207 protein-coding genes, 1 tRNA gene, 3 other RNA genes and 2 pseudogenes (1 of these 213 only partly in view) are annotated in these 224,499 nt (G+C 67.6%); 106 read left to right on the forward strand and 107 right to left on the reverse strand.

Annotation, left to right across the window (positions count from 1 at the left end):
* Nucleotides 1-141 precede the first annotated feature (141 nt).
* Nucleotides 142-756 (reverse strand): annotated as a pseudogene (locus ABLE91_RS22180) (PAS domain-containing protein); the annotation flags it as partial.
* 404 nt (nt 757-1,160) lie between these two features.
* Between ABLE91_RS22180 and ABLE91_RS22185 the strand changes: the two are divergent.
* Nucleotides 1,161-2,267: a hypothetical protein gene (locus tag ABLE91_RS22185; protein WP_348934371.1), complete on the forward strand. Its 1,107-nt coding sequence runs from the start codon at nt 1,161-1,163 to the stop codon at nt 2,265-2,267.
* A gap of 6 nt (nt 2,268-2,273) precedes the next feature.
* Here the strand turns inward: ABLE91_RS22185 and ABLE91_RS22190 are convergent, their stop codons facing one another.
* The 7 genes from ABLE91_RS22190 to ABLE91_RS22220 all read right to left on the reverse strand — a co-directional run bounded on the left by ABLE91_RS22190 (nt 2,274) and on the right by ABLE91_RS22220 (nt 8,275).
* Nucleotides 2,274-2,990, reverse strand: a complete 717-nt coding sequence (locus ABLE91_RS22190; RefSeq protein ID WP_348934373.1) for a thioesterase domain-containing protein — start codon at nt 2,988-2,990, stop codon at nt 2,274-2,276.
* A 133-nt stretch (nt 2,991-3,123) separates the two neighbouring features.
* Nucleotides 3,124-3,891, reverse strand: coding sequence for a hypothetical protein (locus ABLE91_RS22195; protein WP_348934375.1), 768 nt, complete (start codon nt 3,889-3,891; stop codon nt 3,124-3,126).
* Nucleotides 3,892-4,000: 109 nt separating this feature from the next.
* Nucleotides 4,001-4,612: a hypothetical protein gene (locus ABLE91_RS22200; RefSeq protein WP_348934376.1), complete on the reverse strand. Its 612-nt coding sequence runs from the start codon at nt 4,610-4,612 to the stop codon at nt 4,001-4,003.
* A 4-nt stretch (nt 4,613-4,616) separates the two neighbouring features.
* Nucleotides 4,617-5,297 carry a LutC/YkgG family protein gene (locus ABLE91_RS22205; RefSeq protein ID WP_348934377.1) on the reverse strand — a complete coding sequence of 227 codons (681 nt, stop codon included), beginning with the start codon at nt 5,295-5,297 and terminating at the stop codon, nt 4,617-4,619.
* Complete coding sequence (locus ABLE91_RS22210) at nt 5,294-6,745, reverse strand: LutB/LldF family L-lactate oxidation iron-sulfur protein (protein ID WP_348934379.1); 1,452 nt, start codon at nt 6,743-6,745, stop codon at nt 5,294-5,296. The genes ABLE91_RS22205 and ABLE91_RS22210 overlap by 4 nt, the downstream gene beginning before the upstream one ends.
* Nucleotides 6,742-7,527 carry a (Fe-S)-binding protein gene (locus ABLE91_RS22215; RefSeq protein WP_348934380.1) on the reverse strand — a complete coding sequence of 262 codons (786 nt, stop codon included), beginning with the start codon at nt 7,525-7,527 and terminating at the stop codon, nt 6,742-6,744. The genes ABLE91_RS22210 and ABLE91_RS22215 overlap by 4 nt, the downstream gene beginning before the upstream one ends.
* Nucleotides 7,528-7,762: 235 nt before the next feature.
* On the reverse strand, nt 7,763-8,275 hold the full coding sequence (locus ABLE91_RS22220; RefSeq protein WP_348934381.1) for a L,D-transpeptidase family protein: 513 nt from the start codon (nt 8,273-8,275) through the stop codon (nt 7,763-7,765).
* Between the two features lie 140 nt (nt 8,276-8,415).
* Between ABLE91_RS22220 and ABLE91_RS22225 the strand changes: the two genes are divergently transcribed.
* Nucleotides 8,416-9,102 (forward strand): response regulator transcription factor, encoded by a 687-nt coding sequence (locus ABLE91_RS22225; RefSeq protein ID WP_348934383.1) that lies wholly within the window; start codon nt 8,416-8,418, stop codon nt 9,100-9,102.
* Between the two features lie 19 nt (nt 9,103-9,121).
* Nucleotides 9,122-9,607 carry a cyclic nucleotide-binding domain-containing protein gene (locus tag ABLE91_RS22230; protein ID WP_348934385.1) on the forward strand — a complete coding sequence of 162 codons (486 nt, stop codon included), beginning with the start codon at nt 9,122-9,124 and terminating at the stop codon, nt 9,605-9,607.
* Nucleotides 9,608-9,735: 128 nt separating this feature from the next.
* Here ABLE91_RS22230 and ABLE91_RS22235 read toward each other — a convergent pair whose 3' ends face one another.
* Nucleotides 9,736-10,566 carry an exodeoxyribonuclease III gene (locus tag ABLE91_RS22235; RefSeq protein WP_348934386.1) on the reverse strand — a complete coding sequence of 277 codons (831 nt, stop codon included), beginning with the start codon at nt 10,564-10,566 and terminating at the stop codon, nt 9,736-9,738.
* 196 nt (nt 10,567-10,762) lie between these two features.
* Here ABLE91_RS22235 and ABLE91_RS22240 point away from each other — a divergent pair, with 196 nt between their 5' ends.
* A complete protein-coding gene (locus tag ABLE91_RS22240) occupies nt 10,763-12,196 on the forward strand; it encodes an NAD-dependent succinate-semialdehyde dehydrogenase (RefSeq protein ID WP_348934387.1) in 1,434 nt (477 codons plus the stop codon).
* 153 nt (nt 12,197-12,349) lie between these two features.
* Here the strand turns inward: ABLE91_RS22240 and tcuB are convergent, their stop codons facing one another.
* Nucleotides 12,350-13,495, reverse strand: coding sequence for a tricarballylate utilization 4Fe-4S protein TcuB (gene tcuB / locus ABLE91_RS22245; RefSeq protein ID WP_348934389.1), 1,146 nt, complete (start codon nt 13,493-13,495; stop codon nt 12,350-12,352).
* 86 nt (nt 13,496-13,581) lie between these two features.
* On the opposite strand from tcuB, the gene ABLE91_RS22250 reads away from it, so the two are divergent.
* On the forward strand, nt 13,582-14,280 hold the full coding sequence (locus tag ABLE91_RS22250) for a GntR family transcriptional regulator (RefSeq protein WP_348934391.1): 699 nt from the start codon (nt 13,582-13,584) through the stop codon (nt 14,278-14,280).
* Nucleotides 14,281-14,434: 154 nt separating this feature from the next.
* On the opposite strand, the gene tcuA is transcribed toward ABLE91_RS22250, so the two are convergent.
* Nucleotides 14,435-15,835: an FAD-dependent tricarballylate dehydrogenase TcuA gene (tcuA, locus tag ABLE91_RS22255; RefSeq protein WP_348934393.1), complete on the reverse strand. Its 1,401-nt coding sequence runs from the start codon at nt 15,833-15,835 to the stop codon at nt 14,435-14,437.
* A gap of 191 nt (nt 15,836-16,026) precedes the next feature.
* Here tcuA and ABLE91_RS22260 point away from each other — a divergent pair, with 191 nt between their 5' ends.
* The 5 genes from ABLE91_RS22260 (at nt 16,027) to ABLE91_RS22280 (ending at nt 20,517) form a co-directional block, all read left to right on the forward strand.
* Entirely contained in the window at nt 16,027-16,818 is a 792-nt protein-coding gene (locus ABLE91_RS22260; protein ID WP_348934394.1) for a TOBE domain-containing protein, read from the forward strand.
* Nucleotides 16,819-16,840: 22 nt separating this feature from the next.
* Entirely contained in the window at nt 16,841-17,590 is a 750-nt protein-coding gene (gene modA, locus ABLE91_RS22265; RefSeq protein ID WP_510181987.1) for a molybdate ABC transporter substrate-binding protein, read from the forward strand.
* A 6-nt stretch (nt 17,591-17,596) separates the two neighbouring features.
* Nucleotides 17,597-18,283, forward strand: coding sequence for a molybdate ABC transporter permease subunit (modB, locus tag ABLE91_RS22270; RefSeq protein ID WP_348934398.1), 687 nt, complete (start codon nt 17,597-17,599; stop codon nt 18,281-18,283).
* Nucleotides 18,280-19,377, forward strand: a complete 1,098-nt coding sequence (modC, locus tag ABLE91_RS22275; RefSeq protein WP_348934400.1) for a molybdenum ABC transporter ATP-binding protein — start codon at nt 18,280-18,282, stop codon at nt 19,375-19,377. Before modB ends, modC begins: the two co-directional genes overlap by 4 nt.
* A gap of 213 nt (nt 19,378-19,590) precedes the next feature.
* Complete coding sequence (locus tag ABLE91_RS22280; protein ID WP_348934402.1) at nt 19,591-20,517, forward strand: NAD(P)/FAD-dependent oxidoreductase; 927 nt, start codon at nt 19,591-19,593, stop codon at nt 20,515-20,517.
* Between the two features lie 6 nt (nt 20,518-20,523).
* On the opposite strand, the gene ABLE91_RS22285 is transcribed toward ABLE91_RS22280, so the two are convergent.
* The gene (locus ABLE91_RS22285; RefSeq protein ID WP_348934404.1) at nt 20,524-21,801 is read right to left on the reverse strand and encodes an amidohydrolase/deacetylase family metallohydrolase; all 1,278 of its coding nucleotides are present in this window, start codon (nt 21,799-21,801) and stop codon (nt 20,524-20,526) included.
* 209 nt (nt 21,802-22,010) lie between these two features.
* Here ABLE91_RS22285 and ABLE91_RS22290 point away from each other — a divergent pair, with 209 nt between their 5' ends.
* From ABLE91_RS22290 to ABLE91_RS22335, 10 genes are all read left to right on the forward strand, one after another.
* A complete protein-coding gene (locus tag ABLE91_RS22290) occupies nt 22,011-22,517 on the forward strand; it encodes a MarR family winged helix-turn-helix transcriptional regulator (RefSeq protein ID WP_348934406.1) in 507 nt (168 codons plus the stop codon).
* A gap of 209 nt (nt 22,518-22,726) precedes the next feature.
* The gene (locus tag ABLE91_RS22295) at nt 22,727-23,533 is read left to right on the forward strand and encodes a GntR family transcriptional regulator (protein WP_348934407.1); all 807 of its coding nucleotides are present in this window, start codon (nt 22,727-22,729) and stop codon (nt 23,531-23,533) included.
* A gap of 323 nt (nt 23,534-23,856) precedes the next feature.
* On the forward strand, nt 23,857-24,669 hold the full coding sequence (locus ABLE91_RS22300; RefSeq protein ID WP_348934408.1) for an ABC transporter ATP-binding protein: 813 nt from the start codon (nt 23,857-23,859) through the stop codon (nt 24,667-24,669).
* The gene (locus ABLE91_RS22305) at nt 24,602-25,432 is read left to right on the forward strand and encodes an ABC transporter permease (RefSeq protein ID WP_348934410.1); all 831 of its coding nucleotides are present in this window, start codon (nt 24,602-24,604) and stop codon (nt 25,430-25,432) included. Before ABLE91_RS22300 ends, ABLE91_RS22305 begins: the two co-directional genes overlap by 68 nt.
* Nucleotides 25,429-26,424, forward strand: coding sequence for an acetamidase/formamidase family protein (locus tag ABLE91_RS22310; protein WP_348934411.1), 996 nt, complete (start codon nt 25,429-25,431; stop codon nt 26,422-26,424). Before ABLE91_RS22305 ends, ABLE91_RS22310 begins: the two co-directional genes overlap by 4 nt.
* A complete protein-coding gene (locus tag ABLE91_RS22315) occupies nt 26,421-27,512 on the forward strand; it encodes an ABC transporter substrate-binding protein (RefSeq protein WP_348934413.1) in 1,092 nt (363 codons plus the stop codon). Before ABLE91_RS22310 ends, ABLE91_RS22315 begins: the two co-directional genes overlap by 4 nt.
* Nucleotides 27,513-27,516: 4 nt before the next feature.
* A complete protein-coding gene (locus ABLE91_RS22320; protein ID WP_348934415.1) occupies nt 27,517-29,874 on the forward strand; it encodes a xanthine dehydrogenase family protein molybdopterin-binding subunit in 2,358 nt (785 codons plus the stop codon).
* Complete coding sequence (locus ABLE91_RS22325) at nt 29,871-30,689, forward strand: FAD binding domain-containing protein (RefSeq protein ID WP_348934417.1); 819 nt, start codon at nt 29,871-29,873, stop codon at nt 30,687-30,689. Before ABLE91_RS22320 ends, ABLE91_RS22325 begins: the two co-directional genes overlap by 4 nt.
* A complete protein-coding gene (locus ABLE91_RS22330; protein WP_348934418.1) occupies nt 30,686-31,852 on the forward strand; it encodes a xanthine dehydrogenase family Fe-S subunit in 1,167 nt (388 codons plus the stop codon). Before ABLE91_RS22325 ends, ABLE91_RS22330 begins: the two co-directional genes overlap by 4 nt.
* Nucleotides 31,853-31,867: 15 nt before the next feature.
* A complete protein-coding gene (locus tag ABLE91_RS22335) occupies nt 31,868-32,782 on the forward strand; it encodes an ABC transporter substrate-binding protein (RefSeq protein ID WP_348934420.1) in 915 nt (304 codons plus the stop codon).
* Between the two features lie 216 nt (nt 32,783-32,998).
* Here ABLE91_RS22335 and ABLE91_RS22340 read toward each other — a convergent pair whose 3' ends face one another.
* The 6 genes from ABLE91_RS22340 to ABLE91_RS22365 form a co-directional block, all read right to left on the reverse strand.
* Entirely contained in the window at nt 32,999-33,805 is an 807-nt protein-coding gene (locus ABLE91_RS22340) for an ABC transporter permease (RefSeq protein WP_348934422.1), read from the reverse strand.
* Entirely contained in the window at nt 33,792-34,571 is a 780-nt protein-coding gene (locus ABLE91_RS22345; RefSeq protein ID WP_348934424.1) for an ABC transporter ATP-binding protein, read from the reverse strand. Before ABLE91_RS22345 ends, ABLE91_RS22340 begins: the two co-directional genes overlap by 14 nt.
* 10 nt (nt 34,572-34,581) lie before the next feature.
* Nucleotides 34,582-35,610: an ABC transporter substrate-binding protein gene (locus ABLE91_RS22350; RefSeq protein WP_348934426.1), complete on the reverse strand. Its 1,029-nt coding sequence runs from the start codon at nt 35,608-35,610 to the stop codon at nt 34,582-34,584.
* Nucleotides 35,611-35,669: 59 nt separating this feature from the next.
* On the reverse strand, nt 35,670-36,596 hold the full coding sequence (locus ABLE91_RS22355) for a flavin reductase (RefSeq protein ID WP_348934428.1): 927 nt from the start codon (nt 36,594-36,596) through the stop codon (nt 35,670-35,672).
* Complete coding sequence (locus ABLE91_RS22360) at nt 36,593-37,951, reverse strand: LLM class flavin-dependent oxidoreductase (protein WP_348934429.1); 1,359 nt, start codon at nt 37,949-37,951, stop codon at nt 36,593-36,595. The genes ABLE91_RS22355 and ABLE91_RS22360 overlap by 4 nt, the downstream gene beginning before the upstream one ends.
* 118 nt (nt 37,952-38,069) lie before the next feature.
* Nucleotides 38,070-39,104 (reverse strand): ABC transporter substrate-binding protein, encoded by a 1,035-nt coding sequence (locus tag ABLE91_RS22365; protein ID WP_348934431.1) that lies wholly within the window; start codon nt 39,102-39,104, stop codon nt 38,070-38,072.
* A 298-nt stretch (nt 39,105-39,402) separates the two neighbouring features.
* Here ABLE91_RS22365 and ABLE91_RS22370 point away from each other — a divergent pair, with 298 nt between their 5' ends.
* Nucleotides 39,403-40,152, forward strand: a complete 750-nt coding sequence (locus ABLE91_RS22370) for a GntR family transcriptional regulator (RefSeq protein ID WP_348934433.1) — start codon at nt 39,403-39,405, stop codon at nt 40,150-40,152.
* A 154-nt stretch (nt 40,153-40,306) separates the two neighbouring features.
* Here ABLE91_RS22370 and ABLE91_RS22375 read toward each other — a convergent pair whose 3' ends face one another.
* From ABLE91_RS22375 to ABLE91_RS22390, 4 genes are all read right to left on the reverse strand, one after another.
* A complete protein-coding gene (locus ABLE91_RS22375) occupies nt 40,307-41,098 on the reverse strand; it encodes an ABC transporter permease (RefSeq protein ID WP_348934435.1) in 792 nt (263 codons plus the stop codon).
* 124 nt (nt 41,099-41,222) lie between these two features.
* A complete protein-coding gene (locus ABLE91_RS22380) occupies nt 41,223-41,996 on the reverse strand; it encodes an ABC transporter permease (protein WP_348934437.1) in 774 nt (257 codons plus the stop codon).
* Nucleotides 41,993-42,784, reverse strand: coding sequence for an ABC transporter ATP-binding protein (locus ABLE91_RS22385; protein WP_348934439.1), 792 nt, complete (start codon nt 42,782-42,784; stop codon nt 41,993-41,995). Before ABLE91_RS22385 ends, ABLE91_RS22380 begins: the two co-directional genes overlap by 4 nt.
* On the reverse strand, nt 42,784-43,890 hold the full coding sequence (locus tag ABLE91_RS22390) for an ABC transporter substrate-binding protein (protein WP_348934441.1): 1,107 nt from the start codon (nt 43,888-43,890) through the stop codon (nt 42,784-42,786). Before ABLE91_RS22390 ends, ABLE91_RS22385 begins: the two co-directional genes overlap by 1 nt.
* A 722-nt stretch (nt 43,891-44,612) precedes the next feature.
* On the opposite strand from ABLE91_RS22390, the gene ABLE91_RS22395 reads away from it, so the two are divergent.
* Genes ABLE91_RS22395 through ABLE91_RS22425 form a run of 7 tightly spaced genes read left to right on the forward strand, consistent with a single transcriptional unit; the run spans nt 44,613 to nt 52,829 of the window.
* Nucleotides 44,613-46,019, forward strand: a complete 1,407-nt coding sequence (locus tag ABLE91_RS22395) for a UbiD family decarboxylase (RefSeq protein WP_348934443.1) — start codon at nt 44,613-44,615, stop codon at nt 46,017-46,019.
* Nucleotides 46,016-47,395, forward strand: a complete 1,380-nt coding sequence (locus tag ABLE91_RS22400) for a UbiD family decarboxylase (protein WP_348934445.1) — start codon at nt 46,016-46,018, stop codon at nt 47,393-47,395. Before ABLE91_RS22395 ends, ABLE91_RS22400 begins: the two co-directional genes overlap by 4 nt.
* Nucleotides 47,392-47,583: a hypothetical protein gene (locus ABLE91_RS22405; protein WP_348934446.1), complete on the forward strand. Its 192-nt coding sequence runs from the start codon at nt 47,392-47,394 to the stop codon at nt 47,581-47,583. Before ABLE91_RS22400 ends, ABLE91_RS22405 begins: the two co-directional genes overlap by 4 nt.
* Entirely contained in the window at nt 47,580-48,449 is an 870-nt protein-coding gene (locus tag ABLE91_RS22410; protein ID WP_348934448.1) for an alpha/beta hydrolase, read from the forward strand. Before ABLE91_RS22405 ends, ABLE91_RS22410 begins: the two co-directional genes overlap by 4 nt.
* Nucleotides 48,446-50,815 carry a xanthine dehydrogenase family protein molybdopterin-binding subunit gene (locus ABLE91_RS22415; protein WP_348934450.1) on the forward strand — a complete coding sequence of 790 codons (2,370 nt, stop codon included), beginning with the start codon at nt 48,446-48,448 and terminating at the stop codon, nt 50,813-50,815. The genes ABLE91_RS22410 and ABLE91_RS22415 overlap by 4 nt, the downstream gene beginning before the upstream one ends.
* Complete coding sequence (locus tag ABLE91_RS22420; protein ID WP_348934452.1) at nt 50,812-51,648, forward strand: FAD binding domain-containing protein; 837 nt, start codon at nt 50,812-50,814, stop codon at nt 51,646-51,648. Before ABLE91_RS22415 ends, ABLE91_RS22420 begins: the two co-directional genes overlap by 4 nt.
* A complete protein-coding gene (locus ABLE91_RS22425) occupies nt 51,645-52,829 on the forward strand; it encodes a xanthine dehydrogenase family Fe-S subunit (protein ID WP_348934454.1) in 1,185 nt (394 codons plus the stop codon). Before ABLE91_RS22420 ends, ABLE91_RS22425 begins: the two co-directional genes overlap by 4 nt.
* On the opposite strand, the gene ABLE91_RS22430 is transcribed toward ABLE91_RS22425, so the two are convergent.
* The 3 genes from ABLE91_RS22430 to ABLE91_RS22440 all read right to left on the reverse strand — a co-directional run bounded on the left by ABLE91_RS22430 (nt 52,830) and on the right by ABLE91_RS22440 (nt 53,577).
* A complete protein-coding gene (locus ABLE91_RS22430; RefSeq protein ID WP_348934456.1) occupies nt 52,830-53,093 on the reverse strand; it encodes a hypothetical protein in 264 nt (87 codons plus the stop codon).
* A gap of 61 nt (nt 53,094-53,154) precedes the next feature.
* The gene (locus ABLE91_RS22435; RefSeq protein ID WP_348934458.1) at nt 53,155-53,292 is read right to left on the reverse strand and encodes a hypothetical protein; all 138 of its coding nucleotides are present in this window, start codon (nt 53,290-53,292) and stop codon (nt 53,155-53,157) included.
* A 210-nt stretch (nt 53,293-53,502) separates the two neighbouring features.
* Nucleotides 53,503-53,577 (reverse strand) — tRNA-Gly (locus tag ABLE91_RS22440).
* Between the two features lie 136 nt (nt 53,578-53,713).
* Here ABLE91_RS22440 and ABLE91_RS22445 point away from each other — a divergent pair.
* The gene (locus ABLE91_RS22445) at nt 53,714-55,585 is read left to right on the forward strand and encodes an aminopeptidase P family protein (RefSeq protein ID WP_348934460.1); all 1,872 of its coding nucleotides are present in this window, start codon (nt 53,714-53,716) and stop codon (nt 55,583-55,585) included.
* 123 nt (nt 55,586-55,708) lie between these two features.
* Complete coding sequence (locus ABLE91_RS22450; protein WP_348934462.1) at nt 55,709-55,864, forward strand: DUF3309 family protein; 156 nt, start codon at nt 55,709-55,711, stop codon at nt 55,862-55,864.
* A gap of 94 nt (nt 55,865-55,958) precedes the next feature.
* Here the strand turns inward: ABLE91_RS22450 and aptA are convergent, their stop codons facing one another.
* Nucleotides 55,959-57,311 (reverse strand): omega-aminotransferase AptA, encoded by a 1,353-nt coding sequence (gene aptA / locus ABLE91_RS22455; RefSeq protein ID WP_348934464.1) that lies wholly within the window; start codon nt 57,309-57,311, stop codon nt 55,959-55,961.
* A 221-nt stretch (nt 57,312-57,532) separates the two neighbouring features.
* On the opposite strand from aptA, the gene ABLE91_RS22460 reads away from it, so the two are divergent.
* A complete protein-coding gene (locus ABLE91_RS22460) occupies nt 57,533-59,368 on the forward strand; it encodes a hypothetical protein (RefSeq protein WP_348934466.1) in 1,836 nt (611 codons plus the stop codon).
* Nucleotides 59,369-59,371: 3 nt separating this feature from the next.
* On the opposite strand, the gene ABLE91_RS22465 is transcribed toward ABLE91_RS22460, so the two are convergent.
* From ABLE91_RS22465 to ABLE91_RS22490, 6 genes are read right to left on the reverse strand one after another with little or no spacing between them, the layout of a single operon-like run.
* The gene (locus ABLE91_RS22465) at nt 59,372-59,668 is read right to left on the reverse strand and encodes a zinc ribbon domain-containing protein YjdM (RefSeq protein WP_348934468.1); all 297 of its coding nucleotides are present in this window, start codon (nt 59,666-59,668) and stop codon (nt 59,372-59,374) included.
* Between the two features lie 23 nt (nt 59,669-59,691).
* A complete protein-coding gene (gene hslU / locus ABLE91_RS22470) occupies nt 59,692-60,999 on the reverse strand; it encodes an ATP-dependent protease ATPase subunit HslU (RefSeq protein ID WP_348934470.1) in 1,308 nt (435 codons plus the stop codon).
* Entirely contained in the window at nt 60,996-61,451 is a 456-nt protein-coding gene (locus ABLE91_RS22475; RefSeq protein WP_510181985.1) for a GNAT family N-acetyltransferase, read from the reverse strand. Before ABLE91_RS22475 ends, hslU begins: the two co-directional genes overlap by 4 nt.
* A 33-nt stretch (nt 61,452-61,484) precedes the next feature.
* The gene (gene hslV, locus ABLE91_RS22480) at nt 61,485-62,027 is read right to left on the reverse strand and encodes an ATP-dependent protease subunit HslV (protein WP_348934473.1); all 543 of its coding nucleotides are present in this window, start codon (nt 62,025-62,027) and stop codon (nt 61,485-61,487) included.
* Nucleotides 62,028-62,083: 56 nt separating this feature from the next.
* Entirely contained in the window at nt 62,084-62,878 is a 795-nt protein-coding gene (locus tag ABLE91_RS22485; protein WP_348934475.1) for an alpha/beta fold hydrolase, read from the reverse strand.
* Between the two features lie 16 nt (nt 62,879-62,894).
* Nucleotides 62,895-63,482 (reverse strand): hypothetical protein, encoded by a 588-nt coding sequence (locus ABLE91_RS22490; RefSeq protein WP_348934476.1) that lies wholly within the window; start codon nt 63,480-63,482, stop codon nt 62,895-62,897.
* A gap of 130 nt (nt 63,483-63,612) precedes the next feature.
* Here ABLE91_RS22490 and hisB point away from each other — a divergent pair, with 130 nt between their 5' ends.
* The 4 genes from hisB to hisA are packed head-to-tail and all read left to right on the forward strand — an operon-like array spanning nt 63,613 to nt 66,071.
* The gene (gene hisB, locus ABLE91_RS22495; RefSeq protein WP_348934478.1) at nt 63,613-64,206 is read left to right on the forward strand and encodes an imidazoleglycerol-phosphate dehydratase HisB; all 594 of its coding nucleotides are present in this window, start codon (nt 63,613-63,615) and stop codon (nt 64,204-64,206) included.
* A gap of 25 nt (nt 64,207-64,231) precedes the next feature.
* Complete coding sequence (locus tag ABLE91_RS22500; RefSeq protein ID WP_348934479.1) at nt 64,232-64,702, forward strand: DUF2628 domain-containing protein; 471 nt, start codon at nt 64,232-64,234, stop codon at nt 64,700-64,702.
* Nucleotides 64,699-65,346 (forward strand): imidazole glycerol phosphate synthase subunit HisH, encoded by a 648-nt coding sequence (hisH, locus tag ABLE91_RS22505; protein WP_348934480.1) that lies wholly within the window; start codon nt 64,699-64,701, stop codon nt 65,344-65,346. The genes ABLE91_RS22500 and hisH overlap by 4 nt, the downstream gene beginning before the upstream one ends.
* Nucleotides 65,334-66,071 (forward strand): 1-(5-phosphoribosyl)-5-[(5-phosphoribosylamino)methylideneamino]imidazole-4-carboxamide isomerase, encoded by a 738-nt coding sequence (hisA, locus tag ABLE91_RS22510; RefSeq protein ID WP_348934481.1) that lies wholly within the window; start codon nt 65,334-65,336, stop codon nt 66,069-66,071. Before hisH ends, hisA begins: the two co-directional genes overlap by 13 nt.
* 171 nt (nt 66,072-66,242) lie before the next feature.
* On the opposite strand, the gene ABLE91_RS22515 is transcribed toward hisA, so the two are convergent.
* The gene (locus ABLE91_RS22515) at nt 66,243-67,499 is read right to left on the reverse strand and encodes an RNA polymerase sigma factor (RefSeq protein WP_348934482.1); all 1,257 of its coding nucleotides are present in this window, start codon (nt 67,497-67,499) and stop codon (nt 66,243-66,245) included.
* Nucleotides 67,492-67,887, reverse strand: a complete 396-nt coding sequence (locus ABLE91_RS22520; protein ID WP_348934484.1) for a YciI family protein — start codon at nt 67,885-67,887, stop codon at nt 67,492-67,494. Before ABLE91_RS22520 ends, ABLE91_RS22515 begins: the two co-directional genes overlap by 8 nt.
* Nucleotides 67,888-68,127: 240 nt before the next feature.
* On the opposite strand from ABLE91_RS22520, the gene hisF reads away from it, so the two are divergent.
* Genes hisF through coaA form a run of 3 tightly spaced genes read left to right on the forward strand, consistent with a single transcriptional unit; the run spans nt 68,128 to nt 70,230 of the window.
* The gene (gene hisF, locus ABLE91_RS22525) at nt 68,128-68,904 is read left to right on the forward strand and encodes an imidazole glycerol phosphate synthase subunit HisF (RefSeq protein WP_348934485.1); all 777 of its coding nucleotides are present in this window, start codon (nt 68,128-68,130) and stop codon (nt 68,902-68,904) included.
* Between the two features lie 12 nt (nt 68,905-68,916).
* Nucleotides 68,917-69,240, forward strand: coding sequence for a phosphoribosyl-ATP diphosphatase (locus tag ABLE91_RS22530; RefSeq protein WP_348934487.1), 324 nt, complete (start codon nt 68,917-68,919; stop codon nt 69,238-69,240).
* A 24-nt stretch (nt 69,241-69,264) separates the two neighbouring features.
* Nucleotides 69,265-70,230, forward strand: a complete 966-nt coding sequence (coaA, locus tag ABLE91_RS22535; RefSeq protein ID WP_348934489.1) for a type I pantothenate kinase — start codon at nt 69,265-69,267, stop codon at nt 70,228-70,230.
* A gap of 202 nt (nt 70,231-70,432) precedes the next feature.
* Here coaA and ABLE91_RS22540 read toward each other — a convergent pair whose 3' ends face one another.
* The gene (locus ABLE91_RS22540; protein ID WP_348934490.1) at nt 70,433-71,476 is read right to left on the reverse strand and encodes a GlxA family transcriptional regulator; all 1,044 of its coding nucleotides are present in this window, start codon (nt 71,474-71,476) and stop codon (nt 70,433-70,435) included.
* Between the two features lie 126 nt (nt 71,477-71,602).
* Here ABLE91_RS22540 and ABLE91_RS22545 point away from each other — a divergent pair, with 126 nt between their 5' ends.
* Nucleotides 71,603-72,649, forward strand: a complete 1,047-nt coding sequence (locus ABLE91_RS22545) for a class I SAM-dependent methyltransferase (protein WP_348934492.1) — start codon at nt 71,603-71,605, stop codon at nt 72,647-72,649.
* A gap of 199 nt (nt 72,650-72,848) precedes the next feature.
* Here the strand turns inward: ABLE91_RS22545 and pyk are convergent, their stop codons facing one another.
* Nucleotides 72,849-74,270 carry a pyruvate kinase gene (pyk, locus tag ABLE91_RS22550; protein WP_348934494.1) on the reverse strand — a complete coding sequence of 474 codons (1,422 nt, stop codon included), beginning with the start codon at nt 74,268-74,270 and terminating at the stop codon, nt 72,849-72,851.
* A 38-nt stretch (nt 74,271-74,308) separates the two neighbouring features.
* Nucleotides 74,309-74,815: a DUF1036 domain-containing protein gene (locus ABLE91_RS22555; protein ID WP_348934496.1), complete on the reverse strand. Its 507-nt coding sequence runs from the start codon at nt 74,813-74,815 to the stop codon at nt 74,309-74,311.
* Between the two features lie 224 nt (nt 74,816-75,039).
* Between ABLE91_RS22555 and ABLE91_RS22560 the strand changes: the two genes are divergently transcribed.
* Nucleotides 75,040-75,357: a DUF1244 domain-containing protein gene (locus ABLE91_RS22560; RefSeq protein WP_348934498.1), complete on the forward strand. Its 318-nt coding sequence runs from the start codon at nt 75,040-75,042 to the stop codon at nt 75,355-75,357.
* A 133-nt stretch (nt 75,358-75,490) separates the two neighbouring features.
* Nucleotides 75,491-75,754 carry a DUF2312 domain-containing protein gene (locus tag ABLE91_RS22565; protein ID WP_348934500.1) on the forward strand — a complete coding sequence of 88 codons (264 nt, stop codon included), beginning with the start codon at nt 75,491-75,493 and terminating at the stop codon, nt 75,752-75,754.
* A 227-nt stretch (nt 75,755-75,981) separates the two neighbouring features.
* On the opposite strand, the gene ABLE91_RS22570 is transcribed toward ABLE91_RS22565, so the two are convergent.
* The 5 genes from ABLE91_RS22570 to ABLE91_RS22590 all read right to left on the reverse strand — a co-directional run bounded on the left by ABLE91_RS22570 (nt 75,982) and on the right by ABLE91_RS22590 (nt 81,442).
* Nucleotides 75,982-76,374, reverse strand: coding sequence for a group II truncated hemoglobin (locus ABLE91_RS22570; protein WP_348934502.1), 393 nt, complete (start codon nt 76,372-76,374; stop codon nt 75,982-75,984).
* Nucleotides 76,371-76,982 (reverse strand): molybdenum cofactor guanylyltransferase, encoded by a 612-nt coding sequence (mobA, locus tag ABLE91_RS22575; RefSeq protein WP_348934504.1) that lies wholly within the window; start codon nt 76,980-76,982, stop codon nt 76,371-76,373. Before mobA ends, ABLE91_RS22570 begins: the two co-directional genes overlap by 4 nt.
* A 73-nt stretch (nt 76,983-77,055) precedes the next feature.
* Nucleotides 77,056-79,527, reverse strand: coding sequence for an ATP-dependent helicase HrpB (gene hrpB / locus ABLE91_RS22580; RefSeq protein ID WP_348934506.1), 2,472 nt, complete (start codon nt 79,525-79,527; stop codon nt 77,056-77,058).
* A 163-nt stretch (nt 79,528-79,690) separates the two neighbouring features.
* Nucleotides 79,691-80,833: a 3-dehydroquinate synthase gene (aroB, locus tag ABLE91_RS22585; protein WP_348934508.1), complete on the reverse strand. Its 1,143-nt coding sequence runs from the start codon at nt 80,831-80,833 to the stop codon at nt 79,691-79,693.
* A 12-nt stretch (nt 80,834-80,845) separates the two neighbouring features.
* Nucleotides 80,846-81,442, reverse strand: coding sequence for a shikimate kinase (locus ABLE91_RS22590; protein WP_348934510.1), 597 nt, complete (start codon nt 81,440-81,442; stop codon nt 80,846-80,848).
* A 139-nt stretch (nt 81,443-81,581) separates the two neighbouring features.
* Between ABLE91_RS22590 and ABLE91_RS22595 the strand changes: the two genes are divergently transcribed.
* The 6 genes from ABLE91_RS22595 to ABLE91_RS22620 all read left to right on the forward strand — a co-directional run bounded on the left by ABLE91_RS22595 (nt 81,582) and on the right by ABLE91_RS22620 (nt 85,547).
* Nucleotides 81,582-81,725, forward strand: a complete 144-nt coding sequence (locus tag ABLE91_RS22595; RefSeq protein ID WP_348934512.1) for a hypothetical protein — start codon at nt 81,582-81,584, stop codon at nt 81,723-81,725.
* Nucleotides 81,722-82,645 carry a site-specific tyrosine recombinase XerD gene (locus ABLE91_RS22600; protein WP_348934513.1) on the forward strand — a complete coding sequence of 308 codons (924 nt, stop codon included), beginning with the start codon at nt 81,722-81,724 and terminating at the stop codon, nt 82,643-82,645. The genes ABLE91_RS22595 and ABLE91_RS22600 overlap by 4 nt, the downstream gene beginning before the upstream one ends.
* A 23-nt stretch (nt 82,646-82,668) precedes the next feature.
* Nucleotides 82,669-83,032: a transfer-messenger RNA gene (gene ssrA, locus ABLE91_RS22605) on the forward strand.
* Between the two features lie 117 nt (nt 83,033-83,149).
* Entirely contained in the window at nt 83,150-83,758 is a 609-nt protein-coding gene (locus ABLE91_RS22610) for an SspB family protein (protein ID WP_348934514.1), read from the forward strand.
* Between the two features lie 20 nt (nt 83,759-83,778).
* On the forward strand, nt 83,779-85,032 hold the full coding sequence (locus ABLE91_RS22615; RefSeq protein WP_348934515.1) for a flavin monoamine oxidase family protein: 1,254 nt from the start codon (nt 83,779-83,781) through the stop codon (nt 85,030-85,032).
* Nucleotides 85,032-85,547: a dihydrofolate reductase gene (locus tag ABLE91_RS22620; protein ID WP_348934517.1), complete on the forward strand. Its 516-nt coding sequence runs from the start codon at nt 85,032-85,034 to the stop codon at nt 85,545-85,547. The genes ABLE91_RS22615 and ABLE91_RS22620 overlap by 1 nt, the downstream gene beginning before the upstream one ends.
* Nucleotides 85,548-85,565: 18 nt before the next feature.
* Here the strand turns inward: ABLE91_RS22620 and ABLE91_RS22625 are convergent, their stop codons facing one another.
* Complete coding sequence (locus ABLE91_RS22625; RefSeq protein WP_348934519.1) at nt 85,566-86,021, reverse strand: NUDIX hydrolase; 456 nt, start codon at nt 86,019-86,021, stop codon at nt 85,566-85,568.
* A gap of 74 nt (nt 86,022-86,095) precedes the next feature.
* On the opposite strand from ABLE91_RS22625, the gene ABLE91_RS22630 reads away from it, so the two are divergent.
* Nucleotides 86,096-86,728, forward strand: a complete 633-nt coding sequence (locus ABLE91_RS22630; protein WP_348934520.1) for an HD domain-containing protein — start codon at nt 86,096-86,098, stop codon at nt 86,726-86,728.
* Entirely contained in the window at nt 86,725-87,231 is a 507-nt protein-coding gene (locus tag ABLE91_RS22635) for a tyrosine phosphatase family protein (RefSeq protein WP_348934522.1), read from the forward strand. The genes ABLE91_RS22630 and ABLE91_RS22635 overlap by 4 nt, the downstream gene beginning before the upstream one ends.
* 3 nt (nt 87,232-87,234) lie before the next feature.
* Here ABLE91_RS22635 and ABLE91_RS22640 read toward each other — a convergent pair whose 3' ends face one another.
* Complete coding sequence (locus ABLE91_RS22640; RefSeq protein WP_348934524.1) at nt 87,235-87,597, reverse strand: DUF952 domain-containing protein; 363 nt, start codon at nt 87,595-87,597, stop codon at nt 87,235-87,237.
* 233 nt (nt 87,598-87,830) lie between these two features.
* Between ABLE91_RS22640 and ABLE91_RS22645 the strand changes: the two genes are divergently transcribed.
* Nucleotides 87,831-88,493: a S24 family peptidase gene (locus ABLE91_RS22645; protein WP_348934526.1), complete on the forward strand. Its 663-nt coding sequence runs from the start codon at nt 87,831-87,833 to the stop codon at nt 88,491-88,493.
* 54 nt (nt 88,494-88,547) lie between these two features.
* Here ABLE91_RS22645 and ABLE91_RS22650 read toward each other — a convergent pair whose 3' ends face one another.
* Both ABLE91_RS22650 and ABLE91_RS22655 read right to left on the reverse strand, forming a co-directional pair.
* Nucleotides 88,548-90,188, reverse strand: a complete 1,641-nt coding sequence (locus tag ABLE91_RS22650; protein WP_348934528.1) for a cisplatin damage response ATP-dependent DNA ligase — start codon at nt 90,186-90,188, stop codon at nt 88,548-88,550.
* Complete coding sequence (locus tag ABLE91_RS22655) at nt 90,185-91,234, reverse strand: ligase-associated DNA damage response exonuclease (RefSeq protein ID WP_348934530.1); 1,050 nt, start codon at nt 91,232-91,234, stop codon at nt 90,185-90,187. Before ABLE91_RS22655 ends, ABLE91_RS22650 begins: the two co-directional genes overlap by 4 nt.
* A 44-nt stretch (nt 91,235-91,278) precedes the next feature.
* Here ABLE91_RS22655 and ABLE91_RS22660 point away from each other — a divergent pair, with 44 nt between their 5' ends.
* Nucleotides 91,279-92,211 (forward strand): class I SAM-dependent DNA methyltransferase, encoded by a 933-nt coding sequence (locus tag ABLE91_RS22660; RefSeq protein ID WP_348934532.1) that lies wholly within the window; start codon nt 91,279-91,281, stop codon nt 92,209-92,211.
* A gap of 17 nt (nt 92,212-92,228) precedes the next feature.
* Here the strand turns inward: ABLE91_RS22660 and ABLE91_RS22665 are convergent, their stop codons facing one another.
* The 4 genes from ABLE91_RS22665 to ABLE91_RS22680 are packed head-to-tail and all read right to left on the reverse strand — an operon-like array spanning nt 92,229 to nt 96,132.
* A complete protein-coding gene (locus tag ABLE91_RS22665) occupies nt 92,229-93,773 on the reverse strand; it encodes an FAD-dependent monooxygenase (protein WP_348934533.1) in 1,545 nt (514 codons plus the stop codon).
* A gap of 54 nt (nt 93,774-93,827) precedes the next feature.
* Nucleotides 93,828-95,162, reverse strand: a complete 1,335-nt coding sequence (locus ABLE91_RS22670; protein ID WP_348934535.1) for an MATE family efflux transporter — start codon at nt 95,160-95,162, stop codon at nt 93,828-93,830.
* A complete protein-coding gene (locus ABLE91_RS22675) occupies nt 95,162-95,434 on the reverse strand; it encodes a DUF6460 domain-containing protein (protein WP_348934537.1) in 273 nt (90 codons plus the stop codon). The genes ABLE91_RS22670 and ABLE91_RS22675 overlap by 1 nt, the downstream gene beginning before the upstream one ends.
* A gap of 56 nt (nt 95,435-95,490) precedes the next feature.
* Nucleotides 95,491-96,132 (reverse strand): peroxiredoxin, encoded by a 642-nt coding sequence (locus ABLE91_RS22680; RefSeq protein ID WP_348934538.1) that lies wholly within the window; start codon nt 96,130-96,132, stop codon nt 95,491-95,493.
* Between the two features lie 147 nt (nt 96,133-96,279).
* On the opposite strand from ABLE91_RS22680, the gene ABLE91_RS22685 reads away from it, so the two are divergent.
* Nucleotides 96,280-96,828, forward strand: a complete 549-nt coding sequence (locus ABLE91_RS22685; RefSeq protein WP_348934540.1) for a hypothetical protein — start codon at nt 96,280-96,282, stop codon at nt 96,826-96,828.
* Nucleotides 96,829-96,977: 149 nt separating this feature from the next.
* On the opposite strand, the gene ABLE91_RS22690 is transcribed toward ABLE91_RS22685, so the two are convergent.
* The 3 genes from ABLE91_RS22690 to ABLE91_RS22700 all read right to left on the reverse strand — a co-directional run bounded on the left by ABLE91_RS22690 (nt 96,978) and on the right by ABLE91_RS22700 (nt 100,335).
* Complete coding sequence (locus tag ABLE91_RS22690; protein WP_348934542.1) at nt 96,978-98,621, reverse strand: lysine--tRNA ligase; 1,644 nt, start codon at nt 98,619-98,621, stop codon at nt 96,978-96,980.
* A 144-nt stretch (nt 98,622-98,765) separates the two neighbouring features.
* On the reverse strand, nt 98,766-99,371 hold the full coding sequence (locus tag ABLE91_RS22695) for a hypothetical protein (RefSeq protein ID WP_348934543.1): 606 nt from the start codon (nt 99,369-99,371) through the stop codon (nt 98,766-98,768).
* 97 nt (nt 99,372-99,468) lie between these two features.
* Nucleotides 99,469-100,335, reverse strand: a complete 867-nt coding sequence (locus ABLE91_RS22700; RefSeq protein ID WP_348934545.1) for a transporter substrate-binding domain-containing protein — start codon at nt 100,333-100,335, stop codon at nt 99,469-99,471.
* 45 nt (nt 100,336-100,380) lie between these two features.
* Here ABLE91_RS22700 and ABLE91_RS22705 point away from each other — a divergent pair, with 45 nt between their 5' ends.
* Nucleotides 100,381-102,315 carry a glycosyltransferase gene (locus ABLE91_RS22705; protein ID WP_348934546.1) on the forward strand — a complete coding sequence of 645 codons (1,935 nt, stop codon included), beginning with the start codon at nt 100,381-100,383 and terminating at the stop codon, nt 102,313-102,315.
* On the opposite strand, the gene ABLE91_RS22710 is transcribed toward ABLE91_RS22705, so the two are convergent.
* Together ABLE91_RS22710 and ABLE91_RS22715 are read right to left on the reverse strand one after the other, a co-directional pair.
* Entirely contained in the window at nt 102,260-102,856 is a 597-nt protein-coding gene (locus tag ABLE91_RS22710; RefSeq protein ID WP_348934547.1) for an SCO family protein, read from the reverse strand. The genes ABLE91_RS22705 and ABLE91_RS22710 overlap by 56 nt on opposite strands.
* A gap of 113 nt (nt 102,857-102,969) precedes the next feature.
* The gene (locus ABLE91_RS22715) at nt 102,970-103,164 is read right to left on the reverse strand and encodes a hypothetical protein (protein WP_348934549.1); all 195 of its coding nucleotides are present in this window, start codon (nt 103,162-103,164) and stop codon (nt 102,970-102,972) included.
* Between the two features lie 250 nt (nt 103,165-103,414).
* Between ABLE91_RS22715 and ABLE91_RS22720 the strand changes: the two genes are divergently transcribed.
* Entirely contained in the window at nt 103,415-103,714 is a 300-nt protein-coding gene (locus ABLE91_RS22720; protein WP_348934551.1) for a hypothetical protein, read from the forward strand.
* A gap of 5 nt (nt 103,715-103,719) precedes the next feature.
* Nucleotides 103,720-104,658: an AEC family transporter gene (locus ABLE91_RS22725; RefSeq protein WP_348934552.1), complete on the forward strand. Its 939-nt coding sequence runs from the start codon at nt 103,720-103,722 to the stop codon at nt 104,656-104,658.
* A 1-nt stretch (nt 104,659) separates the two neighbouring features.
* Here the strand turns inward: ABLE91_RS22725 and gluQRS are convergent, their stop codons facing one another.
* Nucleotides 104,660-105,544: a tRNA glutamyl-Q(34) synthetase GluQRS gene (gene gluQRS / locus ABLE91_RS22730; RefSeq protein ID WP_348934554.1), complete on the reverse strand. Its 885-nt coding sequence runs from the start codon at nt 105,542-105,544 to the stop codon at nt 104,660-104,662.
* A gap of 117 nt (nt 105,545-105,661) precedes the next feature.
* On the opposite strand from gluQRS, the gene ABLE91_RS22735 reads away from it, so the two are divergent.
* The 3 genes from ABLE91_RS22735 to ABLE91_RS22745 all read left to right on the forward strand — a co-directional run bounded on the left by ABLE91_RS22735 (nt 105,662) and on the right by ABLE91_RS22745 (nt 107,695).
* Nucleotides 105,662-106,321: a DNA-3-methyladenine glycosylase family protein gene (locus ABLE91_RS22735; protein WP_348934556.1), complete on the forward strand. Its 660-nt coding sequence runs from the start codon at nt 105,662-105,664 to the stop codon at nt 106,319-106,321.
* Nucleotides 106,322-106,346: 25 nt separating this feature from the next.
* Nucleotides 106,347-107,006, forward strand: a complete 660-nt coding sequence (locus ABLE91_RS22740; protein ID WP_348934557.1) for an alpha/beta hydrolase — start codon at nt 106,347-106,349, stop codon at nt 107,004-107,006.
* A 131-nt stretch (nt 107,007-107,137) separates the two neighbouring features.
* The gene (locus ABLE91_RS22745) at nt 107,138-107,695 is read left to right on the forward strand and encodes an HNH endonuclease (protein ID WP_348934559.1); all 558 of its coding nucleotides are present in this window, start codon (nt 107,138-107,140) and stop codon (nt 107,693-107,695) included.
* Nucleotides 107,696-107,697: 2 nt separating this feature from the next.
* On the opposite strand, the gene ABLE91_RS22750 is transcribed toward ABLE91_RS22745, so the two are convergent.
* Entirely contained in the window at nt 107,698-108,195 is a 498-nt protein-coding gene (locus ABLE91_RS22750) for a disulfide bond formation protein B (protein WP_348934561.1), read from the reverse strand.
* 211 nt (nt 108,196-108,406) lie between these two features.
* Between ABLE91_RS22750 and irrA the strand changes: the two genes are divergently transcribed.
* Nucleotides 108,407-108,952 (forward strand): iron response transcriptional regulator IrrA, encoded by a 546-nt coding sequence (irrA, locus tag ABLE91_RS22755; protein WP_348934562.1) that lies wholly within the window; start codon nt 108,407-108,409, stop codon nt 108,950-108,952.
* Between the two features lie 100 nt (nt 108,953-109,052).
* Here the strand turns inward: irrA and ABLE91_RS22760 are convergent, their stop codons facing one another.
* Both ABLE91_RS22760 and ABLE91_RS22765 read right to left on the reverse strand, forming a co-directional pair.
* A complete protein-coding gene (locus tag ABLE91_RS22760; RefSeq protein ID WP_348934563.1) occupies nt 109,053-109,295 on the reverse strand; it encodes a hypothetical protein in 243 nt (80 codons plus the stop codon).
* 122 nt (nt 109,296-109,417) lie between these two features.
* The gene (locus tag ABLE91_RS22765; RefSeq protein WP_348934565.1) at nt 109,418-109,933 is read right to left on the reverse strand and encodes an SH3 domain-containing protein; all 516 of its coding nucleotides are present in this window, start codon (nt 109,931-109,933) and stop codon (nt 109,418-109,420) included.
* A gap of 151 nt (nt 109,934-110,084) precedes the next feature.
* On the opposite strand from ABLE91_RS22765, the gene ABLE91_RS22770 reads away from it, so the two are divergent.
* The 6 genes from ABLE91_RS22770 (at nt 110,085) to ABLE91_RS22795 (ending at nt 118,516) form a co-directional block, all read left to right on the forward strand.
* A complete protein-coding gene (locus ABLE91_RS22770) occupies nt 110,085-111,089 on the forward strand; it encodes a 2-hydroxyacid dehydrogenase (RefSeq protein WP_348934566.1) in 1,005 nt (334 codons plus the stop codon).
* A 312-nt stretch (nt 111,090-111,401) separates the two neighbouring features.
* Nucleotides 111,402-112,661, forward strand: a complete 1,260-nt coding sequence (locus tag ABLE91_RS22775; protein ID WP_348934567.1) for an aspartate kinase — start codon at nt 111,402-111,404, stop codon at nt 112,659-112,661.
* A 100-nt stretch (nt 112,662-112,761) separates the two neighbouring features.
* The gene (ptsP, locus tag ABLE91_RS22780) at nt 112,762-115,029 is read left to right on the forward strand and encodes a phosphoenolpyruvate--protein phosphotransferase (protein WP_348934568.1); all 2,268 of its coding nucleotides are present in this window, start codon (nt 112,762-112,764) and stop codon (nt 115,027-115,029) included.
* Nucleotides 115,026-116,123 carry a peptide chain release factor 1 gene (prfA, locus tag ABLE91_RS22785; protein ID WP_348934569.1) on the forward strand — a complete coding sequence of 366 codons (1,098 nt, stop codon included), beginning with the start codon at nt 115,026-115,028 and terminating at the stop codon, nt 116,121-116,123. The genes ptsP and prfA overlap by 4 nt, the downstream gene beginning before the upstream one ends.
* Nucleotides 116,124-116,134: 11 nt before the next feature.
* Nucleotides 116,135-116,986, forward strand: coding sequence for a peptide chain release factor N(5)-glutamine methyltransferase (prmC, locus tag ABLE91_RS22790; protein ID WP_348934570.1), 852 nt, complete (start codon nt 116,135-116,137; stop codon nt 116,984-116,986).
* 486 nt (nt 116,987-117,472) lie between these two features.
* Complete coding sequence (locus ABLE91_RS22795) at nt 117,473-118,516, forward strand: DUF4167 domain-containing protein (protein ID WP_348934572.1); 1,044 nt, start codon at nt 117,473-117,475, stop codon at nt 118,514-118,516.
* A gap of 315 nt (nt 118,517-118,831) precedes the next feature.
* Here ABLE91_RS22795 and ABLE91_RS22800 read toward each other — a convergent pair whose 3' ends face one another.
* The 6 genes from ABLE91_RS22800 to ABLE91_RS22825 all read right to left on the reverse strand — a co-directional run bounded on the left by ABLE91_RS22800 (nt 118,832) and on the right by ABLE91_RS22825 (nt 124,648).
* On the reverse strand, nt 118,832-119,749 hold the full coding sequence (locus ABLE91_RS22800; RefSeq protein ID WP_348934573.1) for a LysR family transcriptional regulator: 918 nt from the start codon (nt 119,747-119,749) through the stop codon (nt 118,832-118,834).
* A gap of 112 nt (nt 119,750-119,861) precedes the next feature.
* The gene (locus ABLE91_RS22805) at nt 119,862-121,025 is read right to left on the reverse strand and encodes an MFS transporter (RefSeq protein WP_348934575.1); all 1,164 of its coding nucleotides are present in this window, start codon (nt 121,023-121,025) and stop codon (nt 119,862-119,864) included.
* A 19-nt stretch (nt 121,026-121,044) separates the two neighbouring features.
* Entirely contained in the window at nt 121,045-121,806 is a 762-nt protein-coding gene (locus ABLE91_RS22810; protein WP_348934577.1) for a sulfite exporter TauE/SafE family protein, read from the reverse strand.
* A 314-nt stretch (nt 121,807-122,120) separates the two neighbouring features.
* Nucleotides 122,121-122,564 carry a cupin domain-containing protein gene (locus ABLE91_RS22815; protein WP_348934578.1) on the reverse strand — a complete coding sequence of 148 codons (444 nt, stop codon included), beginning with the start codon at nt 122,562-122,564 and terminating at the stop codon, nt 122,121-122,123.
* 20 nt (nt 122,565-122,584) lie between these two features.
* A complete protein-coding gene (locus tag ABLE91_RS22820; protein WP_348934580.1) occupies nt 122,585-123,829 on the reverse strand; it encodes an FAD binding domain-containing protein in 1,245 nt (414 codons plus the stop codon).
* Between the two features lie 114 nt (nt 123,830-123,943).
* Nucleotides 123,944-124,648 carry a TetR/AcrR family transcriptional regulator gene (locus ABLE91_RS22825; protein WP_348934582.1) on the reverse strand — a complete coding sequence of 235 codons (705 nt, stop codon included), beginning with the start codon at nt 124,646-124,648 and terminating at the stop codon, nt 123,944-123,946.
* 126 nt (nt 124,649-124,774) lie between these two features.
* On the opposite strand from ABLE91_RS22825, the gene ku (ABLE91_RS22830) reads away from it, so the two are divergent.
* The gene (gene ku / locus ABLE91_RS22830) at nt 124,775-125,638 is read left to right on the forward strand and encodes a non-homologous end joining protein Ku (protein ID WP_348934584.1); all 864 of its coding nucleotides are present in this window, start codon (nt 124,775-124,777) and stop codon (nt 125,636-125,638) included.
* A gap of 3 nt (nt 125,639-125,641) precedes the next feature.
* The gene (gene ligD / locus ABLE91_RS22835) at nt 125,642-128,194 is read left to right on the forward strand and encodes a DNA ligase D (RefSeq protein WP_348934585.1); all 2,553 of its coding nucleotides are present in this window, start codon (nt 125,642-125,644) and stop codon (nt 128,192-128,194) included.
* A 183-nt stretch (nt 128,195-128,377) separates the two neighbouring features.
* On the opposite strand, the pseudogene ku (ABLE91_RS22840) reads toward ligD, so the two are convergent.
* A pseudogene (ku, locus tag ABLE91_RS22840) lies at nt 128,378-129,251 on the reverse strand (non-homologous end joining protein Ku).
* A 179-nt stretch (nt 129,252-129,430) separates the two neighbouring features.
* Here ku (ABLE91_RS22840) and mbfA point away from each other — a divergent pair.
* Nucleotides 129,431-130,408 carry an iron exporter MbfA gene (gene mbfA / locus ABLE91_RS22850; protein WP_348934588.1) on the forward strand — a complete coding sequence of 326 codons (978 nt, stop codon included), beginning with the start codon at nt 129,431-129,433 and terminating at the stop codon, nt 130,406-130,408.
* 72 nt (nt 130,409-130,480) lie between these two features.
* Entirely contained in the window at nt 130,481-133,516 is a 3,036-nt protein-coding gene (locus ABLE91_RS22855) for a DUF4114 domain-containing protein (RefSeq protein WP_348934589.1), read from the forward strand.
* Nucleotides 133,517-133,595: 79 nt separating this feature from the next.
* Here the strand turns inward: ABLE91_RS22855 and ABLE91_RS22860 are convergent, their stop codons facing one another.
* Nucleotides 133,596-139,535, reverse strand: coding sequence for a Calx-beta domain-containing protein (locus ABLE91_RS22860; RefSeq protein WP_348934591.1), 5,940 nt, complete (start codon nt 139,533-139,535; stop codon nt 133,596-133,598).
* 254 nt (nt 139,536-139,789) lie between these two features.
* Between ABLE91_RS22860 and ABLE91_RS22865 the strand changes: the two genes are divergently transcribed.
* Together ABLE91_RS22865 and ABLE91_RS22870 are read left to right on the forward strand one after the other, a co-directional pair.
* Nucleotides 139,790-140,893, forward strand: coding sequence for a sensor histidine kinase (locus tag ABLE91_RS22865; protein WP_348934781.1), 1,104 nt, complete (start codon nt 139,790-139,792; stop codon nt 140,891-140,893).
* Nucleotides 140,878-141,594 (forward strand): LytR/AlgR family response regulator transcription factor, encoded by a 717-nt coding sequence (locus ABLE91_RS22870; protein WP_348934593.1) that lies wholly within the window; start codon nt 140,878-140,880, stop codon nt 141,592-141,594. The genes ABLE91_RS22865 and ABLE91_RS22870 overlap by 16 nt, the downstream gene beginning before the upstream one ends.
* A 32-nt stretch (nt 141,595-141,626) precedes the next feature.
* On the opposite strand, the gene ABLE91_RS22875 is transcribed toward ABLE91_RS22870, so the two are convergent.
* The 3 genes from ABLE91_RS22875 to ABLE91_RS22885 all read right to left on the reverse strand — a co-directional run bounded on the left by ABLE91_RS22875 (nt 141,627) and on the right by ABLE91_RS22885 (nt 146,978).
* Nucleotides 141,627-144,836 (reverse strand): multicopper oxidase family protein, encoded by a 3,210-nt coding sequence (locus ABLE91_RS22875; protein WP_348934595.1) that lies wholly within the window; start codon nt 144,834-144,836, stop codon nt 141,627-141,629.
* Between the two features lie 162 nt (nt 144,837-144,998).
* Nucleotides 144,999-146,042 carry an Ldh family oxidoreductase gene (locus tag ABLE91_RS22880; RefSeq protein ID WP_348934597.1) on the reverse strand — a complete coding sequence of 348 codons (1,044 nt, stop codon included), beginning with the start codon at nt 146,040-146,042 and terminating at the stop codon, nt 144,999-145,001.
* A gap of 51 nt (nt 146,043-146,093) precedes the next feature.
* Entirely contained in the window at nt 146,094-146,978 is an 885-nt protein-coding gene (locus ABLE91_RS22885) for a VOC family protein (RefSeq protein WP_348934600.1), read from the reverse strand.
* 197 nt (nt 146,979-147,175) lie between these two features.
* On the opposite strand from ABLE91_RS22885, the gene ABLE91_RS22890 reads away from it, so the two are divergent.
* Together ABLE91_RS22890 and ABLE91_RS22895 are read left to right on the forward strand one after the other, a co-directional pair.
* Nucleotides 147,176-148,123 carry a tripartite tricarboxylate transporter substrate binding protein gene (locus ABLE91_RS22890; protein ID WP_348934603.1) on the forward strand — a complete coding sequence of 316 codons (948 nt, stop codon included), beginning with the start codon at nt 147,176-147,178 and terminating at the stop codon, nt 148,121-148,123.
* A gap of 77 nt (nt 148,124-148,200) precedes the next feature.
* Nucleotides 148,201-148,731, forward strand: a complete 531-nt coding sequence (locus ABLE91_RS22895) for a MarR family winged helix-turn-helix transcriptional regulator (RefSeq protein WP_348934606.1) — start codon at nt 148,201-148,203, stop codon at nt 148,729-148,731.
* Between the two features lie 106 nt (nt 148,732-148,837).
* Here the strand turns inward: ABLE91_RS22895 and ABLE91_RS22900 are convergent, their stop codons facing one another.
* From ABLE91_RS22900 to ABLE91_RS22925, 6 genes are all read right to left on the reverse strand, one after another.
* On the reverse strand, nt 148,838-149,737 hold the full coding sequence (locus ABLE91_RS22900) for an alpha/beta hydrolase (protein ID WP_348934608.1): 900 nt from the start codon (nt 149,735-149,737) through the stop codon (nt 148,838-148,840).
* 145 nt (nt 149,738-149,882) lie between these two features.
* Nucleotides 149,883-150,866: an outer-membrane lipoprotein carrier protein LolA gene (locus ABLE91_RS22905; protein ID WP_348934611.1), complete on the reverse strand. Its 984-nt coding sequence runs from the start codon at nt 150,864-150,866 to the stop codon at nt 149,883-149,885.
* A gap of 95 nt (nt 150,867-150,961) precedes the next feature.
* Nucleotides 150,962-153,517, reverse strand: coding sequence for a DNA translocase FtsK (locus ABLE91_RS22910; RefSeq protein WP_510181986.1), 2,556 nt, complete (start codon nt 153,515-153,517; stop codon nt 150,962-150,964).
* Nucleotides 153,518-153,527: 10 nt separating this feature from the next.
* Nucleotides 153,528-154,730 (reverse strand): aminotransferase class I/II-fold pyridoxal phosphate-dependent enzyme, encoded by a 1,203-nt coding sequence (locus ABLE91_RS22915; protein ID WP_348934614.1) that lies wholly within the window; start codon nt 154,728-154,730, stop codon nt 153,528-153,530.
* A gap of 246 nt (nt 154,731-154,976) precedes the next feature.
* Nucleotides 154,977-155,936: a bifunctional riboflavin kinase/FAD synthetase gene (locus ABLE91_RS22920; RefSeq protein WP_348934616.1), complete on the reverse strand. Its 960-nt coding sequence runs from the start codon at nt 155,934-155,936 to the stop codon at nt 154,977-154,979.
* 96 nt (nt 155,937-156,032) lie between these two features.
* A complete protein-coding gene (locus ABLE91_RS22925) occupies nt 156,033-156,923 on the reverse strand; it encodes a TIGR01459 family HAD-type hydrolase (RefSeq protein WP_348934619.1) in 891 nt (296 codons plus the stop codon).
* Between the two features lie 135 nt (nt 156,924-157,058).
* Between ABLE91_RS22925 and ABLE91_RS22930 the strand changes: the two genes are divergently transcribed.
* Complete coding sequence (locus ABLE91_RS22930) at nt 157,059-157,475, forward strand: Ohr family peroxiredoxin (RefSeq protein WP_348934620.1); 417 nt, start codon at nt 157,059-157,061, stop codon at nt 157,473-157,475.
* A gap of 106 nt (nt 157,476-157,581) precedes the next feature.
* Nucleotides 157,582-158,310: a hypothetical protein gene (locus ABLE91_RS22935; RefSeq protein ID WP_348934623.1), complete on the forward strand. Its 729-nt coding sequence runs from the start codon at nt 157,582-157,584 to the stop codon at nt 158,308-158,310.
* 6 nt (nt 158,311-158,316) lie between these two features.
* On the opposite strand, the gene murD is transcribed toward ABLE91_RS22935, so the two are convergent.
* From murD to ABLE91_RS22990, 11 genes are all read right to left on the reverse strand, one after another.
* Entirely contained in the window at nt 158,317-159,705 is a 1,389-nt protein-coding gene (gene murD / locus ABLE91_RS22940; protein WP_348934625.1) for a UDP-N-acetylmuramoyl-L-alanine--D-glutamate ligase, read from the reverse strand.
* 177 nt (nt 159,706-159,882) lie between these two features.
* Nucleotides 159,883-160,215, reverse strand: coding sequence for an ArsR/SmtB family transcription factor (locus ABLE91_RS22945; RefSeq protein WP_348934628.1), 333 nt, complete (start codon nt 160,213-160,215; stop codon nt 159,883-159,885).
* Nucleotides 160,196-160,648, reverse strand: coding sequence for an SRPBCC family protein (locus ABLE91_RS22950; protein WP_348934631.1), 453 nt, complete (start codon nt 160,646-160,648; stop codon nt 160,196-160,198). Before ABLE91_RS22950 ends, ABLE91_RS22945 begins: the two co-directional genes overlap by 20 nt.
* Before the next feature lie 78 nt (nt 160,649-160,726).
* Nucleotides 160,727-161,635, reverse strand: coding sequence for a cation diffusion facilitator family transporter (locus tag ABLE91_RS22955; protein WP_348934633.1), 909 nt, complete (start codon nt 161,633-161,635; stop codon nt 160,727-160,729).
* Between the two features lie 112 nt (nt 161,636-161,747).
* A complete protein-coding gene (mraY, locus tag ABLE91_RS22960) occupies nt 161,748-162,830 on the reverse strand; it encodes a phospho-N-acetylmuramoyl-pentapeptide-transferase (RefSeq protein ID WP_348934635.1) in 1,083 nt (360 codons plus the stop codon).
* Between the two features lie 4 nt (nt 162,831-162,834).
* Nucleotides 162,835-164,268, reverse strand: a complete 1,434-nt coding sequence (locus ABLE91_RS22965) for a UDP-N-acetylmuramoylalanyl-D-glutamyl-2,6-diaminopimelate--D-alanyl-D-alanine ligase (protein WP_348934784.1) — start codon at nt 164,266-164,268, stop codon at nt 162,835-162,837.
* Nucleotides 164,268-165,713: a UDP-N-acetylmuramoyl-L-alanyl-D-glutamate--2,6-diaminopimelate ligase gene (locus ABLE91_RS22970; RefSeq protein WP_348934637.1), complete on the reverse strand. Its 1,446-nt coding sequence runs from the start codon at nt 165,711-165,713 to the stop codon at nt 164,268-164,270. Before ABLE91_RS22970 ends, ABLE91_RS22965 begins: the two co-directional genes overlap by 1 nt.
* Nucleotides 165,714-165,810: 97 nt before the next feature.
* Nucleotides 165,811-167,574 (reverse strand): peptidoglycan D,D-transpeptidase FtsI family protein, encoded by a 1,764-nt coding sequence (locus tag ABLE91_RS22975; protein ID WP_348934786.1) that lies wholly within the window; start codon nt 167,572-167,574, stop codon nt 165,811-165,813.
* 261 nt (nt 167,575-167,835) lie between these two features.
* Nucleotides 167,836-168,510, reverse strand: a complete 675-nt coding sequence (gene ftsL / locus ABLE91_RS22980; RefSeq protein ID WP_348934639.1) for a cell division protein FtsL — start codon at nt 168,508-168,510, stop codon at nt 167,836-167,838.
* A 6-nt stretch (nt 168,511-168,516) separates the two neighbouring features.
* Complete coding sequence (rsmH, locus tag ABLE91_RS22985) at nt 168,517-169,548, reverse strand: 16S rRNA (cytosine(1402)-N(4))-methyltransferase RsmH (RefSeq protein ID WP_348934640.1); 1,032 nt, start codon at nt 169,546-169,548, stop codon at nt 168,517-168,519.
* Nucleotides 169,545-170,015, reverse strand: a complete 471-nt coding sequence (locus ABLE91_RS22990) for a division/cell wall cluster transcriptional repressor MraZ (protein WP_348934643.1) — start codon at nt 170,013-170,015, stop codon at nt 169,545-169,547. The genes rsmH and ABLE91_RS22990 overlap by 4 nt, the downstream gene beginning before the upstream one ends.
* Before the next feature lie 272 nt (nt 170,016-170,287).
* Between ABLE91_RS22990 and ABLE91_RS22995 the strand changes: the two genes are divergently transcribed.
* The 6 genes from ABLE91_RS22995 (at nt 170,288) to ABLE91_RS23020 (ending at nt 174,027) form a co-directional block, all read left to right on the forward strand.
* The gene (locus ABLE91_RS22995) at nt 170,288-170,995 is read left to right on the forward strand and encodes a TerB family tellurite resistance protein (RefSeq protein WP_348934646.1); all 708 of its coding nucleotides are present in this window, start codon (nt 170,288-170,290) and stop codon (nt 170,993-170,995) included.
* 20 nt (nt 170,996-171,015) lie between these two features.
* The gene (locus ABLE91_RS23000; protein ID WP_348934788.1) at nt 171,016-171,777 is read left to right on the forward strand and encodes an N-acetylmuramoyl-L-alanine amidase; all 762 of its coding nucleotides are present in this window, start codon (nt 171,016-171,018) and stop codon (nt 171,775-171,777) included.
* The gene (locus ABLE91_RS23005; RefSeq protein ID WP_348934649.1) at nt 171,774-172,865 is read left to right on the forward strand and encodes a class I SAM-dependent methyltransferase; all 1,092 of its coding nucleotides are present in this window, start codon (nt 171,774-171,776) and stop codon (nt 172,863-172,865) included. The genes ABLE91_RS23000 and ABLE91_RS23005 overlap by 4 nt, the downstream gene beginning before the upstream one ends.
* A gap of 78 nt (nt 172,866-172,943) precedes the next feature.
* An RNA gene (rnpB, locus tag ABLE91_RS23010) (RNase P RNA component class A) lies at nt 172,944-173,316 on the forward strand.
* Nucleotides 173,317-173,380: 64 nt separating this feature from the next.
* Complete coding sequence (locus tag ABLE91_RS23015; protein WP_348934652.1) at nt 173,381-173,632, forward strand: AbrB/MazE/SpoVT family DNA-binding domain-containing protein; 252 nt, start codon at nt 173,381-173,383, stop codon at nt 173,630-173,632.
* Complete coding sequence (locus ABLE91_RS23020; RefSeq protein ID WP_348934654.1) at nt 173,629-174,027, forward strand: type II toxin-antitoxin system VapC family toxin; 399 nt, start codon at nt 173,629-173,631, stop codon at nt 174,025-174,027. Before ABLE91_RS23015 ends, ABLE91_RS23020 begins: the two co-directional genes overlap by 4 nt.
* A gap of 7 nt (nt 174,028-174,034) precedes the next feature.
* On the opposite strand, the gene ABLE91_RS23025 is transcribed toward ABLE91_RS23020, so the two are convergent.
* The 3 genes from ABLE91_RS23025 to ABLE91_RS23035 form a co-directional block, all read right to left on the reverse strand.
* A complete protein-coding gene (locus ABLE91_RS23025) occupies nt 174,035-174,526 on the reverse strand; it encodes a DUF1993 domain-containing protein (protein WP_348934655.1) in 492 nt (163 codons plus the stop codon).
* Between the two features lie 102 nt (nt 174,527-174,628).
* Entirely contained in the window at nt 174,629-176,602 is a 1,974-nt protein-coding gene (locus ABLE91_RS23030) for a c-type cytochrome (protein ID WP_348934657.1), read from the reverse strand.
* 110 nt (nt 176,603-176,712) lie between these two features.
* Entirely contained in the window at nt 176,713-177,867 is a 1,155-nt protein-coding gene (locus tag ABLE91_RS23035) for an HPP family protein (protein ID WP_348934659.1), read from the reverse strand.
* Nucleotides 177,868-178,204: 337 nt separating this feature from the next.
* Here ABLE91_RS23035 and recR point away from each other — a divergent pair, with 337 nt between their 5' ends.
* The gene (gene recR, locus ABLE91_RS23040; RefSeq protein WP_348934662.1) at nt 178,205-178,810 is read left to right on the forward strand and encodes a recombination mediator RecR; all 606 of its coding nucleotides are present in this window, start codon (nt 178,205-178,207) and stop codon (nt 178,808-178,810) included.
* Between the two features lie 108 nt (nt 178,811-178,918).
* Here the strand turns inward: recR and ABLE91_RS23045 are convergent, their stop codons facing one another.
* The 9 genes from ABLE91_RS23045 to ffs form a co-directional block, all read right to left on the reverse strand.
* Nucleotides 178,919-179,416: a ferritin gene (locus tag ABLE91_RS23045; protein WP_348934664.1), complete on the reverse strand. Its 498-nt coding sequence runs from the start codon at nt 179,414-179,416 to the stop codon at nt 178,919-178,921.
* Between the two features lie 70 nt (nt 179,417-179,486).
* On the reverse strand, nt 179,487-180,737 hold the full coding sequence (locus tag ABLE91_RS23050) for an Nramp family divalent metal transporter (protein ID WP_348934669.1): 1,251 nt from the start codon (nt 180,735-180,737) through the stop codon (nt 179,487-179,489).
* Between the two features lie 346 nt (nt 180,738-181,083).
* On the reverse strand, nt 181,084-182,250 hold the full coding sequence (gene ampC, locus ABLE91_RS23055; RefSeq protein ID WP_510181988.1) for a class C beta-lactamase: 1,167 nt from the start codon (nt 182,248-182,250) through the stop codon (nt 181,084-181,086).
* Between the two features lie 39 nt (nt 182,251-182,289).
* A complete protein-coding gene (locus ABLE91_RS23060) occupies nt 182,290-183,111 on the reverse strand; it encodes an isocitrate lyase/PEP mutase family protein (protein WP_348934673.1) in 822 nt (273 codons plus the stop codon).
* 14 nt (nt 183,112-183,125) lie between these two features.
* Nucleotides 183,126-185,303 (reverse strand): NAD-dependent DNA ligase LigA, encoded by a 2,178-nt coding sequence (ligA, locus tag ABLE91_RS23065; protein WP_348934676.1) that lies wholly within the window; start codon nt 185,301-185,303, stop codon nt 183,126-183,128.
* A 173-nt stretch (nt 185,304-185,476) separates the two neighbouring features.
* The gene (locus ABLE91_RS23070) at nt 185,477-185,797 is read right to left on the reverse strand and encodes a YbaB/EbfC family nucleoid-associated protein (protein ID WP_348934679.1); all 321 of its coding nucleotides are present in this window, start codon (nt 185,795-185,797) and stop codon (nt 185,477-185,479) included.
* 12 nt (nt 185,798-185,809) lie between these two features.
* Nucleotides 185,810-187,597, reverse strand: coding sequence for a DNA polymerase III subunit gamma/tau (locus tag ABLE91_RS23075; RefSeq protein WP_348934681.1), 1,788 nt, complete (start codon nt 187,595-187,597; stop codon nt 185,810-185,812).
* A gap of 326 nt (nt 187,598-187,923) precedes the next feature.
* Complete coding sequence (locus ABLE91_RS23080) at nt 187,924-188,145, reverse strand: hypothetical protein (RefSeq protein ID WP_348934683.1); 222 nt, start codon at nt 188,143-188,145, stop codon at nt 187,924-187,926.
* Between the two features lie 54 nt (nt 188,146-188,199).
* Nucleotides 188,200-188,298, reverse strand: an RNA gene (gene ffs, locus ABLE91_RS23085) — signal recognition particle sRNA small type.
* A gap of 158 nt (nt 188,299-188,456) precedes the next feature.
* On the opposite strand from ffs, the gene ABLE91_RS23090 reads away from it, so the two are divergent.
* From ABLE91_RS23090 to ABLE91_RS23105, 4 genes are all read left to right on the forward strand, one after another.
* A complete protein-coding gene (locus tag ABLE91_RS23090; protein ID WP_348934685.1) occupies nt 188,457-189,914 on the forward strand; it encodes a metal-dependent hydrolase family protein in 1,458 nt (485 codons plus the stop codon).
* Nucleotides 189,911-190,339 carry an HIT domain-containing protein gene (locus tag ABLE91_RS23095; protein WP_348934688.1) on the forward strand — a complete coding sequence of 143 codons (429 nt, stop codon included), beginning with the start codon at nt 189,911-189,913 and terminating at the stop codon, nt 190,337-190,339. The genes ABLE91_RS23090 and ABLE91_RS23095 overlap by 4 nt, the downstream gene beginning before the upstream one ends.
* A gap of 80 nt (nt 190,340-190,419) precedes the next feature.
* Nucleotides 190,420-191,349: an NAD(+) diphosphatase gene (gene nudC, locus ABLE91_RS23100; RefSeq protein ID WP_348934690.1), complete on the forward strand. Its 930-nt coding sequence runs from the start codon at nt 190,420-190,422 to the stop codon at nt 191,347-191,349.
* Nucleotides 191,350-191,449: 100 nt separating this feature from the next.
* On the forward strand, nt 191,450-193,261 hold the full coding sequence (locus ABLE91_RS23105; protein WP_348934693.1) for a uracil-xanthine permease family protein: 1,812 nt from the start codon (nt 191,450-191,452) through the stop codon (nt 193,259-193,261).
* Nucleotides 193,262-193,291: 30 nt separating this feature from the next.
* Here the strand turns inward: ABLE91_RS23105 and ABLE91_RS23110 are convergent, their stop codons facing one another.
* Nucleotides 193,292-193,834: a hypothetical protein gene (locus ABLE91_RS23110; protein WP_348934695.1), complete on the reverse strand. Its 543-nt coding sequence runs from the start codon at nt 193,832-193,834 to the stop codon at nt 193,292-193,294.
* 117 nt (nt 193,835-193,951) lie between these two features.
* Complete coding sequence (locus tag ABLE91_RS23115; protein ID WP_348934697.1) at nt 193,952-194,800, reverse strand: prephenate dehydratase; 849 nt, start codon at nt 194,798-194,800, stop codon at nt 193,952-193,954.
* Between the two features lie 278 nt (nt 194,801-195,078).
* Here ABLE91_RS23115 and ABLE91_RS23120 point away from each other — a divergent pair, with 278 nt between their 5' ends.
* The 9 genes from ABLE91_RS23120 to ABLE91_RS23160 all read left to right on the forward strand — a co-directional run bounded on the left by ABLE91_RS23120 (nt 195,079) and on the right by ABLE91_RS23160 (nt 205,201).
* Nucleotides 195,079-195,708, forward strand: coding sequence for a c-type cytochrome (locus ABLE91_RS23120; protein WP_348934699.1), 630 nt, complete (start codon nt 195,079-195,081; stop codon nt 195,706-195,708).
* Between the two features lie 441 nt (nt 195,709-196,149).
* The gene (locus ABLE91_RS23125) at nt 196,150-198,000 is read left to right on the forward strand and encodes an extracellular solute-binding protein (protein WP_348934701.1); all 1,851 of its coding nucleotides are present in this window, start codon (nt 196,150-196,152) and stop codon (nt 197,998-198,000) included.
* Nucleotides 197,997-199,886: an extracellular solute-binding protein gene (locus ABLE91_RS23130; RefSeq protein ID WP_348934703.1), complete on the forward strand. Its 1,890-nt coding sequence runs from the start codon at nt 197,997-197,999 to the stop codon at nt 199,884-199,886. The genes ABLE91_RS23125 and ABLE91_RS23130 overlap by 4 nt, the downstream gene beginning before the upstream one ends.
* A gap of 46 nt (nt 199,887-199,932) precedes the next feature.
* Nucleotides 199,933-201,042 (forward strand): microcin C ABC transporter permease YejB, encoded by a 1,110-nt coding sequence (locus ABLE91_RS23135; protein ID WP_348934705.1) that lies wholly within the window; start codon nt 199,933-199,935, stop codon nt 201,040-201,042.
* A gap of 3 nt (nt 201,043-201,045) precedes the next feature.
* A complete protein-coding gene (locus ABLE91_RS23140) occupies nt 201,046-202,224 on the forward strand; it encodes an ABC transporter permease (protein WP_348934707.1) in 1,179 nt (392 codons plus the stop codon).
* A gap of 31 nt (nt 202,225-202,255) precedes the next feature.
* Nucleotides 202,256-202,504 (forward strand): hypothetical protein, encoded by a 249-nt coding sequence (locus ABLE91_RS23145; protein WP_348934710.1) that lies wholly within the window; start codon nt 202,256-202,258, stop codon nt 202,502-202,504.
* Nucleotides 202,501-202,947 carry a type II toxin-antitoxin system VapC family toxin gene (locus tag ABLE91_RS23150; RefSeq protein ID WP_348934712.1) on the forward strand — a complete coding sequence of 149 codons (447 nt, stop codon included), beginning with the start codon at nt 202,501-202,503 and terminating at the stop codon, nt 202,945-202,947. Before ABLE91_RS23145 ends, ABLE91_RS23150 begins: the two co-directional genes overlap by 4 nt.
* A complete protein-coding gene (locus ABLE91_RS23155; RefSeq protein ID WP_348934714.1) occupies nt 202,944-204,584 on the forward strand; it encodes an ABC transporter ATP-binding protein in 1,641 nt (546 codons plus the stop codon). Before ABLE91_RS23150 ends, ABLE91_RS23155 begins: the two co-directional genes overlap by 4 nt.
* Nucleotides 204,581-205,201, forward strand: a complete 621-nt coding sequence (locus ABLE91_RS23160; protein ID WP_348934717.1) for an NUDIX domain-containing protein — start codon at nt 204,581-204,583, stop codon at nt 205,199-205,201. Before ABLE91_RS23155 ends, ABLE91_RS23160 begins: the two co-directional genes overlap by 4 nt.
* Here ABLE91_RS23160 and ABLE91_RS23165 read toward each other — a convergent pair.
* Complete coding sequence (locus tag ABLE91_RS23165; protein WP_348934720.1) at nt 205,198-205,989, reverse strand: creatininase family protein; 792 nt, start codon at nt 205,987-205,989, stop codon at nt 205,198-205,200. The genes ABLE91_RS23160 and ABLE91_RS23165 overlap by 4 nt on opposite strands.
* A 260-nt stretch (nt 205,990-206,249) precedes the next feature.
* Here ABLE91_RS23165 and ABLE91_RS23170 point away from each other — a divergent pair, with 260 nt between their 5' ends.
* From ABLE91_RS23170 to ABLE91_RS23185, 4 genes are all read left to right on the forward strand, one after another.
* On the forward strand, nt 206,250-206,741 hold the full coding sequence (locus ABLE91_RS23170; RefSeq protein WP_348934722.1) for a MarR family winged helix-turn-helix transcriptional regulator: 492 nt from the start codon (nt 206,250-206,252) through the stop codon (nt 206,739-206,741).
* A gap of 349 nt (nt 206,742-207,090) precedes the next feature.
* Nucleotides 207,091-207,843 (forward strand): SDR family NAD(P)-dependent oxidoreductase, encoded by a 753-nt coding sequence (locus ABLE91_RS23175; protein WP_348934725.1) that lies wholly within the window; start codon nt 207,091-207,093, stop codon nt 207,841-207,843.
* Between the two features lie 6 nt (nt 207,844-207,849).
* A complete protein-coding gene (locus ABLE91_RS23180) occupies nt 207,850-208,803 on the forward strand; it encodes a DMT family transporter (RefSeq protein ID WP_348934727.1) in 954 nt (317 codons plus the stop codon).
* Nucleotides 208,804-208,896: 93 nt separating this feature from the next.
* Complete coding sequence (locus tag ABLE91_RS23185; RefSeq protein ID WP_348934729.1) at nt 208,897-209,763, forward strand: type 1 glutamine amidotransferase; 867 nt, start codon at nt 208,897-208,899, stop codon at nt 209,761-209,763.
* A gap of 180 nt (nt 209,764-209,943) precedes the next feature.
* On the opposite strand, the gene ABLE91_RS23190 is transcribed toward ABLE91_RS23185, so the two are convergent.
* From ABLE91_RS23190 to ABLE91_RS23210, 5 genes are all read right to left on the reverse strand, one after another.
* Nucleotides 209,944-210,849, reverse strand: a complete 906-nt coding sequence (locus tag ABLE91_RS23190; protein ID WP_348934731.1) for a hydroxymethylglutaryl-CoA lyase — start codon at nt 210,847-210,849, stop codon at nt 209,944-209,946.
* Nucleotides 210,846-212,849 carry an acetyl/propionyl/methylcrotonyl-CoA carboxylase subunit alpha gene (locus ABLE91_RS23195; protein WP_348934734.1) on the reverse strand — a complete coding sequence of 668 codons (2,004 nt, stop codon included), beginning with the start codon at nt 212,847-212,849 and terminating at the stop codon, nt 210,846-210,848. Before ABLE91_RS23195 ends, ABLE91_RS23190 begins: the two co-directional genes overlap by 4 nt.
* Nucleotides 212,846-213,622, reverse strand: a complete 777-nt coding sequence (locus ABLE91_RS23200; RefSeq protein WP_348934736.1) for an enoyl-CoA hydratase/isomerase family protein — start codon at nt 213,620-213,622, stop codon at nt 212,846-212,848. The genes ABLE91_RS23195 and ABLE91_RS23200 overlap by 4 nt, the downstream gene beginning before the upstream one ends.
* Before the next feature lie 223 nt (nt 213,623-213,845).
* A complete protein-coding gene (locus ABLE91_RS23205; protein WP_348934738.1) occupies nt 213,846-215,453 on the reverse strand; it encodes a carboxyl transferase domain-containing protein in 1,608 nt (535 codons plus the stop codon).
* 152 nt (nt 215,454-215,605) lie between these two features.
* Nucleotides 215,606-216,247, reverse strand: coding sequence for a TetR/AcrR family transcriptional regulator (locus ABLE91_RS23210; RefSeq protein WP_348934741.1), 642 nt, complete (start codon nt 216,245-216,247; stop codon nt 215,606-215,608).
* A 189-nt stretch (nt 216,248-216,436) separates the two neighbouring features.
* Between ABLE91_RS23210 and ABLE91_RS23215 the strand changes: the two genes are divergently transcribed.
* From ABLE91_RS23215 to ABLE91_RS23245, 7 genes are all read left to right on the forward strand, one after another.
* The gene (locus tag ABLE91_RS23215; RefSeq protein WP_348934743.1) at nt 216,437-217,324 is read left to right on the forward strand and encodes an ABC transporter ATP-binding protein; all 888 of its coding nucleotides are present in this window, start codon (nt 216,437-216,439) and stop codon (nt 217,322-217,324) included.
* A gap of 5 nt (nt 217,325-217,329) precedes the next feature.
* A complete protein-coding gene (locus ABLE91_RS23220; RefSeq protein WP_348934746.1) occupies nt 217,330-219,276 on the forward strand; it encodes a long-chain fatty acid--CoA ligase in 1,947 nt (648 codons plus the stop codon).
* A 409-nt stretch (nt 219,277-219,685) separates the two neighbouring features.
* Nucleotides 219,686-220,579, forward strand: coding sequence for a branched-chain amino acid ABC transporter permease (locus tag ABLE91_RS23225; RefSeq protein ID WP_348934748.1), 894 nt, complete (start codon nt 219,686-219,688; stop codon nt 220,577-220,579).
* A gap of 3 nt (nt 220,580-220,582) precedes the next feature.
* On the forward strand, nt 220,583-221,653 hold the full coding sequence (locus ABLE91_RS23230; RefSeq protein WP_348934750.1) for a branched-chain amino acid ABC transporter permease: 1,071 nt from the start codon (nt 220,583-220,585) through the stop codon (nt 221,651-221,653).
* 66 nt (nt 221,654-221,719) lie between these two features.
* The gene (locus ABLE91_RS23235; RefSeq protein ID WP_348934751.1) at nt 221,720-223,000 is read left to right on the forward strand and encodes an ABC transporter substrate-binding protein; all 1,281 of its coding nucleotides are present in this window, start codon (nt 221,720-221,722) and stop codon (nt 222,998-223,000) included.
* Nucleotides 223,001-223,141: 141 nt separating this feature from the next.
* Complete coding sequence (locus ABLE91_RS23240) at nt 223,142-223,993, forward strand: ABC transporter ATP-binding protein (protein WP_348934753.1); 852 nt, start codon at nt 223,142-223,144, stop codon at nt 223,991-223,993.
* 241 nt (nt 223,994-224,234) lie between these two features.
* A protein-coding gene (locus ABLE91_RS23245) for a phenylacetate--CoA ligase family protein (protein WP_348934754.1) crosses the window boundary here: on the forward strand, nt 224,235-224,499 show its start. It continues 983 nt past the right edge of the window; 265 of the gene's 1,248 nt are visible here — the first part of the coding sequence; the start codon lies at nt 224,235-224,237; the stop codon falls past the right edge of the window.

A 224,499-nucleotide genomic window follows, 5' to 3' on the forward strand; every position in this document is an offset into this window, starting at 1 on the left:
CCCCGGTCCTTCACCAATCTTACAGCCTCAAGCTTGAACTCGCGGCTGAACCTCCGTCGTTGCATTCCAGCTCTCCAGTCCCGTTGAACACCTTATCTCGGTGTCCACGAAACCGGCAGCAGGCCACTTGTATTCGGCGGCCTGGAATTCCCCGCGGTTCAATGCCTGCCAGAACAACTGATAGTCCTGGGTGTCCTTTTCCCCGGCCATGACGAACAGACTGTGGTGCCGGCCCTTGATCTCGTCCAGGGCGTAGCCGAGCGCACTCAGGAAATTGTGGTTCGCGTGGGTGACGATGCCGTCCATGGTGAAATGGATGACGGCCTGCGACTTGGAGATGGCCGCCACCTGGCCTTCGAACTCGGCGTCACGGCGCTTCTGCTCCGTGACGTCGGCAGCGAGCTTCACCACCTTCATCACCTTGCCCCGGCCATCCATCACCGGGTTATAGCTGGCCTGCAGCCAGACCTTGGCGCCGCCCTTGCCGATGCGCTTGTATTCGGCAGACTGGGACTTGCCCGCCGCCAGGTCTTTCCAGAAAGCGTGATACTCGGCCCGCTCGTGATCATCGGGCTCCACGAGCAGCCTGTGGTGCTTGCCCTTCAGCTCGGACAGCGGATATCCGAATATTTTCGAGAAATTGTCGTTGGCGGTGATGATATTTCCCGTCGGAGTGAATTCGACGATGGCCAGAGACCTTTTCAGGGCCTCCAGAGTTTGGTTTCCGACACTCCTTCCTTGAAAACTGAACATCATTCACCTTCGGATTTTGCGCCGCAACATGAGGGAGATGCCAGCGCTAGCTTGCGCAGAGCTTGCTAAAGAGTATAGATTTTTCACATTTGAATTATTAGATGGAAATATATTATTGTAATAATTCTCCTTTCTTGCAAGCACTCCAAGCTAAGTGAATATATTATTTATAATAAACTTGACATACTTTAATATAAATGAGAAGTTATAAAGTATAAATTGCTACTGTATCCAACATTCATCCTCCCCACCAATATACCTACACGCGCAGAGGAAACGGCCCCTGCACCCCCGCCTTGAGAAAAGGGGGCAATTGATCTTAGGGAGTAGATCGTCATGACGCCGCTCTGCTCAGAGAGTATCTTCGGTGGCGTTTAGAGAAGCCGGTGCATAGTCAGGGGCCTTAGATGCTGTGGCTCGATACGCTCGCCCCTTTGAGCGATGGCGCGACACGCCGGGCCGCCGCACCCATGGCCTTTCGACCCTTCCGCATCCGCGGGATCGTGCAGGATGGCCGGCAGGTGCCGGTGGAAGAGGATGTTGCCACCACCCTCCCCTTCGGCCAGGTGCGCCGCTTCCGCAGGCCCGGCGCCGGCCGGCGCGTTCTGGTGGTGGCGCCGCTGGCGGGCAGCTTCCCCCTCCTCATGCGCGATCTCGTGGCCGGGCTGCTGCACCACGCCCCCGAAGTGGCCGTCACGGACTGGCCCGACCCGCGCCATGTGCCCCTCGCCGCCGGGCGCTTCGGCTTCGATGAAAATGTCCTTGAGACCGCGCAGATGATCCGCGCCCTCGGCCCGGGTGCGCATGTGGTAGGGGTGTGCCAGGGGGTCATCGCGGCGTTCGCGGCGAGCGCGCTGCTGGCGGAGGACGGGCTCGCCCCGCTGAGCCTCACCCTCCTCGGCGGCCCCGTCGACCCCGCGCGCAACCCCACCCGCCTCGACCGGACGCTTGCCGCCAAGCCCCTCTCTGCGCTCGGTGCGCTCATGGAGCAGGTGCCGGTGCCGTTTGCCGGCGCGTCCCGCTCCGTCTTCCCCCGGCGGCGGCAGATGCAGGCGTTCGGCTTCTATCTCTGGCGGCAGGCCCTCAATGGCGGGGAACTGCCCTTGAAGCTCGTGCTCGACGACGGCACTGAGCCATTCCTCTTTCCCCTCACCCGCCTGTGCTGGGACATGATGGACATTCCAGCGGAATTCTTCCTGGAGAATGTGGGGCACGTCTTCCAGGCCCGGTCGCTCGCCCGCGGAACGCTTGAGGTGGCCGGGCGCAGGGTGCGGCCGGAGGCGCTGGAGCGCACGGCGCTGCTGACGGGCGAGGCGGCGCAGGACGATATCGCCGCCCCTGGCCAGACCGGCGCGGCGCAGGATCTCTGCCGCGCCATGCCTGACGACCTGAGGCGGCGTCTCCTGGTGCCTCGCGCGGGGCATTTCTCGCTGTTCTATGGAAAGCGCATGCGCGAGGAGGTGCTGCCGCCCCTCGCGAACCTCATGGAAATGGCGGAGCAGCGCCTGGGGTAAGTCCCCTCAGCGCACCGCCGGCTGGGACACGGCATGCGCCGCCGTGGCGTCGCTGGTGGTGGCGGCCGCGGACGGTGCGGACGGCGCCGGGGCGGAGACCTCCGGGGCGGTCGGGGCTACCGGCTTCGGCCGGGACGGCCGGCGCATCACGGCGGCGATGGCCGAGATCACTTCCGCATGCAAGGCGGCGGACTTCTCGATGTTGAAATGGTCGATGGCGCCCATGGCGTCCAGATTGCGGTTCACCAACTGCCCGGTAAAGCGCGGCCCGATGGACAGGCGCTTACCGAAGCCGTTGTTCGACTGGTAGTAATTGATGAACTTGCCGCCGGTGTTCGCAACCTGGGTCTCGCCCACCGGATCGAAGGTGAAGACGAGGCGCGGCGGGAGACCGAGGCTCGTCATGCGCTCCGCCATGGTGATGGCGGTGTCGGCGCCGAGCGAATGGCCGATGATGACGATCGGCGCCTTGCCGTTGGCGCGCGACCAGGCCACCGCCTCGTCCGCCAGCGCCTGCCACTGGCCGTACTCATAGACCTGCGCATTGATGCCACGCTGCTGGAGCTTGGCGGCCAGAACGTCCATCCCCTGGGAGAAGACGTTGGCGAGGCCCCGCATCAAATAGACCCTGCCGTAGCTCTGCGCCTGGGCCGGAAAAAGACTGGCCGAGAGGAGAATAAGCGCCGTGACGAGCGCACAAACAAAGCGAGCACCAGCCTTCATGACCACACCGTTCGTTGCTACCGTTCTTCTGCCCAACAATCCTTTTCGCAGCAACGGCCGGAATGCAGCTAAGGTTGCGTCATCCCCTCCAAATGTCACGGTTTTCGGACGGCGTTGCCAACTTGCATCACCGCTATTCGAAAGCCCCTGTCCGCCGGATCACGCCCCAGGTGGCATATCCCTGCGGAAAGGCGGGAGCACCGGCGGATGCCTGCCGGCCCGGCGCCGGGCGTGAAGCGGGGCGGGCGGCCATGGCAGGCGGCTTTGCCGCCTTGGGCCGCGCCTCCGGGAACGGCACGGGGACGGGAGCGGGCGCACGCCGCATGAGCGCAGAGAGCGCCTCCACCACCTCGGCGTGCAGCATCCGGGACTTCTCGAGATTGAAATGATTGATGCCGGGCACGCCGGCGAGATCCAGATTCTCGATGGTGCCGGTGAAGCCGGCCCCGGCCTCCAAAGCGCGGCCATAGCCGTTGTCGGACTGGAAGTAATTGATGAAGCGACCCCCGGTCTCCTCCACCACGCTGAGGCCCACGGGGTCGAAGGTGATGACTAAAGCGGGGGACGCGCCCAGCGCCGTCATGCGCTGGGCCATATGCACGGCGGCGTCCGCGCCCAGCGAATGGCCGATGACCACCACCGGCGCGCCGCGATGGGCGCGCGACCAGGATACGGCATCCCGCGCGAGACCCTGCCACTCGCCGAACTGATGCACTTCGGCCGCGATGCCTGCCGCGGCAAGGCGCTTGGCGAGATCGTCGAGGCCGTAGGAGAAGAAGTTGGCGATCCCGCGCATCAGGTAGACCCGGCCCGCCGTTTCGGCGCGCGCCGCAGTGGCGCCGCTCAGGGCCGACGCGAGCATGCACAGGACCAGCGCAAGAACGCCGCGCGAAATCCTCATGGAGCAACATCCAACCTATTGCCGGCTCACACTTTACCACCGGGTTTCCGGCCACGCCTCGCATGTCGGCGCGGATGCATAATGAAGCGTTTCCGCTACGGCCGGCGGATCAGGTGCGCGAAGCGCTTGGATGCCAGTGCGGGACATAGCCGTTCCGCAACGCGCCGAGGATCGACGGCGGCGTGATTACCGCGACCCGCCTCTCGGGACGAGGCCCGGCCGGCCGCCATCCGGCAAAGCCGAACCTCAGGCACGCATCGCCCTTCACCGCAAAGGTCGCATCGCCCTCCGCATAGACCGCGCCATCCGGCAGATCGGCGGCGGAAAGGCGCGGCCAGCCCGCCTGCGGGCGACGCTCCTTATGCAGGCGCAGGTCCATGGCGTCCGCATCCGGCGGCGGGACACCTTCCGCCGCCCCCCAGGCGGCGGCGAAAGCTTTCGCCTCGGCCCGGCGGCATTCAAAGCAAGGGCGGTGGCCGGCGGCGAGCGCCACCACCTCGTCCATGAAGAACAGTTCGGTATAGCTGCGTCCCATCACCGCGCGGCGCCGGCCCTTGAAGGAGAGCACGCAGCAGATCCAGCGGCGGGACGCATGGGACCGCCCCGTGAGGGTGCGGGTCTGCGGATCATGGATGCGCCCGCCGCGATTGCCCATGAACAGGCCCCGCTCTGGCACCGCATGGATGCCACCGAACGGGTCGACGCGGTTCTGGAGCGGCACCGCCTCAGGCCACCTCGCCCACCAGCAGCACATGCACGCTGCGCGGGCCGTGGGCGCCTAAAAGCAAGGTCTGCTCGATATCCGCCGAGCGGGAGGGGCCAGTGATCCAGTTGACCGTGCGCGGCATGGTGCCGGGGCCGTAGACGGCGCGGATGCGCTCCCACACGGTCTCGTAATTGCCCGTCACGTCCTCCGCGCGCACCACCACCAGGTGATAGTCCGGCAGGAGATTGAGGGTGGAGGGATTGTCCGGCCCCGACAGCATCACCAGCGTGCCGGATTCCGCGACGCCGGCGAAGGCGTGGGAGAGACCCGCCAGCTGCTTCCCATTCGACGGGCCGACCCAGACGTCCAGCGTCGGCTGAAGATGCCAGGGCAGGTCGCCGAGGCGTGGGTCCTGCCCGCGCAGGATGGACATGGGCAGGTTGCGCGCACGCAGATAGGCGGCGATGGCGGCCGGCACACCAGACGTGTCGGGCAGGTGGTCCACCGTGCCGGCGGCGGCCATCACCATGTCCTTGAACAGCGCCAGCCGCTCGGCCGGCGGCAGGTCGGCACGGGCAGGGATGACGCCGCGCGGGTGCCCGGCGATGCGGTCGGCCACCTCCTGGCGGCGCGGCGCCTCCTGGCTGGTGACGCCGAGCGCGCGGCGGACGGAGGCGAAGACGGTGTCGCGGGAGCTCATGCCCGTCCTCCCGCACGGTCCGCCTCGGCGGCCTTCCTGGCTTTCCACTGCGCCTGGAAGGTGGAGCCCTCCGGCACCGGGAAGTCGCGATGCCTGGTCCAGCCACCGGCCAGCGGCAGCGACGAGATGCGGCCCTTGCCGCGCCCCACGAGCGAAAGACCCCACATGGCAAGCCGCGTCGCCGGCCGGTAGAGCCAGCCGCGCCGGGCGAAGAACGACCAGAAGGCGAGCCCATAGCGCTGCGGCGCCGGGGTGAGATGCCGCTCGAACTCCTTCTCGCGCCAGTGCCGCATCAGCTTGGGCAGGGGGATGCGCACCGGGCACACCTCCTCGCAGCGTCCGCAGAAGGTGGAGGCATTGGGCAGGTTCGCGCCCTTCTCGATGCCGATGATGGAGGGGGTGAGCACCGCGCCCATGGGGCCGGGATAGACCCAGCCATACGCATGCCCGCCCACCGCATGATAGACCGGGCAATGGTTCATGCAGGCGCCGCAGCGGATGCAGCGGAGCATCTCGCGCAATTGCCCGGCCAGCATGCCCGAGCGGCCATTGTCCAGGATCACCACGTGATACTCGCCCGGCCCGTCCACATCGGCGGCGCGGCGCGGGCCGGTGGAGAAGGTGGTGTAGACGCTCATCTCCTGCCCGGTCGCCGAGCGGGCGAGCACGCGCAGGAGCTGGCTCACATCCTCCAGCGTCGGCACCAGCTTTTCCAGGGAGGCCAGCACGATGTGCGCCTTGGGCAAAGTCTGGGTGAGGTCGCCATTGCCCTCATTGGTGACGATGATGGAGGTGCCGGTCTCCGCCACCAGGAAGTTGGCGCCGGTGATGCCCACATCCGCCTGGAGGAAGCGCTCGCGCAGCTCGCCCCGCGCCTCGGCCAGCAGCGCCGTGGGCTCGGAGATGTTGCGCTCGGCCGGCAGATGGGTGTGCACGCGCCGGAAGTCCGCCTCCACCTGATCCTTGTTGAGGTGGATGGCGGGCGCGATGATGTGGGAGGGCGCCTCGCCGCGGATCTGGATCAGATATTCGCCGAGGTCGGTCTCCACCGGCGTGATGCCATTGGCTTCCAGATGGTCGTTGAGCCCGATCTCCTCGGAGACCATGCTCTTGCCCTTGGTCACCGTCTTCGCGCCGAGGTCCTTGCAGATGCGGGTGACGATGTCCCGCGCCTCGGCGGCGTCCACGGCGAAATGCACGTGGCCGCCGGCTTCTTTCACCTTTGCCTCGTAGCGCTCCAGATAGAGGTCGAGATGGGCCAGCATGTGGTTCTTGATGTCCCGCGCCGAGTCGCGCAGGGCGTCGAATTCCGGCAGCAGGCCGGCGGCGGCGGAGCGGCGGCCGATGAAGCCGGGGCCGACCTTGGAGAGCGCCTGCTGGAGCGGCGCGTCACTGAGCGCCTTCTTCGCATTGTCCTTGAAGTCGGGCGAGGTGATGTGGACGCTCATGCTCCCGCCTTCCGCACTTCGCCGATGGCGGCCTCTCCGCCCTGCCCCGCCAGCACTTCCGCCACATGGCGCACCGCCACGGTGCGGCCCATGCGCTGGAGCTTGCCGGCCATGTTCATGAGGCAGCCGAGATCCCCCGCCAGCAAGGTATCGGCGCCTGAGGCGATGATGTTCGCCGCCTTCTTCTCCACGATGGCGTTGGAGACATCAGGGTATTTCACGCAGAAGGTGCCGCCGAAGCCACAGCAGACGTCCGGATCGGCCATCTCCTTCAGGTCCAGCCCCTCGACCGATCTAAGAAGGGTCCTCGGCTGCGCCTCCACCCCGAGCTCGCGCAGGCCCGAGCAGCTGTCGTGATAGGTGACGGTGCCGGCATAGGCGGCTTCGACCCGGGTCATGCCGCGCACGTCCACCAGGAAGGAGACGAGCTCGAACACCTTGGCGCAGAACCGTTCGACGCGGGGCATCCAGTCCGGCTCGCCCACGAACAGCTCGGGATAATGGGCCTTGATCATGCCGGCGCAGGAGCCGGAGGGCACCACCACATAATCGAGGGTCTCGAAGGCCGCGATGGTCTGCTCGGCCAAGGCCCTTGTGGTGGCGCGATCGCCGGAATTGAAGGCGGGCTGACCGCAGCAGGTCTGGCGGGGCACCTCCACCTCGCAGCCGGCCTCCTCGATCAGTTTCGCCGCCGCAAAGCCGATGCCGGGACGGATGGTGTCCACAAGGCAGGTGACGAAGAGGCCGACGGTCGGGGGCCGCTTTGCGCTGGATGGGGGCATCGGTCTCGGCGTCTCTTCCGATGGCCTGATCTCAATCGGCAGGCCTTGTTGAACAGTTGATCAATTATGCGCCCCACCTGCACCTGAAGGCCGCGGAACGGCCGAGCGCGTGGGGCCAATTCTATAACATTGGAGCGATTCGAATAAAACGCAGCAGTAAGCGGCGCCGGCCGGCTTCCCTCTCCCGCTTGCGGGGGAGGGGGCGCATTGTGCGCAACTCGAAGCCTCCAAGGCGCTAAGGTTCAATCACGACCCGCGTGCCCGGCCGCAGGCGCGCCACCAGCCGCTTCAGCTCCTTGGGCGGAAGCGCGACGCATCCCTCGGTCGGCTTCAAACCATCGCGCGCAATATGGATGAAGACGGCCGAACCTCGCCCCTTCACCCGGGGCCGCGTGTTGTGGTCCAGCACCAGGACGATGTCGTAGAGCCCATCCTCCCGGCGCATCTTCTCGTGGGAAGCGGTAAGCGGCAGATGGACGGGCTGATTATAGCGCCGGTCCTGCGGGTCGTCGCACCAGCCGTCATCGGCGCCGATGGGCCGCGCCTCCAGCTGCGAGACCGGGCGTGGTGTGCGGTCGCCCCGGTAGAGCATACGCAGGATGCGCCATGTGCCGGCCGGGGTGCGCCCGTCGCCTTCCCGCTTGTCGAAGCCAATGCCGCCGCGCCCGAGGGCCACGGGAAAGGCCCGGTTGCCGACCCGCAGCAGCCCCCGATGAGGCTGCCCCGGCAGGCCCCGAACCCGGATCACACCGATCCCCACAGGAGTTTGCGTCATCTCACCCCACGATAATACCATTTGTAAGTGAAATTCTTGAGGAAATTTGCACCATTGCAGCGGCATGCTGTACTTGCGCGATTCGCCTGCCTGCAAGGGCAACGGAGGTGTGTATGCCTAATGCGTGGAAAATCCTGGTGGTCGAGGACGACCCGGAGCTGCGCGAGGCGTTGGTCGAGCAGCTGGCGCTCCAGGACGAGTTCGAGCCGATCCCCGTGGGCACGGCCCAGGAGGCCGTCGACGCCGCGAAGAATGGCGTCGTGGATCTGGTGATCATGGATGTGGGCCTGCCTGATATGGACGGGCGCGACGGCGTGCGCCAGATGCGCGCCAACGGCTTCAAAGCGCCCGTCATCATGCTCACCGCCCACGACACCGACAATGACACCATCCTCGGGCTGGAAGCCGGGGCCAATGATTATGTGGTGAAGCCGTTCCGCTTCGCCGTGCTGCTCGCCCGCCTGCGCGCCCAGATGCGCAGCCACGAGGCGAGCGAGGACGCGGTGTTCGCCATCGGCCCCTACAGCTTCCGCCCCGGCGCCAAGATGCTGGTCACCGAGCGGGGCTCGAAGATCCGGCTCACGGAGAAGGAGACGGCCATCCTGCGCTATCTCTATCGTGCCGGGAAGACGCCGGTGGCGCGCGAGACGCTGCTGCAGGAAGTGTGGGGCTACAATTCCGGCGTGACCACCCACACGCTGGAGACCCACATCTACCGCCTGCGCCAGAAGATCGAGCCCGACCCCTCCGCCCCCACGCTGCTCGCCACCCAGGCCGGCGGCTACAAGCTCGTCCCGTAACCGGCGAAGGGAGCATTTCTTGAGCGTCGAGCAGGACGTCGCCACGCTGCAGGGCGTCCCCACCTTCGAGGTGCTGCCCGCCGAGGCGCTGCGCATCCTCGCCATCAGCGCCGAGGAGCGCCAGCTGAAGGCGGGGGAGGTGCTGTTCCGCATCGGCGAGATCTCCGATGCCGGCTATGTGCTTCTCTCCGGCCGGATGGAGCTGGTGGTGGAGCAGAGCGGGCGGCGTCGGCGCCTGTGCGAGCTGCTGGCGGGCGCGCTGGTGGGCGAAACCGCTCTCCTCATTCAGCTGCCCCGCCCCGCCACGGCGCGGGCGCTGGAGGCGTCAAGGCTGATGCGCATTCCCCGAACCACCTTCCTGCGCATGCTCGAAGGCTTCCCCGACGCTGCCGTGACACTGCGGGATCTGTTCGCGGAGCGGCTGCAGGGGACCTTGTCGGCCCTGGAGACCGTGCGGCGCGAGAAATTGGAAGCGCCGGTGAAACCCAGGGCGCGGAAGAGCTAGGCGTCCCTCAATAGCGCGGTCATGCCCGGGCTTGACCCGGGCATCCACGTCTCTCCCTTAAGCTGCACCCGGCGGAGCCCCGTGGATGGCCGGATCAAGTCCGGCCATGACGGCGGGGATCGTTCTCCTCACACCTCGAACGTCACCGCCACCGGCACATGGTCCGAGGGCCGCTCCCAGTTGCGCGCCTCCCGCAGCACGGTCATGGCTCGTGCATGGGGGGCGAGGGACGGGCTAGTCCAGACATGGTCGAGGCGCCGGCCGCGGTCGTTCACGGTCCAGTCGGGCGAGCGATAGCTCCACCAGGTGAACAGCTTCTCCTCCGGCGGCACGAAATTGCGCATCACGTCCACCCACGGCCCCGCCGCCTGGAGGCGCTGCATGCGCTCCACCTCGACAGGCGTGTGGCTGACCACGGTGAGGAGCTGCTTGTGGCTCCATACGTCGGTCTCAAGCGGCGCGATGTTGAGGTCGCCCACCAGCACCGTGTGCGCATTTGCGTCCCGCGCCTGCTCGGGAAGGCGCGGCCATTCGATCAATTCGTCGAGGAAAGCGAGCTTGTGGGCGAATTTGGGGTTCAGCTCGGGGTCGGGAATGTCGCCACCCGCCGGCACGTAGAAATTATGCACGGTGAAGGGTTTTGCGAGCCCCGCCGCCTGGCCCAGCGTCACCGCCACGTGCCGGGCATCGCCCTTGCCGCAAAATTCGTGCTTGTCGATGGCCTCGAATGGGCGCTTGGAGAAGGTGGCGACCCCATGCCAGCCCTTCTGGCCGTTCAGCGCGATATGCGGGAAGCCCAGCTCGCGCACCGCTTTCAGCGGGAATTTGTCGTCCTGGCACTTGGTTTCCTGGAGGCAGAGCACGTCCGGCTTCAGGCGCTCTATGGCCTCTTTTACGATATCGAGGCGGATGCGGATGGAATTGATGTTCCAGGTGCAGACGGTCAGGCTCTCGGGCAAGGCGACACCATGGGCGGGAGGAAGGGCAGATTTACCCCGCCCGAACCGCCCCTCACAAGGCCGTTTGCCGCATACCGAAGGTCAAGCTCTGCATGGAACGCGCGCGCGGCGGGTCCGGCCATGAGCGAATCACCCTTGCCAGCCGGGGCGCCGGCCCGCGATAAAGCGCACCATTAATCGAGCAAGGGAGGCTCCCATGTATCGTGACGTTCAGCTCCACATCGCCGGCCAATGGCGCGACGCGGAGGGTGGGCGCTCCATCCCCGTGCTCAATCCCGCCACCGAAGAACAGATCGGCACCGTCGCCCACGCCTCCCGGGGCGACCTCGACCAGGCGCTGGACGCTGCGGCGAAGGGCTTCAAGCTCTGGTCCAAGGTCTCGGCCTATGACCGCTCCAAGGTGATGCGCAAGGCGGCCGATATCCTGCGCGAGCGCGTGCCCGACATCGCCCGCCTCATGACCATGGAGCAGGGCAAGCCGCTCGCCGAGGCGAAGGTCGAGATCCTGGCCGCCGCCGACATCATCGAATGGTTCGCCGAAGAGGCCCGCCGCGCCTATGGCCGCGTGGTGCCCGCCCGCGCGCCGGGCATCTACCAGCTGGTGATCAAGGAGCCGGTCGGCCCCGTGGCCGCCTTCACGCCCTGGAACTTCCCCATCAACCAGGTGGTGCGCAAGCTCTCGGCGGCGCTCGCCGCCGGCTGCTCCATCATCGTCAAGGCGCCGGAAGAGACCCCCGCCTCCCCCGCCGAGCTGATCCGCGCCTTCGTGGATGCCGGCGTGCCGGCGGGCGTCATCGGCCTCGTCTATGGCGTGCCATCCGAGATCAGCGAATACCTGATCCCGCACCCGGTGATCCGCAAGGTGACCTTCACGGGCTCCACCCCGGTGGGCAAGATGCTCTCCGCCATGGCCGGCGCGCACATGAAGCGCATCACCATGGAGCTCGGCGGCCACTCGCCGGTGATCGTGTTCGACGATGCGGACGTGGACGCCGCCGCCAAGCAGATTGCCGCCGCCAAGTTCCGCAATGCCGGGCAGGTGTGCGTCTCCCCCACCCGCTTCATGGTGCAGGAGAAGGCCTACGACCAGTTCGTGGATCGCTTCGTGGCCCACACCAAGACCATCAAGGTGGGCAACGGCCTGGAAGACGGCATCAATATGGGCCCGCTCGCCAATGAGCGCCGCGTGCCCGCCATCGAGGCGCTGCTGGCCGACGCCCAGCAGAAGGGCGCGGAAGTGAAGACCGGCGGCAGCCGCATCGGCAATAAGGGCTATTTCTTCGAGCCCACCGTTGTCACCGGCGTCTCGCGCGAGATGCGCATGATGAACGAGGAGCCGTTCGGCCCGCTCGCCATGATCTTCCCCTTCTCCGACTTCGACGAGGCGGTGGAAGAGGCGAACCGGCTGCCCTTCGGTCTCGCCTCCTACGCCTATACGCGCTCGGCCAAGACGGCGAATGCCATCGCGGCGTCGGTGGAAGCCGGCATGATGACCATCAACCATCTCGGCCTTGCGCTGCCGGAAGTCCCCTTTGGCGGCGTGAAGGATTCGGGCTTTGGCTCGGAAGGCGGCTCGGAGGCCATCGAGGCCTATCTGAACCCGAAGTTCGTGTCCCAGGCCGGGCTCTGAGAGTTTTCGCCGGCCCCATTCCCTCCCCCCTTGCGGGGGAGGGCCAGGGAGGGGGGTGAAACCCTATCCCCCTCTTCAACACGCATTGCACCAGCGGCACCATACCCCCCTCCCCACCCCTCCCCCGCAAGGGGGGAAGGGAGAGAAAACGGTTCAAGCCGCGGCCTTCGCCCCGCCCGCCGGCGCTTCGGCCGCCGCCTGCTCCGCATGCCGCTCCATGGCGTAGCGCACGAGTGCCGCATAGCGGTAGAGCCCGTGGACGAACTTGCCGTAGGGCATGGTCAGGAAGAAGCCGAACACGAAGCCCAGATGCACCGCCAGCATGGTGCCCATGGCCGGCGTCGCCCGCAGAACCAGGAGCGCGAGCCCGGTCAGCGAGGTGAAGAAGAGCATGGCGAGGAACGCCACATCCATGCCCTTGCGGGTCTCGTCCATCATGATCGGGTCGCGCTTGGATTTCGCCAGCAGCAGCCCCGCCGGGCCGATAAGAAGCCCGATGCCGCCCAGCGTCCCCAGCACCACCGGCAGGTCCCACCAGGGATAGGGTGCGTGGCGGTTCAGCAGATAGGCGTAGAGGGTCGCCACCGAGGTTGCCGCGAAGCACAGGCCGAACCCGTAGAAGGTCATGTGGTGATAGAGCTTCCGGTTGTCGGTGGGCCGCTCGTCCTCGTTCATGCAGCCGACGCCGCCGCCATCGAGATAGCGCAGCTTCCCGGCATCCTTCATGGCCTGCCAGATGGAGAGCGTGTCCGGCACCAGCGGCCCGCCCGCCGCCATGTCGCGCCAGAAGGCCCGCAGGCCCATGAACAAGGCCAGGATGGAATAGAGGAAGACCGTGCCGAAGAGGGCCACCATCGCGTTGTGGGGCATGATCTTGTAGAAGGCGCCCTCGCCCACATGGCTGCCGAACATCACGGCCGGATCGTTCAGCGTCATGAAGCCGAACAGGAAGGCGATTACCGACAGGACGGCGATGAGGGTGACGGCGAGCCCGTTGCGCTTGAACGTGCCGGAGAATGCGCGCGGCCACGCATAATCGGCATAGCTGCCATTGCGCACGATGGCCAAGGTCTGCGGGACATTGACGTTGAACTCGTGCGGCGGGGAGAACTGGCAGTCGTAATAGCAGGCGCCGCAGGAATGGCAGAGATTGGCGAGATAATTGAGGTCGCCTTCGGAGAAGGACCGCCGCATTTCCATGGCGGGGAACACCGCGCACAGCCCCTCGCAGTAGCGGCAGGAATTGCAGACGTTCATGAGGCGCTCGGCCTCGCGCAGCGCCTCGGAATGGGCGGACATCGCTAAAGATCCCTTTCGATGCGGGGCGTGTTGCATACGCCTGCGGACAGTCGTATGCGGCTTTCAGTGAGGCGTGGAGCAGCCCCGTGAATGACGAGCGGACCACGAGGAATGTGGCGGACGAGCCGGAGCGGCTGACGCCGCCGGACACCGGCGTCTCCCGCGCCCAATGGGTCTACGAGACCCTGCGCGACGGCATCCGCCTCGGCACATGGCGGCGCGGCGAGCGGGTGCGCGAGGAGACCGTGGCGCGCGCGCTCGGTGTGAGCCGCACCCCCGTGCGCGAGGCGCTTTCCCGCCTCCAGGCGCGGGGCCTGCTGGAGGTCACCGCCAACGGCCTCGTGGTCGCCACCATCTCCCGGCCGCAGACCCTGGAGCTCTATGCCATGCGCGAGGTGCTGGAGGGCTCCGCCGCGCGCTTTGCCGCCCAGCATGCGGCGCCGAGCGAGATCGCCAGCCTGAAACATCTGAGCGCCGCCTTCACGGAGGCCGCCGGCGACCCGGCGCGGCTGGCGAACCTGAATCGGCAGTTCCACGCCGCCATTCAGGATGCGGCTCACAACCGCTATTTGGTGCGCATGCTGGAGGACCTGAGCGACGCTTTGGCGCTCCTGCCCGGCACCACGTTCGAATTGCCCGAGCGGGGCGCGCTGGCGGTGGAGGAGCACGGCGCCATCCTCGCCGCCATCGAGCGGCGCGACCCCGACGCCGCCGAGCAGGCGGCGCGGGCGCACATCCGGCGCGCGCAGGAGGCGCGGCTGGAGCTGATGCAGAGGGCGGGGTAGGCCGCCCCCCCCTGAGCCGTCATGGCCGGGCTTGACCCGGCCATCCACGCGGCTCCGCCGGGTCCGGGCCAACGGCGAGGCGTGGATGCCCGGGTCAAGCCCGGGCATGACGACTGAGAGAGGGACCGCGCCTTCTCTTAAGCCGCTCGCCCCCTCAGTTCCGCACACGACGGGCCGCTCCCTCGCCGGCGCATTTGCCGAAGACGCTGCCGATGGTCATGCCGATGCCGGCGGCATAGCCGCGCCCCAGCACGTTGCCGGCCATGATCTCGCCGGCCGCGAACATGTTGGTGGCCGGGCGCCCGTCGGCCATGATCATGCGGGCCTCCTGGTTCACCTTCACGCCCAGATAAGTGAAGGTGATGCCCGGCCGCACCGGATAGGCATAGAAGGGCGCGGTATCGATGGGGCGCGCCCAATGGGTCTTGGGCGGGGTGAGCCCCTCCGTGCGGCAATCGTCCAGCACCGTGTGGTCGAAGCTGCCGCCGGGCACGATGGAGCCGTTGAAGCCCGACACCGTCTGCGCGAATTTCGCCGGCTCCAGCCCCAGCTTCCCCGCCAGCTCCTCCAGCGTCGGCGCGCTGATGGGCGGGTAGAGGGACGGCATGAAGGACGTCAGCGATTTCTGGTCGAAGACGATATAGGCGATCTGGTCCGGCTGGTGGGCGACCAGCCGGCCCCAGATGGCGTAGCGCTTGGGCCAGAAGTCCTCGCCCTCATCATAGAAGCGCTCTGCATTCTTGTTCACGACGATGCCGAACACCACGCAGTCGAGCCGCGTGATGATGCCCCCGTCGAATTTCGGCGCGCGGGCGTCGATGGCCACCGCATGGCACTGGGTGGGGTCGCCGATCTCCTTCACGCCGTTGTCCAGCAGCAGGCGGAGCATGGTGCCGCGATTATAGGGCGTGCCGCGGATGAGGAAGTTCTCGGCGGGCGGGCCCCAATATTCCTTCAGCCACTCGATATTGGCCTCGAAGCCCCCGGCGGCGGCCACCAGCGCGCCGGCGCGCACGGTCTCGAAGCCGCCGTTCTTCTTCACCTTGGCGCCGAGGAACATGCCGTCCTCGATCTCGAGGTCCACTACCTCCGCGTCATATTCCACCTCCACGCCGAGGCTCTCCGCGGTGAGATAGAGCGCATTCAGCATGGACCGCCCGCCGCCGAGGAAGAAGGAATTGGTGCGCCCGAGGCTCAGTGTGCCGCCCAGCGAAGGCTGGAAGCGCACCCCCTGCTCGGTGATCCAGCCGAGCATGTCCTTGGACTTGGCGATCATGAAGCGCGCCAGTTCCTCGTCCGTGTGGCCCTGGGTCACGCGCTTCAGGTCGTCCCAGAACTCGTCCTCGGTATAGGGGCCGGTCAGCGTGTCGGTGGCGGTGTCGTGGGCGCAGCGCATGTTGCGGGTGTGGCGGGTATTGCCGCCCCGGTAGAAGCGCGGCGCCGCCTCAAGAACCTTCACGCTCGCCCCTGACCGGCGCGCGCTGATGGCCGCACACAAGGCGGCATTGCCGCCACCGATCACCAGCACGTCCCAGCGGCGTTCCGACGCCTCCATCACGACCTCACGTCCTCAAGGGTGCAACTGCATGCGTTTGTATGCAGAGAAAATTGGAATGCTTCTCATGCGCTCCGACGCCGCGGCCGTCAAGCATTGCCCTTGCGTCAGGCGCGGCCAAATTCCGCTTCCGCAAACGTCATGCTTGGCGCTATATAGCGCAGCTACATGACGCAGCCGGAGCCGCCTTCGTGACCATCGAAGCCCTCGTCACCCTCAGGGGCGAAAGCCTTTCGCCCGTGGGGCGCGAGCGCATCCGCCTCCTGGAGGCGGTGGCGCGCGAGGGCTCCATCACGGCGGGCGCAAAGGCCGTGGGCCTCACCTACAAAGCGGCCTGGGATGCGCTCGACGCCATGGCGAACCTGTTCGGCCAGCCGCTGCTGGAGACGCGGGCCGGCGGCAAGGCCGGCGGCGGCGCCCGGCTCACGCCCACGGGCATGCGGGTCATCTCCGCCTTCGGCCGGCTGGAGGCCGAGATGGCGCGGGTGGTGCGCGCTATCGAGCCGGAGCTGGCCGGTACCGGCATCTCCCCCATCAACCTTGTCTCGGGTTTCCTCATGAAGACGAGCGCCCGCAACGCGCTGCGCGGGACCATCACCGGCATCGCCTCCGACGCCCTGACGGCCGAAGTGGCGGTGAAAGTGTCTGATGACACCGTCATCCATGCCCTCGTGACCAACCAGAGCGTGCGGGAGTTAGGCCTCGTCGAGGGCCGCGAGGCGGTGGTGCTGGTGAAGGCGCCGTTCGTGGTCATCGCCCCCGGCGACATCCCGCCCCGCGTGTCGGTGCGCAACTGCCTGCGCGGCACCATCCAGAGGGTGGAGACCGGTACCATCAATGCCGAGGTGGTCCTCGACATCGGCGGCGGCAAGACGCTCGCCGCCACCATCACCGCCCACAGCGCGGAGGCTTTAGGCCTCGCGCCGGGAAAATCCGCCTTCGCGCTGATCGAGGCGGCCCACGTCATCATCGCCATCGACTGAAGAGGAAGCACCCATGAAGACCATGAAGCTCATGGCGGCCGCGCTCGGCCTTGCCGCAGCGCTGTTTGCCGGGACGGCGTTCGCCGCCCAGACCAATGTGGCCGTGGCCGCCAACTTCACCGAGGCGGCGAAAGAGATCGCCGCCGCGTTCAAGGCCAAGACCGGCCACGAGGCCATCCTCTCCTTCGGCGCCTCGGGCCAGTTCTACACCCAGATCACCCAGGACGCCCCGTTCCAGATCATGCTCTCGGCCGATGACGAGCGGCCGAAGAAGCTGGTGGAGGACGGCCTCGCGGTGGCTGATTCGCGCTTCACCTATGCCATCGGCAAGCTGGTGCTGTGGAGCAAGACGGACGGCTTCGTGAAGGGTGAGGAGACCCTGAAGGGCGGGAACTTCGCCAAGATCTCCATCGCCAACCCCACCGCTGCCCCCTATGGCGCCGCCCCCATCGAGGCCATGAAGGCGCTGAAGGTCTATGACGCGCTCCAGCCCAAGATCGTCCAGGGCAACAGCATCGCCCAGGCGTTCCAGTTCGTGGACACGGGCAATGCCGAGCTGGGCTTCGTCGCCCTCTCGCAGGTCATCAACGTCACGGCCGGCTCGCGCTGGACGGTGCCGCAGGATCTCTACACCCTCATCCGCCAGGATGCGGTGCTGCTCAAGAAGGGCGCGGACAACGAGGCGGCCAAGGCTTTCATGACCTTCCTGAAGGGTCCCGAGGCGCGCGCGGTCATCGAGAAGTTCGGCTACGCCTTCGGCGCCTCCAGCTGAGGCGGAATGGACCTTCTTCTTGCCGATACGTGGCAGCCGATCCGGCTCACGCTGGAATTGGCCGCCATCACCACGGTCCTTCTCATGTTCGTGGGCACGCCGGTCGCATGGTGGCTGGCGCGCTCGCGCGCATGGTGGAAGGAAGGGGTGGCGACCGTGGTGTCGCTGCCCCTCGTGCTGCCGCCCACCGTGCTCGGCTTCTATCTGCTCGTGGCCCTGGGGCCGAACGCCCTGGGCGGGCTCGTCGGCCCGCTTTTCGGCCTGCGCACCCTCGCCTTCACCTTCGAAGGGCTGGTGATCGGCTCGGTCTTCTATTCCATGCCCTTCGTGGTGCAGCCCATCCGCAACGCCTTCGAGGCCATGGGCGACCGGCCGCTGGAAGTGGCCGCAACGCTCCGCGCCTCGCCCTTGCGCGCCTTCTGGACGGTGGCGGTGCCCCTCGCCCGCCCCGGCTTCCTCACCGGCGCGGTGCTGGGATTTGCCCATACGGTGGGCGAGTTCGGCGTGGTGCTGATGATCGGCGGCAACATCCCCGGCGAGACCAAGGTGCTCTCGGTCGCCATCTATGATTTCGTCGAGACCGCCCAGTGGCGCGAGGCGCACATCCTCGCCGGCGGCATGGTGGTGTTCGCCTTCGCCGTCATCCTCACCATGACCCTCATCGAGAAGCGCGCCGCGCGGGCGGGGGCATGAACGGCGACGGCGAGATCGAGGTCGCCTTCAAGGGACGGCTCGGCGGCTTTTCGCTGGACGCCGCCTTCACCGTGCCCGCGCGTGGCGTCACGGCTTTGTTCGGCCCCTCCGGCTGCGGCAAGACCACGGTGCTGCGCTGCATGGCCGGGCTCAACCGCCTGGAGGGCACCTGCGCGGTGGACGGCGACGTCTGGCAGGATGCCGCCTCCTTCCGGCCCGTGCACAAGCGCCCGGTGGGCTACGTCTTCCAGGAAGCGAGCCTGTTCCCGCATTTGTCCGTGCGGCGCAACCTTATGTATGGCGCGCCCAAGGTGGCCCCGGCGAACGCCATCGGCTTCGATGAGGTGACCGGCCTCCTCGGCCTCGTCCACCTGCTCGAGCGCTCGCCCCGACACCTCTCCGGCGGGGAGCGCCAGCGGGTGGCGGTGGGGCGCGCGCTGCTCTCCCAGCCGCGTCTCCTCCTCATGGACGAGCCCCTCTCCGCCCTCGACCGCAGCACCAAGGACGAGATCCTGCCCTTCCTCGAACGGCTGCACGGAGCGCTGTCTTTGCCCGTCATCTATGTCAGCCACGACATGTCCGAAGTGGAGCGCCTCGCCGACCATTTGGTGCTCATGGAGAAGGGCCGGGTACGCGCCTCGGGACCGCTGGGCACGCTCCAGAGCGATCCCGCCCTTCCGCTGGCCGCCGCCCGCGAGGCCGGTGTGAGCTTCGATGCCGTCATCGAAGGCTATGACGCCGCCTATGGGCTTCTGGCGCTCGGCATAAGGGGCGGCCGCTTCCTCGTGCCCGCGCCCCCGGGCGAGATCGGCGCGAAACGGCGCCTCAGTGTGGTGGCGGGCGATGTGAGCCTCGCGCTGGACCAGCCCTCCGCCAGCACCATCCTCAACGTGCTCCGCGCCCGCATCCTCTCCGCCACGGCGTTGCGGGAGCACGAGATGACCGTGGTGCTGGGGCTGGGCGAAGACGGCGCAGGCGACCGCCTGCTCGCCCGTGTCACCCGCCGCTCCTGGGAGCAGCTTGGCCTCGCGGAAGGCCGGGCAGTCTACGCCCAGGTGAAGGGCGTGGCGCTGGCGCCGACGCTCTCCGCGTGACCGGGGCGTTCCCTCTCCCGCTTGCGGGGGAGGGTTAGGGAGGGGGAAAGGCCCCCTTTGGAAATGCCTCAGGGGCTTGTTCTGCTTGAGAGCCCCCTCCCCAGCCCTCCCCCGCAAGCGGGAGAGGGAGTTTTAGGAGACTGTCACCCCAGCTTGAACCGAACAGCAGGCCGCGGCGTTGCAGCAGGATTGCTTCGCCCCGAAAGGCCCGCCATGCCCCGTCCCCTCCCGAACGAACACGATTGCGACGTGCTGGTCATCGGCGCGGGGCCGGCAGGGCTTTCGGCGGCCCTCGTGCTGGCGCGGGCGTGCCGGCGGGTGCTGGTGTTCGATTCCGGCAAGCCCCGCAACAATGTCTCCACCCGCACCGGCGGCTTCCTCACCCGCGACGGTGCGCACCCCATGGACCTGCGCCGCCTCGGCCGCGAGCAGCTGGACGCCTATCGGGACGTGACCTTCAGGGCGGAGACCGAGGTGATGGCGGCCGAGGCCTTCGAACGTGGCTTCCGGCTGACGACCACCGCCGGCGAGACCTTTTCCGGCCGCAAGGTCCTCGTCGCCACCGGCGTGGAGGATCGGCTGCCGCCGCTCTACGACATCGAGGAATATTACGGCCAGAGCGTCTGGCACTGTCCCTATTGCGATGGCTACGAGCATCGCGGCGAGAGCATCGCCGTCTATGGCCAGGGCGCGCCGGCCCTCTCCATGGCGAAGGAGCTGACCCGCTGGACCGACCGCATCACTTTGGTGAGCGACGGCCCGTGCGGCCTCTCCCGCTCCCGCAAGGAACGGCTTTATCGGCTCAACATCGCCATCCGGGAAGAGCGCATCGCGCGGCTGGAAGGGGTGGAGGGCCAGCTTGAGCGCATCACCTTCGCCTCGGGCCCGGACCTCGACGCGAAGGCCATGTTCTTCCGCTCCGACGGCAAGGCGAACACCGCCATCGCCGCGCAGCTCGGGGTGACGAGCCCGGACGCGCCCTTCATCCGCACCGCCGGATACGGCAAGACCCACGTGCCCGGCGTCTACGTGGCGGGCGACATGTCCCGCCACGTGCAGCTTGCCATCGTCGCCGCCGGCGAAGGGGCCGCGGCCGCCTTCGCCATCAACAGCGAGCTTCTGAAGGAAGACCTCGCCTGAGGCGCGTCAGGCCGCGACCGCCTCCGGCAGCACCACCGACACCGGCTCGAAGCGCGTGCCGGCGCGCAGGCAGAAGGCCGGCTGCAGCAGGCGCTCGGCGATCACCTCGGTCTTCTCGTTGTCGAACAGCTTGAAGCGGCCGCGCAGGTCGTTGAGCACGGTCACATCCGCGTCCATGCCCGGCTTCAGCGCGCCGACCACGTCCACGCGGTCGAGCACCTTGGCGGGGTTGGAGGTGACCATGGGCACCACCTGCTCCAGCGAGAGGCCGAGCGCCATCATGGAGCTCATGGCCTGGATCAGGCTGAAGCGCGCCTGCCCGAAGAAGGGGTGGTTCTCGTCGTCGTCATGCTCTTCCGGGGTGCCGGGAGGGGCCGGGACATGGGTGTTGTAGCCGTGGATGTCGGCGCCCAGCGTGGTCGGCACGATGCCGGCGGCGATGGCCTTCTTGGCGAGGCGGTAGGAAAAGTGGCTGCCATGGCCCACATCCACCTTCAGGCCGCGGTCGAGCGCCGCCTGGATCACCGGATGCACCTCGCCCTCGCGGTTCACGAAGCCGCCGGGATGGCGGGTGAAGGGATGGGCGAGCACGTCGCCTTCCTTCAGCAGCGGGATCACCCGTTCGAGGATCGTGTCCACGTCCTCGCCATTGGTGCCGCTCTCCGGCAGGCCCCAGAGCTGGCCGAAATGCACATAGACCGGCAGGCCGGTGCGCTTGCCGATCTCGGCGGACATCTCGATGACCTTGATGCCCCAGCGGGCGAAGCCGCCGATCTCCGCATGGGCCTTGATGCCCCGGACGATGTCGAGATTGGCGAGGGCCGCCTTCGTGGTGGCCTCGATGTCCACGCAGTCCGGGCTGTAGAGGTTCGGATACATATGGCCTTCGAGGCCGCCCACGAGATAGGCCGAGAGGAAGGCATAGACGCGGGACTTGGCGGGCTCGGCGATGAATTTGCGGAAGCCCGGCAGCGTCATGCAGGAGGGGCCGCCCTGGTCCACCAGCGTCGTCACGCCGGACTCCACGCCCACCAGATCGGGATTCATGCCGAAGCGCCCGGTCACATACTGATAGACGTGGCCGTGGGTGTCGATGAGGCCCGGCAGCACCAGCTTGCCGGACACGTCGGTGACCTCGATGGCGCTGGAGGGGAGGATGTTCGCCTCCACGGCGGCAATCTTCCCGTCGCGCACGGCCACATCCATGGTGCCGTCGATGCCCGAGGCGGGGTCGATGACGCGGCCACCGCGCAGCAGAAGGTCATAAGCAGGGCGTTCGGACATTTTTGATCCCCATCTGGTTCCGGCCGGCGCCCTGGTTGCGGCCGGCCCGTAGGCTCATTCCCGAAGCACCGGCGCCCGGCGCCGCGCTGGATACGAAGCGTACTTCGCAATCTAAAGCGAAGCATACTTCGTAATCACTGGATTGCAAGCAACGCGCATGCCACATTGCGCGCCAGCCCATATCCGCTTCGCCCACACGGCCCTTCAAGATGCGCACCACTTCCGCCCGCACGCTTCCTCCGCCCGCGCCGCAAACCCAGCCGCCCTGGCCGCTCAATGAGCGCCCCGGTTTCCTCGCGCGCCGCATGCACCAGATCCATGTGGCGCTGTTCATGGAGAAATGCGGCGCCTTCGGCGTCACCCCGGTGCAGTATTCCCTGCTCTCGGCTCTGGCCGGACGCGGCACGGCGGACCAGACCACGCTCGCCGCCGACATCGCGCTCGACCGCACCACCACCACCGGCGCGCTGAAACGGCTTCAGGCGCGCGGGCTCATCGAGCGGGCGGTGTCGCAGCAGGACCAGCGCGCCCGCGCCTGCAAGCTCACCCCGGAAGGCGCCAAGCTGCTGGCGCAGATGGAGACGGCGGCCGTGGAGGCCCATGCCGCGACCATTGCGGCGCTGAGCCGCGAAGAGCAGGACGCGTTGATCCGCCTGCTGGGACGCATCGTGCGGGCCAACTCGGACGTCACGGACCTTCCCGACGCCATCGATTAAATCCCGCCCAGGAGGCAAATGCCGGGCCTTCCTGCCTGCGATATAGGCACATGGCCATGGGCGATTGGTCGACCAATGAGGCGGTCTTGCCGAAGATGGCAAGACCGGCAAATCTCATGACGAAAGTCGTGTTCGCCGGGCCCCTTCGTCCCTTGCCCATCGCCCGGCAAGATGCAATCTAGCTCCTGCTCTCCCCAAGCGCGTGGGTTATGTCCAAGCTCCTCAAATCCTACGACCGCAGCCGTATCCCGCTCTACATCCAGGTCGCCTCGGTCATGCGGCAGAGGATCCAGTCGGGGCAGTGGGCGCCAGGGCAGAGAATCTCCACGCTGGAAGAGCTGGAACGGGAGTTCCAGGTGGCCCGCGTCACCGTGCGCCAGGCCATCGGCGTGCTTCAGGACGACGGGCTGCTGCATGCCCAGCAGGGGCGCGGCACCTATGTGTCCGATCTCACGCCGAGCCGTCACTGGTTCAAGCTGGAGACCACCTGGGACGAGCTGATCGAATCCATCCGGGACAACGTGCCCCAGCACATCTCCCTGGAAGAGAACGTGGCGGCACCCGCCCTCCAGGCCAATGACGGCAAGGCAGCGGACGCCTACGTGCTGCTGCGCTCGGTGCAGTATCGCGACAACGAGCCCTATTCGCTCGTGAACCTGCATCTGGCGCGCTATATCTTCGATCTCAATCCCAAGCTGTTTATGCGCGCTCCGGCGCTCTCCACCATTGCCGGCCTCTCCCAGGTGAAGGTCGCCTACGCCCACCAGACCCTGGTGATCGGCAGCGCCGACCCGGAGACGGCGGACCGCATGATGGTGGCCATCGGCGCCCCCACGGCCGAATGCCATTGCGTGGTGATCGACGATACGGGCACGGCCATCTACGTGGCGGACATCATCTATCGCAGCGACTGCATCAAGCTGCAGATCGATCTCCTCGGCAACGCGCCCACCCCTGCCGCGCGCATGGCGCCGACGGAGAAGGCGCCGAAGCGCCCGAAGGCCAAGCAGGCCTGAGCGGCCCCGCCACCCCCATACGCTTGTCATCCCGGGACTTGATCCGGGGATTCTGAAGTGCACGGCCCCCCAAGGGGGTGCGCGCCGCGCCGTCATGCCCGGGGCATGACCGCATCTCTTTCAGACGCCCCACGCAACGCCTCACCACCGCGCTTGGCACGTTACCTGCTTTTGAAGCCGGGAGGCCCGCTTGTGCTTCCCCTAAATTCATTCTAACTTACTAACAACCATATGATGGGATGAATTGCCGAGGCGCCTGCCGAAGCACAGCGATCCCACGTGCATCCAGAGGCGGCGGCCGCCACCGGCTGTCTGAAAAAACCATGAAAGTTGCTGCCGCCGGCGCGCTTCGCGACGTCGATCCCGGCGTTCCGCTGCTGCGCATCCGCGGCGTGCGGAAGGTCTTCAACCAGCTCGAGGCCATCCGGAACATCTCGCTGGAGATCGGCGACGGCGAGTTCGTGAGCCTCCTCGGCCCCTCGGGCTGCGGGAAGAGTACGCTGCTGATGATGATCGCCGGGCTCATCCCGCCCACCTCGGGCGAGATCCTGGTGGCCGGCGAGCGGGTGACGGGCCCGCGCCCGGACGTGGGCGTGGTGTTCCAGAGCCCGGTCCTGCTGCCCTGGCGCACGGTGCTCGACAATGTGCTGTTCCCGGTCGAGCTGCTGAAGAAGCGCCGGGCAAGCTATCTCGATCGGGCCATGGAGCTTCTGAAGATGGCGAAGCTGGAAGACTTCGCCAACGCGCTGCCCCGCGAGCTGTCCGGCGGCATGCGCCAGCGCGCCGCCATCTGCCGCGCCCTCGTCCACGACCCCTCCACGCTGCTCATGGACGAGCCCTTCAGCGCGCTCGACGCCATCACGCGGGACGAGATGTCGGTGGAGCTGCTGCGCATCTGGCAGGCCAACCGCAAGACCGTGGTCTTCGTCACCCATTCCATCCGCGAGGCGGCCTTCCTGTCGGACCGCGTGCTGGTCATGGGCCGTCGCCCCGCAACCCTGGTCGAGGACGTGACCATCGACCTGCCGAGGCCCCGTCACATCGCGATGACGGAGGAGGAAAACTTCAATGGCTATGTCCGACACCTACGCCGCAGCATCGAGGCCAGCCATGAAGGCGTTCCGCAAGGCCATTGAGCGGTTCGTGTGGCCGGCCCTGGTGCCCCTCGGCCTGCTGGCCGCGTGGGAGGTGGCGGTGCGCGCGCTGCACATCCGCAGCATCATCCTGCCGCCGCCCTCCGAGATCATCGAGGTGATGGCCGCCCGCTACGACCTCATCCTCACCCATCTGTGGCCCTCGCTCTACCTCACCCTTGCTGGCTTCGCCCTCTCGGTGGCGGGGGGCGTCGCCGTGGCGATCCTCATCACCTGGTCGAGTGCGCTGCGGAAGGGGTTCTACCCCATGATCATCGTCTCCCAGGTGGTGCCGAAAATCTCCATCGCGCCGCTGTTCGTGGTGTGGTTCGGCACCGGCACCCTGTCGAGCCTGCTGCTGGCCTTCCTCATCGCCTTCTTCCCCATGACCATCAATTCCGCCATGGGCTTCCAGTCGGTGGACGAGGACATCCACCGCATGGCGCGCACCTTTATGGGCTCGCGCTGGCAGATCTTCTGGAAGATCCAGCTTCCCCATGCGCTGCCTTTCATCTTCAGCGGCATGAAGATCTCCATCACGCTCGCCATCATCGGCGTGATCGTCTCCGAGTTCGTCGCCTCCCAGGAGGGCATCGGCTACCTCATCAAGCTCGCCGGAGGGCTGCTCGACACCCCGCTCATGATGGCGGCCATCACCGCCCTGAGCCTTAGCGGCCTCCTTCTCTACTGGATCATCGCCGAGGCGGAGCGCGCCGCAATCTATTGGCAGCCGGCCTCGGACTGGGGCGCGGGAGGACAGGGATGACACGCGCCATGACGCCGCCCGTAAAGCGGCTCGATGCCACCGCCGACACCGTCCATTTCGGCTTCTACGAGGCGCGCCTTGCGCCGGTGTTCGAGATCGAGCCGGGCGAGGAGATTATCATCGGCTCCGTCTCCGCCCACCCGGACGACGACGTGCCGCCCCACTGGCTGCCCAAGGGCATCGCAGAGATCCATGAGCGCGCATTGCGCGGCTCCGGCCCCCACATCCTCACCGGCCCCGTGGCGGTGCGCGGGGCGCGGCCGGGCGACGTGCTGGTGGTGGACATCCTCGATATCCGCATCACCCAGCCCTACGGCTACAACATCGTCATGCCGCTGAAGGGCATGTTCCCCATGGAACAGCCCACCACCCGCACCACCATCATGCCCATCGACCTTGAGACGGGGCTGGCGGAAGTGGTGCCCGGCATCAAGGTGCCCACCCGCCCCTTCTTCGGCCAGATGGCCGTCGCGCCGCCGCGCGAATGGGGCGTTCTCGACAGCCGCCCGCCGAACCGCCACGGCGGCAATCTCGACAATAAGGAGCTGATCAAGGGCACCCGCCTGCTGCTCCCCATCTGGAACGAGGGCGCCCTCTTCAGTGTCGGCGACGGGCATGCGGCCCAGGGCGACGGCGAGGTGAACCAGACCGCCCTGGAGACCAGCCTGGAGGGCCGTTTCCGGCTGTCGCTGCTGAAGGGCCTTCCCCTGGAATGGCCCATCGCCGTCTCGCCCACGCACCTCCTCACCCTGGCCTTCCATGAGGACCTGGACGATGCCGCGCGCATCGCCATGCGCAGCCTCATCGCCGTCATGGAGGAGTGCGGGCTCGCCTTCCACGACGCCTACCGCCTCGCCAGCATCGCCGCCGATCTGCACGTGACCCAGTTCGTGAACGGCAATCGCGGCATCCACGCGATGCTCCCCCTCGACATCGTCAACACCTTCCCGCGGAAGCCCAGCTTCCTGCCCGCACCCGGAGAATTGTCATGACCGTGGACCGGCGTTCCTTCCTGAAACTCGCCGGCGCCATGGGCGCGGGCTCCGCGCTTTCTTTCCCCATGCCCTCCGTGCTGCGCGCGGCGCCGCTGACCCCGGTGAAGATGACCCTGCCCTGGCTGCCGCTCGGTACGTTCAGCTATGCGTTCGTCGCCAAGAAGATGGGCTTCTGGGAGCAGCGCGGGCTCGACGTCACCATCGATCGCGGCTTCGGCTCCGGCAAGGTGTGCGTGCCGGTGGACCAGGGCCAGTACGAGTTCGGCATCATCGACGTCGCCGTGATGATGAACTGCGCCGCGCGCGGGCTGGAGCTCACCGCCATCGCCGGCATCTGGCCGAAATGCCCCATCGGCATCTTCTCGCTGAAGGAATACGGCCTCACCAAGCCGAAGGATTTGGAAGGCCAGACGGTGGCCTTCGACGTGGGCTCGGGCGACTTCCAGCTCTGGCCCGCCTTCGTGAAGGCCACCGGCATCGACGACAAGAAGGTCAACAAGGTGACAATGGACGCCGCCGCCCTCATCAAGGCGCTGGTGGAGAAGCAGGTGAAGGCCGAGGGCAACTTCTTCGGCTCCATCGCGCCGAGCCTCTGGGCCAACGGGCTGGAGATCAATTCCATCCTCTACGAGGATTACGGCATCAAGGCCTTCAGCAACGTGGTGACGGCGAAAACGTCCACGGTCCAGAAGAAGCCGGAGCTGTGCAAGGCGTTCGTGGACGGGATGATGGACGGGCTGAAATACGTCTATCTCAACCCCGAGAAGTCCGTGGATCTGCACCTGGAGAGCGTGAAAGAATTTCAGGGCGGCAGCGCCATCAACAAGAAGGTCATCGAATACGGCCAGGCGGTGAGCACCGCGCTCGGCCTCGTGCCTTCGGTGAAGGCCAACGGCCTTGGATACATGGACCCGGCCCTGATCCAGGCCACGGTCGACACGGTGAAGACCTACATGGACGTGAAGAACGTGCCCGCCACCGACACGCTCTTCACCAACAAGTTCGTGGGCTCGGTGAAGGTGGACGACACCGAGTGGGCGGCGCTCGAAGCGCGCTCGGAAAAGTTCATTCCGAAGAAGGCCTGAGGACATGGCGATGGCTGGGCTGGCGGAAGCCGGCGCGTCGGGGGTCGGCGCGTCGGTCCTGCGCAAGGAGGACGAGCGCTTCCTCACCGGGCGCGGGCAGTATGTGGCGGACTTTCGCCTGCACGGCATGCAGGAGGTGGCCTTCGTTCGCAGCCCTGTCGCCCATGCCCGGCTTCTCGGCGTGAACGTGCCGGAGGCGCTGCGCGGCAGCGTCTTCACGGCGTCCGACCTTGCCGGCGTGAAGCCCATCCGCGCCGCCACGGCCCTGCCCGGATTCAAGCATTCCTCCGAGCCCATCTTCGCCTCCGAGAAGATCCGCTATGTGGGCGAGATCGTCGCCATGTGCCTCGCCCGAACCCGCGCCGAGGCGGAGGACGTGGCAGCCAGCGTGACCCTCGATTTCGAGGAACTGCCCGCCGTCACCGACATGATCGCCGCCTGCCAGCCCGGCGTGCCGCTGGTGCACGAGGCGTGGGGCGACAACGTCTTCATCACCTTCTCCGAGGATGGCGACATCGATGCCGTCGCCGGCGAGGCGGCGATCAAAGTCACGCGCGACATCCGCACCGCGCGCCACTGCATGTTCCCCATGGAAGGGCGGGGCGTCGTTGCCTATGTGGACGCGAGGCTCGATTTCCTCACTCTCGTCTCCGCCACCCAGATGCCCCATGTGGTGCAGCACGGGCTCGCCGAATGCCTCGGCATTCCGGACGGCAAGGTGCGCATCATCTCGCCCGACGTGGGCGGCGGTTTTGGATACAAGGGTCTGCTGCTGCGCGAAGAGGTGGCCCTCGCCTGGCTCACGCGGCGCATCGGGCAGCCGGTGCGCTGGCTGGAGGATTGCCGCGAGCACCTCGTCGCCAACGCCAATTGCCGCGAGCACGCTTATTCCATCACCGGCTATGCGGACAGGAGCGGCAAGCTGCTCGGCCTGGACTGCGTCGCCCATGTGGATGCCGGCGCCTATTCCGTCTATCCGACCTCATCGGCGCTCGAAGCCGCGCAGGTGGCGAACCTCCTGCCCGGCCCCTACGACCTTCCCGTCTATCGCTGCCGCTCCCATGCGGTGGCCACCAACAAGTGCCCGATCCTGCCCTATCGCGGCGTGGCGCGGACCGGCGTTTGCCTCGCCATGGAAACCATCATGGACGCCATCGCCCATGAGGCGGGGCTGGAGCCCCACGAGGTGCGCATGCGCAATCTGGTGGGGCCGGAGCGCATGCCGTTCGAGAACGTGCTGAAGAAGCATTTCGACAGCGGCGACTATCCCGAATGCCTGCGCCAAGTGGTGGAGGCCATCGACGTGGCGGCCGTCCGCGTGCGGCAGAAAGCTGGCGAGAAGGATGGCCGGCGCGTCGGGGTGGGCATCGCCATCTTCTGCGAGCAGGGCGCCCACGGCACCTCCGTGCTTGCTTCCTGGGGCCGCCCCGTGGTGCCCGGCTATGAGCAGGCTACCGTGCGCCTCACCTCGGACGGCGACCTCGAAATCCGGGTCGGCACCCATTCCCACGGCCAGGGCCACGAGACCACCTTCGCGCAGATCGCCCACGAAATCCTGGGCCTGCCATTCGAGCGCATCAAGGTGTTCCAGGGCGACACGCTGCTCGTGCCCTTCTCCACCGGCACCTGGGGCTCGCGCTCCATCGTCATGGGCGGCGGCGCGGTGGCGCAGGCATCGCGCGCGCTGGCGGAGCGCATTTCGCAGATCGGCGCGTGGCTGCTGCAATCCGATGCCGCCTCCGTCGAGGTGGCGGATGGCGCGGTGCGCGGCGGCGAGGCCAGCGTCTCGTTCGGAGAGGTGGCGCGGGCCTGGTATCTCCAGCCCCAGCAGCTCCCGCCCGGCGTGAACACGGCCGGCCTCGAAGTCACCGCCGGCTATCGCGCGGGACGCGACAGCGGCACCTTCTCCTATGCCGCCCACGCGGCCATCATCGCCGTGGACCCGGAGACCGGGCTGGTGGAGATCCTCGATTATGTGGTGGTGGAGGATGGCGGCGTCCTGGTGAACCCCATGATCGTGGACGGGCAGATCACCGGCGGCACGGCGCAGGGCATCGGCACAGGCCTGTTCGAGGCTATGCCCTTCGACGTGCAGGGCCAGCCTTTGGCCTCGACCATGCTCGATTACATCCTGCCCGGCGCCACGGACGTACCCGACATCCGCATCCTCCACATGGAGACCCCCTCGCCCTATACGGAGTTCGGCGTGAAGGGCATCGGCGAGGGCGGCGCGGTGGCTCCGCCCGCCGCCATCGTCTCCGCGGTGAACGATGCGCTGCGCCCCCTGGGCGTTGAACTGAACCAGGTGCCGCTCACGCCGGACCTGATCCTCAACGCCATCCTCTCAGTGGGCCGCCCATGAAGCCCGCGCCGTTCGATTATGTCCGCCCGCAGAGCGTGGCGGAGGCATCCGCCGCGCTGGCGGCAGAGGGTGGGGCGAAGCTCATTGCCGGCGGACAGTCGCTCGGGCCCATGCTCAATCTGCGCCTCGTCCAGCCGCGCCTGCTGGTGGACGTGGCAGGCCTCGACGCGCTCCACGCCCTCGAGGCGACGGCGGACGCGCTGCGCATTGGCGCCGGCATCACCGCTGCCAATATTGAGGACCAGCGCATCGACACAAGCGCGGTGCCGCTGCTCCAGAAGGTGGCCGCCGGCATTGCCTATCGCGCGGTGCGCAATCGCGGCACCATGGGCGGCAGCCTCGCCCACGCCGATCCCGCCGCCGACTGGGTGAACCTCCTGCCCGCGCTCGATGCGCGCTACGAGCTGGCCGATGCGAAAGGCACCCGCACCGTGCCCGCGGCCGACTTCATGACCGCCGCGTTCGAGACGGTGCTTGCGCCTGATGAGGTGCTGCAAACCATCATCGTGCCCAAGCTCTCACGGTCCGCCCGCCACGGCTATTCCAAGATCTCACGCAAGACCGGCAAGTTCGCCATGGCCATCGGCATCGTGGTGTCCGACCCCGACCGCAACGTGTTCCGTGCCCTCATCGGCGCAACCCACGGCAAGCCCATCCTCATTCCCGACGCCCGCGAAATCTTCTCCCCTGCCATGACCCTTGATGAAACGCGCGCCGGCGCTCTCCTCTCCGAGCATGGCGTCGCCGAACCCGCCGCCCGCCAGCTCCATTTGACAGCATTGCGGCGCGCCGCTGCCGAGGCTTTCCAAACGTGACCGATATCGCCCTTACCGTGAACGGGCGCGGCATCTCGGGCTCCGCCGAGCCGCGGACCCACCTCGCCGATTTCCTGCGCGACACGCTCAACCTCACCGGCACGCATCTGCGCTGCGAGCAGGGCGTGTGTGGCGCCTGCACCGTGCTCATCGACGGCGCCCCGGCCCGTTCCTGCATCAATTACGCCGTCGCCTGCCAGGGCGCCGAGGTGACCACCATCGAGGGCTTCGAGGCGGACGAGGTGATGGCCCGCCTGCGCGCCGCCTTCCACCAGGAGCACGCGCTGCAATGTGGCTTCTGCACGCCGGGCATGCTGGTGACAGCCCGCGACATCGTCCTGCGCCTGCCGGACGCGGATGCGGCCCGGGTCAAGGTGGAGCTGGCCGGCAACCTCTGTCGCTGCACTGGCTATGCCGGCATCGTCCGCGCCGTCTGCCGGGTGCTGGAGGAGCGCAAAGGCGCCGTTCCCGCGCCCCAGGGCCGCCTCGGGCCCGTGGGCGCGCGCAAGGCAGCCGGCGCGGGTATCCAGGCCGTGGCGGCTGTCGCAAAGGTCGCGCAAGCGAGCACGCCCACCACTGCCGATCTCGGCCTCGGCGGGCGGCCGCCCAATCTTGAGACTTCCCTCGCCTTCACCGTCCGCCGCCCATTGGCGGAGGTGTGGGCGGTCCTGGACGACATCCCCCGCGTCGCCCGCTGCATGCCGGGCGCGGTGCTCGCTGCCCCGCCCGTGGACGGCCATGTGGAGGGCCGCGTCTCGGTGAAGGTCGGCCCCATCGCCACCAATTTCAGCGGCGCCGCGCGCATCATCCGCAACGATCCGGAGAAGCGCGGTATCCTTTATGGCGCCGGCCGCGACGGCCTGAGCGGGTCCACCGCGCGGGCGGAAATCACCTATGGGCTGTCGCCCGCGGGTGACGATGCCATCCGCATCGAGATTTCCCTGCGCGCGCTCCTCGCCGGCCCGCTCGCCCAGTTCGGCCGCAGCCAGATCGTGCAGGATCTGCTGGCGCGCCTCGCCGGCGAATTCGCCCGCCGCCTCGAATACACGCTGGAGCACGGCGAGGCGGATTCCAGCCCGCCGGAGACTGCGTTCCGGCCCTGGGCGCTCGTCACCGCTGTCATCGCTGAGAAATTCCGTTCGCTGTTCAGGAAGGCCCGCTGAAGCGGGTGTGGTCCCATGAAGATTGCCATTCCCGATCTCGTCTCTCCCTCCTATTTCCCCGCCGAAGCCGCCGTGGAGCTGGGCTGCTTCGCCGCCCATGGCGTCGACGCGCAGATCGAGCTGATCTCGCCCGTGGAGCGGGCCTATGAGGCCATGCGCGACGGCGCGGTGGACTTCGTCGCCGGCTCGGCCCATTCGGCGCTCTCCGCATTCCCGCGCTGGCGGGGCGCCAAGCTGCTCTGCGCGCAGTCGCAGGGCATGTACTGGTTTCTGGTCATGCGCGCGGATCTGGGCGCCACGCGCGGCGACCTCGACGTGGTGAAGGGCAAGCGCATCGGCGCGGCGCCCTGGGTGGGCATGGGCCTGAAGCGGCTGCTCACCCAGGCCGGCCTCGACCTCGCACGCGATAACATCACCATTGCGCCCACCCCCGGCTCGCTGGAGCCGCGCGTCAATTTCGGCCTCGCCGCCGTGCGCGCTTTGGAAGCAGGCGTGGTGGACGGCTTCTGGGCCAACGGCATGGGCGCGGAGATCGCCGTCACCAGCGGTGTAGGCACCGTGGTGCTGGACGTGCGGCGGGGCGACGGGCCGGCGGAGGCCTTCAACTACACCATGGCCACCGTGGCGACGACGGACCAGCTCATCGCGGAAAATCCTGAAGCCGCCGAGGCCGCCGTGCGCGCCATCGTGGATGCACAGAAGATCCTCACCGCCGACGTTTCCCGCGCGCGGGAGGTGGGCGAGACGCTGTTTCCCGAGGAGGCCGGCCGCATCGAGGAGCTGATCCGGCGTGACCTTCCCTTCTACCAGGCCGACCTTACGCCGGACTTCGTCACCGGCATGAATCGCTTCGCCCGCGACATCGGCATCCTCGACGTGGACGTGCCCTATTCGGCGGTGGTGGCGAAGGGCATGAGTGATCTGTGGTGAGGCGATGTACTCCCTCGCCTGCGGGTAAGGGGGCGCAGTGCGCTTGGAGCTATCTTGTCATCCCCGGACTTGATCCTGGGATTTCCTGTCGTTCTTGCTGCGCCCGGTCCGGGAAGAGATAGCCGGATCAAGTCCGGCCATGACAGCGGAGAGAGCCCCCTCCCTAACCCTCCCCCGCAAGCGGGAGAGGGGATAAGCAGCAAGTCGGCGCAGCCCTCAGATATACCGCTCCTTCTCGCCCCCGCTCTGATACCAGGGGCAGAACACCCGCTCGGCCAGCGAGACCAGATAGAACAGGCAGATGCCCAGCACCGCCAGCAGTGCCATGGCGCCGAACACGAGGGGCGTGTTCATGGTGGAGGAGAAGGTGAGGATCAGATAGCCGAGGCCCCGGTCCGAGCCCACGAACTCGCCCACCACCGCGCCGATGAGCGCCAGCGACATGGCCACCTTCATGCCCGAGAAAAGATAGGGCATGGCGAACGGCAGGCGCACCTTCCAGAACACCTTGAGGCTCGGCGAATTGAACGAGCGAGACAGTTCCAGAAGCTCCTTCGGTACCGCCTCCATGCCCGCAGAGGTGTTGATGATGATGGGGAAGAAGGCGGTCATGGCCGCGATCAGCACCTTCGATTCCGTGCCATAGCCGATCCACACCAGCACGATGGGGGCGAGGGCTACCTTCGGCACCGACTGGAGCACCACGAGGATGGGATAGACCACCTTGCGCGCCAGCGGCGAGAGCACGATGAGGATCGACAAGGGCACGCCCACCAGCACACCGAAGCTGAAGCCCATGAGCACCTCGAACGTGGTGGTCGCGACGTGGATCGGCAGCATGTCGCGCGCGCCCCACAGCGCGCTGACGATCTTGCTCGGCGCCGGCAGCAGCCATTGCGGCACCTTGCCGATGGTGCAGGCCAGCTCCCAGGTGGTGAGGAGGCAGGCGAACACCAGCACCGCGGCGAAGTTGCCCTGCAGAAAGCGCCTCAGCCGCGCATAAGGCACCTTATTCGGCGGCAATCTGCGCCCCGCCGGAGATAAGGGAACGGATTTCTTCAGCGTAGCGGCCGTATTCATGCGTGGACACCATGTTCATCGTGCGCGGGCGCGGCAGGTCGATCTTGATGGAGGTGGCGATGCGGCCCGGCCGGGCCGTCATCACGATCACCCGGTCGGCGAGCAGGATGCCTTCCTGGATGGAATGGGTGACGAACATCACCGTCTTCTTCCGCTCGCTCCAGATGCGCAGAAGCTCGATGCCCAGCTCCTCGCGGGTCATGGCGTCGAGGGCGGCGAAGGGCTCATCCATCAGAAGCAGCTTGGGGTCATAGATCAGCGCGCGGCAGATGGCGGCGCGCTGCTGCATGCCGCCGGAAAGCTCGTACGGCATCGCCTTCTCGAAGCCCGCGAGGCCCACCAGCTTCAGCAGATCGCGCGCCTCGGCCTCGTGCGCCTTCGTGCTCTTTCCCATCATCTCGATGGGAAAGAGCACGTTCTCCAATATGTTGCGCCAGGGCATGAGGATCGGCTGCTGGAACACCATGCCGATGCGCGCGGTGGGCGCGGTGAGCGGACGGCCCTCGAAGAACACCTCCCCCGAGGACGGCTTGATCACGCTGGCGACGATCTTCATGAGCGTCGACTTCCCGCAGCCGCTCGGCCCCAGGATGGTGACGAACTCGTTCTCGCCGATGTCCGCGTTGATGTCGTCCAGCGCCAGCACCGACCGGCCCGAGCGGGTCGTGTACTCCATGGACAGGCGGCGGAACTCCACAATGGCGTTCATCGGCCCGCCCTCAGCTCTTCTTCTGCGGGGGCAGGAATTCCAGCGTGTAGATCTCCTCCACCGGCACCGAGCGGTTCAGGTTCAGCGCCTTGGTGACGATGTCGCGCACATTCTCCATGTGCTTGGCATCGATGTATCCAAGGCCGTGCTTGGCCACCTCGTCGGTCATGGCGAGCTGCTTGGTGTCCAGAAGCTCCGCCTTGCCCACGTCGGCGTCGATCTCCGGGTTGGTCTTGCGCATGATGGTGATGGCCTCCTCGGGGTGGTCGAAGGCGTACTGGCTGCCCTTGAGCGTCGCCGCCATGAAGCGCTTGATGAGGTCCGGGTTCGACTTGATGAGGTCGGTCTTCACGATGATGCCGTCGCCATAGAGATCGAGGCCGTAATCGGCGAAGCGGAAGGCGTCGATGTCCATGCCGGCTTCCTGGGCGCCCTTGCGGTAGCGGCCGAGATAGGACGACTGATCCAGCACCGCGTCCACCTGCTTGGAGAGCATGAGCGGCAGGAAGGAGGAGGGGGAGACCACCACTTCGCTGATGCCCGCGCGCTCGATCTTGTTGGCCTGGAGGAAGCCGGGATAAAGGTTTACCGAGGCGCCCGCCGCCGAGCGGCCGAGCTTCTTGCCCACGAGGTCCTTCGGCTCCTTGATGGCGCCCTTCACATAGAGGATGGCCACCGAGGACTTGCCGAAGATGAGGCCCACCAGCTTCACCGGCGAACTGTCGTTGGCCTGCGCGCCGATGACCGCCGCCGTATCGGAGAGGCCGAAATCAGATTCGCCAGAGGCGACGCGCTTGATGGTGTCGCCGGAGCCGTTGCCACGGGAGATGGAGACGTTGAGACCCTGCTCCGCGTAGAAGCCCTTATCGGCCGCCACGAAATAGGGCGCGTTCTTGCCGCTCACCAGCCAGTTGAGGGCAAGCTTCACATTGTCCGCCGCGCTCGCCGGCGCGGCGGAGAACAGAAGGGCGCCCATGGCCAGCGCGCCAGCAAGGCGCGAGAGCGGACTGGGCGGTGCGGGCATCTTCCGTGCGGTCATCGTGCTGTTCCCCTGGTTGGGCCCTTCGAGGGGCCTTTGTCTCTGGATGAGGTGTTCGTTCAGCCTTCGGCGAGCTTGGAGAGAAGCTGGCGCCCGGCATTGAGGACGCCCGGCGGAATGCCGGCGAGCAGCGTGCTTTCCATTTCCGCGAGGTTGGCGTTGAGCATGCGGCGGCGCTCGCGGCCCTTCGGCGTGAGGGTCAGCGCGCCATCCGCCGCCACCGCGACGGCCCCGCCGGAGACGAGGCCGGAGAGCGCATCCTGGGTCGCCTGCGCGCCCAGGAAGGTCTCCTCCACAAGCGCCTCGAAGCGGAGGCCGGGGTTCTTCTCGATGCCGATCAGCACCCGGTGCTGATCGCGGGTGAGGTCCTCGCGAAAGCGGCTGAAATCGGCGGACAGGCGGTGGTTGGCGCGAAACAGCGCGGCCAGGACGGCGGAGGAGCCGGCCGCCGCGCTCTCATCCGCCGCCACCTCGTCCGGATGATCGCCGGCGATGCGGTAGCGCCCCTGCGCGAACAGGAGCACGCTGCGGTCCATCAGCATTGCGCGCTCCACGCGGCCGATGAGGATGAGGTGGTCGCCCGCCGCATGTGCAGCCTCGCGGTGGCATTCGAACACGGCCGCGACGCCGTCCAGCACGGGCACGCCATGCGCCCCTTCCGACCACGCCACGTCCTTGAACTTGTCCGGCCCCGAGCGGCCGAAATGGCGGGAGAGGGCGATCTGGTCAGCGGCGAGCACGTTGATGGTGAAGCGCCCGCTCGCCTCGAAATGCGCGAAGCTCCGGGACTTGCGGTCGATGGACCACAGCACCAGCGGCGGATCGAGGGAGACCGAGGCGAAGGAGTTCACCGTCAGCCCCACGCTCTCTTCGCCCATGCGCGAGGTGACCACCGTGATGCCCGTGGCGAACTGGCCGAGGCAGCGGCGGAAGGCGTGGGGGTCCGCTGAGGGGTCCCCGTCATGCAGGATCGCGGCCCCGCTCATGCCGTTGCCCGCGCAGGTTCGGCCGCCTGCGCATAGCGGCTGGCGGGGCGCTTCAGGCCGAGATTCTCGCGCAGGGTCCGGCCGGTATATTCGGTGCGGAACAGGCCCCGGTTCTGAAGCTCGGGGATGACGTGCGCGATGAACTCGTCGAGCCCGAGCGGCAGCACCGGCGGCTGGATGAGGAAGCCGTCAACGCCGTAATTCACGAACCACTGCTCCATCTGGTCGACGATGGTCGCAGGCGTGCCCTTCAGCGTGCGCTGGCCGCGCGCGGCCCCGTAGCGCTCATACATCTGGCGCACGGTGAGCGGCTCTTTGAAGAGATAGGCGTAGCGCGGGCTGGTCTTGCGGTCCTCGGGCGAGATGATGTGGTCGGGCAGCGGCTTGTCGATATCCACGCCGGTAAGGTCCGCGCCGCCCAGCGCGTTGGAGAGCAGCTCCAGCCCCACCGCCGGATGGATCAGGGTCTGGAGGTATTCGAGCTTCTCGTCCGCCTCCTTCTGGGTGGCGCCCACCACCACATTGAGGCCGGGCATGATGAGGATGTCCTCGGGCGCGCGGCCGAACTTGGCGGCATGCCCCTTCACCTCGGTGTAGAAGGCTTGTGCCTTCTCAAGATCGTGCAGCGGCGTGAACAGAACCTCGGCGATCTGGGCCGCGAGGTCCTTGCCCGTGTCCGAGGAGGACGCCTGGAACAGCACCGGGCAGCCCTGGGGCGGGCGCGCCGTGTTGAGCGGGCCGCGCACATTGAAGTGCTTGGCGTGGTGGTTGAGGAAATGCAGTTTCTCGGGGTCGAAATAACGCGCAGTGCCGCGGTCGCGCACGAAGGCGTCGTCGTCGTAGCTGTCCAGCAGCCCCTTCACCACTTCGACGAACTCGCCGGCCCGCTCATAGCGCTCGCTATGGCCGTAATGTGCGTCGCGGCCAAAATTGTAGGCCTCCGACGCATTGCCTGACGTGACCACGTTCCAGCCCGCGCGCCCGCCGCTCATATGGTCGAGGGAGGCGTATCGGCGAGCGATATTGTAGGGCTCGTTGTAGCTGGTGGTGGCTGTGGCCACGAGGCCGATATGGGTCGTCACTGACGCCAGGCCCGCCAGCAGCGTCAGCGGATCGAAGAAGGCCATGTATTGCGGCCAGCGGGAGAGCGCCTCGAGGTTTCCGTCCCGGGTCGCCACCGCATCCGCGAGGAAGATGAGGTCGAACTTCGCCCGCTCGGCGGCCTTCGTCATCTCGGCATAATGGGAAAAATTGGTGCCGGCATCGATCTGCGCGCCGGGATGGAGCCAGGATGCGATGTGATGCCCGGTGGGGTGGAAAAACGCGCCGAGCTTGAGCTGACCTGTCCGCTTCATGACCCTTCCTCGTCTGCTTCCTCATGCGCCCGTTGCTCCCTCCCTCCCGCTTCCGCCACATGCACGTGGCGTGCCGCGGCAGAGCTGGGGCACTCGGAAAGCGCGGGCTGCTAGCCCGTTAGTTCTTCTTGGGAAGAAATTGCGTGGTGTAGATTTCTTCGAGCGGCAGGGTCTTCTTCAGGCCGATATATTCGGCGAGCACGCCCTGCACATGCTTCATCCGCTCCGCATCGAAGGTGCCGAGTCCATGCTGCTTGGCCTCCGCCGTCCAGGCGAGCTCGGTGTAGTCCTGAAGCTCCGCCTGGCCGATGTCCGGCTCGATCTCCGGATTGGTCTTGCGCAGGATGTCGATGGCCTCGGGAATATGCTCGAAGGCGTATTGGCTGCCCTTGATGGAGGCCCTGACAAAGCGCCGGATAAGGTCCGGATTGCTCTTTGCCAGATCGGTCTTCGTGAAGATCACGTCGCCATAGATGTCGAGGCCGTAATCGGCATAGCGAAAGGCATTGATGGTGATGCCGGCGGCCGCGCCCGCCTTGCGGTAGCGCTGGAGATAGGAGCTCTGGTCCAGCACCGTGTCCGCCTTGCGGGACAGCATGAGCGCGACGAAGCTCGATGGCGTCGCCACCACCTCGGTGAGGCTCGCGCGGTCGATGCCGTTGGCCTTCAGGAAGGCCGGGAACATGTTCACCGAGGCACCGGCAGCGGAACGGGCGACGGTCTTGCCCTTCAGGTCGGCCGGCTTGGAGATACCAGCCTCGGCCACGTAGAGCATGGCCACCGGCGACTTGTCCGACATCATCGCCACCATCTTCACCGGCGAATCCTCGTTCGCCTGTGCCTGGAGCACGGAGGCGGAATCCGCGAGGCCAAAGGTGGATTCGCCCGCCGCGATGCGCTTGATGGTGTCGCCCGAGCCGCTGCCGCGGGAGATGGTAACGTTCAGCCCCTCGTCCGCGTAGTAGCCCTTCTGGAGGGCTACGAAATAGCCCGCATTCTTGCCGCTCACGAGCCAGCTCAAGGCAAGCTGGACATTGTCCGCCGCCCGCGCCCCGGGCGCGCCGAGGAGAACGCCGCAGGCGAGAGCCGAGAGGAGGCACGCGCCCTTCAGCGCGGAACCGAACGTGCCCGGATGCCCGCCTGATCGTTCCATTTTCGCGGCCTCGCTGTGGTGGGGCTCCCTCGCGAAGACGCAGCCGGACCGGGCCGCAGCGGACGTAAGGGACTATCTTTAGGATGATAGGTCCTTTAAAACTCTTCGAAAATGGGAGAGCCGCCGAAGTTTGCGCATATTGTGGACTTCGGTGGCTCAAGTTGGAGGCATGCGGCCCCGTTCTTCATCAGGTATCGATGAGCGGCACTGGGAAAGCAGACCGTTCACAAAATGACCAATCCGGGGCAACAATGAGGGTCCGGCTCTCAAGGCCTTGTCCCACTGCACGGCACGGTTGATGGCAAAGCGCAGCAAGGATGAAATCGAGGATGTGGCCAAGCGCGCCCTCCTCTCGGAAGGCGCGGCGGAGACGCTGACGGACGCCGTCCGCCAGGCCTTGAAGCGCGACGTGCTCACCGCCGCCTTGCCGCCCGGCACCCGCCTTTCGGTGCGGGAATTGTGCCTGCGCTACGGGGTGGGGGCGACGCCGGTGCGCGAAGCCCTGTGGAACCTCGTGGGCGAAGGGCTCGTCACCACCGAGGCGCAGCACGGCTTCCATGTGAGCGGGGCCGACCGCAGCCGCCTTGCGAGCCTTCTTTTGCTGCGCCGGCGTGTCGAGCCGTGGCTTCTCGCCGCCTCGCTGCGCAACGGCGATGCTCAATGGCGCCGCGACGTGGAGCGGGCCTTTGCCGCCTTCCAGCCCATCGACGCCCGGGTGGGCGACCTGCGCCCGCTCAACGAGGAATGGGAGCGCCTGCACCAGGCGTTCCACCTCTCCCTCATCGAGGGCTCGGGCATGCCCGCCGTCGTGGAGCTGGCGCGGCAATGGTATGATGAGATCGACCGCTATCGCCGCCTCGATGCCGGCAGCCTGTCGGTGGAGGCGGGCGCCAAGCCCGACCATGAGGATTTGTTCGCCCTCGTCATGAACGGCGCACAGACCGAAGCGGTGGCCATGCTCACCCGCCATATCGACGACACGGCGCAGCGCCACCAGGTGTTCTTCGAGGATGCGGACATCCTGCCCACAGGGATGATTGCGTTTTAGAGCGCGGCGGCGTCATGGAAAAAGCGGCATTGACGCTCTTGCGCCTGTCATCCCCGGACTTGATCCGGGGATCCACGGCCATCCCTTAAGCGGCACCCAGCGGAGCCCCGTGGATGCCCGGGTCAAGCCCGGGCATGACGGAAAAGGGAAAGGGCTAAAACTCGCTCGACGTGATGGTCACGCCCAGCCGCCGCTGGATCAGCATCTCCACCAGTGCCACCGCGCCATAGAGCGTCAGTCCCACCGCGCAGAGCATGCCGATGGCCGCGAACACCAAAGCCGTGTCGTCGGCGGAGGAGGCGAACATGATGATGTATCCAAGCCCCTCCTGCGCGGTGACGAACTCGCCGACGATCACGCCGATGATCGCCATGGTCACCGCGATCTTCAGCCCCGCGAACAGGTGCGGCATGGCATAGGGCACCCGCACACTCATGAAGGTCTGCCAGGGGGTGGCGGTGAGCGAGGTGCACAGGCGCACGATGTTGCGGTCCGCGCTGAGCAGCCCGGTCATCGTGGCGATGACCACCGGGAAGAAGGCCATGAACACCGCGAAGGAGAGCCGCGAGGTGGGGCCGATGCCGAGCCACACGATGAACAGCGGCGCCAGCGCCACCTTGGGGATGAGTTGGAACAGGAGGATATGCGGATAGAGCGCCTGGCGCACCCGCTTCGACAGCACCAGGGCCGTGCCGAGCGTGACACCTAGCAGGGAAGCGAGGGCGAAGCCGAGCAGCGTCTCCTTGAGGGTCGGCAGCGATTGCTGGACGAGGATGGGGAAGGACAGCTCGAGGCTCTTCCACACCGCCGAGGGCGGCGCGAACAGGAGCGGCGAGACCTTGGCGAGCTTCGTGCCGTATTCCCAGATGAGGATGAAGACCACCGCCACCGCGAGCGGCAGCAGCACCCGCTGGAACAGCGCGATCCGGCGCCATATGGCGGCCATCGCACCCGCCGCTTTCGGTCCGAGCCCGTCGCCCGGCCGCATGGGGGATGTCTCCAGTCTGGCCGTCGCCGACTTCATGAAAAGGCGCCTTCGTGTCTGCGGGCGGGAGCCGTGCGGAGGCCGCTCATCCCCGCCACCATTTCCGGGCCAGCCGCTCGCCGCCAATGGCGATGCCGTAGGGGATGAGGCCGACGATGCACAGCACCACCATGGCCGCGAAGATGTGCGCGGTCTCGCTGTGGGATTGCGAATAGAGGATGTAGTGGCCGAGCCCGCGCTTGGAGGAGATGAACTCCCCCACCACGATGCCGATCACCGACATGGTCGCGGCGATCTTCAGGCCGGAGAAGAAATAGGGCAGCGCATACGGCACCTGCACCTGGAACAGGATCTGCCAGCGGCTCGCGGTCAGCGCGCGCGACAGCCGCAGCGCGTTCGCGTCCGCCCGGTTCAGCCCCGTCATGGTGGCGAGCGCCACGGGGAAGAAGCTGATGAAGATGGAATAGGAGAGGCGGGACGGGGAATCGAAGCCGAGCCAGAACACGAACAATGGCGCCAGCGCGATCTTCGGGATGATCTGGAACATCACCACATGCGGATAAAAGGCCTGGAACACCACGGCGGAGGAGGTGAGCACCAGCGCCGCCACCACGCCGAGGATGGCGGAGAGGAAGAAGGCGACGAGCGCCTCCGACCCCGTTACCCACGCATTGCGCGCGAGCGTGCCGGCAATGTCGTCGAAGGAGGAGACGATATCGCTGGGCGCCGGAAGCAGCACCGGCGAAATGGAGAACGCCTGCGTCACCACCTGCCAGACGCCGAGTACGGCGACACCCAGCAGCACCGGCAAGGCGAGGGTGAGGATGTGCTCGCGGCGGTCCTGCGGGAGCGTGCTCATGCCGCCCTCGCCTGCCGGCGCGGGCTATCTTCCCGCTTCTCGATGAGGTTGCGCAGATAGGCGCAGATCTCGTTGAACTCCGCCTTCTCGCCGATGGAGCGATCGCGCGGGCGACCGAAGGGGATGCGCAGATCCTCCACCACGGTGGCGGGCCGGCGGGTCATCACCAGCACGCGATCGGCGAGATAGACCGCCTCGCGGATGGAATGGGTCACAAACAGGCCGGTCTTGCGGTAGCGGTCCCAGATGTCCAGCAGCGCGTCGTTCATCTCGTCGCGGGTCATGGCGTCGAGGGCGGAGAAAGGCTCGTCCATGAGCAGGATGTCCGGGTCGGTCACCAGCGCGCGGCAGATGGCGACGCGCTGGCGCATGCCGCCGGAAAGCTGGTGCGGCTTCTTCTCCTCGAAGCCGGAGAGCCCCACCATGTGGATCAGCTCCCGCGCCCGCTCCTTGTGCTCCGCCATGGGGCGCTTCTGGACCTTCACCGGGAAGAGGATGTTCTCCATCACGGTCTTCCAGGGCAGCAGCGTCGAATCCTGGAACATGATGCCCACATGGGCGCGCGGTTCCGTCACCGGCTGGCCGTCCATGATGATGCGGCCGGAGGTGATGGTCTCAAGCCCCGCGCACATCATCAGCAAGGTGGACTTGCCGCAGCCAGAGGGGCCGAGGATGGCGACGAACTCGCCCTCCTCCGCGGTGAAGGAGACGTTGGAGACCGCCTCCACTTCGTCCTTGCCGGTCTGGTAGACCTTGCGGACGTTCTCAACCGCGATGTTGGTCGCCATCAGCCCGCTTTCTCCGACAGGTATTTGCGGAACGGCTCGGCATTCGCCTTGGCCTTGGTCCATTCCTCCGGGGTGAGCTTGATGCTGCCGATGAAGTCGTTGGACATCACGTCCTTCAGCTTGGGCGCCTTGTCGTCGGGCGAGGCCACATACTTCATGACCAGCTCGGTCATCTCCTCGTAATCGGCGGGCACGGAATAGCCGATGGGATACTTCTGCAGCTCCTCGTGAAGAATGGAATTGGCGAAGATGCCGAGGCCGAGGCGGGTGCGCTCGACGCCGCCCTGGGAGAGCGCGGTCTCCGGCACTTCCTTCACGAACAGCTTGATGGAGTCTTCCGGCTCAAGCAGCGTGTACTTGATGCCCTTGATGAGGCCCGCCGCCACGTCGGCGCAGAGCTTGGGCTCCTTCTCCAGCATGGCCGGCTGGGTGAGCAGGGTATTGTTGTAGAGGGTCAGGCCATAGTCGCTGTAGAGCATGGCGTGGGCTTGGTAGTTCTGCGAGATCAAGGGCGGGATGAACGACACCGCAAAGCCCGACATGCAGTCCACCTGCCCGCTGACCAGCAGGCGCTGGCGCACGTTCGGGTCCGTCTGGACGATCTCCACGGACTTGAGGTCGAAGCCGGTGATCTTCGCGAAGGCGGGCAGGAAGGGATGCTCGCCGGAGGTGACCACCGAAGCCATCTTCTTGCCGGCGAGGTCCGCCGGCTTGTGGATCGGGCTCGAATTCAGAAGGCAGATACCCATGGTGGCGTCGTAGCCGGCGCAGGCGATGGCGACGAGACCAAGGCCCTTGGCCGATTGCTGGATCGAGGAAGTGGGCACCGCGAGGCCGAACTGGAACTGGCCCGCCGCAATGGCCTGGGACGCTGCCACGGAGCCGTAGCCGCGGCTGATGGTGACATCGAGCCCCAGCTCGTCCCAATAGCCCTTCGCCTTCGCCACATAGGCATAGGCATTGCCGCCTTCCGCCAGGAAGGGCAGCGTGAAGGTGATCTTGCGCTTTTCCTGGGAGTGGGCGGACCGGATGAGCGCCGGGGCCGCCAGGATGGCCGGGGCCGCCAGCATTGAGCCCATGAACCCACGTCTCGTCAGCTTCGCCATCTGGCCCTCATGGTTCGCAAAATTCGCCTGAGGGGGATTTTGCAAGCCGTATGCCAGACGCTGCGCCAGCAAAGGCGGGGACATTGGGAGAGGATCGTCCGCCCCTCAGGCAGCGGGGGCATGCATCTGCCTTCCCGCCTCCGCTTTATCGATAACTTCTATCAATGGAGCAGCCCGCGCGGGCGCGGTGCATTCCCGGCGCCGTCGGTCCTTCCTAAATCCGTTGGAAAACAAGGGATTTACCCGCGAGATGGACGCAGTTTTCCAACGAAACCGGCCTTATCGATAACACCTATCAATCCGGGCACCCTGAGCCGCCTCAGGGCAATATCGATAGGGAAAACCTCGCTCTCGCGGCCTTGGTCCACCCTGTTGGACCCGTCAGGCTCTGCGGATCCAGCATCCGCCTTGCATGGCACATGCCTTGCTATTTCCCGGTCGAACGAGGACCGGATGCCGACACCCATGAAGAAGTTCGAAGACGCAGCCCCCGATGCCGGCCACAGGAATGCCGCCGCCCGGGGTCTGCTGTCGGGCCCATGCGAGACGCCGACCGGCCATGCGCCGCGCGGCGAGGCCCCGCCTGCCCGCGCCGGCTGCCTCATGGCCGGCGCCTGTCCGCTCTGCCCCAGGCGCCACGCCGAATCCCACGTCCCCGAAAGGCGCCGCCCCTCGGCGTGAGCCGCCCCACGCCGCCATCCGCGCCTTCAAAGAGGTCCCAAATGCTGGTCAAGAACCCCGTCAATGATCGCCAGTCGCTCCGCGGCTACCTGGAGTTCCTGGAGCAAGAATTCCCCGCCGAACTGCTGCGCATCAAGGTGCCGGTGAAGCGCGAGTTCGACATGACCACCACGGTGTTCGAGCTGGAGAAGGCCGGGCGCGACCCCACCCTCATCTTCGAGAATGTCGAAGGCTTCGACATGCCGGTGGTGACCAACATCGCCGCCAACCGCCGGGTGCTCGCCGGCCTGCTCGGCGTCGAGCCCGACGCGCTGCCCGCCGCCTTCCGCGAACGCGTCCAGAAATACATTCCCTGCGAGCGCGTGGATGACGCGCCCTGGAACGACGTGGTGATGGAAGGCGATGATGTCGACCTCACCAAGCTGCCCATCCCGCTCCAGTTCGGCGTCGATGCCGCGCCCTACATCACGGCCGGCCAGCTGGTGGCGCGCGATCCCATTTCCGGCGTGGATACAACAGGCTTCCACCGGCTGATGCTGAAGGGCAAGAACAGGCTCGGCGTCTCCCTCCATTCGCGCCGGCGCATGTACGAGTTCCACCGCCGCGCCGAGCAGATGGGCAAGTCGCTCCCCGTGGCCATCACGCTGGGCATCCACCCGCTGCATTACATGGGCTCGATGGTCTATGCCTATCCGCCCAACGTGCGGAAGTTCGAGATCATCGGCGGCCTGTTCGGCGAGCCCTATCGCGTCGCCCCGTGCGGGGTGGAGGGCCTCGAAGTGCCGGCGGGCGCCGAGATCATCATCGAGGGCGAGATCCTTGCCGGCGTGCACGAGCCGGAAGGCCCGTTCGGCGAGTTCACGGGCTATGCCTCCTACCGCTCGACGCAGAACGTCTTCGTCGCCCACCGCGTGCGCATGCGCCAGGACGCCATGTACCATTCGGTGGTCTCGGGCATGGCGAAGGACCACATCCTCACCACCTGCATCACCCGCGAGGGCGAGATCCTCAATGCGCTGAAGCGGAACCTGCCGAACGTGAAGGCGGTGCACGTGCCGCACTCCACCTGCGGCGCCTTCATGGCCATCATCTCCATGAACAAGATCGCCGAGGGCGAGCCGCAGATGGCGGTCATGGCGGCGCTCGGCACCGAACTCTACACCAAGTACGTCATCGTTGTGGACGAGGACGTGAACATCTTCGACATGAACGACGTGATGTGGGCCATCGCCACCCGCGTGCGGGCGGAGAAGGACGTCTTCATGATCCCCGGCTCGAAGGGCGCCATCCTCGACCCCTCCTCCGACCCTGAGACCTTCACCCTCACCAAGATGGGCATCGACGCCACCCGCCCCACCGGCCGGGACTTCGCCGAACGCCTCACCATCAGCGAGGAAAGCAAGGCGCGGGCGCAGGCCATCCTCAAGGCGGCGGGAGTGTCGCTGTGAACGTCGCCACCCCCGTCGAGGCGGACGCCGGATTCGAGGATTTCCGCGGCATGCTTACCCGCATGACGGCGGAGGGCCATCTGCGCCGCGTCGGCAAGCAGGTGAAGCCGCAGCATATGACGGCGCTGATCGGGCAGGCGCCCACCGCCCTCATGTTCGATCAGGTGGAGGCCTACGAGGTCCCCGTCGTGGGCGGCCTGTTCTGGACCCGCGCCCGCACCGCCTCTGCGCTGGGCTGGCCCGAGGCGGAGCTGGGCAAGCGTTTCGCCAAGGGCGTCTCGCGGCCGCTCAAGCCGATCATCATCGAGAACCCGCCGTGCCAGGAAAAGGTGATGCTGGGCGATGAGGTGGACCTCACGTCCCTCCCCATCCCCTTCATGCACCAGAAGGATGGCGGCCCCTACATCTCGGCGGGCGTCGCCTTCGCCGACGACCCGGACCTCGGCCCCAATGCGGGCTGCTACCGGCTCATGTTCCGCACCAAGCGGGAGATGACCATCGACCTCTTCACCGCCTCGGACCTGCGGCGCTACTACACCCGCTATTTCGGGCGCGGCGAGGCCATGCCCATCGCCATCGCCATCGGCGTCCATGCCTTCGAGCATATGGGCGCGGCCTATAAGGCGCCGGCGGACACGGACGAGATGGAGATTGCCGGCGGCCTGCGCGGCGCCCCTGCCCGGCTGGCGCACTGCAAGACCGTACCTTTGAAGGTGCCGGCCCATGCGGAGATCGTGCTGGAAGGCGAGCTGCTGCCCAATGGCTGGACGGCGGACGAAGGCCCGTTCGGCGAATTCGCCGGCATGCAAGGCGACCTCAAGCACAACCCCATCTTCCGGGTGAACGCCATCACCCACCGCGAGAACCCCATCTTCTATTCGCTGCAGATGCCGTGGGAGAATGACTGGCTGAACGGCCCGGCGACGGAGGCCGCCTGCATGCGCATCCTTGGCCTCATCGGCGTGCAGGCCACAGCCGTGCGCGCCACCGAGGGCGGGTGCTGCGGCTGGTCGGTGGTGGCCGCCATCAAGAAGCGGGCGGGCGAGGGCAAGAACGCCATCGCGGCACTCCTCTCTTTGCCCGTGGTGAAGCAGGTGATCGTCACCGACGACGACATCGACATCGACGATCCCGCGCAGGTGGAATGGGCGGTTACCTTCCGCTGCCAGGCGGACAAGGACGTGGTGGTCCTCTCCGGTCTGAAGGGCAAGCACGTGGACCCGAGCCAGCGCCCCTGGGACCTGAAGCCCGGAGAGCTGCCCACCACCGCCAAGTTCGGCATCGACGCCACCATCCCCGAGGGCATTCCCGGCTTCCGCTATGAGCGCATCGAGCCTGCCTTCAAGGCCGACGTGCAGCTGAGGGACTATCTGTGACCCAAGCCTCACCCCTTTCCGCGCGCATCCTCGCTTTGCTCCAGCAGCCGGTCTTCTTCTGGCAGGTCATCGAGGCTTTGTCGGATGAGACCTACCGCGCCACCCTTGTGGCCTGGGGCGAGGTGCGCGAACGTCATGATCTCGATCGGGACGAGCACGGCCGCTACTGGCTGAAGAACAAGCAATGATCGCGGAGGAACGCGTGAGCGAGCATGACGATCCGCGCCTGCACTGGGCCTTTCTCTCCCAGGCCGTGCGCGACGCCGCCTATGACAATAACGGCGCGGTGGCGAACAGCCCGGCGCTGATTGAGGAGCGCAACCGCCTCTCGGCGGCCTATCGCGCCAAGCCGGGCGCGGTGCTCGACCTCAATTACGCACCCGGCGAGCGCACCCGCTGGGATCTCTATCCCGCCGCCGACCCCAATGCGCCCTGCCTCGTCTTCATCCATGGCGGCTATTGGCAGCGCAATTCCCGCGAGGTCTTCGCCATGGTGGCGGAAGGGCTCGCCGCCCACGGCTGGTCCGTCGCCCTGCCGAGCCACACGCTGGCGCCCGACGCCTCTCTCACCCAGATCGTCGGCGAGATGCGCGCCGCCATGGACTGGCTCGCCGCCCACGGGCCGGAGCACGGCATTTCCGGGCCCATCATCGTCTCCGGCTGGTCGGCGGGCGGGCATCTCACCGCCATGCTGCTGGACCATCCGGCAGTCAAAGCGGGCCTCGCCATATCAGGTGTCTATGAGCTTGCCCCCATCCGCGACACCAAGCTCAACGAGGCGCTGAAACTCACAGAGGACGAGATCCGCACCCTCTCCCCGCTCCGCCTGCCGGTGGTCGATAAGCCCCTCGCCATTGTCTATGGCTCGGCCGAGCTGCCGGCCCTGGTGCAGGATGCCCGCCTATTCCATGCCAAGCGCGCGGCGGCGCACGCTCCGGGCCCGCTGGTGCCCATTCCCGGAGAAGATCATTTCTCCATCCTCGCCCATCTCCGCCGGCCCGACGGCGCGCTGGTGAAGCTTGCCCGCTCCCTGCTGGAAAGCGCCGCTCCATGAGCGCGGCCACCGAGACCACCGGCCAGGGCATCGGCGCGCGGGTCCTGCGCAAGGAGGACGACCGGCTCATGCGCGGGCGCGGGCAGTTCGTGGCCGATATCCGCCTGCCGGGCCTGAAGGATGTTGCTTTCGTCCGCTCACCGCTGGCCCATGCCCGCATCCGCGGCATCACCATTCCCGACCATCTGCGTGACCGGGTGTTCATCGCCTCCGACCTTGAGGGCGTGCTGCCCATCCGCGCCGTGTCCGCATTGCCCGGCTTCAAGGTCTCCGAGCAGCCCATTCTCGCCACCGGCAAGGTGCGTCAGGTGGGCGAGCTGGTCGCCATGTGCATTGGCGCCACCCGAGCCGAGGCGGAGGACATCGCCGCCGCCGTGACGCTGGACCTGGAAGAACTTCCCGCCGTCTATGACATGCTGGAGGCGAGGAAGCCCGGCGCGCCCCTCGTCCACGAGCACTGGGGCGACAACGTCTTTCTCGAGACCTTCGTGGACGTGAACTTCGAGAGCGCCCTCGACGCGCCCATCAAGGTCACCCGCGAGATCTCCACCGCGCGCCAGTGTATGGCGCCCCTGGAAGGGCGCGGCGTGGTCGCCACCTTCGATCACCGCCTCGACCAGCTCACCGTCTACACCGCCGCGCAGATGCCCCACATCAACCGCAACGGCCTCTCCGAATGCCTCGGGATGCCACAGGAGCGCATCCGCGTGGTCTCACCGGACGTGGGCGGCGGCTTCGGCCACAAGGGCATATTGCTGCCCGAAGAAGTGTGCCTCTCGTGGGCCACCCTGCGCCTCGGCTACCCCCTGCGCTGGATCGAGGACCGGCGCGAGCACCTCACCTCCGCCGCCAATTGCCGCGAGCACCATTACCGCATCACCGCCTATGCGGACCGCGACGGGCGCCTGCGCGGCATCGACTGCGAGGCGACGGTGGATTCGGGGGCTTATTCCTCCTACCCCTTCTCCGCGTGCCTGGAAGCCGCGCAGGTGGCGAGCATCTTGCCCGGCCCCTACGACTTCCCCGCCTATCGCTGCCGCACCTTTTCCGCCGCCACCAACAAGTGCCCCATCCTGCCCTATCGCGGCGTGGCGCGGACCGGCGTGTGCTTCGCCTTGGAGCTGATGCTGGACGCGGTGGCCCGCGAGGCCGGCATCGAACCCTTCCAGGTGCGCCTGAAGAACCTCATCCGCCCCGAGCAGATGCCGTTCGACAACATCACCAACAAGCATTTCGACAGCGGCGACTACCCGCAGGCCATGGACCGCGCGCTGGCCGCCATCGATGTGGCCGCCATCCGCGAGCGCCAGCGCAAGGGCGAGCCGGACGGGCGGCGCATCGGCCTCGGCCTGTCCATCTATTGCGAGCAGGCGGCCCACGGCACCTCGGTCTATGCCGGCTGGGGCATTCCCATGGTGCCCGGCCACGAGATGGCCTCGGCGCGCATGACGCCGGACGGCGGCCTGGAGTTGAAGGTGGGTGTCCATTCCCACGGCCAGAGCCTGGAGACGACCCTCGCCCAGGTGGCCAACGAGGTCCTCGGCGTGGACATCTCCCGCGTGCGGGTGGTGCTGGGCGACACCGGCTCGACGCCCTATTCCACCGGCACCTGGGGCTCGCGCTGCATGGTCATGGCCGGCGGCGCGGTGGCAACCGCCTGCCGCGAGCTGGCCGGCAAGGTGACGCGCATCGGCGCCCGGCTGCTGCAGGTGAGCCCGGAGGAGGTGGAGTTCGCCAATGGCCGCGTCTTCTCCGCCACCGGCAGCGTCGGCCTGAAGGAGATCGCCCACACCTGGTACCGCCGCCCGCAGGATCTGCCGGCGGACGTGGACGCCTCCGGGCTTGAGGCGGTCGCGGGCTACAAGCCGGTGCGCGACAGCGGCACCTTCTCCTATGCCGCCCACGCGGTGGTGCTCGCCGTGGACCCCGACCTCGGCGAGGTGGAGATCCTCGATTACGTCATCGTGGAAGACGGCGGCGTGCTGGTGAACCCCATGGTGGTGGACGGCCAGATCTATGGCGGCCTCGCCCAGGGCATCGGCACGGCGCTTTATGAGGAGATGCCGTTCGACCCTTCCGGCCAGCCCCTCGCCTCCACCTTCGCGGACTATCTCCTGCCCGGCCCCACGGAGGTGCCCGAGCCGCGCCTCGACCATATGGAGACCCCTTCGCCCTATACCCAGTTCGGCGTGAAGGGCATCGGCGAAGGCGGCGCCATCGCTCCGCCCGCGGCCATCGCCAATGCGGTGAACGATGCGCTGAAGGGGCTCGGCGTCGAACTGGTGCAGTCGCCCATCACGCCCCATCGCATCGTCGAGGCGGTGCTCCATGCCCGCGGTTCTGCCTGGAAGCGGACCGCCGCATGAAGCCCGCGCCCTACCAGTATGAGCGCCCGCGCGAGATGGACGCGGCCCTCGCCCTCCTTTCCGAGGCAGGCGGCGGCGCGAAGATCGTGGCCGGGGGCCAGTCGCTCGGCCCCATGCTCAATCTGCGCCTCGTGGAGCCGGAGCTGATCATCGACATTTCCGGCATCGCCGCGCTGAAGCGCGCCGGGATGGAGGGCGGCGACCTCGTGCTCGGCGCCTGCATCACCCACGCCGACATCGAGGACGGCCGCGTGCCCGACGTGACGCGCGGCGCCATGCGCAAGGTGGCAGGCGCCATCGCCTATCGGGCGGTGCGCAATCGCGGCACCGTCGGCGGCAGCCTCAGCCATGCGGACCCCGCGGCCGACTGGGTCTCCACCCTCATCGCCCTTGATGCGCGCATCGTCCTGCGCAGCCGCGGGGGCACGCGCACGCTGCCCGCCTCCGACTTCGTGGTGGGCGCGCTGGAAACCGCGCTCCAACCGGGCGAGATGGTGGAGGCGGTGCGCGTGCCGCCCATGCCGGAGACCGCCCGCTGGGGCTATTCCAAGGCATGCCGCAAGACCGGCGAGTTCGCCCACGCCATCGGCGCGGTGCTGGTGGACCCGGATGCAAAGACCGCCCGCGCCCTGATCGGCGCCATAGACGCGCCCCCGCTCCTCATCCCCGACGCGTCCGGCCTCTTCGGTGGGCGCGTCACCGGCGATTTCGCCCAAAGCTACGATCCGGCGGCGGCGGATGCGCTGCTGGTGAAAGCCGGCGTCGCCGATCCCGTCCACCGCCACTTCCACGTCGCCGTGCTCGGCCGCGCCGTGCGGGAAGCCGCCCAATGACCCCCCTCTCCCTCACCGTCAACGGCCACCGCATCGGCGCCTCCGTGGAGCCGCGCACCGCGCTTGCCGATTTCGTGCGCGACGGCCTCAACCTCACGGGCACCCATCTCGGCTGCGAGCACGGCGTGTGCGGCGCCTGCACCATCCTCCTCGACGGCGTGCCCGCCCGCTCCTGCATCACCTCCGCCGTCTCCTGCGACGGGGCGGAGGTGACCACCATCGAAGGGCTCGACAACGACGAGATTACCGCCGAGCTGCGCGACGCCTTCACCCGCGAGCACGCCCTTCAATGCGGCTATTGCACCCCCGGCATGCTGGTTTCCGCCCGCGATCTGGTGGTGCGGCTGGAGGAGCCCTGCGAAAAGCGCATCCGCGTGGGCATGAGCGGGAACCTGTGCCGCTGCACCGGCTATGTCGGCATCATCCGTGCGGTGCGCAGCGTCATCGCGGAGCGGCGCGCGCGGGGCATTCCCGCAGAGCCGGACGGCGGCCGCAAGACCTTCGGCCCGGCCGGCGCCCATGAGCCGGCGGAAGCGGCGGCCCGCGCCGTTGTGAGCACTCTCATGCGCGAGGCGCTCCAGCCCGCCGCCACCCAGACGGAGGACGAAGGCGACTTCATCCCCGCCGCCCGCTTCGAGCAGAGCCTGACCGTCGCCTTCCCGCCGGAGGAGGTCTTCGCCCTGCTGGGGGACGTGGAGGCAGTCGCCGCCTGCCTGCCCGGCGCTGCCTTGACCGCCCCGCCCACGCCGGACCGCGTGGAAGGCGAGATGCGGGTGAAGATCGGCCCCATCGCTGCGGCCTTCCGGGGCACCGCGCGCATCGCCCGCGATCGCTCGACCCATTCCGGCCGCATCACAGGCGGCGGCATCGACGCGCGCGGCCGCTCCTCCGCCCGCGGCGCGGTCAGCTACCGGGTGCTGCCGGGCGACGCCCCGGGCACCAGTCTCGTTGAAGTGGAGGTGGGCTACACCCTCTCCGGCGTCCTCGCCCAGTTCGGCCGGCCCGGTCTGGTGAAGGATCTGGCCAGCCGGCTCACGGCGGATTTCGCGGGGAATCTGGAGGCGAAGCTGTCGGGGGGCGATGCCGCTATGGCGCCGGCTCAGGAGCTCAGCGCCGCCAGTCTTCTTTTCGGCCTGCTTCGCGCGCGCTTGGGCGCGCTCTTCGGCCGGCGGTCCGTCTGATCAGCGCCGGAACCGGCGCGCGACGAGGTAGACGAGCCCCAGGTTGATGGCCGGCGACAGGATCGCGAGCCACGCGCCGCCTTGTGCATCCCCGCCGCGCACGGCATCGATGATCAGCAGCCACGGCAATCCCAATGGGATGAGATAGATACCCGAGAGCGGATCGGAGCCCTCGGGGGACAGCGAGCTTGCGAAATAGATCGCGGCGGCGAGGGCGTAGAGCGTCGCAAAGGTCCAGAAGAACCACCGCGACACCACGCTCAAAATGGTCCACCGACTGCGTTAGCAGCCCGATTATCTCCAGCCGGGCTTTTCCCGCTGGGGTTCACTTCTTCTTCTGGGCGACCGCGTCGAGAATTTTCTTCTGGGATGCTGCGAAAGGCGTGGGCGCCGCCTGCTCAGCCAGCTTGGGCTTCTTCGGCTTCTTCGCTTCGCGGTTGCTTCTCTGTTCACCCTTGGCCATGGCGTCTCTCCATTACGGTTCGGAACTGACCCCAGCAGGACTTCCCGTTGCGGGCTTCGGCACGGCACACCTTCGCGCGCGGCTCGTCCATCAAGTACGCGCCCGATGCGCGACATCGACAAGCCGAAAATGCGGGACGCGATCAGGGGAACGAAGGGAACGCCTCGTTCAGCGTTGGAGCAAAAGGCTCTCTTAAGGCGCTCGCGAAATTGGAGCGGGCGATGGGAATCGAACCCACGACATACAGCTTGGGAAGCTGTCGTTCTACCACTGAACTACGCCCGCAGCGGCGCGCACCATAGCGAAGCCGGGGCGGCGGCAGCAAGAGCGATCTCGACGCCGTCCAACCCAAATCCAACGCCGCCGTGCAAAATCCAACCCGGCTTCCAACTCGGCAGGGCGCCCTTTAAGCTCGGCCATCATGCCTGAGCACGCTCCCCTCCCCGGCGCCGCCGCGCCGTTTCCCGCCGCCCCGCGCTTCCGGGCCGAATTCCAGAGCTTCGAGGACAGCGCCGACGGCCGCGCCGGCCCGGCGCGCCTTACGGCGTTGCGGGAGGAACTGAGCAAGCGTGGCCTGAAGGGATATGTGATCCCCCGGGCCGATGCCCACCAGAACGAATATGTGCCCCCTGGCGAGGAGCGCCTCGCTTTCCTCACCGGCTTCACCGGCTCGGCGGGCCTGTGCGTGGTGCTGGAGGAGGAGGCCGCCCTGTTCGTGGACGGGCGCTACACCCTCCAGGCCCCAGCCCAGGTGGACACCTCCGCCTTCACCGTGGTGCCGCTGACCGAGACCCCGCCGGAAAAGTGGATCGAGGCGCATTTGCCCAAGGGCGCGGCGCTGGGCTTCGACCCCTGGCGCACCGCGCTCGATGCCCGCGAGAAAATCGCCGCCGCCGTGGCTGCCACCGGCGGAATTCTCGTGGCAGTGGAGGATGACCCCGTCGCCGCCATCTGGCCGGACCGCCCGTCGCCGCCCTCAGAGCCCATCCGCCTGCTGGACATAGAGCTGGCAGGCGAAGCCACCGCCGCCAAGCTGCTGCGGGTCCAGGAGGCGCTGAAGAAGGACAAGGCGGACCTTGCCCTGGTGTCGGACCCGCACGCGGCCGCCTGGCTGTTCAACATGCGTGGTTCGGACGTCGCCCACACGCCCATCCCCCTCACCTGGGGCCTCGTGCCGGTGGAGGGGCGGCCGGTTCTGTTCGCGGCGCCGTCCCAATTGCCCCCGGATGTGCGCACAGTGCTGGAGGATGCCGCCGACACCCTGCCGCGCGAGGCGCTGGAGGGCACGCTGGCGCAGCTCTCGCCCGGCAAGACGGTGCGGCTCGATCAGGCCACCGCTCCGGTGCATCTCGCCACAATCATCGAGCGGGCGGGCGGCAAGGTCTCCAAGGGCGCGGACCCCATCGCGCTCCTCAAAGCCGTGAAGAACGCCGCCGAGATCGCCGGCATGCGCGCCGCCCATGTGCGCGACGGCGTGGCGCTCGCCCGCTTCCTCAGCTGGTTCGAACAGGTGGCGCCCGGCGGCCTCACCGAGATCGACATGGTGGAGGCGCTGGAGACCTTTCGCCGGGAGGGCGGCCGCCTGAACGACGTCTCCTTCCCCACCATTTCCGGCTCCGGGCCCAACGGCGCCATCGTCCATTACCGCGTCACCCGCGCCAGCAACCGGGCGCTCGGCACCGGCGAGCTGTTCCTGTTGGATTCCGGTGCCCAGTATGACGAGGGCACCACCGACGTGACCCGCACACTGGCGGTGGGCACGCCCACGGCCGAGATGCGCCAGCGCTACACGCTGGTGCTGAAGGGCCACGTGGCCGTGTCGCGCGCGATCTTCCCTGAAGGCGCCAGCGGGGCGCAGATCGACCCCTTCGCGCGGCAGTTTCTGTGGGCGCACGGGCTCGATTTCGACCATGGCACCGGCCACGGGGTGGGCGCAGGCCTCTCCGTCCATGAGGGGCCGGCGCGCATTTCCAAGCTCGGCCACGTGCCGCTGAAGGCAGGCATGATCCTCTCCAACGAGCCCGGCTACTACAAGGCCGGCGAATACGGCATCCGCATCGAGAATCTGGTGCTGGTGGAGCCGCGCAGCCCCGGCGGGGACAGGCCCTCGCTCGGCTTCACGACGCTAACGCTGGCGCCCTATGAGCTGCAGCTCATCGAGGTCTCCATGCTCACGCCCGAGGAGCGCGACTGGATCGACCGCTATCATGCGGAGGTGGCAGACATCATCGGCCCGCGCCTGGAGCCGGAGGCCCGCGCGTGGCTGATGCAGGCAACTGCGCCTCTAGCTTAAGCCAGGCTTTTCTAACCTTACGTAAGGTAAGAAAGAAGTATAGAGATTTCGCTGCAAAGCAGCAGGAACCTTTGCCATGGCTCAACGTTACCTTAACCGACAGAAATCGGGAGGACTTGAGCCATGCTCTCAACCATTCTGGTCGTGCTGCTGATTCTTATTCTGGTCGGTGCCCTTCCCACCTGGGGTTACAGCCGCGGCTGGGGCTACGGGCCGGGCGGCATCGTCGGCATCCTGCTGATCATCGTGATCGTTCTGGCGCTCACGGGCCGCGTCTAAATCCAGGCAAGCGCCGGGTTCGCCCGGCGTATGCGTAACGGCCCGCCCCTGTACAAGGAGCGGGCCGTCGCTTTTCTTCAGAACGGGATCGGGATCACGCCGTCGCTTCGATGACCTTGCCGGTCTTCTCGATCAGCTCACCGATCTGGTCTTCCGAGATGATGAGCGGCGGGGTGAGGGCCAGCGTATCGCCGGTGGAGCGGATCATGATGCCCATGTCGTGGAACGCGCTTTCCAGGGCCGCATAGCCGCGCACGCCGGGCTTTCCGTCCTTGGGGGCAAGGTCGATGCCGGCGGTGAGGCCCACCGTGCGGATGTCCAGCACGCCCGGCTTGTCTTTCAGCGTCATCACCGCATCGGCCCAGAAGGGCTCCAGCTTCCTGGCGCGGGCGAACAGATCTTCCTTCGCATAGAGGTCGAGGGTGGCGAGGCCGGCCGCGCAGGCGAGCGGATGGGCCGAATAGGTATAGCCGTGGAACAGCTCGATCACGTGCTCGGGCCCGCGCATGAAGGCATCGTGGATCGCCCCGCGCACCAGCACGCCGCCCATGGGCACAGCGCCGGCGGTCACGCCCTTGGCAAAGGTGATCATATCCGGGATCACGCCGTAGCGCTCGGCGGCAAAGGCATAGCCGAGGCGGCCGTATCCGGTGATGACCTCGTCGAAGATCAGCAGGATGCCGTACTTGTCGCAGATCTCGCGCAGGCGCTTCAGATAGCCCTTCGGCGAAGGAATGACGCCCGTGGAGCCGGCCATGGGCTCCACGATCACCGCCGCGATGGTGGAGGCGTCGTGCAGCGCCACGATGCGCTCCAGCTCGTCGGCGAAATGCGCGCCGTATTCCGGCTCGCCCTTCGTGAAAGCCTGCTTGGCGCGATCATAGGTGGCAGGCAGATGGTCGACACCCACCAGAAGGGTGCCGAAGGCTTTCCGATTCGGCACGATGCCACCGACGCTGATGCCGCCGAAACCGACCCCGTGATAGCCACGCTCACGGCCGATGAGGCGCGTGCGGGCGCCCTGGCCGATCACATTCTGGTAAGCGAGGGCGATTTTCAGCGCCGTATCCACGGCTTCCGAACCGGAATTGCAGAAGAAAACATGGTCGAGATCGCCCGGCGCCAGCTCGGCGATGCGGCTTGCCAGGGTGAAGGCGCTGGGGTGGCCGTACTGGAAGGTGGGGGCGAAATCGAGCTCGGTCGCGGCCGTGCGGATGGCCTCCACGACAGGGGCGCGGTTGTGGCCCGTATTGACGCACCAGAGCCCTGCGGTACCGTCCAGGATCGCCCGGCCTTCCGGCGTGAAATAGTGCATATCCTTGGCCTTGGACACCAAACGCGGCCGCTTCTTGAAGGCGCGGTTCGCGGTGAAGGGCATCCAGAAGGCTTCCAGGTCGTTGGGGACCAGGTCCGCCGCCGTCCGGTCCAACACCTCTTCCAAAGCCATGATCGATCTCCTCATCGCCCCTGTGGAACGAGCCTGCACGGCCTCACAATCGCCGCTCTCCTCAGAAGGTATCAGCGCCTGCGTTGCGAGGGAACCGCACCGAACCGCACTTCCTCTTGCGCCGGCGGGCCATGTGGCGGAAAACAGCGCGTGACTTTAGGTCACTCCGCTCCGGCATCTGCCCGGGCATATCCATCATCCGAACCGCTCGACGAGACGCCGTGACACTCGTTTCCCTGGACCCAGACAGCCCCCCCGAGGAGGCCGCACCGAAGGCCAATGCGGCGGACGGGGATGTGCGCGCGGCTCTGGCGCGGGTGCTGGCGGCCGAGGAGTTCGTCTCCTCGCCCCGTCTGGCGGACTTCCTGCGCTTCATCGTCGAGGCGACGCTGTCCGGCCGGGCGGAAGAGATCAAGGGCTATACCATCGCGGTGGAGGCCCTGGGGCGCCCCACCTCCTTCGATCCGCAGAGCGATCCCATCGTCCGGGTGGAGGCGACGCGGCTGCGCCGGGCGCTGGAGCGCTATTACGGCAGCGCCGGCCCCGACGAGACGCTGGAGATCGTCGTCCCCAAGGGCAGCTATGTGCCCGCCTTCCGCGCCCGCGGCACCGGCGTGGAAGCTCCGGCTCCGGTCGAGCCGGCCTTGCCTGTCCTCGCGCCGCCGCCACCGCCCCGGCGCCACATCTGGCCCTGGGCGGCAGCCGCGAGCCTTGTCCTGCTGATGGGCGGCGCCCTGATCTGGCTGACCCTGGCCGGCTTCGAGGTGGGCATCGAGAACGGGCCGAACACCGTCACGGTCACTCTGGGCGGGCGCCCCACCACCGCCGCCGAGCTGGCGGACCGCGTGGGCATGCCCATCCTGGAAGTGCGGCCGTTCGAGATCGCCGGCGTGCCGACCCCCGCGCCGGAGGAGATCCACACCTTGGAGGTGCGCCTGCGCGACGCCTTCTCCCGCTTCGATTTCGTGGATGTGATGGCGGCAGGTCCCGAGGCCTCACAGCGGGAATGCCGCGGCGCGCCGCCGCGCTCCGTCTTCTCCCTCGGCGGCCTTGCTGAAGGCCATAGCGACGGCACCTTCTCGCTGCTGCTGCGCCTCTCCGACCGCTGTGGCGGCAACATCATCTGGTCGAAGGAACTTGAAGGGCTGAAGCGCGGACCGGACCGCGCCACCACAGAGCAGCGCGTGGTGCGCGAGGTCGCCTCCTCGCTGATGGAATCCTATTCCGCTCTGCCCACCCGCGCCCGCGCCCAGGTGCGCGCGGAGGCGCCCGATTCCGGCTTCGGCTGCATCGCCCAGGCCTTCGCCGTGCTGCGGCGGGACGAGAGCGCCTCCGCCTCCGCGGCCCGGTCCTGCCTCGACCGGCTGGTGATGCGGGATACCGGCTTCGGCATCGCCCATTCGGTCAAGGCCATGATGCTGCTGGAAGAGGCGCTCGCCGTCAGCGACAAGGAGCCCGAGCCGGCGGCGCGCGCCCAGATGCGGCATGAGGCGGAACTAGGCGCCGACCTCTCGCCCACCAGCGCGTTCGCCGCCAAGGTGCTGGCCAATGTGGACTTCTTCCTCGGCGAGCGGGACGCGGCCCTGGCCGCCGCCGAGCGGGCGGTGGCCCTCAACCCGCTGGATTACGACGTCGCTGCCAGCGCCGGCACCATCATGATCGGCCTCGGCAAGGTCGAGCAGGGCGAGGCGCTGCTCACCTTCGCCCGTGAGAACGGGGCGCAGCGCACCCAGCTCCAGGACATCTATCTCGGCATCGCCGCCTTCCTGCGCACCGATGAGATCGCCGCGGCCAACGCCGTGCCGCCCTTGGAGACGCACCCCACGGCCCAGACCCGCATCGCCCTTGCTCTGGTGCTGCACGTGCTGGGCCGGGCGGAGGATGAGCGCCGGGTGGTAGCCACGCTCATGCACGACACCCAGGGAGGGCCGGCCGGCGTCCAGCGCCTGGTGCACCGCATGCTGCCCTGGAACGACAACGCCATGCGCGTGCTGGGCGAGCTGGAAGCCGCCGGGCTTGCCCGGGACATGCGCGCGCCGGTGGCCTCGAAAGGCTAGGTTTCAGCGCTTGCGCACGAACTCGGCGCGCAGGACCAACCCCTTGATGCCTTCGTAGCGGCAGTCGATCTCCTGGTCATTGTCCGTGAGCCGGATCGACCGGATGACAGTGCCCTGCTTGAGGGTCTGGCCGGCGCCCTTCACCTTCAGGTCCTTGATGAGGGCGACGGAATCGCCGTCGGCGAGAAGATTTCCGGCGGCATCGCGGACCTCGATCCGCGCTGCCGCCGCCATCTCCGAGGCCGGCCGCCATTCGCCGGTCGCCTCGTCATAGACGTAGTCGTCGTTCTCGTCGGCCATGCCTGCCCCCACTTCCATGCGGCTCACAGGATGAACCGGCTCAGATCCGCATTCTTCGCAAGGTCCGCGACCCGGTCGCGCACATAGGTAGCGTCGATGGTGACCACCTCGCCGGAACGGTCCGGGGCAGAGAAGGAGAGGTCGTCCAGCACCCGCTCGATCACCGTCTGGAGCCGGCGTGCCCCGATATTCTCCACCGAGCCGTTCACCTCCACCGCCACGTCGGCGATGGCCTCCACCGCATCCATGGTGACGTCGAGGGTCACGCCCTCGGTCGCCATTAGCGCCACGGACTGCTTCACGAGACTCGCCTCGGTCTCGGTGAGGATGCGCACGAAATCCTCACGCGTCAGCGCCTCCAGCTCCACCCGGATGGGCAGGCGGCCCTGAAGCTCCGGCAGCAGATCCGAGGGCTTCGACACATGGAACGCGCCGGAGGCGATGAACAGGATGTGGTCGGTCTTCACCGGGCCGTGCTTGGTGGAAACCGTGGTGCCCTCGATCAAAGGCAGGAGGTCCCGCTGCACGCCCTCGCGGGAAACGTCGGCGCCGGAGCGGTTCTCGCGGCCGGCGATCTTGTCGATCTCGTCCAGGAAGACGATGCCGTTATTCTCCACCGCATAGATGGCTTCCAGGGTCGTGGCGTCCTGGTCGATCAGCTTGTCCGCCTCTTCGGTGACGAGCAGCGGGTGGGCGTCCTTCACCAGCACGCGGCGGGCCTTGGTGCGCCCGCCGAACGCCTTGCCCAGCATGTCGCCGAGGGAGACCGCGCCCATCTGCGCGCCGGGCATGCCGGGGATCTCGAACAAAGGCAGGCCCTGTCCGCCCGCCTGCACCTCGATCTCCACTTCCTTCTCGTCCATCTCGCCCGCGCGCAGCTTCTTGCGGAAGCTCTCGCGGGTGGTGGCGGAGGAGCCCTGCCCCACCAAGGCGTCCAGCACCCGCTCCTCGGCGGCAAGATGGGCGCGCGCCTGCACTTCTTTGCGCTTCACGTCGCGCACGAGGCCGATGCCCACCTCCACGAGGTCGCGGACGATCTGCTCCACGTCCCGGCCCACATAGCCGACCTCGGTGAATTTCGTCGCCTCCACCTTCAGGAAGGGCGCGCCCGCAAGGCGGGCGAGGCGGCGGGAAATCTCGGTCTTGCCGACGCCGGTGGGGCCGATCATGAGGATGTTCTTGGGCAGAACTTCCTCGCGCATCTGGCCTTCCAGCTGCTGGCGCCGCCAGCGGTTGCGCAGCGCGATGGCGACCGCGCGCTTGGCCTTGGACTGGCCGACAATGTGACGGTCCAGCTCGGACACGATCTCGCGGGGGGAAAAGTCGCTCATGCGTTGCGTACCATCAAGAGAGCAGGGCCATCCGGGGTGGTGACCTCCCGGTCCCGGGTGAAGCCGGCCTTTTCATAGGCGCGGATCGCCCGGGAATTGTCTGGACGAGGATCGACGACCACGCGCGGCACGCCGCGCGCGAAAAGCCCCTCGGCAAAGGCCGCCACGAAGGCGGAACCATGGCCGCGGCCCACCATGTCGGCGTCGCCGATGAACTGGTCGAGGCCACGCGTCTCGGGCGGCTGCGGCCCGAAGGAGACATGCCAGTCACTGATCCTGTAGCATTGCAGGTAGGCGAAAGGGCGCTCGTCACAGGCCACGATGAACTGCGCAAAGTCGGGATGGTCGAGATCGCCGCTGACGAACTCGAAATCCTCGCCATCGTGCCACCAGGCCGCCACGTGGGGTTCGGCGAGCCAGCTCACGACCCGCGGCAGGTCGCCGTCGATCATGGGCCTGAAGCTGTACCGGGACGGGTCCATGGATCAGCCGACCGTCTCGATCACGATGTTGCGGTTGGTGTAGACGCAGATGTCCGCTGCGATCTCCAGGGAGCGACGCACGATGGCCTCGGGATCTTCCTCCCGGTCCAGCAGCGCCCGCGCCGCGGCGAGCGCGTACATGCCTCCGGAGCCGATACCCGCGACCCCCGCATCGGGCTCCAGCACATCGCCGGTGCCGGTGAGCACGAGGGAGATGTTGGCGTCGGCAACGATCATCATGGCTTCCAGGCGCCTGAGATAGCGGTCGGTACGCCAGTCCTTTGCCAACTCAACAGCCGCACGCTGGAGTTGGCCGGGATACTGCTCCAGCTTCGCCTCGAGGCGCTCGAACAAGGTGAAGGCATCGGCGGTGGCGCCGGCGAAGCCGCCGATCACGTCGCCCTTGCCGAGCCGTCGGACCTTGCGCGCATTGGCCTTCAGCACGGTCTGGCCCAGGGTGACCTGCCCGTCGCCGGCAATGGCGACGCGGCCGCCCTTGCGCACCGAGACGATGGTGGTGCCGTAAATGGTATCGGGGGAATGCATGCGGGGCTCCATGACGGAGCCTTACTTAAGTCCTTCCCGCCGCCGCGCAACGTTTGTCATGCGAGCTTCAGGAAATCGCGCACCGCCTTGGTGAAGGCGTCGGGCACCTCAACCATGGGGCAATGGCCGGAAAGGGCGATTTCCTGGAGCCGCGCGCCAGGGATTGCCTCGGCGATCTTGCGTGCGAAAGGCGGGGCGAAGAAGCGGTCGTCCGGCGTGTACAAAACCAGAGTGCGCGCCTTGATTGCACCGAGGCGGTCCAGCGTGTCTACGTTGGCGCAGGCATCCGCCTGCCGCTCGAAGGCGGAGATTTCCTGCAAGGGGCTTGCGGCCAGCGCCTGACGGGCAATGGTCTCCAGCGGCACGCTTGCCAGCGTCACCTGGCCGAGGGTGAAGGTCGCGAGCGTCGAGACAAAGGTCACCTCGTCCGCGATCTCCCGCCGGAGCCGCTTCAGAAGGCCCAGGACCTCGATCGTGTAGCCGTCCTGCCGCGCCAGGGAGTTGGTGAGGATCAGGCTGTCCACCCGCTCCGGCGCCATCAGCGCCAGTTCCTGGGCGATCGCGCCGCCCATGGAATGGCCGAGCACATGGGCGCGTTCGATGCCGGCGGCATCCATCACCGCCAGCGCGTCCCCCGCCATGTCGGCGACCGTATAGGGGCCGTCCGCCCGGCCGCTCGCCGCCATGTCGCGGTTGTCGAAGCTCAGGGTGGTGAAATCGGAGAGGAGCGGCCGGCTCAGCCCCCAGAAGATGCGGTCCGCCGCCAGCCCGCCGATGATGAGCAGCGGTGGGCCGCGCCCCTCCACGTCATAAGCGAGCTTGATGCCGTCGTGGGAGGTGAAGAGGTCCATGGTGCCGCCGGAACCTTCAGGTGAGGGTGTTCAGCAGCCAGCCGATCCAGAAGAACTGGTCCACCAGCGCCAGAAGAAGAAAGGCCGCATGAAAGCGCGGGTTCCGCGTCCGCATGGCGACGAGGCAGCCGCTGACCATCACGACAGCTTCGACACCCTCGATCAGACCGACGAACTGTACATACTCCACGCCCTTCAGGAAGGTATCTCCAACATCCATGACATGCGAGACCGCAAGAATGCCGAAGAACCATTTCCGCTTTGCGTAAAAATAATCGTGATAACTGGGATACTGGCTGAGATGATCGGGAAATAGCAGGACACACATAAAGTAGAACTGACTTGTATAAGCCAATACGAAAAAATAGACCATAAAGGTCCAATTTTCGATGGTCGAAAGACGATACTCCCACCACCAGAACAGAATGGCGCCGAGCAAGGTGCTGGCCGCCCAGCCGAGATGGACCGGGCTGACCCGATGTTCCGTGGGATGCTGGATGAACTTGGCAAAGCCGCTCAACAGGCGCGTGATGCTGAGGCCGAGGATCATCCCCATGACCACGCGCACGTGAAAATAAAGCTGCGGATCGTGTCCGGCCGCCATGTCGCCCCGCCCTGCCCTTCCGCTGTTTAGGAAGTTCGCCGGAGGCAGGCAAGGCGATTGGTTGTCATGCTACCGCCATATGGCATTGCAGCACGCGACCTGCTAGAACGCGCGGCCTTGGAGGAGTTCCATGCGTAAGGCCGAAATCGTTCGCGAGACGAAAGAGACGCAGGTGCACCTTTCCGTCGACCTCGACGGGACGGGCAGCGCCACCGTGTCCACGGGCATCGGCTTCCTCGACCATATGCTCGACCTTCTCGCCCGCCACGCCCGCTTCGACCTGAAGGTGGAGGCCAAGGGCGACCTGCACGTGGATTTCCACCACACCGCGGAAGACGTGGGCATCGTGCTCGGCCAGGCGGTGAAGCGCGCGCTCGGCGAGATGCGCGGCGTCACCCGCTATGCGGACGTGCACCTGCCCATGGACGAGACGCTGACCCGCGTCGCCCTCGACATCTCGGGCCGCCCCTTCCTGGTGTTCCGCACGTCCTTCCCGACGCAGAAGATCGGCGAGTTCGACACCGAGCTGGTGCGCGAATTCTTCCAGGCGTTCGCCTCGAACGCCGGCGTGACGCTGCATGTGGAGACTTTGTACGGCGAGAACAGCCACCATATAGCGGAGAGCTGCTTTAAGGGCCTCGCCCGCGCCTTGCGTGCTGCGGTCGCCATCGACCCTGCGGCGGCGGGCGAGATCCCTTCCACCAAGGGCGCCCTTGGCGTCTGACTTTGGGCGTCTGAAGGAGGCCGGCATGGCCATTTGGAGCGTGCTCACCAAGGAGCTGTCCGGCGAGAGCGAGACCCGCCGCGCGGAGCGGGTGGTGTTCCTGCGCGAAAAATTCTCCTTCGCCGCTTTCCTCTTCGCCCCCCTCGTTCTGCTGCGCTTCCGGCTCTGGCTGGCGTTCGCGGGCTATGTGGGGGTGATCGTTGCGGTGACGGTGCTGGACCATTTCATCGGTACCTCCGACAGTTTCGACACCACGGTGGTGATCGGCCTTCATCTTCTGGTGGCGCTGGAACTCTCCTCCCTGCGCAATCGGAAGCTGCGCCGCATTGGCTACATGGAGGCCGGCGTCGTGGTGGCCGACACCCAGGAAGCCGCCGAGCGGCGTTTCTTTGCCAACTATGAGCCCGCGCCGACATTCGATATCCAGCGCCCGCGTCCTCCGCGTGCCGGGCTCTCGAGCGTGATCGGCTCCTTCCCGGAGGCGCGCCCGTCATGACCGTCGCCATCGTCGATTACGGCTCCGGCAATCTGCACTCGGCGGCCAAAGCACTGGAGCGCGCGGCAGCCGAACTGGGCGCCGAGCGCATCACCGTCACCAGCGACCCTGATGTGGTGCGCAGCGCCGAGCGCGTGGTGCTGCCCGGCGTCGGCGCCTTCGCGGACTGCCGCCGCGGGCTCGACGCCGTGCCCGGCATGGTGGCGGCGCTGGACGAGGTGGTGCACGGCAAGGGCCGGCCCTTCCTCGGCATCTGCGTCGGCCTCCAGCTTCTGGCCGAGAAGGGCCTCGAGCATGGCGAGAGCCCTGGCCTCGGCTGGATCAAGGGCGAGGTGGACCGCATCGAGCCGTCCGACCCCGAGCTGAAGATCCCGCACATGGGCTGGAACACGCTTGAGCTTGCGCGGCCCCATGCTTTGCTGGACGGCATCCCCACAGGAGAAAAGGGCCTGCACGCTTATTTCGTCCACTCCTACCACATGCGGCTCACCGACCCCGCCGACCTCGTGGCCACCACCGACTATGGCGGCACCGTCACGGCGGTGGTGGCGCGGGACAATGTGGCCGGCACACAGTTCCACCCCGAGAAGAGCCAGAAATTGGGCCTCGCCCTTCTCGCCAACTTTTTGAAATGGCGCCCGTGATCCTGTTTCCTGCCATCGATCTGAAGGACGGCCTCGCCGTGCGCCTGGAACAGGGCGACATGGCGCGGGCCACCGTGTTCAACCGCGACCCGGCCAGCCAGGCCGGCGAGTTCGAGAGCCTCGGCTTCCGCTATCTGCACCTCGTGGACCTGGACGGTGCCTTCGCCGGCCGGCCGGTGAACGCGGCGGCGGTGGACCGGATTCTTGAGACCGTCTCCATCCCCGTGCAGCTGGGCGGCGGCATCCGCGACATCGCCACCATCGAGGCGTGGCTGGAGAAGGGCGTCACCCGCGTCATCCTCGGCACGGCGGCGGTGCGCGACCCGCAGCTGGTGAAGGACGCCGCCCGCGCCTATCCCGGCCGCGTTGCCGTGGGCCTCGACGCCCGCGACGGCCGCGTGGCGGTAGAGGGCTGGGCGGAAACCTCCGACGTTCCCGTGGAAGATATCGGCCGGCGGTTCGAGGATGTGGGCGTGACCGCCATCATCTACACGGACATCGCCCGCGACGGCCTCATGAAGGGCCTGAACCTGGACGCCACCATCGCGCTCGCCGATGCGGTGAACATCCCCGTCATCGCCTCCGGCGGCCTCGGCTCGCTGGCGGACGTGGAAGCCCTGCTGGAGCCGCGCGCGAAGAAGCTCGCCGGCGCCATCACGGGCCGGGCGCTCTATGACGGCCGGCTCGACCCGCGCGAAGCCCTGGCGTTGGTGGCGGGGCGGTAGGATCAATCAGCGCTCTTTGATAAGCGCCGTCATGCCCGGGCTTGACCCGGGCATCCACGTCTCTCCTTTAAGCTGTATCTGGCGGAGCCCCGTGGATGGCCGGGACAAGCCCGGCCATGACGGTGGAAATGCGGTGAAGCCACTCATCTCCGAAATATCGATCGGCCCCGGCTAACCCTCTGCCAACATAGCCCGGCGACGCTGGAGGAAGCGGCGCACCGCCGGGTCCGCCTCAAGGCCGATGGCGCGGGCATAGGCCTCGTCCGCCGCCACGCGCGCACCCGTCCGGTGCAGGAGGCTCGCCCGCGCGGCCCAGAAGGGCTGGTAGTTTTCGAGCCTCGCATCGCCAGCGACCGCATCGAGCAAGGCGAGCCCCGCGTCCGGCCCCTCCATCTCGGCCACCGCCGCCGCATGGTTCACCGCCACCACCGGCGAGCCCGACACGCGCAGCAGATGGGCATAGATGGCGGCAATGGCCCGCCAGTCCGCGCTTCCGGCGATCCGCCGCACCGCATGGGCCGACTGCACCGCCGCCTCCATCTGGTAGCGGCCGCCCCCCTCCATGCGGCTGGCCCGGGCGAGCAGCGCCTCCGCCTCGTCCACCATGGCGCCGTCCCACAGGGCCGTGTCCTGCTCGGCGAGCGGCACATATTCGCCCTCCGCCGTGCGGCGGGCCGCCCGGCGCGCCTCGGCATGGAGCATGAGGGAGAGAAGCCCGAGGGCTTCCGGCTCCTGCGGGAACAGCGCGGCCACCAGCCGGCCGAGGAAGATGGCTTCCTCTGTCAGCCCCGCGCGGCGATCCTCCAGCCCGCCATGGCCCGACCAGCCCTCGGAGAACACCGCATAGACCGCCGCCAGCACCGCATCGAGGCGCCCCGCCAGCTCCGACGCGGCGGGGATATGGAAGGGAATGCCCGCCTGGCGAATCTTGGTCTTGGCCCGCAGGAGCCGCTGGCTCATGGCCGCGGGGGACACCAGGAAGGCGGAGGCGATCCGCGCCGCGTCGAAGCCCAGCACGGTCTGGAGCATCAAAGGCGCGCGGATGCCGGCCTCGATGGCGGGATGGGCGCAGGCGAACATCAAGGCCAGCCGCCGGTCGGGAATATCCATGTCGCGCATCGCGTCTTCCGCCGCCTGCAGCTCGTCCGCCATCATGAGGAGGTGCGCGGACGCCCCGGCGCGCGTGCCGGCGCGGCGGACGGCATCGATCATCCGGCGCCGCGCCACCGCTAGCAGCCACGCCTCGGGACAGTCCGGCACGCCATTGGCATGCCAGTCCGCCAGCGCTGCTGCGAAGGCCTCGGACAATGCGTCCTCGGCCGCCGCCACATCGCGCGTGCGCGCCGCCAGATACGCGACGAGCTTGCCGTAGCTCTGCCGCGCCGCCGCCTCGGCGGCGCGGGGAGCATTGGCCGCCGCTTCAGCCAACGCTCTGCGCGACCGGCTGGTAGCTCATGGGGCAGGGGTCAGCCGAGGGCCATATGGGCCGCACCTCCACCGTGCCATGGGTCGCGCCGGGGCAGCGGGCCGCCCAGGCGAGCGCGGCGTCGAGATCCGGCACGTCGATCACGAGGAACCCGCCCAATTGCTCCTTGGTGTCGGCATAAGGCCCGTCGAGCACCTGGGTCTTGCCGTCCGCCACCCGCACGGCGGTGGCGGCGCTGGAGCGCTGCAGCCGGTCGCCGCCCACCATGATGCCCGCCTTGCGCAGCGCCTCGCCATAGGCGCCATAGGCCGACATCAATTCCTCACGCTGCCCGCTCGACATGGCGTCGAACTTCGATTCATTCCCGTAGATCATCAGAACATATTTCATGGCCGCGTCCCTTCATCTGGAGCAGACATTGCCCGGCCGGCGCATCCGGCCGCCCCCAAGACGCGCGAGGCGGCGCCCATCCGACAGCACTTGCGAAGAATTCCTGCAAGTTCACGGGAGCGTCCAGCCTCCGCTACGGCACCTTACGCAAGGACAATGCTGCCGTGCAGCGCCAAAAGATGACACCAGCGCTGAATTCGGCCATACGTTCCCGCCACTCGCTAGAATTACCCCAGGTCCATGCTGAAAGTCCGCGTTATTCCCTGCCTCGACGTGAAGGACGGTCGCGTCGTCAAAGGTGTCCAATTCGTCGATCTGCGCGATGCCGGCGATCCGGTGGAAGCCGCCCGCGCCTATGACGCGGCGGGCGCCGATGAATTGACCTTCCTCGACATCACCGCCAGCCACGAGGACCGGGGCACCATCCTCGACGTGGTCCGCCGCACCGCCGAGCAATGCTTCATGCCGCTCACCGTGGGCGGCGGCGTGCGCACGGTGGACGATGTGCGCACCCTCCTGAATGCGGGCGCGGACAAGGTCTCCATCAACACCGCCGCCGTTAACCGCCGCGCCTTCGTGGGCGAGGCGGCGGAGAAGTTCGGCGAGCAGTGCATCGTGGTGGCCATCGACGCCAAGAAGGTGAGCGGGTCGGATGAAGAGGCCCGCTGGGAGATCTTCACCCATGGCGGGCGCAAGCCCACCGGCATCGACGCCATCCATTATGCCCGCGAGGTGGTGGACCTGGGCGCCGGCGAGATCCTGCTAACCTCCATGGACCGCGACGGCACCGGCCTCGGCTTCGACACGGCGCTGACCCGCGCGGTGTCGGACGCAGTGCATGTGCCTGTTATCGCCTCGGGCGGCGTCGGCACGCTGGATCACATGGTGGACGGCATCAAAGAGGGCGGCGCCTCGGCGGTGCTCGCCGCCTCCATCTTCCATTTCGGCACCTTCACGGTGCGTCAGGCCAAGGCCCGGCTCGCGGAAGCGGGCCTGCCGGTGCGGCTCGACGTGTGACGGGGGATCACCATGGCTGAAGACCGCGTCACGCTGCTGGATCTGGAACGCATCATCGCCTCTCGCGCGCAGGCGGATGCGGGTGCATCCTACACCCGCTCGCTCCTGGACAAGGGCGTCGCCAAATGCGCCCAGAAGCTCGGCGAAGAGAGCGTCGAGACAGTGATCGCCGCCCTTTCGGGCGATGATGCCGCGCTTGTCGCGGAAACGTCAGACTTGCTGTATCATCTTGCCGTGTTGCTGCATGCGCGCGGTGTCTCCCTCGACGACGTCCACGCCGAGCTCGCACGCCGCACGCGGCAGTCCGGGCTTGCGGAAAAGGCGTCACGAGGCTGAGCCAAGATGCCGGGGAAGCTCACCATGGACCAGCGCATCGACCACGGCCTCTCGCCCTATCGCAATTTCACGCGCGATGAATGGGCCGTGCTCCGCCAGGACACACCCATGCCCCTGCGGACGGAGGAGATCGTCCGCCTCCAGGGCCTCAACGACCGGCTGTCCCTGAAGGAGGTGGAGGAGATCTACCTTCCCCTCTCGCGCCTGCTCTCGCTCTATGTGGGCGCGACCCAGAAGCTGTTCCGGGCCATGAGCCACTTCCTGGACCACGCCCATCCCAATGGCGACGGGAAGATGCCCTACATCATCGGGGTGGCCGGCTCGGTGGCGGCGGGCAAGTCCACCACCGCCCGCGTGCTCCAGGCCCTGCTCGCCCGCTGGCCCAACACGCCCAAGGTGGACCTCGTGACCACCGATGGCTTCCTCCTGCCCAATGCCGTGCTGGAGCGCGAGGGGTTGATGGAGAAGAAGGGCTTTCCGGAGAGCTACGACCTCCCCCTCCTCCTGCGCTTCCTCACCGACATCAAGGCCGGGCTCCGGCCGGTGCGGGCGCCGCTCTACAGCCATTTCTTCTACGACGTGATGCCCGACCAGAGCGTCGAGGTGGACCGCCCCGACATCCTCATCGTCGAGGGCCTCAACGTGCTCCAGACCGGCCGGCCGCCGCGCGACGGGGGCGGCATCCCCTTCGTCTCCGACTTCTTCGACTTCTCGGTCTATATCGACGCGGACGAGGACGTGCTGGAGCGCTGGTATGTGGAGCGCTTCATGCGCCTGCGCGAGACCGCTTTCCGCGACCCGCTCTCCTACTTCCACCGCTATTCGGAACTGACCGATGCGGAGGCGCGGGCGACCGCGCTGTCCATCTGGAACCGCATCAATCTGCCGAACCTGAAGGAAAACGTCCTTCCCACCCGGCAGCGCGCCGACCTCATCCTGCGCAAGGCGGGGGATCATGAGATCGCCGAGGTGTCGTTACGGAAGCTGTGAGGTGCGGCCTGCCCGAACGCTACAATCGCCTTAATCGCCTTTCTATCTCCCATTAAGCAACCGTCATGCCCGGGCTTGTCCCGGGCATCCACGTCTCGCCATCGGCCTGAACCTAGCGGAGCCGCGTGGATGGCCGGGTCAAGCCCGGCCATGACGGCAAGGTAAAGGGACCAAGCGGCTCACTTGCAGACGCGGGTTGGCCCTAAGCACTCTGCCGCACGCTGCCCGCCCGCCCGATCATGCCGACGGGCGGCTGGAAATTGCGCCGATACTGCCCGGGCGTCAGGCCCGTGAGCTTGCGGAACAGCCGCCGGAACGAGGCCTCGTCCTCATAGCCCACCTCCTCGGAGATCTCAGCCACGGCGGCATGGCTGGTTTCGAGAAGCTGCTTCGCCTCCTCCACCCGCAACGTCTGCACATAGGACAAAGGCGAATAGCCCGTCGCCGCGCGGAATCTCCGGTCGAAGCTGCGCTTGGGGAGCCCCGCTTCCCCCACCAGCCCGGCGACCACGTCCCGGCTGTGATAATGCTCCGCGATCCATTGCTGGCAGCGCAGGATGATGGCGTCGCCGTGCTTCACGTTCTGGATCATGGATACATAGGGAAGCTGCCCGTCGCGATGCCACTGGTAGAGGAACAGCTTGGACATGCGGATGGCTTCCTCGGTGCCCCCGTGCTTGGCCACGAGAAGCAGAGCGAGATCCTGCCAGGATGAGGCGCCGCCCGCGCAATAGAGGGTCTGCGCCGGGCCGGTCTGCACCAGGATGCGCTCGATACGCAGCGTGACCTCGGGATAATATTCCTGGAACAGCGGGGCATAGGCGAAATGGGTGGTGGCCTCGTGCCCGTCCAGAAGCCCCGCCTCCGCCAGCACGATGCTCCCCCCGCAGGCCGCGTAGATCTGCGCGCCCTTGGCATGCATCGTCCGGATCCAATCGATGAGCGGGCGGTCCAGATCACGCGGCGACTGGCCGGGCCAGATGACCACATTGGGGACGAAGACGATGTCGGTCTCCTCCACCGCATCGATCCTCTCCTGCGGGACGATGCGCACGCCCGTGATGATCTCCATGGGCGCGGTGTCGTTGGCGACGAGCCGCGGCTCGAACAGGCCCTCGGGGGTCCCGCCCTTCACATTGTCCCACGCACGCCCCGCCGCCCAGAGGGTGTCGAACACGCCGTAGATGATGGAGGGGTCGCACTCCGGGAATACCGGAATGCTGACGCGCACGCGTTTCGAAGTCATGGCGATGACGCCCGGATGGCTCGAATGGCTCGGAAGCGGCCATTCTGCCTCTCACGGGAGACCTCACGCAAGGGTAGGACCCGGGGACTGGCGCATCTGCGCGCCCCTTCCCGCGAGGCATGAACGATGACACTCAACATGGAAAAGCTGGAGCCGCTGCTCGGCACCGTCGTGAACGAACTGGGCGCGGCCTCCAACGCAGCCCTGGTGATCCTCGGAGACAAGCTGGGGCTTTTCCGCGCCCTCTCGCACGGTGCCATGCGGCCGGCGGAACTGGCGGAGAAGACCGGCACCCATGAGCGCTATGTGCGCGAATGGCTGTCCGCCCAGGCAGCATCGGGCTTTGTGGAGTACGACACTGGCACCGGCACATTCTCCCTGTCGCCCGAGCAGGCGGCGGTGTTCGCGGACGAGGACAGCCCGGCCTTCCTCGCGGGCGCGTTCAGCTTCCTCACCGCCGTCTATCACGACGAGCCGAAGCTCACCGATGCCTTCCGGACCGGAGAGGGCCTCCATTGGGGCGAGCGCTGCAACTGCCTGTTCTGCGGCATCGAGCGCTTCTTCCGCACGGGATACCGCACGAACCTCGTCGCCGAATGGCTGCCGGCCCTCGATGGCGTGGTGGAGAAGCTGGAGCGCGGCGCGAAGGTGGCGGACGTGGGCTGCGGCCACGGCGCCTCCACTTTGCTCATGGCGGAGGCGTTCCCGAATTCCGAGTTCGTGGGCATCGACTATCACGATGCCTCCATCGCCCATGCGCAGAGCCAAGCCGCCGGGCGCGCGAACATCCGCTTCGACACCGCGCGGGCGCAGGACTTCGCCGGCGCCGGCTATGATCTCGTCACCATGTTCGACGCCCTTCACGACATGGGCGATCCGGTGGGCGCGGTCACCCATGCAAAACGTGTGCTGCGGGACGACGGGACGCTGATGCTGGTGGAGCCGGCGGCCGGGGATGATCTCGGCGAGAACCTCAATCCTGTGGGGCGGGCCTATTATGCCGGCTCGACCCATATCTGCGTGCCGACCTCCCTCAACCAGGAGGTGGGGCTCGCGCTCGGCGCGCAGGCGGGCGCGAAGCGGATCGGCGAAGTGGTGCGCAGCGGCGGCTTCACCCGCTTCCGCAAGGCCACCGCCAACCCGTTCAACATGATCCTGGAGGCGCGGCCTTAGGGGAGATCAACATTCGAGCTGGAAATGATTCCCTCTCCCGCTTGCGGGGGAGGGTTAGGGAGGGGGCAGCTCAAGCAGTGCTAAGCCGCGACGATCCGAGGGGGCGCGTCCTTTCCCCCTCCCCAGCCCTCCCCCGCAAGCGGGAGAGGGGGTGCATTGCCCCTGGGCATGATGAATGGAGAGGGCAGCTCGCCCTCCCTCACGTCCCCGGAACGAAGGCGATGCGCAGCATGTTGGTGGCGCCCGGCGTGCCGAAGGGAACGCCCGCCACCACGATGATGCGCTGGCCCGCCTTGGCGAAATTATCCAGGAAGGCGTGCCGGCAGGCGCGGTCCACCATGTCGCCCACATCATGGGCGTCCTCGGTGACGATGCAGTGCACGCCCCACACGAGCGTCAGCCGCCGCGCGGTCGCGGCGTTGGGCGTGAGCGCGATGGTGAGCGGGCGCGGGCGCTCGCGCGCTACCCGGAGCGCGGTGGCGCCCGAGGCGGTCCAGCAGACAATGGCGCCGAGATCCAGTGTCTCGGCGATGTCCCGCGCCGCCGCAGCGATGGCGTCGGAGGTGGTGGCCTCCGGCTCCGCTCGCTGGTTGTTCAGCACCTGCCTGTAGGTGGGGTCGCGCTCCACCTCCTCGGCGATGCGGTTCATGGTGGCGACCGCTTCCACGGGATACTGCCCCGCCGCGCTCTCGGCGGACAGCATGATGGCGTCCGCCCCTTCGAACACTGCGGTCGCCACGTCCGAGACCTCGGCGCGGGTGGGCACGGGGGCGGTGATCATGCTTTCCAGCATCTGGGTGGCCACCACCACGGGCGTACCGGAGCGCCGCGCCGCGCGCGTCATCTGCTTCTGCACGCCGGGCACCCGCTCCAGCGGCATCTCCACACCAAGGTCGCCGCGCGCCACCATGAGCGAATCCGACAGCTCCATGATCTCGGAAAGGCGCGTCACCGCCTGCGGCTTCTCCACCTTCACCATGACGCCGGCCCGTCCGCGGGCGATCTTGCGGGCTTCGGCCACGTCTTCCGGGCGCTGCACGAAGGAGAGGGCGATCCAGTCCGCGCCCACTTCCAGTGCCGCGTCCAGGTCCTTGCGGTCCTTGGGCGTCAAGGCGGAGGCGGGGATGGTGGTATCCGGCAGGCTCACGCCCTTGCGGTCGGAAATGCGCCCGCCCACCACCACGCGCGTCACCGCGCGCTCGGGGGAGGCCTCCTCCACCAGAAGGCGGATCTTGCCGTCGTCCAGCAGCAAAGAGTGGCCGGGCTCAAGGGCGGCTAGGATTTCCGGGTGCGGCAGGTGCACCCGCTCCGCAGTGCCCGGCGCGGGGTCCGAATCGAGCGTGAAGGCGGCACCCGGCGCCAGAACAGCGAAAGAGCCCTCGAACGCGGCGAGCCGGAGCTTGGGGCCCTGAAGGTCCACCAGGATGCCGATGGGCCTGTTGTGCTTCTCCTCGATGGCACGGATGGTGGCGACGAAGGCGCGCAGCTTGTCGTGGGGGGTATGGCTCATATTGATGCGGAACACGTCCGCACCGGCCACGAACAGGCGCTCGATGATTTCGGGGTCGGAGGATGCGGGGCCTAAGGTCGCGACGATCTTGGTGCGGCGCTGGCGTCTCATGGGCGTCCTCCGTTTGGCGCCGCCGGCCGCCCCTTCCCTTAGGGACTCTTGGGCCGCGGCGCGGGATTGGGCAGCGGCATGGGGGCGCCGCCGGGAATGGGGGGCACGGCCGAGGGCCTGGCGGCCTCGGTCTGGTTCTTCTCTGTCAGCTGGACCGTCCAGCCGCGCTGCTCCTTGGTGTCCACTTCGAGGAAACCTGTGCGGTCAAAGCCCCGCGCCAGGCAATCCTCGGTCCCCCGGATGGTAAACTCCTTGTCTCTCGTACACATGAAGGCGCGGCCCGACCATTCGCCGCCCTGATCATAATCGACAGCGTAGAGGTAATAGAAGCGCGCCACGAGATCTCCGCGCAGCAGCGTTTCGCAGCTGTTGGCGGCGACGTTCCACCAGCCCTCGGTCATCCAGATGTCGTTTTCCTTGTAGCCGACGGCGACGCCGACCCGGCTCTGGGTGCGGTTGCACAGGCGGAAATCGGCGGCAGCCAAGGCCGGCATCAGCGGTGTCAGGGCGCCGGCCAGCGCGAGCGCACAGAGGAGGGCCCGCATCCGGCGCCGAAGTGGCGCTGCGAGACGCCGGCGGATACTGGGGAACAGACAGCGGCGAGGCATGGGGTGCGTGTGTGCCCTTGCGCGGGACGAGCGTCAATGCCCGCGCTTGCGGTCACGGGCCAAGCGGGCTTTTTCGGCAGTGATCGGGGCGAGAAGGAGGCGGGCGGCCTTGCGGGACGGCGGCGCTTTGTCCACATGCTCCAGCAGAAGAGGATCAGGCCATGACCGACACCCCCGAGACACCGCTTCCCGAGACTGTGCGCGAGCGCCTGGAAGCCGCCGCGTTCCGCCGGCTCCTGGAGCATCTGCGCGCCCATCCCGAGGTCCAGAACATCGACCTCATGAATCTCGCCGGCTTTTGCCGGAACTGCCTCTCCAACTGGTATCTGGAGGCCGCCGAGAAGGAGGGCGTGCCGCTGACCAAGGATCAGAGCCGGCATGCGGTCTACGGCATGAGCTATGAGGCGTGGAAGGAACAGCACCAGCGCGAGGCGAGCGCGGGGCAGAAAGCGGCGTTCGAGGGCAAAGCGGGGCATTAGCGGCGGCACGTCGTCCGCGGGCCGGGACCAATCACATTTATCCCACCCCGTGAATAGCGGGGACACTTCCTTGACCTTTGCGCTCCCATGCGGCCTGTATCCCGCCCTTGTTTGGCTTCAGGAGTAGGCCCACGTGTCGGAAGACGTCTCGGATGCCCCCGCGGGCTTCGCCAAGGAACAGCTTAAATCCTTCATCGAGCGCGTGGAGCGCCTTGAGGAGGAGAAGAAGGCCATTGCGGACGACATCAAGGACGTGTTCGCCGAGGCTAAGGCCAACGGCTTCGACGTGAAGGCCCTGCGGACCATCCTCAAGATCCGCAAGGAGGATGCCGACGAGCGCAAGGAGCATGAGGCGATCGTGGACCTCTACATGCAGGCGCTCGGGATCTTCTCCTGACGGTTGGATCCGCTCTCTCGCTTGGAGGAAGGCTGGAGAGGGGAATGGCGTTCGTCTGCGGCGAGCCAATCTGCCAAAGACCAATGGTCATGGCCGGGCTTGTCCCGGCCATCCACGGGGCTCCGCTGGGTGCGCACGCAACGGGGAGACGTGGATGCCCGGGACAAGCCCAGGCATGACGTCAATAAACGGCGTGGCGCTTCTCCCGCACGCCAACAGGCCGCCCGTCAGTCGCGATTCTGCATGTGCGCGGCGAGGGCCTCCACCTTGGGGAGGACCAGCCCCCGTAGCGCCGCATCCGGCACTGTCTCGGCGAAAGCCTGGCGGAAGCAGGCGAGCCAGCCGTCGCGCTCCCTCGGGCCGATGGCGGCTGGGAAATGGCGGCGCCGCAGCATGGGCGCGCCATGCCGCTCCACGAACAGAGGCGGGCCGCCCAGCCAGTAGGAGAGGTATTCGAACAGCTTCTGCTCGCTGCCCTCCAGGTTCGGCGGGTGGATGGCCCGGCATTCCGCCGCCTCGGGCAGCGTGTCCATGAGCGCGTAGAAGCGCCGGGTGAGGCGGCGCACGCCGTCCTCGCCGCCGATGCGGTCATAAAGCGTGGATTCGGCGGGTTCGCTCACGCCTCGCCCGCCTTCGCCCGCGCCTGCTCCAGATCATCCGGCGTGTTCACGTTGAAGAACACCTCAGCCTCTTCCGTGTAGGCGGCGATGTCGTCGGGCGGGAGGATGCAGGCGTTGAGGGCGGCGACGAACCGCTCCATGCGCAGGTCGCCGCGCACCAGGAAGGGCGGCACGAGCGACGCGATGCGCCGGGCATAGATCGCATGCAGCGGCTGGAGGCCGTAGCCGTCGCGCGGCACTGCGGCGTCGTGATCGCCGATGCTGAAGGCAAGGTGGCGGATCAGGGCCGGCGAGATGAAGGGCATGTCGCAGCCGCAGACGAACACGGCCTCGGTGGGCGCATTCAGCAGCGCCGCGTGGAGGCCGCCCAGCGCCCCGTGGCCGGGCATGGCATCCGGGAACACGGAGAGGCCGCGGCTTTCATAGGGCGCGGGATCGTTGGCGATCACCATCACGTGCTCGCAGGTTTCCTCCAGCCGCGCGAGGATGCGATCGATGACCGCCGCGCCGCCCACCGTGACGAGCGCCTTGTTCACATGGCCCATGCGCCGCGCCTGTCCGCCGGCGAGCACGGCGCCGGTGAGGCCGGCAATGCGATGGTTGCTCATGTCTCTTCCCCGCGTCCCCCGACGCGCTTTTATCGCGGCGCCGCGGCGGGGTCCAACCGAAGCGCCATGGCCCTCACGTCCCGCGCGGCTTGGCGCGGCTGGTGGCGGGGGCGCTGGCGGGGTCCTCGGGCCAGGGGTGCTTGGGATAGCGTCCGCGCATCTCGGCCCGCACATCCCGCCAGGAGCCCCGCCAGAATTGCGGCAGGTCCTTCGTCACTTGGATCGGCCGGTGCGCCGGCGAGAGCAGCGACAGGGTGAGCGGCACCCGCCCGCCGGCAATGACGGGATGGGCGGTGAGGCCGAATAGCTCCTGCACCCGCACCGGTAGCACGGGGCCCTCTTCTCCATACTCGATGGGCAAGCGGGAGCCGGAGGGGGCGCTGAAATGGGTCGGCGCCTCCGCCTCCAGGCGGGCGGACAGTTCATAGGGCAGCAAGGCCCGGAGCGCATTGGAGAGATCGTCCGCGCCGATCTCCTGAAGCGCCGTCTTCCCCGACACGAAAGGCGCGAGCCAATCCTCCGCATGGTCCGCCAGCGCTGTCTCGGAAAGGTCCGGCCAGGGCTCGCCCTCGGCGCGGCGCAGGAAGTTCACCCGGTCGCGCCATTGGGAGAGCGCAGCCGTCCAGGGCAGGCGGGCAAGGCCGAGCGCGACGACGCCCCGTGCCAATGCCCGCGCGGTCTCCTCGCCCGCCGGCACCGCGCGCGGGCGCTCCGCCAGGACGAGGGCCGCGAGCCGGCGGGTCTCCCGCGCCCGCACCGCCGCCGCGTCCCGGTCGAAGGCCACTTCCACCCCAGAGGTGATATCGGCGGCGAACAGGCGTTCCAGTTCCTCCTCCGAAATCTCCGCCGCCAGCGTGATGCGCGCCGCCTCGGCCCGGCCGGACACCTCCGCCACCGCGAGGTATGGCGCGCGGGCGAGGGAGACCGCCGGGTCCATCACCCCGCCGCGCCCGTTGGCGAGAAGGAAGCGCGTGCCGTCACCCCGCGATTTCGCCACCCGGTCGGGATAGGCGGCCGCCAGCAGGGCGGCGGGCGAGGGGCGAGGCGCGACCGAAGATCCTTTGCCGGCTGCATCAGCCCAGCGGGCGGCAAGGCGGCGGGCATCGTCCGCCCGGCGCGAGCGGTCCCGGCGGAAGCCGTCCAGGCGGTGCAGGAGGTCGACGCCGTCCCCGCCCAGCCCCCGCTCCACCAGGATGGCGGCGATATCTGCGGCAAGCGCCCCTGCCCCCGCATCTGCGCCGATCACCACCATATGCGCGAGGCGCGGCGGCAGCGGCAGGCGCGCCATGCGTTGTCCGAGAGGCGTCACTGCCCCCTCCCGATCGAGTGCGCCCAGCAGCACCAGCAGCGCCTTCGCTTCCGCCAGGGCGGGCACGGGGGGCGGATCGAGGAAAGCGAGGCTCCTGGCATCGCGCACGCCCCAGGCGGCGAGATCCAGCACCAGGCCGGAAAGATCGGCGGCAAGGATTTCCGGGGTCGCGAAGGGCCTGAGGCTCGCGGTCTCGCCCTCGCTCCAGAGCCGATAGCACACCCCCGGCTCGGTGCGCCCGGCGCGGCCGCGCCTTTGGTCGGCGGCGGCGCGGGAGACGCGCACGGTCTCGAGCCGCGTCAGCCCAACGTCCGGCTCGAAACGCGGGACACGGGCAAAGCCTGAATCCACCACCACCCGCACGCCCTCAATGGTGAGGCTGGTCTCGGCGATGGAGGTGGCGAGCACCACCTTACGCCTGCCCGGCGGTGCGGGGTCCACGGCCCGGTCCTGCTCGGCCGCATCCAGCGCGCCGAACAGGGGCACGATATCGATTGCGGGATCGCGCACCCGCTCCCGTAGAAGGGTCTCGGTGCGCCGGATTTCCCCCGCGCCCGGCAGGAAGGCGAGCACCGAGCCGCGCTCGGCATTCAGCGCGCGCATCACCGCATCCGCCATCTGCCGGTCGATGTGGGCGCGCGGATCGCGACCGAGATGGAGCGTCTCCACGGGGAAGGCGCGGCCCTCGCTCTCGATCACCGGCGCGGGCTCGCCCTCCGCCCCCAGGAGAGCCGCCACACGGGCGCCGTCGAGGGTGGCGGACATGGCGAGGAGCCGCAGATCCTCCCTGAGGCCGCCTTGGGCATCGAGCGCGAGCGCAAGGCCGAGATCGGCATCCAGCGAGCGCTCGTGGAATTCATCGAACAGCACGGCGGCGATGCCGGACAGCTCCGGATCGTCCAGCATCATGCGGGTGAAGACGCCTTCGGTGATCACCTCTATCCGGGTGCGCCTGGAGACTTCGGCCCGCAGCCGCACGCGATAGCCCACCCGCTCGCCCACGGGCTCGCCCAGAGTCTTCGCCATACGGGTGGCGGCGGCGCGGGCGGCAAGCCGGCGCGGCTCCAGTACTAGGATCTTCCGGCCGGCGACCCAGCCCTCATCCATCAGCGCTAGCGGCACCCGCGTCGTCTTGCCCGCTCCGGGCGGCGCCACCAGCACGGCGGACGTCCGCGCCGCGAGGGTGTCACGCACGGCGGGAAGCACGGCGTCAATGGGAAGGGGCGTGTCGAACATGGGACTTGGCGCGACCGTCATGGCAAGGGCTTGTCCCGGCCATCCATGCCCGCCGGTTAGCACAGGCATCATGCGGCTGTCGAAACGGAGCGTTGCCCCGCATTGGGTCGTCCGCAGGGCTTGAGCCGAGAACCGCGATCCAGCGCGTGAAGAGATGGCCGGCTTACGCCGCCCGCGCCTGCTCCAGGAAGTCGCGCACGCTTGCAGCATCCACATCCTTGGCGATGAACGCCTTGCCGATGCCATGCACGAGGATGAAGGTCAGCGCGCCCCGGCTCACTTTCTTGTCCTGGGCGATCAGCGTCATCAGGCCGTCAGTGTCCGGCAGGTCGCCTGGCACGTCGGCGATGCGGGTGGGAAGGCCCATGGCCTCCAGGTGCCGCGCCGCGCGCACCGCGTCCTGGCCCGAGCACAGCCCCTGCCGCGCCGAATAGGCGAAGGCGAGGCACATGCCGATGGAGACCGCCTCGCCGTGCAGCAGCCGGTCGGAGAAGCCGGCACCGGCTTCCAGCGCATGGCCGAAGGTGTGGCCGAGATTGAGCAGGGCCCGGTCGCCGGTCTCCTTCTCGTCGCGCGCGACCACGGCGGCCTTCGCCATGCAGCTCGCCGCCACCGCCTCGGCGCGGGCCTCGCCGCCGGAGATCACCTCCCGGCCCTTGGATTCCAGCCAGGAGAACAGCGCCTCGTCGCCGAGAAGCCCGTATTTGGCCACTTCCGCATAGCCCGACCGCAACTCGCGTGCCGGCAAAGTATCCAGCGCGGCGGTGTCCGCCACCACCAGGACCGGCTGGTGGAAGGCGCCCACAAGGTTCTTGCCCTGGGGGGAATTGATGCCGGTCTTGCCGCCCACGGAGGAATCCACCTGCGCCAGCAAAGAGGTGGGCGCCTGCACCACGTCGATGCCCCGGCGCACCACGGAGGCGGCAAAGCCCGCCAGATCCCCGACGACGCCGCCGCCCAGCGCCAGCACCAGATCGCGCCGCTCGACGCGGGCGGCGATCAGGCCTTCCGTCACCTGTTCGAGGCCGGCATAGGATTTGGTCTTCTCGCCCGGCGCCACGATGACGTTCGAGGCGGCGATGCCCGCCTCCCGCAGCGACGTCTCCACCGTGGCGAGATGGCGCTCCGCCACGTTCCGATCGGTGACCACCGCCACGCGCGCCCCTGGCCGCAGCGCCGCGATGCGCGCGCCGATGCCGGAGAGGAGGCCCGCGCCGATGGCGATGTCATAGGGCCGCCCGGCCAAGTCCACGCGCACAATGCGCGCGCCGGCTTCGGGAGCGGGAAGAGGCGATGCCGCCGGCATGGTCAGAAATCCTCAGGTCAAGGTGGCGAGGTGGCGGGTCGCGGAGGCGATCACCTCCTCCACCACCATGTCGTGCAGCACGTCGCGCGAATCCACCGCCACGTCGGCGAGCGCATAGACATGCTCGCGCGCGGCCAAAAGGGTGGCGAGCCGCTCGGCGGCATCCCCCGCCGCAAGGAGCGGGCGGTCATTGCGCTTCTTCACCCGGCGCAGCAGGGTCGGAAGGTCGGCCCGCAGCCAGATGGAGATGCCGCCTGCTTTCACCGCCGCGCGGGTGTCCTCGTTCATGAAGGCGCCGCCGCCGGTGGCGATCACGTTGGGGGCGCCCTGGATGAGGCGGGCCATCACCCGTTTCTCGCCCAGCCGGAACTCCGCCTCGCCCCGGCTGGAGAAGATTTCCGGAATAGTCATCCCGGCCGCCTTCTCGATCTCGTCATCGGCATCGAAGAAAGGCAGGGACAGGCGCTTGGCAAGGCGGCGGCCCACGGAGGATTTGCCCGCACCCGGCATGCCCACCAGCACCAGCGCGCGCTTTCCGAGGCGCGCCCGCAGCCCCTCGGCCGCGGCGTCAAATGCCTCCGTTGCGTCCTCGCCACCCACCTGCTTCATCCTTCCGCGGGTGAAAGCCCGCAAATATGTCGCAACGCCAGTAGCATCGCCCTCGCCGGGCGGCAATCCGGTTGAAAGCGGCGCGGCGGCGTGCGACGTGTGGCAAACGTCCCGCCAGCGCTGATTCGGGCAAGATAAAGTGGCCAGCCTCATTCGCCTTCTCGTGGTCATCGCCATCCTCGCGGGCTGCGTCTATGGCGGCGCGTGGTGGCTCGCCACCAAGGTGCAGCCGGTGGCGCGCGACGTCACCTTCACCGTGCCCAACGACAAGTTCAGCAAATGAGCGCGGCAGGGCCTCTCGCTCTGTTCCTCGACATGCAGGCGGTGGAACGGGGCGCGAGCCGCAACACGCTGGACGCCTATCGCCGCGACCTTGAGGATCTGGCCGCCTTCCTCGCCGGACGGGGCGAAGCGGTGCTCACCGCCGGAACGCCCGTGCTGCGCGCCTATCTCGCGGACCTCACCGAACGCGGCTTCAAATCCACCACCGTCGCGCGGCGCCTCTCGGCCGTCCGCCAGCTCTACCGTTTCCTTTATGCCGAGGGCCACCGCGGCGATGACCCCGCCGCGGTGCTGGAAGGCCCGAAGCGCGGGCGGCCCTTGCCCAAGGTGATGACGGTGGACGACGTGAACCGGCTCATCGAGACCGCCCATGCCCGCGCCGCCGAAGCCGGAAAGCCCGGCGAGAAGCTGCGGCGGCTGCGCGTGGTGTGCATCGTCGAGATGCTCTACGCCACCGGCCTGCGCATTTCCGAGCTTGCAGCCCTGCCGGCCAGCGCCGCCCGCACCCGCGCGGACGCCATTATCGTCACCGGCAAGGGCGGCAAGGAAAGGCTGGTGCCGCTGGGCACCGCCGCCAAGGCCGCCATGGCGGCCTATCTGGACGCCCGAAGGGAAGCAGGGCTGGACGCCTCCAAATGGCTGTTCCCCTCATCGGGCGAGAGCGGCCACCTCACCCGCCAGCATGCGGCCCTGGACCTGAAGGACCTGGCGGCGGCCGCCGGCCTCGACCCGGCCTGCCTTTCCCCCCACGTGCTGCGTCACGCTTTCGCGAGCCACCTGCTCGCCCACGGGGCGGATTTGCGCATCGTGCAGACCCTGCTGGGGCATGCGGACATCTCAACCACGCAGATTTACACCCATGTTCTGGACGAACGCCTCGCCGGCATGGTGCGGGATCTTCACCCGCTCTCCCGCGGGTAGATGGGTGGGGAAATGCGCGGGCGCCCCTTTCATCGCGCGCCGCCCGCGCCTATATTCCTTGGGCCGGCGCAAGCTGGATATGGCGATAAACGGTTGTCGTAATAAGCCTTTCGGACCCGGGGGCAGTACCCGGCGCCTCCACCAAAGCCCATCCCTCCTTCGGGGGAGATGGGCTCCGGCGGGGGCGAAATAGGATCGACGAGGGTGTAAAGGGCTTTCTTTCGCTCGGCATGGTTCCGCCGATATCGGGCCGACCTATAGTTGCGAATGACAACTATGCTCCGGTTGCTCTGGCCGCGTGAGCGGTTTGACGATCGAAATCAAAGTCCTACCGGGTAGCACTGGATAGGCGGGGTTCGGAGGCACCTGGCAACAGAAGCCTCCACTTCCTTTCGGGCCGGCCGGACCTTGAGGGAAGGGGGTCCAAGCCTCCCTGTCCGTTCTCTGAGGGTCCTTATTCATCACCCTCTGTTCGGTTGGGGACCAAGCCGGTTGCGGGCGATTATGGCTTCGACGGATCACATCAGATACGACCTTCTGGCGCAGGAAGCCCTGCGCGGCGTGGTGCGGCGCGTGCTGACCGACGTGGCGCGCGATGGCCTGCCGGGAGACCACCATTTCTTCGTGGCGTTCGATACCCGCGCCCCCGGCGTGCGGCTGTCCCAGCGCATGCGGGAGAAATACCCCGAGGAGATGACCATCGTCCTCCAGCACCAGTTCTGGGACCTGGACGTGACCGAGAATTCCTTCGAGGTGGGCCTCTCCTTCGGCGGCATCCCCGAGCGCCTGCTGGTGCCCTTCTCCGCTTTGAAGGGCTTTTTCGACCCTTCCGTGAAGTTCGGCCTCCAGTTCGAGCTGGCCGAGACCGACGAGGCCGGCCAGCCGATCCCCGCCGGCGACAAGGCCCAGACCCCGGCTCTGAGCACGGTCCTGCCCGGGCGCCCTGTGGTTCGCGGCGCGGCTTCCGAGCCGGCGGTGGCGAGCGGCACGGGCAAGGCTTCGAACACCGATGCGGCGGACGACAAGGCGGAGCCCGAAAAGGCGCCGACCAATGACGAGGCCCGGCCCGGCGGCGCTGAGGTTGTGCGCCTTGATGTGTTCCGCAAGAAATAAGGCCTTGCCGGACCGTTCCCATGCCGGGTGAATGCGATGTTGCGGTCATCGGCGCGGGCGCCGCGGGGCTTTCGGCCGGCCGCGCCCTGCGCGAGGCGGGCGCCAGTTTCGTGGTGCTGGAAGCCTCGAGCCGCACCGGCGGACGCGCATTCACCGACACAACCACGTTCGGCCAGCCCTGGGATCTCGGCTGCCACTGGCTCCATTCGGCGGATGTGAACCCCTTCGTCGCCATCGCGGACCAACTCGGCTTCACCTATCGCAAGGACTATACGCGTCTCGTGCGCAATCTCTGGCGCGGCGGGCGCTGGGCTGCGGCGGAAGAGGCGGACGCCGCCTATGCGGCCGTCAACCGCGGCTTCGATGAGGTGGAGGCAGCCGGCGCGGACGGCCGCGACGTCGCAGCCAGCGAGGTCCTTTCCGATGCCGGCCAATGGAATGCCCTGGTGCGCCATTGGCTCGCCCTCATGACGGCAAGCTCCCCGCAGCATGTCTCGACCAAGGATTTCGCCGCTTATGCGGGCACCGAGTACAACTGGCCGGTGCTGGACGGCTATGGCGCCCTGGTGCGCGCCTATGGCGCCGACGTGCCGGTGACGCTGGATTGCCCGGTTTCCCGCATCGACTGGTCCGGCCCGCGCCTGCGCCTCGTCACGCCGAAGGGGGACGTGAGCGCCTGTGCCGTCATCGTCACCGTATCAACAGCCGTAATTGCGGACGGACGCCTTGCCTTCACGCCCGCTTTGCCGGCGGATCTCGGCGAGGCTTTCTCCTCCCTCACCCTGGGCGTCGCGGAGAAGGTGGCCATCGGCTTCGACCGCGACGTGTTCGGCTACAGCGAACGCACCGGCGTCAGCGTCTATGAGGCCAGCCGCACCCCGGTCAATTTCCAGATTCTTCCAGGCCCCCGCCCCGTCGCCGTGGGCCATACGGCGGGCGATGCCGCCAAGGCCATGCTGGAAGAGGGCGACGAGGCCATGGCAGACGTCGTGCTTTCCGCACTCACCGACGCATTCGGCGCCGATATCCGGCAGCACGTCACCGCCGTGCGCGCCACCAATTGGGCGGGCGATCCCTTCATCGGCGGCGGCTATTCCTGCGCCCTGCCAGGCAAGGCCCATGTGCGGGCGCGCCTTCTGGAACCGCTGGCCAATCGCATCTTTTTTGCCGGCGAAGCGGTTTCCGCGCACGACTTCTCAACCTGCCATGGCGCGCATTTGTCCGGCCTTGCCGCAGCGCGGCGCAGCCTCGCGCTTCTGGATCAGGCCGCCTGATGCCCCCGCTCGCCCATATCGTCGCCATTGCCGAGAACGGCGTCATCGGCCGGGCGCAGAGCCTGCCCTTCCGCCTGCCCTCGGACCTGAAGCGGTTCAAGGCGCTGACTTGGGGCAAGCCCATTTTCATGGGCCGCCAGACCTTCCTCTCCATCGGCCGGCCCTTGCCGGGGCGTATCTCCGTGGTGGTGAGCACGGACCCTGCCTTCACCCCGCCGGAGGGCGTCCGCCTCGGCCGCACGCTGGAGGAGGCGCTGTCGGTGGCGGAAGGCGCCATGGCCGAGATGGAAGCCGGCGAAGTAATGGTCATTGGCGGCCGGCGCGTCTTTGCCGAGACGCTGCCCTTCACGCGGACCGTTCATCTCACGGAAGTCCACATGGCGCCCGAGGGCGACGTGACGCTTCCGCCTTATGATCCGGCGGTCTGGCGTGAGGTGGCCCGCGAAGGCCCCCAGCAAGGGCCGGGAGACGAGGCCCCCTTCACCTATGTCACGCTGGAGCGGCGGCCGGAGTAGCGCGGCCCGAGCACCGGCTCATCCGGCCGAAAGCGGCTCAAGCAAGGCTGCTGCCTTGCGGACCACGTCCGCGAGCCCCCGCGTGGTGGGGAGCGCGGCCACCTCTTCCGGCAGGAACCAGCCGATTTCGGTCGCTTCCGGGCCCGGCGCCGGCTCGTTGGCGCGCCACAGAGCGGCATGGGCGATGACCACGAAATGGCTCGAAAGCGCGCCGGCATCGTCGTGGGAGATGAAGTCCAGAACCGCCGCGACGCCCAGCACCTCAGCCTCGACGCCCACTTCCTCCATCACCTCCCGGACGGCGGCCTCGGCCACGGTCTCGCCGGGCTCCACCCGCCCGCCGGGCAGGCTCCACAGGCCGAGGCCCGGATTGAAGCCGCGCTTGGCGAGCAGAACGCGGGGACCGCGGAACACCGCCGCGCTCGCCGCCAGGGTCGCCCGCACCGCCGGTGCCGCCTTGTCCGTCTGCGCCATGCCTCACCTGTTCCACCTTGTGCTCGCGTGCCGTCACCTTACCCTTGCGTGCTGAAACGAACACGCGATTCGTGATGCTGACGCCCAAGATGCCGACCCGGACCAAGGCCGAACCCGCGCGACCTCCGCGCGCCTGGCAGCGCATGCTTTCCGGGCGGCGGCTGGACCTGCTCGACCCCTCCCCGTTCGACGTGGAGATCGAGGACATCGCCCACGGCCTCGCCCGCGTGGCGCGCTGGAACGGCCAGACCAGCGGCGAGAACATCTTCTCCGTCGCCCAGCACGCTCTGCTGGTGGAGCGGCTCGCCCGGCGCGCGGCGCCGGACATCGACCATCGCTGGCGGCTCGCCGTGCTGCTGCATGATGCCCCCGAATACGTGATCGGCGACATGATCTCGCCGTTCAAGACGGTGCTCGGCGGCGACTACAAGGCAGTGGAGGCGCGTCTGCTCACCGCCATCAGCCTGCGCTTCGGCCTCCCCGCCGTGTGGCCGGACGCGCTGGTGAAGATCGTGAAGGCGGCCGACCATTCCTCCGCCTATCTGGAAGCGACGCGGCTCGCGGGCTTCGGCACCGAGGAGGCCCGGCGCTTCTTCGGCCGTCCGATTCGCCTCGATCCCGCCGTGGAAAAGGACTATCTCACCCCCTGGACGGCGGAAGCGGCCAAGAGCCGCTTTCTCGCGCGTTTCGAGGAGCTTGTGCCATGATCCATGTCTGCTCCCTCGCCCGGCTGCACGACACCGTCGAGATGACCGGCGCGCGCCACGTGATCACCCTGATCAATGGCGACACCGTGCTCACGCGCCCCAGCAATGTGGATCCGACGAACCATCTGTTTCTCGGCATCAACGACATCGTCGAGGAGATCGAGGGCCTGGTGGCGCCGGGGGAAGCGCATCTGCACGAGCTTCTCGACTTCGTTCAGACATGGCCGCGCGAGGCGCCGCTGGTGATCCACTGCTTTGCCGGCATTTCCCGCTCCACGGCGGCGGCCTATGTGACCCTCTGCTCGCTTCTGCCGGACCGCGACGAGGCAGAACTCGCCTGGGAGCTTCGAAAGGCCTCCCCCACCGCGACACCCAATGCGCGCATCGTGGCCCTGGCCGACGCGGCGCTCGGCCGGGACGGGCGCATGGTCAAGGCCATCGAGGCGATCGGGCGGGGCCGGGACGCGTTCGAGGGCGAGCCGTTCGGCCTGTCGCTGTCCTGACGGTCAGTCCAGCGGTGGGAACAGGTGGGTGCCCTCAGGCCCGAGCGGCAGAGGCTCGCTTCGCTCCACCGCATCCAGCGGCAGCGGGGCGAAGAGGTGCGGGAAGAGGTCCCCGCCGCGGGACGGCTCCCATTTGAGCGCGTCGCCTAGCGCCGAGGTCCGCACAGTGACGAGCAGAAGGTCCGCTCCGCCGGCAAAATGCCGCCGCGCGGTCTCCCCGACCTGGGCGGCTGTGGAGAAATGGATGTAGCCGTCCTTCAGGTCCACCGGCGCGCCGTCGAACCTGCCGGCCTGCAGCGCCCCTTCCCAAAGGGAGGCGGGGACGATCTTGTAGATGAAAGCGGGGGGCAGTGTCATGGCGTCCATGTAGCGTCCTCGCGCACGCCGGGCCACGAAAGAAATCGCCTCCGATCTCTAAGGATTTAGTTCCTTTTAAATCGAGCGATTGAATGTTTATTTTCCTAAATGTACCATGTAAGAGTGCGAGTCGCTAAGCGGGGGAATGCGAGCACGCACGAAAGTTCGGAAAGGCATCGAAACTCGTTGCCTTTGCCGCTAAATGCTCTTTAATCGCAAAGCGTTCCAGGTCGCAGGATCTCATGCTCACCCATGGCCAAGTCTGGGGCGCCATTGACCGCCTCGCTACGCAGCATGGCCTATCAGCCTCGGGCCTCGCCAAGAGGGCGGGGCTTGATTCAACAGCTTTCAACCGCTCAAAGCGCATCACTCCGGACGGCCGCCCGCGCTGGCCCTCCACGGAGAGCATCGCCAAGGTGCTGGCGGCGACGGGGGCAAGCATCGAGGACTTTACCTCGCTGCTGGACGGCAGCGGCGGCCAGCCCCATGCCGGTTTTGCCGAAGAGACGCGTCGGCCGCGGCGCTCCATCCCTCATATCGGCCTCGCCCAGGCAGGCAAGGGCGGCTATTTCGACGATGCCGGCTTCCCGGCGGGCAGCGGATGGGACGAAATCCTCTTCCCCGCGGTCGAGGACGAGCACGCCTATGCGCTGGAGATTTCCGGCGACAGCATGCAGCCGCTCTATCGGGAGGGCGACATCGTCATCGTCTCGCCCGCCGCCAATGTGCGGCGCGGAGACCGGGTGATCGTGAAGACCCGCGAAGGCGAGGTGCTGGCGAAGGAGCTGGTGCGCAAGACCGCCAAGACCGTGGAGCTGCGCTCGCTCAATCCCGAGCATGAGGATCTGCAGCTGGCCGTCACCGACGTGCTCTGGATCGCCCGCATCATCTGGGCGACGCAGTAATTCGGCCTGCCCCGAAACCCCGTCATGCCCGGGTTTGACGACCGCTTTTGTCTCTCACGCCTCCCGCAGCAGCGCTTCCAGGTTTTCCAGCCGGTCGGCCTCCTTCGGCGGCTTGTCCCAGCGCAGGCGGGCGATGCGGGGGAACCGCATGGCGACGCCGGAGCGGTGGCGGGTGGAGCGGGCGAGCCCCTCGAACGCCACCTCGAGCACCAGCCCCTCGTCCGGCTCGTGCAGCACCTCGCGCACCGGGCCGAAGCGGTTGACCGTATTGTTGCGCACGAACTTGTCGATCTCCTTCAGCTCCTCGTCGGTGAAGCCGAAATAGGCCTTGCCCACTGGCACCAGCACGTCGCCCTCCTCCCCCGTTGTCCAGACGCCGAACGTGTAGTCGGAATAGAAGGAGGAGCGTTTGCCGTGGCCGCGCTGGGCATACATGAGCACCGCATCCACGGTGTGCGGGTCGCGCTTCCATTTCCACCATGGCCCCTTGGGACGGCCGGGCAGATAGAGGCTGTCCGCCCGCTTCAGCATCAGCCCTTCCACGGCCTCCGCATCCACCCCCGCGCCTGCGGACACGGGGTCCGCGCGGGCGGCGGCAAGCTCGGTCCAGTTGGAGAACGGCACGAGGGGGGAGAGATCGAGCCGCGGTGAGGCGAGGCGGGCCACTAATCCTTCAAGCCGCGCGCGCCGCTCGGCGAAGGGGCGCTCGCGCAGATCCTCCCCCGCCTCCACCAAAAGGTCGTAGGCGCGTACATGGGCGGGAAACTCCTTCAGCATGCGCGGCGTGACGGCCTTTCGGTTCAGCCGCTGCTGGAGCACGTTGAACGACTGCACCCGGCCCTCGCGCCGGACCAGCAGCTCGCCATCCAGCGCGCCCTCGAAATCGAGCGCCTCGCAGAGGTCCGGGAAGGCGCCGGAAATATCCTCGCCCGTGCGGCTATAGAGGCGCACCAGCTTCTCGCCATGCTCCCTGCGCCCCGCCACTGCCTGGATGCGGATGCCGTCCCATTTCCATTCGGCGGTGAAATCCTCCGGGTTCAGTGTGCCGAAATCCCCCGCCTCGATGGCATGGGCCAGCATGACAGGGCGGAACGGCACGGGATCGCCGGTCTCCGGCCGCCCGGCCCGCCCCTCCACCCAGGCGAACAAATCGAGATAGGGCGCGGTGAGCCCCGGCCAGACCAGTTCCACCTCGTCCGGCGGCAGGTCGCCCAGGGAGGCGACGGCGGTCTTGGCGAGGCGGGCGGAGGCGCCGACCCGCAGCGCGCCGGTGATGAGCTTCAGCAGCGCCCAGCGGCCGGTATCGTCGAGCCCGTCCAGCCAGAAAGCGAGCTGGGCCGGCAGGTCGCGCTTCGGCAAGGTGGCCAAAGCGGCGACGATCTCGGAGAGCAGCGGCGCATGGTCCGGCCGCTGGTCGCCCAGTGGGGCGGGCCACATGAGGGCCACCGTCTCGGAGAGGTCGCCCACATAATCGTAGGACATGGCGAACAGCACCGGATCCGTGCGCTCCGTGATGAGCGCGCGGATGAGGCCCGGCTTGGCATTGGCGAAGGAGAGCGCGCCCGTGAGCGCGGCAAGGGCGATGCCGCGCTCCGGGTCCGGCGTCGAGCGGAAATAGTCCGCCATCAGCCGGATCTTGGCGTTGCGGCCGGGCTCGTAGGCGAGGCGGTCGAGGAGCGCGGCGAAGCGGTTCATTCGGGCGCCGCCTCCGAAGAGGACTCAGCGGGCGCGGGCTCCTCCGCATCCTCATCGCCATAGCCCACCATGTGCAGCGGCTTGGCGCGCAACTGCATGGTGCCCGCCCAATGGACGAGGGCGTCCTCGGCGCCGTGGGTCACCCACAATTCCTCGCAGCCTGTGGCGCGGATGGAGGCCATGAGGCCGTCCCAGTCCGCATGGTCGGAGATGACCAGCGGCAGCTCGATGCCCCTCTGCCGGGCCCGGGCGCGCACCCGCATCCAGCCGGAGGCGAAGGCGGTGACAGGGTCGGGAAAGCGGCGCGACCAGAGATCGGTGATGGCGGAGGGCGGCGCGATCACCACCGCGCCGGCGAGGTCCGTCTTCTTCGCGCCGGTGGCGGGGCGGATCTCCCCGAGATCGATGCCCCGCTCGGCATAGTAAGCGCTGATGGCAGCGAGCGCGCCGTGGATGTAGATGGGCGCCGCGTATCCGGCCTGCCGCAGCAGCGCCATCACCCGCTGCGCCTTGCCCAGCGAATAGGCCCCCACGATATGGGCGCGCTCGGGAAAGACATGGAGCGAGCGGACCAGCTTTGCGGTTTCGGCGGCGGCGTCCGGATGGCGGAACACGGGCAGGCCGAAGGTCGCCTCCGAGATGAAGACGTGGCACCGCACCGGCTCGAACGGCGTGCAGGTGGGGTCCAGCGCATCCTTGTAATCGCCCGAAGCGACGATGGTGCAGCCGCGCCAGGACAGCGCCATCTGCGCCGAGCCGAGCACATGGCCCGCCGGGTGGGCGGTGATGCGGACCCCGCCCACCTCCACGCTCTCGCCATAGGAGATGGCTTGAACTTCGCCGGCAAAATTCTCGCCATAGCGCAGCGCCATCAGGTCCAGCGTCTCGCGGGTCGCGAGCACGCGGCCGTGGCCCGGCCGGGCATGGTCGGAATGGCCGTGCGTGATCACCGCTCGCGGCACCGCGCGGGTGGGATCGATGTAAAAATCTCCAACGGGGCAGTAGAGCCCTCTCGGTGAGGGCCGCAGAAGGTCTTCCGGGCGCATGATTGCCCGTTATATGGGTGATGCCCCCGGATTAGCGAGGCCCCGTGGTTTCACCCCTTCCGTTCCAGTCCTCCGGCGACCCGGCCCTCGACCGTCGGCTCGACTGGGCGCGCGCCTATCTGGAGGACGATGCCGCGGTGGCGGCGGGCATGCTCGCCGACCTTGCGGCCGAGGCGCCCCGCTTCATCGCCGCCTGGTTCCTGCTGGGCGAGGCGCACGAGACGACCGGCGATTTGGCAGACGCGGCGGCAGCCTATGGCGAGGCTTTGAGGCTCGACCCGGACGACACGCTCGGCGCGGGCATCCGCCTTGCCCGGCTCGGCGCGCGGGACGCCTCCGGCGCCATGTCGCCCGCCTTCGTGCGCACCTTGTTCGACCAGTACGCGCCGCGCTTCGACACGGCGCTGCGGGACGGGCTCGCTTATCGCGGGCCGGAGCTTCTGGCGGAGGCTGTGCAACGCGCCTGCACCTCGTCAGGCCGTGCGCTGCATTTCCGTCGGCTCATCGACCTCGGCTGCGGCACCGGGCTCGCCGCGCCGCTCTTCGCGCCCATGGCGCGGGAGATGGTGGGCGTGGACCTCTCCCCCGCCATGGTGGAGCGTGCGGCAGTACTCGGCCTTTATGCCGAACTGCATGCGCAGGAGATGGCGGCCTTCCTCGAACGACAGGCCGCCGCAAGCGCGGACACGATCATCGCCGTGGATGCGCTCTGCTATGTGGGAGATCTCGCGCCGATATTTTCCGCCGCGCGGCGGGCGCTGCGGCCTGACGGCCTGTTCGCCTTCACGGTGGAGACCCATGACGGCGCCGGCATGATCCTGCGCGACACCCTGCGCTATGCTCACGGCGCCGCGCTGGTGGAAGCAGGGCTTGGCGCAGCCGGGTTCAGGGTTCTGGACCTGTCGGCGGCCGCGACGCGGACGGAGAAGAACGCACCCGTGCCGGGGCTCGTGTGCGTCGCCGACGCCGCCGGATAAGGGAACAGTCTGCCCCGTTACCGCGCCGCCTCCAGCGCCAGCCCGGCATAGGCGTCGAACACGCCGATATCGCCTTCGGTCCCCCGCGTCGCGATGAACTGGTCCGGGCGCACCAGCACCCAGCCGGTGCCATGGATGCCGTAGCGCTCGGCCGCGGCGGCATCGGTGCCCATGTCCATTACTTCCAGCGCGGAGCCGAAACGGCCGGCCGCGGTGCGCAGGTCCCCATGGGCGGAGGGCGGGCCGAACAGCAGCAGGGTGTGGTGGCTGGCGGAGAGGAACGACCAGAGCGACCAGCCATCGTGCGTTGTCTGGAGCGCCCGGGCACCCACCTTGGGCGCGCCGGAGCCGCCGACGCGGCGGCCGGCCTCGATCAGCGGCCCGTCCTCATAGCGGATCTCGGTCTCCGACATCTCCACCTGGAGCTTGCGGCGCACCGCAGGGACACGGGAGGCGATGGAGACGAGCGTGTCGCGCACGAGCCGCGTGGCCGTGCCCTTCGCCACCATGCCGAGATGGAGCTTCTGCGCCGCGCCCGCCACCACTTCGCGGGCGACGGGGCGCCGCTCGGCCTCGTAGCTGTCCAGCAGCGCCTCGGCATCACCCCGGCCCGCCAGAACGGAGGCGATCTTCCAGCCGAGATTCACCGCATCCTGGATGCCGGTATTCATGCCCTGGCCCCCGGCGGGGCTGTGGATGTGGGCGGCATCGCCGGCCAGGAACACTCTGCCCTTGCGGTAGCCCGCGGCGAGGCGCTCATTGACGCGGAAGGTGGAGAGCCAGGACGCGTCGTGCACCTTGATGCCGGGCGGGCCGGACGCCTCGATATGGCTCTGGATCTCCTCCAGCGTGGGCGGCTCTTCGCCCGCGGGCTCGTCGCGCATGGCGAAGGTGCGCCACACGCCGGGCACCACGGGAAACAAGGCGATGCTGCCGGCGCTGCTCCACCAGATATAGATGGAGGTGGGGTCCAGGGGCCCGTCGATGCGGGTGTCGGAGAGGATGAAGGTCTGCGGCTCGGTATAGCCCTCGAAGGCGATGCCGGTCTTGTGGCGCACCACGCTGCGGGCGCCGTCGCAGCCCACGAGGAACAGGGTGTCCACCGTCTCCTGCGTCCCGTCGGGATGCTTGAGGGTGGCGCGGACCGTGTCGCCGATCTCCACATAGTCCACCAGTTCCACCCCGCGCTCCACCGCGAGGCCGGCCTTGGCGAGGTGGGCGGCGAGGATCTCCTCGGTCTTGGACTGGGGGACGATGAGGGTGAAGGGGAAGGCGCTGTCCACCCCTTCGGCAATGGGCATGGCGGCGAGTTCGTGCGCGCCGTCGCCCACCCGGATATGCGACATCCGGATGCCCGTCGCGATGAAGTCGTCGGCCACGCCCAGGGCCGCGAAGGCTTCCAGGCTCCCGCTCCACACCGCCAGCGCCTTGGATACGGGGGCGGCGACAGGCAGCTTGTCGACGATGCGGAAGGAAACGCCCTGGCGCTGCAAGGAGGTGGCCAGGGTGAGGCCCGTCGGCCCCGCTCCCACGATGAGAACCGACGGCGTCGACTTGGACATCACTTCCCCCTAACCCCAGGTGCGGGGCAGTAGAGCCGGACGCACCACCCGAGGTCAAGACGAAGGGAAGGTGCGTAACATCAGCGCCGGCAGGCGCGCCGCCTGAAGCAGGCCGCGCGCGGCGAGAAAGGCGAGCAGCGCCAGCCAGAGCCCGGCATTGGCGAGCGGCAACAGCAGCCACCAGGCCAGGAAATAGAACGCCAGCGCCGCCAGCATGAGATTGCGCATGTCGCGCGACCACAAGGCGCCGATATAGATGCCGTCGAACGCATAGGCGAAGACGCCCACCACCGGCAGGATGGCGGCGAAGACGAGGAAGGCGCGGGCGGCGGCGCGCACCTCGGGGCTCGTGGTCATGAGGTCGATCAGGACCGGCCCGGCTATGAGATAGATGAGGCTCGCCGCCAGCGCGAAGCCGAAGCCCCAGATGAGCACGAGCCGCATGCCCTTAAGGAAGGCGGCGCGGTTGCGCGCGCCCACCGCCTGCCCGCAGATCTGCTCGGCGGCAGTGGCGAAGCCATCGAGGAAATAGGCGGCCAGCAGCACCATGTTGTTGAGCAGCGCATTGGCCGCGAGCGTCACATCGCCGGCCCGCGCGCCCTGGGCGGCGAAGAAGCTGAAGCCCAGCATCAGGGCCGCGGTGCGGATCATGATATCGCGATTGAGCACGAAGGTGGCCGCGAGCTCCTTGCGGTCCAGCAGCACGTGGCGCGGCACCGAGAGCCGGAAGCCCAGCAGCCGCGCACAGGCGAACAGGCCGGCGGCAGCGCCCGCCATCTCCGCCAGCAGCGTGCCCACGGCGGAGCCGGCGACGCCCCAGGACAGGCCCAGCACCAGGAAGATGGTGAGCGCCATGTTGAGGAGGCTGATGCCCACCTGGATGGCCAGAGCATGCCCGGTGCGGCCGATGCCCGTGAGCCAGCCGGCGACCACATAGCTCGCGAGCGAGAAGGGCGCGGCCCAGATGCGCACGTCGAAATAGATGCCGACCGCTCCATCCACCGCATCGCTCGCGCCGGCAAGCGACAGGGCGGCCGCCTTGATGGGCGCCTGAAGCAGGACAAGCGCGACGCCGCAGACGGCGGCGATGAGCAGAGCGCGGGCGAGCACCGCGCGCTCCTCGATCGCATCGCCCCGGCCCAGCGCCTGCGCGGCGAGGCCGACCGTGCCCATGCGCAGGAAGCCGAAGCCCCAGAACAGGAAGTCGAACACCACCGCGCCCAGCGCCACCCCGCCGATGAGCGCCGCATCCCCGAGCCGGCCCACTACCGCGGTATCGACGATGCCGAGCAGCGGCGTGGTCAGGTGCGCCACCGTCATGGGCAGCGCGATGGCGAGCACGCGCCGGTGGCTCACCTCCACGGGGCGAGCCGCAGCGGCATCGTGCATCAGCGGCGCAGGCCGCGCGTGATGCGCAGGAGGAGCCAGAGCGGGATGACGATGACCGCGCCGAGGAGGAAATAGCGCCACACGCTCTCGATCGCGCCGAAGCCGAGATTGAGCAGGTTCTGCACCAGTTGCGTCAGGCTTTCCAGGAGGTTGCGCGGGTCGAGGCCGAGCGCGGCCAGGATCACGCCCACCACCACCGAGAGCACCACGAGGCGCACCAGAACCATGGCGGGCGAGCCGCCGAAGAAACGCGTGAGCTGGTTGTCCGCCATGGCCGTCCTCGTTCCGTCCGGCCGCATGTAGCACGCAGCCGGACGGAGGGGGAGGTTCAGTTTGCAGCGCCCGGCTGGCGGACGATGCGCAGATAGGGCTTCACGGTCTTCCAGCCTTCCGGGAACTTCTCTTTCGCCGCCTCGTCGGAGACGGAGGGGACGATGATCACGTCCTCGCCCTGCTTCCAGTCGGCGGGGGTCGCCACCGAATGGGTGGCGGTGAGCTGGAGGGAATCCACCACGCGGAGGATCTCCTGGAAGTTGCGGCCGGTCGACGCCGGATAGGTGAGCGTCAGTTTCAGCTTCTTGTCCGGACCCACGATGAACACCGAGCGGACGGTGTTGGTGTCGCTCGCGTTCGGATGGATCAGGTCATAGAGGTCCGATACCTTGCGCTCGGTGTCGGCGATCAGCGGGAAGTTGAGCTCGGCGCCCGTGGCGAGCTTGATGTCCTCCACCCAGGCCGGGTGGTTCGACAGCGCGTCCACGGAGAGGCCGATCACCTTCACGTTGCGCTTGTCGAACTCGCCCTTCAGGTGCGCGACCTGCCCGAGTTCGGTGGTGCAGACGGGGGTGAAGTTCTTGGGGTGGGAGAACAGGATGCCCCACGAATCGCCAAGCCATTCGTAGAAGCTCACCGGGCCTTGCGTGGTCTCGGCGGTGAAATCCGGCACCGTGTCTCCAAGCCTGAGCGACATCTCATCCTCCTTATCACAACAGTGAGATGTTATTTCTATAATCATACCACAAACGGCTGCTAAATCAATGGGCGCGCTACGGAACACCCGGCCGGGCGAGGCGTTGACCTCATGCGGCATACGCCGCGCATTCCCGGGAGGCGAACCATGCGCATGCGCATCGGAGTGTCGCTCGCCGCGGCGATTCTCACATCTGCGGCCATCCTGCCGGCCATTCCGGCGCAGGCGGACGAGACGGACTATCTGGCGCGCTTCGAAGGCCGCTGGTCGGGCAGCGGCTCCATGAAACCCACCGCCAAGGCCGTCAGCGTGCCCCTCGGCTGCTCCGCGAACGGCGAGCCGGGCCGCAGCACCCTCTCCTTGGGCGGGCAATGCAGCGCGCTGGTCCTCAGCCGCAATCTCTCGGCGGACCTGATCTTCAATCCGGCGACCCGGCGCTATAGCGGCGTCTACGTGACCGAGGGCGATCCGCCGGCGGCGCTGGATGGCACGCGGGTGGGGGACGCCCTCGTGCTCGCGGTAAAATGGCCGAAGCCGGTGAATGGCGACAGCGATGCCGTCATGATCATCCGCAATGCCGGCCAGGGCCACTTCACCTTCACCGTGCGCGATGCGGCGGAGCCGGGCGGTCCCCTGGTCACCACGGCGAGCTTCACCCTGAACCGAGAGGGTCGAGCGGCACACGCGGGAAACTAGAAGGCGTCTATTCAAAGAACCACCGTCATGCCCGGGCTTGACCCGGGCATCCACGTCTCTCCTTTAAGCGACGACCCGGCTGAACCACGCGTCATGGCCGGGTCAAGCCCGGCCATGACGCGTGGGTGGGATCAATGCGCGGGCGCAGCCTAGCCCAGCTTTTCCTTGATCAGCGCCCGGGTCTCCGGGATGCCGTAAATCTCCACGAAGGAGCCGAAGCGCGGGCCGCGCTGCTCGCCCAGCAGCACCTGGTAGATGGCGTTGAACCATTCCACCGACACGCCGGGCTTCTCCGGCGTCGCGCCCTTCGCCTTTAGGTCCTGGTAGCGCGGGATCGGCCGCGCCACGTCGTAGAGCACGTCCTGGATCTCCGCGGCGCCCGCATCCTCCGGCAGGACGCCGAGCGCCTCGTAGAGCGCTTCCAGCGCGCCGCGCTCCACGTCGTCGGCGGGACGGAACCTCTTGTTCGGCTCCACGAACGCCTTGAAGTACCTCACCGCATAGCCCACCAGCTCCGCGAGCTTGGGGTGGGTCTCCGAAGAGACCCCCGGCACGTGGCGCCGCAGGAATCCCCACAGCACGTCCTCGTCCTCGGCGTTGGAGGCGGAGGCGAGGTTGAGCAGCATGGTGAAGGAGACCGGCATGTCGATCACGGGCGGATTGCCCGAATGGATGTGCCAGACCGGATTGCCGAGCCGGTTCTTCCAATCCTGAGAGGGATAGCGGGCGAGGAAGTTGAAATATTCGTCCACCGCCTTCGGGATCACATCGAAATGCAGCTTCTTGGCCGAGCGCGGCGACTGGAACATGTAGAGCGCCAGGCTCTCCGGGCTCGCATAAGTGAGCCATTCGTCGATGGTGAGGCCGTTGCCCTTGGACTTGGAGATCTTCTGGCCGTTCTGGTCGAGGAACAGCTCGTAGACATAATGCTCGGGCGGCTCGGCGCCGAGAACCTCGCAGATCCGGTCATAGACCGGCGCGTTGGTCTGGTGGTCCTTGCCGAACATTTCGAAGTCGACCCCGAGCGCTGCCCAGCGCGCGCCGAAGTCCGGCTTCCACTGCAGCTTCACGGCGCCGCCGGTGACGGGCAGCGTCTTCTCCGCGCCGTCCTCGTCGGTGAAGGTGACGGTGCCGGCCTTGGCATCCACCGCCTTCAGCGGAACATAGAGCACCCGCCCGCTGGTGGGTGAGATGGGCAGGAACGGGCTGTAGGTCGCCTGCCGCTCCTCCCCCAGCGTCGGCAGCATCACGTCCATGATGGCGTCGTACTTTTCGGCCGCCTTCAGCAGCACGGCGTCGAGCTTGCCGGACTTGTAATAGTCGGTGGCGCTCGCGAACTCGTAGTCGAAGCCGAACGTGTCGAGGAAGCGCCGCAGCATGGCGTTGTTGTGGTCGCCGAAGCTCGGATAGTCGCCGCCGAAGGGGTTGGGCACCGAGGTCAGCGGCATCTGCAGATAGGGCTCGAGCGCCGCGCGGTCCGGCACGTTGTCCGGAATCTTGCGCATGCCGTCCATGTCGTCGGAGAAGCACAAAAGGCGCGTCTTCACCTTATCGTCGGTCAGCACGCGGAAGGCGTGGCGCACCATGGTGGTGCGGGCCACCTCGCCGAAGGTGCCGATATGCGGCAGGCCCGAGGGCCCGTAACCGGTCTCGAACAGCACCTCGTCCTTGGGCTTGCGTTTCAGCCGCTCGACGATCTTGCGCGCTTCCTCGAACGGCCAGGCGCTCGCGGTCTCGGCGGCGGCGCGCAGGTCGTGGGCAAGGTCTTCGGTCGGGGCCGGCGCCAAGGTCATTGATGGGTCTCCGGTGGGCGCTCGTTGCGGGAAGGCGCGGACACTAGAGCGATGACCGGGCGGAGGGAAGCCGCCAGTTGACCAGCCGTCAGAAAGCGCGGCCGCACCCTGGCGGCACGTGTGCCGCCAGGGTGGGCGGAAGCCTCACAGAGCCGGAGTGAAATCCCCCCGCGCGATCAGGACGCGGCGCACCTGGCGCACGCCGTCCGGCGTCGCATTGGTGAAGGCGATGATCTTCACACCCGGCTTCAGCTCGGCGGTGGTCGCGCCGGGCTCGAAGCGCACCAGCGAGCTCTCAGGCGTCACCAGCACCTTCTTCTCGTCCGCCCCGTATTTGAGGGTGAGGACTTCGCCATCCTTGGCCGTCACCTGCTGGGACACGGCCGCATTGGTCATGGTGGTGCCCGGCTTATCCCAGGGGCGCGAACCCTCGCCGGTGCCGCGCTGCTCCGGCGGGAACACATGGATCGACACCGCCCGCTCCGTCCCGTCCGTCCCCGGCACGGAAACAACGCCCACATAGGCGTCAGGCTTAATGTCGGCGAGCGTGATCTTGGCAATGCCGGTAAGCACGGAGGTATCGATGAGCGCCAGCTTGGCGCTGCTGCCGCCCTGCGTGTCCACGGTGAGATCGCGCCCGTTCACCGCGGCGAGCGTTCCCCGGACGACGGACATGGCCGGCTGCTGCGCGAGAGCGGGACCGGCCAAAAGGGCGGTGGCGAAAGCGAGGCTAAGGATGCGTCGAAGCATGAAGGTCTCCATGACCCATGAAAAACGCCGCACATGTGATCCTCGATCCCGCGACGGCGCCACACACGCTCGCGTCATCGCCGAGACTGACCCAAGGTCAGTAAAAGCCCACCGGGAACCAGCGCAGATAGAGGTCGGCATAGACGCCCTTCTCCCAGATGCGCTGGAGGGCATAGTCGATGGCGCGGCGGAGCTGGTCGTTGCCGGGCTTTACCGCCACCGCGAGACCGTCGCCGAAAAAGCGGCTCTCCGTGAACGGCCCGCCGACGAAACCGCAGCAGCCCTGCGAGGAGGTGCCGTTCAGCCACAGCGCGAGGCCGATGCCGTCGCCAAACAGGAGATCCACGTCGCCCTTCCGCAACGCCTCGCGCGCGGCGGCGGCATCGGGATAGGGGCGGATGCCGGCTTCGTTGAAGAAGGCACGGAGATAGGCCTCGTGCGCCGTGCCCGCGACCACCGCTACCTTCTTGTCGGCCACCTGTTCCGGCGTCGGGCTCTGCAGGGCCAGCCCCCTGCGGCCGACGAAACGGGCCGGCGTGCCGAGGTAGCGCTCGGTGAAATCCACCCTCTGGCGCATGGACGGGGTTGAGGCGAGGCCGGCAATCACCGCATCGCCCTTGTTCTGGTCGAGCCCGTCCAGAAGCGTGTCGAAGGCCACCGGCTGGATGGTGCAGGTCACCGAAAGCTCAGCGCAGACCGCGCGCGCAAGGTCCACGTTGAACCCCATCAGCGCACCGTCAGGGGTCGCAAAGTTGAACGGCGGATAGTCGTCCGTGGTCAGGAAGCGGACGGTGGTCGGGAGTTGGGAGGCGTCCGGCCGCTCCACGCGGCGCTCCACGTTCCAGAAATTCGGAACCCCCGCAGGGGCCGGCGCCTGCGCCACCGCTGGAAAGCACATGAGTCCGGCCACGATGCCAGCGGCCGCGTAGCGCAGGGCTGAAGCTGGCCGGCGCGGTGGTTTCATAGTAATTCTCAACTTTTCCGTGCATTGGCATCGGGGGAGGCCCACATGTTGGGGGAGGCAGCGCCGCGCCGCAAGTCGACACTGCGCGCAGATGCGGAACCCCACCCTGCAAGCCGCTCCTGGCCCGCCGAGATTGCCGCGCTGCGCGGCCACTTTCCGGACGGGATGCTGCGCCGGGCACAGCGGCGCGCCCACCGGCTGGGCATCGGCGCAGACGAGGTGCTCCTTCATGCCGGCCTCGCCGAACCGGAGGAACTGGCGGCGGCCTTCGCCGCCCATCTCGGCCTCCCCCTCGCCGACCCGTCAGCCCCCCTTCGCCTAGCGCCCGAGCAGGCACCCAGTGCCATCCGCACCGGCCTCATCACGGAGCCGTTCCCCGAAGGGCCGCACCATATAGTCGCGCCGCGCGGCAAGGACGTGCGCCGGCTGGCGCGTGCGCTCGCCGAAAATCCCGCCCGCGCACACCGCATGAGCCTCACCTCACCAGAGGCGCTGCGCGACCGGCTTGGCAAGCATGCGCGCATTCCCCTCGCTCATGCCGCTGCCTATGAGCTGAAGGATACCGAGCCTCATCTTTCGGCTGCGACCGTGCCCCGGGGCTTCGCCCTCGGGCTGCCGCTCGCCCTCGCCGGGCTCATATTCTTCTCGGCCTGGCTGTTCGCGCCGGCCCTGGCACAACTGGTCAGCATGTGCCTGCTCTCGCTGCTGTTCCTGTGCGCCATGGGCCTGCGGCTCGCCGGCTGCATGATCCCCCCGCATCCCGATCCGCCGCCGCGCATGGAGGACCGGCATCTGCCGGTCTATACCGTGATCGTGCCGCTCTACCGCGAGGCGGTGATGCTGCCCCGGCTCGAAGCCGCGCTGCGCGCGCTCGACTATCCGCCCGAGAAGCTGGACATCAAGCTGGTGGTGGAGCCGGACGACCCGGAGACCCGGGACGCCATCCTGCGCCGCGCCTTGCCGCCCTCGTTCGAGACCATCGTCGCCCCGCCGGTGGGCCCACGCACGAAGCCGAAGGCGCTCAACGCGGCCCTTCCCTTCGCCCGCGGCAAATTCATCGCGGTCTTCGACGCGGAGGATATCCCGGACCCCGGCCAGCTCCGCGCCGCCCTCGCTGCATTCGAACGCGGGGGAAACCGGGTCGCCTGCGTGCAGGCGCGCCTCGCGATGGACAATGCCCAGGACAGCTGGATCAGCCGGCATTTCGCGCTGGAATATTGCGGGCAGTTCGACGTGCTGCTGCCGGCTCTGGCGGCGCTGCGGCTGCCCATCCTCCTGGGCGGGACTTCCAACCATTTCCGCCGCGCCGCCCTGGAGCGGGCGGGCGGGTGGGACCCCTACAATGTCACCGAGGACGCGGACCTCGGCCTGCGCCTCGCGCGCATGGGCTGGGACATCGAGGTGATCGCGTCCGACACGCTGGAGGAGGCGCCCGTGACGACCAGGGCCTGGCTGCGCCAGCGCACGCGCTGGATGAAAGGATGGGCCCAGACCATCATGGTGCATGGCCGCAACCCGCGCCGCTTCCTGCGCGACCTTGGACCGCATTGCGCCGCGGCGGCGGCCTTGCTGACCATCAGCCCCTTCGCGGCCATGCTGGTGCATCCCATCAGCCTGGCGGTGCTGCTCGGCGACCTCTGGAGGGGAACGCTCGGAAGCCCGGCGACAAGCACGGTCGAAGCGCTGACCTATGCCCTGTCTTATGTGAACCTGATGTTCGGCTATGTGGCGGCCATCATCATCGCCCTCGTGGGGCTGTGGCGCAGGCGCCGGCTCTCCGCCGCGCCCGTCCTACTCACCCTGCCCGCCTATTGGCTGCTGCAGTCGGTGGCCATCTGGCGCGCTTTGGTTGACTTGGTGGTCGATCCCTACCGCTGGGACAAGACCGAGCACGGCCTTGCGCGACGCAGGCAGACGCAGCCGGTCAAAGGTAGCGGCGCAGCTCGCCCGCAGCGTCGGCCGGCGTCCGCTTTGCATTGAAGGGGGCGAGGAAGGTGCCGCTCTTATCCATCAGATAGATCACGGCCGTGTGGTCCATGGTGTAGTCGCCGCCGTCGAGCGGCACTTTCCTGGAATAGACCCGGTAGGCCCGCTTGACCGCATCGACCTGCTCCGGCGTGCCGGTGAGGCCGCGCAATTGCGGGCTGAAGGAGGAGAGATACGCCTTCATCGCCTCCGGCGTGTCGCGCTCAGGATCGACGGTGATGAAGAAGGCCTGGAGCTTGGACGCATCCGGCCCGAGGGCGTTGAAGATCTCGGACATCTCGAACAGGGCCGTAGGGCACACGTCCGGGCAATGGGTGAAGCCGAAGAAGACGAGGCTCGGCTTGCCTTTCAGCAGTGCCTCGGTGGCCGGCTTGCCGTCCTGGTCCACCAGCTTGAACGGCCCGCCGACGGCCGCTATCCCCGACCCGCCCGTCTGCTGCCGGGAAGGCAGGAGCGCGGTGGCTGCCACCACCAGGATCAACGCGCCGCACGCAAAGGCGGCGAACAAAGCGATGATCTTGGTGCGGGACGACATGGGACCACTTCCTGACGCTCACGGCGGCAATGCGCCTTCAACCAGCGGCTTTGCATGAAGCAGAGCTGCGCGCGAGGCAAAAGATTTTGATCAGGGCGTTCGGACGCACCCCTTCAGAAACAGGCGGCGATGCCGGCCGCCAGCGTATCGAAGAAAAGCGCCGTGCCGTGCTGCTGCCAGAGGAAGATGGCGGCGCCCAGCAGGAGCACGACGCCGACCGCGACCGCAGCCAGGAGGGCGCGCTTCAGTCCCTCCTCCCGCCCGGCGGGAAGCTCCGTGCCCGTATCGATGCCGCGTGACATGCTCATTCTATGTCCGTCCGGGCCGATGACCCGTTTTCCAGTCTAATCCGCCCCTTCCTCTGCGCCAAGCGCGCACCTGCCTTTCGCGGTGCGCGCGTTGACGGAGCTTCCCCGCGCGCCTACGGTCCCACCATGTCTGTTCCGGTGATCAAAGAGCGGCGCGTCCTCGCGTCGGCGCTGCGAATTCGCCGCCCGGTCGACATGTTCGGCCGGGCCCGCTGACGCACGCTCCCTCCCTTTTTTCCGGAACAGTCCCATGTCTGCCCACTCCGTCGCGCCGTCCGGCGCAACGTTCCATCATCTCATGGTCGAAGCCGAGCCCGAGGCCAATGCGCTTCTCAGGGTCCTGGAGCCTTTCGTGATCCACGACGTGCTGCCGCACCGCGTCGACGTCGCCGCCCCGGATGGCGCAAGAGATGGCGCGCTGCGGCTCGATCTGCACTTCTGCGCGAGCGCCGATCTCGCCGCCCGCCTGGAGGCGCGCCTCGCCACCATGGTCACGGTGCGGCACATCCGGCTGATGCGCACAGGCATGGCTGTGGAGGCTGCGGCCTAGACCCCATGGGCTCAATCATCGCCGATATCGCCATCATCATCCTGCCGGTGTTCGGCATCGTCGCCGTGGGCTTCCTTTCCGCAAAAGCCCGCCTCATCTCCGACAAGGCGTCGGATGGGCTGGCCGAATATGTGTTCGGCCTTGCGGTGCCCATCCTCATCTTCAAGACCTTAAGCGAATCTAAGATGCCCGAGGCGCAGCCCTGGGGGTATTGGTTTGCCTACTTCGCCGCGGCCTTCATGGTCTTCGGCATCGCCATGGTGATGGCGCGCAAGGTGTTTCATCGCGGGCACACCGAGGCTGTCATCCACGGCTTCGCGGCCGGGCAGGCCAACACCGTCTTCATGGGCGTGCCGCTGATCCTGAAAGCCTATGGCGAGGAAGGCGCGGTGCCGCTGTTCCTGCTCATCGCCGTCCACCTGCCGATCATGCTTGTGGCGGCGACGCTGCTGGTGGAGGGCAATGCGGGCTTCTCCCTGCGCACGCTGAAGCGCCTCCTGCGCACCCTCGCCCTCAATCCCATTCTCGTCGGCATCTATGCGGGCGCTCTCGGCCGCATCTTCGGCATCGAGACCTCGGGCGTGCCCAAGCAGATTCTCGACCTCATCGCCGCCTCCGCCTCGCCCTGCGCCCTTGTTTCCCTGGGGCTCGCGCTCAACCGCTATGGAATGGCGGGGGATTTCACGGCGAGCGCTTCCATCTCGGCCCTGAAGCTCCTGGTTCACCCCGCATTGGTGTTCCTGCTGGTGCAGTTCCTGCCCATGCCGCCGGTCTGGGCGGGCGTCGCGGTGCTATTTGCGGCCATGCCGTGCGGCATCAATGCCTACCTCCTGGCGCAGCGCTATGGCGCGGGCGTGAGGACCAGTTCCAGCGCGGTGTCCCTGTCCACCGCTTTGGCGCTCGTGACCATCGCCTTCTGGCTCTACATCCTGGACGTGGGCTAGGTCAGGCCTCGCTCCACGTGGGCAATCCCACGAGGCGGCGGATGTCGGAGGGCATGGCGCCGTCCGCGCGCAACGCGGCAAGGCTCGGCGCGCCGGCGCTTTTCGAGAGCTTGCGCCCGTCCGCGCCGAGGATCAGCCGGTGGTGGTGATAGACCGGCTCGGGCAGGCCCAGCAGGTGCTGGAGCAGCCGGTGGATGGCGGTGGCGAAGAACAGATCGAGCCCCCGGATCACATGGGTGATGCCCTGTTCCGCATCGTCCAGCACCACGGCGAGATGATAGCTGGCGGGCGTATCCTTTCGGGAGAGCACCACGTCGCCCCAGGCGGCCGGATCCGCGGCCTGCGCCTCCACCGGGCCGAGCGGGGTGTCCTGCGCCTCCTTCCACGCAAGCAGGCCGGCACGCTCCACAGCGCGGGCCATGTCGAGGCGCAGCACGAAGGGCTCGCCTGCCGCGCGGCGGCGCGAGCGCTCGGCCTCGGTCAGGCTCTCCCGCGCAAAGGGATAGACCGGCGCCCCGTCCGGGTCGCGCGGCCAGGGGGCAGTGACCTCGTGCGCGATCACGGCCCGGGCGATATCGGCGCGGCTCTCGAAAGCGGGATAGGCAAGGCCCTCCGCCTCCAGCCGCTCCAGGGCCTGCGCATAGAAAGGGAAATGCTCCGACTGGCGGCGCGGCGGCTCGGCAGGGAGGATGCCCAGCCAGCCGAGATCCTCCTTTATGCCCGCCTCGAACTCCGGCCGCGAGCGGGCCGTGTCCACATCCTCGATGCGCAGCAGGAAGCGGCCGCCCGATGCCCGCGCGGCATCGTGATTGACCATGGCGGAGAAGGCATGGCCCACATGGAGGCGGCCATTGGGGCTCGGCGCGAAGCGGCAGAGGATGGACATGGCTCTCGCTTTTCCCACCAAGCGCGGGCATGACAGGGACGCACGCGCAAATCTATCAGGTCGCGCTCACGGCGCGATTGGTTTGACGCGATTGGTTTGGCTTGAAAGGCGATGTCCATGCCGCACCTTCCCGAACCAAGGCTTCATGACCAGGCGGCCTTCGACACGGCCCTGGACCATCTCCTGACGCTGGACGACCGGCTGCATCCCTTGCTGGAGCTGGCCGGGCGGCCGACGCTCCGGCGCCGGGCGCCGGGCTTTTCCGGCCTCGTCGCCATCGTCATCGCCCAGCAGCTCTCCGTGGCGGCGGCGCGCTCCATCCAGGCGAAGCTCGACGCGGCGATGGGCGGCGACGCGACCCCCGAGGGCATCCTGGCGGCAGACCCTGCCGCACTGAAGGCCGCGGGCCTTTCCGCACCGAAGATCCGGACCCTCACCGGCATCGCCAACTCCCTGGTCTCGGGCGAGGTGGACCTTGCCCATGTGGAAGACATGGAAGCGGACGCAGCGGCGGCCTATCTCACCAAGCTGCCGGGCATCGGGCTCTGGACCGCCGACATCTATCTGCTGTTCTGCCTGGGACGGGGCGATGCCTTCCCCCACGGGGATCTCGCCCTGCAGGTGGCGGCGGGCGATGCGTTCGGGCTGCCGGGGCGCGCCTCGCCCCTCGGGCTGGTGGCCATCGCCGAGGATTGGCGGCCCTGCCGGGGCGTCGCGGCGCAGCTGCTCTGGGCCTATTATGGTGCCCGCCGCGCCCGCATCGGTGTCCCCACCTGAGGTTTCACTCCGCCTGAGGTCTTCCATGCCCCTTCTCGATGGCCCCCGCCTCCCGCCCCGTTCCGGCGGCGCGCCCGACGCGCTGGTGGTGCTGCTCCATGGCTATGGGGCGGACGGGCGCGACCTCATCGATATTGGCGGCGCGTGGGCGGACCTTCTGCCCGGCGCCGCCTTCGTGGCACCCCACGCGCCGGACCCCTGCACTGAAGCGCCGGTGGGGCGGCAATGGTTTCCGCTGTCGCGCATGGACCTCAAGGAGCTGGCCCGCGGGGTGGAGGCGGCCGCCCCCGGCATCGAGCAGTTTCTCTGCGCAGAGCTGGAGCGCCTGCGCCTGCCGCCGAGCCGGCTCGCGCTGGTGGGTTTCAGCCAAGGCTCCATGATGGCGCTCAACGTGGCGCTGAGGATGCGCGCCGCGCCGGGCGTGGTGGTGGCCTATTCCGGCCTCTGGGCGGGCGCGGCCCGGGAGGCGGAGGCACACCCTGCGCCGCCGCCCATCCTCCTGCTCCACGGCAGCGAGGATCAGGTGATCCCCGCCGAGGCGCTGTTCGCCTCAAGCTACGGGCTCGCCGGCGCCGGCGTGCCGGTGGAATGGCATCTCAGCCATGGTCTCGGCCACGGCATCGACGAGGTGGGCCTTACCCTCGGCGGTGATTTCATCGCCCGGAACCTGTCACGCCGAAGCTAAGCCGACTGCCGGCCCTTCGTGCCGCACGCGGTAGAAGTGCTTCACAAGATTGACATGCTCCATATACAGTATCGCCGCGCGTCGGGGAGGCTGGGACCGATTCGACGCGGAAGGGTGAGGAGTTCCGACCCTTGACGGCTGCCATATCACCTGGTGCTTGGCCGGCTCTCGTGCTCAATGCGGACTACCGCCCCTTGAGCTACTACCCCTTGTCTGTCTGGTCGTGGCAGGATGCGATCAAGGCGGTGTTCCTCGATCGCGTGAACATCGTCGAATACTACGACAAGGCGGTACGAAGTCCCGGGTTCGAAATCCGGCTTCCGAGCGTGGTGTCGCTGAGGACCTTCGTCAAACCGTCCCGGCACCCCGCCTTCACCCGCTTCAACGTTTTCCTGCGTGACCGCTTCACCTGCCAATATTGCGGCTCGCGCGATGACCTGACCTTCGACCATCTCATTCCCCGCTCGCGCGGCGGCCAGACCACATGGGAAAACGTGGTGGCCGCCTGCTCCCCCTGCAATCTGCGCAAGGGCGGCGACATGCCGGGACATGTGGGGATGTGGCCCGCGCAAATGCCCTTCCAGCCTTCCGTGCACGATCTGCACCAGAACGGCCGCCACTTCCCGCCCAACTACCTGCACCAGAGCTGGCTCGACTATCTCTACTGGGACACCGAGCTCGACCCGTAAGCTCAGGCCCGCTTCGGTGCCGTCGCGCCCCAGATCGCCACGACGGCCAGCGCCAGCGCGATCAGCGCATTCCAGCCCGCCATCGAAATCCCGAGCAAGCGCCACGCCGCCTCATCGCAGCGCGGCACGTGGGCCGTCTTCAGGGCGGACATAATGTCGCTGACCGCCACGGGCGCAGTGCCGCTGCAGGCGGTGGGTCCCTGCCAGAAGTGCCATTCGATGCCCGCGTGATAGGTGGCGAGGCCCACATTCACCAGCATCAGCGCCGCCAGCAGCCACAGGCCGGCCCTGGCAATGCCGTGATATCCACGGGCCGCAAGCACCGCCAGGACGAGCGCAAGAGGCACCGCAGCATAATAAGGCAAGCGCTGGTCAAGGCAGAGCGGACAAGGGGCAAGACCAACAACGAGCTGGAAAAACCACGCTGCCGCAAGTGCGAAGGCCGCGCCAAGCGCGTTCACAAGGCAGGCAGTCCTTGGAGAACGAAGATCCATCACCATCTCAACATCATAGGCCGGGCGAAGCGGCGATAGCGCGGGGCGCGATGCCTGTCGTTTCACAAGTAAGGCATTGAGGGCGTTGAATTACATTGGCATAACTACAATCTATAATGGTGGCAATCGACGTCCTGTCACGCTATACGTTATGCCAGCTATGCGATGGTGGCCCCTGGGTCATCCGCCTTTGTCCGATTGAGATTGTAGACAAACGATGAGCGATACATCACGCACGAGGGCCATTTTCGGCGACGGTATTCCGCTTCGCAGCATTCACGCGGAGAGCGACGCAGTCCTCCCCGTCGCCCAGCTGCGCGACGTCTCCTCGGCGCGCCGCACCGGCTGCCCGTTCCATGACGTGCGCGAAATGCTTCGCGAGGTCGGCCTGCGCCCCACCCGCCAGCGCCTGGCGCTCGGCTGGCTGCTGTTCGCCAAGGGCGACCGGCACGTGACGGCGGAAATGCTGCACGAAGAGGCGATCCGCGCCCGCTTCCCGGTATCGCTCGCCACTGTCTACAACACGCTGCACCAGTTCACCGAAGTGAGCCTACTGCGCGAAGTGGCCGTGGACGGCTCCAAGACCTACTTCGATACCAACGCCTCGGACCACTACCACTTCTACGTGGAGGGTCATAACGAGCTCGTGGACATTCCCGAGCAAGAGGTGATGGTGGACCGCCTGCCCGAGCCGCCGGAAGGCTACGAGGTGGCGCGCGTCGATGTGGTGGTGCGCCTGCGCCGGAAGACCGGCAAGGCCTGACCCGCCCTGCATCGCGAGAGATCAGAAGCCCTTCGGCCCTGCCGGAGGGCTTTTTCTTTGCCCCTCCCCCGGCCGGAACCCGGGAAAGCCCTGCGAGCGGTCACGCCCGCCGCAAAGTCGGCACGACCGGCGTAGATCCGAAGAACCGGCCCTTGGAGGACACCGCCCAGCCCGCCGCGGAGAACAGCAGCGCCAGCACCAGCATCCCCGCGAGGATGAAGCAGAAGGTGCGGTCCGTATCCTGGATGCTGCCCCTGGCCATCCGCACCAGGGTGACGAGCACGACTATGGCGAGCGAAGCTGCCAGCCAATAGCAGACAACAGAGACCACAAACGAGTCCACAACCCCGCCCCACAACCAGAGGTACACTCTCGATATAGTTGTGGTAGCCGGCTATGTCCAGCGAGGGGCCCATGACAAAAAAGGCTTAGCTGCTGGTTCAGTGCGAGACGGAAGGCGCGTGCCTAATCCACCTTCTCGCCGGGATAGACGCCCCAGAGCTGGCTCTGCTCCACAAAGCCGTCGAAGCCCGGCCCCATGAACCGGCACCACTGGCCATCGCAGCTCTTCAGCGTGCCGAGCACCCCATGCTCCAGGCGGGCGGTGACGGCGGCATCCGCATTGGCCTTCTCACGCAGCGAGACGGTGCCGGTCTTGACCCATGGCGCCACCAGAGCGGTGCGCCGTCCCGAAAGAAGCGAATGGTAGACCCAGCCCTCGGAGCCTTCGGAATCGCGGATGCGGCGCCAGGTCTCGAACTCCGCGGTGATCTCCACGGGCAGGCCGGCGCGGGAGAAGATCCAGGACACGTCCTGGTCCTTGTTCGGCCCGTTTCGGACGTTCACCTTGTCGGCCTTGAGCGAGACGAAACGCGGCACTGGTAGGCCGGTGCCGGCATCGTCAGAAGCCGCTGCGGCCGGCAAGGCGAGAAAAGCGAGGACTGAGGCAAAAAGGGCGTCGCGAAGTCCCATCTTCCGCATGATTCCCGTCATCCTTCCCGCCTGTGTCGCGCGCCTTCGTCTGCGCCCCACGTCGAGCGCCGTCAAGGGCCGGGCACCTTCAGCCCATTGTGTTTCCCCGGCTGTCTGATAGACGGAACGAGAAGGGTTAAGAAACGGGGAACGGGAAGCCATGGCGCGTCGGAAACCGCTCGTCGTCGTCACGCGGAAACTGCCCGACACGGTCGAGACGCGCATGCGCGAACTGTTCGACACGCGGCTCAATGTGGACGACGTGCCCATGGACGCGGCGGCGCTGGTCGAGGCGGTGAAGGTCGCCGACGTGCTGGTGCCCACCGTCACCGACCGGATCGACACCGCCATCCTCTCCCAGGCGGGCGAAAATCTCCGCCTCATCGCCTCCTTCTCCAACGGCATCGACCATATCGATGTGGCGAGCGCGCTGAACCGGGGCATCACCGTCACCAACACGCCGGCGGTCCTCACCGAAGATACCGCCGACATGACCATGGCGCTGATCCTCGCCGTGCCGCGCCGCCTCACCGAGGGCGCGCAGGTGCTCGCCGGCGGAGACCAGTCGGAATGGAGCGGCTGGTCGCCCACCTGGATGCTCGGCCGGCGCATCTGGGGCAAGCGCCTCGGCATCATCGGCATGGGCCGTATCGGCCAGGCAGTGGCGCGCCGCGCCAGGGCGTTCGGGCTGCAGATCCACTACCACAACCGCCGCCCCCTGCCCCAGGCAACGGAAGAAGCGCTGGAAGCCACCTATTGGGAAAGCCTCGACCAGATGCTTGCCCGCATGGACATCGTCTCGATCAACTGCCCCCACACGCCGGCCACCTACCACCTCCTGTCCGCCCGCCGCCTCAAGCTGCTGAAGCCGGACGCGTACGTGGTGAACACGGCGCGCGGCGAGGTGATCGACGAGAATGCCCTCATCCGCATGCTGGAGGCCGGGGAGATCGCCGGGGCCGGGCTCGACGTGTTCGAGCACGAGCCGGCGGTGAGCCCCAAGCTGGTGCGCCTCGCCAAGCACGGCAAGGTGGTGCTGCTGCCCCACATGGGCTCGGCGACGCTGGAAGGCCGCATCGACATGGGCGAGAAGGTCATCGTCAACATCAAGACCTTCATGGACGGCCACCGGCCGCCGGACCGCGTGCTGCCCTCCATGCTGTGAGGGAGCGCCCTTGCCGCGCAATCCCCTCCCGCAAGCGGGAGAGGGAGTAGGGCGCTCCAGCAGTTCGAAAAACCTCCCAGTTGCCGTCGCGCCCGCGCCCCGCTATTTAGGCGCCCACTTTGCAGAACCCGCGCGCAACGTTCGTGCGGGGAGGGTTGAGGGAATGCGCCAACAGGCCACGATCATCGACATGTCTTGCCGCGCCATCGGGCGCCACGGGAGCAAACGCGCGCGAAAATGACGTCGCGCACGGCGGGCACCGCCGACGCTTTCCTCCCTGAGATCCCCCTTTTTTGAAGAAAGACGCGAGCCATGGCTCGGCTGGTGATGAAGTTCGGCGGCACCTCGGTCGCCACAATCGATCGTATCCGCAATGTGGCGCGCCATGTGAAGCGCGAGGTGGAGGCCGGCCATCAGGTGGCCGTCGTAGTCTCCGCCATGTCCGGTAAGACCAACGAACTGGTGGGCTGGGTGCGCGACGCCGCGACCCTGCACGATGCCCGCGAATATGACGCCGTGGTCGCCTCGGGCGAGCAGGTGACGTCGGGGCTGCTCGCCGTCGCACTCCAGAATATGGGCCTTTCCGCCCGCTCCTGGCAGGGATGGCAGATCCCCATCTCCACGGACGATGCCCATGGCTCCGCCCGCATCATGGAGATCGACGGCACGGCCCTCACGGCGCAGATGGACTCGGGCGAGGTGGCGGTGATCGCTGGCTTCCAGGGCATCCACCTGCCCTCCGGCCGCATCACCACCCTCGGGCGCGGCGGCTCGGACACGAGCGCGGTGGCGATTGCCGCCGCCATCGGCGCCGCGCGCTGCGACATCTATACGGACGTGGACGGCGTCTACACCACCGACCCACGCATGGTGCCCCGCGCGCGGCGCCTCCCCAAGGTGGCGTTCGAGGAAATGCTGGAAATGGCCTCCCTCGGTGCCAAGGTGCTCCAGGTGCGCTCGGTAGAGCTTGCCATGGTGCATAAGGTGCGCACCTTCGTGCGTTCCAGCTTCGAAGATCCCGATGCGCCCCACATGGGCACGGCCGAGGCGGCGGGCACGCTCATCTGCGAGGAGGAGGAAATCGTGGCAAACCAGATGGAATCCCAGGTCGTCACCGGCATCGCCTTCGCCCGCGACGAGGCCCAGGTCTCGATCCGCCGGGTGGCCGACAAGCCGGGCATCGCCGCGGCGGTGTTCGGGCCCCTGGCCGAGGCGCACATCAATGTGGATATGATCGTCCAGAACGTGTCGGCGGACGGCTTCACCGATATCACTTTCACCGTTCCCACCGCCGACTTCGAGCGCGCCAAGAACGCGCTGACGAAGGCGCGCGGGGCCATCGGCTACGACACGCTGGAGGGCGAGCCTGATGTGGTGAAGGTGTCGGTCATCGGCATCGGCATGCGCTCCCACGCGGGCGTCGCAGCGGAAGCCTTCAAGGCATTGGCGGCGAAGGGCATCAACATTCGCGCCATAACCACATCTGAGATCAAGATTTCGATCCTGATCGATGCGGCTTATACCGAGCTTGCGGTGCGGACTCTCCATTCGCTATACGGTCTCGATAGCTGAAATCTGGCGCGAGCCAGCGGCTGACGATTTGGCGCGGGGGGCGCCACCCGCAACCCACCCGGGTCAGCGGTCCCCGGGTACCTCATTAAGGATGCGGCCGATGCGTGGCGCGCTCGGCGGCCCCCGCGTTCTCCTGAGACGCCTCCGCGAAGTCATGGCGGAGCCGGTCAGCGCGCAGGACCGCCTGGACAAGATCGTTGTGCTTATCGCTGCCAACATGGTGGCGGAAGTCTGCTCGGTCTATGTGCTGCGCGTCGACCAGACTCTCGAGCTGTACGCAACGGAAGGCCTGAACCGGGACGCGGTCCACCAGACCGTGATGCGCGTGAGCGAGGGCCTTGTCGGCCACGTGGCGCGCGAGGCCGAGCCGGTCGCCATCTCCGACGCCCAGAACCATCCGGAATTCTCCTACCGGCCGGAGACGGGCGAAGAGATCTATAATTCCTTCCTCGGCGTGCCGGTGCTCCGCGGCGGCAATACCCTCGGCGTGCTGGTGGTGCAGAACCGCGCCCACCGCACCTATGCGGAAGAGGAGGTCGAGGCGCTCCAGACCACGGCCATGGTGCTGGCGGAGATGATCGCCTCTGGCGAGCTCACCGCCCTCGCCAAGCCCGGCGCCGAGCCGGCCGTCCGCCGGCCGGTGCATCTGTCCGGCATCCCCCTGGCCGACGGGCTCGGCCTCGGCCATGTGGTGCTGCACGAGCCGCGCATCGTCGTCACCAACGTCATCGCCGACGACGTGCAGCGCGAAACGGCCCGGCTGGACGCCGCCATCGGCAAGCTGCGCGCCTCCATCGACCTGCTGCTGGAGGATGACGGACTCTCCAAGGCGGGCGAGCACCGCGAGATTCTCGAAGCCTACCGCATGTTCGCCCACGACCGCGGCTGGATGCACAAGATGCGCGAGGCGGTGCTGACTGGCCTCACCGCCGAGGCGGCGGTGGAGCGCGTGCAGTCCGACACCCGCGCCCGCATCATGCGCGCCTCCGACCCTTATCTGCGCGAGCGGCTGCACGATCTGGACGACCTCGCCAACCGGCTGCTGAGGGAACTGACCGGCCGCGTGCGCTCCGCCGACCGCCTGGACCTGCCGGAGAATGCGGTCATCTTCGCCCGCAACATGAGCCCGGCGGCCCTGCTGGATTATGACCGCACCCGCGTGCGCGGCCTCGTACTGGAAGAGGGCGGCACCACCAGCCACGTCACCATCGTCGCCCGCGCGCTGGGCATCGCGGCTGTGGGGCAGGTGGAGAACGCCACCGGACTGGTGGAGCCCGGCGACCCGGTGATCGTGGACGGCCAGGCCGGCGAGGTGCATCTGCGCCCGCCGGGGGACGTGGAAGCCGCCTATGCCGAGAAGGCCCGCTTCCGTGCCCGCCGGCAGGCGCAATATGCCGCGCTGCGCGACAAGCCGGCGGTGACGAAGGACGGGGTCGCCATCGACCTCAACCTCAATGCCGGCCTCCTGGTGGACCTGCCGCACATCGCCGAGACGGGGGCGGCAGGCATCGGCCTGTTCCGCACCGAGCTCCAGTTCATGATCGCCTCCACTTTCCCGCGCATCTCCGAGCAGCTGAAGCTCTACCGCGCGGTGCTGGACGCAGCCGGCACCCGGCCGGTGACGTTCCGCACGCTGGATATCGGCGGCGACAAAGTGCTGCCGTACATGCGCACCGTGGAGGAAGAGAACCCGGCCCTCGGCTGGCGCGCCATCCGCCTCGGCCTCGATCGGCCCGGGCTTCTGCGCAGCCAGCTCCGCGCTCTGCTGCGGGCGGGCGCGGGACGCGAGCTGCGCATCATGTTCCCCATGGTGGCGGCGGCGAGCGAGTTCGACCAGGCGAAGGCCATCCTGGAGCGCGAACTGACCCATCTGCGCAAGCATGGCCACGGTCTGCCGGACCGGGTGTTCGTGGGCGCCATGGTGGAGGTGCCCTCGCTGCTGTTCCAGCTGGACGAGATCCTCTCCCGCGTGGACTTCCTCTCCGTGGGGTCCAACGACCTCGTGCAATTCCTGTTCGCGGCGGACCGGGGCAATGTGCGCGTCGCCGACCGCTTCGACCCCCTCTGCCCGCCAGCCCTGCGCGCCTTCCGCGCGGTGGCGGAGGCGGGCGAGCGCCACGGCAAGCCCGTGACCCTCTGCGGGGAGCTGGCCTCGCGGCCGCTGGAGGCGGTGGCGCTGGCCGCGGTGGGTTATCGCTCCCTCTCCCTCTCCCCTGCCGCCGTCGGCCCGGTGAAGGCCACCTTGCTCCAGCTCGACGTCAGCGCAGCCCGTGCGGTCTTGCTTCCCATGCTGGAGGATACCTCCGGCGTCAGCGACGTGCGCACCACGCTGCGCGCTTTTGCTGACATCAGCGGATTGCCCCTTTGAGCGACGACCCTCTTCTCTCGAAACTGCCCATCGCCAAGCTCGACCAGTTGGTTGCTCGCCATGCCGAGGTGGAGGCCCTCTTGGCCGCCGGCGCGGAGGGTGAGGAATATGTGCGTCTCGGCCGCGAATTCTCCGAGCTGACCCCTGTGGTGGAGGAGGTGCGCGCCTTGCGCGCCGCCGCCCGCGATCTCACCGAGACCCGCGAACTGCTCGACGATCCCGACACCGACGCCGACATGCGGGCGCTGGCGCTGAGCGAGGAGGAGCGCCTCGTCGCCGAGTTGGAGCGCCTGACCGCCGCCGTGCGGATCGCGCTCCTGCCCAAGGACGCCATGGATTCCCGCGGCGTCATCCTGGAAGTGCGCGCCGGCACGGGCGGCGACGAGGCCGCCTTGTTCGCGGGCGACCTGTTCCGCATGTATTCGCGCTATGCCGCCGAGCGGGGCTGGACGGTGGAGGTGCTCTCCGAGAGCGAGGGCACCATGGGCGGCTACAAAGAAGTGATCGCCGCGCTCCACGGCGCCGGCGCCTTCGCCCGGCTGAAGTTCGAATCCGGCGTCCACCGGGTGCAGCGCGTGCCCGCGACCGAGGGCTCCGGCCGCATCCACACCTCCGCCGCCACCGTGGCGGTGCTGCCCGAGGCGGAGGAGGTGGACGTGGACATCAATGAGAGCGACCTGCGCATCGACGTCTACCGTGCCCAGGGCGCCGGCGGCCAGCATGTGAACAAGACCGAGAGCGCGGTGCGCATCACCCACATCCCCACCGGCATCGTGGTGGCAGTGCAGGATGAGCGCTCCCAGCACCGCAACAAGGCCCGCGCCATGGCCATGCTGCGCTCGCGCATGGTGGACGAGGAGCGCCAGCGCTCGGAGGCTGGCCGTGCCGCCGACCGGCGCGGGCAAGTGGGCTCCGGCGACCGCTCCGAGCGCATCCGCACCTATAATTTCCCGCAAGGGCGCGTCACAGACCACCGCATCAATCTCACCCTCTACAAGCTGGAGGAAGTGATCGCGGGGCTGGCACTTGACGAGATCCTCGACGCGCTCATCACCGAGCACCAGGCGGAGCTGATGGCCTCCGCCGAAACGTGAGCCCCCGAGGGATGAGCGCCATATTCCGCTCCGCCCTGCGCCGGCAGATGGCGGTGCGGCTCACGGCGGCGGGCATCCCTGGCGCGGAGCTGGATGCGCGCCTCCTCCTCGCTCATGCCCTCCGGGAGGATGCAGGGGCGCTTCTTTCCGACGCGCCGGTCGCGGAAGAGGAGCGCCTGCGGGCCGAGGCCCTGCTGGCGCGGCGCCTCGCCGGCGAGCCTGTGGCGCGCATCCTGGGCGAGCGGGAATTCTGGAGCCTGCCCTTCCTCCTCTCGCCGGAGACCCTGGTGCCCCGGCCGGATACCGAGACGGTGGTCGAGGCAGCCCTGGCCCATATCGGCGACAGGCAGGCACAACTGAGCGTCCTCGATCTCGGCACGGGCTCCGGGGCGATCCTCGCCGCTTTGCTCGTGGAACTGCCGAAAGCGACCGGCGTGGGCGTGGACCGCTCTGAAGGCGCCGCCATCACGGCGCGCGACAATCTGGCGCGTCTGGGCTTAGGGGCGCGGGTGCTGGTGTTTTCGGGCCATTGGGCCGCCGCTTTGGCGGGGCCATTCGACCTCGTGGTCTCCAACCCGCCTTACATCCCGAGCGGCGATATCGGCGGGCTCGATGTCGAGGTGCGGCGGCACGATCCCCTGGCGGCGCTGGATGGCGGTACGGAAGGGCTTGATGCCTATGCCGCCATTGCCGCCGACCTGCCGCGGCTGCTGAAGACGGGGGGCATCGCCGTCCTGGAGCTGGGCATCGGGCAGGAGGCGGCGGTGACGGGGCTGCTACGGCACGCGGGCCTCACCGTGCCGCACCCCGCCCGACGGGACCTTGGCGGCATCCCCCGGGCGCTGGCCTGCGTGCGGCCGTAACGCTTTGGACACCGCACCGTCACGAAAAAATCGCTTGGAAGGGCGGGGCGAACTGGCTAGTGTCCTGTCCTAGGAGTCGAACCGATGCATTGGCCCATGGGGCAAAGTCCACAGGGCTGAAGCGCGCTCCCGAAATCTGAACAGATGCTTCGGGTGTGAGGAAAGGCGATGTGGTGGCGCGCCGAGACCGTGCCGCAATCTCCTTCACGGGACGAATGCATTACCAGTTTCTCGCGCGCACGCCCGGCGTGGCTGTGCGGAGGATGGGTTGGCTGGCCGCGCGGGTGCGCGGAGCGGGGCTCATGGGCAAACGGATCCTGATTCTTCAAGGTTTTGCTTCAACAGGCCTGGGGCGTTGCCCCCGGCCGTGAAAGACGGTCATCCGTCATATCTGTCCCCGGAAACGGCTGGCAGCCTCGGCTCCAGTCCATTGGTGCCGGGGGCGAAACGGTGGCGGTGCTGCCGAGCGAGTAGAGAACGATCCAGATGAGAAATGGTCAGCAGAAGCGCATGCGCGGCCGGCAGAACAACAACCGCCGTGGCTCGAACCCTTTGACGCGGGTGTACGAATCCAACGGTCCTGACGTGAAGGTGCGCGGCACCGCCCATCACATTGCCGAGAAGTACCAGCAGCTGGCCCGCGACGCCCAGTCCTCCGGCGACTATGTGGCGGCCGAGAACTATTACCAGCACGCCGAGCACTATCAGCGCCTCATCGCCTCCCTCCAGGCCCAGTTCGCACCCCAGCAGGGCTTCGGCCAGGGTGATGAGATGGACGAGGGCGAGGACGACGATGTCGGCGGCCTCGAGGCGCCGCAGCCGTATCAGCAGCCCTACCAGCAGCGCGAGCAGTTCCAGCAGCGCGACAATTATCAGCCCCGCGATCAGCGCCAGGCGCGCGACGATCGTGGCCAGCGTGACGACCGCGGCCAGCGCGATGACCGCCAGCCTCGGGACGATCGCGGTCCGCGCGAAGATCGCCCGCCGCGTGACGATCGCGGCCAGCGCGACAACCGCCAGAACGGCTATCAGCGCCGCAGCCGCGAGGAAGAGGGTGGCGAAGGCTACCAGCAGCCGCCCCGCGAATTCCGTGGCCGCGGCCGCGAGGACGATCAGGGGAATTACGCCCCTCGGCCGCCCCGCGAGGAGGAACAGGGCAATTATGCGCCCCGGCCGCCGCGCCCGCCTCGCGCGCCGCGTGAAGACCGCCCGCCCCGTGAGGAGCGCCAGCCTCGCGAGGAGCGCACTGAGCGTTTCCCCCGCGAGGAGGAAGCCCAGCTCGGCCTGCCGTCCTTCATCACCGGCAGCGCCCCGCGCCCCGAGCCGCGCGAGTTCATCGAGGAAGAGCGTCCGCAGGCCGTCGAGCCCGCAGCCCCCGTCCAGCCCGCGCCCGAGGGTGAAGAGGGGGGCGAGGAGCGCCTCGCCGGCACCCGCCGCCGCCGCAGCCGCTACCGTTCGCGCGCCGAGCGGCCCGAGGGGGGCGAGGAGGAAAGTGCCGCCCCCGTCGAGCAGCCGAGCTTCGGCGAGTGAACTTGGCGCAACGCCCCGCTTGAAGAGAAAAGGCCCCGCTCTGCGGGGCCTTTTTCTTTTGAGCATGACGCTCGCCCTCCTCCCCTGAGGGGAGGGTCGCAAAACTCAATGCGAGACGTCGAGCCGGTGCACCGTACTCCCTCTCCCAGAGGGGGAGAGGGTTGGGGTGAGGGGGAACCACCCTCCCCAGTCCTGAACAGCCGGAGCCCCCTCACCCGGCCGCTGCGCGGCCGACCTCTCCCCCTCGGGGAGAGGTGAGAACCCTTCCGGGACTCGGTCGGATATTGCAGCAGTCCCCAAAGCGGGAAGCACCGATCAAAAATACCCTTCCCAGAACTTGTTCAGCCGCTCCGCTTCCTCCCGCAACAGCTCCAGGAAAGCGGCGGCCGGCGGGGAGATGACATGACGCGAAGGCTCGATGAGGACGAGGTTGAGCGGCGCCACCGGATCGACGATGGGCTGGACCGAGAGCGGCAGCAGGTCGATGTCCGCCGCCAGCATGATGGCGGGAACCACCGTGCGCCAGTCGGACGAGGCGACGAAGTCCAGCGTGCCCATCATGGAATCCATCTCCAGCATGCGCTCCATCTGCACGCCGTTGGAGGCGATATAGGTCTCGATCAGCGTGCGGCGCGTATTGGCGATGGAGGGCAGCACCAGCTTCAGCGGGCCGAGGGAGGCCATGTGCACCGGCTTCAGGTGGGACGCCGGGTCCAGCCGGCTCACCAGCGTCTCATGGGTGGTGAGGAAATGCTGGGTCTTCAAGCCCGGCCGTCCGGGGATGGAGGGGACGATGGCGAAGTCCATCTCCCCGTTCAGCACGCTGTTGGTGAGGATGGGGCTGAACGCCTCCACCACGCGGATGGAGACGTTGGGATAATCCTTGATGAAGCGCCGCATGGCGGGGGCCAGCGTCACGCGCGTCATGGTGGGCATCAGCCCCACGGCGATGTCGCCGGAAACGCCGTGCCCGAACAGCATCATGGACTGGTGGGTGGCCTCGTGCAGCCGCAGCATCTCCACGCAGCGGCTATAATAGGCATCGCCCGCAGGGGTCGGCGTCACCCGGCCCTTCTCGCGAGAGAACAGGCGCACGCCGAACCGCTCCTCCAGCTTGCGGATATGCTGCGAGACGCCGGACTGGGTGCCGTGCTCGCGATGCGCCGCCGCGGTGAAGGAGCGTTCCTCATAGGCCGCCACGAACAGGCGGATTTCTCTCAAGCTTTCGGCCACGGCCGTCCCGTCCGGTTTTCTGGCGCTTCACGCCCGCCCCCGCGCCAAGCGGGCGGATGCTGCCTTTGCGCATAAGGTGGCATGCCGGCGCGGCGCAATGAAAGAGGCGGCTTCATCGGCCCTTCGGCTCCAGGAGATGGAGCGCGCCCGCCACAAGCGTCATCGCAAGCCCAATGCCCGAGACGAGGGACCAGCCGCCCACCACATAGGCCCAGGCGCCGACGGCCGAACCCACCGCGCCGCCGGAATAGAAGATGGTGTAGAAGAGGCCGTTGAGGCGGCTGCGCGCATCGCTTCCTAAGGTGAAGATCATGCGCTGGCTGATGACGAGGCTCGCCGCCACGCCGCAATCGATCAGCACGCTGGCGGCCACGAGGCAGGCCAGGCTCACGAAAGTTCCCGCCTCTCCGAAGAAGCTGAGCACGAAGGACAAAGCGGAGGCGGAGAGCGCGATGAGCGCGCCCGCAACGCTCCAGCCCCGGTCCGCCGCCCAGCCGGTGATGGGCGCGGCGACGGCGCCGGTCACGGCGATGAGCGCGAACAGGGCGACACCCCGCTGGCTCAGGCCATAGGCCGGGCTCAGCAGAAGCAGGGGGATGGCGGTCCAGAACAAGGTGAAGGCGCCGAACAGGAAGAACTGCACCACCGCCCGGCGCCGCAGCACGGGGTTTGCGCGGAACAGCTCCCGCATGGACCGCAGAAGGGTGCGATAGCGGAAGCCCGGCGGCGGCTGGCGCCTGGGCGCAAGGATGGACAGGCCCAGCGCCATCAGGGCCACGAGGCCGGCCGAGAGGAGGAAGATGGCGCGCCAGCCATAGGCGTCGGCAACCAGGCTGGAGAGGGGGCGGGCCGCCATCATGCCCATGATCAGGCCGGCGAGCACATTGCCCACGGTGCGCCCCCGCTCCTCCGGCGTCGCGAGGTGGGAGGCGAAGGGCACGATGACCTGCGCCACCGAGGCGCCGAGCCCGATCACCAAGGCCGCCGCGAGGAAAGTCGCCGCATTCTGCGCCAGCCCGGCGCACAGCAAGGCCACCGCCACCACCGAGAAGGCGCAGACGATGAGCCTGCGGTTCTCGAAGCGGTCCCCCAGCGGCACCACCAGCGCCATGCCGAGCCCGTAGCCCGCCTGCGTCACCGTCATGGCGAGCCCGGCGGCGGCGGGCGAGATGCCCAGCGCCGCGCTGATGGGGCCGAGCAGCGGCTGCGAATAATAGAGGTTTGCGACGGCGACACCGCCGGCCAGCGCCAGAAGGAGGGTGAGCCCGGAGCGCATCAGCCCGCCTTGTCCCGCCTCATGGGATGAGGCCCAGGCTGCTGCCCAGCAGCTTCGCGCCGGCGATCACGAGCATGAGATAGACGAAGGAGAACAGTCGCTCGCGATCCAGCCGGTCATGCAGCAGCTTGCCCAGATAGGCACCCACCGGGATCACCGGCACAAGCGCCGCCGAGTAGAGCAGCAGATGCGGCCTGGCGAAGGCGAGCCCTGCCAGCAGCGGCAGGCGGGTGATGTTGGCGATCATGAAGATGGCCGACATGGTGCCGGCATAGGTGGTCTTGGTGAGCTGCCGGCGCATCAGATAGATCGCCACCGGCGGCTGGCCGGCATTGGCGAGGAAGGTGGCGAACCCGCCCAGCGTGCCCCAGAAGAAGCCGCGCGGCGGGGAAACCCCCAGCGGCGGCCCCGGCTGCGACCGCACGATGAGATAGCGCAGCGCGAAGATGAGGATGGCGGCGCCGATGAGGGCGCCGGTGACGTCGCGCGGCAGGCCGGCGAATAGGAGCGCCCCTGCGATCATGCCCGAGAACACGCCGCCCGCCACCCAGGTCACGTCCGGGATGGACCAGGTGCGCGGCGGAAACACCTTGAGGGTGGCGATGTCCATGAGCGGCAGAAGCGGTGCCAGCACCACCGCTGCGTCCACGGGGTCCATCACCAGCGCCAGGACCGGGATGCCCACCACCGCGAGCCCGCCGCCGAAGGCGCCCTTGCAGAAGGCGATGAGGAACACCGCCACGAGGCCCGCGACGACGATCTGCGGTGCAAACTCTGTCATCCCAACCCCGTCCCGCGGCAGGCGCCCCAGCCCCGTGCCGCGCGCCGATCCGGCAATAGGCCCGCCGGATCGAAAAGCAAGCTTACCTTATGTTCGAGGCGACGCCTGGGGCAACATCAATGGCCGCAAGACGCGGCCTGAATGTTGCGACACGCCTGACGGCTCCCTCTCCCGCTTGCGGGGGAGGGCTGGGGAGGGGGCTCTTCAAGCAGGACACCGCATCCGGATCTGCGGTGAGCACCTTTTCCCCCTCCCTAACCCTCCCCCGCAAGCGGGAGAGGGAATGCCTAGGGGGGAGAGGGCTGAGAACCCGATCACGCCGCCTGGGTGAGGCCGTCCAGGACGGAGGGCGCCAGCGGCAGCGGAGCATTGGGGCTGTCGAGGAATTCCACCGTGGTGAAGACCATGTCGGCGGTGCCCCGGTTCTCCAGATCGTGGGTCATGAACTCCCCGGCCTTGAAGCCGAGATGCCGGGTCTCGCCGGGCTCGTAGGTGACGTCCACGATACGCCCGTCGCCATAATGGGAGCGGGCAGAGCCGCCGGTGAGGCAGGTCCAGAAATAGTCGAGAACATGGGTGTGGAAATCGATGCTCTCGCCGGGCTTCAGGGTCAGCGTCCAGACCCGCACCCGCTCGGTCTGGGAGACGAGGCGCGTGCCCACCTCGCCATTGCCGGCGCGGGCCTCAAAGCGGGCGCGCAGCGCCTCGGGCCATTGGGCGGGGGCCTTCGGCCAGTCGCGGATGACGTGCTTGTCCATGGTCTCGTCCTCCATCCTCGTCAGGCTGCGATGCCTGTATTGACCGCCGTCTCGGCCATGATGGCTTCGGGCTGCTTGTGGCGCTCGGCAGCGATGCGGTCTTCCTCGGTCGAAAGCTCCGCCTGCATATAGGCGCCGAGCTGGCGGGCCCGGCGCACCACGGCGGCGCCATAGGGACGGCGCTTGGCGTTGAAGGCCTCAAGGGCGGCCGGGATGTCGTCGATCTGGGACAGCACATCGGCCAGTGCCGCCGCATCGCCCGCCGCCTTGGTAACGCCCATGCCCACATGGGGCCGGGCCACGAAGGCGGCATCGCCCAGGATGACCGTGCGCCGGCCGAACACCATGTGGGGCGATGCGAGGTCCTGGATCACCTGGATGAAGGGCTGGTGCGTGCACTCCACCACCTCGGCGAACTGGGGAGCGAGCGTCTCCCGCGCCGTGTGCCGGAGCGCGGCGACGATCTCGGGGCGGATCTTGTTGGGCGGGATGGAAAGGGCGTGCTCCACCCCGTCCGTGTCGGTGAGGAGATCGCGCAGCACCGTCTCCGCCGGCGCCTGGCGATACCAGACGAAGTTGAAGCGGCGCTGGCCGCGCTCCATGGCCTCGTTCTCACCCGCCACGGGATAGCCGAGCATCTGCTCGCCGGGAGGAAGGGAGAAGGCGAAATAGTCCACCAGCTCCTCGCGGGTCTTCGCGGAGAGGTCCGTCTCCGCCACGAGGCCGCGCCAGGCGATATAGCCAACATAAGAGGGCGCTACATCAGGCGCGAACTGCGCCCGCACGGTGGAGAAGATGCCGTCCGCGCCGACGAGAAGGTCGCCTTCCGCCGTGCTGCCATCCTCGAAATGGGCGATCACGCGATCGGCCTGCTCCTCCACGCGGGCAAGGTTGCGGCCGTGGTGATAGTGCTGTGTCGGCAAAGCCTCCCGCAGCAGGCCGTAGAGATGGCCCCAGGAGGTGACGATCTGCTCCAGGCGCAGCTCGCCGGTGAGCGCGCCTTCACGGGAGAAGACCCGGCGGCCGGAGACGAACACGCCGACCCGCGCCGCCTCGCTGTCCACCCCGCACGCCTTCAGGATCTCGAAGAGTTCCGCATGGGTGACGATACCGGCCCCGCGCCCGGACAGCTCCGAGCCGATGCGTTCATAGACATGCACGTCCCAGCCGGCGCGGCGCAGGCTGAGGGCGGTGAACAATCCCGCCATGGACCCGCCGATGATGAGCGCCCGCCTGGGCGTCGCGGCAGCGCCGGACAACGCCATCCTCGCCTCCTTCAGCCGTGCGGCGCACGGCGCTTCCTCCGTGGCCACCGCCTTCATGGGGCGGCTCGACCATATTGATCGCTTGATAAAACATCCTCCCGCAGGGGCGATGCGTCAAGTGTTATTTATCAGTTGATCAATATCTTTCTTCCGACGCCGCGGGGGCTTCGGCGGGACGAGGGTGGCGAACGCCTCGGGCGCGCCTTTCAGGAAGGACCGCACCCGCAGCGCCATGTCGGCATCGAGGTCCGCGGGCAGCGGCATGCCGTAGATGAAGCGGCGAACGCCCATATAGAAGATGGAGGCGTGCAGGCCCCAGACCAATTCCACCTCGCCCTCATGGATGGGCTCGTCCAGGGGCAGCCCGCGCTCGTGGCGCACCTCCTTCACAACAAGGTCGAAGGCGGTGCCGCGGAGGAAGGCGAGGTAGCGAGCGTTGAAATCGAGGCCCTTCAGGCCCGCGAACATGAATAGGCGCACCCATTCATAGGTCAGCAGCACCCGCGCATAATCCTGGTAGAAGCGCGTGAGCCGCGTCTCCAGGGGCACGGAGCGGTCCTTCAGCGCCGGCTCCCAGTCCGGGTTCCAGGGATGGACGTAGACCTCCTCATAGACCCGGTCCAGCAGCGCTTCCTTGGAGGGGAAATAGCGGTAGAGCAAAGGCTGGGTGATGCCGATGCGCGCCGCAAGATCACGGGTCGAGCCGTCGAAGCCATGCTCGGCGAAGAACGCAATGGCGGCTTTGACGATGGCCTCCTCCCGCGCCTTCGGATCGAGGCGGCGTTTCTCGGCCGTGCTGCGGCTTGCCGTTGGGGGCAATTGTGGCGCTCCTTCTTTGCCTTCCGGCATAGCATTGCGCTCGCCGGACGGGAACCGGGCCGAAGGTTGGAACGACCCACGCCACTGGGCGTTTCGATTCCCTGTGAATTTGGTCGGAGAAGCGCCGTGGCACCGCGCGCCACCTGGAAAGGGTTCCTGAAGGTCGCCGAGCTGTCCTGCGCGGTCGGGCTCTATACGGCCGTCTCCGCCGCCCACCGCATTTCCTTCCGCACCGTGGACCGCACCAGCGGCCATGCCGTGCGCCGCCGCTTCGTGGACGAGGAGACCGGCGACGTGGTGGAGCGGGAAGACCAGGTGAAGGGCTACCAGACCGGCTCCGGCGACCACATCCTGATCGAGCCGGAAGAAGTGGCGGCAACCGTTCCCGAAAGCGACAAGACCCTTTCCGTGGCGGGCTTTCTCCCGTGCGGCAAGGTGGATACGGTCTATCTCGACCAGCCCTATTTCCTCGCCCCCGTGGATGCGGTCTCCGCCAAGGTGTTCGCGGTGATCCGCGCCGGCATGGCGGCGAAGGGCGTGGCGGCGCTGGCGGAAGCGGTGCTGTTCCGACGCTCCCGCATGCTGCTGCTGAACGCCCATGAAGGCGGCATGATCGCCACCACGCTCCATTTCGACCACGAGGTGCGGGCGGAGGACGAAAGCTTCAGCGGCATCAAGGACATCAAGGTCGAGGGCGAGATGCTGGAGCTGGCCACCCACATCATCGACACCAAGCGCGGCGCCGTGGACCCGCATGAGTTCGAGGACCGCTACGAGGCGGCCCTGACGGAGCTGGTGAAGCTGAAGCTCGAAGGCAAGCCCATCAAGCCCCGCAAGGCGCCGGCCCGCGCCAATGTGGTGGACCTGATGGACGCCCTGCGGCAGAGCGCCGGCAAGGCCGGGAAGCCGGCCGCGAAGAAGACTGCCGCCGGGAAGCCCGCCGCAAAGAAACCCGCCACCAGGGCCACCACCCGCCGCAAAGCCAGCTAGCCCATGGCCCTTGAACGCTACAACGCCAAGCGCGACTTCACCCGCACCCGCGAGCCCCGCGGCGAGGCCGACCGCAGCACCGGCGGCGATTCCTATGTCATCCAGAAGCACGACGCGACGCGGCTGCATTACGACCTCCGCCTGGAGCTGAACGGCGTGCTCCTGAGCTGGGCGGTTACGCGCGGTCCGAGCCTCGTGCCCGGCGAAAAGCGCCTCGCCGTGCATGTGGAGGACCACCCGCTGGCCTATGGCGGGTTCGAGGGCACCATTCCCAAGGGCGAATATGGCGGCGGCACCGTCATTGTCTGGGACCGGGGCACCTGGACGCCCATCGGGGACCCGAAGAAGGGCCTCTCGAAGGGCCATTTGGAATTCACGCTGCACGGCGAGAAGCTCACCGGCCGCTGGCATCTGGTGCGCCTGAAAGGCAAGCCCGGCGAGAAGCGGGAGAATTGGCTGCTCATCAAGGGCGAGGACGCCGCCGCGCGCGCCGAGGACGAGCCCGACATCCTGGAAGAGCGGCCGGAATCCGTGAAGACCGGACGGCTCATCGCCGATGTGGAGCATGAGGCGCCCGGCTGGTCATCCAAGACCGGGCCTATCAAACGAAACGGCAAGGCCGCGCCGAAAGAGCGTCCCGCCAAGCGGGCGAAAGCCGGGCCGGCCATCGACCCTTCCAAGATCAAGGGCGCGAAGAAAGCACCGCTGCCGGACTTCGTCCCGCCCATCCTCGCAACCCGCATGCAGGCCGCCCCGGAAGGCGCGCAATGGCTGCACGAGATCAAGTTCGACGGCTATCGCCTCCAGCCGCGCATTGAGGATGGCCGCGTGCAGCTCATCACCCGGGGCGGCCTCGACTGGACGTCTCGCTTCGGCACCGCGGTCTCCGACGCGCTCCAGGCCCTGCCCTTGGAAACCTCCCTCATGGATGGCGAACTGGTGGTGGAGGACGGCACCGGCGCATCGAACTTCTCCACGCTCCAGGCGGACCTCTCCGAGGGCCGGAAGGACCGCTTTGTTCTTTACCTGTTCGATCTCCTCTATCTCGACGGCTATGATCTGCGCGCAAGCCCCCTCATCGCCCGCAAGGAGGCGCTCGCCGCGCTTCTCGCCGGCGCCTCCGGCCTGCTGCGCCTCAGCGTGCATTTCGAGGAGAACGGCGCGCTGGTCCAACAGCATGCCTGCCGGCTGGGCCTGGAAGGCGTCGTCTCCAAGCGGCGGGAGTCGCCCTATCGCTCGGGCCGCGCGAAGGATTGGGTGAAGAGCCGCTGCAACGAGCGCCAGGAGATGGTGATCGCCGGCTATGTCCCCTCCTCCACCGGCCGCGACGCCATCGGCTCCCTGGTGCTCGGCTATTACGAGGATGGCGCCTTCACCCATGCAGGCCGGGTCGGCACCGGCTTCTCGCGCAAGACCGCCCACGATCTGATGCAGATGCTCCAGCCCTTGCGGCGCAAGACCAGCCCCTTCAAGGCGCGCCTTTCCGCCGAGGCGGCGCGCGACGCCGTGTTCGTGGAGCCGAAGCTGGTGGCGGAAGTGGAGTTCCGCGGCTGGACGGCGGACGACAACCTGCGCCACACTTCCTTCCGCGGCCTGCGCGAGGACAAGGACCCGCGCGAGGTGGTCCGCGAGACCAGGGAAAAGGCCATGGCCCCCGCACCCCGCAGCAAGGTGAAGCTCAGCCACCCCGACCGCATCTATTGGCCCGATGCCGGCGTCACCAAAGCGGGCCTCGCGGACTATTATGCCGAGGTGTGGCGGCTCATCAGCCCCTTCATCGTTAACCGGCCCCTGGCGCTGGTGCGATGCCCGGAAGGCATTACGGGCCAATGCTTCTTCCAGAAGCATGTCTGGCGCGGCGCCAGCAAGTCCATCCGCCTTGCAGAGGACCCGAAGGAAAAGGTCGGCGACCCGCTCATCACGGTCGCCGACCTCGACGGGCTCATCGGCCTCGTCCAGGCGGGGGTGCTGGAGATCCACCCCTGGGGATCGACCCTCGGCGCGCTGGAGCAGCCGGATCAGGTGATCTTCGATCTCGACCCGGGCGAGGGCGTGACGTGGCCCAACGTCATCAACGCTGCGTTCGAGGTGCGCGCCCGGCTGACCGCGCTCGGGCTTGAGAGCTTCGTGAAGACCTCCGGCGGCAAGGGCCTGCACGTGGTCGCGCCCCTGAAGCCGCAGGCGGACTGGGACGCGGTGAAGCCGTTCAGCAAATGGGTGGCGGATGAGATGGCGAAGGATGCGCCGGACCGCTTCATCGCCGTGGTGTCCAAAGCGAAGCGCCAGGGCAAGATCCTGGTGGATTATCTGCGAAACGGGCGCGGCAACACGGCGGTCGCCCCCTATTCCACCCGCTCCCGACCCGGCGCCCCGGTCTCCATGCCCCTCGCCTGGGAAGAGCTGTCGCCGGAGATCGGCGCGGCGCATTTCACGGTGCTGAACGCCGTGGCGCGGCTCTCAAATCTGGAGAGCGACCCGTGGGCGGATTTCCGCAAAGCCGCAAAGCCGCTGCCGGAGTATGGCGGGGTGAAGAAAGCGCGCGGGAAGGCGAAATGACCGGCCGCCGCTTTCCCCTCCCCCTCGAGTCGTTCCCTCTCCCGCTTGCGGGGGAGGGTTAGGGAGGGGGCACCTCAAGCAGAGCGAAGCTGCAATTGACTGAGACGTCGCACCACTTCCCCCTCCCCAGCCCTCCCCCGCAAGCGGGAGAGGGAGCGCGGTGCACCACACGGGGACAAAACCTCACGTCTTCCCCCGCCCCTTCTCCGCCGCCAGCGACCGCCGCAGCGCTTCGGTGATGTCCACCACGTTCGTCCCCGTCTCCTCCGGCTCGGCCGCAGCTTTCCGGCGGGGCGGTTTGCGGCCCTTCTCCTTGCTGGCGATGAGCTTGCGCAGGTCCTCCTGCACCGTGTCGGTGACGAGCTTCGGGTCCCAGGCGAGGGTGCGTTCAGTGATCAGGCTCTCCACCAGCCGCTTCACGTGGGGGTCCACCTTCTCCTCATCCTTGCCGGGAAAGAGGTTCTCCGGCTCGCGCACCTCCTCGCCATAACGCAGGGTCCAGAGCAGCATGCCCTTGCCGCGCGGCGTCACCAGAACCGGATGCTCGCGGCGATACAGGACGAGGCGCGCGAAGCCGGCGGTGCCGGTCTTCACCATGGCCGCGCGGATGACCGCAAAAGCCTCCTCCCCCACAGCTCCGTCGGGCGCCAGGAAATGGGGCTTGTCGTACCAGAGCCAGGGAATGGAGGCCTCTTCCACGAAGCTTTCGATGTCGATGGTGCGGGCGCTCTCCAGGGCCACCGCCTCCAGCTCCTCTTCCTCGAACACCACGTACTCGCCTTCCGAGCGCTCATAGCCGGCGCAGATCGTCCTCGTCCACGGGTTCGTCGGTGTCCGGGTCGTAATAGCTCGCCCGCACGCGATGGCCGGTCTCCCGGTTGATGGTGTGGAAGCGCACCTTCCCGCTCTCGGTGGTGGCGGGGGTCATGGTGACGGGGCAGGTGACCAGGGACAGCTTCAGGAAGCCCTTCCAGAACGCGCTGCGCGTGGGGCCTTTATTGCGCCGCGACGATGCCGGCCGCGCGGAAGCCTTGGACCGTCCCGCCATCTGCGTCATCCTCCTGCCGCGCCAACGCTCCAGCGCCTGCAAGGTTGCATCCCGCCCGGCCAAACTGACGCGGCCCGGAGGGGATGGCGGGGCAAGGCACGGCGTGTAAGAGACGGGCCCGTTATGCGATTATCGTTGCAGCAGAATATGTTGCCGACGAATTTATCGTCTCAGGCGAGGGGCAAGGCATGATTCCGGGCTTCGGCGCGCGGCGCCAGTTTTCAGACCTCTCCGAAAAGGAGATCCTCGCTCTCGCCATCTCGTCCGAAGAGGACGACAGCCGCATCTATGCGGACTATGCGGAGGCCGTCCGGGCCGAGTATCCCGCCACCGCCCAGGTGTTCGACGGCATGTCCGCCGAGGAGGACCGCCACCGGCAGGCGCTGATCGCCGACTTCCGGCGCCGCTTCGGCGAGCACATCCCGCTGGTCCGGCGCGAGCACGTCTCCGGCTATTATGCCCGCCGGCCCGTCTGGCTCGTGAAGAATCTCGGCATCGAGCGCATCCGCTCCGAAATCCAGCGGATGGAGGACGAGGCGGCCCATTTCTACAGCCAGGCGGTGAAGAAGGCGGGGGATGCCGGCACCCGCAAGCTGCTGGGCGACCTCGCGCTCCAGGAGCAGCAGCACCTTGCCACCGCCGAGGCGCTGGAGGCCGCCAACCGCCCCGACGAGGTGAAGCACGAGGAAGAGGACAAGGCGAAGCGCCAATTCGTGCTCACCTGGGTTCAGCCGGGCCTTGCGGGGCTCATGGACGGCTCGGTGTCCACCCTCGCCCCCATCTTCGCCACCGCCTTCGCGACGCAGAACTCCCACACGACGCTGCTCGTGGGCCTCGCCGCCTCCGTGGGCGCGGGCATCTCCATGGGGTTCACGGAAGCGGCCCATGATGACGGCGTCATTTCAGGGCGCGGCTCGCCCATCAAAAGGGGCCTTGCCTCGGGCATCATGACCGCCGTGGGCGGCCTCGGCCATGCGCTACCCTACCTCATCCCGAATTTCTGGACCGCCACGGCTATCGCCTGCCTCGTGGTGTTCGTGGAATTGTGGGTCATCGCCTGGATCCAGAACCGCTACATGGAGACCCCCTTCATGCGGGCGGTGTTCCAGGTGGTGCTGGGCGGCGCGCTGGTCCTGGCGGCGGGCATCCTCATCGGCGGAAGCTGAGCCCGCAAATAGCGCTCGCAAGCTGCGATAGCGGAATTATAGTGCCTCCCATTCGCCGGAATGCGGGGGCACATGGCAGAAATTCAGAACTCGACCTTCTTCGACATGACGAGCTACCAGCTCGTCAGCGGCGACCTCTTTCAACAGCTCCGCACGGTCTCGCCCACGGACCTGAACGCAATCGCGTCCATCTTCCAGCAGGCCTTTTATGCCCGGGCGTCACCGGACGTCACGGTCAGCGTGGTCGATGCCACTACCGTCCATGCCCCACCGAAGCTCTATCTCGGCCTCACGCTCGATCGCGCCACGCACCCGGCCGACCTTCTCAAGGAGAACTGGGCGACGCGGCAGCACGCCCTCGCCGACCAGACGGAAGTGGCGAACGCCTACGGCACCAACCCGGGCGTCTACAACACGGTCTCGACAGCCGTTGCCGGCATCGTAGCGGCGGGCGGCGGCAGCCTTGTTCCCAATACTACGGGCACCGGCAGCGCCATCACGCCGAGCGGCTATATCTCCACCGCCGAGTCCAGGACCATCTGGCTTGAACTGACGCCGCAGAGCTTCGAGGACCTGTTCCACACCCCGCTTCTCCAGGTCTCGGCGCCGGGCTGGGGCACGTATTATGCGTGGGCGGGAAACCTCTCCATCGACGACAGCATCCAGACCCATCTGGATGGCATCTGGGTCCAGGAAGGAATCCCGTCGAACGCGCTCGCGGCGGCCGAGACCCATGTGGTTCCGCTCAATCCCGACGACCCAGCCGACGCGCCGGGAATCCTCGGGCAGGGAAACGGCGCCAATGTCGCCGGAGGGAAGGTTGAGGCCGCCCCGAGCGCAGTCGGTGCCGCTTATCATTTCCCGCTGGACGGATCGGTCCAGACCCCGACCATCGCCCTCGTGGAAGGTGACGTCGGGAGCTATGCTGATCTCTTCGCCTATATCAACCAGTACCGCGTCTATATGGGGCATGCGCCTTATACGCAGCAGCAGTTTCAAGTGGTCTGGAACAGCGTGTACGGCGCGACGGGCGGGGATCCGGCGGAAATAGACCTCGATATCTCCATTCTCGCCGATGCGGTGCCCACGAGCACGCAGGTGCTCTATTCGAACAATGGGGACACCTACTTCACTTCCTACCAGCAGGCGATCTTCGATCAGATCAACAGGCCGAGCATCATCTCCTCCTCCTATCCGGAGGATGCCCGCTTCTCCCCCGATTCCCCGTTCCAGCGCGCCTATTACGAGCTGTTCGTGGATGCCCAGCTGCGCAACATCTCGGTGTTCCTCTCGGCCGGCGATGGCGGATCGCAATCGGAATATGGAACCGGCACGCCGCTGGTCCGGAACACCCACGGCATCCCCAATGCGGTGATCGTCGGTGGCACCTCCATCGCCCCCCTGAGCGCGGCGGAGAGTGACGCCACGCTCGCCACCATCGTCGCGCAGGCCAAGGACAAAGATCCCTCGACGCTTTTCGCCCTCACGGCCGCAGGCCTCAGCGCCCTGCCCTCGCACCTGTCGTCGAGCGTGTTCGAGACCTTCACGGAAGCGGTGTGGAACGTCTACTACCTGAACCCCGCGGGCACCTGGAACCCGGCCGATTTCGAGAATGCCAGCCTGTACATGCAGCCGGACTATACCGGCAACGAAGCGGGAACCGGCGGCGTCGACAGCACCTGGGACGCCCCGGCCTACCAGATCGACTTCGGCCTGAACCTCGTCAGCGCAGGACCCCATCCCCAACGCGGGCGCGGCACCCCGGACGTCGCGGCCCTGGCGGGCGGCGATTCCTGGTACGAGGTGCTCAATTCAAACTATACGAACGGCAGCTCTTCCAACCTGACCCACGGCTCCGGCGGCACCAGCGCCGCCACTCCGCTCTGGGCCGCCCTCACCGCCCAGCTCGACGCCGTGTTCCACGATCAGGGCCTGCCCTATCTCGGCTATTATAACGACCTTCTCTACATCGCCGCGGCGATCGCGCCGGGCGCCTTCAACGACATCACCCTCGGCAACAATGTCTCGACCTATTACCTTTACGACGGCGCGACGCCGGTGCCTGACGACAGCAATGTGATCTATGCCGGAGCGACCGGCGACCTCATCCTGCCCACCGGCATCGGCTATTATGCGGAAGCGGGATACGACCTCACCACCGGCCTCGGCTCGCCCAACGGGCTGCTCCTGGCGCGCGCACTTTCCTGGATCGCCCATTCCCAGATGAACGGCCCGTTCGCGCCGGATGTGGTAACGGCGCAGGATGCGGTGACGGCGCGCAGCGATGCCAGCCAGTCGCTCTTGGTGCAGACCAGCGGAGACCTCGGCGCCTTCCACTTCACCGCCGGCGACCAGTCCTATGAGGGCGTCTCGGACAGCGCGGCGCTGGCCTGGACGAGCCGTCTTGCGGGGCAGGTTCTCCAGCAGGATTTCGATCCCGATCTGGTGCGGCTCCTCGACGGCGCCGCGCACGGAGAGGTCTCGACCCTTCACGTGAACGCCGGTGACACGCTGTCCGCCAGGATGGACGGCACGGCCCTCGGCCTCTACCAGACCGCCCTTACCTCGTCTTACGGCTTCGCCGCGTTCGGTGGCCTCTATGCGGGGATCACGGTGGCGCGTCCGGTGGCCGTCGCGCAGATGGCGGACGATCCCATCAACCAGACCGCCGTCGTGCGCATGCGCCAGAACGGCGAGGATGACGTCTCGGTCAGCTTCTACAAGGTGGACGACCTGTCCGGCTCCATCCACGGCGTCGCGCCGGGCCAGGCCGGCTATGCGGCCCTAGCCGCCGCCAACGCCTATCAGACCAGCGAGGGCGGCACGTCCGTCGAAGGGCCGGGCTGGGGGAATTTCCTTCAGACGGAACTCACGGACGTCCATTCCGGCGACATCATCGCCATGACGCTCACCAACGGCGCCAACACCTATTGGGCCTTCGCGCCGGCCAACGAGATCGTGGACGGCGCGCCGGTCACACACCTGTGGAGCTACGGCCTCAATACCTGGGGCTGGGAAGATCTCTATGGCGGGGGCGACCACGACTATAACGATCTGGTCGTCCAGCTCGACTTCACCTCGACCGCCGGCAGCGGCTTCCTGATCTGACATGCGGCTCCGGGCGCGCGGGGGACGCCCGGAGCCTCGCCCTCGCCGGCCGTGAAATATTACGGCCGGCGTCGGGCGATCAGATGAGGATGTCCACCTGGGACGGGTTGAACTGTCCCGTCCCGACAAAGCCGAAGCTCACATCCGCATCGTGGCCGATGGCGCCGTTCCAGGCGGCGTTGCGGATGACGTAGCCGTCCGCATCGTGGGAGACGATCTCGGCGTTCCAGATGTCCGTGATCTGGTACGGCATGTCGATATGCATCTCCCAGCCAGTCGTCGCCGCCCCCTCATTGTGGATGGCGATGGAGGCGTTGAAGCCGCCGCTCCAGGAATCCACCAGCGAGAGCAGGGCTTCCAGATCACCCGAGGGCTCGTGGCCAGGGCCACCGGGATTGCCAGGGCCGCCCGTGCCGGGGTCCGTCGGGGTGGTGGGCGCCGTGTCGTCATCGGTGATGGTGGCGATGCCCTGCGCGATGCCGAGCACCGCGCCATGGGCGTCGGTGAGCACGAGGTTGAAGTGCTCGTTCGGCTCGTCGTTCGCATCCGCCGTCACCGGGACCAGGATGGTCTTGGTGGTCTCGCCGGGCGCGAAGGTGAGCGTGCCGCTGACCGAGGTGAAGTCGCTCGCGTCCGCATCGCCGGCGATGGTGTGGTAGTCCACCGTCACCGCGTCGGCGGAGGCCTCGGAGAGCGTCACCACGAAGGCGGCATGGTTCTGGTCGCCGGGATCGCCCCCCTCGCCGCCGGGCACATCGTTCTCGAAGTCGAATTGGATGGGCTCGAGGAAAGCGAGCTTCTCCGTGTGCACGGTGCGCCAGTCGTCCTTCAGGATGCCGCCCGTATCCACCGAGTTCGGGTTCCAGGACCAGTAGGTCCAGCTGATGCCCTGGTCGGTGTCCGGAATGTCGGAGACGCCGTCATTGTTGAAGTCGCCCGACATGTAGGAGGTGAGCGCCTCCAGCCACGGGGCGTCCTTCGGGTCCTCCAGCTTGGCGCCGAACTCGCCGATATAAACCGGCGCGATCCCCTCGCGGTAGATATAGCCCCACGCCTCGTCGAACACCTCCGGCAGGTGCTGGGCGAAATCGGGATTCTGGAACCAGCTCTGCGGATAGACCGAGTTGCCGTAATCGTGGGCCGAATAGACCAGCTTGTTGTCGAGGTTGAGATCGATGGGCCGGTCGCGCACGCCTTCGAGGTTGCCGCCCCACCAGTAGCTGTCGCCGTCATAGGTGCCGACACCCTCGACGAAGATCAGCCAGTTGGGATTGACCGCGCCGATGGCATTGCCGGCCCGCTCGGCCGCCGCCGCCCAGTCGTTCGGCCCGCCGCCGCCCCAGGTGCCGTTATAGGGCTCGTTGTGCAGGTCCGCGCCGATGACGGTGGGGTCGTTCGCATAGCGCTGCGCCAGCATCTGCCAATCGGAGATCCACTGGGATTCCGGATGGGCGCTGTCGTACCAGAGGCCGTTGTCGGACGTGCCGCCGCCGAAATTGGAGCGATGGTGATCGAGGATGATCTTCATCCCGATGTCCCCGGCATAATCGACGATCTTGTCCATGATCTGGAGCGGGGTGAGCCCTTGCAGATCCGGGTTCTGGAAGAAGTCGATGCCGGCCGCGGAATTGCTGTGCAGCATGTCCGTGGCGAAGGGCAGCCGGATGGTGTTGAAGCCCAGATCCTTCATCTGGTCCATCATCTCTTTGTAGCTGCGCGTCCAGATGCCGTGGGGCGAGGCATTGCTGGATTCGAAGCCGAACCAGTTCACGCCCGCGATCTGCACGGTGTTGCCATCGGCATCGACGATCTGGTTGCCCTCGGTGGAGAACCAGCCCGAGGCCGCCGCGCCCGTGGCCGGGTTGCCCTCCGTCACCGTTACGTCGGAGACGTTGAGGGTCGGCTGGGTGGGCTGCGGGCCGGCGGTGTCATCATTGGTGATGGTGCCGGTGGCCGTGCCGTCGGCGATGGTTGCCCCGGTGGGGGCGGTCAGCACCAGCGAGAAGGCCTTGTTCGGCTCGACGACGCCATCGCCGATGGCCGAGACATGGACCATCTTCGAGGTCTCGCCGGGCGCGAACGTGATGGCACCGGAGTTTGCCACATAGTCGCTGCCGGCATGTGCGGTGCCGTCTGCCGTGGCGAAGTTCACCGTCACCGCCGTGGTCGAGGCAGCCGAGAGCGTGATCAGGAACATGCCTTGGCCCGGCGCGCCGTCCGCACCCTCGGCGAAGGTGATGTCACCCACCGAGAGTGTCGGCAGCGGCGCCGCCACGTCGTCATTAGTGATCGTGCCGGTGGCCGAGCCATCGGCGATGGTCGCCCCGCTCGGCGCGGACAAGGCGAGGGTCAGTGTCTCGTTGCCTTCCACCACCACGTCGCCGTTCACCGTGACGTGGACCATCTTGGAGGTCTCGCCCGGCGCGAAGGTGAGCGTGCCTGACAGCGCCGCATAGTCGGACCCGGCGAGCGCCGTGCCGTTGGCGGTCCCATAGGACACCGTCACCGACGTCGTGGAAGCGGCGGACAGGGTCACCATGAACATGAGCTGCGTGGTGCCCGCATTGCCCTCGGTCACGGTCGCATCGCCCACCGACAGGGTCGGCACCGGGGCCGCCACATCGTCATTGGTGAGGGTGCCGGTGGCCGACCCATCGGCGATGGTCGCGCCGCTCGGCGCGGACAAAGTGAGGGTCAGCGTCTCGTTGCCCTCCACCACCACGTCGCCGTTCACCGTGACGTGGATCATCTTGGAGGTTTCGCCCGGCGCGAAGGTCAGGGTGCCGGACAGCCCGGCATAATCGGACCCGGCGGTCGCCGTCCCGTTGGCCGTGCCGTAGGACACCGTCACCGGCGTCGTGGAGGCGGCAGACAGGGTCACCATGAACATGAGCTGCGTGGTGCCCGCATTGCCCTCGGTCACGGTCGCATCGCCCACCGACAGGGTCGGCAGGACCGGCTCGGGATCGCCGCCCGAAGGCACCCCATTGATGGTGAAGCCGGTGGCGGTGGTGCCGCCGCTGCCGGGGGTCGCCTGGAAGCCGAAGGAGACGTCCTGGTTGGCGCCCACCGCCCCGTTCCAGGCCGCGTTGCGGATCACATAATGGTTGCCCACATGGCTGACGATCTCGGCATTCCAGATGTTGGTGATGTTGAAAGAGGCATCGAACGCCACCGTCCAGCCATTGAGGGCGGAGGCGCCCGCCTCCACCGTCATGCCGGCAACGAAGCCCGCGCCCCAATTGTCGTTGACGTCATAGTCCACGGAGGCGCCGCCGGTGGGCGGAACGGCCACGTCGTCATTGGTGATGGTGCCCGTGGCCGCGCCGTCCGCAATGGTCGCGCCGGTGGCGTTGGAGAGGTTCACGAGGAACGTCTCGTTCGCCTCCACGGCCGTGTCGCCATTCACCGTGACATGGACCATCTTGGAGGTCTCGCCCGCCGCAAAGGTCAGCGTGCCGGACAGCGCCGCATAGTCCGAGCCAGCGGTCGCGGTGCCGTTGGACGTGCCGTACTGCACCGTCACCGGGCCGGTCGCGGCCTGGGACAGGGTCACCATGAACATCAGCACGGACGTGCCGGCATTGCCCTCGGCGATGGAGACATCGCCAATGGAGAGCGCCGGCAGGACCGGCGCCACCACGTCGTCATTGGTGATGGTGCCGGTGGCCGAGCCGTCCGCGATGGTGGCGCCGGTGGCGTTGGAGAGCGCGACCGTGAAGGTCTCGTTGGCCTCCACCGCCGTGTCGCCATTCACCGTGACATGGACCATCTTGGAGGTCTCGCCCGCCGCGAAGGTCAGCGTGCCGGACAGCGCCGCATAGTCGGACCCGGCGGTCGCCGTGCCGTTGGCCGTGCCGTACTGCACCGTCACCAGGCCGGTCGCGGCCTGGGACAGGGTCACCATGAACATGAGCACGGACGTGCCGGCATTCCCCTCGACGATGGAGACATCGCCGATGGAGAGCGCCGGAACCACCGGGGCGACCGCGTCGTCATTGAGGATGGTGCCGATGGCGATGCCGTCCGCAATGGTGGCGCCGGCGGGCTGGGAGAGAGTCACGGTGAAGGTCTCGTCCGCCTCCGCCGCCGTGTCGCCCATGATGTCCACATGCACCATCTTGGACGTCTCGCCGGGGGCGAACGTGATGGTGCCGGTGGTCCCTGCATAGTCCGAGCCGGCGATGGCCGTGCCGTTGGAGGTGGCGTACTGCACGGTCACGGGCTCGGTGGACGCCTTGTCCAGCGTCACCGTGAACATGAAGTGCATGTGCTCGCCATTGCCCTCGGCCACCGCCATGTCCGCGATGGACACGGCCGGCAGCGTCTCCGGCGTATCGTCGATGTCGTCATTGACGATGGTGCCCACCGCCGACCCGTCCATGATGGTGGCATTGGTGGGCGAGGAGAGATGCAGGCTGAAGCGCTCGTCCAGCTCGACGAGGGCATCGCCCGCCACCTCCACATGGATCATCTTGGAGGTCTCGCCGGGCGCAAACGTGATGGTGCCCACGGTGGAGGCGTAGTCCTGGCCGGCGGTGGCGGTGCCGTTGAGGGTGGAATAGCTCACGGTGACGGGGCTGGTGGAGGGCGCAGACAGGGTGACCGTGAACATGATGTGGGTGGTGCCCGCATCGCCCTCGCTCACCGCGCCGTCGTCCACCGACAGCACGGGCAAGGCGGCCGGCGGAGTGGCATTGTTGATCAGCCCCTGCCATTCGGTGCGCGCGCTATTGTCCAGCGCGATGATGTTGTTGAACTCCAGCTCATAGAGGGAGACCCCCTCGAGCGTGTAGGTCTGGTTGTTCCCCGTGATGGAGATCACGGTGGAGCCATCCACCTCGGTGACGGTGAATTCGTAATCCTTGAACCAGCCGAAATCGAGCTTGTCCGCGGCCGGGTTGAAGTCGATCACCGTGTCGGTGCCGTAATGCCATCCGATCACGGTGGTGACGCCCACCTCGCCCGAGGGCGGCGTGCCGCCGCCGGCGCCGTCCGGCCACTCATTGGTGCCGGCCACGGGCACGCCCTGGGGCAGCACATGGTCGTCGGGCACCGGGCCGAGGCCGAGCTGCAGGGCGACGCGGTCCTCGCGCACCTGGGCGAAGTGGAACACGAAATTTTCCACCGACAGCTCGGCTTTGGTGACGCCCAGAAGGATGAGCGCCTGCCCCGTGCCGGAATTGGAGATCACCACCCCGTCAGGGCTGTCCTCCATGTAGATCTGCTCGCGGGTGCCGAAATAGCGGAAGTCCACGGTGTCGGTGGCCGGGTCGAACGCGACGCGGTCGATCTGGCCGATCTCGTGCGAGCGGGCATAGACGGTGTGGGGCTCGGGCGTGACGCCCTGCTCCCAGGCGAGCGCGCCGGAGAGGTCCTGGCGCAGATGGTCGTTCTGGATGGGCGTGAAATTGTCGATGGTGAGCTGGGACAGGGAGACGCCGACCACCACGGCCACCTCGCCCGACCAGGGGTTCAGGAAGCCCACGCCCTGGGGCGTGTCCACGACGATGAAGTTGTGGACGCTGACATCGCCGAAATCGAGCTTGTCCTTGGCCGGGTCGAAGCCAACGATGTCCGCCCCATTGGTGGTGACATGGAAGATGCGGCCGGGCTCGCCGGTGCCGGGATTCTCCCCAGGGTTTTCGCCCGGATTCTCACCCGGATCTTCACCGGGATCCTCGCCCGGCCCTTCGGGCTCCTGCGGCGTGCCGGAGCCTTCGCCGTTCAGCACGAAGCCGGTCGCGGCCTTGCCGCCAGCGCCCGGCCCTGGGGCGGCCTGGAAGCCGAAGGAGATGGCGCCTCCCGCCGGCACGTCGCCATTCCAGGCGGCCGCGCGCACCACGTAATGATTGCCCACATGGCTGACGATCTCCGCATTCCAGATGTTGGAAATGTCGAAGGTCGCCTCAAACTCCACCGTCCAGCCATCGAGGCCTTCAGCGCCGCCAGGAACGGTCATGCTGGCCACGAAGCCAGAGCCCCAGTCGTCGGCCACGGTGTAGTCGATGTTCGCCATTGGTGTCGCTCCCCTGCGGAGGCGCGCGTCGCGCCCCGTTGAAGTTGGGAAAGTGATGTCATGGCGTTTGGGAATGTGCACCGGGTGGGGCGCGCGCACTCGATGAACGCGGCAGGAAAAACGCCGAGCCCGGCGCACGCTTCGGCGTTTGCCGGCATAAGGTTTCCCCAGCGGCCATCTTGCCCGGCGCTGCGGAATGGACTTTGCTGGCGCCGCGCTCCGCCAGCGCGTCCGGAGACCTCCCCTTGCCCCCCATGCAGGCCCCGCTGAAGGAGAAGGTGCGCGCCTGGTGGCATGGCCTGCCCCTCTTCTGGCAGGCGCAGATCATCGGCTGGGGCCTGTTCGCTGTGGTGGACCTGGTGAACCGGCAGCTCACCTATCACAGCTTTCCCATCGCGCTGGCCATCACGGTCATGGTCTGCCCCGTCCTCGTGCTGCTCTCCACCGGTCTGCGGGCGGTCTATGCCCGCACCATCCCCGGCACGCGCCTCAGCACGGCCTCCCTCGCCATCATCGTTGCCTTCTCCACCGCGTCGGCGGTGGTGGTGGTGAGCGTGGTCGCGGGCATCCGGCAGGTGTCGGGCTGGAGCATTCCCTTATGGCATCCGTTCGACGAAGTGGCGGTGCCGCTGATCCATTACAGCTTCGTGCTCTCGGGCTGGAGCATCTGCTATTTCTGGATGCGCGCCGAGCTGGACCGGCGGGCGGACCATCAGAGGACCATGGTGGCGGAGGCGGAGGCGCTGCGCGCCGAGATCCAGCAGTTGCGGATGCAGCTCGATCCGCATTTCCTGTTCAACGCCCTGAATGGGGTCGCAGAGGAAATCCCGGAGCATCCCCACGCCGCGCTCGCCATGATGCGCGACCTCACCGACTATCTGCGCCACTCGCTCGCGGGCATCGACACGCCGGTGGTGCCGGTGCATGCGGAGGTGGCCTCGCTCGCCGCCTATCTGCGCATCCAGGAGGCGCGGTTCGGCAAGAAGCTGCGCACCCATCTCCACACGGACCACGCGGCATCGATGCGCCCCATCGCCAACTTCCTGCTTCAGCCCCTGGTGGAGAATGCGGTGAAGCACGGCGCCCGGGGCGGGCACCTGGAGGTGGGGATCAATATCGCGCTGGTGGCGAATGCCCTGAAGGTGGTGATCGTCAATACGGGAACGCTGGATGGCGCCACCGGACGGCGGCGCGGACGGGGCATCGGGCTCAAGAATGTGCGGCGGCGGCTGGACGTGCATTATCCCGGGCGGCATACCTTCACCTTGAGCGAAGCCGGTGGCGACGCCGAGCACCCCAGTGAAAGCCGGGTGGTCGCAACCTTGGTGCTGGAGGGTGAGCCGTGCTCCGGGTCCTGATCGTCGATGACGAACCCCTCGCCCGCCGTGCCATGCGGCGCCTTCTCGCCTCCCATCCGACGGTGGAGATCCTCGGGGAGGCGGAGAGCGTCACTGAAGCCATGGACGCGATCCTGCGCACCCAGCCGGACCTCGTCTTCCTCGACATCGAGCTGGACGGGGGCGATGGCTTTGACCTCCTCGCGGCGCTGGAGAACCCGCCCAAGGTGGTGTTCGTGACCGCCTATGCGGAGCATGCGGTGGAAGCCTTCGCCGTGGAGGCCGTGGACTATCTCCTCAAGCCCGTGGCGCCGGAGCGCCTCGCGGAAGCGCTGGGACGGGTCCAGCGGCTGGTCGTGGACAAGGTCGGCAAAAGCGAGGCCGGCCTCATCGAACTGCGCACGCCGAGCCGCACCGTCCTCGCCGCGCCCGCCGACATTGCTGCATTGAAGGCGGACGGCGACTTCACCCGCGTTCTCCTGGCCGACCAGCCGCCGCTGATGATCTGGCGCACGCTGGGCCATTTCGAGGGTCTGCTGCCCTCCCCGCCCTTCCTGCGCCTCGGCCGTTCGCTGATGATCAATCGCGACCGCCTGCGCCAGATCGAGGCGCGCACACGGGACGACGTCCGCCTGACCCTGATGGGCATGGCCGAGCCCCTCGCCATCGGCCGCGCCGCCGCACTGCGGCTCAAGGAGGCGATGGGGGGACAGCGGCTTTAGCCCGCCTCCCCCGAGCGCAACTTGGTGAGGAATCAGTCTCCGCCGAGCATCACAGGCTGTGTCCCTGCCCCCGAGAAGACCTCCCCGAGAGGCACAGGCTTCAGCGTCGTCGCCTCGGCGTCCGGCCTGATGAAATCGTACTTCAGGACGCGCGCGCCCCCGCTCGGCGACGCGATGCCGCTCACCAGCAGGTTGGCGCCCGTGGTCGTGCTCGTGGTGGCGACCCGCGTGCCGGACGTTCCGCCGAACGGCTCGAAGCTTGCGATCTCGCGGAAGGTCGGGCCATGGCCATGCTCCACCGGGCTGTGGAGATAGAGGGCGGGGCCGCCATCCAGGGCCGAGCCGCTGGAGAAGACCTTCACCGTGCCCGCCTGGGCGAGCTGGCTGACCACGATCCGCTCCGCCCCGCCGAGCGAACCGGCAAGCCAGCCCGTGCTGAGGGAAACGCCGTCCTTATAGGCATCCCCGAACGGCACGAAGGCGGCGGTCAAAGTGGGCTTGTCCGGCTCGGCCCCATGTATTCCGCCATGCGCTGCGGCCTGGCTGGCGCCATTGTCCACGGGCTTCAGCAGCGGGAAGGCGAACACCTTCACCTCGGCCCGCGTGCCGGCGCCCAGCGCGGTGACGATGCTGAAGCGGCCCGTCGCATAATCCACGAAGCCGGTGGCGATGCTCACGCCGGAGCGGTCGCCGGCATAGGGGCTGAAGCTCGAGAAGAGCGCCGGCGCTGTGCCCGGCGCTGACGGCAGCGCGGAGCCATAAACCCGGACCTCGCTCGGGATGCCGGGGCCGGACCCCACGACGATGTTGTCAGCGCTCGTCCCGTCGATCTGCGCCGCCGCCACGCTGACCCCGCCGCGCGCCTCGGCGGCGAAGGGCTGGAAGCGCGTAAGCTCGGTCGCAAACGGGCCTTTCCCGTCTTTGCCCTGGCCCGCATAGGCCACAACCTCAGGCGCGCGGTCCTTGCCGGTGCCGACGATCAGGTCCAGCACGCCGTCATCGTCCACATCCCCCATGGCGACGCTGACACTGCCTTCGTATCCGGGGAACGGGGTGAGCGTGGCGAGGAGCCGGTCGCCGTTGCCGTCATAGATGCGCACCTCGGCCGCCTTGCCCGGAGCGCCCGGCACCGCCACCGCATAACTGGAGACCGCGGGGATGACGCTCACGAGCATCATCAGCCCGTTATCCTCGTGGTTCAGCCGGTGGCAGTGCAGCACGAAGATGCCCGTATAGTCCTCGAACTTGGTGCGGATCTCGAGAATGCCGGGCTCCACCACGCTTTCGTCGCCGAGCATGGTGGGCGCCGGGGCGTTGGCATTGTCCACGCCGAATTTGTCCGCGCCGGTGCGAAGCCCGGTGGTGGGGTCGTAATATTCGGTCACCTGGAAGTCGTTGACGTGGACGTGGATGGGGTGCTCGTCATTGTTGTAATTGACGAACCTCCATTCCTCGACCGAACCGAGCCGGGGCTGGATCAGCGGCACGTTGGGAAATGCCCCGCCATCGAAAGCATAGATGAACGCCTTCGAATCCGATGGGCTTACGAGGTTGTTGAGGAAGCCTCCGGAAATCTTGATCTCCCGCTTCAAATCGGGAGCCACGCCGGAGAGATCTTCAAAAGAGGTGTAGGCGCCGAGCTGTTGTCCTTCGGCGAACGCGGTGGTCACGCCTTTGCCTTCCGAGGGCACAGCCTTGGCCAGCACCTGGGTCGGGAAGACGAAAAAGCCGTCGGCATAGCTCACGCCGGAGGGCTGAACGCTGAGGCTGCCGAGCACCGCCGGAGGATTGTCGCTGCCGTCATTGGTGTAGAGCACGCCGGGCGCCGTGACCGTCTTGGCGCCGCCGCCGCGGGGCGGCATCTCAAGGATCAGCTCGCCCTCCGAGGGGATCGTCACCGCAATGGCGAACCGGCTCGCCGGCGGGATCAGAAGCCGCGTGCCGTCATCGGTGACGGGATAATGGACCTTGGTGTAGGGATTGCCGTCCTGGCCGACGATGGCGATCTTCGGGTGCCGCCCGGTCGCCGTCTCCGTGAGCTGGACGTTCATGTAGGCGATGTCGCTGATATTCGCGAGCACCCAGATCTCCGTCTGGCCGGCCTTGCTCTTGATCACCGGCTGGAACTGGCCGTTGACCGTGAATTGCGTGTCGCGCTGGTAGTCGGGGAGCGATGGGTCGGCCGGCACATCCAGGTCGGCCCGGCCGCCGAGCGCGCTGAAGCGCATCAGGTTGCTCGGAATGAACTGCAGGAGCCCGCGCATGTTGTGGATGGAGAGCGGGCCTTCGTACCAGATGGTGAAGTATTTCTCCCCCACCTTGGACTGGCTGAAATTGACCGGCGTCAGCAACGGACGGTAGGTGCCCTTGGCCAGCTCGTCCCCTTTGGGCGGGGTTATGGTGCTGACGAATTGCGGCCAGTACGCGTTGTTGAGCTGCGCGAGGCCGCCATCGCGATCGAACACGAAATTATACTGGAGCGCCATGTTCCGGATGGGAATGTTGTTCTGCGTGACCAGCGGCAGGTTGCCATCCGTGCGCCCGATGGAGAGCAGGCCGGCAAGGCCGGTATAGACCTGCGCCGCCGTGAGGCCGTGCAGGTGCGTGTGATACCAATAGGCCCCCTGCGGCATATTTTTGGGAACGTCGTAGACGTAGGTGTTCGACATGCCGTCGGGGATGTGCAGCAGGACGTTGTCGGAATTCCCCTTCGGGCTCACGTGAAGCCCGTGAACATGAAGGTTCATGGGCGATGAGGTCATCTGCTCGGGATAGAGCGGAACCTGCTGGCCCTTGGGCGTGTACTGGGGACTGTAATAATCCCTGATGGTGAGATTTGAGAGGGCGTTGTCCAGGTGGACGATCAGCCTCTCACCGGGGAACACCTGCAAGGTCGGCGCCGGATAGAGGTTGCTGCCTGACATGCGGCCGTTCGACGAGGTGCCGCGGATCACCTGATAATCGAAGAGGAGGAAGTTCTTCACTGGCGAAGCGACCGTGTCGAGGACGGCCTCGCTTTGGCGCCCGGTGAGCCGAACCTCCAGGACGCCGTCCTTGCTCGCCAGCGTCACCGGCTCGCGGAAGTCCGGCCGCACGGAGGGATCGATCCGGCCTGCGGGGGTCTGCGCCTGGGCGGACAGGCCAGCCCCGCAGCACACGGACAAGGCCACGGCGATGCCCGTCGCCAGCTTGGAGATGAGGCGGCGAGGCCGCAAGGCGGCACTGAGCGGCGTGCTGTCCATGATTCCCCCCGTCTCGCGGCGCGCTGATACGCAGGCGAGATTCGCGCACGCTGCCGCGCACGATTTCAAGGGCGTAGCACAGATCTACGCCGCCGGGCGGTCCCGCGAAGTGCTTCTGCACCTTACCTCGTTGGACCGCCCATGTGGCGGAGCGTCCAAGTTTCAGCCCGCCAGCGCTTCCAGCTCCGCCATCAGCGCGTCGGGCACCGGAACGCCGTCGCGGGCGCGAACAGCGGCCAGGGCGCGGGAGCGGTCACCGGGAAGGAGAATCTCGTCCACCCCGTCCTGCCGGGGCAGGGCCGTGATGGTGGCGCGCAACGCCTCCACCTCGGCGTTGAACGCTTCGCGCGTGGTGAAGGCGGCAATGTCCATCACCATGAGCATGGCGCTCGACCCGCGCCCCGGCCCGTCCGGATCGGCCAAGGTGGGCGCCAGGACCGGCGCGCCGGCGAGCACCCCGGTCATGGCCTCGAACATCAGGGCGAGGCCCGAGCCCTTCGGCCCGCCCAGCGGCAGGGGGATGACGCCTTCCTTGGCCCGCGTGGTGGGCTTTCCATCCTTGGTCAGGGCCCAGCCCTCGGGGATTTCGGCGTCCCGCGCCGCAAGCTGGCGCAGCCGGCCGAAGGAGGCGATGCTCGACGCCATGTCCAGAAGGATCGGCCCGCCGGCGCCGCCGGGCACGGCCATGGCGATGGGGCTGGTGGGCGCGCTCGCCACCTTCGCCCCGTGATAGGCCATGATGGGCTTGCCGGAGCAGATGACGATGGCCGCCATGCCCGCCTCCGCCGCGCGCAGGGCGTAATAGCCGATGGCCCCGGTGTGGGTGGTGCGCTTCACCAGCGCGAAGCAGCCACCCTGCTCCCGCGCCCGCGCGATGGCGATGTCGGTGGCCGCCACCATCGCCACCGGGCCGGCGGCGCGGTTCGCGTCCAGCAGCAGGGTCGCGGGAAGCTGCTTCTCCACCACGAGACGCCCGGCCGGATCCAGCTCGCCGGTACGGACCATCTGCACATACCAGGGCACGCGCACCACGCCGTGGCCGTCGCGGCCGGTGAGATGGGACCAGACCAGCATGTCGGCCAGGGTCGCGGCATCTTCCTTGGTGCTGCCGACGCGCGTGAAGATGCGCACCACCAGATCATGGAGGTGAGCGGGATCGCGCAGCGGCGCGCCGGACTTCGGCGCCGGGGACGGACTGTCATTCATGGGGACGCCTCAACTCCGCATATGGGGGTGCCGTCGAACCGAGCGCCGGGATCAGTCCCGGTGCCCGGGCGGCGGGCCGTCGCCCCAGAGATTGACCGCATCCTTCGCGCTCCAGACCTTGGGGCGCTGCGGGCGGTCCCTGTGCCAGGGGCGCGGATCATAATAGCCAAGCTCCTCGTTGGACATGGTGTCCAATTCCGTGAACAGCTCGACGATCTGGCCCTGCGGGTTGCGGTGATAGGTGAAGATGTTGTGGCCGATGCCGTGCCGCCCGGGCCCCCAGGTGAGCTTGTAGCCCGAGCGGGAGAGCCAGTCGCAGGCGGTCTGCAGATGCGCCCAGTCCCTCAGCTCGAAGGCCATATGGTGCATGCCCTGGCGCGGCGCGGCGATGAAGTTGCAGGTGTGGTGGTCCGGCCCGCAGCGCAGGAAGACGAAGAAGTCCTCCATCCAGTCGGCGATCCGGAAGCCGAGGATGTTCCGGTAGAAATTCACCGCCTCGTGGATCTCGTTCACATAGAAGGCCGCATGGCCGAGCTTCAGTGGCGAGATGGCGGGCGTCGGCGGCACAAGTGCGGGCGGGGGCGCCGCGTTGAACAGCTCGATGCCCGTGCCATTGTAGTCGCGGAAGGCGAGCACCGCTGCGATATCCGGGTGCGGGTCGCTCCGCAGCTCCGAGGCGATTCCGTGCCCGTCGAGCCATTTGGCGAGATCGCAGAGCGGGGTTTCCGCGCTGGTCTCGAAGGCCAGCGCCTGACAGGCGGTCGCATCGCCGTGCGAGAGCAGCACGCAGGTCTCGCCCAGGGGGCTCGCGAGGTGGATCGTGCCGCGCGCGCGGCTGGTCTCGGAAAGGCCGATGACCTGGGCGTAATAATCGGCAAGCTGCTCGGTGTCCGGCGAGGCGAACGCGGCAAATGCCAGGCGGTTGATCCTGATCATCGGAATATGCTGCCCTCAACTGTCGGCCCCTGAGAGGCCGGCATAGGTCAATTAGATCACATCTGATATTAGATCAAGCCTCGAAGCCAAGTCTCTCCGCTGCGCCCCTGGGTCACATTTGATATTGATTATTATGAGACATTGGCATCACAACGACTGCGCCGCTTGGGACGGACTTCACCCAAAGGGGACATGACATGACGCCGAGAAGCATCGCTTTGGCGCTTGCCGCCTTCACGTTCCTCTCGCCGGGCATCGCCGCGGCGGAATTTCCCGACCGGACCATCGAGGTAACAGTCACCTTTGCCCCGGGCGGCACGCCGGACGTGCTGGCGCGCGCCCTCTCCGAGGGGCTCTCGGCGAACCTGAAGCAGCCGGTGGTGGTGCTGAACCGGCTCGGCGCCGGCGGCGCGGTGGGCGGGGCCATGGTCTCCCGTGCCAAGCCCGACGGCTACACCCTGCTCTTCTCGCCCGCGCTCATCGCCTCGGTGGTGCCGGTGATGCAGCCGGCCGCCGGCTTCACGGCCGAATCCCTGGAGCCCATCTGCCAGACCTTCGAAAGCCAGATGGCGCTGATCGTGCCCAACGATTCGCCCTACAAGTCCGTAAAGGATCTGGTGGAGGCCGCACGGAAGACGCCGGACAAGCTCACCTGGGGCCATGCCGGGCGCGGCTCCATCCCGCATCTGACCATGCTGGAAATGGCCAAGACCGCGAACATCAAGGTGGTGGAGGTGCCCTATAAGGGCGACGCCGAGACCGTGCCGGCGCTCATGGGCGCGCAGATCGATTTCGCGCCCATCACCCTGTCCTCAGTGCCCGAAGGGCGGGTGCGCATCATCGGCCTGTTCGCCGAACAGCGGAACCCGCTCATCCCGGATGTTCCCACCGTGAAGGAGCAGGGCTTCGACGTGACGCCCACCAGCTTCGGCGGCCTGTTCGCGCCCAAGGGCGTTCCCGCCGACGTCAAGACGCGGCTGGAAGCGGCCTGCAAGGCAGCCGCCGCAAGCCCGCGCTATGTGGAGACCGCCAAGAACCTGCGCCTCAGCCCGAATCTCTATTATCCCGCCTCCGCGTTTGCCGCCCATTTGAAGGTGGACATTGCCGAGAAGGCGCAATTGCTGAGCACGCTCGACACAAAGTAGCCCGCTGGACAGCTTTCCGGTTACGGCCCTGTTCCGGTATGAGGAACGGGGACCATCGCCGGGGAGCAGGAGAGATCATGGCCGCAGCAGTGCCGCGCCGGAGCCGCCGTGCGGAAGCGCAAGCCCGTTCTCTGGCGCGCCTCAACGGCGCGGAGGCGGTGCTGCGCACCGAGCTTTCCCTGCTCTGGCGCATCCATGTGCTGTCCTATCTCATGGTCCGCCGCGTCCACGCGGACCCGAGCCTGCATTCCGGCCTCTCCCTGGTGGCCTGGCGCGTGCTGCTGACGCTGGCGCACGTGCCCGGCCTTTCCGCCAACGAGATCACCGCCTTGTGGGGTTTCGAGAAGATGGCGGTGAACCGGGGCGTCAAGGAATTGCTGGGCCGCGACCTGATCGCCGGCGCGCCGGATCCCCATGGCGGGCGGCGCATTCCCCTGACCCTGACGCCGGCCGGCATCGCTTTCCACGCCACCGCATGGCCCGGCGCCGCCACTGACTACGGGGCTCTGGCTTCCGCGCTGACGGCCGGCGAGCTTGAGACCCTCTCAGGGCTGATGGACAAGCTGATCATAAGGGCGCGCGAAGTGACTGCGGGCGACGAGGAGTAGGCCGGTTCGGAGCCGTCATGGCGGGGCCTGACCCGGCCATCTGGTGCCCCTTCTTCCCCGAGGATCCCCGGATCAAGCCCGGGGATGGCGCCCTTTCGGCGCGTCCTCACACCACCGCGGGGAAATAATCCTTCAGCCAGTTGCGGATGACCCCCCACACCCTCGGATTGTCCTCCGAGAACATCCAATGGTCCGCATCGCTGAACAGATGCATCTCGGCGGGCTGGCCGGCATGCTGGAACAGAGAGATGGACTGCTCGGTGGGCGTCACCGAATCCGACGCGCTGTGGAGCAGGAGCAGCGGGCGCGGGGCGATCTTTCCCACCACCTCGTCTGCCATGAAGTCGAACATGCTCTGGGCGGTCTCGGCGGGGAATTCCTGGAGCGCGTTGGCGGGCCAGAGCTTCACCTCCTGCTTCGCCATATTATCCTTCACATGGACCGGCACCGGCACGATGGCATCGCGCGGCACCATGAGCGAGCGGCCGTGCGCGGCGCGGTATTTCGGGCCGTCCTCCAGGATCTTCATGAAGCGCGCCCAGGCGTCCGGCGTCGAATGCTGGCCGCGGAACTTGCGCTCGCCATTGCCCCAGCCGCCGTTGGAGATCACCGCGGCGATGCGCTCGTCCACGCCGCCTGCATAGACCGCCACGGCCCCGCCGAAGCTGGTGCCCACCACGGCGATGCGCTTGGGATCGACCCCGCGCTGGGTGGCGAGGAAGGTGACGGCATTCTGCGTGTCGGCCACCTGCTCCAGGCAGATCACCCTCCCCCGCTCGCCCCCGCTGGTGCCGCAGCCGCGCATGTCGAAGCGCAGCGTGATGTAGCCGAGCGCGTTCAGGAGCTTGGCCGGACCCATGACATTGCCGGATTCCTTGGTGCTGCCGAAGCCGTGGAGCACCAGGAAGGCGCCGCGCAACTCGCCGTCCTTCAAATCGTCCGGGATGGAGACGACGCCCGACAGCTCCAGGCCGTCGGAAGGAATGGAGACCTCGTACTCCGCCATGGCTCTCCCCATGCGGGCCCAGCGGCTCCTTGGCCGCGCCCTTTCTCAATCAATTATCATTTGTGAGTTTATTTGCAATCTGCCCCGAGGGGAGCGCCATAGCCCCCTCTCCTGCTTGCGGGGGAGGGAACTCATCCAGTGACAGTCACTGCAGCATGCGCTCGAAATTGATCACGAACAGCTTGGGATCCGGCCGGCGCGCGTAGTCGAGGTTGGAGATGGCCACCGACGTGTCGTAGCCCTGCGGGTCCGTGACGATCCACTGCTTGAGCGCATAGGTCTTCGCATCGAACAGCAGCATCAGGCGATAGGTGCCCATCATGGGCACTTTCTCCTCCATCACCACGGTGATGTAGAGATTGTCCTGGTAGGTGCCGACCACGTGGGAGTCATTTGCCAGATCGACACGGTCCGCGAGAAGGAAACGCAGCGGCGTCTGGGACAGCGGGGTGATGTCCTGCGTGTTCAGCTTGCGGTCGCGCACCGCCACCGACTGGCCGTTGGAAATCAGCTCGATGGGCACGGGCGCGTTATATTCGAAGCGCACGCGGCCGGGCTTCTGCATGTAGAAGTCGCCGGTCTTGCGGCTGCCGTCCGGGTCCACCTGCACGAAGTTTCCCGACAGGACCTGCACCTTGTTCCAATAGTCCGAGACCTTCTGGATGGTCTCGATCGGCGCGCGGTCCTGGTCGCCCTGGGTGGGCGCAACAGGGCCGGGCGTCACCGGACCGGGCTTTGCGGCCGATGCGGACTGGGATGGCGCGATCTGGGTGGGCGCGGCGGGCGCCGCATTGGCGCTGGCCGGGCGCTTGGCCGGAAGCGGCACCGCCTGGGGGGCAGCAGCCTGGGGCGCGGCAGCCGGCGCCGGAGCGCTGGCCTGGGGTGCGGCGGTTTGGGGCGCTGCGATCTGAGGCGCGCTCGCTTGCGGCGCCGCCTGCTGGGGCACGGCCTGCTGGGGCGAGAACAACTGGAAAGGCGTGGGCTGCGCCGCGCCAGGCACGCCCGCGCCCGGCCGGAGAACCTCGCCCGGCGGCAGCAGCACGCCCTGGGCCTGCGCGGCACCACCCATAAGGAACGTCCCCGCCAAAGCGGCGGCAAGAACGGGCAGGAAGGGGGCGCGAACGGGCATGAGGCGGTCTCGAAGGCGGGGCGAAAGTTCCAAGGTACCGACCCTTTCGTAAGCCACGCCTATGGCGAACCTGTGGCCCCGTTTGCGCAGGGATCTCATTCGGCGGCTTCGTCCGGCAGGAGGATTTCCCGCTTGCCCGCATGGTTGGGCGCGCCCACCACGCCTTCGCGCTCCATGCGCTCCACCAGCGAGGCCGCACGATTATAGCCGATCTGCAGCCGGCGCTGGATATAGGAGGTGGAGCATTTCTTGTCGCGCATGACCACGGCCACCGCCTGGGAATAGAGGTCCTGCCCCTCGTCCCCGAACGCGCCCTTGTCGAACACCGCCCCGCCCTCGTCGTCCTCGCCGCCCTCGTCCTGGTCGGCGGTGACGGCCTCCAGATAGGCCGGCGCGCCCTGCGCCTTCAGGTGGCGGACGATGCGCTCCACCTCGTCGTCGGAGACGAACGGGCCATGCACGCGGCTGATGCGCCCGCCGCCGGCCATGTAGAGCATGTCGCCCTGGCCGAGCAGCTGCTCCGCGCCCATCTCGCCGAGGATGGTGCGGCTGTCGATCTTGGAGGTCACCTGGAAGGAGATGCGGGTGGGGAAATTGGCCTTGATGGTGCCGGTGATCACGTCCACCGAGGGGCGCTGCGTCGCCATCACCAGATGGATGCCGGCGGCGCGGGCCATCTGGGCAAGGCGCTGGATGGCGCCTTCGATGTCCTTGCCCGCGGTGAGCATGAGGTCGGCCATCTCGTCGACGATGACGACGATGTAGGGCAGAGGAGACAGGTCCATCTCCTCGCGCTCATAGATGGCCTCGCCGGTCTCGTGGTCGAAGCCGGTCTGCACCGTGCGGGCGATGCTCTCGCCCTTCTTCTCCGCGTCCACGATGCGCGCATTGAAGCCGTCAATGTTGCGCACGCCCAGCTTCGACATCTTCTTGTAGCGGTCCTCCATCTCACGCACCGCCCATTTGAGGGCGACCACCGCCTTCTTGGGGTCGGTCACCACGGGCGCGAGGAGGTGCGGAATGCCGTCATAGACGGAGAGTTCCAGCATCTTGGGGTCCACCATGATGAGGCGGCACTGCTCCGGCTTCAGCCGGTAGAGCAGCGACAGGATCATGGTGTTGATGGCCACCGACTTGCCCGAGCCGGTGGTGCCGGCCACCAGCAGATGGGGCATGCGGGCAAGGTCCACGATGACAGGCTCGCCGCCGATGGTCTTGCCCAGCGCGATGGCGAGCTTATGCCCGCTTTCGGAGAAATCGGTGGTGGCCAGCAGCTCGCGCAGCAGCACCTTTTCGCGCTTGGCGTTGGGCAGCTCGATGCCGATGGCATTGCGCCCCGGCACCACGGCGACGCGGGCGGAGATGGCGCTCATGGAGCGGGCGATGTCGTCGGCCAGGCCGATGACGCGGGAGGACTTGATGCCGGGCGCCGGCTCCAGCTCGTAGAGCGTCACCACGGGGCCGGGGCGCACCTGGAGGATCTCGCCGCGCACGCCGAAATCGTCCAGCGTGCCCTCCAGCATCTTGGCGGTGTCCTGCAGCGCCTCCTGGCTCATGGCCGGGCCCTTGGAGGGGGCCGGGGCGGCGAGCAACGTCAGTTCGGGATGCTGGTAGACGCCAGGGCGGCCGCGCGGCGGCGGCTCGGCGGAGCGCGCCATCTTCTGGCCCGAAGCTGCGCGGCGGCCGGTGGGCGCAGGCGAGGCAGGCGCGAAAGCGCGCTCCTCATCCTCGAAGCTCTCCACTTCCTCGCGGGTGACGCCGCCAAGGCCGGCAGCGGCCGGTGCCCGCCCGCCGAAGCCCGGCTCCACGCGGCCGGTGGGGTCGGGGCGGCGCTCGTCGGGCGCGAACATCTCGCGCACCAGCCCGCCCACCACCGAGCCACGCGCGCGGCCGCGCTTGGGAAACAGGCGCGCCTTGGCGGAGAGCAACGTATGGGTGAGCGCCCCCAGCGAGATGGCGCGCCGGTCGCGCGGATCCTCTTCCTCTTCTTCCTCCTCGTCCATGTCGTAGGGCGAGTTGTGGGTGGAGGACGTCTCGTGGCGCACGCCGGCGCTCGGGCGGCTGACACCGAGGTAAAGGCCGCCAAGGCCGCAGGCGAAACCCACGGTGCCGATGAGGATGGTGTCGAACAGGGTGGCCGCACCGCCCCGGAACACCGAGATCAGGCGGGGGAACAGATCGCCGATGGCTCCGCCCAGGCCCGTGGGGATGGGCCAGGCGGGAAATTCCGGCAGCGAGCCGAGGAAGGCGCACATACCCAGCACGCCCACGGTGAGCGCGCCGGCCCGCAGCTTCTCGCGGCGCAGCGGCCGAGCGGTGAGGAGCCGCCAGCCCCAGAAGGCGAGCGAGAGCAGGAGCGCCAGCGAGGCAAGGCCGAGGAGCTGCATGAGCAGGTCCGCGGCGATGGCGCCGGGGCGGCCCAAAAGGTTCTTCACGCCCGCATTGCTGGCGCTCGAAAGGCTCGGGTCGGTGGCCGACCAGGTGACCATGGCCGCGAGGCAGAACAGGCTCACGCCCAGAAGCGCGACGCCGGCGATCTGGCTCGAACGCCGCTTGAGCGCACGCCGCGCGCTTTCCGGCACGAGGTCCATGGCAAGGCCCGGCGGGCGCAGGGCGAGGGGCGATGCGGGACGACGGCGGGCCGCAGGCATCGGGTCTCCTTCAGCTCAGTCCGGCGACGAGGCGCCTCAGCACCTCCGCGCACGTTTCAAGATCCTGGACCAGCGCGACCCGGATATACGGATCGCCCGGGTTGAGGCCGTCCGCCCCCCGGCGGGCGAGATAGCCGCCCGGAACGGTGCGCAGCCCCTGCTCCTTCCAGAGCCGGAGCGCCGCTTTCTCGCCGCCGCCGACCTCGCTCACGTCGAGCCACAGGAAGAAGCCACCCGCTGGCCGCTCGTGGCCGAACCGGCCGGCGAGCACGCGGTCGGCAAGGTCGAACTTCTCGCGATAAAGCGCGCGGGAGGCATCCACATGGGCCTCGTCGCCATAGGCGGCGACGCCCACCATCTGGAGCGGCTCGGGCACCTGGGGCGCGGCCACCCAGCGGAAGGCGAGGAATGCCTTCATGAAGTCCGCATCCCCCGCGCAGAATCCGCAGCGCAGGCCCGGCAGCGAGGAGCGCTTGGAGAGGGAGTTGAAGGCGATGACGCCGGAAAAGTCCGGGCCGCAGGCTTCCAGCACGCCGGCCGGGGCCTCGTCATTGAGATAGATTTCCGAATAGCACTCGTCGGAAAAGAGATAGGCGCCGTGCGCCCGTGTCATCTCCACGAGGCGCGCGAGATAGGCCTTCGAGGCCACGGCGCCCTGGGGATTGGCCGGCGAGGCGATGAACACGGCCACGGTGCGCGCCAGCAGGGCCGGGTCCAGCGCATCGAGGTCCGGCAGCCAGCCGCTCTCCTTGGTGGTGGGCATCACCACCACCTCGCAGCCGGCCAGCTCGGTGCCGGCCGCATAGGCGGCATAGAACGGGTTGGGCAGCAGCATCACCGGCGGGCCGGCGCGCTCGGAGACGAGGCGCTTCGCCACCACGGCGGCGGAGACCAGCCCTTCGCGCGAGCCGTTCAGCACCAGGATTTCGCGGTCCGGGTCCACGGGGCGCGGCAGGTCGTAGCGATGGTCGAGCCAGTTGGCCACCGCCTGGCGGTAGACCGGCAGGCCCTCGGCGCGGGGATACTTTCCAAAACCCTTGACGCTCTCCGCCAGCACATCCGGCACGAAGGCCGGCATGGCGTGCTGCGGCTCGCCCACCGCCGCGCTCAGGGCAGGCGCCCCCGGCTCCGTTCCCGCCAGGAGGTCGGCAAGGCGGACGAAGGGGGAACGGCGATCCTCGGGGGCGGGCGAAGAGGGGGTCGAAGCTGGCATCGTCTCACTGTCGCGGAGTTGTCCGAACAATGCGGCATCTCGGTTAAGAGCCGCCTAATCCGGGCGTGGGGCTGTAAAGGATTTCCAAGGGGCACCGTCAAAAGACACCGTCATGCCCGGGCGTGTCCCGGGCATCCACGTCTCCCCCTTAAGCTGGACCCGGCGGAGGCGCGTGGATGGCCGGGACACGCCCGGCCATGACGGTTCAACCGCGGGATGAGCCAGTGCGCTGTCGCAGCCGCTCGCTCACTCCGAATAGCGCTCCGGCTTCGCCAGCACGGTCTTGGCCGTGGCGGCGTCCTTGTCCATCTGGCGCACGAGGGCCTCGATGCTGTCGAATTTCAGCTCCGGCCGCAGGTAGTTATGGAACGCGACTTCCATTTCCCGGCCGTAGAGATCGCCGGAAAAGTCGAACAGATGCACTTCAAGCAGCGCCGCGCCATTGTCGAAGGTGGGGCGCCGGCCATAGCTCGCAACGCCATCGATGACCTCTCCGCCTACCCGCGCGCGCACCGCATAAATGCCGAAGGCGAGCGTGGTGCCGGCCGGCAGGGCGATATTGGCCGTGGGAAAACCCAGGTCCCGCCCACGCTTGTCGCCGTGGATCACCGCGCCGCTCACCGACCAGGGTCGGCCCAGCATGTGGGCTGCGTGCCCCACCTGCCCGGCGGCGAGCGCGTTGCGGATGGCGGAGGAGGAGATGGGGTCGCCCTCGTCCCGCATGGGCTCCACCACGTCCACCGGGAAGCCGTGCCACAGGCCCGCCTCCTGGAGGAAGGCGGGCGAGCCGGCGCGGCCCTGGCCGAAATGGAAGTCGAAGCCCACCACGGCGCCCGCGACCGCGAAGCGCTTCACCAGCACCTCCGTCACGAAAGCCTCGGCGGGGATGGCGGCGAGGGTCGCGTCGAACGGCAGCACGATGGCGCCATCGAGGCCGGCATGGGCGAGCTGGGCCAGCTTTTGCGGCCCCGGCGTCAGGCGGAACAGCACCGTGTCCGGCTTGAAGAAGCTGCGCGGGTGCGGCTCGAAGGTGAGGGCGGCGGCGGGCCGGCCAAGCTGCTGCGCCATGAGCCGCGCCGCGCCGATCACGGCCAGATGGCCGCGATGCACCCCATCGAAATTGCCGATGGCAAGCACCGGGCGCTCCAGCGAAGGCGGCAGCGGCGCAAAGCCCTCAACGACTGCGAAGGCGGGAGCGTCAGGCAAGGACAGGGACATCGGCAGCGGCCGGATCACGAGCGGGGGAGCCACCCTTCGCCCACCCCCCGGCGAGCGTCAAGCGGCGAGGATGGCTGGCGCGCCTCACCAGGCGAGACGCGGCATCACGCCGCGCGGATGGGCATGGCCCGAAAACAGGTTGGCGAGCGCCGCCGCGTCGGGCTCCGAGCCCTCATGCGCGTTCAGTTCCGCCGCGTGAATGCCGCTGGCGATGAACAGGCTGTCGAACCCGGCGGCGGTGGCGCCGATAATGTCCGTGCGCAGCGCGTCGCCGATGCACAGCACCTTGCCCTCGCGCACGCCCTCCGGCCGCACCGCGGCGGCCTGGCGGAGCGCCTCGTCATAGATGGGCTTGTGGGGTTTGCCGCAATAGATGGTCTCGCCGCCCATCTCCTCATAGACCTTCGCCAGCGCGCCGGCGCAGTAGATCAGCTTGGAACCGCGCTCCACCACGAGATCGGGATTGGCGCAGACGAACAGCATGCCGCGCGCCTTCATGGCCGCGAGCCGGTCCACATAATCGTCCGGCGTCTCCACCTCGTCGTCCAGCAGCCCGGTGCAGACCACCATCTCGGCATCGTCCATCCCGGCCTGGACAAGGTCGAGCCCGTCGAACGTGCCGATGTCGCGGGGCGGCCCGAGATGGAACATGCGCCCGCCGGGATGGCGCGCCAGCACCGCGCGGGTCACGTCGCCGGAGGTGACGATGGCATCATAGGCGCTGCGGGGGACGCCGAGCCGGTCCAGCATGGTGATGATGAAGGAGGACGGCCGGGGCGCGTTCGAGACCAGGATCACGCTTGCGCCCTTTGCCCGCGCGTGACTGAGCGCGGCGCAGGCCGGCTGGAAGGCATGCACCCCGTTATGCACCACGCCCCAGATATCGCAGAGGATGAGGTCGTAATCGCCCGCCAGCTCCGACAGGCCGGACACCCGGCGCGGGGCCACGAGCCCGCTCTTCACCCCATCCACCATTGCGGGCTCCTCTTTTTCACGGGCAGGAGGTGCCACGGCCGGGCGGCGGGGACAAGGGTTTTGCCCCACCGCGCCGTCATTCCATTTGCATTGTGTATCTTGTATGCCTGAGATCCCATTTCGGGAGGAAACATCATGGCATTCGAGACCATCTTCACCGCCACCGCCACGTCCCATGGCGGCCGCAACGGCCATTCCGAGACCACCGACGGCTCCGTGAAGGCCGATCTCGGCTTTCCCAAGGGCGGCGCCCTGGAGCCGGGCAAGACGACGCCGGAGCACCTCTTCGCCACCGGCTATGCCGCCTGCTTCGGCGGCGCGCTGGAACTGGTCGCGAAGGGCAAGGGCGTGGACGCCTCCCAGGCGGAAATCACCATCTCCGCATCCCTTGGCAAGGTGGATGGCGGCTTCGGCCTTGCCGTGAAGATCACCGGCAAGGTGCCGGGCAAGAGCGCCGCCGAGACCCTGGAGCTGCTGGAAGCCGCCCATCAGGTCTGCCCCTATTCCAAGGCCACGCGCGGCAATATCCCGGTGGAGCTGACGGCAGCCTGAGCCGGCTAAGCTGAAGCCTGGCGTTTTTTGGCCCAACCCCGCTTATCCCTTTCGGCCCCCGCCCCCCGCCCCTAAGGTCCCTCGTGGTCCCTGGGGGGAGGTTGGCGTGAGGGGAATTTTGGCGGTCTCACTGGCGCTCGCCGCATGGCCGGCGATCGCCTTTGCACAGACAAGCACTCCCGCCCAGGCACCGGCGGCGGCGCAGGCTTCCGCCCCCGCGCAGCCGAAGACGCTGCGGAATGCGCGCTATTGCGAGGTCCTGCCCATCAGTCTCGGCCTCAACGGCCTGAAGGCCCGGGTCTTCAACACCATCGGCTATGGCGACTGCCCCGCCGCCCTCTGGGACAAGCTGTCGGAATCCGCCGTGCGCAAGCAGTTCGGCGCGGTGACGGTGATGATGAACGGGCCGCGCTATTTCCTGATGGACCGCATCATCCCCAAGGGCGCCACCGCCAAGGGCGAGATGGCCGATATCGGCGGGATGACGTTCGAGAGCCGGGCGGAAGTGAAGCTCTCGCTCTTCGAGCTTCAGGAAAAGCCCTATTCCGAGCACACCATCAACCGGGAAACCGTCTACCGGTTCGATGCCGGACAGCCGACCTTCCAGCTCAAATCCCCCAAGGGGGCGAGCTATGTGATGCAGGCCTATGCGGCCTTCATCGACAAATCACTGACCTACAATGACCTGCCGAACCTCGGCGCGCGCCTGAAGCTGCCCGCGGGCTGGTCCTACTCAGTGGTCACGCCCACCCAGGATCTGCTGTTGAAGGCCACGGGCAAGGCCACCGTGATCCAGGACGAGATGAAGAACACCTACCAGAAGATCATCCCCTAGCCGGGCTCAGGCAACGCCCGGCAGCGCCTTCACGAGCGCGCGGAACGCATCGCCCCGTACCTCGAAATTTGGGAACTGGTCGAACGAGGCACAGGCGGGGGAGAGTAGCACCACCGCCTGCGGCAGACCCGCTGCCTCCGCATCGCGGGCGGCCGCCGCGACAGCGCCGTCCAGCGTGCCCGTGATCTCATGGGGTACGGGGCCGAGGGTGCGGGCGAAGTCTTCCGCCGCCTCGCCGATGAGATAGGCCTTGCGCAGCTTCGGGAAGAGCGGCGCCAAGGGCGCGATGCCGCCGGCCTTGGGCTTGCCGCCGGCGATCCAGAAGATGTCATCGAAGGAGAGCAGCGCCCGCTCGGCCGCGTCCGCATTGGTGGCCTTGCTGTCGTTCACGAACAGCACGCCGCCCTTGTGCCCCACCTGCTCCATGCGGTGGGCGAGGCCCGGGAAGGAGCGCATGGCCACCAGGATTACCTCTGGCGCAAGACCGAGGGCGCGGGCGGCGGCGAAGGCAGCGGCGGCGTTCTGGGCATTGTGAACCCCGCGCAAGGAAGGAATGCCCGACAGGGAAAAGCGGAACTTTTCCACCCCGCCTTCGCTCAGAACCAGCTCTTCCCCGTCCCGCCAGATGCCGTCTTCGAGCGGCCGCATGACCGAGATGCGCACCACATGGGTCCCCGCGCCCTCGGCCCGCTCGGCCATGGCGGCGGAGAAATCATCGTCCACCCCCACCACCGCCGTGCCGCCGCGCTCGACGCCGGCGATGAGCTGCTCCTTCACCGCAGCATAGCCCTCGATGGAACCGTGGCGGTCCAGATGGTCCGGGGTGAGGTTGAGATGCACCCCGACGGAGGGATCGAGGGTGGGCGAAAGGTCGATCTGGTAGGAGGAGCATTCCACCACATGTACGCGCCGGCCGGCCGGCGGGGCCAGCGAGAGAATGGCGGTGCCGATATTCCCGCCCATCTGCACGTCCCGCCCGCCCCTCTGGAGGAGATGGGAGATAAGCGCCGTGGTGGTGGACTTCCCGTTGGTGCCGGTGATGGCGATGAAGGGCGAATGGCGCGCGTGGGCGCGCCGCTCGCGGCAGAACAATTCGATATCGCCGATGATCTCGACCCCCGCCGCCTGGGCCAGCTTCACCGACCAATGGGGCTCGGGATGGGTCAGCGGCACGCCGGGGGAAAGGATGAGCGCTGCGATGGCGCTCCAATCGAGCCCGTTGAGATCGCCCACGGGGATGCCGGCTTCCAGCGCCTTGGCCCGGCTCTTCTCGCCATCGTCAAAGGCCACGACCTCCGCGCCCCCGGCCATCAGCGCCTGCGCGGTCACAAGGCCCGAGCCGCCCAGGCCGAACACGGCGACGGTCAGGCCCTTGAAGGTAGAGACGGGAATCATGGGCGAGCCGGCTAAGGTGAGGGAATCGATACCCGAGCAGTAAAGCGCGCCGACCGGGAAGGGAAGGTGTCTGCGTGTGGAGGCTTCTCTCTCACGCGCTGGGCTCCGTCCCCCGCAAGCGGGAGAGGGAACCGCGCAACGGTCCCGGAAGCGACCGGGGGTTAATGGCCAGCCCCCTCACCGCTCCACGAAATCCTTCAGCCGTCCCAGCGCGTCGTCCCACTGCGCCGAGACGCTTTCCAGATAGGTCCGCGCTGCGCCCAGAGGCGCAGGCGCGAAGGAATAGAGGCTTTCGCGGCCGATGCGGGCGCTGGTCACGAGGCCCGCGCCCTCCAGCACATGCAGATGCTTGGTGACGGCTTGCCGGGTGAGGCGCGTTCCCGCCGAGAGCTTGGCGATGGAAAGCGCCTCGCCGTCGCTCAGCTTCTCCAGAAGCGACAGCCGGGTGCCGTCCCCCAGTGCCGCGAAGATGGCGGCCGGGTCCGCCGCCTCATCCCTCGCCTTCGACATAAGCGCGTACATTCTCCATCTGCGCCCCCCAGCCGCGATCGTTCATGCGGAACGCATCGGGCCGGCGGTGGGCGGGCAAGGCATCGAAACCCGTCTCGGTCACGGTGAGCTTCGTCCCATCCTCGGCCGGCTCCAGGCGGAATTCAACGAGGGTCGGCGTCTCGGCCGAATAGTCCACGTCCGCTTCGATGGCATAGGGATGCCAGGTGAACGAGAACAGGCGCGGCTCTTCCATCTGCTTGATGGTGGCGTTCCAGCGCACATGCTCGAAGCCCTTGATCAGCATGCGGCCGGTGGACTTCTCCCCTGGCTCGAACGGCCGGTCCAGCTTCACCCGGAACCACTGGCCGAACGCCTCATGGTCGGTAAGCGCGCGCCAGACCTTTTCCACGGGGGCCTTGAGGGTGAGGGTCTTCTCGATGCGATTGGACATTGGCAACCTCCTGGTTGCTCGTAAGGTGGCAGAGAGAGGTCATATTGGCAACTAAAAAGTTGCATAATTCGCAAAACCTCACTCCGCGACCGGCGTCACCGTCACCACCGCGCCGGGAATGAGCGCGGCCACCTCCCTCCGCACCCGATCCGCCACGCCTTGCACCTCGCCCATGGTCCGCGCTGCCGCGAAGCCGAGCTCGATCTCCACATAGGGCGTGTTGCCGGAGAGCCGCGAGCGCACCGCAAGGAAGCTGTCATAGGCCTCGAAATGGGTGGTCAGCGCACGGTTGATGAGCCGCTGCTGGTGCTCCTCCAGCGTCCGGTCCAGCAAGGAGGGCAGCGCCTGACGCCACATGGAGACGGAAAGCTGGAGCATGACGAAAGCGACGAAGGCCGAGCCGGCCACCTCCGCCGCGTGGCCGAGAGGCGTGTCGTTGAAGAACGCGTTCACCGCCAGCGCCACCAGCACGATGCCGGACGAGATGAACTTGGCGAGGCGCGTGCGCACCTGCCCCGTCATGATCACAGAGGCACCGTCCCGTCCCGCTTTCCAGAGCGCGCGGAACACGAGGCCGTTCTGCACCACGTTGGCCGCGCAGAAGACAGTCGCGAGGACGAGCCCCAGCTCCTGCTGCTCCGGCGGATGCCACCAGCGATAGGCGGCGGCCACCGCCACCGAGACGCCGGCAAGGCCCATGGCGGTGCCGACGGCCGCATTGGCGAACTGCTCCAGCTTGCCCGCGCCATAGTCGAAGGCGTGGGTGCGCCCGCGATGGATGCGCCGCATCAGCACCAGGAGCAGCATTTCCAGGCTGATGAGCAGGACGGCACGTGCCGTCTCCGCCAGCATCATCAGGGAGTTGCCGAAGACCGCGGCGAAGAAGACCAGCACCACCAGCACGATGTCGGAGAGCCCGCCGATCAGCATGGAGCGCTCCCGCGCGAGCGCTGCGGGGTCCAGCGGCGGGTCCGCGGAAGGGGTCATGCCGGCTCCGGAGGGACGATGTCAGGCGAACAGTCGCAACATTCCGGGCGGATTTCCAGCCTTAGCCTTCTAAACCCCCTCCCCCGCAAGGGGGGAGGGTAAACCTAGTGCCTCAACGCAGCTTCAGCGTGGCGAGGCCCAGAAGCGCGAGGACGACAGCGACGATCCAGAAGCGGATCACCACCTGACTTTCGGTCCAGCCCAATTGCTCGAAATGGTGGTGGATCGGCGCCATCTTGAACACGCGCTTGCCGGTGAGGCGGAAGGAGATGACCTGCACGATCACCGACACCGCCTCCAGCACGAACAGGCCGCCGATCACCGCAAGGACGATCTCGTGCTTGATGGCCACCGCCGTGGCGCCGAGAAGCCCGCCCAGCGCCAGCGAGCCGGTGTCGCCCATGAAGATCTGCGCCGGCGGCGCGTTGAACCACAGGAAGCCGAGCCCCGCGCCGATGATGGCGCCGCACAGCACCGCCAGCTCGCCCGCCCCCGCCACGTAGTGGATCTGCAGGTAGTCCGAGAACACCACGTTGCCGGAGAGATAGGTGACGACGCCGAACGAGCCGGCGGCGATCATGACAGGCACGATGGCGAGGCCGTCGAGCCCGTCGGTCAGGTTCACCGCATTGCCGGCAGCGACGATGACGAAGGCACCGAACAGGACGAAGAACCAGCCGAGGTCGATGAGCAGGTCCTTGAAGAAGGGGAAGGCGACGGAGGAGGAGAGCCCCGCCCGGCCCACATGGATGAAGGCGATGACGGCGAGCCCGGCGATCAGGAATTCTGCCGCAAGCCGCGCCTTGCCGGAAAAGCCCGCATGGGTCTGCTTGGTCACCTTCAGATAGTCGTCATAAAAGCCGATCAGCCCGAAGCCGAGGGTGACGAACAGGACGATCCAGACATAGGGGTTCGACAGGTTCGCCCAGAGCAGGGTGGCGACGATGAGCCCGGAGAGGATCATCAGCCCGCCCATGGTGGGCGTGCCCTTCTTCACGAGGTGGGATTGCGGCCCGTCGGCGCGGATCGGCTGCCCCTTGCCCTGGCGCACCCGCAGCACCGAGATGATGGCCGGGCCGAACAGGAACACGAACAGAAGCGCCGTGACGATCGCCCCCCCGGTGCGGAAGGTGATGTAGCGGAAAACGTTGAGGCCGGGGAAGACGTCGTTGAGCTGCGAGAGCCACTGAAGCATCTGACTATCCTTCGAGCACGGCCTCCTCGGCCGTGCGGAAACGGTCGGCGAGCGCCTTCACCAGCGGCCCCATGCGCGAGCCGTTGGACCCCTTGACCATGAGCGTGTCGCCGGCCCGGATCGCCGAGGCGAGCATGGGCGTGAGCGCGCTGGATGTCGGCGCATAGCCTCCGCGGCGGTCCGCTGGCAAGGCGTGCCAGAGCTCGTGCATCAGCGGCCCACAGCAGAAGACGAGATCGATGCCGCCCTCCGATAGGGGGCCGGCGAGCGCGCGATGGTGCTCGGCCGCCGCCTCGCCCAGTTCCAGCATGTCGCCCAGCACGGCGATGCGGCGCCCGCGCGGGCCCACCGGGGTGCGGCTCAGAACGTCGAGGGCGGCGCGGATGGAGGCGGGATTGGCGTTGTAGCTCTCATCCAGCAGCGTCGCGGAGCCGCCCGGCAGGGCCAGCTGCAGTGGCACGCCGCGCCCGGGCGGGGGCTTCAGCCGCGCGAGGGCGAGGCCGGCCAGGGCGAGGTCCGCGCCCAGGAGCTGGGCGGCCGCAAGCACGGCAAGGGCGTTCTGCACGATGTGCCGGCCCGGCATGCCCAGTTTCAAGGTCACCCGCGTGCCCATGACATCGGCCACCAGGGTCGAGCAGTCGGCCTTCAGGCACACCTCCACCAGATGGCAGTCGGCGGAGGGGTCGGCGCCGAAGGTCACCACCTGCGCGCCCTTGGCATGGGCGGCGGCGGCGAGGCGCGCGAACTGGGGATTGTCCAGGTTAAGCACTGCGGAGCCGCCCGGCTCCAGGCCGTCGAAAATCTCCGCCTTGGCGTCGGCGATCTCCTCGATGCCGGAGAACTGGGCGATATGCACCGGCTCCACCGTGGTGATGACCGCCACATGGGGGCGCACCATCTTCACCAGAGGCGTGATCTCGCCGGGATGGTTCATGCCGATCTCGAACACGCCATAGCGCGCCGCGCGCGGCAGGCGGGCGAGGGAGAGCGGCACGCCCCAATGATTGTTGTAGGAGGCGGCGGAGGCGTGGGTGGCCCCGTCCGCAGAAAGCGCGAGGCGCAGCGCCTCCTTGGTGGTGGTTTTGCCCACCGAACCGGTGACGGCGGCGATATACGCCTGCGACCGCGCACGGGCGGCAAGGCCGGTGGCCACCAGGGCGCCCAGCACATCGTCCACCACCATCAAAGGCGTGCCGGGGGCGAAGGTGTCCGCCTTCTCGCGCGCCACCACGGCCAGCGCGGCGCCGTTCTCCAGCGCGCGGGCCACATAGAGGTGGCCGTCGCTATTGTCGCCGGAGATGGCGAAGAAGGCATCGCCGGGATTGAGGGTGCGGGTGTCGATGGAGACCCCTGTGACGGGGGACGCAGCGCCGCGCACCTCGCCGGAGGTGGCGGCTGCCAGTTCCTCGATGCCGTAGAGCGGCGTCACATCGGTCATCATGAGCCTTGCTCCCCCAATGCGGCGAGGACCGCCGCGGTGTCCGAGAAGGGAAGTGTGCGGTCGCCTATGATTTGGCCGGTTTCGTGACCTTTGCCGGCGACCACCAATGCGTCCCCAGGTTGAAGCATCTTCACCGCCGCGTCGATGGCCTCGGCGCGGTCGCCGATTTCCCTGGCGCCGGGCGCCGCCGCGAGGATTTCCGCGCGAATCGCGGCGGGGTTCTCGCTGCGGGGATTGTCATCGGTGACAATGACGATATCGGCGCCCTTTGCGGCGATCGCCCCCATAAGGGGCCGCTTCCCCCTGTCCCGGTCGCCGCCGCAGCCAAACACAGCGATGAGCCGCCCGGGGACTGCCGCGCGCAGGGTGTCCAGTACCGCCTGGAGGGCTTCGGGCTTATGGGCATAATCGACGAAGACGAGCCGGCTATCATCCGCCCCTACCCGCTCCATGCGGCCTGGCACGCCGGGGAGCGTCGCCATGGCGGCAAGCGCGGCGTCCTTGTCCTCCCCGCAGGCCATGGCAAGGCCCGCGGCCAGCAGCGCATTGTCCGCCTGGAACGCGCCGATGAGGGGAACGAGGATCTCCCGCCCATCCGCGAGGCGCACCCTTTGGCCAACCCCGTCCGCCGAGATGGCGGCCACATCGATATCGCCGCCCTGGCCGATGGCGATGGTCCTCAGCCCGCGCGTCTTCGCCCAGGCCAAGGTCGTCGCCCCATAGGGCGCGTCCAGCAGCGCGACGGCGGGTGCATCGTCCGGCAGCAGCGCCGTGAAGAGGCGCAGCTTGGCGTGGTAGTAGGCCTCGATGGTGGGATGATAGTCGAGATGATCGCGGCCAAGATTGGTGAAGCCGCCGGCGCGCAGGCGCACGCCGTCCAGGCGGAACTGGTCGAGCCCGTGGGACGAGGCTTCCAGCGCCATGTGGGTCACCCCCTCCCCCCCGAGGCGGTCCAGCGTCGCGTGCAGATCCACCGGGTCCGGCGAGGTGAGGCCGCCATAAGTGGCGCCGTCCGGCGCCACGAGGCCGAGCGTGCCGAGATAGGCCGCGCGGTGTCCCAGACGCTCGAACATATGGCGCAGGAAGAAGGCGACCGAGGTCTTGCCCGCCGTGCCGGTGACGGCGGCGATGGTCGCGGGCTGGCGGGGATGAACCCGCGCCGCAGCGAGCGCCAGCGAGCGGCGGATATTGAGGGAAAAAGCGAGGGGGATCGCCACGTCCGGCATCTCGCCGGCGGGCTCCATGAGGATGGCCGCTGCGCCGTGGGCCACCGCCTGGGGAATGAAGCGCGCGCCGTCCGCCTTGGTGCCGGGAATGGCGACAAAGAGCGATCCGGGCACGACCTTGCGGCTGTCGGCGGTGATCCCGGCGATGGGGGTGGCCGCATCGCCGCTCATGAGGCGGGCGTGGCCGGAAAGGATGTCGCCGAGAATCCTGGTCATTGCTCCTGCGTCTCGTTCGCGCGGCCCCCCAGCCGCGAACTTTCCTTCCCGTGCACCATATCCCCACCCCCTCTTGCGAGGAGGGGGAACTCTACAACTACCGCTCCGCCACCTTCTGCGGCGGGCCGGAATTGCGCAGCATCTGGTCGGCGGTGGGAAGGTTCTGGCGCGGCATCACGCCCAGCATGGGGGCGATGCGCTCCACAATCTTGCCGGCGGTGGGCGCCGCGTTCCAGCCCGAGGTGGCATAGCCGTGGGTCTCGGGCAGAGGCTGCGGCTCATCCAGCATCACCAGGATCAGATATTGCGGCTTGTCCATGGGGAATACCGCCGTGAAGGACGTGAGCAGCTTGTTCTTGGCATAGCGCCCGTTCACCACCTTCTCGGCGGTGCCGGTCTTGCCGCCCACATAATAGCCGGCGACCTCGGCCTTGGTGGCCGTGCCCTTCTCGGCATTGAGGCGCAGCAGATAGCGCATCTTGTCGGACGTCTCGGGCTTCAGCACCCGCACCGCCACCTTTTCCGCATCCGCCTGGGAACGCTTCAGGAAGGTGGGCGGGATGAGGAAGCCGCCATTCATCATGGAGTTCACCGCCATCACCGCCTGGAGCGGGGCGACTGACAGGCCGTGGCCGAAAGCGATGGTGGCGGAGTTCAGTTCACCCCAGCGCTTGGGCACGATGGGCTCGGAGCTTTCCGGCAACTCGGTGCGCAGCCGATCGAGCTGGCCCATCTTCTTCAGGAAGACCTTATGGGCCTCGACGCCGAGCGAAAGCACCATCTTGGCCGTGCCCACGTTGGACGACACGAGGAAGATTTCCGGCACGGAGAGCACGCGGTTCTCGGCATGGTAGTCGTGGATGGCGAAGCGGCCGAAGGAGAGGGCGCCGCGCGCGTCGAAGGACGAATTGAGGCCGATCTTCCCGGAATCCAGCGCCATGGCAAAGGACAGGGCCTTGAAGGTGGAGCCCATCTCGAACACGCCGGTGGTGAGGCGGTTCAGATAGGCGTCGTCCTTGGGGTTGCCGCCCACGTTCGGGTCGAAGTCCGGCAGCGAGACCAGGGAGATGATCTCGCCCGTACGCACGTCGGTGACGATACCCATGGCCGCCTTGGCCTTGAACTTGTCCTTGGAGCGCATGAGCTCGTCACGCACGGCATTCTGCACCCGCACGTCCATGGAGAGCTGGACAGGCTCCTGCTGCCGGTCGGTGGCAAGGCCCGCAAGGTGCAGTTCGGCAAGGCCCGAGCCGTCGACATATTTCTCGATGCCGGCAATGCCCTGATTGTCGACGTTCACGCCGCCGAGCACGTGGGAGATGGTCGGCCCGTCGGGATAGACGCGCCGGTTCTCGCGCACGAAGCCGATGCCGGGCAGGCCCAGGCGGTAGATGGCGCGCTGCTGGGCGGGCGTGATCTCGCGCTTCAGCCAGGCGAAGCCCTTGCCGGAATTGAGGCGGGTCCGCGCTTCCGCGACATCGAGGTCGGGCAGCACCTTCAGAAGGCCTTCCAGCGCCTCGTCCGGGTCGATGAGGCGGCGCGGCTCGGCGAAGAGGGAGGGCGACTTCACGTCGATGGCGACGGTGTCACCGTTGCGGTCGATGATGTCGGGGCGCGCGGAGGCCACCGCATCCGACCCGCCACCGCGTCCGCCATCGGGATCGGAAAAGACGGCGAGGATGGTGAGCCGGCCGGCAACCGCCGTGAACACTAGGCAGAAGGCGACGACGATGAGCTTCAGCCGGGCGCGGGTGACGGTCTCCGTATCCTGCCGGTCCATGCCGAACAGCGCACGCACCAGCCCACGCGAGAAGCTGAAGGAGAAGCGCACCAGCCCGAACGCCAGGCGGATGCAGCCCATGATGAGGCCGTGAATGATGCGCGCCACCCGGTGGGTGAGGCTGAGATAGACCTCCACCACCGCCATCACGATGGCCATGACCGCCCAGCCGATGATGCGGCCGACGAAGGCAAAGGCGACGCGGATCGGCCCGGGAATCGGAATAGACGGCAGCCGCGCGGAAAGATGCCGCACTGAGGAAACCCCGTCGGCGAGAAGCCGGAGGGAGGGCAGCCGGAGCGGGGGCAGATTGAAGGAGGGCAGGTTCATAGGTCTTGCTCCTCAATGCCCGCTGGAGGGAACGACGGGGCCGAAGAAGCTGCCGAGGCCGCGCACCAGCCCTTCCACGGGGGAGGCGGCCGGCGGGGGCGGCGTCGGCACCGAGGCCGGTTCGGACATGGCAAGGCCGGGTTGCGAGGCGGAACGCGGGGCCGCGGGGCGCGGGGCAGCGGACGCACTCGGCGACGGCGGAGGCTTGGGCGCGGACACCGGCGCGGAGGCCGGGCGCAGAGCGGAGGTGGCCGGCAGCACGGCGGCCCCGCCCCCGGTGGAGGACGAAGAAGAGGACGAAGATGATGAGGAGGACGTGGAAGCCCGCTCCGGCTTGCCCACGGAAGAGGTCACCAGCGGCGCGTCGCTCAGCGCCTCGATCAGGCCGCCGAGGCCGTCGCCGCCGCCCGCCGGCTTCTCCGGCAGGTCGTCCAGGGTGGACATGGCATCGACGCTCAGCACTTGGAGGTCGAGATGGCGCTGCACGAGGCCCTGCACATAAAGCGGGGAGGTGCGGCGCGCCCATTCCGCGCGCATCACGGCGATGGCGTCACGCTCGGCGCGGATCGCCTGACGCAGATGGGCAAGGCGCTCGGCATCGGCCGTGGAGGCGTATTTCACCTGATACACCACGGCCGCGGTCACGAGCAGCGCCACGACCATGACGAGGTTGGCGACGCGAAACATCCAGCTTCATCTCCGCCCGCGGCGTTGCATCTCGGCCGGGCGCAGGCCCGGAAGGTCGCCCTCCCCGTGCGCCGGGGCTTCCGTGCGCTCGGCCGCGCGAAGTTTCGCGGAACGGGCACGCGGATTGGCCGAGATTTCCTCGGGACCGGCTTCCACCGCCCCCTTGGACAGGAGGCGGAAGGAGGGGGCCGGCCCTTCGGCTTGCGGCAGGTGGCGCGAGGAGGACGGCGCCTTGCTCCGGTGTGACAGAAAAGTCTTAACGATCCGGTCTTCGAGGGAGTGAAAAGTAACCACGACGAGCCGCCCGCCGGGCTTCAAGGCCCGCTCGGCGGCGGCAAGCGCGCTCACAAGCTCGTCAAGCTCGCCGTTCACGGCGATGCGCAGGGCCTGGAAAGTGCGGGTGGCGGGGTGGATCTCACCGGGCTTCGCCCACACGACGCGCGACACGATCTCGGCGAGCTGCGCGGTGCGGGTGATAGGCGCCTCCGTGCGCGCCTTGACGATGGCCCGGGCAATCTGGCGGGACAGGCGCTCCTCGCCCAGCGTGTAGATGACGTGGGCCAGCTCTTCCTCGGGCAGCTCCGCCACCAGATCGGCAGCGGTCGGCCCATGGTCCGCCATGCGCATGTCGAGCGGCCCGTCGCGGCGGAAGGAGAAGCCGCGCTCCGCCTGATCGAGCTGCATGGAGGAGACGCCGATGTCCAGCACCACGCCGTCCAGGGGCGCGAAGCCGAGATTTTCAGCCAAAGTGTCGAGGTTGGCGAAGCGGTCCTCGGCCAACGTCAGCCGGCCCTTTGCCTCCAGCACCAGATCCGCGCCGCCGGTGATGGCGGTGGGGTCGCGGTCGATGCCGAGCACGCGGCAGTCAGCCGCCTCGAGGATCACCCGCGTGTAGCCTCCCGCGCCGAAGGTGCCGTCCACATAAGTGGCCGCATCCTTCGGCGCGAGGTGCGCGAGAACTTCCGCAAGCATAACGGGAAGATGACGGGCCGGTCCGCCTGCGGCGTCGGTGGGCCCGACCCCGCGGCCCGATTTCATCCCTTGCTGCCTCCATTCTCCGCTCCGGAGCCAAGTGAACGCCGTAACTGCCGCACCTTCTCGGTGGCCTCCGCGAGATGGGCACGCAGGCGTTCGGGCTCCCAGATCCTGAATTTGTGGCCGAGCCCCACGAAAGCCACCGTGTCCGAAATGGACGCATGGACCTTCAAGGTCTCGGTGAGGACCACCCGGCCTTCCGGGTCGATCCGCAATGTCTCGCTGGTGCCGTAGAGCGCGGCCGCCAGTTCCTCGCGCGCTTCCGAATAGGGCGGAAAACGCGCGATCAAGGTGTCGATCTCTTCCAGCAGCCGGGAGCCGCCGGCATCCAATGCCGGCTCCGCAAGGCTGGGATGGCAATAGAGGGTGTCCGTCCCGTCGCGCGCCAGCACGGCGCGGTAGGGCGAGGGAATGGAGACCCGGCCCTTCGCGTCGAGGCGCATGGTGTAGGTGGACACGAAGCGATCCATGACGCTTTCGCCGCCCCTCCTGCTTCCCATGGCGACCACCCGCACCGGCCTCTCCGGCGCATTTCCGCGCCGGTTTTCCGGCACTGGATCGCTTGCTTGGGTGATCTTGGGTTAACATGGGATTGTATGGGCAGTCAATGAATCGCCATGGGTTCTGGCACCCCGCATTTACCGGGCGTACACCTTAAGGAAGGGTTGAAGTGCGCCTGTGGCCTGGGCTTGCGCGCCATGGCAAAAGAGATGCGGGGCAAAGGAGAGAGACGAAGACGGACATGGTCTATGTGGGTTTGATCGGCGGGGCCGGGGTGGGCCTCGCCTTGGGCGGGCCGCTCGGGGCCCTGGTGGGTGCGCTCGCCGGCCATGCGCTCGACCGGCTGCTGGCCCCCGCGCCGAAGCCGGCGGCCTTCTCCATCGGCCTCATCGCCTTGTCCGCCAAGATGGCGAAAGCGGACGGGGTCGTGGTGCCACTGGAGGTGGCTGCGTTCCGCGAGGTGTTCGACATCCCGCCGGAGGAGCTGGCCGGCGTTGCCCGCGTGTTCGACCTCGCCAAGCAGGATACGGCCGGCTTCGAGGCCTATGCCAGCCAGATCGGCGCCTTGTTCGCCGATGAGCCGGAAACCCGCGAGGACCTTCTGGACGCGCTGTTCCACGTGGCCAAGGCCGACCATGCGCTGCACGAGCGGGAGCTTGAATTCCTCCAGGAGGTGGGCCGCCTCCTCGGCTTCGAGGGCGCCGCCTATGAGCGCATCGAGGCCCGCCACGTGCGCCGGCCGGGCGATCCCTACGCCGTCCTCGACCTCGCCCCTGACGCCAGCGACGCCGAGGTGAAGGCCCGCTGGCGAACCCTGGTGGGCGAGCACCACCCCGACCGCCTCACCGCCCGCGGCCTCCCGCCCGCCGCGGTGAAGCTCGCCAACGACCGTGTGGCAGCCGTGAATGCCGCCTATGAGAGGGTCTCGAAGATGCGGGGGTTGAAGTGACGGGCGCGCTGCCGGACCCCATCCCCTTCCCGCCCGACAGTCCTCTCGTCGGCGTCCTCGCCCCCTCGCCCAATCATGGCGAGCGGCGCGCGCCCGTGGACATGCTGCTCCTGCATTACACCGGCATGGAAAGCGCCGAGGCCGCCGTGGAGCGGCTGCGGGCGGTGGAGGCGGAGGTGTCGGCCCACTATGTGGTGCTGGAGGATGGGACCATCGTTCAGATGGTGCCGGAATCCCGCCGCGCCTGGCATGCAGGCCTCTCCTCCTGGGAGGGCGTCACCGACATCAACTCCCGGTCCATCGGCATCGAGATCGTCAATCCGGGGCACGGCCAGGGTTACCCAGATTTCCCCGAGGCGCAGATGGTGGCGGTGGCGGCGCTCTGCGCCGAGATCGTGGAGCGCCATGGCATCCGGGCCGACCGGGTACTCGCCCATTCCGACGTGGCGCCGCTGCGCAAGGACGATCCGGGCGAGAAATTCCCCTGGCACCTCATGCACCATGCGGGCGTCGGGCATCTGGTGCACGAGGCGCCCATGCAGGGCGGCCGCTTCTTCATGCTGGGGGATGCCGGCCAGCCGGTGGCTGCGCTTCAGTCCATGCTGGCGCTCTACGGCTACGGCATCGCCGTGACCGGCGCCTATGACGGGGAGACGGAAGCGGTGGTGCGCGCCTTCCAGCGCCATTTCCGCCGCTCCAAGGTGGACGGCGTCGCGGATGCCTCCACCATCATGACGCTGCGGGAATTGATCATGACCCGTCCGGGCGAAGAGGTGGCATGACCGGCCCTTCCGGCGATGTGCGGCCCATGCCCATGGAAGGGCATGGCGCCTATAATCGTAATTCCCGCGTGCAGGCGGCCGGGCTCCTGCCGGCGGTGACGCTGCTGCAGGACGCGACCCGTATTGTCCCGCTGGAATCCGGGACGCAGCCGGTGCTGGTCGCGGACTATGGCGCCTCATCCGGGCGCAATTCGCTGGTGCCGATGGCGGCCGCCATCGGGGTACTGAGGGAGCGCCTCGGGCCGGAACGGGCGATCAGCATCGTCCATACCGACCTGCCCGGCAATGATTTCACCGCGCTCTTCCAGACCCTCGAGGACGATCCGGACAGCTATCTCAAAGGCGATCCGGCCGCGTTCGCCTCTGCCGTGGGACGGTCCTTCTACGAACAGATCCTGCCTCCGGAAAGCGTGACCCTGGGGTGGAGCTCCTGGGCCGTGCAATGGCTGAGCCGGGTGCCGGCGGTGATCCCGGACCAGGTCCAGATCGCCTTCAGCCGCGACCCCGACGCCTGCGCGGCCTTCGCCCGACAGGCCGCGCAGGATTGGCGGACATTCCTCTTCGCCCGAAGCCGCGAGCTGCGCCCCGGCGGGCGGCTCGTGGTGCTCACCATGGCCGTGGACGATGCAGGTGAGTTCGGCTACCGCCCCCTGCTCGCGGCCATCCAAGCCACGCTCGAAGGCATGGTCCGCGAGGGCTTCATCAGGCCCGACGAGCTCAGGCTCATGGCCATTCCCACGGTGGGGCGAAGCCGGGCGGAACTGGCGGCGCCGCTGGAGGATGGCGGGCTCGGCGGCCTCACCATCGCGCACCTGGAGGTGTTCCACGCCGAGGACAGGATCTGGGCGCAGTTCGAAGCCGATGGCGATGCCCAGGCGTTCGGCGCCCAATGGGCCGCTTTTTCCCGGGCTTCGGTTTTCCCCACCTTGGCGGGCGCCCTGGAGGGCGGGCGCGACGACCCGCGTGCGGCCGGCTTCATGGAGCGGCTGGAAGCCGGCACGCGGGTGCAACTCGCCGCGGCGCCCGAGCCGATGCTGATCCCGCTCGCCAAGATGGTCATCGCCAAGGACGTGCCGGCCGGCGGCTAGCGGCCTGGTGTGCCCAACATGACAGCTTCATGGCATAAGCCCTTGACGCGGCGGGCGGACACGCCCATTGGTCCCCCACCAGCCGGCCGGGCGGCCGCGTCACCTTCGGGTGCCGAGGAAAGTCCGGGCTCCACGGAGACACGGTGCCGGATAACGTCCGGCGGGGGCGACCCTAGGGAAAGTGCCACAGAAATCAAACCACCCGCGCGTGCGCGGGCCAGGGTGAAACGGTGGGGTAAGAGCCCACCGCGCGACCGGCAACGGGAGCGGCACGGCAAACCCCACCGGGAGCAAAGTCGAATAGGGATGGCATCCTTCGGGAAGGCCCCGTCTTCGGGCCGCCATCCGGGTTGACTGCTCGAGGCGCCGGGCAACCGGCGTCCCAGATGAATGGCCGCCACGCGGGAGCAATCCCGCCGTACAGAACCCGGCTTACAGGCCGGCTGGTGCTTTCCCGCTTGAACGGAAGCTGAGTCTCCATTGAATGTAAGGCAGTTTTGCCTTACATTCGGGTCATGATCACACTGACCGTCACCGCCAAGGGCCAGGTCACCCTGCGCAAGGATTTTCTCGACCATCTGGGTGTGCATCCCGGCGACAGGATCACCGTGGACAAGCTGCCCGATGGCCGGATCGAGGTCCGCGCCGCGCGGCCCGAGGGGGAAATTTCTGACGCCTTCGACTTTCTCAAGCGGGAGAATGGCCCGTCTTTGTCCGCCGAAGAGATGAATGAGATCGCCGCCAAAGGCTGGGCCGGCCGGCGATGAAAATCACCGCCGACACCAACATCCTGGTGCGGGCGCTCACGGGCGACGATGCGCGCCAAAGCAGGATCGCCCAGGCGGAGCTCGCGAAGGCGGACATGGTGGCGCTGACGCTGCCGACACTGTGCGAGCTCGTATGGGTTCTGTCGCTCGGCTACAGAATCCCGTCGGCCGATATCGCGGAGGCCATCCGACGGCTGATGAATGGCGCGAATGTCGTGGCGAACCGGCCGGCGGTGCAAGCCGGCCTCGCTTTGCTGGACGCGGGCGGCGATTTCGCAGATGGCGTCATCGCCTATGAGGGAAGCTGGCTCGGCGCGGAAACCTTCCTGTCCTTCGACAGGAAGGCCGTGAAGCTCCTCAAGGCCCAAGGCGAGGCGGCGCGCCTCCTCGCATAGGTCCTGCTCACGCGATGCTGAGATAGTCCTTCTTGCCGATGTTCACGCCCGCCTGGCGCAGGATGCCGTGGGCGATGGCGAGGTGGAAGAAGAAGTTCGGCAGCATGAACTGCGCCGGATAGTCCGCGCCGCTGACTTTCAGAAACCGCAGGTCCACCTCGCGCGCCTCGGCGCCCTCGAACTGGGCTGGGGCCACGCTCTCCACGAAGGCGAGGGTGTTGGCGAGGCGTTCCTTCAGCTCGGGGAAGGTGGTCTCCGTGTCCGGGAATGAGGGCGCGGCGACGCCGGTCAGCCGGGTGATTGAGGCCTTGGCCGTGTCGCTGGCGCGCTGGATCTGACCGGAGAGCGGCAGCATGTCCGGAGCGAGGCGGGCATTGATCAGTTCGGAAGGGTCGATGCCCTGCGCGGCGGCGTGGGCCGCCGCCTTGTCCATATAGGTGGACAGGATGGTAAGGCCCCGGGCCAGCACCGGAACCGTGTAATCATAAATGCTCGACATGGTCACAATCCTTCGCGGACGCCGACGGAAGAGGCCGGCGCCGCGCTGGACGTAAGCGCTCTCCGGCGCCGTTCAAGCTGGAGCGAGGGCGCGGCGCGCCCCTTACTTAGCGGCAGCGTTGAACATGGGCGCGCCGAGCTGGAGCGTCTGCACCACCTGCTGGCCGAAGCCGGTGAGCAGCGAATACTGCTCCGCCACGCCGGTGTTCGCCTTGGCCGTCACCAGCGGGCAATAGGCGACGATCAGCGCATTGGCGACGTCGGAGCGGCGGGCCTTCGGGTTCTGCTGCATCAGCGTGTTGGCAAAGCGCGTCGCCACGTCGCCGGTCACCGGCACCGCGGGCTTGCCCACCAGGCTCACGGCCGCATCCACCAGCGCCTTGGGCACCAGCTTGTTGGCGGCGGTGGGGTCCGGGCAGGTGAGCTGGGCGGCGATGCTGGTGGGCTGGCGCGCCACCAGCGAGGTGCCGGTGGGCGTCGCCCAGATGGTGGAGACGGGCGGCATGGCCGGCCCCGCGAGCCCTTCCGAGATGGCGGCCGCCACCTGAAGGGTGAAGCGCTGCAGCTCGCTGGACTTCTGCCAGTCGGGGAGCTGGGCCTGCGCCACCACCGGGCAATAGGCCGCGGTCAGCGCATCCACCACCGTGCCGGCGGAGGCGCCGCTGTCGGCGTTCTGGTAGGCGCTGATGAGCACGCGGGTCTCGCGCTCGCCGCCCTGCATCATCTGCGTCAGCGAGGCGACCGCCTGCGGATCCGGGCCGGTCGCGCCGGGCCCCCCGCCCACCTTCGGGCAGTTGAAGGCGGAGGCCTGCTGGGTGCCGTAGTCCGGCACGTCGGCGGTGGCGCGCCACGCGGCCACCATGGAGGCGGTGGCATTGGCGGAGCCGCCATTGTGCCAGGAGGTGCGCACGTAATTGACGAGGTTCGCCACCTGCTGGTCCGAGAGCCGGCCGGCGAAGGACGGCATGGGGCCGTAAGTGCCGCCCGCCGGCAGCCCGCCCAGGATGGCCATGATAACGTTATAGGGCTCGGACGCGACCACCGCCGGGTTGTTGACCAGCGCCGGGACCACGTTGGACGAGCCCGTGCCGCCGGCCTGATGGCAGGGCGCGCAATTGTCGATGTAGAGCTTCGCCGCCTGCTGGAACACGTCCGGCGGCAGCGGCGAGGCGGCCTGGGGCGCGGGAATGTCCTTCGGCGGCGGGCTGTCGAGGAGATAGGTGACGAGGGCGGCGCGGTCGGTGGGCGTGAGGTAGGCGAGGCTCTCGCGCACCACTTCCGCCATGGGGCCGAACACCTCGGTCTTGCCGGGCACGGAGCCGTTGGTGAAGAACTGGGTCAGCGTCTCCGAGGTCCAGCCGTCCTTCTTGAGGGTGGCGGTGTCGATGTCCGGGGCCCAATAGCCGTCCACATCGGCGCCGAGGAAGTGCTGCTTCGCCTTCACCGCGCCCATCAGGTTGCGCGGGCTGTGGCAGTCCGAGCAATGGCCGAGGACCTCGACGAGATAGGAGCCGCGGTTCCACGCGTCGCTCTTGCCGGCGGTGGGCTTCCAATAGGACGCATCGAAGAACAGTTCGCGCCAGGCAAGCAGGCCGAGGCGCACATTGAACGGGAAGGCGAGCTCGTTCTCCTTGCGCGGCTCGGCAATGGCCGGGATGCGGCGCACATAGGCCCACAGCGCTTTGAGGTCATCGCCCGAGATGCCGGTATAGGCGTCGAACGGCATGGCCGGGTAGAGATAGGCCCCGTCGGCGCGGACGCCGTCATGCACCGCGCCCTTGAAGTCCTCGAACGTCCATTTGCCGATGCCGTAGGTGGGATCGGACGTGATGTTCACCGAGAACATGGTGCCGAACGGCGTGTTGAAGGACAGGTTGCCCGCATAGGGCTTCTTGGGATCGCCCGTGTGGCAGGGCATGCAGTCCGCCGCGCGGGCGAGATAGGCGCCCCGGTCCACCAGGGCCGAATCATCCCCTGCCGCCGGCGCCGTTGGCGCAGCAGGCGTCTGAGCCAGGGCCGTTCCCGCAAACGTGACGGCCGCCGCCGTCAGAACCGCCAGTTTCCGCATCCCCGCCATGGCCCCAGCCCTCCGTGATGCCCTCAAGTATCTTGGACATCTTACAAATTGGCGACGGGAAGGCATCACACTTCTTCCGCGACCTCTTGGCCGGGTACGTCGCTACGGCTTCAGCCCGGCACGAGGCGGTCGCGGAACAGGGCTGCGATGAGGTCGGACTGGGTGACGATGCCGGCCAGCTGGTCGTTTGCGTCCACCACCGGCACGGCATGGTGCCCGCCATCCGCCATCAGGGGCACCAGATCGGCGATGGGCGTCTCCGGCCGCGCGGACTGCACGTGCACGCTCATGATTTCCTGCACGGAGCCTTGAGGCGCGCGGGCGAGCCGCACCACATGGCGCAGGCGCTGGCCAAAGGAGACGCGGGGCCCGCTTGCGCCCCAGGTGGCTTTGTCCAACAGGTCGCTCTGGGTGACGATGCCCACCACCTTGGCATCGTCGGTGGTGACGGGCAGCGCCTTCACATGATGCCCGCGCATGAGGTTCAGCGCCTCCCGCATGGAGGCTTCGGGCGGGACCGCCGTGACGTCGCGGGACATGATGTCGGCGCAGGTGATCTCGCCGGAGCGACGGGCATAGGCCCGCACCTCGGCGAGGCGCAGCACCTGTTCCAGGTCCTCGCGGCTCACATCCAGCAGCCGGTCATATTGCTTGAGGGCCGCATCCAGGTCCGTGTCGGAGAAGCCGAGCCGGGCCGAGGGCGGCGGGTCCCTATTCTCCCGCGCGGGGGCGTGGGCCACCGCGGGATACTGCCGGCCGGTCAAGGCGTTGTAGGCCAGCGCGGTGGCCAGCAGCAGGAAGGAATTGAGCAGCACCGGCGACAGCACGAAGCCGTAGCCCAGCGTGTGCACCGCTTCCCCGCCCAGCACGGCGGTGAGCGCCACCGCGCCGCTCGGCGGGTGCAGGCAGCGCAGCAGCAGCATGAGGCCGATGGCGATGCCCCCGGCCAGTCCTGCCGCCAGGAACGGATCCGGGACGAGCCGCGCCGCCGTCACCCCCACCAGCGCCGCCACGAGATTTCCGCCGATGATGGACCAGGGCTGCGCCAGCGGGCTGGACGGCACGGCGAACAGCAGCACGGATGAGGCGCCCATGGGCGCGATGAGCAGCGGCACGGCCGAATCCGGCCCCAGAGCCAGTCGCGTCGCGAAGCCCGTGATCACAAGCCCGATCAGGGCACCGATGCCGGCGCGCAGCCGCTCGGCGGTGCTGACGGGCGCAAGGCCCGGAATGAACCGCTTCAGGAAGGGGATGAGATGGGGCATGGGCGATCCGGCGGAGGGGTAGCCGTCCTCGATGACGGCCGCGACTGAGTCCGGACGCGTGAGAGTGCCTAACCCCTTAGCAATCGCCCAAACCATAGGCAATATTTCGCTACGTCATGTCACCGCACGACGGATCGCCGGCTTATGGCGGCAAGGTGCGCCGAAGCGCGGCTATGGGCGTTGACGAGCCAATGGCTGCGGTCAGGCGGCCGGCCCGCTCTCGGAGAAGGTGCCGGCCAGCTTCTGGCGGGAACAGCCGGCGGATAAGAGCCGGGCGCGCCATGGCAATCCGGCGCGGCAGGCGCTACATGCGGAAAGTCCCGCCGAGAAAAAAGTCATGCCCCGCGCCGTCGCCGGCCCAGAAATCGAACGCCTGATCCAGCTTCTCGCTCGCCTGCCGGGCCTCGGCCCGCGCTCGGCGCGCCGCGCCGCGCTGCACCTCATCAAGAAGCGCGAGGCGCTCATGGCGCCGCTCTCAGTGGCGCTGGGTGACGCGCTGGGCAAGATCGTGGAATGCCGGGTGTGCGGAAACGTGGACGTGCGCGACCCCTGCACGGTCTGCACCGATCCGGAGCGGGAAGCGGGGACATTGGTGGTGGTGGCGGACGTGGCCGACCTCTGGGCCCTGGAGCGGGCCGCGGCCCTGCGCGCCAAATACCATGTGCTGGGCGGCGTGCTCTCGCCGCTGGATGGGGTCGGGCCGGACGACCTCAACATCTCCAAGCTGGTGGAGCGGGTGCACCAGGAGCATGTCAGCGAGGTGATCCTGGCGCTGGGGGCGACCGTCGATGGCCAGACCACCGCCCACTACATCACCGATCTGCTGCGCGGGCTGGAGGTGAAGGTCACCCGCCTCGCCCAGGGCGTGCCGGTGGGCGGGGAACTGGACTATCTGGACGAGGGGACCCTGTCGGCGGCGATCCGGGCACGGACGCCGTTGTAGCCTCCACCCCTTGGAAACCGTCATGGCCGGGCTTGACCCGGCCATCTCCCTCCTTTGAGGAAAGATCCCCGGGTCGAGCCGGGGATGACCAAGTGAGAAACCGGCCCCTCAGCCCGCCTTCGCGAGGCCGCCCAGCTCCTTGTCGATGAAGTAGGCCGAGTTCGGCCCCTCGCCGATCAGCTCGATCTTGTCGAGGATCTGGCGGCACAGCTTCTCTTCCTCGTGCTGCTCGGCGGCGAACCACTGGAGGAACTGGTCGGTCTCGTAGCTGTGCTCGGCGCGGGCGAGGTCGATCACCTCGAAGATGTTCTTGGAGACCTTGCGCTCCTCCTCCTGCACCCGCTCGAACAGCGCCTTGATATTCTTCGCGTCCACCACCGGCTTCGGCAGGGCCTTGAGCGAGATGGGGGCGCCGAGATCGTCCAGGAAGGCGAAGAATTTCAGCATGTGGGTCAGCTCTTCCGCCGCATGGACGAGGAGGAAGCTCTTGACGCCCTCGAACTTGTGGTCCGAGGCCCAGGCGGCCGCCTGGAGATAGATGTGGTGGGCTTCCAGCTCGCCGTTGAGCAGGTCGTTGAGCTTCTTCTCAAGCTTGTCGCTGACCATTTTCTGACACTCCAGGTTGGGGTCCTGCCCCCCGGGGCGCGGACCGGAAAGGATAGGGAACGGTCCGGCCTCAGCCGCCGGGGATCCAGCCCACCGTCTGGCCGAGCACCACGAGGTTCAGCACCAGGAGGATGATGGTGGCCGGCCACATGACGATGCGGACCCAGGGCGCATTCACCATGGCGCCCATGACACCCATGTTGTCGGTGAGCATCACCAAGGGCAGCAAGGCGAAGGGCAGCTGGATGGAGAGAACCACCTGGCTCCAGACCAGGATCTCCACCGGCTTGGCGTGCAGCAGGATGGCGATGAGCGCCGGCGCCATGGTGGCCGCCCGGGTGCCGAGGCGGATCAAGAACGGGCTCACATTGTCCATCTTCAGGAAGCCCTCGAACACCACCTGGCCCGCGAGCGTTGCGGAGGTGGAGGAGGCGACGCCGGCCACCAGAAGCGCGATGGCGAAGATGAGCCCGGCCCCCTGGCTGAGGATGGGCACCAGGGTCTTATAGGCATCGTCGAAGGACTGGATGACCGTGCCGTCCTTCAGGAAGATGGGATGGAACACCGCCGCCGCCACCACCAGGATGGCCGCATTGATGAACCAGGCGACGAACAGCGAGATGTTGGTGTCCCACAGGGACCAGCGATAGAGCGTCGCCGCGTCTGCCAGCTTCTCCCTCAGCCGCGAGATGGCGAGGTGGGAGTGCAGATAGAGATTATGGGGCATGATGGTGGCACCGATGATGCCCACCGCCACGAACAGCGCGTCCGCGCCAAGGATGTCCTTGGACGGGATGATGCTGTCCAGCGCCACCGCCTCATAATTGGGATGGCTCATGAACATCTCCGCCACGTACATGACGGAGACGCTGGTGAGGAAGGTGAGGAACACCGTCTCGATGGCCCGGAAGCTCCAGCGGTTCAAAAGGAGGATCAGGAACACGTCGATGATGGTGATGATGGCGCCGAGCCACAGCGGGATGCCGAACAGGAGATGCAGCGCCACCGCCACGCCGACGATCTCGGCAAGGTCGGTGGCCATCATGGAGATGACGGCGGAGACGAAGAACACCTTCGCCATCCAGGGCGGATAGCGCTCCGCGCAATGCTGGGCGAGGTCCTTGCCGGTGGCGATGCCGAGCTTGGAGCAGAGGTTCTGCACCAAAGCGCCGATGATGCAGGAGAGCGAGAGCACCCAGAGGAGCGAATAACCGAACTGGCTGCCCGCCTGGAGGTCCGTGGCCCAGTTTCCGGGGTCGAAATAGCCGATGGAGATGATGAAGGCGGGGCCGAAGAATTTCCACCAGGCGGGCCGATGCATAGGCGGCGCACCTTCCACCCGGTGCGCCTCGCCCCGCGGCAGCGGGATTTCCGGCGATTGCGGCTTCGCGCTCGACCATTCTACCATGCCCGGCCCCCCGAAACCCCGCGAACGGCTCGCACCGCCCGCCTGACCCAAGGGCCAAACTACAGGGCAGAGGGGCGGGATCAATGGGTCGAGGATGGTAGAAGTGTACTTTCTAGACCCTCTAAACTACGGAAAACAAAGAAGATTCAGCGCTGATGCGGGCTTCGGGCGGAGTCTGGAAAGGTTCGATGCTTGCGCGAGGAAAGCTTATGACTTTCCCATGAAGCTTCCGCCCTGAAGGATCGTCCGGCTCGGGCGTTCACGGTGCTTCCGAAGAGAGCTGATCGAGCACGGCAAGCGCCGCCGTGATGCGGGCCGGGATCGGGACGTTCCGGTTCGCCAGCATCACGATGCCGATCCTTTTCTCGGGCACAAAGGCAACGTAAGTGCCGAACCCGCCGGTGGAACCGGTCTTGTTGAACAAGGTCGGCCCGGAAGGCGCCTGTGGCGGCGTGAGCCGGATTGCGGCATGGGGCTCCACGGCCATGGTGCCGGAATTGCCGGCCAGCAGCCGGTCCAGCGCGACGGGGTAAGGGTATTGCTCCCACCCGAGCCCCTGCACCATTTCGCCGACCCTGAAATATCCGATGTGCGTGCCTTCCACGGCACGCCGCATGGGCGCATCGAGCGTGTCCGGACGGATGTTGGCCTCGACGAAACGGATCATGTCCGCAGCCGTCGATTTGACGCCGTAGGCCTCCGCATCGAACGCGCCCGGGCTCACCCGCACCGGCTTGTCGGCCGCATTGTAGCCCCAGGCATAGCGGCCCATTTCCGCTTTCGGCACCCGGATATAGCTGCGGCTGAGGCCGAGCTTGGGGAACAGCTCCGCTTCGACCACACCGGCAAAGTCGCCGCCCATCGCCCGGCCCGTAACGTACCCGAGCAGGCCGATGCTGGGATTGGAGTATCGCCGCTGCGCGCCCGGGGTGGCGGACGGCTTCCATTGCTGGAAATAGGTTTCCATCTTGACTGTGTTGGTGACGGCGGCCGGGAACTGCAGCGGCAGTCCGCCAGCGGTATAGGTGCCGAGATTGAGCAGGCTGGCCGCGTCGATGGCACTGCCGCGCAATTGCGGCATGTATTTTCCCGGATGATCATCCAGCGAGAGCTTGCCCTGCACCTGCGCATAGGCGGCCAAGGTCGCGGTGAACGTCTTGCTGACGGAGCCGATCTCGAACAGCGTGTCCTTCGTCACCGGCGTACGGCTCTCTTTCGAGGCGAACCCGTAGCTGAAGAAATGCTGCCGCCCCTCGATCGTGACCGCCACGGCGATGCCGGGCACGCCATATTCCTTCATGAGCGGGCGGACGGCTTGGTCCACGGCGGCTGCGATCCTGCCGGGATCCTCGGCGGCGCGGACCGTGCTCGCGAGCAGGCAGGACGAGATGAGGGCCAGGGCAAGCGGCCGCACGGCCCGAGTGATGGAAATCAAGTCTCTTCCTCTCGTCGGGGCCGGCGCCCGCTATGCGTTCGCGCTTTGAACGCCGGGGTTCCGCAGGGCTTCCCAGCCCGGTGCCGTTTCGAGGCGGGAGAAGTCCCCGCCGGCGACCTGGCGGCCGATGTCCAGCATCGCCCCGCCGACCGCACGGGCCAGCGTGCCTCCGACGCTGATCCGGCGCACGCCGGCCTCTGCGATCTGCGCCAGGTTCAGGCCCGCGGCCCCCAGGCCGATCACGTGGTTGACTGGAGCGTGCACGGATTTGCAGATCCGGCGGAGACTCGCGAGATCGGGCACCCCTGGCGCATAAACCACTTCGGCGCCGAGCGCCTCGAAGGCGCGGAGCCGGCGAATGGCCTCGTCCACATCGTATCCGCCCGGGGCAAGCCCATCCGCCCGCGCGGTCAGGACGAGACCGTGGCGCCGCGCCGCCTCCACGGCTGCGCCGACGCGCTGCACGGCATCGTCATAAGCTCGGAAAGGCTCCGCTCCGCCCGGCCAGCGATCCTCGATGGAGAAACCGGCCAGTCCCGCCTCGGCCGCCTGCCGGACGATCTCCGCGATGCCGTCTGCGGTCTTGGAATAGCCGTCCTCCAGGTCCGCCGTCACCGGAAGGTCGGTGGCATGGGCGATCCTGGCGGCATATTCGAGGGTCTCTTCAGCCCCCAGCGTGCCATCGCGCTGTCCGACCGAGAAGGCATAGCCCGAGGACGTGGTGGCGAGCGCCTTGAAGCCGAGGCCCGAGAGCATGCGCGCGGCCGCGATGTCCCAGGGATTGGGGATGATGAAGCAGCCCTCCTTATGGAGCGCGCGGAACACCGCGACCTTCTCTTCCCGGCTGACCATGTGCCGCTCCCCTGTCAGGATACCAGTTCGAACCACTCGTCCTCGGTGATCACCTGGACGTTGAGCGAACGCGCCTTTTCCAGCTTGGAGCCGGCTCCGGGCCCCGCGACCACGATGTCGGTCTTGGCGGAGACCGAGCCCGCCACCTTGGCCCCCAGCCGCTCCGCCATGGCTTTCGCCTCATCGCGGGTCATCTTCTCGAGGGACCCAGTGAACACCACCGTCTTGCCGGAGACCGGGGAGCCCGAAGCGACAGCTTCAAGCGGCTGCGGTTCCACTTCCTTCAAGAGAGCCGCAAGGGCGTCGCGATTGTGCGGCTCATCGAAGAAGTCCACCACCGCTTCCGCCACCACTGCGCCGATGCCCTCGATATTGATCATCTCAGCCCAGGCATCGTTCGCTACCACGTCCTCCTTGGGCATCTGGGCCGCCACCGCCGCATCCCGCAGCGCTTCCATGGAGCCGTAATGGCGCGCGAGCCGGCGGGCATTGGTCTCGCCCACATGGCGGATGCCGAGGGCAAAGACGAAGCGGTCCAGGGCAATTTTTCGCCGGCTTTCGATCGCCGCGAACAGATTGGTGACGGAGGTCTTCCCCCATCCGTCCCGGTTCTCGATGCGCTGGAGCGAGGCGGCATTGCGGGCCTCCAAGGTGAAGATGTCGGCCGGCTCTTTCACCAGCCCCCATTCATAGAAGGCATGCACCTGCTTCTCGCCCAGCCCCTCGATATCGAAGGCGTTGCGCGATACGAAATGGCGCAGGCGCTCCACCGCCTGGGCGGGGCAGATGAGGCCGCCGGTGCAGCGGCGCACCGCGTCCTGCTTGCCGGTCTTGGGGTCCACCTCGCGCACCGCATGGCTGCCGCAGGCCGGACAGACATCGGGGAAATGATAGGGCTGGGCGGAGGCGGGGCGCTTCTCCAGCACCACGGAAACCACCTGGGGAATCACGTCGCCGGCGCGCTGCACCACCACCGTGTCGCCGACGCGGATATCGACCCCATCGCGGATCGGCTGACCATCGCCGCCGATGCCCCGGATATAGTCCTCATTGTGGAGCGTGGCGTTGGAGACCACCACGCCGCCCACATTCACCGGCGCGAGCTTCGCCACCGGGGTCAAGGCGCCCGTGCGGCCCACCTGGATGTCGATCTCATTCAGGACGGTGACCGCCTGCTCGGCGGGGAATTTATGGGCGAGCGCCCAGCGGGGCGAGCGGGAGACGAAGCCGAGCCGGCGCTGGAGGTCGAGCCGGTCCACCTTGTAGACCACGCCGTCTATGTCATAGCCGAGCTTCGCCCGCTCCCCCCCGATATGCCGGTAATGGGCCAGCAGCCCCGCCGCATCATGGGCGAGGATGGTGAGCGGGTTGGTGGGCAGGCCCCAGCGGGCGAACGCCTGCACCACGCCGTGCTGCGTGTCCGCCGGCAGCGCCGATGCCTCGCCCCAGGCATAGGCGAAGAAGCGCAATGGCCGGCTGGCGGTGATGGCGGAATCGAGCTGGCGCAGCGATCCCGCCGCCGCGTTGCGGGGATTGGCGAATATCTGCTTGCCGGCTTCGGCCTGCCGGGCGTTGAGGGCGATGAAATCCTCCGCATCCATATAGACTTCGCCGCGCACGTCGATGACGTCGGGCACGTCCTGGCCGGCCAGTTTCTGGGGGATCTCGCCGATGGTGCGGACATTGGCGGTGACGTCCTCGCCCACCGCCCCATCGCCGCGGGTGGCGGCGCTGACGAGCCGGCCCTTCTCATAGCGCAGCGAGCAGGAGAGGCCGTCGATCTTGGGTTCGGCGGTGAAGGCCACCTCGCCGTCGCCGAGGTTCAGGAACCGCTTCACCCGCGCCACGAACTCCTCCACCTCCTCGTCGGAAAAGGCGTTGGCCAGCGAGAGCATGGGCACGGAATGGGTGATCTTGGCGAATTTCGAGGAGACCTGGACGCCCACCTTCTCGGAGAGGCTGTCCTCGGTCTTCAGCTCGGGAAACCGCGCCTCGATATCCTCGTAGCGGCGGCGCAGACGGTCATATTCCGCATCGGTGACGAGGGGCGCATCGTCCTCATAATAGCGCCGGTCGTGGCCGGCGATCTCGTCGGTCAGCGCCGCCAGTTCGTTGGCCGCGTCCTCGCGCGCCAGCGCCTCCACGGGAATGGAGCGGAGGGGGGACGGGGCGGAAGGGGTCGACGCGCTCATAGGCGATGTTTTCGCCCAGGGCCTATCCACATTCAAGCGGGGTGGGGAACGCCCCTAGCACCCTTGCAATCGTCATCCCCGGGCTTGACCCGAGGATCTTGACCGGGTGTGGACCCAACGGAGGGAGATGCCCGGGTCAAGCCCGGGCATGACGGCCCAGAGAGGGAGACCGCTCAGAACAGCTTCATCCCCGGAGGCAGAGGCAGGCCGCCTGTGAGGGCGGACATCTTCTCCTGCATGATCCGCTCGGCCTTCGCCTTGGCGTCCGACAAAGCCGCCACCAGAAGGTCTTCCAGGATCTCGCCCTCGTCGGGTTTCAGGAGGCTCGGGTCGATGCGCACCGCCTTCGGATCGCCCTTGGCGGTGACGCGCACGGTGACGAGGCCGCCGCCGGAAGCGCCTTCCACCTCGACGCCATCCAGCTCCGCCTGCATCTGCTGCATGCGCTCCTGAAGCTCCTTGGCCTGCTTCATCATGCCCATCAGGTCGCGCATCACACCTCTCCGTCAGTATTCCAGCTCGTCGTCGGGACCGGGACCCATATAAGTGTCCTCCTCCATGGGCGCGAGCCCGAGGTCGGGGGCTTCCTCGCGGGTGCGCACGTCGACGATCTGCGCATTGGGGAATTTGGCGAGCACCGCGGCCACGAGGGGGTCGGCGCGGATGCCGTCCTCCCGCTCCGCCTTGGCCGCCGCCGCCGTCTCCGCCAGCGTCGCCGCGCCCTCGGCCCGCGAGGTGACGGAGACCATCCAGCGCTTGCCGGTCCAGTCCTGAAGCTTGCGCGAAAGGTCCTGGACCAGATTGGGACTGCCGCCGGGGGCGAGCGCGAACTCGATCTGGCCGTCCTCGAAGCGCACGACGCGCACATAGGTCTCGAGCGCGTGCTTCATCAGCAGGTCGCGCTTGGTGCCCACGAGCGCCACCAGATCCTCGAACTTGGCAAGGCGCGGCCCCTGCGGCTCGGGCTGGGCCACGGCGCGCACGGGGGCGGGCTCGGCGCGGGTCGCCACCGCAAGCCGTGCCCCGCCGCCGCCATTGGTGGGCGCGGGCATGGGGGCGGGCGAGGGAGTGTCCTGCACATCCTTCAGCTTGCGCAGCGCCTCGTCGGGCGAAGGCAGGTCGGTCGCATAGGCGATGCGCACCAGCACCATCTCCGCCGCCTGGGCCGGCTTGGCGGATTGCTGGGCCTCCTGGATGCCCTTCAGCAGCATCTGCCAGACGCGCGAGAGGTCGCGGATGAGGAGTTTCGCCGCCATGTCCGAGCCGCGCTCCCGCTCGGCCTGCACCAGAGAGGCGTCGGAGGCGGTCTCGGGCACCAGCTTGAAGCAGGTGAGGAGATGCGTGAATTCGGCAAGGTCGGTGAGGATCACTGCCGGGTCCGCGCCCGAATCATACTGGTCGCGGAACTCGCGGATGGCGCTCTGGGTGTCGCCTGACATCAGCGCTTCGAACAGATCGATGACGCGCGCCCGGTCGGCGAGGCCCAGGAGTCGGCGCACCTCCTCCGCCCCCACCTTGCCGCCGCCATGGGCAATGGCCTGGTCCAGGAGGGAGAGCGAATCGCGCACCGAGCCCTCGGCCGCGCGGGCGATGGTGGAGAGCGCTTCCGCCTCGATCTCCACGCCTTCCTTCGCGCAGATGCCGGAGAGGTGGGTGGCCAAAACGCCCGAATCCACCCGCCTCAGGTCGAAGCGCTGGCAGCGGGAGAGCACCGTGACCGGCACTTTCCGGATCTCGGTGGTGGCGAACACGAATTTCACGTGCTCCGGCGGCTCCTCCAGGGTCTTCAGCAGGCCGTTGAACGCCGCCGTGGAGAGCATGTGCACTTCGTCAATGATGTAGACCTTGTAGCGCGCCATGGCCGGGCGGTAGCGCGACCCCTCGATGATCTCGCGGATGTCATTGATGGAGGTGTTGGACGCGGCGTCCATCTCCATCACGTCCACGTGGCGCGATTCGATGATGTCGCGGCAGTGCCTGCCGAGCACGGAGAGGTCCAAAGTCGGCCCGCCGCCGCCCTCCATGGGCTCGTAATTGAGCGCGCGGGCGAGGATGCGCGCGGTGGTTGTCTTCCCCACACCCCGCACGCCGGTGAGGATGTAAGCCTGGGCGATGCGGCCGGAGGCGAAGGCGTTGGAGAGGGTGCGGACCATGGCCTCCTGGCCGATCAGGTCCGCGAACGTCGAAGGCCGGTATTTGCGTGCCAGCACGCGATAGGGCGCCGCTGCCGCCACCGGCTGGGGCGGGGTGCCGAGGTCGAAACCAGGGGTGTCTTCGGGCGTGTCGGCGCTCATGGGCCTTTCATAGCATTCCCGAAGGGGCGTGCAGCGATTTTTGCTGCGCGCTCGCGTCGCTCCAGGCCGAAACTCCTCTTCTCCAAACGGGTGCTGCGATGCTCGACCAAGAACACGGACAGGGCAGGTTTGCCCCCTCTCCCCGAGGGGGAGAGGGCTGGGGTGAGGGGGAACCACTCTCTCAATTCCTGAAGCGCCGGAGCCCCCTCACCCGGCTGCGGTGCAGCCGACCTCTCCCCCTCGGGGAGAGGTGAAAACACTCAGCCATCCGATCCTTGGATTCGTATCGCAATGCTTCCCCTAGCGAGAAGGGGGCGTGGGCCGGCTCACTTCGGCTTGAAGAGTTCCGCCCCACGGACGCGCACGCAGACATAGCGGCGATAGCCGTCCTTGAACTGCTGCAGCGCCTCGCCATCGAGCTTTGCCGGGATCGAGGCCGAGATGCCAGCCTTGCAGGCATCCTCATTGGCGAACACGCCCGCCTGCGTAATCACATGGGTCTCCGGGCCGGACAGCACCTGAAGCAGGATCACGGCAATGGCCCACATGGACGCCTCCGGGCGTTTGCGCGCCCTTAAGCTCAGGGCTTCGGCTGGCAAGAAGGTGGGAGGCTGGTCAGAGACCCGAGACCGGGCTCGTTGGGGCTGCTTCCTTCCGGACCTGACCCGGTTGGCGAGTGGCTCGTCCACCGCCAACCTCCCGGGGTCTATATCGGGGGTCTCGGTGCAAATGGCAAGCGGGCGGCGCGATGGCGCTCTTCGCCGCCCCCTGGAGCGGGTTGAACACGCCGCAACGGAAGCTCCGCCGTTTTGACCCTGAGCCCCCGAAGCGATACATCTGTGCCGCCTGGAGGTGGCCCATGTTTTCCTGCACATCGGGTAACGACACTGCTCCCACCGGTCACACAGGCTGCCTGTGCCACAGGCCGGAAATTCAGTCCCTCACGCGCCGGATCAACACCGACCTTTCAAGGCGGGGCTTCGTCGCCGGCATGGCCGCCACCATGGCGTCGCTGGGCCTGCCCGCAGTTGCACGCCCGGTGTCCACCGGCCCGGCGCGCCCAGTCTTGTTCACGAATTTCCTGCTGTTCGACGGAACACGCGCCACCTTGCGCCAGGGCCTCAGCCTGCTGGTGGAGGGCAACGTCATCAAGGCCCTTGCCGCCGGCAATCCGGCGCCGCCCGATGGCGCGCAGGTGATCGATTGCAAGGGCCAGGTGATCATGCCGGGCCTGATCGACGCCCACTGGCACGCCATCTTCGCGGCCTTGCCGCTTCAGAGCCTGATGACCGCGGATGTCGGCTACATCTCCCTCGCCGCCAGCGCCGAGGCCGAGCGCACGCTGATGCGGGGTTTCACCACCATCCGGGATCTCGGCGGGCCGACCTTTGCATTGAAGCAGGCCATCGATGAGGGCCTCGTCTCGGGCCCCCGCATCTATCCCTCTGGCGCCATGATCACCACCACCGGTGGCCACGGCGACCTGCGCGCGTTGTCCGATTTGCCGCGGCAGCCCGGTGGCCCCTTGAGCGCCGTGGAGCAGTCCGGCGCCGCCATGATCGCCGACAGCGTGGGCGAGGTCCGGATGCGCGTGCGCGAGCAGCTCCTGCAGGGCGCCTCGCAGATCAAGATCGTGGGCGGCGGCGGCGTTTCCTCCCCGCGCAGCCCGCTCGACATGTCCACCTTCAGCGAGCCCGAACTGCGCGCGGCGGTGGACGTGGCGCGGGACTGGAACACCATCGTGACAGTGCACGCTTATGCGTCGCCGACGGTCCAGCGGGCGATCAGCGCTGGCGCCCAATGCATCGAGCACGCCCATCTCATGGACGACGCGACGGCCAGGATGATGGCGGACCGGGGCACGTGGCTCTCCATCCAGCCGTTCCTCAGCGCCGACGATACGGTTCCGCTGACCGGCCCGAGCCGCGAGAAGATGCTTGAGGTCTTCGCCGGCACGGACACCGCATACAAGTTGGCGCGGAAGTACAATATCAAGACCGCATTCGGATCCGATTTGCTGTTCTCGGCGGCATTGGCGCCCCGCCAGGGAACCATGCTGACCCATCTGGCCCGGTGGTACAGCAATTTCGAGATCCTCAAGATGGCCACCGCCGACAATGCCGAGCTGCTCGGCCTGTCCGGCCCGCGCAATCCCTATCCCGGAAAGCTGGGGGTCATCGAGGAGGGCGCGCTTGCGGACTTGCTGGTGGTGAAGGGCAACCCCCTCGAGCGCATCGAGCTTGTGGCAAACCCGGACGCGAACTTTACCGTCATCATGAAGGACGGCAGGATCCACAAGAACGAGCTCACTCAATGAGCATGCCGCCCCGCGCAACCTTCGCCCTCGATCCCCGCCTCGCCGCCGATGGCCCCGCCCTCGGCGACCTCAAGCTGTGCCATGTGCGGCTGGTGGATGACGCCCGCTTCTTCTGGCTCGTGCTGGTTCCCCGCCGGGACAACCTCGTCGAAATCATCGACCTGCCGGCGGAAGACCGCGCCGTGCTTATGGAGGAGATCGCCGCCGCCTCCGCCGCGCTCAAGGCGGTCAGCGGCTGCGCCAAGCTGAATGTGGCGGCGCTGGGGAACATGGTGTCCCAGCTTCATGTGCACATTGTCGGCCGCACGCCGGGCGATGCCGCTTGGCCGGGCCCGATGTTCGGCGTCGGCACGCGGGAGCCGCTGGGGGATGCGCTGGAGACGCGGGTGGCGCAGATGCGCGGCGCGCTGGGGCTCGCCTCCTAGGAACGTTTCCAACCCGCTTGCCTCCCCCTTAAGCCCGTGCCACCGTCCGCCACCTTCATTCACCGCCTCAGGCGCCTCCCATGACCACCATCGCTCTTCCCGATCTCGGCGCCTGGCCGGCCCTTGGCTATATAGGCAACCCGCTCGACCGTGCCGCCCACCGCCGGGGCGAGGCGGAGGCGCTGTTCGAGCAGCGGGATGCGCGCACCTATCTTCTGGGCGGCGAACTGGTGGCCGCCCGCAAGATCGGCGAGTGGCTGGAGCCGCTGTTCGAGCCGGCCCATGCCCGTGACCTCGGCGCCGGAAGCCCGCTTTTCCTCGGCTTTTCCGATGGCGCGCCGCGCTTTGCCGCGCGGTTCGATGCCGGACGGCGCGAGGAACTGGAGGCCGGCGGCCTGTTCGTTTCCGACCTGCGCTCCATCGCCACCGGCGGCCTCCTGCCACCCGAGCACCTCGCCGCCATCGCCTGCGGCAAGGCGCTGAACGCCTGGCACGGCCGCCACCGCTTCTGCTCCAATTGCGGCAATGAGAGCAATGTCATCGAGGGCGGCTGGCGGCGCGACTGCCCCTCCTGCGGGGCGCAGCATTTCCCGCGCACCGACCCGGTGGTGATCATGCTGACCGCCATGGGCGACCGCTGCCTCCTCGGCCGGCAGGCCCATTTCGCCCCCGGCATGTGGTCCGCGCTGGCCGGCTTCGTGGAGCCGGGCGAGACGGCGGAGGACGCGGTGCGGCGCGAGATTCTGGAGGAATCCGGCCTCCTGGTGGGGCGGGTCTCCTACCACGCCTCCCAGCCCTGGCCCTTTCCCATGTCGCTGATGATCGGCTGCCTCGCGGAAGCGCTCACCGACGAGATCGTGGTGGACAAGAGCGAGCTGGAGGACGCCCGCTGGTTCACCCGCGAGGAGGCCACGCTGATGCTCACGCGCACCCATCCCCAGGGACTCTTCACGCCGCCCCCCATCGCCATCGCCCATCACCTGATCCGCGCCTTTGTGACAGCCGGCTGAGGCTTCGCCGCGGAAGCGGGCTGGATTCGCGCGCGGTTTCCGCCAAAATTGCCGAATCGGCTGTCTGCCGCCGCAGGTGTGCCCGGCGCGGGAGAGGAATTTGGACGACCGCACCGGACCCAAGGCCCAACGCAAGAAGGCGTCGCTCCAGCGCAGGCTGGCCGGAAAGGTGCGGCGCCTCATCGCGCTGCCACCCGGCCCGATCCGGCACCGGCGCCGACCGCCCGACCTCATCTATGGCCTTGAAGACAAGGTCCCGCCCTCCGCATTGATCCCGCTGGCGGCCCAGCACGCCATGCTGGCGCTGACCTATCTGCTCTATCCCCTGGTGGCGACGGCCGAGGCGGGCCTCGACGAGAACCAGACCCAGGCCATCCTCACCGCCTGCGCCATGTGCATCGGCCTCACCACCATCATCCAGTGCGCGCGCACAAGGTTCGGCAGCGGCTATCTCGGCGTCCACGTGCCCTCGCCCGGCGCCATCCCGCTCGCGGTCCAGTCCCTCAGCCTCGGCGGGCCGGCGCTCATGGCCGCGAACCTCATCGTCACCGGGCTTTGCCAGCTCCTGGTCGCGCGCGTGGTGCGCCCCCTGCGCGTGCTGCTGCCGCCCGAGGTCTGCGGCGTGGCGGTCTCCATGCTGGGGGTCTCGCTCGCCGCCCCTGCCTTGCGGCGTGCGCTCGGCATGGAGGGCGCCCATGTCATCGTCGATCACGGGGCGCTGGCGGTCTCGGCCCTCACCCTGGCCATCATTGTCTGCGTCACCATCTTCGCTCCGCGCCGGCTGAAGCTGTTCGCGGTGCTGGCGGGGGCTGCCACGGGCTGGATCGCGGCCGTGGTGGGCGGCGTCGACCAGACCAATTTCTCCGACATTCTCGGCCGCGTCGACACGGTGGCGCTGCCAACCCTGACCTTGCCCGGCTTCCACCTGGAGCCGAGCCTGTTTCCCCTCATGGGCCTGCTGGTGCTCATGGGGATGGTGGACGTGCTGAGCACCACGCTGTCGCTGGAGAAGATGAATGACGCCGACTGGCGCCGCGCCGACATGGCGGCGGCCAGCCGGGCGGTGACGGCCACCGGCATCGGCAACATCCTCAACGGCCTCACCACCGGCTTCCAGTCCAGCCTCTCCTCTTCCGCCGTGGGCCTTGCCTTCGCCACCGGCGCCACCGCGCGGGTGATCGGCATCGCCGCCGGCGCGCTGATGTTCGCCACCGCCTTCTTCCCCAAAGCCATCGTGGCGCTGACGCTGATCCCCTCCCCTGTTATCGGCGGCATCCTGCTCTATACCGCCGCCTATCTGCTGGTGGCGGGCATGGACCTCATCCTGTCGCGGCGCCTCAGCGAGCGGCGGGTGTTCCTGGTGGGGCTCTCCATGCTGGCGGGTCTCTCGGTGGCGCTGCTGCCGCTGCACGAGCAGTTGCCCCTCTGGGCGCAGCCCTTGTTCTCCACCCCGCTGACGGTTGCGGCCTGCTTCGCCATCGCGCTGAATCTTCTGTTCCGCATCGGCATCGCGCGCGAAAGCGCGTTCGTGGTGCCGGCGGGCTCCAACGCCTTCCTCGCGGTGCAGGAGTTCCTGGAGCACCAGGGCGGCCTTTGGGGCGCGCGGCGCGACGTGGTGGCGGCGGCGATCCCCGTCGCGGCGCAGGCGCTGGAAGTGCTTCAGGACACGGAGATCGCCACAGGTCTGGTGGAGCTGCGGGCGCGCTTCAACGAGACCCAGCTCGACGTCTTCCTCCTCTATGACGGGGAGGTCATGGAGGCGCCCAAGGAGCGCCCCTCGCCGGAGGCGCTGCTCGGGGATGCCAAGGAGGTAGCGGCGTTCGCCGCCTACATGCTCACCCGCCTTGGGGACAAGGTCACGTTCGGGCGCCTGGGGGAGCGGGCGCGCATCACGCTGCGGTTCGACCATTAGACCCGGCGCGGCCGCCTCTCGGCGGGACGCCTATTGCGCGAAATCGCTGTCCGCGAGGGGTTTTCCATCGACGAAGCCGAAGGCCGTCGCGCGGAACTGGTAGACCCACTGCTTCTGATATTTGCTCTCGCAAGCCTCAACGTCTTTCGCAGACTTGCAGAGCTTTTCCGGGACCTCATAGTGGAGGTCGTAAATGACGACCTTCGGGCCCTTGAAGAAACCGAACGTTCCGCCATTGGGCCCATCGGCCGCCGCCGGCAATGCCTGCTCCCAATCCTTGAAATAGGGCTCGCTGAGCGTGTCGAAATAGAAGGCGCGGGGCATGCCCGTCTTCGTGCCCGTAAGCTCGCAGCCGGTGCCCGAAACCTTGAGCCTTTCGAGAACCTGGGACGGGTTCCCCGTCATGGAAACCGAGACGGTCATGCCGGCCAGCCGCTTGGACAGGACCTTCGCAAGCGCGTCGCATTCGGTCTGGGGAAGCGGCGCCACTTCGCGCGGGGCGGCAGCGGCGGTGCCCGCGGCAAAAAGTGCGAGCGATGCCGAAATCAGCGAAAGCGCGAGGAAATTGCGCATCGAATGCTCCAAATATTCAAACGGCGATGAAAAGACGCCACGCCGCTCAAAGGTGGAGAAGCGGCGTGAAAGCATGGTGACACACGCAAGTGGAGAGAAGGGCGCGGGCCCCGGCGCTCACTCCTCCGACAGTCCCAGCCGGTAGGCGTGCGCCGGATAGACCCCGAGGATGCGCAGCTCACGGGAGAAGAAGGCCAGTTCCTCCAGGGCGAATTTCAGGCCTCTGTCGTCCGGGTGGCCGTCCACGTCGGCATAGAATTGGGTGGCCGTGAAGGCCCCGTCCATCTGGTAGGATTCCAGCTTGGTCATGTTGACGCCATTGGTGGCGAACCCGCCCAATGCCTTGTAGAGCGCGGCCGGCACGTTGCGCACGCGGAACACGAAGGACGTCACCACCGGCCCGTTGCCGGCGGGCGCCCAGTCGCCTTCCTTGGCCAGGATGACGAAGCGCGTGGTGTTGTGGGCCTCGTCCTCGATGTTCTCGGCCAGGATGTCGAGCCCGTAGAGCTCGGCCGCAAGGCGCGAAGCGATGGCGGCGCGGGTGATGTCGCCGGCATCCGCGATCTCCCGCGCCGAGCCCGCCGTATCGGCGCCGATCACCGCCGTCAGGCCGAGCGTGCGCATGGCCTTGCGGCACTGGCCGAGCGCCATCACGTGGCTCTGGGCGCTTTTGATGGTGGCAAGGCTCGCCCCCTTCACCGCCATGAGCTGGTGCGACAAAGGCAGGAAGAATTCGCCGATGATTGAGACGTTCGCGCGTGGCAGCAGGTGGTGGATGTCGGCGACGCGCCCGGCCACCGAATTCTCGATGGGAATCATGGCAAGGTCCGCGGTGCCGCCTTCCACGGCGGCGAAGCAGTCCTCGAACGTGGCGCAGGGCACTGCCTCATGGTCCGGATAGGTCTCGCGGCAGGCAATGTGCGAATTGGCGCCCGGCTCGCCCTGGAACACGATGCGGCGGCTCATCTTTTCTCGTCCTTCTGATTCTGCGAGCGCATATCCACCCTCGCGGCGCCGATGTCCATAAGCCGGGTGCTCTGCGACCGCTCGCCGCGTCCGCCATGCGGCGCAGGTTCTTTTGTGGAAGTGCTCCAATGCGTGGCATTGGGGCGCGCCCCGCACGGGTTGCGCGGCGTTTGGCAAAATGATTAGTGTCCGACCGGCCGTGCTCGTCGCGGCGCGCCGGCGCTGCCTTTGCGCGCTGTTCTGGGTGGAAAATTGGGGCTCCGAGGAGCGAAGCGCCGATGGACAGTTTCGAATTGAATAAAATAGCGGGCGCGGTGCTTGGCACCCTGACGCTCACGCTCGGCCTCGGTATCTTCTCCGAAATCCTCTTCACCCCCTCGGCGCCGGCCAAGCCTGGCTATGACATCGCCGTGCCGGAGGGCCCCTCCGAGGCGCAGGCCCCGACCGCCGCGCCGAGCGTTCCCATCGAGGAGCTGTTCGCCAAGGCGTCGGTGGAGAAGGGCGCCAACGTCGCCAAGCGCTGCGGCTCCTGCCACAACTTCCAGGAAGGTGCGGGCGCCAAGGTCGGCCCCGACCTCTATGGCGTGGTGGACCGCCCTGTCGCCAGCGTGGCCGGATTCGCCTATTCCGCGGCCATGAAGGCCCATGGCGGCGACTGGACCCCCCAGGCCCTCAACACCTTCCTCACCAATCCCAAGGCCGCCGTTCCCGGCACGGCCATGGCATTCGCGGGCATCCCGAAGGAAGTGGAGCGGGCAGACCTGATCGCCTACCTCAATTCCCTCGCGCACAATCCCAAGCCCCTGCCGACGGCCACCGCCGCGGCTCCGGCTGCCGCCCCCGCCGGCGGCGACGCAAAGCCCCCCACGGGCGATGCCGGCCAGTCGACGGCGCCGGCCGCCAAGTGAGGCTTTCGAAGCTCTGACGTTGAAAGGCCGGTCCGAAGGGACCGGCCTTTTTCGTTTGGCTTGGCGACCGAAGGGCTTGTCCTGGCCAAGTGAGCGCGCAGCGCGAACGCAGAGCCGGGACCCAGCGCGAAACTCCGGCGAAGCCGTCACCCGCGACCAGCGCCTGAGCATTTCCGCCGCGCGGCATCGGAAATGGCGTGAAGCGCCTTCGGCGGTCTCTTGCGCTGGGTCCCGGCTCTCCTTCCACTGCGCTTTGCTCCGTTGCAGTCGGCCAGGACAAGGGCGGCGCGCTCCGGGGCGGCATCCGCGCGCGCATTACCAAGATTTCACCTGATTTTGCTCGCCTTGCGCCCCGCACGCCTTTTTTCTGCCGTCGCGTCAGGGGTGATTATCGTCTATGGCGCTGTTGACCCACCCGCGCCGCCGATCCGGAGCCTCCCGATGCGTTTGAAGGTCCGCAGCCTCGCTTTTGCCCTGGCCGTCCTCGCCAGTGCGGCGCCGGCATCCGCGCAGCCGGCCGAGGCGCCGTTCCGGGCTGCCGCGTCCCTGCTGGGCGAGCCGAAATATCCGCCGGACTTCAAGCATTTCGACTATGTGAACCCGAACGCCCCCAAGGGCGGGCTGGTGCGCTTCTCCGAGACCGGGACGTTTGACAGCTTCAACGCCATCATCCCGCGCGGCGCCGTCTCGGCCGGCATCGGCCTCATCTACGACACGCTCACCACCCAGTCGCGCGACGAGGTGGCCACCGCCTACGGCCTGATCGCCGAGGGCCTGTCCTTTCCGCCGGACTTCTCCTCCGTCACCTACCGCCTGCGCCCCGAGGCCAAATGGCATGACGGCAAGCCCATCACGCCCGACGACGTGGTGTGGTCGTTCGACGTGATCACCAAGAACAATCCCGGCCAGGCCTTCTATTATCGCCACGTGAAGGACGTGCAGAAGACCGGCGAGCGGGATGTCACCTTCACCTTCGACCAGGGCGGCAACCGCGAATTGCCCCAGATCGTCGGCGAGATGATGGTGCTGCCGAAGCACTATTGGACCGGGACCGACGGGGCCGGCAAGGCGCGCGACATCACGCAAGGCACCCTCGAGCCGCCGCTTGGCTCGGGCGCCTACAAGATCAAGTCCTTCGTGCCCGGCCGCACCATTTCCTACGAGCGGGTGAAGGATTATTGGGGCAAGGACCTGCCCGTGAACGTGGGCTCGAACAATTTCGACGAGATCCGCTACGAATATTACCGCGACGACACGGTGGAGCTGGAGGCGTTCAAGGCCGACCAGTACGATTTCCGCACCGAGGTCTCCGCGAAGAACTGGGCCACCGCCTACGATTTCCCCGCCAAGAATGACGGCAAGGTGGTGCTGGAGACCTTCGAGAACCGCTCCTCCGGCATCATGCAGGCCTTCATCCCCAACCTGCGCCGGGCGAAGTTCCAGGACCAGCGGGTGCGCCGCGCGCTCAATTACGCCCTCGACTTCGAGGGCATGAACCACACCTTGTTCTTCGACCAGTACAGCCGCATCGACAGCTATTTCTCGGGCACCGAGCTCGCCTCCTCTGGCACGCCGAAGGGGCTTGAGCTGGAGATCCTGAACACGGTGAAGGACAAGGTGCCGGCGGACCTGTTCACCAAGACCTACACCAACCCGGTGAGCAAGACCGAGGAGGAGCGCCGCGCCAATTTGCGCGCCGCGTTCGACCTGCTGAAGCAGGCCGGCTTCCAGGTGAAGGGCAAGCAGCTCGTCGACACGAAGGGCGAGCCCTTCACCATCGAGATCCTGATCAACAGCCCCTCCTTCGAGCGGGTCGCGCTGTTCTACAAGCCGGGCCTTGAGCGGCTGGGCATCCAGGTCAGCGTGCGCATGGTGGATTCCTCGCAATATATCAACCGCGTGCGCGCCCGGGACTTCGACATGATCGTCTCCGGCTGGGGCCAGTCGCTCTCGCCGGGCAACGAGCAGCGCGATTATTGGGGCTCGGACAGCGCCAAGCGCGACGGCTCGCGCAATTATGCCGGCATCTCCAACCCCGCCGTGGATGCGCTGATCGACAAGGTCATCTACGCCAAGAACCGCGACGAGCTGGTGGCCACCACCCATGCGCTCGACCGGGTGCTGCTGTGGAACGACTATGTCATCCCCGCCTGGACGCTGCGCTATACCCGCACCGCCCGCTGGGACCGCTTCGCGCGCCCCGAAAACCTGCCGAAATACAGCTTCGAATTCCCCACCATCTGGTGGTGGGACCAGGCCAAGGCCGCCAAGATCGGGAATATCCCTCAATGAGCGACGGCGCCGGGACCCGCGGACCCAGCCGCCGCGCCCTTCTGCGCCTCGCCGTGGGCGCCGGCGCCCTGGTGGCGGCCCGGCCCGGCTTCGCCCAAGGCGCGGCTGCGGCCGGCGCGCCGCAGGATGCGGAACGCCACGGCCTCTCCGCCTTCGGCGAGCTGAAATATCCCGCGGACTTCAAGCAGTTCGCCTATGTGAACCCGGATGCGCCCAAGGGCGGCGCCTATTCGCTGATCGGCCCCACCGCCGCCTATAACCAGTCCTTCCAGACCTTCAACTCGCTCAACGGCTACATCCTGCGCGGCGATGGCGCGCAGGGCGTGGCGCTCATCTTCGACAGCCTGATGGCACGGGCGACCGACGAGCCGGATGCGCTCTACGGGCTGGTCGCGGCGGGCGTGACCATTTCGGAGGGCGGCCAGCTCTACCGCTATCGCCTCAGGCCGGAAGCGCGCTTCCATGACGGCACGCCGCTGACCGCGGACGACGTGGCCTTCTCCCTCAACACGCTGAAGGCCGAAGGCCACCCGCTGATCCGCCAGGCGCTGCGGGAATTCACCGGCGCCGAGGCGGACGGGCCTGGCACGGTGCTGGTGCGCTTCACCGCCCAGCGCCCCCGCGACGTGCCGCTCTATGCGGCGAGCCTGCCCATCTTCTCCAAGGCCTATTATTCCACCCGCAAATTCGAAGAGACCACCATGGAGCCGCCGCTCGGCTCCGGCCCCTACAAGATCGGCCGGTTCGAGAGCGGGCGCTTCATCGAATATGGCCGGGTGCCCGACTATTGGGCCGTGAACCTGCCGGTGAACCGCGGCCGGTTCAATTTCGACACCATCCGCTACGAATATTTCCGCGACCGGGACGTGGGCTTCGAGGCGTTCAAGGCCCACGCCTACCTCTTCCGCGAGGAGTTCACCTCCCGCGCCTGGGCCACGGGATACGATTTCCCGGCCATCAAGGACGGCCGGGTGAAGCGCGATGTCCTCCCCGACCACACCCCTTCAGGTGCGCAGGGGTGGTTTTTCAACACACGCCGGCCGAAATTCTTCGACCGCACCGTGCGCGAGGCGCTCTCGCTGGCCTTCGATTTCGAATGGACCAACAAGAACCTCATGTACGGCCAGTACGACCGGACCGTCTCCTTCTTCCAGAATTCCGATCTGATGGCGGTGGGAAAGCCCTCGCCCGCCGAGGAGAAGCTGCTCGCCCCCTATCGCGAGCGGCTTCCCGAGGAGGTGTTCGGCGAGCCCTACGTGCCGCCCGCCACCGACGGCTCGGGTCAGGACCGCACCCTTCTGCGCCGCGCCGCCGCGTTGCTGAAGGAGGCGGGCTATCAGGTGAAGCAGGGGCGGCTGGTGGACGCCAAGGACCAGCCGCTCACCATCGAGTTCCTGGACGATGACGGAAGCCTGGAGCGCCATACCGCGCGCCTGATCGGGAATCTCAAGGTGCTCGGCATCGATGCGTCGTTCCGCATCATCGATCCCCCGCAATACCAGTCGCGGTTGAAGGATTTCGATTTCGACGTCGTGGTGCGGCGCTATTCCGTCTCGCTCAATCCGGGCGAGGAACTGCGGGCCTATTTCGGCAGCGAGGCAGCCCGCACGCGCGGCTCCAACAATCTGTCCGGCATCTCCGACAGCGCCGTGGACGGGCTTATCAATGCAGCGCTGGCCGCGCAGACGCGGGCGGATCTGGTCACAGCCTGCCGGGCGCTCGACCGGGTGCTGCGCTCCGGGCGCTACTGGATTCCCCAATGGTACAAGGCATCCCGCTGGATCGCCTATTGGGACGTCTACGACCGGCCGGGAACACCGCCCAGATACGATACCGGCGTCCTCGACACCTGGTGGACCCGCCCTCAATCCTCAAAGGGCGGTTGACGCGGAGCGCGCAGGCCCGCACCGTCGGCCGAAATCCGGAGATTCAATGCTCGCTTACATCCTCCGCCGCATAGCCCTCATGGTGCCGACCATCCTCGGCATCATGCTGGTCTCGTTCGTGGTGGTGCAGTTCGCGCCCGGCGGCCCGGTGGAGCGGGTGATCGCCCAGCTCACCGGCGACGACGTCTCCGCCACCGCCCGCGTCTCCGGCCAGGGCAGCGACTTCGCCGGCGGCGCGGCCGCCCCCGGCGGGGGCATGGATGCCTCCGCCTCGAAATATCGCGGCGCGCAGGGGCTGGACCCGAAATTCATCGCGGAGCTGGAGAAGCAGTTCGGCTTCGACAAGCCGGCCCATGAGCGCTTCCTGCTGATGATCTGGAACTATGCCCGGTTTGATTTCGGGCGCTCCTACTTCCGCGACATCGGCGTGCTCGACCTCATCGCCGAGAAGCTGCCCGTCTCCATCTCGCTCGGGCTCTGGATGACGCTGCTGACCTATCTCATCTCCATCCCGCTCGGCATCTCGAAGGCCATGCGGGACGGCTCGCGCTTCGATGTGTGGACCTCGGCGGTGATCATCGTCGGCTATGCCATCCCCTCCTTCCTCTTCGCCATCCTCCTGATCATCCTGTTCGCCGGCGGCTCGTTCCTCGACTGGTTCCCGCTGCGCGGGCTCACCTCCGACAATTGGTCCCAACTCTCCTGGCCGGCGCGCATCCTGGATTATGGCTGGCACCTCGTGCTGCCGCTCACCTCCATGGTGCTGGGCGCCTTCGCCACCATGACGCTGCTCACCAAGAACTCGTTCCTGGAGGAAATCCGGAAGCAGTACGTCACCACCGCGCGCATGAAGGGGCTTTCCGAGCGCAAGGTGCTCTACGGGCACGTCTTCCGGAACGCCATGCTGATCGTCATCGCCGGCTTCCCCAGCGCCTTCATCTCCGCCTTCTTCACCGGCTCGCTGCTCATCGAGACCATCTTCTCCCTGGACGGCCTCGGCCTGCTGGGCTTCGAGAGCGTGCTCAACCGCGACTATCCCGTGGTGTTCGGCACGCTCTACATCTTCTCCCTGGCGGGCCTCCTCATCGGCCTCGTCTCGGATCTCACCTATATGGTGGTCGATCCGCGCATCGACTTCGAGACGCGGGAGGTCTGAGGCATGGACACCCGCGCCACCCTGCCCCCCGCCGCACCCACCGTCTCCGAGAAGCCCCCTGCGCCGCTCCCCGTCGCGAAGAAGGCGTGGCTCTCCCCGCTCAACCAGCGCCGCGTGCGGAACTTCCGCGGCAATGGCCGGGGCTGGTGGTCGTTCGTCCTGTTCATGATCCTGTTCGTGGTGAGCCTGTTCGCCGAGTTCCTGGCGAACGACCGGCCCATCCTCGTGAAGTACGACAACGCCTATTACATGCCGGTCTTCCGGGATTATCCCGAGACCACGTTCGGCGGCGACTTCGAGACCACGACGGACTATCGCGACCCCTATCTTCAGAGGCTGATCGCCGAGAAGGGCGGCTGGATGATCTGGCCGCCCATCCGCTTCGCCTATTCCACCCACAATCTCGATCTGCCAACCCCCGCGCCCTCGCCCCCCACCTGGATGCTCACCGAGGCGCAGTGCAAGACGGTGGCGGAGAAGAAGGGCGTTTCCGGCTGCTCGGGCCTCGAGATGAACTGGCTCGGCACGGACGACCAGGGCCGCGACGTGCTCGCCCGCCTCATCTACGGCTTCCGCATCTCGGTCCTGTTCGGCCTCGCGCTCACCATCGTCTCGTCCGTGGTGGGGGTCGCGGCCGGCGCGGTGCAGGGTTATTTCGGCGGCTGGGTGGACCTTCTGTTCCAGCGCTTCATCGAGATCTGGACATCCATCCCCTCGCTCTATCTGCTGCTCATCATCTCCTCGGTGCTGGTGCCGGGCTTCTGGGTGCTGCTGGGCATCCTGCTGCTGTTCTCCTGGGTCTCGCTGGTGGGTCTTGTGCGCGCAGAATTCCTCAGGGCGCGCAATTTCGAATACGTGCAGGCGGCCCGGGCGCTGGGGGTGGGCAACCTCACCATCATGCTGCGGCACCTTCTGCCCAATGCCATGGTGGCGACGCTCACCTTCCTGCCCTTCATCCTGTCCTCCTCGGTGATGACGCTCACCGCCCTCGACTTTCTGGGCTTCGGCCTGCCCCCCGGCTCGCCTTCCCTTGGCGAACTGCTCTCCCAGGGCAAGGCGAACGTGCAGGCGCCGTGGCTCGGCCTCACCGGCTTCTTCACGGTGGCGCTCATGCTGAGCCTGCTCATCTTCGTCGGCGAAGCCATCCGCGACGCCTTCGACCCCCGCAAGACCTTCGCGTGACGTGTGGTAGGATGGGGGCGGAGACAGGGCCATGAACAGGATCGTGCGCGAGCATTACCCGGTGGAGAAGCTGCCGGACGATCTGCGGGAGAGCGTCGCGGACAAAGAGCGCGTGCGTGTGGTCCTGGAAACCGAGGCACCCGAGGGGGCACCCCCTTCCGGCGATTCCGGTGCCGGACATTTCAGCCGGTGGCAGCATCTGCGCCGCGATCATTTCGACACGCCGCAGGACATCGTCGATCATATCCGCGCGCTGCGCGACGAATGGGATCGCCGATGACGCCGCGCGTCTATCTGGATGCCAATGTCTTCATCGCCGCCTTCGAGAATCCCGGCGCGCATGGCGATCACGCCTGGAACATCTTCCATTCGGTAGAACAGCATGAAGTCGTGGCCGTCACCAGCGAGCTGACCTTGTCGGAAATATTGGTGAAGCCCATCGAGCGGGGCGCGGGCGAACTGGTGGTGGCCTATGACCGCATCATCTCGCCGGAAGGAAACTTTGAGGTCCTTCCCGTCAGCCGCGACGTCCTCGTTGCAGCGGCGCATCTGCGTGCCGCCTATCGCTCCCTGCGCCTGCCGGATGCGGTTCACCTCGCCTCCGCGCAGAAGGCCGCCTGCCGCTATTTCATCACCGAGGACGAGCGGCTCACCATGCCGGACGGGCTGACGCGTCTTCCGGTCAATCCATTCACCGTCGATGACATCGTGAGGGGATCATGAGCACCCAATCTCCCTCCCCCCTCCTCTCCGTCCAGGACCTCTCCGTGGCCTTCCGCCGTGTGGAGGGGCAAGCGGTCGCGGTGGACCGGGTGTCTTTTGACGTGATGCCGGGCGAGACGGTGGCACTGGTGGGCGAATCCGGCTCGGGAAAGTCCGTCACCGCCCTCTCGGTGCTGAAGCTTCTGCCCTATCCCTCGGCGAGCCATCCCATGGGGAAGATCCTGTTCAAGGGGCGGGACCTCCTCACCTTGCCGGAGCGGGAGCTGCGGGCCGTGCGGGGCAATGACGTGACCATGGTGTTCCAGGAACCCATGTCGTCGCTGAACCCGCTGCACACCATCGAGAAGCAGGTCGGCGAGATGCTGCTGCTCCACACCGACATCTCGGGGGCGGCGGTGCGGCCGCGCATCGTAGAGCTGCTGAGCGAGGTGGGCATCCCCGATCCCGCGAGCCGGCTCGGCGCCTATCCCCACCAGCTCTCCGGCGGCCAGCGCCAGCGCGTCATGATCGCCATGGCGCTGGCGAACGAGCCGGACCTCCTCATCGCCGACGAGCCCACCACGGCGCTGGATGTGACCGTCCAGGCGCAGATTCTCAAACTCCTGAAGCAGCTCCAGGCGCGGCTCGGCATGGCCATGCTGTTCATCACCCATGACCTCGGCATCGTGCGCAAGATCGCCGACCGGGTATGCGTGATGCAGAAGGGCGAGATCGTCGAGCAGGGCGGCGCCGAAGAGACCTTCACCAATCCGCAGCACCCTTACACCAAGGCGCTGCTGCGCGCCGAGCCGAAGCCAGACCCCGCCCCCGCCGCGCCGGACGCGCCGGTGGTGGTCTCGGCACAGGACCTGAAGGTCCATTTCCCCATCAAGCGCGGCATCCTGCGCCGCACGGTGGGGCACGTGAAGGCGGTGGACGGGGTGAGCGTCGCCATCCACCAGGGCGAGACCCTGGGCGTGGTGGGCGAGAGCGGCTCCGGCAAGACCACGCTCGGCCTCGCCCTCATCCGCCTCATCTCCAGCCAGGGGCCCATCGCCTTCCTCGGCCAGCGCATCGACGGGCTGAAGTTCGCCGGCATGCGCCCGCTGCGGCGCGACATGCAGATCGTCTTCCAGGATCCGTATGGCGCGCTCTCCCCCCGCATGTCGGTGGCAGACATCGTCGGCGAAGGGCTGGAAGTGCACCAGAAGCAGCTCTCCCTTGAGGAGCGCGAGGCCCGCGTCATCGCCGCCCTCTCCGATGTCGGCCTCGACCCGGAAAGCCGCAACCGCTACCCGCACGAATTCTCCGGCGGCCAGCGCCAGCGCATCTCCATCGCCCGCGCCATGGCGCTGGAGCCCTCTTTCGTGGTGCTGGACGAGCCCACCTCCGCCCTCGACATGCTGGTGCAAGCGCAGATCGTCGACCTGCTGCGCGCCCTCCAGAGGAAGCGCAACCTCACCTACATGTTCATTTCCCACGATCTGCGCGTGGTTTCCGCGCTGGCAAGCCGCATCCTTGTCATGCGCGGCGGCAAGGTGGTGGAGGAAGGCCCGGCGCGCACGGTGTTCGAGCATCCCCGCGAGGACTACACCAAGGCCCTGTTCGCCGCGGCGTTCAACCTGGAAACGGCGCAGACCGGCGTGGTCTCGCAATGAGCGGGCTGGATGGAGAAGTGGCGGACGAGCCGGCCGATATCGAGCTGTCCGCGCCGGAAGTGCTGGCCGACGCCTTCCTCACCTATGAGCGCTACGACGTCACCCTCGTCCATCCCGATGGCACCCGGGATGCGCTGCTGCGAGATGTGGTGCGCATCGGCGGGGTGGTGGGCATCTTGTGCATCGACCCGGTGCTGGAGCAGGTGGTGCTGATCCGCCAGTTCCGCCTCGCGGCCCACTTCGCCACGGGATTGGGACAGATGATCGAGATCCCTGCCGGGCGCCTCGATCATGACGAGGACTGGGAGGCGGCCGCGCGGCGCGAGTGTCTCGAGGAGACCGGCCTCGCGCCGACCCATATGGAACCCATGTTCGAGGTCGTGGCGACGCCCGGCGTCATCGACGAGCGCACCCGGCTCTTCCTCGCCGTGGTCGACGCCGCCGCATTGCCCGCCCAGGCAGGGCTGGCGAGCGAAAGCGAGGTGACGCTGCCCTTCGCCCTTCCCATCGAAGACGCGCTTCGCCTGCTGGACAATGGCCGCTGCTATAACGGCTATCTCAGGATGGCGCTGCAATGGCTGGCGCTGAACCGGGGGCGTGTCGCGGCGCTGGCCTAGGGCCTTTCCGCGAACCGGGAAAGATCGAAGCACGCCACATCCTCCAGCAGCGCGATGAAGGCCCGCGCACCATGGGCGGCGGCGGCCTCTCCCTTCTCCGCAGTGGCGGCGGCGGCATTGCCCATGGCGCCGGACGGGTGGAGATCCTCGCTCATCCAGCCGAAGCCCACAGGGTGGTTGGCGCGCAGCTGGGAGAAGGTGTGCTCCATCTCGATGCTCCAGGGCGCGAAGTCGCTCGCCTTCGCCATGTCCACGAGGTCGGGGCGGAAGGCCAGCATCAGCGAGGTCTCGATCGCCCCGCCATGGATGCCGTGGGCGCGCTCCTGCGGCGCGAACAGCCCCTCCGGATAGCCGAAGCGGTGCATGGAGCAGGTGACCGCGAGCATGGCGTGCCGTTCCCGCAGCCGCCGGGCGAGAAGGTCGATCACCGGCACGTTGCCGCCATGGGTGTTCAGGATCACCAGCCGGCAGATACCGGCCAGATGGAGCCCCTCGCAGATCTCGCCCCAGGCCGCGAGCGCGGCCTCCGGTGAAAGGCTGAGGGTGCCGGCAAAGGATTGATGCTCGGCCGATGCCCCCACGCTCTGCACCGGCAGAAAGAATATGGGGGCGTCCGGCAACAGAGGGAGAATCCGCGCGATATAGCCCTCGGCAATGTGCAGATCGGTGCCCAGCGGCAGATGGGGGCCGTGCTGCTCCACTGCGGCCACGGGAAGCACGGCGATCGCCGCCGCACGATCGAGCGCAGCCACCTCCGGCGCGGACAATTCTGCCCAGAATCGCTTCATCGCAGGACCTTCCATAGAAACGCGGCGACCTTAGAGCGCTACCGGCGGTCACGGAAGCGACTTTGCCGGCTGTATGAAAAGTCACCATTCGGGGTATACTGAGCCGGAAAAGCATCACCTTAGTCACCGGAAATTTCAGGATCGGTCGCCACCTTCGCAAAATTGTAAGCCGGCGCGTGGATAAGTAGTCCCCGTGGTCGGCTTGCCGGACCGCGCACGGTGGCGCTCGGCTCAGGGGCTGGGCGGCCAAGGGGGATGGGATGAAAGATCCGATTGCGAAGACCATCGGCTATCGGCTGACGCACACGGCCCGGCTTCAGAAGGCCCTCTCGGCCCGCCTTCTGGCGGATCTTGGGCTGTTTCCCGGCCAGGAATCCGTGCTCAAGCTTCTGGTGGAGCAGGACGGCCGCACCATGGGCGACCTGGCCAGCGCGCTGCGGGTGCGCCCGCCCACCGCGTCCAAGACCATTGCGCGGCTCACCACGCAGGGCCTCGTCGAGCGCCGCGCCACCGATGGGGACGGGCGCCTTGTGCGCGTGTTCCTCACCGATTCGGGCCGCGACCGTGGCGGCTCCATCGACCGCATCTGGGAAGCCCTGGAAGGCGAGATGGTTGCCGGTCTCGACAACAAGGAGCGCAAACGGCTCCGCAAGCTGCTGCGCAAGGTGGAGAAGAACCTCGCCCAGCGCCTCGGCACCGATGGCGGCGTGGATGACGAGCCGGAGACCGCCGAAGAGGAAGAGGACGCCTGAGAGGCGCGCCCTTATCTTTGGGGCACAATTCCATGAAGCGACGTCATGGCCGGGCGTGTCCCGGCCATCCACGGGGCTCCGCCGGATTTCGACTAAAGGATAGACGTGGATGCCCGGGACAAGCCCGGGCATGACGGTGGCGAGGTGTGTTGGACCTCTGAGACCTTCAAGGCAGGGGGCTCCTGCAAGCGTTCAGCATCCGCCCCGCGCCGCGCGCATGAGCCGGCGACAGCCATATGCAAGAATAGAGCTTTCCCGCGCGCCCGCGCTCGCGTTATCCCTCATCTAATCGATTAAGAGTGCCTTCAATCAAAGCCAATGCCGGGATACGGCCGTCCAGGGGAGCAGCATGCCCAACGCCATCGATCTTGAGAACCGCCGCGCCGTCGTCACGGGGGGCGCGCAGGGTATCGGCCGCGCCATCGTGGAGCGCTTCCTCGCCTCCGGCGCCAAGGTCGCCATCTGGGACCGTGACGCCGACCTCGCGCACAAGACAGCGGGCGAATTGGGCCTGGAGCGCGTCACCCCCATCACCGTGGACATCACGGACCTCGCCCAGGTGGAGCGGGCGGTGGAGGAGACGCTGGCGGCGCTCGGACGCATTGACATCCTAGTCAACAATGCCGGCATTTCCGGCCCCAACGTGAAGCTCTGGGAGTATCCGCCGGAGGCGTGGGCGCAGGTGCTCACCATCAACCTGACGGGCACCTTCAATTGCTGCCGCGCCGTGGTGCCCACCATGATCACCCAGAATTACGGGCGCATCGTCAATGTAGCCTCCATCGCCGGCAAGGAAGGCAACCCCAACGCCTCGGCCTATTCCTCCTCGAAGGCCGGCGTGATCGCGCTCACCAAGTCGCTCGGTAAGGAGCTGGCGGAATACGATATCGCGGTGAACTGCGTGACGCCCGCCGTGGCCAAGACCGCCATTTTCGACCAGATGACCGAGGAGCATGTGGCCTACATGCTCTCGAAAATCCCGCGCGCCCGCTTCGTGAAGGTGGAGGAGGTGGCCGCCACCGTCGCGTTCGCGGCCTCGGCCGACTGCTCCTTCACCACCGGCGCCGTGTTCGACATTTCGGGCGGCCGGGCCACCTATTGAGACGTCATGCGCCCTCCCGCTGAGCCCGGTGGGGCGCCTCCTTCCCCGAAGCCCGCCGCGCCGCTGCTCAAGAGCGGCGCGACCATGGTGGGCATCGGCCTCATGTGCCTGGCAGTGGGCTCATTCGCGCTCACCGACGCCACCGCCAAATGGCTCTCCGGCCACACCAGCATCTTCATGATCGTGTGGTCGCGCTATGTGATCCACTTCGCGCTGTCGCTGATCGTGTTCAATCCCTGGACCGTGCCGGGCCTCCTGCGCACGCGCCGGCCCGGGCTCCAGCTCATTCGCTCGGCCCTTTTGTTCACCACCACGGCCCTCAATTTCTTTGCGCTCCAGTTCCTCCAGCTGGACCAGACCGTCTCCATCATGTTCTCCACCCCCTTCTTCGTCGCCCTCTTCGCGGGGCCGATGCTGGGGGAATGGATCGGCGCGAAGCGCTGGGCAGCCATCCTGGTGGGGTTCGCCGGCATCCTCCTCGTGGCCCAGCCGGGGCACGGCATCCACCCGGCCGCCCTGCTCTCCGTGGGCGCCGCCATCACCTATGCGCTCTACGGCATCACCACGCGCATGCTGGCACCCTACGACCCGACGCCGACCACCTTGTTCTATTCCTCCCTCGTCGGCTCCATCGCCGCCTCCGTGCCTTTGCCCTTCGTGTGGGAGACGCCGCACGAGCCCATGGTCTATGCCGCCATGCTGGAGCTGGGCGCCGTCGCCGGCACCGGGCATTTCATGCTCATCCTCGCCCATGCCCGCGCGCCCGCGGCGACGCTGGCGCCCTTCATCTATCTCCAGATCCTCGGCATGGTGGCGCTGGGCTGGCTGCTGTTCGGCGACGTGCCCAGCGTGTGGACCATTTGCGGCGCCGCAATCGTCGTGAGCTCGGGCGTCTATCTCCTGCTGCAGGAGCGAAGGAGCCGGGCGAAGGGGGTTCTGGATTCCACCTTTTCCGAGTGACCGAAATGGAGAAAAGGTTGCCGAATCCTCGCTTTCGTCAAAATGGGCGCTATGCTGCAAGGCACAGATTCATAGGCACGAACCGTTTGCATCATGTCCTCCACCCGTCTCCTCGTCATTGAAGGGAATACCGCCGAAGCCCGCGCCCGCCAGGTGAAGTTCGGCGGCGAAGCTGCCAGCGAGGGCTATGCCCGCCTGCTGCGCGAGCTGTTCCCCCAGGCGGTTGTGGACATCTGCTATCCCGCCGATCCCGGCGCGAACCTTCCCGATGCGGGCGGCCTTGAGGGCTATGACGGCATCGCCATCACCGGCTCGTCCCTCAACATCTATAATCGCGAGCCGGCCATCGACCAGCAGATCGAGCTGCTGCGGTCAGCCTTCACGACCGGCACGCCGGTGTTCGGCAGCTGCTGGGGCCTCCAGCTCATCACGGTGGCGGCGGGCGGGGTGGTGCGGAAGAATCCGCTGGGGCGGGAAGTGGGCTTCGGCCGGCGCATCCGCCTGACCGAGCACGGCGCCGGCCACCCCATGTTCGAGGGCAAACCCCCCGTGTTCGAGGCCATGACGGTCCATCTCGACGAGGTGGAGACCCTGCCCGAGGGCGCGCGGCTTTTGGCCAGCAACGACCATTCGGTGGTGCAGGCAGCGGAAATCCCCGTGGGCAAGACCATGGCCTGGGGCGTGCAGTACCACCCGGAATATCCGTTCCGGGAAATGGCCGCCATCTTCCGCCGGCTGAGCCCCTCCCTCGTGGTGGAAGGCTTCTTCCTGGACGAGGAGGAGGAAGAGAGCTTCATCGCGGATCTGGAGAAGCTGGAGCGCGACCCCACCAACCACGCGCTGGTGTGGCGCAACGGGGTGGACGGCGCCGTCATCTCCAAGGATCTGCGCACCCGCGAGATCCGCAACTGGGTGCAGCACCAGGTGATTCCCACGCGGGCGAATCGCGGGCGGGGGTGAAAAGCGGCTGAAGCAGACGAACGTCATCCCCGGACTTGATCCGGGGATCCATGTCTCGCCGTTTGTCCTGGTCTTGCAAAGCTTATCCCGGCGGCGCCGCGTGGATGCCCGGATCAAGTCCGGGCATGACGGTGGTAAGGGATGATGATCACGGCGGCAAAGGCGTGACGCTGAAGAGATTTAATCCAGCTTCGCCGCCAGCGCCTGTGCGACCTTTGACGCCGGGCGCCGGCCCAAGGCGTCCGTGATCGCCCGGCCCGCGGCGGCCAGCGCGTCCAGGTTCACCCCGGTCTCCACGCCCAGCCCGTCCAGCATGTAGACGAGATCCTCGGTGGCGAGGTTGCCCGAGGCGCCCTTTGCATAAGGACAGCCGCCGAGGCCCGCCACCGCGCTGTCCACGACGCTCACGCCCAGATCCAGGCAGGCGAGCACGTTCACCAGAGCCTGCCCGTAGGTGTCGTGGAAATGCACCGCCGTGCGCGCGAGGCCGATGGCATCCACCACCGCCGCCGCCATGGCCTTCGCCTTGTCCGGCGTGCCCACGCCGATGGTGTCGCCCAGGGACACCTCGTAGCAGCCCATGGCGATGAGGGCTTCGGAGACACGCACTACATCTGCCAGCGGCACCTCGCCCTGATAAGGGCAGCCGAGCACGCAGCTGACATAGCCGCGCACCGCGATGCCGGCCTCCCTGGCGGCGTCCATCACCGGGGCGAAGCGATCCAGGCTTTCCTCGATGGAGCAATTGATGTTCTTCAGGCTGAACGCTTCCGAGGCGGCGGCGAACACGGCCACCTCCTCCACCCCCGAGGCGAGCGCCGCTTCCAGGCCCTTCAGGTTCGGCACCAGGACGGGATAGCGCACGCCGGGGCGCTTTCTGATGCCCGCCAGCACCTCCGCCGTATCCGCCATCTGCGGCACCCATTTGGGCGAGACGAAGCTGCCGCTCTCGATCACGCTTACGCCCGCAGCGGAGAGCGCATCGATCAGCGCCACCTTGGCGGCCAGCGGCACGGTGCCCTTCTCGTTCTGGAGCCCGTCGCGCGGGCCGACCTCGACGATGCGCACCCGGGCGGGCCGGCTCACGAGGCATCCTCCAGCACCAAAAGCTCGGCGCCTTCATCCACGAGGTCGCCTACGGCGAAGCGCACGGACTTCACCGTGCCCTCGCGGGGCGCGGCGACCGTGTGCTCCATCTTCATGGCCTCCACCACCACCAGCGCGTCGCCCTTCGCCACCTGATCGCCCGCTTTGACCGCCACGCGTATGATGGTGCCGGGCATGGGCGCCACCAGCCGGCCGGCGGTGCCCGTGGCCTCGATGGAGGCGAGGCGCGGGTCCACATGGTCGAGGCTGCGCTCGGTGCCGGCGGCGAACACCGTGAGGCGCTGGCCGGACCGGACCACCCGCGCCCGCAGGCGCACGCCGTCGAGGCGGGCGGTGAGGGTGCCGTCATCGTCCATGACGCCCTCGACCGACAATTGGCCACCTGGCAGGTCCAGATGAAAGCCGCCGGGCACGTAATGGGCGCGCACCGCGATGCGCGCAGCCCCGTCGGCGAAGGTAAGGTCCACGAAGGCGGAGCGGTTGAGCCGCCATCCCGGCGCGAGGCCCCAGGGGGAGAAGGGATCGGCCGCATCCGCCGTCTGCGCGGACATGCGCGCCTCGTCCAGCAGCACGTGGAGCGCCGCGAGGGCCAGGGCGCGCGGCTCCACCGGGGCCGGGCCCGGCAAGAGGGTGTCGCGATGGCGCTCGATGAAGCCGGTGTCCAGTTCCGCCGCGGCGAAGGCGGGCTCGGCGACGATGGCCTGGAGGAAGGCGCGGTTGGTGGGCAGCCCCACCACTTCGGTCGCGGCAAGCGCCGCGCCCATGCGGCCCACCGCCTCCGCCCGATCGGCGCCGGCGGCGATGATCTTGGCGATCATGGGGTCGTAATGGATGGAGACGCTGTCGCCTGCGCGCACGCCGGAATCCACCCGCACGCCCGGTATGCCCGAAGGCAAAACGAGATGATCGAGCCGGCCCACCTGGGGCAGGAAGTCCCGGTCCGGGTCCTCGGCGTAGAGCCGCACCTCGATGGCGTGGCCGATGAGCGGGATGTCGGCCTGGGTGAGCGGCAGGGTCTCGCCGCGCGCCACCCGAATTTGCCATTCCACCAGATCCTGCCCGGTGATGGCCTCGGTGACGGGATGCTCCACCTGGAGGCGGGTGTTCATCTCCATGAAGAAGAAGTGGTCGCCCTCGGCAATAAATTCCACCGTGCCGGCGCCCACATAGCCCACCGCCTTGGCGGCATCCACGGCCGCCTTGCCCATGGCGGCGCGGCGCTCGGCCGACATGCCGGGTGCGGGCGCCTCCTCCACCACCTTCTGGTGCCGGCGCTGGATGGAGCAGTCGCGCTCGTTCAAATAGACGGCGTTGCCGTGGGTGTCGGCGAACACCTGCACCTCGATGTGGCGCGGCTTGGTGAGATATTTCTCCACCAGCACCCGGTCGTCGCCGAACGCGCTCCTGGCCTCGCGCTTGGCGGAGGCCAGAGCCTCCGAAAATTCGCCGGCCGCGCGCACCACCTTCATGCCCTTGCCGCCGCCGCCGGCGGACGCCTTGATGAGCACGGGATAGCCGATGCGCCCCGCCTCGCGGGCGAGCAGCGCCTCGTCCTGGTCTTCGCCGTGATAGCCGGGCACCAGCGGCACGCCGGCGGTTTCCATCAGCGCCTTGGCGGCGCTCTTGGAGCCCATGGCGCGGATGGCGGAGGCGGGCGGGCCCACGAAGACGATGCCCGCCGCCGCGCAGGCGTCCGCGAAAGCGGCATTTTCGGAGAGGAAGCCGTAGCCGGGATGGATGGCGTCCGCGCCGGATTTCTGGGCCGCGTCGATGATGGCGTCGATCTTCAGATAGCTCTCCCGCGCCGGGGCGGGGCCGATGGGATAGGCTTCGTCCGCGCTCTCCACATGCAGCGCACGGGCATCGGCCTCCGAATAGACGGCGATGGTCTTCAGCCCCATGGCCCGCGCGGTGCGCATGACCCGGACCGCGATCTCGCCGCGATTGGCGATCAGCAGCGTGCGGATGGGCCGGGTCATGTCTGCCCCCATTCGGGTTTGCGTTTTTCCAGGAATGCGCCGAGCCCCTCGCGGCCGTCGGCGCTGGCCCGCTGGTCGGCGATGCGGCGGGCGGTGTCGGCGATGACCTCCGCAGAGAGCGGCCGGTCCACGGCGGCGACCAGCTCCTTGGTCGCCTTCTGGGCGGCCGGGCTGCCGGCGGTGAGGGCCTTCAGATGCTTCGCCATGGCCGCGTCCAGCTCCTCCGCCGGCACCACTTCGTGGATGAGGCCGAGGGCCAGAGCCGTTTCAGCCGGGAAGCGCTCGGCGGTGAGGAAATAGCGCCGTGCCTGCCGCGCGCCCATGGCGCGCACCAGATAGGGGCTGATGACCGCGGGGATGAGGCCGATGCGCACCTCGGTCACTGCGAACAGCGCCTCGGGCACCGCGACCGCGATGTCCGAACAGGCGATGAGGCCGATGGCGCCGGCAAATGCCGAACCGTGGACGCGGACCAGCGTCGGCTTCGGGCAGGTGTCGATGGTGCGCATGAGCGCGCCGAGGGCCTCGGCATCGGCGACGTTCTCGGCGTGGGAATAGGAGGCCATGCGGCGCATCCAGTTGAGGTCCGCGCCGGCGCAGAAGGAGGGGCCGTTGGCGCGCAGCAGGACGGCGCGCACATGGGGGTTTTCGGCGGCGTCCTTATAGGCGGCGGTCAGCGCGGCGATGAGGGCGTCGTCGAAGGCGTTGTGGACTTCGGGCCGGTCGAGGGTGAGGACGGCGACGCCGTCCTCGTGGGAGACGAGGAGGGTCATGACTGATCCCTCCGCGAATGCTGTACGTCCCCTCCCCCCTTGCACCCTGAACTCCCTCCCCCCTTGCGGGGGAGGGCTGGGGAGGGGGGTATGGCGCCGCCAGGAACCAAAGCGCCGGAGCGAAGGGAGAGACACCCCCCTCTCCAACCCTCCCCCGCAAGGGGGGAGGGCGCGCAATGCGCAGGAGAGGAGGAACTGAACTCAGCGCAGGGCAAAGCTCCCATCACATCCGGAACACGCCGAAGCGCGTCTCCCTCGTCGGCGCGTTGAGCGAAGCGGACAAAGCCAAAGCCAGCACCATGCGGGTGTCGGCGGGGTCGATCACCCCGTCGTCCCACAGCCGTGCCGAGGAATAATAAGGATGCCCCTGGCGCTCATACTGCGCCTGGATGGGCGCCTTGAAGGCAGCTTCCTCCTCCACCGACCACGCCCCGCCCTTGCCCTCGATGCCGTCGCGCCGCACCTGGGCGAGAACGTTCGCCGCCTGCTCGCCGCCCATGACAGAGATGCGGGCATTGGGCCACATCCAGAGGAAGCGCGGATCGAAGGCGCGGCCGCACATGCCGTAATTGCCGGCGCCGAAGGAATTGCCGATCACCACGGTGAATTTCGGCACGGCGGCGCAGGAGACCGCATTCACCAGCTTCGCCCCGTCCTTGGCGATGCCGCCCGCCTCGTATTTGCGGCCCACCATGAAGCCCGTGATGTTCTGGAGGAACACCAAGGGGATCTCCCGCTGGCAGCACAATTCCACGAAATGCGCGCCCTTCAGCGCGCTCTCCGAGAACAGGATGCCGTTGTTCGCGATGATCCCCACGGGATAGCCGAAGATGCGAGCGAAACCGGTGACCAAGGTCTGGCCGTAGAGCGGCTTGAACTCGTCGAACTCGGAACCGTCCACGATGCGGGCGATGATCTGGCGCACGTCGAAGGGCTTCTTCGGATCCTGGGAAACGATGCCGTAAATATCCTCCGCATCGTAGAGCGGGGCGCGGGGCGCCGAGATGTCGAGGCCGTGGGCCTTGGCGCTGTTGAGGTCGGCGACGATGGTGCGGGCGATGCCCAGCGCGTGGGCGTCATTCTCGGCCATATGGTCGGCGACGCCCGAGACGCGGGTGTGCACGTCCGCGCCGCCCAGTTCCTCGGCGGTGACCACCTCGCCGGTGGCCGCCTTCACCAGAGGCGGGCCGCCGAGGAAGATGGTGGCCTGGTTCTTCACCATGATGGACTGGTCCGCCATGGCGGGCACATAGGCCCCGCCGGCGGTGCACGATCCCATCACCACCGCGATCTGGGCGATGCCCTCGGACGACATGTTGGCCTGGTTGAAGAAGATGCGGCCGAAATGCTCGCGGTCGGGAAACACCTCGTCCTGGTTCGGCAGGTTCGCCCCGCCACTGTCCACCAGATAAATGCAGGGCAGGTGGTTCTCCCGCGCGATGGCCTGGGCGCGCAGGTGCTTCTTCACGGTGACGGGGAAATAGGTGCCGCCCTTCACGGTGGCATCGTTGGCGACGATCATGCATTCGCGGCCCGAGACACGGCCGATGCCGGTGATGATGCCGGCGGCGGGCACGTCGTCGTCATACATGCCGAAGGCGGCGAGCTGGGACAGCTCCAGAAAGGGCGAGCCGGTGTCCAGAAGGGTGCGGATGCGGTCGCGGGGCAGCAGCTTGCCGCGCTTCAGGTGCCGCTCGCGCGCCACCGCGCCACCGCCCTCGGAGATGCGCTCCACATGGCCGCGCAGCTCGGCGACGCTTGAGGCCAGCGCCTCGCGGTTCTGCCGGAAGGCGTCGGAGCGGCGGTCCACTGCATCATCGATGACGGCCATGAGCTGCCTCACCCCCATATGCGTGCGAGAAAAGGCGTCGGCCCCGCCGAACGGCGCAGGCGCATGGACCCGCGCGCGCCCTTCCTCCCGATGCCGATCCAGGCCGGCTTAGAAACGACCGTACGTTTTTTTAAACGGAGCGCAAGAAGAAATCAGGCGCTCGCCCGGCGGCGCCCCACGGGCGCGGCTGCCTCCGCGGCATCCTGCTTGGCAACGCCGTCCACCACGAGGTCGGTATAGATGGCCACCAGCTCGTCCTGGCTGAGGCGCCCGTCGGGGCGATACCACATGCAGATGCCGGTGAGCATGGAGATGATGGCATAGGTGGAGACCTTCGGCTCCGGCACCTTGAACACCCCGTGCTTCGCCCCCTGGCGCAGCGCGTCCTCCAGCATGTGCTCGTAGCGGCGGCGCATCTCGATGGCGATGGCGCGGTGCGGCTCGTCCAGCGAGCGGATCTCCATATTGGCGATGAAGACATGGGCCTTGCGCGTCATGTGATAGCGCAGGTGGAAATCCACGAACGCCTTGAGCCGCTCCAGCGGGCCGTTCACATCGCTCATGGCCTCTTCGGCCTTGGAGATTAGGTCCTCCATATGGTCGCGGACGATGTCGAACAGCAGGCTCTGCTTGTTCTCGAAATATTTGTAGAGCGAGCCAGACTGCAGCCCCACCTCGGAGGCGAGCTGGCGCAGGCTCATGGCCTCGTAGCCGTGCTTGTAGATGAGCTGCACGCCTGCCTGGCGGATGGCCTTCGCCGTCCTTGCGCCGTTGGAACCGATTGTGCGCGCCATCTTTCCTGGACCTGGAGGATCGGCCTTGCCTGCCCTGAGCCTCGGGTGTTGGATGAGAGCCGCCCGTGGCGGGCGGCAGCCATACAGTGAGCGCGCCGCTCCCCCGACGCAAGCCGGGATAGGCCAAAAAGAGCCTTGACCCGAGGAAAAAAAGAACGTTCGATTGTTTCCATACCAAAGCCCGGCGACATGATCGGGCAAGATGCTTCCGTGACGGAAGTGAAAAGAGAGGGGGAGGCTGCCTCAGCGCTTCCCCTGCGAGGGAGAAAAGGCTTGGGCGACACGCTCCTTGACGTGCGCGATATCTCGCTGCGCTTCGGCGGCCTCAAGGCGCTGAGCGAAGTCGGCTTTTCCGTGAGCAAGGGGGAGCTGTTCTCCATCATCGGCCCGAACGGCGCCGGCAAGACCTCGCTGCTCAACTGCATCTCCGGCCGCTACTCGCCCCAGGAAGGCGCCATCGCCTTCGAGGGCCGCGACATCACGCGGCTGAAGCCCAACAAGCGCGCCGCCATCGGCATCGGCCGCACGTTCCAGAACCTCGCTCTGTTCGGCCATATGAGCGTGCTGGACAACATCATGGTGGGCCGCCACCACCTCTTGAAAAACAACCTCTTCACCGGCGCCCTCTACTGGGTCGGCGGCGCGCAGAAGGAAGAGCTGGAACACCGCCGCAAGGTGGAGGACGTCATCGACTTCCTCGACATCCAGCATGTGCGCAAGGCCACCGCCGGCACTCTTTCCTACGGCCTGCGCAAGCGGGTGGAGCTGGCCCGCGCCGTGGCGCTGGAGCCCAAGCTCATTCTCCTCGACGAGCCCATGGCGGGCATGAACCTCGAGGAGAAGGAGGACATGGCCCGCTACATCGTCGATCTCAATGAAGAGTGGGGCATGACCATCATCATGATCGAGCACGACATGGGCGTGGTCATGGACATTTCCCACCGCGTGATGGTGCTGGATTTCGGCCGCAAGATCGCGGAGGGCCTGCCCGAGACCATCCTCGCCAACCCCCATGTGAAGAAGGCCTATCTGGGCGAGGAAGACCCGGTGCTCGAAGCCGAAGCCCTCTCCGCGTGACCGCCATGAGCAGCCCCGCATCCCTCCCGGACCTCGCCGTCCACGACACCTTCCCCAAGCTCCTGGAGCTGCACGCCTCAGCGCACCCGGACGACATCTGGCTGCGCGAGAAGGACCTGGGCATCTGGAATTCCTACACCTGGAAGCAGGTGTCGGAGCGCGTGCGGCGCATGGCGCTGGGGCTGGAGGCCCTCGGGGTCAAGCGCGGCGACGTGGTGGCTCTGATCGGCGACAACCGGCCCGAATGGCTGATGGGCGAGATCGCCGCCCACGCGGCCGGCGCCATGAGCCTCGGCATCTATCGCGACGCGCTGGGCGACGAGGTGGCTTATCTCGTCACCCATTCCGACGTGGCGGTGATCCTCGCCGAGGACGAGGAGCAGGTGGACAAGCTGCTCCAGCTCGAGGACCGCATCCCGACCGTCCGCCACATCGTCTATGCCGACCCGCGCGGCCTGCGGAAGTATGACGACCCCCGCCTCGTCTCCCTCAAGGATCTGGAAGAGAAGGGCGCGGCGCGCCACGCCGCCGAGCCCGGCCATTACGCGGCCCTGGTGAAGGCGGGGAACGGGGAGGAGGTGGCGATCCTGTGCACCACCTCCGGCACCACGTCCAACCCCAAGCTCGCCATGCTGACCTCCGGCGCGCTGATCCGCCATTGCGGGGCGTACCTTGCCGCCGACATGCGCGGGCCGGAGGACGAATATGTCAGCGTGCTCCAGATGCCGTGGATCATGGAGCAGATCTACGCTTTCGGTCAGGCGCTCATCTCCCGCATGAAGGTGAACTTCGTGGAGGAGCCCGAGACCACCATGGCCGACATGCGCGAGATCGGCCCCTCCTTCGTGCTGTTCGCCCCGCGCGTGTGGGAGCAGATCGCGGCGGACGTGCGCGCCCGCATGATGGACGCCTCGGCGCTCAAGCGCGCCATGTTCGACATCGGCATGAAGCTGGGCCTGAAAGCCCTGGACGAGGGCCGGCGCTCCCCCCTCGCCGACTTCATCCTGTTCCGCGCTTTGCGCGACCGGCTTGGCTTCTCCCGGCTGAAGTCGGCGGCCACGGGCGGCGCGGCTTTGGGGCCGGACACATTCCGCTTCTTCCTGGCGCTGGGCGTGCCCATGCGCCAGCTCTACGGCCAGACCGAGCTGCTGGGCGCCTACACCATCCACACCGCCAGGGACGTGGACTTCGACACGGTCGGGGTTCCCATGGCGGGCGTGGAGCTGCGCATCGACGATCCCGACCCCAACGGGCTCGGCGAGATCGTCACGCGCCACCCCAACATCTTCACCGGCTATTACCGGAACGAGGAAGAGACCAAGAAGTCGGTGGGGGACGACGGCTGGATGAAGACCGGCGATGCCGGCTACCTCAACGCCAAGGGCCATCTCGTGGTCATTGACCGCGTGCGCGACATGGCCGCGACCGCGAGGGGCGACCGCTTCTCGCCCCAATACATCGAGAACAAGCTGAAATTCTCGCCTTATGTGGCCGAGGCTGTCATTCTCGGCGACGGGCGGGAGCATCTGGCCGCCATGATCTGCATCCGCTTCCCCATCGTGGCGAAATGGGCGGAGAAGAAGCGTATCGCCTTCACCACCTATACCGACCTCTCGGCCAAGCCCGAGGTGGTGGCGCTGCTGAAGCGCGAGGTGGAGGAGGTGAACAAGACGCTGGCGGAGAAGCAGCGCATCTCGAAATTCCTCCTCCTCTACAAGGAGCTGGACGCCGACGACGGCGAACTGACCCGCACCCGCAAGGTGCGCCGCGGCGTCATCAACGAACGCTATGGCGAGATCATCGACGCCATGTATCGCGGCGATCCCAAGATCGACGTGGACACCACCATCACCTTCCAGGACGGCACCAAGCAGCGCATCAAGACCGTGCTGAACGTGGTGGACCTGGATATCGCCCAGCCGGCCCCGGCGGCGAAGCGGAGGGCGGCGTGATGGCGGCGGCCTCCCTCCCGTGCGGCGCCACCCCCTCTCCCGCTTGCGGGGGAGGGCTGGGGAGGGGGCCTCGCGAAGCGAGATGGACCCGACCTCTCCACACTCCCAGCATTTCCCGGCTTCCAGCCGGCCCCCTCCCAACCCTCCCCCGCAAGCGGGAGAGGGCTTTTGGCGGCGGCGCACAGGGCAGTGCGATGGAAAGGCGCGAGATCAACGGCGGGCAACTCCCTCTCCCCGAGGGGGAGAGGGTCGGGGTGAGGGGGCACCGCCCTCTCAAGTTCTGGAACCCCGGAGCCCCCTCACCCGGCTGCTGCGCAGCCGACCTCTCCCCCTCGGAGAGAGGTGGAAACAACGTGCCACCTGTTCCCCCTCAAAGGGGCTTCGCGTCCGCCAACCGGGGAGCCGCCCGATGACCTTCCAGCTCCTCCTCCAGCTCGTCATCAACGGGCTCATCATCGGCACGCTCTACGGCGTGGTCGGCATGTGCTTCGTGCTGATCTACAAGGCCTCCCAGGTGGTGAACTTCGCCCAGGGCGAGTTCCTGCTCATCGGCGCGTGGACCTGCTGGTGGCTGCTCACCTATTGGCAGATCCCCTTCTTCTGGGGCTTCCTGTTCTCGCTGGCCTTCATGATGCTGTTCGGCCTCGCGCTCCAGATCCTGGTGCTGCGGCCCCTGATCGGCGAGCCGGTCATCTCGGTCATCATGGTGACCATCGGCCTCAGCATCTTCTTCCAGGCCCTGATGAAATGGATGTTCGGCACCTTCGCCCAGCCGTTCCCGCCGGTCTTCTCCGTGACCAAGGTGGATATCCTCGGGCTCCAGGTGCAGACGGCCTATCTGATGTCCACCGGCGTCTCCCTCGCCATCATGGCGGGCTTTGCCTGGTTCTTTAAATATTCCCGCATGGGCCTTGCCATGCGGGCCACCGCCTTCAACCAGCAGGTGGCCCAGTCGCTCGGCATCTCGGTGCGCCAGGTGTTCGCGCTCTCCTGGGGCATCTCGGCGGCGGTCTCGGCGGTCGCCGGCGTGGTGGTGGGCATCGTCAACGGCGTCTCCGCCGCCCTCTCCTTCTTCGGCATCAAGGTGTTCCCCGCCGTGATCCTGGGCGGGCTCGACAGCGTGCTCGGCGCCGTGGTGGGCGGGCTCATCATCGGCGTGCTGGAGAACGTGGCCCACTATTTCGACAGCCAGTTCCTCCACTGGGGCAACCTGTATGAAATCGTGCCCTTCTACGTCCTGATCATCATCCTGATGATCAGGCCCTACGGGCTGTTCGGCACCCGCGACATCGAGAGAGTGTGAGCCATGGCCGCCGAATCCATGCGCCCGTGCGGCGATTTCCGCACCACTTATCGGGCCGACCAGACCATCTTCGCGACGCGCCTGACGTTCGCCTTCCTCCTCGCGGGCATCGTGCTGCTGGCGCTCGCCCCGCTGTTCCTCAGCAGCTACCATCTCAGCCTGCTGATCCAGATGGGCTATCTCGGCATCGCCGCGCTGGGGCTCAACATCCTCGTCGGCTTTTCCGGCCAGATCTCCATCGGCCACGCGGTGTTCTTCGGCTTCGGTGGCTTCGCCTCGGTGTTCCTGGCAGAGCACGGCGTGCCGGTGCCCATCGCCATCGTGCTGGCGGGCCTCTGGACCACGGCGGTCGGCCTGCTGTTCGGCCTGCCGGCGACGCGGGTGAAGGGGCTGTACCTCGCCATCGCCACGCTGGCCGCGCAGTTCATCCTGCAGGACTTCTTCGTGCGCGCCGCCTGGTTCACCGGCGGCACCGCGGGGGCAGTGGCGGCGCCCTTCACCATTCTCGGCTTCGATATGTCGGGCGACCAGCGCTATTTCTACGTGGTGCTGGTGTTCGTCGTGGTGATGTATCTGTTCGCCGCCAACCTCATGCGCACCCGCGACGGGCGGGCTCTGATCGCCGTGCGCGACCATTATCTCTCCGCCGAGATGATGGGGGTGAACCTCGCCAAGTACCGCACCATGGCATTCGGCATCTCGTCCTTCTATGCCGGAATCGGCGGGGCGCTCTATGCCCACTATATCGGCTACATGTCGGTGGAGGGGCTCGACATCCTGTTCTCCATCCAGTTCCTCGCCATGATCATCATTGGCGGGCTCGGCTCCATCATGGGCTCCATGCTGGGCACCATCTTCATGGTGCTGCTGCCCGAGCTGACCGGCGCGCTGGCCAGCGCCCTCCAGGGCAGCGCCATCGACCAGATGCTGCACCTGAAGGACGGCATCACCTACATGCGCGAGATGCTGATCGGCGCCGTCATCATCCTGTTCCTGATGTTCGAGCCAGATGGGCTCGCCCATCGCTGGCGGCAGATCAAGGCCTATTGGAAGCTCTACCCCTTCTCGTACTGAAGGACCCGAAAAAGGCGGCCTAAGACCGCCGGATCAAGACGAAACGGAAACGCCAAGGAGAGATCGATGAAGAAGATCGCATTGTCCCTGGTCTCGGCCCTCGCCCTTGCGAGCGCGGCGCCGGCCATGGCCCAGACCATCAATATCGGCCACCTCGCCGACTATTCCGGCGGCACCTCGGATGTGGGCCAGCCCTACGGCCAGGGCGTGCAGGACACCATCGCCTGGATCAACAAGAACGGCGGGGTGAACGGCAAGCAGATCAATTCCGACTTCAACGAATACGGCTACCAGGTGCCGCGTGCGCTGGCCGCCTTCAAGAAGTGGATCGGCACCGACAAGGTGGTGGCCATCCAGGGCTGGGGCACCGCCGACACCGAGGCGCTGGTCGCCATGGTGACCAAGGAGGAGATCCCCTATTATTCCGGCTCCTATTCCGCCTCCCTCACCGACCCCAAGGGCCGGGTGAACGAGAGGAGCGAGCGCGCCGCCCCCTTCAACTTCTTCTACGGCCCGTCCTATTCCGACGCCGCCCGCGCCATGGTGCAGTGGGCCGCCGACGACTGGAAGGCCAAGGGCGGCCAGGGCAAACCCAAATGGGTCCATATGGGCGCCAACCACCCCTATCCGAACTCGCCTAAGGCCGCCGCCGAGGCCTATGCCAAGGAGCTGGGCTTCGACGTGCTCGACCCCGTCACCTTCGCCCTCACCCCCGGCGACTACACCGCCCAGTGCCTGACGTTGAAGCAGTCGGGCGCCAATTACGCCTATCTCGGCAACACGGCCGGCTCGAACATCTCGGTGCTCAAAGCCTGCGAGACCGCCGGCGTGAAGGTGCAGTTCCTGGGCAATGTGTGGGGCATGGGCGAGGAGGCCATGAAGGCCGCCGGCTCCGCCGCCAACGGCGTCGTCTTCCCGGTGCGCACCGCCGTCACCTGGAGCGGTTCCGCCCCCGGCATGACCACCTTCAAGGACATCTCCAAGATGTCAGACCCGAGCGGCAACGCCTATCGCTCGGTGCATTACATGGCCGCCGTCTGCACGGTCATGTACATGAAGGAAGCCGTGGACTGGGCCGACAAGAATGGTGGCGTGACCGGCGTGAAGATCCGCGACGGCATGTATCAGAAGGCCAATTGGGTGCCGAAGGGCACGGACGGGGTGTGCAATCCCTCCACCTGGACCGCCACCGACCACCGCCCCACCACCAAGGTCGACCTCTACCGCTCCGTGGTGAAGGGTCCCACCGACGCGCCGCTGGCGGATCTGGTGAAGAACGGCACCATCGCGCTGGAGAAGGTCGCCACCATCGACCTGCCCCGCAAGACCGAGCTGCAGGGCTGGTGAGGCGGAGGCTCAAGAAGGAGCCGTCATGCCCGGGCTTGTCCCGGGCATCCACGTCTCTCCCTTAAGCACCACCTAGCGGAGCCGCGTGGATGGCCGGGACAAGCCCGGCCATGACGGCTTAGAAGGCTTGAAGAGGTCGCCATGGCAGACGCCGCACTGAAGATCGAGCGCGAGGCCCCCCCGCTGGACGATGGCGCGGTCGCGCCCATGCTGTCGGTGAACAATATCGAGGTGGTCTATAACGACGTCATCCTGGTGCTGCGCGGCCTCTCGCTGAAGGTGCCGCAAGGCCAGATCGTGGCGCTGCTCGGCTCCAACGGCGCGGGCAAGTCCACGACGCTCAAGGCTATTTCCGGTCTGCTGAAGTCCGAGGACGGAGAGATCACCCGCGGCGACGTGACCTTTCTGGGCGAGCGGATCAACGGCATCGAGCCCGACAGGATCGTCCGGCGCGGCATCTTCCAGGTGATGGAAGGCCGCCGCATCATCGCCGACATGACCGTGCTGGAAAACCTGCGCCTCGGCGCCTTCACGCGCCGCGACAACGAGATCAAAAGCGACATTGAGCGCGTCTACGACTATTTCCCGCGCCTGAAGGAGCGCACGGGGCTCGCCGGCTATCTCTCCGGCGGCGAGCAGCAGATGCTGGCCATCGGCCGCGCCATGATGGCCCGCCCCAAGCTGATCCTCATGGACGAGCCCTCCATGGGCCTCTCGCCGCTCCTGGTGAAGGAGGTGTTCGGCATCATCAAGCAGCTCAACCGGGATCTGGGCGTCACCATTCTCCTGGTGGAGCAGAATGCGCGGGTGGCGCTCTCGGTGGCGGATACGGGCTACATCATGGAGCAGGGCAAGATCGTGCTGGACGGCACGGCGGCGCAGCTCACGTCCAATGAGGACGTGAAGGAATTCTATCTCGGCCAGGGCGGCGGAGAGGAGCGGAAGTCATTCAAGAATTTGAAGTCGTTCAAGCGCCGGAAGAGGTGGCTGTGAGGCGTTGCCGATCTGTCGCCGAACGCTGATCAAACAGAGCGAATGTCATCCCTGGGCTTGACCCGGGGATCCACGACCAACCGTTCGCGACGACCGGCGATGCTGTTCCAGGCCACGCCACGTAGATGCCCGGGTCAAGCCCGGGCATGACGGTTTCAGACAAGCGCGCCGGCAGCTCCCTCTCCCGCGTGCGGGGGAGGGTTGGGGAGGGGGCCGCGCAGCGGCAGAGGAGCGAGACACCATGACCGAAGCCAGCCGCCATTACGACGCCTGCGAAACCCGCGATCCGCAGGCCCGCGAAGCTGCGCTGATGGAGGCGCTGCCCGCCCAGATCGCCACCGCCAAGGCCCGCTCCGCCTATTTCGTGGAGCTCCTGAAGGACGTGGATGCGGACGCCGTCGACAGCCGCGCGGCCCTCGCCAAGCTCCCCGTCACGCGCAAGTCGGACCTTCTGACCATCCAGCCCAAAAGCCTGCCCTTCGGCGGGCTCAACGGCACGGCGCCGG

This window comes from Aquabacter albus (genome assembly GCF_040049275.1).
GTDB lineage: Bacteria > Pseudomonadota > Alphaproteobacteria > Rhizobiales > Xanthobacteraceae > Aquabacter.

Coding starts and splice junctions, on each gene's coding strand:
- ABLE91_RS22185 (WP_348934371.1), top strand. CDS start 1,161: ATGCTGTGGCTCGATACGCTCGCCCCTTTGAGCGATGGCGCGACACGC.
- ABLE91_RS22190 (WP_348934373.1), bottom strand. CDS start 2,990: ATGAAGGCTGGTGCTCGCTTTGTTTGTGCGCTCGTCACGGCGCTTATT.
- ABLE91_RS22195 (WP_348934375.1), bottom strand. CDS start 3,891: ATGAGGATTTCGCGCGGCGTTCTTGCGCTGGTCCTGTGCATGCTCGCG.
- ABLE91_RS22205 (WP_348934377.1), bottom strand. CDS start 5,297: ATGAGCTCCCGCGACACCGTCTTCGCCTCCGTCCGCCGCGCGCTCGGC.
- ABLE91_RS22210 (WP_348934379.1), bottom strand. CDS start 6,745: ATGAGCGTCCACATCACCTCGCCCGACTTCAAGGACAATGCGAAGAAG.
- ABLE91_RS22215 (WP_348934380.1), bottom strand. CDS start 7,527: ATGCCCCCATCCAGCGCAAAGCGGCCCCCGACCGTCGGCCTCTTCGTC.
- ABLE91_RS22225 (WP_348934383.1), top strand. CDS start 8,416: ATGCCTAATGCGTGGAAAATCCTGGTGGTCGAGGACGACCCGGAGCTG.
- ABLE91_RS22240 (WP_348934387.1), top strand. CDS start 10,763: ATGTATCGTGACGTTCAGCTCCACATCGCCGGCCAATGGCGCGACGCG.
- tcuB (WP_348934389.1), bottom strand. CDS start 13,495: ATGTCCGCCCATTCCGAGGCGCTGCGCGAGGCCGAGCGCCTCATGAAC.
- tcuA (WP_348934393.1), bottom strand. CDS start 15,835: ATGGAGGCGTCGGAACGCCGCTGGGACGTGCTGGTGATCGGTGGCGGC.
- modA (WP_510181987.1), top strand. CDS start 16,841: ATGAAGCTCATGGCGGCCGCGCTCGGCCTTGCCGCAGCGCTGTTTGCC.
- modB (WP_348934398.1), top strand. CDS start 17,597: ATGGACCTTCTTCTTGCCGATACGTGGCAGCCGATCCGGCTCACGCTG.
- modC (WP_348934400.1), top strand. CDS start 18,280: ATGAACGGCGACGGCGAGATCGAGGTCGCCTTCAAGGGACGGCTCGGC.
- ABLE91_RS22280 (WP_348934402.1), top strand. CDS start 19,591: ATGCCCCGTCCCCTCCCGAACGAACACGATTGCGACGTGCTGGTCATC.
- ABLE91_RS22285 (WP_348934404.1), bottom strand. CDS start 21,801: ATGTCCGAACGCCCTGCTTATGACCTTCTGCTGCGCGGTGGCCGCGTC.
- ABLE91_RS22290 (WP_348934406.1), top strand. CDS start 22,011: ATGCGCACCACTTCCGCCCGCACGCTTCCTCCGCCCGCGCCGCAAACC.
- ABLE91_RS22295 (WP_348934407.1), top strand. CDS start 22,727: ATGTCCAAGCTCCTCAAATCCTACGACCGCAGCCGTATCCCGCTCTAC.
- ABLE91_RS22300 (WP_348934408.1), top strand. CDS start 23,857: ATGAAAGTTGCTGCCGCCGGCGCGCTTCGCGACGTCGATCCCGGCGTT.
- ABLE91_RS22305 (WP_348934410.1), top strand. CDS start 24,602: ATGGCTATGTCCGACACCTACGCCGCAGCATCGAGGCCAGCCATGAAG.
- ABLE91_RS22310 (WP_348934411.1), top strand. CDS start 25,429: ATGACACGCGCCATGACGCCGCCCGTAAAGCGGCTCGATGCCACCGCC.
- ABLE91_RS22315 (WP_348934413.1), top strand. CDS start 26,421: ATGACCGTGGACCGGCGTTCCTTCCTGAAACTCGCCGGCGCCATGGGC.
- ABLE91_RS22320 (WP_348934415.1), top strand. CDS start 27,517: ATGGCGATGGCTGGGCTGGCGGAAGCCGGCGCGTCGGGGGTCGGCGCG.
- ABLE91_RS22325 (WP_348934417.1), top strand. CDS start 29,871: ATGAAGCCCGCGCCGTTCGATTATGTCCGCCCGCAGAGCGTGGCGGAG.
- ABLE91_RS22335 (WP_348934420.1), top strand. CDS start 31,868: ATGAAGATTGCCATTCCCGATCTCGTCTCTCCCTCCTATTTCCCCGCC.
- ABLE91_RS22345 (WP_348934424.1), bottom strand. CDS start 34,571: ATGAACGCCATTGTGGAGTTCCGCCGCCTGTCCATGGAGTACACGACC.
- ABLE91_RS22350 (WP_348934426.1), bottom strand. CDS start 35,610: ATGACCGCACGGAAGATGCCCGCACCGCCCAGTCCGCTCTCGCGCCTT.
- ABLE91_RS22355 (WP_348934428.1), bottom strand. CDS start 36,596: ATGAGCGGGGCCGCGATCCTGCATGACGGGGACCCCTCAGCGGACCCC.
- ABLE91_RS22360 (WP_348934429.1), bottom strand. CDS start 37,951: ATGAAGCGGACAGGTCAGCTCAAGCTCGGCGCGTTTTTCCACCCCACC.
- ABLE91_RS22365 (WP_348934431.1), bottom strand. CDS start 39,104: ATGGAACGATCAGGCGGGCATCCGGGCACGTTCGGTTCCGCGCTGAAG.
- ABLE91_RS22370 (WP_348934433.1), top strand. CDS start 39,403: ATGGCAAAGCGCAGCAAGGATGAAATCGAGGATGTGGCCAAGCGCGCC.
- ABLE91_RS22375 (WP_348934435.1), bottom strand. CDS start 41,098: ATGGCCGCCATATGGCGCCGGATCGCGCTGTTCCAGCGGGTGCTGCTG.
- ABLE91_RS22380 (WP_348934437.1), bottom strand. CDS start 41,996: ATGAGCACGCTCCCGCAGGACCGCCGCGAGCACATCCTCACCCTCGCC.
- ABLE91_RS22385 (WP_348934439.1), bottom strand. CDS start 42,784: ATGGCGACCAACATCGCGGTTGAGAACGTCCGCAAGGTCTACCAGACC.
- ABLE91_RS22390 (WP_348934441.1), bottom strand. CDS start 43,890: ATGGCGAAGCTGACGAGACGTGGGTTCATGGGCTCAATGCTGGCGGCC.
- ABLE91_RS22395 (WP_348934443.1), top strand. CDS start 44,613: ATGCTGGTCAAGAACCCCGTCAATGATCGCCAGTCGCTCCGCGGCTAC.
- ABLE91_RS22410 (WP_348934448.1), top strand. CDS start 47,580: ATGATCGCGGAGGAACGCGTGAGCGAGCATGACGATCCGCGCCTGCAC.
- ABLE91_RS22415 (WP_348934450.1), top strand. CDS start 48,446: ATGAGCGCGGCCACCGAGACCACCGGCCAGGGCATCGGCGCGCGGGTC.
- ABLE91_RS22420 (WP_348934452.1), top strand. CDS start 50,812: ATGAAGCCCGCGCCCTACCAGTATGAGCGCCCGCGCGAGATGGACGCG.
- ABLE91_RS22425 (WP_348934454.1), top strand. CDS start 51,645: ATGACCCCCCTCTCCCTCACCGTCAACGGCCACCGCATCGGCGCCTCC.
- ABLE91_RS22435 (WP_348934458.1), bottom strand. CDS start 53,292: ATGGCCAAGGGTGAACAGAGAAGCAACCGCGAAGCGAAGAAGCCGAAG.
- ABLE91_RS22445 (WP_348934460.1), top strand. CDS start 53,714: ATGCCTGAGCACGCTCCCCTCCCCGGCGCCGCCGCGCCGTTTCCCGCC.
- ABLE91_RS22450 (WP_348934462.1), top strand. CDS start 55,709: ATGCTCTCAACCATTCTGGTCGTGCTGCTGATTCTTATTCTGGTCGGT.
- aptA (WP_348934464.1), bottom strand. CDS start 57,311: ATGGCTTTGGAAGAGGTGTTGGACCGGACGGCGGCGGACCTGGTCCCC.
- ABLE91_RS22465 (WP_348934468.1), bottom strand. CDS start 59,668: ATGGCCGACGAGAACGACGACTACGTCTATGACGAGGCGACCGGCGAA.
- hslU (WP_348934470.1), bottom strand. CDS start 60,999: ATGAGCGACTTTTCCCCCCGCGAGATCGTGTCCGAGCTGGACCGTCAC.
- ABLE91_RS22475 (WP_510181985.1), bottom strand. CDS start 61,451: ATGATCGACGGCGACCTGCCGCGGGTCGTGAGCTGGCTCGCCGAACCC.
- hslV (WP_348934473.1), bottom strand. CDS start 62,027: ATGCATTCCCCCGATACCATTTACGGCACCACCATCGTCTCGGTGCGC.
- ABLE91_RS22485 (WP_348934475.1), bottom strand. CDS start 62,878: ATGGACCTCTTCACCTCCCACGACGGCATCAAGCTCGCTTATGACGTG.
- ABLE91_RS22490 (WP_348934476.1), bottom strand. CDS start 63,482: ATGGCGGCCGGACACGATCCGCAGCTTTATTTTCACGTGCGCGTGGTC.
- hisB (WP_348934478.1), top strand. CDS start 63,613: ATGCGTAAGGCCGAAATCGTTCGCGAGACGAAAGAGACGCAGGTGCAC.
- ABLE91_RS22500 (WP_348934479.1), top strand. CDS start 64,232: ATGGCCATTTGGAGCGTGCTCACCAAGGAGCTGTCCGGCGAGAGCGAG.
- hisH (WP_348934480.1), top strand. CDS start 64,699: ATGACCGTCGCCATCGTCGATTACGGCTCCGGCAATCTGCACTCGGCG.
- hisA (WP_348934481.1), top strand. CDS start 65,334: ATGGCGCCCGTGATCCTGTTTCCTGCCATCGATCTGAAGGACGGCCTC.
- ABLE91_RS22520 (WP_348934484.1), bottom strand. CDS start 67,887: ATGAAATATGTTCTGATGATCTACGGGAATGAATCGAAGTTCGACGCC.
- hisF (WP_348934485.1), top strand. CDS start 68,128: ATGCTGAAAGTCCGCGTTATTCCCTGCCTCGACGTGAAGGACGGTCGC.
- ABLE91_RS22530 (WP_348934487.1), top strand. CDS start 68,917: ATGGCTGAAGACCGCGTCACGCTGCTGGATCTGGAACGCATCATCGCC.
- coaA (WP_348934489.1), top strand. CDS start 69,265: ATGGACCAGCGCATCGACCACGGCCTCTCGCCCTATCGCAATTTCACG.
- ABLE91_RS22540 (WP_348934490.1), bottom strand. CDS start 71,476: ATGACTTCGAAACGCGTGCGCGTCAGCATTCCGGTATTCCCGGAGTGC.
- ABLE91_RS22545 (WP_348934492.1), top strand. CDS start 71,603: ATGACACTCAACATGGAAAAGCTGGAGCCGCTGCTCGGCACCGTCGTG.
- pyk (WP_348934494.1), bottom strand. CDS start 74,270: ATGAGACGCCAGCGCCGCACCAAGATCGTCGCGACCTTAGGCCCCGCA.
- ABLE91_RS22555 (WP_348934496.1), bottom strand. CDS start 74,815: ATGCGGGCCCTCCTCTGTGCGCTCGCGCTGGCCGGCGCCCTGACACCG.
- ABLE91_RS22560 (WP_348934498.1), top strand. CDS start 75,040: ATGACCGACACCCCCGAGACACCGCTTCCCGAGACTGTGCGCGAGCGC.
- mobA (WP_348934504.1), bottom strand. CDS start 76,982: ATGAGCAACCATCGCATTGCCGGCCTCACCGGCGCCGTGCTCGCCGGC.
- hrpB (WP_348934506.1), bottom strand. CDS start 79,527: ATGTTCGACACGCCCCTTCCCATTGACGCCGTGCTTCCCGCCGTGCGT.
- aroB (WP_348934508.1), bottom strand. CDS start 80,833: ATGCCGGCGGCATCGCCTCTTCCCGCTCCCGAAGCCGGCGCGCGCATT.
- ABLE91_RS22590 (WP_348934510.1), bottom strand. CDS start 81,442: ATGAAGCAGGTGGGTGGCGAGGACGCAACGGAGGCATTTGACGCCGCG.
- ABLE91_RS22600 (WP_348934513.1), top strand. CDS start 81,722: ATGAGCGCGGCAGGGCCTCTCGCTCTGTTCCTCGACATGCAGGCGGTG.
- ABLE91_RS22610 (WP_348934514.1), top strand. CDS start 83,150: ATGGCTTCGACGGATCACATCAGATACGACCTTCTGGCGCAGGAAGCC.
- ABLE91_RS22615 (WP_348934515.1), top strand. CDS start 83,779: ATGCCGGGTGAATGCGATGTTGCGGTCATCGGCGCGGGCGCCGCGGGG.
- ABLE91_RS22620 (WP_348934517.1), top strand. CDS start 85,032: ATGCCCCCGCTCGCCCATATCGTCGCCATTGCCGAGAACGGCGTCATC.
- ABLE91_RS22625 (WP_348934519.1), bottom strand. CDS start 86,021: ATGGCGCAGACGGACAAGGCGGCACCGGCGGTGCGGGCGACCCTGGCG.
- ABLE91_RS22630 (WP_348934520.1), top strand. CDS start 86,096: ATGCTGACGCCCAAGATGCCGACCCGGACCAAGGCCGAACCCGCGCGA.
- ABLE91_RS22635 (WP_348934522.1), top strand. CDS start 86,725: ATGATCCATGTCTGCTCCCTCGCCCGGCTGCACGACACCGTCGAGATG.
- ABLE91_RS22640 (WP_348934524.1), bottom strand. CDS start 87,597: ATGGACGCCATGACACTGCCCCCCGCTTTCATCTACAAGATCGTCCCC.
- ABLE91_RS22645 (WP_348934526.1), top strand. CDS start 87,831: ATGCTCACCCATGGCCAAGTCTGGGGCGCCATTGACCGCCTCGCTACG.
- ABLE91_RS22650 (WP_348934528.1), bottom strand. CDS start 90,188: ATGAACCGCTTCGCCGCGCTCCTCGACCGCCTCGCCTACGAGCCCGGC.
- ABLE91_RS22655 (WP_348934530.1), bottom strand. CDS start 91,234: ATGCGCCCGGAAGACCTTCTGCGGCCCTCACCGAGAGGGCTCTACTGC.
- ABLE91_RS22665 (WP_348934533.1), bottom strand. CDS start 93,773: ATGTCCAAGTCGACGCCGTCGGTTCTCATCGTGGGAGCGGGGCCGACG.
- ABLE91_RS22670 (WP_348934535.1), bottom strand. CDS start 95,162: ATGCACGATGCCGCTGCGGCTCGCCCCGTGGAGGTGAGCCACCGGCGC.
- ABLE91_RS22675 (WP_348934537.1), bottom strand. CDS start 95,434: ATGGCGGACAACCAGCTCACGCGTTTCTTCGGCGGCTCGCCCGCCATG.
- ABLE91_RS22680 (WP_348934538.1), bottom strand. CDS start 96,132: ATGTCGCTCAGGCTTGGAGACACGGTGCCGGATTTCACCGCCGAGACC.
- ABLE91_RS22685 (WP_348934540.1), top strand. CDS start 96,280: ATGCGCATGCGCATCGGAGTGTCGCTCGCCGCGGCGATTCTCACATCT.
- ABLE91_RS22690 (WP_348934542.1), bottom strand. CDS start 98,621: ATGACCTTGGCGCCGGCCCCGACCGAAGACCTTGCCCACGACCTGCGC.
- ABLE91_RS22695 (WP_348934543.1), bottom strand. CDS start 99,371: ATGCTTCGACGCATCCTTAGCCTCGCTTTCGCCACCGCCCTTTTGGCC.
- ABLE91_RS22700 (WP_348934545.1), bottom strand. CDS start 100,335: ATGAAACCACCGCGCCGGCCAGCTTCAGCCCTGCGCTACGCGGCCGCT.
- ABLE91_RS22705 (WP_348934546.1), top strand. CDS start 100,381: ATGTTGGGGGAGGCAGCGCCGCGCCGCAAGTCGACACTGCGCGCAGAT.
- ABLE91_RS22710 (WP_348934547.1), bottom strand. CDS start 102,856: ATGTCGTCCCGCACCAAGATCATCGCTTTGTTCGCCGCCTTTGCGTGC.
- ABLE91_RS22715 (WP_348934549.1), bottom strand. CDS start 103,164: ATGAGCATGTCACGCGGCATCGATACGGGCACGGAGCTTCCCGCCGGG.
- ABLE91_RS22720 (WP_348934551.1), top strand. CDS start 103,415: ATGTCTGCCCACTCCGTCGCGCCGTCCGGCGCAACGTTCCATCATCTC.
- ABLE91_RS22725 (WP_348934552.1), top strand. CDS start 103,720: ATGGGCTCAATCATCGCCGATATCGCCATCATCATCCTGCCGGTGTTC.
- gluQRS (WP_348934554.1), bottom strand. CDS start 105,544: ATGTCCATCCTCTGCCGCTTCGCGCCGAGCCCCAATGGCCGCCTCCAT.
- ABLE91_RS22735 (WP_348934556.1), top strand. CDS start 105,662: ATGCCGCACCTTCCCGAACCAAGGCTTCATGACCAGGCGGCCTTCGAC.
- ABLE91_RS22740 (WP_348934557.1), top strand. CDS start 106,347: ATGCCCCTTCTCGATGGCCCCCGCCTCCCGCCCCGTTCCGGCGGCGCG.
- ABLE91_RS22750 (WP_348934561.1), bottom strand. CDS start 108,195: ATGGTGATGGATCTTCGTTCTCCAAGGACTGCCTGCCTTGTGAACGCG.
- irrA (WP_348934562.1), top strand. CDS start 108,407: ATGAGCGATACATCACGCACGAGGGCCATTTTCGGCGACGGTATTCCG.
- ABLE91_RS22765 (WP_348934565.1), bottom strand. CDS start 109,933: ATGCGGAAGATGGGACTTCGCGACGCCCTTTTTGCCTCAGTCCTCGCT.
- ABLE91_RS22770 (WP_348934566.1), top strand. CDS start 110,085: ATGGCGCGTCGGAAACCGCTCGTCGTCGTCACGCGGAAACTGCCCGAC.
- ABLE91_RS22775 (WP_348934567.1), top strand. CDS start 111,402: ATGGCTCGGCTGGTGATGAAGTTCGGCGGCACCTCGGTCGCCACAATC.
- ptsP (WP_348934568.1), top strand. CDS start 112,762: ATGCGTGGCGCGCTCGGCGGCCCCCGCGTTCTCCTGAGACGCCTCCGC.
- prmC (WP_348934570.1), top strand. CDS start 116,135: ATGAGCGCCATATTCCGCTCCGCCCTGCGCCGGCAGATGGCGGTGCGG.
- ABLE91_RS22795 (WP_348934572.1), top strand. CDS start 117,473: ATGAGAAATGGTCAGCAGAAGCGCATGCGCGGCCGGCAGAACAACAAC.
- ABLE91_RS22805 (WP_348934575.1), bottom strand. CDS start 121,025: ATGCGCTCCGGGCTCACCCTCCTTCTGGCGCTGGCCGGCGGTGTCGCC.
- ABLE91_RS22810 (WP_348934577.1), bottom strand. CDS start 121,806: ATGACAGAGTTTGCACCGCAGATCGTCGTCGCGGGCCTCGTGGCGGTG.
- ABLE91_RS22815 (WP_348934578.1), bottom strand. CDS start 122,564: ATGGACAAGCACGTCATCCGCGACTGGCCGAAGGCCCCCGCCCAATGG.
- ABLE91_RS22820 (WP_348934580.1), bottom strand. CDS start 123,829: ATGGCGTTGTCCGGCGCTGCCGCGACGCCCAGGCGGGCGCTCATCATC.
- ligD (WP_348934585.1), top strand. CDS start 125,642: ATGGCCCTTGAACGCTACAACGCCAAGCGCGACTTCACCCGCACCCGC.
- mbfA (WP_348934588.1), top strand. CDS start 129,431: ATGATTCCGGGCTTCGGCGCGCGGCGCCAGTTTTCAGACCTCTCCGAA.
- ABLE91_RS22855 (WP_348934589.1), top strand. CDS start 130,481: ATGGCAGAAATTCAGAACTCGACCTTCTTCGACATGACGAGCTACCAG.
- ABLE91_RS22860 (WP_348934591.1), bottom strand. CDS start 139,535: ATGGCGAACATCGACTACACCGTGGCCGACGACTGGGGCTCTGGCTTC.
- ABLE91_RS22865 (WP_348934781.1), top strand. CDS start 139,790: ATGCAGGCCCCGCTGAAGGAGAAGGTGCGCGCCTGGTGGCATGGCCTG.
- ABLE91_RS22875 (WP_348934595.1), bottom strand. CDS start 144,836: ATGGACAGCACGCCGCTCAGTGCCGCCTTGCGGCCTCGCCGCCTCATC.
- ABLE91_RS22880 (WP_348934597.1), bottom strand. CDS start 146,042: ATGAATGACAGTCCGTCCCCGGCGCCGAAGTCCGGCGCGCCGCTGCGC.
- ABLE91_RS22885 (WP_348934600.1), bottom strand. CDS start 146,978: ATGATCAGGATCAACCGCCTGGCATTTGCCGCGTTCGCCTCGCCGGAC.
- ABLE91_RS22890 (WP_348934603.1), top strand. CDS start 147,176: ATGACGCCGAGAAGCATCGCTTTGGCGCTTGCCGCCTTCACGTTCCTC.
- ABLE91_RS22895 (WP_348934606.1), top strand. CDS start 148,201: ATGGCCGCAGCAGTGCCGCGCCGGAGCCGCCGTGCGGAAGCGCAAGCC.
- ABLE91_RS22900 (WP_348934608.1), bottom strand. CDS start 149,737: ATGGCGGAGTACGAGGTCTCCATTCCTTCCGACGGCCTGGAGCTGTCG.
- ABLE91_RS22905 (WP_348934611.1), bottom strand. CDS start 150,866: ATGCCCGTTCGCGCCCCCTTCCTGCCCGTTCTTGCCGCCGCTTTGGCG.
- ABLE91_RS22910 (WP_510181986.1), bottom strand. CDS start 153,517: ATGCCTGCGGCCCGCCGTCGTCCCGCATCGCCCCTCGCCCTGCGCCCG.
- ABLE91_RS22915 (WP_348934614.1), bottom strand. CDS start 154,730: ATGCCAGCTTCGACCCCCTCTTCGCCCGCCCCCGAGGATCGCCGTTCC.
- ABLE91_RS22925 (WP_348934619.1), bottom strand. CDS start 156,923: ATGGTGGATGGGGTGAAGAGCGGGCTCGTGGCCCCGCGCCGGGTGTCC.
- ABLE91_RS22930 (WP_348934620.1), top strand. CDS start 157,059: ATGGCATTCGAGACCATCTTCACCGCCACCGCCACGTCCCATGGCGGC.
- murD (WP_348934625.1), bottom strand. CDS start 159,705: ATGATTCCCGTCTCTACCTTCAAGGGCCTGACCGTCGCCGTGTTCGGC.
- ABLE91_RS22945 (WP_348934628.1), bottom strand. CDS start 160,215: ATGTCGAAGGCGAGGGATGAGGCGGCGGACCCGGCCGCCATCTTCGCG.
- ABLE91_RS22950 (WP_348934631.1), bottom strand. CDS start 160,648: ATGTCCAATCGCATCGAGAAGACCCTCACCCTCAAGGCCCCCGTGGAA.
- ABLE91_RS22955 (WP_348934633.1), bottom strand. CDS start 161,635: ATGACCCCTTCCGCGGACCCGCCGCTGGACCCCGCAGCGCTCGCGCGG.
- mraY (WP_348934635.1), bottom strand. CDS start 162,830: ATGCTTCAGTGGCTCTCGCAGCTCAACGACGTCTTCCCCGGCCTCAAC.
- ABLE91_RS22965 (WP_348934784.1), bottom strand. CDS start 164,268: ATGACCGATGTGACGCCGCTCTACGGCATCGAGGAACTGGCAGCCGCC.
- ABLE91_RS22970 (WP_348934637.1), bottom strand. CDS start 165,713: ATGACCAGGATTCTCGGCGACATCCTTTCCGGCCACGCCCGCCTCATG.
- ABLE91_RS22975 (WP_348934786.1), bottom strand. CDS start 167,574: ATGGGCTGCATCCGCCTGGCGTTCGGGCTGGTGCGCTTCTCCTTCAGC.
- ftsL (WP_348934639.1), bottom strand. CDS start 168,510: ATGTTTCGCGTCGCCAACCTCGTCATGGTCGTGGCGCTGCTCGTGACC.
- rsmH (WP_348934640.1), bottom strand. CDS start 169,548: ATGAAATCGGGCCGCGGGGTCGGGCCCACCGACGCCGCAGGCGGACCG.
- ABLE91_RS22990 (WP_348934643.1), bottom strand. CDS start 170,015: ATGGATCGCTTCGTGTCCACCTACACCATGCGCCTCGACGCGAAGGGC.
- ABLE91_RS22995 (WP_348934646.1), top strand. CDS start 170,288: ATGGTCTATGTGGGTTTGATCGGCGGGGCCGGGGTGGGCCTCGCCTTG.
- ABLE91_RS23005 (WP_348934649.1), top strand. CDS start 171,774: ATGACCGGCCCTTCCGGCGATGTGCGGCCCATGCCCATGGAAGGGCAT.
- ABLE91_RS23015 (WP_348934652.1), top strand. CDS start 173,381: ATGATCACACTGACCGTCACCGCCAAGGGCCAGGTCACCCTGCGCAAG.
- ABLE91_RS23020 (WP_348934654.1), top strand. CDS start 173,629: ATGAAAATCACCGCCGACACCAACATCCTGGTGCGGGCGCTCACGGGC.
- ABLE91_RS23025 (WP_348934655.1), bottom strand. CDS start 174,526: ATGTCGAGCATTTATGATTACACGGTTCCGGTGCTGGCCCGGGGCCTT.
- ABLE91_RS23030 (WP_348934657.1), bottom strand. CDS start 176,602: ATGGCGGGGATGCGGAAACTGGCGGTTCTGACGGCGGCGGCCGTCACG.
- ABLE91_RS23035 (WP_348934659.1), bottom strand. CDS start 177,867: ATGCCCCATCTCATCCCCTTCCTGAAGCGGTTCATTCCGGGCCTTGCG.
- recR (WP_348934662.1), top strand. CDS start 178,205: ATGCCCCGCGCCGTCGCCGGCCCAGAAATCGAACGCCTGATCCAGCTT.
- ABLE91_RS23045 (WP_348934664.1), bottom strand. CDS start 179,416: ATGGTCAGCGACAAGCTTGAGAAGAAGCTCAACGACCTGCTCAACGGC.
- ABLE91_RS23050 (WP_348934669.1), bottom strand. CDS start 180,737: ATGCATCGGCCCGCCTGGTGGAAATTCTTCGGCCCCGCCTTCATCATC.
- ABLE91_RS23060 (WP_348934673.1), bottom strand. CDS start 183,111: ATGGTCAGCCGGGAAGAGAAGGTCGCGGTGTTCCGCGCGCTCCATAAG.
- ligA (WP_348934676.1), bottom strand. CDS start 185,303: ATGAGCGCGTCGACCCCTTCCGCCCCGTCCCCCCTCCGCTCCATTCCC.
- ABLE91_RS23070 (WP_348934679.1), bottom strand. CDS start 185,797: ATGCGCGACCTGATGGGCATGATGAAGCAGGCCAAGGAGCTTCAGGAG.
- ABLE91_RS23075 (WP_348934681.1), bottom strand. CDS start 187,597: ATGAGCGCCGACACGCCCGAAGACACCCCTGGTTTCGACCTCGGCACC.
- ABLE91_RS23080 (WP_348934683.1), bottom strand. CDS start 188,145: ATGTGGGCCATTGCCGTGATCCTGCTTCAGGTGCTGTCCGGCCCGGAG.
- ABLE91_RS23090 (WP_348934685.1), top strand. CDS start 188,457: ATGTTTTCCTGCACATCGGGTAACGACACTGCTCCCACCGGTCACACA.
- ABLE91_RS23095 (WP_348934688.1), top strand. CDS start 189,911: ATGAGCATGCCGCCCCGCGCAACCTTCGCCCTCGATCCCCGCCTCGCC.
- nudC (WP_348934690.1), top strand. CDS start 190,420: ATGACCACCATCGCTCTTCCCGATCTCGGCGCCTGGCCGGCCCTTGGC.
- ABLE91_RS23110 (WP_348934695.1), bottom strand. CDS start 193,834: ATGCGCAATTTCCTCGCGCTTTCGCTGATTTCGGCATCGCTCGCACTT.
- ABLE91_RS23115 (WP_348934697.1), bottom strand. CDS start 194,800: ATGAGCCGCCGCATCGTGTTCCAGGGCGAGCCGGGCGCCAATTCGCAC.
- ABLE91_RS23120 (WP_348934699.1), top strand. CDS start 195,079: ATGGACAGTTTCGAATTGAATAAAATAGCGGGCGCGGTGCTTGGCACC.
- ABLE91_RS23125 (WP_348934701.1), top strand. CDS start 196,150: ATGCGTTTGAAGGTCCGCAGCCTCGCTTTTGCCCTGGCCGTCCTCGCC.
- ABLE91_RS23130 (WP_348934703.1), top strand. CDS start 197,997: ATGAGCGACGGCGCCGGGACCCGCGGACCCAGCCGCCGCGCCCTTCTG.
- ABLE91_RS23135 (WP_348934705.1), top strand. CDS start 199,933: ATGCTCGCTTACATCCTCCGCCGCATAGCCCTCATGGTGCCGACCATC.
- ABLE91_RS23140 (WP_348934707.1), top strand. CDS start 201,046: ATGGACACCCGCGCCACCCTGCCCCCCGCCGCACCCACCGTCTCCGAG.
- ABLE91_RS23145 (WP_348934710.1), top strand. CDS start 202,256: ATGAACAGGATCGTGCGCGAGCATTACCCGGTGGAGAAGCTGCCGGAC.
- ABLE91_RS23150 (WP_348934712.1), top strand. CDS start 202,501: ATGACGCCGCGCGTCTATCTGGATGCCAATGTCTTCATCGCCGCCTTC.
- ABLE91_RS23155 (WP_348934714.1), top strand. CDS start 202,944: ATGAGCACCCAATCTCCCTCCCCCCTCCTCTCCGTCCAGGACCTCTCC.
- ABLE91_RS23160 (WP_348934717.1), top strand. CDS start 204,581: ATGAGCGGGCTGGATGGAGAAGTGGCGGACGAGCCGGCCGATATCGAG.
- ABLE91_RS23165 (WP_348934720.1), bottom strand. CDS start 205,989: ATGAAGCGATTCTGGGCAGAATTGTCCGCGCCGGAGGTGGCTGCGCTC.
- ABLE91_RS23170 (WP_348934722.1), top strand. CDS start 206,250: ATGAAAGATCCGATTGCGAAGACCATCGGCTATCGGCTGACGCACACG.
- ABLE91_RS23175 (WP_348934725.1), top strand. CDS start 207,091: ATGCCCAACGCCATCGATCTTGAGAACCGCCGCGCCGTCGTCACGGGG.
- ABLE91_RS23180 (WP_348934727.1), top strand. CDS start 207,850: ATGCGCCCTCCCGCTGAGCCCGGTGGGGCGCCTCCTTCCCCGAAGCCC.
- ABLE91_RS23185 (WP_348934729.1), top strand. CDS start 208,897: ATGTCCTCCACCCGTCTCCTCGTCATTGAAGGGAATACCGCCGAAGCC.
- ABLE91_RS23195 (WP_348934734.1), bottom strand. CDS start 212,849: ATGACCCGGCCCATCCGCACGCTGCTGATCGCCAATCGCGGCGAGATC.
- ABLE91_RS23200 (WP_348934736.1), bottom strand. CDS start 213,622: ATGACCCTCCTCGTCTCCCACGAGGACGGCGTCGCCGTCCTCACCCTC.
- ABLE91_RS23205 (WP_348934738.1), bottom strand. CDS start 215,453: ATGGCCGTCATCGATGATGCAGTGGACCGCCGCTCCGACGCCTTCCGG.
- ABLE91_RS23210 (WP_348934741.1), bottom strand. CDS start 216,247: ATGGCGCGCACAATCGGTTCCAACGGCGCAAGGACGGCGAAGGCCATC.
- ABLE91_RS23215 (WP_348934743.1), top strand. CDS start 216,437: ATGATCGGGCAAGATGCTTCCGTGACGGAAGTGAAAAGAGAGGGGGAG.
- ABLE91_RS23220 (WP_348934746.1), top strand. CDS start 217,330: ATGAGCAGCCCCGCATCCCTCCCGGACCTCGCCGTCCACGACACCTTC.
- ABLE91_RS23225 (WP_348934748.1), top strand. CDS start 219,686: ATGACCTTCCAGCTCCTCCTCCAGCTCGTCATCAACGGGCTCATCATC.
- ABLE91_RS23230 (WP_348934750.1), top strand. CDS start 220,583: ATGGCCGCCGAATCCATGCGCCCGTGCGGCGATTTCCGCACCACTTAT.
- ABLE91_RS23235 (WP_348934751.1), top strand. CDS start 221,720: ATGAAGAAGATCGCATTGTCCCTGGTCTCGGCCCTCGCCCTTGCGAGC.
- ABLE91_RS23240 (WP_348934753.1), top strand. CDS start 223,142: ATGGCAGACGCCGCACTGAAGATCGAGCGCGAGGCCCCCCCGCTGGAC.